The organism is Pseudomonas sp. TE3552 (assembly GCF_056278945.1).
In genome coordinates this window covers 460,406-689,276 of record NZ_JBWBQJ010000001.1, presented here as the reverse complement: position 1 = coordinate 689,276, position 228,871 = coordinate 460,406, and the positions used below count along the sequence as shown (strand labels likewise).

204 protein-coding genes, 5 tRNA genes and 7 pseudogenes (1 of these 216 only partly in view) are annotated in these 228,871 nt (G+C 59.1%); 77 read left to right on the top strand and 139 right to left on the bottom strand.

Annotation, left to right across the window (positions count from 1 at the left end; genetic code table 11):
- Window positions 1-110 precede the first annotated feature (110 nt).
- On the top strand, window positions 111-983 hold the full coding sequence (locus ACZ9BB_RS03015) for an esterase/lipase family protein (protein ID WP_476212474.1): 873 nt from the start codon (window positions 111-113) through the stop codon (window positions 981-983).
- A gap of 63 nt (window positions 984-1,046) precedes the next feature.
- Here ACZ9BB_RS03015 and ACZ9BB_RS03010 read toward each other — a convergent pair whose 3' ends face one another.
- The 17 genes from ACZ9BB_RS03010 to ACZ9BB_RS02930 form a co-directional block, all read right to left on the bottom strand.
- A complete protein-coding gene (locus ACZ9BB_RS03010) occupies window positions 1,047-1,607 on the bottom strand; it encodes a DUF1285 domain-containing protein (protein WP_476212473.1) in 561 nt (186 codons plus the stop codon).
- Between the two features lie 16 nt (window positions 1,608-1,623).
- Window positions 1,624-2,229 (bottom strand): DUF4823 domain-containing protein, encoded by a 606-nt coding sequence (locus ACZ9BB_RS03005; protein ID WP_476212472.1) that lies wholly within the window; start codon window positions 2,227-2,229, stop codon window positions 1,624-1,626.
- A 112-nt stretch (window positions 2,230-2,341) separates the two neighbouring features.
- Window positions 2,342-3,310 (bottom strand): GTP 3',8-cyclase MoaA, encoded by a 969-nt coding sequence (locus ACZ9BB_RS03000; RefSeq protein ID WP_476212471.1) that lies wholly within the window; start codon window positions 3,308-3,310, stop codon window positions 2,342-2,344.
- Between the two features lie 139 nt (window positions 3,311-3,449).
- Window positions 3,450-4,088 carry a TetR/AcrR family transcriptional regulator gene (locus ACZ9BB_RS02995; RefSeq protein WP_095634910.1) on the bottom strand — a complete coding sequence of 213 codons (639 nt, stop codon included), beginning with the start codon at window positions 4,086-4,088 and terminating at the stop codon, window positions 3,450-3,452.
- A gap of 392 nt (window positions 4,089-4,480) precedes the next feature.
- Window positions 4,481-5,272: a TatD family hydrolase gene (locus ACZ9BB_RS02990; protein WP_476212470.1), complete on the bottom strand. Its 792-nt coding sequence runs from the start codon at window positions 5,270-5,272 to the stop codon at window positions 4,481-4,483.
- A gap of 14 nt (window positions 5,273-5,286) precedes the next feature.
- Window positions 5,287-5,643: a PilZ domain-containing protein gene (locus tag ACZ9BB_RS02985; protein ID WP_019650437.1), complete on the bottom strand. Its 357-nt coding sequence runs from the start codon at window positions 5,641-5,643 to the stop codon at window positions 5,287-5,289.
- Window positions 5,644-5,686: 43 nt separating this feature from the next.
- Window positions 5,687-6,673 carry a DNA polymerase III subunit delta' gene (locus ACZ9BB_RS02980; protein WP_476212469.1) on the bottom strand — a complete coding sequence of 329 codons (987 nt, stop codon included), beginning with the start codon at window positions 6,671-6,673 and terminating at the stop codon, window positions 5,687-5,689.
- Window positions 6,666-7,298, bottom strand: a complete 633-nt coding sequence (gene tmk, locus ACZ9BB_RS02975; RefSeq protein ID WP_476212468.1) for a dTMP kinase — start codon at window positions 7,296-7,298, stop codon at window positions 6,666-6,668. Before tmk ends, ACZ9BB_RS02980 begins: the two co-directional genes overlap by 8 nt.
- A 19-nt stretch (window positions 7,299-7,317) precedes the next feature.
- Window positions 7,318-8,520, bottom strand: a complete 1,203-nt coding sequence (gene mltG, locus ACZ9BB_RS02970) for an endolytic transglycosylase MltG (protein WP_476212467.1) — start codon at window positions 8,518-8,520, stop codon at window positions 7,318-7,320.
- 3 nt (window positions 8,521-8,523) lie between these two features.
- Window positions 8,524-9,339, bottom strand: coding sequence for an aminodeoxychorismate lyase (gene pabC, locus ACZ9BB_RS02965; RefSeq protein ID WP_476212466.1), 816 nt, complete (start codon window positions 9,337-9,339; stop codon window positions 8,524-8,526).
- Entirely contained in the window at window positions 9,339-10,583 is a 1,245-nt protein-coding gene (fabF, locus tag ACZ9BB_RS02960) for a beta-ketoacyl-ACP synthase II (RefSeq protein WP_476212465.1), read from the bottom strand. The genes pabC and fabF overlap by 1 nt, the downstream gene beginning before the upstream one ends.
- A gap of 108 nt (window positions 10,584-10,691) precedes the next feature.
- On the bottom strand, window positions 10,692-10,928 hold the full coding sequence (gene acpP, locus ACZ9BB_RS02955) for an acyl carrier protein (protein WP_003175607.1): 237 nt from the start codon (window positions 10,926-10,928) through the stop codon (window positions 10,692-10,694).
- Window positions 10,929-11,120: 192 nt separating this feature from the next.
- Window positions 11,121-11,864 (bottom strand): 3-oxoacyl-ACP reductase FabG, encoded by a 744-nt coding sequence (gene fabG / locus ACZ9BB_RS02950; RefSeq protein WP_253550234.1) that lies wholly within the window; start codon window positions 11,862-11,864, stop codon window positions 11,121-11,123.
- Window positions 11,865-11,880: 16 nt separating this feature from the next.
- Window positions 11,881-12,819, bottom strand: coding sequence for an ACP S-malonyltransferase (gene fabD / locus ACZ9BB_RS02945; RefSeq protein ID WP_476212464.1), 939 nt, complete (start codon window positions 12,817-12,819; stop codon window positions 11,881-11,883).
- A 125-nt stretch (window positions 12,820-12,944) separates the two neighbouring features.
- Entirely contained in the window at window positions 12,945-13,955 is a 1,011-nt protein-coding gene (plsX, locus tag ACZ9BB_RS02940) for a phosphate acyltransferase PlsX (RefSeq protein WP_476212463.1), read from the bottom strand.
- Window positions 13,956-13,959: 4 nt separating this feature from the next.
- Window positions 13,960-14,142 (bottom strand): 50S ribosomal protein L32, encoded by a 183-nt coding sequence (gene rpmF / locus ACZ9BB_RS02935; protein ID WP_003179396.1) that lies wholly within the window; start codon window positions 14,140-14,142, stop codon window positions 13,960-13,962.
- 13 nt (window positions 14,143-14,155) lie between these two features.
- On the bottom strand, window positions 14,156-14,683 hold the full coding sequence (locus tag ACZ9BB_RS02930) for a YceD family protein (RefSeq protein ID WP_004371317.1): 528 nt from the start codon (window positions 14,681-14,683) through the stop codon (window positions 14,156-14,158).
- Between the two features lie 104 nt (window positions 14,684-14,787).
- Here ACZ9BB_RS02930 and ACZ9BB_RS02925 point away from each other — a divergent pair, with 104 nt between their 5' ends.
- Complete coding sequence (locus ACZ9BB_RS02925) at window positions 14,788-15,366, top strand: Maf family protein (RefSeq protein WP_476212462.1); 579 nt, start codon at window positions 14,788-14,790, stop codon at window positions 15,364-15,366.
- Between the two features lie 97 nt (window positions 15,367-15,463).
- Here the strand turns inward: ACZ9BB_RS02925 and sppA are convergent, their stop codons facing one another.
- The 3 genes from sppA to rluC are packed head-to-tail and all read right to left on the bottom strand — an operon-like array spanning window position 15,464 to window position 18,090.
- Window positions 15,464-16,453 (bottom strand): signal peptide peptidase SppA, encoded by a 990-nt coding sequence (sppA, locus tag ACZ9BB_RS02920; protein ID WP_476212461.1) that lies wholly within the window; start codon window positions 16,451-16,453, stop codon window positions 15,464-15,466.
- A 25-nt stretch (window positions 16,454-16,478) separates the two neighbouring features.
- Window positions 16,479-17,141, bottom strand: a complete 663-nt coding sequence (locus tag ACZ9BB_RS02915; RefSeq protein ID WP_476212460.1) for an HAD-IA family hydrolase — start codon at window positions 17,139-17,141, stop codon at window positions 16,479-16,481.
- A complete protein-coding gene (rluC, locus tag ACZ9BB_RS02910) occupies window positions 17,128-18,090 on the bottom strand; it encodes a 23S rRNA pseudouridine(955/2504/2580) synthase RluC (RefSeq protein ID WP_476212459.1) in 963 nt (320 codons plus the stop codon). The genes ACZ9BB_RS02915 and rluC overlap by 14 nt, the downstream gene beginning before the upstream one ends.
- Window positions 18,091-18,789: 699 nt before the next feature.
- On the opposite strand from rluC, the pseudogene rne reads away from it, so the two are divergent.
- Window positions 18,790-21,988, top strand: a pseudogene (gene rne / locus ACZ9BB_RS02905) (ribonuclease E).
- A 118-nt stretch (window positions 21,989-22,106) separates the two neighbouring features.
- On the opposite strand, the gene ACZ9BB_RS02900 reads toward rne, so the two are convergent.
- The 12 genes from ACZ9BB_RS02900 to ACZ9BB_RS02845 form a co-directional block, all read right to left on the bottom strand.
- Window positions 22,107-22,700 (bottom strand): nucleotidyltransferase family protein, encoded by a 594-nt coding sequence (locus ACZ9BB_RS02900; RefSeq protein WP_476212458.1) that lies wholly within the window; start codon window positions 22,698-22,700, stop codon window positions 22,107-22,109.
- Window positions 22,697-23,680, bottom strand: coding sequence for an XdhC family protein (locus ACZ9BB_RS02895; protein WP_476212457.1), 984 nt, complete (start codon window positions 23,678-23,680; stop codon window positions 22,697-22,699). Before ACZ9BB_RS02895 ends, ACZ9BB_RS02900 begins: the two co-directional genes overlap by 4 nt.
- Entirely contained in the window at window positions 23,680-26,001 is a 2,322-nt protein-coding gene (locus tag ACZ9BB_RS02890; RefSeq protein ID WP_476212456.1) for a xanthine dehydrogenase family protein molybdopterin-binding subunit, read from the bottom strand. Before ACZ9BB_RS02890 ends, ACZ9BB_RS02895 begins: the two co-directional genes overlap by 1 nt.
- The gene (locus tag ACZ9BB_RS02885; protein ID WP_476212455.1) at window positions 25,998-26,471 is read right to left on the bottom strand and encodes a (2Fe-2S)-binding protein; all 474 of its coding nucleotides are present in this window, start codon (window positions 26,469-26,471) and stop codon (window positions 25,998-26,000) included. The genes ACZ9BB_RS02890 and ACZ9BB_RS02885 overlap by 4 nt, the downstream gene beginning before the upstream one ends.
- Window positions 26,472-26,706: 235 nt before the next feature.
- The gene (gene murB / locus ACZ9BB_RS02880; RefSeq protein WP_476212454.1) at window positions 26,707-27,726 is read right to left on the bottom strand and encodes a UDP-N-acetylmuramate dehydrogenase; all 1,020 of its coding nucleotides are present in this window, start codon (window positions 27,724-27,726) and stop codon (window positions 26,707-26,709) included.
- Window positions 27,723-28,187, bottom strand: a complete 465-nt coding sequence (locus tag ACZ9BB_RS02875) for a low molecular weight protein-tyrosine-phosphatase (protein WP_476212453.1) — start codon at window positions 28,185-28,187, stop codon at window positions 27,723-27,725. The genes murB and ACZ9BB_RS02875 overlap by 4 nt, the downstream gene beginning before the upstream one ends.
- Complete coding sequence (gene kdsB / locus ACZ9BB_RS02870; protein WP_476212452.1) at window positions 28,187-28,951, bottom strand: 3-deoxy-manno-octulosonate cytidylyltransferase; 765 nt, start codon at window positions 28,949-28,951, stop codon at window positions 28,187-28,189. Before kdsB ends, ACZ9BB_RS02875 begins: the two co-directional genes overlap by 1 nt.
- Complete coding sequence (locus ACZ9BB_RS02865; RefSeq protein WP_003179363.1) at window positions 28,948-29,133, bottom strand: Trm112 family protein; 186 nt, start codon at window positions 29,131-29,133, stop codon at window positions 28,948-28,950. The genes kdsB and ACZ9BB_RS02865 overlap by 4 nt, the downstream gene beginning before the upstream one ends.
- A gap of 25 nt (window positions 29,134-29,158) precedes the next feature.
- On the bottom strand, window positions 29,159-30,169 hold the full coding sequence (lpxK, locus tag ACZ9BB_RS02860) for a tetraacyldisaccharide 4'-kinase (protein ID WP_476212451.1): 1,011 nt from the start codon (window positions 30,167-30,169) through the stop codon (window positions 29,159-29,161).
- The gene (locus ACZ9BB_RS02855) at window positions 30,169-30,597 is read right to left on the bottom strand and encodes an ExbD/TolR family protein (RefSeq protein ID WP_105342963.1); all 429 of its coding nucleotides are present in this window, start codon (window positions 30,595-30,597) and stop codon (window positions 30,169-30,171) included. The genes lpxK and ACZ9BB_RS02855 overlap by 1 nt, the downstream gene beginning before the upstream one ends.
- Window positions 30,594-31,229, bottom strand: a complete 636-nt coding sequence (locus tag ACZ9BB_RS02850) for a MotA/TolQ/ExbB proton channel family protein (protein ID WP_476212450.1) — start codon at window positions 31,227-31,229, stop codon at window positions 30,594-30,596. The genes ACZ9BB_RS02855 and ACZ9BB_RS02850 overlap by 4 nt, the downstream gene beginning before the upstream one ends.
- A 97-nt stretch (window positions 31,230-31,326) precedes the next feature.
- Window positions 31,327-33,561, bottom strand: coding sequence for a DNA internalization-related competence protein ComEC/Rec2 (locus tag ACZ9BB_RS02845; protein WP_476212449.1), 2,235 nt, complete (start codon window positions 33,559-33,561; stop codon window positions 31,327-31,329).
- Between the two features lie 136 nt (window positions 33,562-33,697).
- Here ACZ9BB_RS02845 and ACZ9BB_RS02840 point away from each other — a divergent pair, with 136 nt between their 5' ends.
- Window positions 33,698-34,213 (top strand): DUF2062 domain-containing protein, encoded by a 516-nt coding sequence (locus ACZ9BB_RS02840; protein WP_476212448.1) that lies wholly within the window; start codon window positions 33,698-33,700, stop codon window positions 34,211-34,213.
- 98 nt (window positions 34,214-34,311) lie between these two features.
- Here the strand turns inward: ACZ9BB_RS02840 and ACZ9BB_RS02835 are convergent, their stop codons facing one another.
- The 4 genes from ACZ9BB_RS02835 to ACZ9BB_RS02820 form a co-directional block, all read right to left on the bottom strand.
- Window positions 34,312-35,091 (bottom strand): ABC transporter permease, encoded by a 780-nt coding sequence (locus tag ACZ9BB_RS02835; RefSeq protein WP_476212447.1) that lies wholly within the window; start codon window positions 35,089-35,091, stop codon window positions 34,312-34,314.
- Entirely contained in the window at window positions 35,088-36,020 is a 933-nt protein-coding gene (locus ACZ9BB_RS02830; RefSeq protein ID WP_476212446.1) for an ABC transporter ATP-binding protein, read from the bottom strand. The genes ACZ9BB_RS02835 and ACZ9BB_RS02830 overlap by 4 nt, the downstream gene beginning before the upstream one ends.
- 132 nt (window positions 36,021-36,152) lie before the next feature.
- A complete protein-coding gene (locus tag ACZ9BB_RS02825) occupies window positions 36,153-36,776 on the bottom strand; it encodes a glutathione S-transferase family protein (RefSeq protein WP_476212445.1) in 624 nt (207 codons plus the stop codon).
- Between the two features lie 43 nt (window positions 36,777-36,819).
- Complete coding sequence (locus tag ACZ9BB_RS02820) at window positions 36,820-37,479, bottom strand: transglutaminase-like domain-containing protein (RefSeq protein WP_476212444.1); 660 nt, start codon at window positions 37,477-37,479, stop codon at window positions 36,820-36,822.
- A 248-nt stretch (window positions 37,480-37,727) separates the two neighbouring features.
- Between ACZ9BB_RS02820 and ACZ9BB_RS02815 the strand changes: the two genes are divergently transcribed.
- Both ACZ9BB_RS02815 and ACZ9BB_RS02810 read left to right on the top strand, forming a co-directional pair.
- Complete coding sequence (locus ACZ9BB_RS02815; protein WP_476212443.1) at window positions 37,728-40,175, top strand: acyl-CoA dehydrogenase; 2,448 nt, start codon at window positions 37,728-37,730, stop codon at window positions 40,173-40,175.
- Window positions 40,176-40,270: 95 nt separating this feature from the next.
- Window positions 40,271-40,678 carry a PA2817 family protein gene (locus ACZ9BB_RS02810; RefSeq protein ID WP_007938686.1) on the top strand — a complete coding sequence of 136 codons (408 nt, stop codon included), beginning with the start codon at window positions 40,271-40,273 and terminating at the stop codon, window positions 40,676-40,678.
- 112 nt (window positions 40,679-40,790) lie between these two features.
- On the opposite strand, the gene ACZ9BB_RS02805 is transcribed toward ACZ9BB_RS02810, so the two are convergent.
- Window positions 40,791-41,789, bottom strand: coding sequence for a LysR family transcriptional regulator (locus tag ACZ9BB_RS02805; protein WP_476212442.1), 999 nt, complete (start codon window positions 41,787-41,789; stop codon window positions 40,791-40,793).
- 90 nt (window positions 41,790-41,879) lie between these two features.
- Between ACZ9BB_RS02805 and ACZ9BB_RS02800 the strand changes: the two genes are divergently transcribed.
- From ACZ9BB_RS02800 to ACZ9BB_RS02775, 6 genes and pseudogenes are all read left to right on the top strand, one after another.
- Window positions 41,880-42,506: an alanyl-tRNA editing protein gene (locus tag ACZ9BB_RS02800; RefSeq protein ID WP_476212441.1), complete on the top strand. Its 627-nt coding sequence runs from the start codon at window positions 41,880-41,882 to the stop codon at window positions 42,504-42,506.
- A gap of 93 nt (window positions 42,507-42,599) precedes the next feature.
- On the top strand, window positions 42,600-43,370 hold the full coding sequence (locus tag ACZ9BB_RS02795) for a 2OG-Fe(II) oxygenase (RefSeq protein WP_476212439.1): 771 nt from the start codon (window positions 42,600-42,602) through the stop codon (window positions 43,368-43,370).
- Window position 43,371: 1 nt separating this feature from the next.
- Entirely contained in the window at window positions 43,372-44,010 is a 639-nt protein-coding gene (locus tag ACZ9BB_RS02790; protein ID WP_476212438.1) for a LysE family translocator, read from the top strand.
- Window positions 44,011-44,582: 572 nt separating this feature from the next.
- Window positions 44,583-45,812: a type II and III secretion system protein family protein gene (locus tag ACZ9BB_RS02785; protein WP_476212437.1), complete on the top strand. Its 1,230-nt coding sequence runs from the start codon at window positions 44,583-44,585 to the stop codon at window positions 45,810-45,812.
- A 122-nt stretch (window positions 45,813-45,934) separates the two neighbouring features.
- Window positions 45,935-46,649: pseudogene (locus ACZ9BB_RS02780) on the top strand (tetratricopeptide repeat protein).
- Window positions 46,650-46,667: 18 nt separating this feature from the next.
- Window positions 46,668-46,937 (top strand): DUF3613 domain-containing protein, encoded by a 270-nt coding sequence (locus tag ACZ9BB_RS02775; RefSeq protein WP_476212436.1) that lies wholly within the window; start codon window positions 46,668-46,670, stop codon window positions 46,935-46,937.
- Between the two features lie 510 nt (window positions 46,938-47,447).
- Here ACZ9BB_RS02775 and ACZ9BB_RS02770 read toward each other — a convergent pair.
- The 12 genes from ACZ9BB_RS02770 to ACZ9BB_RS02715 all read right to left on the bottom strand — a co-directional run bounded on the left by ACZ9BB_RS02770 (window position 47,448) and on the right by ACZ9BB_RS02715 (window position 57,764).
- Window positions 47,448-48,410 (bottom strand): type II secretion system F family protein, encoded by a 963-nt coding sequence (locus tag ACZ9BB_RS02770; protein ID WP_476212435.1) that lies wholly within the window; start codon window positions 48,408-48,410, stop codon window positions 47,448-47,450.
- 29 nt (window positions 48,411-48,439) lie between these two features.
- A complete protein-coding gene (locus ACZ9BB_RS02765) occupies window positions 48,440-49,426 on the bottom strand; it encodes a type II secretion system F family protein (RefSeq protein ID WP_476212434.1) in 987 nt (328 codons plus the stop codon).
- Entirely contained in the window at window positions 49,423-50,862 is a 1,440-nt protein-coding gene (locus tag ACZ9BB_RS02760; RefSeq protein WP_476212433.1) for a CpaF family protein, read from the bottom strand. The genes ACZ9BB_RS02765 and ACZ9BB_RS02760 overlap by 4 nt, the downstream gene beginning before the upstream one ends.
- Before the next feature lie 3 nt (window positions 50,863-50,865).
- Complete coding sequence (locus ACZ9BB_RS02755) at window positions 50,866-52,086, bottom strand: AAA family ATPase (protein WP_476212432.1); 1,221 nt, start codon at window positions 52,084-52,086, stop codon at window positions 50,866-50,868.
- On the bottom strand, window positions 52,080-52,574 hold the full coding sequence (locus ACZ9BB_RS02750; RefSeq protein WP_476212431.1) for a TadE family protein: 495 nt from the start codon (window positions 52,572-52,574) through the stop codon (window positions 52,080-52,082). The genes ACZ9BB_RS02755 and ACZ9BB_RS02750 overlap by 7 nt, the downstream gene beginning before the upstream one ends.
- Window positions 52,574-53,074, bottom strand: a complete 501-nt coding sequence (locus ACZ9BB_RS02745) for a TadE/TadG family type IV pilus assembly protein (protein WP_476212430.1) — start codon at window positions 53,072-53,074, stop codon at window positions 52,574-52,576. Before ACZ9BB_RS02745 ends, ACZ9BB_RS02750 begins: the two co-directional genes overlap by 1 nt.
- Before the next feature lie 8 nt (window positions 53,075-53,082).
- Entirely contained in the window at window positions 53,083-54,414 is a 1,332-nt protein-coding gene (locus tag ACZ9BB_RS02740) for a TadE/TadG family type IV pilus assembly protein (RefSeq protein WP_476212429.1), read from the bottom strand.
- A 76-nt stretch (window positions 54,415-54,490) separates the two neighbouring features.
- Window positions 54,491-55,297, bottom strand: a complete 807-nt coding sequence (cpaB, locus tag ACZ9BB_RS02735; RefSeq protein ID WP_476212428.1) for a Flp pilus assembly protein CpaB — start codon at window positions 55,295-55,297, stop codon at window positions 54,491-54,493.
- A gap of 15 nt (window positions 55,298-55,312) precedes the next feature.
- On the bottom strand, window positions 55,313-56,641 hold the full coding sequence (locus tag ACZ9BB_RS02730) for a P-loop NTPase family protein (RefSeq protein WP_476212427.1): 1,329 nt from the start codon (window positions 56,639-56,641) through the stop codon (window positions 55,313-55,315).
- Between the two features lie 2 nt (window positions 56,642-56,643).
- Window positions 56,644-57,174 (bottom strand): A24 family peptidase, encoded by a 531-nt coding sequence (locus tag ACZ9BB_RS02725; RefSeq protein WP_476212426.1) that lies wholly within the window; start codon window positions 57,172-57,174, stop codon window positions 56,644-56,646.
- 31 nt (window positions 57,175-57,205) lie between these two features.
- Complete coding sequence (locus ACZ9BB_RS02720; RefSeq protein ID WP_204124525.1) at window positions 57,206-57,406, bottom strand: Flp family type IVb pilin; 201 nt, start codon at window positions 57,404-57,406, stop codon at window positions 57,206-57,208.
- A 154-nt stretch (window positions 57,407-57,560) separates the two neighbouring features.
- Window positions 57,561-57,764, bottom strand: coding sequence for a Flp family type IVb pilin (locus ACZ9BB_RS02715; RefSeq protein ID WP_476212425.1), 204 nt, complete (start codon window positions 57,762-57,764; stop codon window positions 57,561-57,563).
- Between the two features lie 412 nt (window positions 57,765-58,176).
- Here ACZ9BB_RS02715 and ACZ9BB_RS02710 point away from each other — a divergent pair, with 412 nt between their 5' ends.
- Window positions 58,177-59,031 (top strand): helix-turn-helix domain-containing protein, encoded by an 855-nt coding sequence (locus ACZ9BB_RS02710; protein WP_476212424.1) that lies wholly within the window; start codon window positions 58,177-58,179, stop codon window positions 59,029-59,031.
- Between the two features lie 222 nt (window positions 59,032-59,253).
- Here ACZ9BB_RS02710 and ACZ9BB_RS02705 read toward each other — a convergent pair whose 3' ends face one another.
- The 9 genes from ACZ9BB_RS02705 to ACZ9BB_RS02665 form a co-directional block, all read right to left on the bottom strand.
- Window positions 59,254-60,705: a TolC family outer membrane protein gene (locus ACZ9BB_RS02705; protein WP_476212423.1), complete on the bottom strand. Its 1,452-nt coding sequence runs from the start codon at window positions 60,703-60,705 to the stop codon at window positions 59,254-59,256.
- Between the two features lie 236 nt (window positions 60,706-60,941).
- Window positions 60,942-68,636 (bottom strand): calcium-binding protein, encoded by a 7,695-nt coding sequence (locus ACZ9BB_RS02700; RefSeq protein ID WP_476218179.1) that lies wholly within the window; start codon window positions 68,634-68,636, stop codon window positions 60,942-60,944.
- A 1,811-nt stretch (window positions 68,637-70,447) separates the two neighbouring features.
- Window positions 70,448-71,020: a hypothetical protein gene (locus ACZ9BB_RS02695; protein ID WP_476212422.1), complete on the bottom strand. Its 573-nt coding sequence runs from the start codon at window positions 71,018-71,020 to the stop codon at window positions 70,448-70,450.
- Between the two features lie 79 nt (window positions 71,021-71,099).
- The gene (locus tag ACZ9BB_RS02690) at window positions 71,100-72,524 is read right to left on the bottom strand and encodes an HlyD family type I secretion periplasmic adaptor subunit (protein WP_476212421.1); all 1,425 of its coding nucleotides are present in this window, start codon (window positions 72,522-72,524) and stop codon (window positions 71,100-71,102) included.
- 6 nt (window positions 72,525-72,530) lie between these two features.
- Window positions 72,531-74,690: a type I secretion system permease/ATPase gene (locus ACZ9BB_RS02685; RefSeq protein ID WP_476212420.1), complete on the bottom strand. Its 2,160-nt coding sequence runs from the start codon at window positions 74,688-74,690 to the stop codon at window positions 72,531-72,533.
- A gap of 511 nt (window positions 74,691-75,201) precedes the next feature.
- A tRNA-Gly gene (locus ACZ9BB_RS02680) sits at window positions 75,202-75,277 on the bottom strand.
- A 3-nt stretch (window positions 75,278-75,280) separates the two neighbouring features.
- Window positions 75,281-75,356, bottom strand: a tRNA-Glu gene (locus tag ACZ9BB_RS02675).
- Between the two features lie 104 nt (window positions 75,357-75,460).
- Window positions 75,461-75,536: transfer RNA gene (locus ACZ9BB_RS02670), tRNA-Gly, on the bottom strand.
- Window positions 75,537-75,538: 2 nt separating this feature from the next.
- Window positions 75,539-75,614 (bottom strand) — tRNA-Glu (locus tag ACZ9BB_RS02665).
- A 393-nt stretch (window positions 75,615-76,007) separates the two neighbouring features.
- Between ACZ9BB_RS02665 and ACZ9BB_RS02660 the strand changes: the two genes are divergently transcribed.
- Complete coding sequence (locus ACZ9BB_RS02660; RefSeq protein WP_476212419.1) at window positions 76,008-76,766, top strand: hypothetical protein; 759 nt, start codon at window positions 76,008-76,010, stop codon at window positions 76,764-76,766.
- Window positions 76,767-76,848: 82 nt separating this feature from the next.
- Here the strand turns inward: ACZ9BB_RS02660 and ACZ9BB_RS02655 are convergent, their stop codons facing one another.
- The 4 genes and pseudogenes from ACZ9BB_RS02655 to ACZ9BB_RS02640 all read right to left on the bottom strand — a co-directional run bounded on the left by ACZ9BB_RS02655 (window position 76,849) and on the right by ACZ9BB_RS02640 (window position 81,372).
- A complete protein-coding gene (locus ACZ9BB_RS02655) occupies window positions 76,849-77,712 on the bottom strand; it encodes a methyl-accepting chemotaxis protein (RefSeq protein ID WP_476218177.1) in 864 nt (287 codons plus the stop codon).
- Window positions 77,710-77,934: pseudogene (locus tag ACZ9BB_RS02650) on the bottom strand (HAMP domain-containing protein); the annotation flags it as partial. The pseudogene ACZ9BB_RS02650 and the gene ACZ9BB_RS02655, both read right to left, overlap by 3 nt.
- Before the next feature lie 987 nt (window positions 77,935-78,921).
- The gene (locus ACZ9BB_RS02645; protein ID WP_476212418.1) at window positions 78,922-80,313 is read right to left on the bottom strand and encodes an aminotransferase-like domain-containing protein; all 1,392 of its coding nucleotides are present in this window, start codon (window positions 80,311-80,313) and stop codon (window positions 78,922-78,924) included.
- A 297-nt stretch (window positions 80,314-80,610) separates the two neighbouring features.
- Window positions 80,611-81,372 carry an SDR family oxidoreductase gene (locus ACZ9BB_RS02640; protein ID WP_476212417.1) on the bottom strand — a complete coding sequence of 254 codons (762 nt, stop codon included), beginning with the start codon at window positions 81,370-81,372 and terminating at the stop codon, window positions 80,611-80,613.
- Between the two features lie 236 nt (window positions 81,373-81,608).
- Here ACZ9BB_RS02640 and ACZ9BB_RS02635 point away from each other — a divergent pair, with 236 nt between their 5' ends.
- Complete coding sequence (locus tag ACZ9BB_RS02635) at window positions 81,609-82,613, top strand: NADP-dependent oxidoreductase (protein WP_476212415.1); 1,005 nt, start codon at window positions 81,609-81,611, stop codon at window positions 82,611-82,613.
- A gap of 68 nt (window positions 82,614-82,681) precedes the next feature.
- Here the strand turns inward: ACZ9BB_RS02635 and pyrF are convergent, their stop codons facing one another.
- Window positions 82,682-83,380, bottom strand: coding sequence for an orotidine-5'-phosphate decarboxylase (gene pyrF, locus ACZ9BB_RS02630; protein WP_192343951.1), 699 nt, complete (start codon window positions 83,378-83,380; stop codon window positions 82,682-82,684).
- A 292-nt stretch (window positions 83,381-83,672) separates the two neighbouring features.
- Here pyrF and ACZ9BB_RS02625 point away from each other — a divergent pair, with 292 nt between their 5' ends.
- The 3 genes from ACZ9BB_RS02625 to xopAW all read left to right on the top strand — a co-directional run bounded on the left by ACZ9BB_RS02625 (window position 83,673) and on the right by xopAW (window position 86,480).
- On the top strand, window positions 83,673-84,431 hold the full coding sequence (locus ACZ9BB_RS02625; protein WP_476212414.1) for a response regulator: 759 nt from the start codon (window positions 83,673-83,675) through the stop codon (window positions 84,429-84,431).
- Window positions 84,431-85,486, top strand: coding sequence for a sensor histidine kinase (locus ACZ9BB_RS02620; protein WP_476212413.1), 1,056 nt, complete (start codon window positions 84,431-84,433; stop codon window positions 85,484-85,486). Before ACZ9BB_RS02625 ends, ACZ9BB_RS02620 begins: the two co-directional genes overlap by 1 nt.
- A 142-nt stretch (window positions 85,487-85,628) precedes the next feature.
- Window positions 85,629-86,480: a XopAW family type III secretion system calcium-binding effector gene (xopAW, locus tag ACZ9BB_RS02615; protein ID WP_476212412.1), complete on the top strand. Its 852-nt coding sequence runs from the start codon at window positions 85,629-85,631 to the stop codon at window positions 86,478-86,480.
- A gap of 393 nt (window positions 86,481-86,873) precedes the next feature.
- Here xopAW and ACZ9BB_RS02610 read toward each other — a convergent pair whose 3' ends face one another.
- Entirely contained in the window at window positions 86,874-93,263 is a 6,390-nt protein-coding gene (locus tag ACZ9BB_RS02610) for a retention module-containing protein (protein ID WP_476212411.1), read from the bottom strand.
- 588 nt (window positions 93,264-93,851) lie between these two features.
- On the opposite strand from ACZ9BB_RS02610, the gene ACZ9BB_RS02605 reads away from it, so the two are divergent.
- From ACZ9BB_RS02605 to ACZ9BB_RS02595, 3 genes are all read left to right on the top strand, one after another.
- Window positions 93,852-95,210: a TolC family outer membrane protein gene (locus ACZ9BB_RS02605; RefSeq protein ID WP_476212410.1), complete on the top strand. Its 1,359-nt coding sequence runs from the start codon at window positions 93,852-93,854 to the stop codon at window positions 95,208-95,210.
- A 33-nt stretch (window positions 95,211-95,243) separates the two neighbouring features.
- Window positions 95,244-97,403: a type I secretion system permease/ATPase gene (locus tag ACZ9BB_RS02600; RefSeq protein ID WP_476212409.1), complete on the top strand. Its 2,160-nt coding sequence runs from the start codon at window positions 95,244-95,246 to the stop codon at window positions 97,401-97,403.
- A 211-nt stretch (window positions 97,404-97,614) separates the two neighbouring features.
- A complete protein-coding gene (locus ACZ9BB_RS02595; RefSeq protein ID WP_476212408.1) occupies window positions 97,615-98,979 on the top strand; it encodes an HlyD family type I secretion periplasmic adaptor subunit in 1,365 nt (454 codons plus the stop codon).
- 152 nt (window positions 98,980-99,131) lie between these two features.
- Here ACZ9BB_RS02595 and ACZ9BB_RS02590 read toward each other — a convergent pair whose 3' ends face one another.
- Complete coding sequence (locus tag ACZ9BB_RS02590; RefSeq protein WP_476212407.1) at window positions 99,132-99,725, bottom strand: tRNA-uridine aminocarboxypropyltransferase; 594 nt, start codon at window positions 99,723-99,725, stop codon at window positions 99,132-99,134.
- A 4-nt stretch (window positions 99,726-99,729) separates the two neighbouring features.
- Complete coding sequence (locus ACZ9BB_RS02585; protein WP_476212406.1) at window positions 99,730-100,623, bottom strand: LysR family transcriptional regulator; 894 nt, start codon at window positions 100,621-100,623, stop codon at window positions 99,730-99,732.
- Between the two features lie 377 nt (window positions 100,624-101,000).
- Here ACZ9BB_RS02585 and speB point away from each other — a divergent pair, with 377 nt between their 5' ends.
- The 6 genes from speB to ACZ9BB_RS02555 all read left to right on the top strand — a co-directional run bounded on the left by speB (window position 101,001) and on the right by ACZ9BB_RS02555 (window position 106,729).
- Window positions 101,001-101,951, top strand: coding sequence for an agmatinase (speB, locus tag ACZ9BB_RS02580; protein WP_476212405.1), 951 nt, complete (start codon window positions 101,001-101,003; stop codon window positions 101,949-101,951).
- 9 nt (window positions 101,952-101,960) lie between these two features.
- Complete coding sequence (locus tag ACZ9BB_RS02575; protein ID WP_476212404.1) at window positions 101,961-102,383, top strand: YybH family protein; 423 nt, start codon at window positions 101,961-101,963, stop codon at window positions 102,381-102,383.
- A 51-nt stretch (window positions 102,384-102,434) separates the two neighbouring features.
- Window positions 102,435-103,946: a purine-cytosine permease family protein gene (locus ACZ9BB_RS02570; protein ID WP_476212402.1), complete on the top strand. Its 1,512-nt coding sequence runs from the start codon at window positions 102,435-102,437 to the stop codon at window positions 103,944-103,946.
- Between the two features lie 232 nt (window positions 103,947-104,178).
- Complete coding sequence (locus tag ACZ9BB_RS02565; protein ID WP_476212401.1) at window positions 104,179-105,558, top strand: sodium:solute symporter family protein; 1,380 nt, start codon at window positions 104,179-104,181, stop codon at window positions 105,556-105,558.
- 138 nt (window positions 105,559-105,696) lie between these two features.
- Window positions 105,697-106,422: an MBL fold metallo-hydrolase gene (locus ACZ9BB_RS02560; RefSeq protein WP_476212400.1), complete on the top strand. Its 726-nt coding sequence runs from the start codon at window positions 105,697-105,699 to the stop codon at window positions 106,420-106,422.
- Window positions 106,423-106,477: 55 nt separating this feature from the next.
- Window positions 106,478-106,729, top strand: coding sequence for an acyl carrier protein (locus tag ACZ9BB_RS02555; protein WP_476212399.1), 252 nt, complete (start codon window positions 106,478-106,480; stop codon window positions 106,727-106,729).
- A gap of 186 nt (window positions 106,730-106,915) precedes the next feature.
- On the opposite strand, the gene ACZ9BB_RS02550 is transcribed toward ACZ9BB_RS02555, so the two are convergent.
- On the bottom strand, window positions 106,916-107,047 hold the full coding sequence (locus tag ACZ9BB_RS02550) for a PA1414 family protein (RefSeq protein WP_256580670.1): 132 nt from the start codon (window positions 107,045-107,047) through the stop codon (window positions 106,916-106,918).
- Window positions 107,048-107,186: 139 nt separating this feature from the next.
- Window positions 107,187-108,080 (bottom strand): putrescine utilization regulator PtrR, encoded by an 894-nt coding sequence (ptrR, locus tag ACZ9BB_RS02545; RefSeq protein WP_476212398.1) that lies wholly within the window; start codon window positions 108,078-108,080, stop codon window positions 107,187-107,189.
- A 104-nt stretch (window positions 108,081-108,184) separates the two neighbouring features.
- Between ptrR and ACZ9BB_RS02540 the strand changes: the two are divergent.
- A pseudogene (locus ACZ9BB_RS02540) lies at window positions 108,185-109,377 on the top strand (MFS transporter).
- Here the strand turns inward: ACZ9BB_RS02540 and ACZ9BB_RS02535 are convergent.
- The 3 genes and pseudogenes from ACZ9BB_RS02535 to ACZ9BB_RS02525 all read right to left on the bottom strand — a co-directional run bounded on the left by ACZ9BB_RS02535 (window position 109,313) and on the right by ACZ9BB_RS02525 (window position 113,098).
- The gene (locus ACZ9BB_RS02535; RefSeq protein ID WP_476212397.1) at window positions 109,313-110,245 is read right to left on the bottom strand and encodes a DMT family transporter; all 933 of its coding nucleotides are present in this window, start codon (window positions 110,243-110,245) and stop codon (window positions 109,313-109,315) included. The pseudogene ACZ9BB_RS02540 and the gene ACZ9BB_RS02535 overlap by 65 nt on opposite strands.
- 163 nt (window positions 110,246-110,408) lie before the next feature.
- A pseudogene (locus tag ACZ9BB_RS02530) lies at window positions 110,409-111,853 on the bottom strand (NCS1 family nucleobase:cation symporter-1).
- Window positions 111,854-112,261: 408 nt separating this feature from the next.
- Window positions 112,262-113,098, bottom strand: a complete 837-nt coding sequence (locus ACZ9BB_RS02525) for a CvfB family protein (protein ID WP_030131899.1) — start codon at window positions 113,096-113,098, stop codon at window positions 112,262-112,264.
- Between the two features lie 351 nt (window positions 113,099-113,449).
- Here ACZ9BB_RS02525 and ACZ9BB_RS02520 point away from each other — a divergent pair, with 351 nt between their 5' ends.
- The 3 genes from ACZ9BB_RS02520 (at window position 113,450) to ACZ9BB_RS02510 (ending at window position 115,521) form a co-directional block, all read left to right on the top strand.
- Window positions 113,450-113,638 (top strand): hypothetical protein, encoded by a 189-nt coding sequence (locus ACZ9BB_RS02520; protein WP_017337097.1) that lies wholly within the window; start codon window positions 113,450-113,452, stop codon window positions 113,636-113,638.
- A 222-nt stretch (window positions 113,639-113,860) separates the two neighbouring features.
- A complete protein-coding gene (locus ACZ9BB_RS02515) occupies window positions 113,861-114,577 on the top strand; it encodes a TorF family putative porin (RefSeq protein ID WP_476212396.1) in 717 nt (238 codons plus the stop codon).
- 77 nt (window positions 114,578-114,654) lie between these two features.
- Complete coding sequence (locus tag ACZ9BB_RS02510; RefSeq protein WP_476212395.1) at window positions 114,655-115,521, top strand: DUF6279 family lipoprotein; 867 nt, start codon at window positions 114,655-114,657, stop codon at window positions 115,519-115,521.
- Window positions 115,522-115,624: 103 nt separating this feature from the next.
- Here ACZ9BB_RS02510 and ACZ9BB_RS02505 read toward each other — a convergent pair whose 3' ends face one another.
- Window positions 115,625-116,017, bottom strand: coding sequence for a transcriptional regulator (locus tag ACZ9BB_RS02505; protein WP_476212394.1), 393 nt, complete (start codon window positions 116,015-116,017; stop codon window positions 115,625-115,627).
- A 201-nt stretch (window positions 116,018-116,218) separates the two neighbouring features.
- Between ACZ9BB_RS02505 and ACZ9BB_RS02500 the strand changes: the two genes are divergently transcribed.
- Window positions 116,219-116,953, top strand: a complete 735-nt coding sequence (locus ACZ9BB_RS02500) for a DUF899 domain-containing protein (protein ID WP_476212393.1) — start codon at window positions 116,219-116,221, stop codon at window positions 116,951-116,953.
- 244 nt (window positions 116,954-117,197) lie between these two features.
- On the opposite strand, the gene ACZ9BB_RS02495 is transcribed toward ACZ9BB_RS02500, so the two are convergent.
- The gene (locus ACZ9BB_RS02495; protein ID WP_476212392.1) at window positions 117,198-117,416 is read right to left on the bottom strand and encodes a hypothetical protein; all 219 of its coding nucleotides are present in this window, start codon (window positions 117,414-117,416) and stop codon (window positions 117,198-117,200) included.
- A gap of 94 nt (window positions 117,417-117,510) precedes the next feature.
- Between ACZ9BB_RS02495 and ACZ9BB_RS02490 the strand changes: the two genes are divergently transcribed.
- Entirely contained in the window at window positions 117,511-117,786 is a 276-nt protein-coding gene (locus tag ACZ9BB_RS02490) for a hypothetical protein (protein ID WP_476212391.1), read from the top strand.
- Window positions 117,787-117,919: 133 nt separating this feature from the next.
- On the opposite strand, the gene ACZ9BB_RS02485 is transcribed toward ACZ9BB_RS02490, so the two are convergent.
- Window positions 117,920-119,266 (bottom strand): DEAD/DEAH box helicase, encoded by a 1,347-nt coding sequence (locus ACZ9BB_RS02485; RefSeq protein WP_476212390.1) that lies wholly within the window; start codon window positions 119,264-119,266, stop codon window positions 117,920-117,922.
- Between the two features lie 193 nt (window positions 119,267-119,459).
- On the opposite strand from ACZ9BB_RS02485, the gene ACZ9BB_RS02480 reads away from it, so the two are divergent.
- On the top strand, window positions 119,460-120,758 hold the full coding sequence (locus ACZ9BB_RS02480) for a mechanosensitive ion channel family protein (RefSeq protein ID WP_476212389.1): 1,299 nt from the start codon (window positions 119,460-119,462) through the stop codon (window positions 120,756-120,758).
- A gap of 50 nt (window positions 120,759-120,808) precedes the next feature.
- Here the strand turns inward: ACZ9BB_RS02480 and ACZ9BB_RS02475 are convergent, their stop codons facing one another.
- From ACZ9BB_RS02475 to ACZ9BB_RS02465, 3 genes are all read right to left on the bottom strand, one after another.
- Window positions 120,809-121,678 (bottom strand): carboxylate/amino acid/amine transporter, encoded by an 870-nt coding sequence (locus tag ACZ9BB_RS02475; RefSeq protein ID WP_476212388.1) that lies wholly within the window; start codon window positions 121,676-121,678, stop codon window positions 120,809-120,811.
- 255 nt (window positions 121,679-121,933) lie between these two features.
- A complete protein-coding gene (locus ACZ9BB_RS02470) occupies window positions 121,934-122,533 on the bottom strand; it encodes an FMN-dependent NADH-azoreductase (RefSeq protein WP_063341269.1) in 600 nt (199 codons plus the stop codon).
- A gap of 153 nt (window positions 122,534-122,686) precedes the next feature.
- Window positions 122,687-123,016 carry a 3-phosphoglycerate kinase gene (locus tag ACZ9BB_RS02465; protein WP_476212387.1) on the bottom strand — a complete coding sequence of 110 codons (330 nt, stop codon included), beginning with the start codon at window positions 123,014-123,016 and terminating at the stop codon, window positions 122,687-122,689.
- 49 nt (window positions 123,017-123,065) lie between these two features.
- Between ACZ9BB_RS02465 and ACZ9BB_RS02460 the strand changes: the two genes are divergently transcribed.
- From ACZ9BB_RS02460 to ACZ9BB_RS02445, 4 genes are all read left to right on the top strand, one after another.
- A complete protein-coding gene (locus tag ACZ9BB_RS02460; protein ID WP_429545826.1) occupies window positions 123,066-123,989 on the top strand; it encodes a PA3225 family LysR-type transcriptional regulator in 924 nt (307 codons plus the stop codon).
- A 14-nt stretch (window positions 123,990-124,003) separates the two neighbouring features.
- Complete coding sequence (locus ACZ9BB_RS02455) at window positions 124,004-124,807, top strand: alpha/beta fold hydrolase (protein WP_063341271.1); 804 nt, start codon at window positions 124,004-124,006, stop codon at window positions 124,805-124,807.
- A gap of 3 nt (window positions 124,808-124,810) precedes the next feature.
- Complete coding sequence (locus ACZ9BB_RS02450; RefSeq protein WP_007902463.1) at window positions 124,811-125,368, top strand: peptidylprolyl isomerase A; 558 nt, start codon at window positions 124,811-124,813, stop codon at window positions 125,366-125,368.
- Window positions 125,369-125,461: 93 nt separating this feature from the next.
- Complete coding sequence (locus ACZ9BB_RS02445; RefSeq protein WP_476212386.1) at window positions 125,462-127,294, top strand: ABC transporter ATP-binding protein; 1,833 nt, start codon at window positions 125,462-125,464, stop codon at window positions 127,292-127,294.
- Window positions 127,295-127,340: 46 nt separating this feature from the next.
- Here the strand turns inward: ACZ9BB_RS02445 and ACZ9BB_RS02440 are convergent, their stop codons facing one another.
- From ACZ9BB_RS02440 to ACZ9BB_RS02430, 3 genes are all read right to left on the bottom strand, one after another.
- Window positions 127,341-127,829 (bottom strand): GNAT family N-acetyltransferase, encoded by a 489-nt coding sequence (locus tag ACZ9BB_RS02440; protein WP_476212385.1) that lies wholly within the window; start codon window positions 127,827-127,829, stop codon window positions 127,341-127,343.
- 101 nt (window positions 127,830-127,930) lie between these two features.
- The gene (locus tag ACZ9BB_RS02435) at window positions 127,931-128,419 is read right to left on the bottom strand and encodes a GyrI-like domain-containing protein (RefSeq protein ID WP_476212384.1); all 489 of its coding nucleotides are present in this window, start codon (window positions 128,417-128,419) and stop codon (window positions 127,931-127,933) included.
- Window positions 128,420-128,487: 68 nt separating this feature from the next.
- Window positions 128,488-129,150, bottom strand: a complete 663-nt coding sequence (locus ACZ9BB_RS02430; RefSeq protein WP_476212383.1) for a LysE family translocator — start codon at window positions 129,148-129,150, stop codon at window positions 128,488-128,490.
- 138 nt (window positions 129,151-129,288) lie between these two features.
- On the opposite strand from ACZ9BB_RS02430, the gene alaC reads away from it, so the two are divergent.
- Complete coding sequence (alaC, locus tag ACZ9BB_RS02425; protein ID WP_476212382.1) at window positions 129,289-130,506, top strand: alanine transaminase; 1,218 nt, start codon at window positions 129,289-129,291, stop codon at window positions 130,504-130,506.
- Window positions 130,507-130,748: 242 nt separating this feature from the next.
- Here alaC and ACZ9BB_RS02420 read toward each other — a convergent pair whose 3' ends face one another.
- The gene (locus ACZ9BB_RS02420) at window positions 130,749-132,101 is read right to left on the bottom strand and encodes a GntP family permease (RefSeq protein ID WP_476212381.1); all 1,353 of its coding nucleotides are present in this window, start codon (window positions 132,099-132,101) and stop codon (window positions 130,749-130,751) included.
- A gap of 80 nt (window positions 132,102-132,181) precedes the next feature.
- Window positions 132,182-132,715: a gluconokinase gene (locus tag ACZ9BB_RS02415; protein WP_476212380.1), complete on the bottom strand. Its 534-nt coding sequence runs from the start codon at window positions 132,713-132,715 to the stop codon at window positions 132,182-132,184.
- A 215-nt stretch (window positions 132,716-132,930) separates the two neighbouring features.
- On the opposite strand from ACZ9BB_RS02415, the gene gntR reads away from it, so the two are divergent.
- From gntR to ACZ9BB_RS02400, 3 genes are all read left to right on the top strand, one after another.
- Window positions 132,931-133,962: an HTH-type transcriptional regulator GntR gene (gene gntR, locus ACZ9BB_RS02410; protein ID WP_476212379.1), complete on the top strand. Its 1,032-nt coding sequence runs from the start codon at window positions 132,931-132,933 to the stop codon at window positions 133,960-133,962.
- Between the two features lie 111 nt (window positions 133,963-134,073).
- Entirely contained in the window at window positions 134,074-134,574 is a 501-nt protein-coding gene (locus ACZ9BB_RS02405; RefSeq protein WP_476212378.1) for a hypothetical protein, read from the top strand.
- A gap of 73 nt (window positions 134,575-134,647) precedes the next feature.
- Window positions 134,648-135,280 carry a glutathione S-transferase family protein gene (locus ACZ9BB_RS02400; RefSeq protein ID WP_476212377.1) on the top strand — a complete coding sequence of 211 codons (633 nt, stop codon included), beginning with the start codon at window positions 134,648-134,650 and terminating at the stop codon, window positions 135,278-135,280.
- Window positions 135,281-135,355: 75 nt separating this feature from the next.
- Here the strand turns inward: ACZ9BB_RS02400 and ACZ9BB_RS02395 are convergent, their stop codons facing one another.
- Window positions 135,356-136,279, bottom strand: coding sequence for a LysR family transcriptional regulator (locus ACZ9BB_RS02395; RefSeq protein ID WP_476212376.1), 924 nt, complete (start codon window positions 136,277-136,279; stop codon window positions 135,356-135,358).
- 99 nt (window positions 136,280-136,378) lie between these two features.
- On the opposite strand from ACZ9BB_RS02395, the gene gstA reads away from it, so the two are divergent.
- Window positions 136,379-136,981, top strand: a complete 603-nt coding sequence (gstA, locus tag ACZ9BB_RS02390) for a glutathione transferase GstA (protein WP_476212375.1) — start codon at window positions 136,379-136,381, stop codon at window positions 136,979-136,981.
- 57 nt (window positions 136,982-137,038) lie between these two features.
- On the opposite strand, the gene ACZ9BB_RS02385 is transcribed toward gstA, so the two are convergent.
- From ACZ9BB_RS02385 to ACZ9BB_RS02370, 4 genes are all read right to left on the bottom strand, one after another.
- Entirely contained in the window at window positions 137,039-138,052 is a 1,014-nt protein-coding gene (locus ACZ9BB_RS02385) for an ABC transporter substrate-binding protein (RefSeq protein ID WP_476212374.1), read from the bottom strand.
- A complete protein-coding gene (locus tag ACZ9BB_RS02380; RefSeq protein ID WP_476212373.1) occupies window positions 138,049-138,597 on the bottom strand; it encodes a sigma-70 family RNA polymerase sigma factor in 549 nt (182 codons plus the stop codon). The genes ACZ9BB_RS02385 and ACZ9BB_RS02380 overlap by 4 nt, the downstream gene beginning before the upstream one ends.
- 172 nt (window positions 138,598-138,769) lie before the next feature.
- Window positions 138,770-139,561 carry a phosphate/phosphite/phosphonate ABC transporter substrate-binding protein gene (locus ACZ9BB_RS02375; protein ID WP_476212372.1) on the bottom strand — a complete coding sequence of 264 codons (792 nt, stop codon included), beginning with the start codon at window positions 139,559-139,561 and terminating at the stop codon, window positions 138,770-138,772.
- A gap of 192 nt (window positions 139,562-139,753) precedes the next feature.
- Entirely contained in the window at window positions 139,754-140,695 is a 942-nt protein-coding gene (locus ACZ9BB_RS02370) for a fatty acid desaturase (RefSeq protein WP_476212371.1), read from the bottom strand.
- Between the two features lie 334 nt (window positions 140,696-141,029).
- On the opposite strand from ACZ9BB_RS02370, the gene ACZ9BB_RS02365 reads away from it, so the two are divergent.
- Window positions 141,030-141,449 carry a GNAT family N-acetyltransferase gene (locus ACZ9BB_RS02365; RefSeq protein ID WP_476212370.1) on the top strand — a complete coding sequence of 140 codons (420 nt, stop codon included), beginning with the start codon at window positions 141,030-141,032 and terminating at the stop codon, window positions 141,447-141,449.
- A gap of 19 nt (window positions 141,450-141,468) precedes the next feature.
- Here the strand turns inward: ACZ9BB_RS02365 and def are convergent, their stop codons facing one another.
- From def to ACZ9BB_RS02350, 3 genes are all read right to left on the bottom strand, one after another.
- Window positions 141,469-142,008 carry a peptide deformylase gene (def, locus tag ACZ9BB_RS02360; protein ID WP_018926451.1) on the bottom strand — a complete coding sequence of 180 codons (540 nt, stop codon included), beginning with the start codon at window positions 142,006-142,008 and terminating at the stop codon, window positions 141,469-141,471.
- Window positions 142,005-142,949 carry a YihY/virulence factor BrkB family protein gene (locus tag ACZ9BB_RS02355; protein WP_476212369.1) on the bottom strand — a complete coding sequence of 315 codons (945 nt, stop codon included), beginning with the start codon at window positions 142,947-142,949 and terminating at the stop codon, window positions 142,005-142,007. The genes def and ACZ9BB_RS02355 overlap by 4 nt, the downstream gene beginning before the upstream one ends.
- Window positions 142,950-143,114: 165 nt before the next feature.
- A complete protein-coding gene (locus ACZ9BB_RS02350; RefSeq protein WP_018926453.1) occupies window positions 143,115-143,306 on the bottom strand; it encodes a CsbD family protein in 192 nt (63 codons plus the stop codon).
- Window positions 143,307-143,507: 201 nt separating this feature from the next.
- On the opposite strand from ACZ9BB_RS02350, the gene ACZ9BB_RS02345 reads away from it, so the two are divergent.
- A complete protein-coding gene (locus tag ACZ9BB_RS02345; protein WP_018926454.1) occupies window positions 143,508-143,885 on the top strand; it encodes a hypothetical protein in 378 nt (125 codons plus the stop codon).
- A gap of 222 nt (window positions 143,886-144,107) precedes the next feature.
- On the opposite strand, the gene fadD1 is transcribed toward ACZ9BB_RS02345, so the two are convergent.
- The gene (gene fadD1 / locus ACZ9BB_RS02340; protein ID WP_476212368.1) at window positions 144,108-145,808 is read right to left on the bottom strand and encodes a long-chain-fatty-acid--CoA ligase FadD1; all 1,701 of its coding nucleotides are present in this window, start codon (window positions 145,806-145,808) and stop codon (window positions 144,108-144,110) included.
- Window positions 145,809-146,181: 373 nt separating this feature from the next.
- Window positions 146,182-147,870, bottom strand: a complete 1,689-nt coding sequence (fadD2, locus tag ACZ9BB_RS02335; RefSeq protein WP_476212367.1) for a long-chain-fatty-acid--CoA ligase FadD2 — start codon at window positions 147,868-147,870, stop codon at window positions 146,182-146,184.
- Between the two features lie 257 nt (window positions 147,871-148,127).
- Between fadD2 and ACZ9BB_RS02330 the strand changes: the two genes are divergently transcribed.
- Both ACZ9BB_RS02330 and ACZ9BB_RS02325 read left to right on the top strand, forming a co-directional pair.
- A complete protein-coding gene (locus tag ACZ9BB_RS02330) occupies window positions 148,128-149,072 on the top strand; it encodes a lysophospholipase (RefSeq protein WP_476212366.1) in 945 nt (314 codons plus the stop codon).
- A gap of 42 nt (window positions 149,073-149,114) precedes the next feature.
- Window positions 149,115-149,585, top strand: a complete 471-nt coding sequence (locus ACZ9BB_RS02325; RefSeq protein WP_476212365.1) for a MaoC family dehydratase — start codon at window positions 149,115-149,117, stop codon at window positions 149,583-149,585.
- 192 nt (window positions 149,586-149,777) lie between these two features.
- Here ACZ9BB_RS02325 and ACZ9BB_RS02320 read toward each other — a convergent pair whose 3' ends face one another.
- Complete coding sequence (locus ACZ9BB_RS02320; RefSeq protein WP_476212364.1) at window positions 149,778-150,245, bottom strand: ferritin-like domain-containing protein; 468 nt, start codon at window positions 150,243-150,245, stop codon at window positions 149,778-149,780.
- Between the two features lie 203 nt (window positions 150,246-150,448).
- Here ACZ9BB_RS02320 and ACZ9BB_RS02315 point away from each other — a divergent pair, with 203 nt between their 5' ends.
- Together ACZ9BB_RS02315 and ACZ9BB_RS02310 are read left to right on the top strand one after the other, a co-directional pair.
- Window positions 150,449-150,685 (top strand): DUF3820 family protein, encoded by a 237-nt coding sequence (locus ACZ9BB_RS02315; protein WP_007949456.1) that lies wholly within the window; start codon window positions 150,449-150,451, stop codon window positions 150,683-150,685.
- Window positions 150,686-150,709: 24 nt separating this feature from the next.
- Entirely contained in the window at window positions 150,710-151,891 is a 1,182-nt protein-coding gene (locus tag ACZ9BB_RS02310) for an aminotransferase class V-fold PLP-dependent enzyme (protein ID WP_476212363.1), read from the top strand.
- A 2-nt stretch (window positions 151,892-151,893) separates the two neighbouring features.
- On the opposite strand, the gene ACZ9BB_RS02305 is transcribed toward ACZ9BB_RS02310, so the two are convergent.
- The 4 genes from ACZ9BB_RS02305 to zwf all read right to left on the bottom strand — a co-directional run bounded on the left by ACZ9BB_RS02305 (window position 151,894) and on the right by zwf (window position 155,675).
- The gene (locus ACZ9BB_RS02305) at window positions 151,894-152,619 is read right to left on the bottom strand and encodes an intradiol ring-cleavage dioxygenase (protein ID WP_476212362.1); all 726 of its coding nucleotides are present in this window, start codon (window positions 152,617-152,619) and stop codon (window positions 151,894-151,896) included.
- Between the two features lie 203 nt (window positions 152,620-152,822).
- Window positions 152,823-153,488 (bottom strand): bifunctional 4-hydroxy-2-oxoglutarate aldolase/2-dehydro-3-deoxy-phosphogluconate aldolase, encoded by a 666-nt coding sequence (locus tag ACZ9BB_RS02300; RefSeq protein WP_476212361.1) that lies wholly within the window; start codon window positions 153,486-153,488, stop codon window positions 152,823-152,825.
- 17 nt (window positions 153,489-153,505) lie between these two features.
- Complete coding sequence (pgl, locus tag ACZ9BB_RS02295; protein WP_476212360.1) at window positions 153,506-154,219, bottom strand: 6-phosphogluconolactonase; 714 nt, start codon at window positions 154,217-154,219, stop codon at window positions 153,506-153,508.
- A complete protein-coding gene (gene zwf / locus ACZ9BB_RS02290) occupies window positions 154,206-155,675 on the bottom strand; it encodes a glucose-6-phosphate dehydrogenase (protein WP_476212359.1) in 1,470 nt (489 codons plus the stop codon). The genes pgl and zwf overlap by 14 nt, the downstream gene beginning before the upstream one ends.
- A 226-nt stretch (window positions 155,676-155,901) precedes the next feature.
- On the opposite strand from zwf, the gene ACZ9BB_RS02285 reads away from it, so the two are divergent.
- Entirely contained in the window at window positions 155,902-156,762 is an 861-nt protein-coding gene (locus ACZ9BB_RS02285; protein ID WP_177319492.1) for a MurR/RpiR family transcriptional regulator, read from the top strand.
- Between the two features lie 50 nt (window positions 156,763-156,812).
- Here the strand turns inward: ACZ9BB_RS02285 and ACZ9BB_RS02280 are convergent, their stop codons facing one another.
- The 11 genes and pseudogenes from ACZ9BB_RS02280 to edd form a co-directional block, all read right to left on the bottom strand.
- Window positions 156,813-157,667, bottom strand: a complete 855-nt coding sequence (locus ACZ9BB_RS02280; protein ID WP_476212358.1) for a D-hexose-6-phosphate mutarotase — start codon at window positions 157,665-157,667, stop codon at window positions 156,813-156,815.
- Between the two features lie 311 nt (window positions 157,668-157,978).
- Window positions 157,979-159,326, bottom strand: a pseudogene (locus ACZ9BB_RS02275) (carbohydrate porin).
- Between the two features lie 129 nt (window positions 159,327-159,455).
- On the bottom strand, window positions 159,456-160,616 hold the full coding sequence (locus ACZ9BB_RS02270; RefSeq protein ID WP_476212357.1) for an ABC transporter ATP-binding protein: 1,161 nt from the start codon (window positions 160,614-160,616) through the stop codon (window positions 159,456-159,458).
- Window positions 160,617-160,618: 2 nt separating this feature from the next.
- The gene (locus ACZ9BB_RS02265; RefSeq protein ID WP_019581464.1) at window positions 160,619-161,464 is read right to left on the bottom strand and encodes a carbohydrate ABC transporter permease; all 846 of its coding nucleotides are present in this window, start codon (window positions 161,462-161,464) and stop codon (window positions 160,619-160,621) included.
- Window positions 161,457-162,365 carry a carbohydrate ABC transporter permease gene (locus ACZ9BB_RS02260; protein WP_018926470.1) on the bottom strand — a complete coding sequence of 303 codons (909 nt, stop codon included), beginning with the start codon at window positions 162,363-162,365 and terminating at the stop codon, window positions 161,457-161,459. Before ACZ9BB_RS02260 ends, ACZ9BB_RS02265 begins: the two co-directional genes overlap by 8 nt.
- A 149-nt stretch (window positions 162,366-162,514) precedes the next feature.
- On the bottom strand, window positions 162,515-163,816 hold the full coding sequence (locus tag ACZ9BB_RS02255) for an ABC transporter substrate-binding protein (protein ID WP_476212356.1): 1,302 nt from the start codon (window positions 163,814-163,816) through the stop codon (window positions 162,515-162,517).
- Between the two features lie 117 nt (window positions 163,817-163,933).
- Window positions 163,934-165,193: a D-mannose isomerase gene (locus ACZ9BB_RS02250; protein ID WP_476212355.1), complete on the bottom strand. Its 1,260-nt coding sequence runs from the start codon at window positions 165,191-165,193 to the stop codon at window positions 163,934-163,936.
- Between the two features lie 243 nt (window positions 165,194-165,436).
- Window positions 165,437-166,906 carry an ATP-binding protein gene (locus ACZ9BB_RS02245; RefSeq protein ID WP_476212354.1) on the bottom strand — a complete coding sequence of 490 codons (1,470 nt, stop codon included), beginning with the start codon at window positions 166,904-166,906 and terminating at the stop codon, window positions 165,437-165,439.
- Window positions 166,896-167,627 carry a response regulator gene (locus tag ACZ9BB_RS02240; RefSeq protein WP_205890115.1) on the bottom strand — a complete coding sequence of 244 codons (732 nt, stop codon included), beginning with the start codon at window positions 167,625-167,627 and terminating at the stop codon, window positions 166,896-166,898. Before ACZ9BB_RS02240 ends, ACZ9BB_RS02245 begins: the two co-directional genes overlap by 11 nt.
- Window positions 167,628-167,804: 177 nt before the next feature.
- Window positions 167,805-168,755 carry a glucokinase gene (locus ACZ9BB_RS02235; protein WP_476212353.1) on the bottom strand — a complete coding sequence of 317 codons (951 nt, stop codon included), beginning with the start codon at window positions 168,753-168,755 and terminating at the stop codon, window positions 167,805-167,807.
- Complete coding sequence (gene edd, locus ACZ9BB_RS02230) at window positions 168,752-170,578, bottom strand: phosphogluconate dehydratase (RefSeq protein WP_476212352.1); 1,827 nt, start codon at window positions 170,576-170,578, stop codon at window positions 168,752-168,754. Before edd ends, ACZ9BB_RS02235 begins: the two co-directional genes overlap by 4 nt.
- A gap of 219 nt (window positions 170,579-170,797) precedes the next feature.
- Here edd and gap point away from each other — a divergent pair, with 219 nt between their 5' ends.
- From gap to ACZ9BB_RS02185, 9 genes are all read left to right on the top strand, one after another.
- Window positions 170,798-171,799 carry a type I glyceraldehyde-3-phosphate dehydrogenase gene (gap, locus tag ACZ9BB_RS02225; protein ID WP_476212351.1) on the top strand — a complete coding sequence of 334 codons (1,002 nt, stop codon included), beginning with the start codon at window positions 170,798-170,800 and terminating at the stop codon, window positions 171,797-171,799.
- 18 nt (window positions 171,800-171,817) lie between these two features.
- Window positions 171,818-172,282, top strand: a complete 465-nt coding sequence (locus tag ACZ9BB_RS02220; RefSeq protein ID WP_413696848.1) for a methylglyoxal synthase — start codon at window positions 171,818-171,820, stop codon at window positions 172,280-172,282.
- Window positions 172,283-172,495: 213 nt separating this feature from the next.
- A complete protein-coding gene (locus ACZ9BB_RS02215; protein ID WP_476212350.1) occupies window positions 172,496-173,827 on the top strand; it encodes a CoA transferase in 1,332 nt (443 codons plus the stop codon).
- A 603-nt stretch (window positions 173,828-174,430) separates the two neighbouring features.
- Entirely contained in the window at window positions 174,431-175,858 is a 1,428-nt protein-coding gene (arcD, locus tag ACZ9BB_RS02210; RefSeq protein ID WP_476212349.1) for an arginine-ornithine antiporter, read from the top strand.
- Between the two features lie 51 nt (window positions 175,859-175,909).
- The gene (gene arcA / locus ACZ9BB_RS02205; RefSeq protein ID WP_476212348.1) at window positions 175,910-177,166 is read left to right on the top strand and encodes an arginine deiminase; all 1,257 of its coding nucleotides are present in this window, start codon (window positions 175,910-175,912) and stop codon (window positions 177,164-177,166) included.
- Window positions 177,167-177,237: 71 nt separating this feature from the next.
- Window positions 177,238-178,248 carry an ornithine carbamoyltransferase gene (locus ACZ9BB_RS02200; protein ID WP_476212347.1) on the top strand — a complete coding sequence of 337 codons (1,011 nt, stop codon included), beginning with the start codon at window positions 177,238-177,240 and terminating at the stop codon, window positions 178,246-178,248.
- 87 nt (window positions 178,249-178,335) lie between these two features.
- Window positions 178,336-179,265, top strand: a complete 930-nt coding sequence (arcC, locus tag ACZ9BB_RS02195) for a carbamate kinase (protein WP_476212346.1) — start codon at window positions 178,336-178,338, stop codon at window positions 179,263-179,265.
- A 63-nt stretch (window positions 179,266-179,328) separates the two neighbouring features.
- Window positions 179,329-179,688, top strand: coding sequence for a DUF5064 family protein (locus ACZ9BB_RS02190; RefSeq protein WP_476212345.1), 360 nt, complete (start codon window positions 179,329-179,331; stop codon window positions 179,686-179,688).
- A 117-nt stretch (window positions 179,689-179,805) separates the two neighbouring features.
- Complete coding sequence (locus tag ACZ9BB_RS02185) at window positions 179,806-181,314, top strand: sigma-54-dependent transcriptional regulator (protein ID WP_476212344.1); 1,509 nt, start codon at window positions 179,806-179,808, stop codon at window positions 181,312-181,314.
- A gap of 142 nt (window positions 181,315-181,456) precedes the next feature.
- On the opposite strand, the gene ACZ9BB_RS02180 is transcribed toward ACZ9BB_RS02185, so the two are convergent.
- Entirely contained in the window at window positions 181,457-181,657 is a 201-nt protein-coding gene (locus ACZ9BB_RS02180) for a hypothetical protein (protein ID WP_476212343.1), read from the bottom strand.
- Window positions 181,658-181,689: 32 nt separating this feature from the next.
- Here ACZ9BB_RS02180 and gcvH point away from each other — a divergent pair, with 32 nt between their 5' ends.
- The 6 genes from gcvH to ACZ9BB_RS02150 all read left to right on the top strand — a co-directional run bounded on the left by gcvH (window position 181,690) and on the right by ACZ9BB_RS02150 (window position 188,766).
- Window positions 181,690-182,067 carry a glycine cleavage system protein GcvH gene (gene gcvH, locus ACZ9BB_RS02175; protein ID WP_476212342.1) on the top strand — a complete coding sequence of 126 codons (378 nt, stop codon included), beginning with the start codon at window positions 181,690-181,692 and terminating at the stop codon, window positions 182,065-182,067.
- 11 nt (window positions 182,068-182,078) lie between these two features.
- On the top strand, window positions 182,079-184,931 hold the full coding sequence (gene gcvP / locus ACZ9BB_RS02170) for an aminomethyl-transferring glycine dehydrogenase (RefSeq protein WP_476212341.1): 2,853 nt from the start codon (window positions 182,079-182,081) through the stop codon (window positions 184,929-184,931).
- 106 nt (window positions 184,932-185,037) lie between these two features.
- Window positions 185,038-186,414 (top strand): L-serine ammonia-lyase, encoded by a 1,377-nt coding sequence (locus ACZ9BB_RS02165; protein ID WP_476212340.1) that lies wholly within the window; start codon window positions 185,038-185,040, stop codon window positions 186,412-186,414.
- 38 nt (window positions 186,415-186,452) lie between these two features.
- Entirely contained in the window at window positions 186,453-187,577 is a 1,125-nt protein-coding gene (gcvT, locus tag ACZ9BB_RS02160) for a glycine cleavage system aminomethyltransferase GcvT (protein ID WP_476212339.1), read from the top strand.
- 393 nt (window positions 187,578-187,970) lie between these two features.
- Window positions 187,971-188,183 carry a cold-shock protein gene (locus ACZ9BB_RS02155; RefSeq protein WP_007934683.1) on the top strand — a complete coding sequence of 71 codons (213 nt, stop codon included), beginning with the start codon at window positions 187,971-187,973 and terminating at the stop codon, window positions 188,181-188,183.
- A gap of 94 nt (window positions 188,184-188,277) precedes the next feature.
- Window positions 188,278-188,766, top strand: a complete 489-nt coding sequence (locus tag ACZ9BB_RS02150) for an RDD family protein (protein ID WP_476212338.1) — start codon at window positions 188,278-188,280, stop codon at window positions 188,764-188,766.
- A 131-nt stretch (window positions 188,767-188,897) separates the two neighbouring features.
- On the opposite strand, the gene nadA is transcribed toward ACZ9BB_RS02150, so the two are convergent.
- The 18 genes from nadA to ACZ9BB_RS02060 all read right to left on the bottom strand — a co-directional run bounded on the left by nadA (window position 188,898) and on the right by ACZ9BB_RS02060 (window position 203,340).
- The gene (gene nadA, locus ACZ9BB_RS02145; RefSeq protein ID WP_476212337.1) at window positions 188,898-189,956 is read right to left on the bottom strand and encodes a quinolinate synthase NadA; all 1,059 of its coding nucleotides are present in this window, start codon (window positions 189,954-189,956) and stop codon (window positions 188,898-188,900) included.
- 262 nt (window positions 189,957-190,218) lie between these two features.
- Window positions 190,219-190,294, bottom strand: a tRNA-Lys gene (locus ACZ9BB_RS02140).
- 63 nt (window positions 190,295-190,357) lie between these two features.
- Window positions 190,358-191,050, bottom strand: coding sequence for a 7-cyano-7-deazaguanine synthase QueC (queC, locus tag ACZ9BB_RS02135; protein WP_428632086.1), 693 nt, complete (start codon window positions 191,048-191,050; stop codon window positions 190,358-190,360).
- Window position 191,051: 1 nt separating this feature from the next.
- Entirely contained in the window at window positions 191,052-191,699 is a 648-nt protein-coding gene (queE, locus tag ACZ9BB_RS02130; protein ID WP_008072914.1) for a 7-carboxy-7-deazaguanine synthase QueE, read from the bottom strand.
- Between the two features lie 179 nt (window positions 191,700-191,878).
- On the bottom strand, window positions 191,879-192,700 hold the full coding sequence (ybgF, locus tag ACZ9BB_RS02125) for a tol-pal system protein YbgF (RefSeq protein ID WP_476212336.1): 822 nt from the start codon (window positions 192,698-192,700) through the stop codon (window positions 191,879-191,881).
- Window positions 192,701-192,706: 6 nt separating this feature from the next.
- On the bottom strand, window positions 192,707-193,204 hold the full coding sequence (gene pal, locus ACZ9BB_RS02120) for a peptidoglycan-associated lipoprotein Pal (protein ID WP_003178634.1): 498 nt from the start codon (window positions 193,202-193,204) through the stop codon (window positions 192,707-192,709).
- A gap of 52 nt (window positions 193,205-193,256) precedes the next feature.
- Complete coding sequence (gene tolB / locus ACZ9BB_RS02115) at window positions 193,257-194,558, bottom strand: Tol-Pal system beta propeller repeat protein TolB (RefSeq protein ID WP_476212335.1); 1,302 nt, start codon at window positions 194,556-194,558, stop codon at window positions 193,257-193,259.
- Complete coding sequence (gene tolA, locus ACZ9BB_RS02110) at window positions 194,555-195,634, bottom strand: cell envelope integrity protein TolA (protein ID WP_476212334.1); 1,080 nt, start codon at window positions 195,632-195,634, stop codon at window positions 194,555-194,557. Before tolA ends, tolB begins: the two co-directional genes overlap by 4 nt.
- Entirely contained in the window at window positions 195,634-196,086 is a 453-nt protein-coding gene (gene tolR / locus ACZ9BB_RS02105) for a protein TolR (protein ID WP_476218174.1), read from the bottom strand. Before tolR ends, tolA begins: the two co-directional genes overlap by 1 nt.
- A 23-nt stretch (window positions 196,087-196,109) precedes the next feature.
- A complete protein-coding gene (tolQ, locus tag ACZ9BB_RS02100; protein ID WP_007897030.1) occupies window positions 196,110-196,805 on the bottom strand; it encodes a protein TolQ in 696 nt (231 codons plus the stop codon).
- Window positions 196,795-197,262: a tol-pal system-associated acyl-CoA thioesterase gene (ybgC, locus tag ACZ9BB_RS02095; protein ID WP_007933231.1), complete on the bottom strand. Its 468-nt coding sequence runs from the start codon at window positions 197,260-197,262 to the stop codon at window positions 196,795-196,797. The genes tolQ and ybgC overlap by 11 nt, the downstream gene beginning before the upstream one ends.
- A 127-nt stretch (window positions 197,263-197,389) precedes the next feature.
- Complete coding sequence (ruvB, locus tag ACZ9BB_RS02090) at window positions 197,390-198,451, bottom strand: Holliday junction branch migration DNA helicase RuvB (RefSeq protein WP_476212333.1); 1,062 nt, start codon at window positions 198,449-198,451, stop codon at window positions 197,390-197,392.
- Window positions 198,452-199,069, bottom strand: coding sequence for a Holliday junction branch migration protein RuvA (ruvA, locus tag ACZ9BB_RS02085; protein ID WP_476212332.1), 618 nt, complete (start codon window positions 199,067-199,069; stop codon window positions 198,452-198,454).
- 115 nt (window positions 199,070-199,184) lie between these two features.
- Window positions 199,185-199,709, bottom strand: coding sequence for a crossover junction endodeoxyribonuclease RuvC (ruvC, locus tag ACZ9BB_RS02080; RefSeq protein WP_476212331.1), 525 nt, complete (start codon window positions 199,707-199,709; stop codon window positions 199,185-199,187).
- Window positions 199,710-199,863: 154 nt separating this feature from the next.
- Entirely contained in the window at window positions 199,864-200,610 is a 747-nt protein-coding gene (locus ACZ9BB_RS02075) for a YebC/PmpR family DNA-binding transcriptional regulator (RefSeq protein ID WP_476212330.1), read from the bottom strand.
- A gap of 135 nt (window positions 200,611-200,745) precedes the next feature.
- Window positions 200,746-202,521 carry an aspartate--tRNA ligase gene (aspS, locus tag ACZ9BB_RS02070; protein WP_476212329.1) on the bottom strand — a complete coding sequence of 592 codons (1,776 nt, stop codon included), beginning with the start codon at window positions 202,519-202,521 and terminating at the stop codon, window positions 200,746-200,748.
- A 122-nt stretch (window positions 202,522-202,643) separates the two neighbouring features.
- A complete protein-coding gene (locus ACZ9BB_RS02065; RefSeq protein ID WP_010457489.1) occupies window positions 202,644-202,865 on the bottom strand; it encodes an FmdB family zinc ribbon protein in 222 nt (73 codons plus the stop codon).
- Between the two features lie 136 nt (window positions 202,866-203,001).
- Window positions 203,002-203,340, bottom strand: coding sequence for a ribbon-helix-helix domain-containing protein (locus ACZ9BB_RS02060; protein WP_476212328.1), 339 nt, complete (start codon window positions 203,338-203,340; stop codon window positions 203,002-203,004).
- A gap of 440 nt (window positions 203,341-203,780) precedes the next feature.
- Between ACZ9BB_RS02060 and ACZ9BB_RS02055 the strand changes: the two genes are divergently transcribed.
- Complete coding sequence (locus ACZ9BB_RS02055) at window positions 203,781-204,383, top strand: cold-shock protein (RefSeq protein ID WP_476212327.1); 603 nt, start codon at window positions 203,781-203,783, stop codon at window positions 204,381-204,383.
- A 63-nt stretch (window positions 204,384-204,446) separates the two neighbouring features.
- Here the strand turns inward: ACZ9BB_RS02055 and ACZ9BB_RS02050 are convergent, their stop codons facing one another.
- Both ACZ9BB_RS02050 and ACZ9BB_RS02045 read right to left on the bottom strand, forming a co-directional pair.
- Window positions 204,447-204,653: a SlyX family protein gene (locus ACZ9BB_RS02050; protein WP_476212326.1), complete on the bottom strand. Its 207-nt coding sequence runs from the start codon at window positions 204,651-204,653 to the stop codon at window positions 204,447-204,449.
- 3 nt (window positions 204,654-204,656) lie between these two features.
- Window positions 204,657-205,082, bottom strand: coding sequence for an HIT family protein (locus ACZ9BB_RS02045; RefSeq protein ID WP_476212325.1), 426 nt, complete (start codon window positions 205,080-205,082; stop codon window positions 204,657-204,659).
- 884 nt (window positions 205,083-205,966) lie between these two features.
- On the opposite strand from ACZ9BB_RS02045, the gene ACZ9BB_RS02040 reads away from it, so the two are divergent.
- Window positions 205,967-207,295, top strand: coding sequence for an OprD family porin (locus ACZ9BB_RS02040; protein ID WP_476212324.1), 1,329 nt, complete (start codon window positions 205,967-205,969; stop codon window positions 207,293-207,295).
- Between the two features lie 135 nt (window positions 207,296-207,430).
- Here the strand turns inward: ACZ9BB_RS02040 and ACZ9BB_RS02035 are convergent, their stop codons facing one another.
- The gene (locus ACZ9BB_RS02035; protein ID WP_476212323.1) at window positions 207,431-208,273 is read right to left on the bottom strand and encodes a mechanosensitive ion channel family protein; all 843 of its coding nucleotides are present in this window, start codon (window positions 208,271-208,273) and stop codon (window positions 207,431-207,433) included.
- A gap of 136 nt (window positions 208,274-208,409) precedes the next feature.
- On the bottom strand, window positions 208,410-208,895 hold the full coding sequence (locus ACZ9BB_RS02030; protein WP_047532521.1) for a YajQ family cyclic di-GMP-binding protein: 486 nt from the start codon (window positions 208,893-208,895) through the stop codon (window positions 208,410-208,412).
- A 140-nt stretch (window positions 208,896-209,035) separates the two neighbouring features.
- Here ACZ9BB_RS02030 and ACZ9BB_RS02025 point away from each other — a divergent pair, with 140 nt between their 5' ends.
- Genes ACZ9BB_RS02025 through ACZ9BB_RS02015 form a run of 3 tightly spaced genes read left to right on the top strand, consistent with a single transcriptional unit; the run spans window position 209,036 to window position 212,619 of the window.
- On the top strand, window positions 209,036-209,953 hold the full coding sequence (locus ACZ9BB_RS02025) for a putative 2-dehydropantoate 2-reductase (protein ID WP_476212322.1): 918 nt from the start codon (window positions 209,036-209,038) through the stop codon (window positions 209,951-209,953).
- Window positions 209,954-209,998: 45 nt separating this feature from the next.
- The gene (locus tag ACZ9BB_RS02020; RefSeq protein ID WP_476212321.1) at window positions 209,999-212,035 is read left to right on the top strand and encodes a sensor histidine kinase; all 2,037 of its coding nucleotides are present in this window, start codon (window positions 209,999-210,001) and stop codon (window positions 212,033-212,035) included.
- 2 nt (window positions 212,036-212,037) lie between these two features.
- Window positions 212,038-212,619 (top strand): cob(I)yrinic acid a,c-diamide adenosyltransferase, encoded by a 582-nt coding sequence (locus ACZ9BB_RS02015; RefSeq protein WP_476212320.1) that lies wholly within the window; start codon window positions 212,038-212,040, stop codon window positions 212,617-212,619.
- 64 nt (window positions 212,620-212,683) lie between these two features.
- On the opposite strand, the gene ACZ9BB_RS02010 is transcribed toward ACZ9BB_RS02015, so the two are convergent.
- The 4 genes from ACZ9BB_RS02010 to secA form a co-directional block, all read right to left on the bottom strand.
- Entirely contained in the window at window positions 212,684-213,628 is a 945-nt protein-coding gene (locus tag ACZ9BB_RS02010; protein ID WP_476212319.1) for a Nudix family hydrolase, read from the bottom strand.
- Entirely contained in the window at window positions 213,625-214,257 is a 633-nt protein-coding gene (locus ACZ9BB_RS02005; RefSeq protein ID WP_476212318.1) for a glutathione S-transferase, read from the bottom strand. Before ACZ9BB_RS02005 ends, ACZ9BB_RS02010 begins: the two co-directional genes overlap by 4 nt.
- Before the next feature lie 146 nt (window positions 214,258-214,403).
- Window positions 214,404-215,621: a bifunctional glutamate N-acetyltransferase/amino-acid acetyltransferase ArgJ gene (argJ, locus tag ACZ9BB_RS02000; RefSeq protein WP_150633213.1), complete on the bottom strand. Its 1,218-nt coding sequence runs from the start codon at window positions 215,619-215,621 to the stop codon at window positions 214,404-214,406.
- 121 nt (window positions 215,622-215,742) lie between these two features.
- Window positions 215,743-218,478, bottom strand: a complete 2,736-nt coding sequence (gene secA / locus ACZ9BB_RS01995; RefSeq protein WP_476212317.1) for a preprotein translocase subunit SecA — start codon at window positions 218,476-218,478, stop codon at window positions 215,743-215,745.
- Window positions 218,479-218,785: 307 nt separating this feature from the next.
- On the opposite strand from secA, the gene ACZ9BB_RS01990 reads away from it, so the two are divergent.
- Window positions 218,786-219,241, top strand: coding sequence for a DUF721 domain-containing protein (locus ACZ9BB_RS01990; protein ID WP_476212316.1), 456 nt, complete (start codon window positions 218,786-218,788; stop codon window positions 219,239-219,241).
- A 30-nt stretch (window positions 219,242-219,271) separates the two neighbouring features.
- Here ACZ9BB_RS01990 and ACZ9BB_RS01985 read toward each other — a convergent pair whose 3' ends face one another.
- Window positions 219,272-220,759, bottom strand: a complete 1,488-nt coding sequence (locus ACZ9BB_RS01985; protein ID WP_476212315.1) for a helicase HerA-like domain-containing protein — start codon at window positions 220,757-220,759, stop codon at window positions 219,272-219,274.
- A gap of 185 nt (window positions 220,760-220,944) precedes the next feature.
- Here ACZ9BB_RS01985 and ACZ9BB_RS01980 point away from each other — a divergent pair.
- From ACZ9BB_RS01980 to ACZ9BB_RS01960, 5 genes and pseudogenes are all read left to right on the top strand, one after another.
- Window positions 220,945-221,976, top strand: a pseudogene (locus ACZ9BB_RS01980) (HAMP domain-containing protein); the annotation flags it as partial.
- Between the two features lie 93 nt (window positions 221,977-222,069).
- Window positions 222,070-222,834: a methyl-accepting chemotaxis protein gene (locus ACZ9BB_RS01975; RefSeq protein WP_476218173.1), complete on the top strand. Its 765-nt coding sequence runs from the start codon at window positions 222,070-222,072 to the stop codon at window positions 222,832-222,834.
- A gap of 244 nt (window positions 222,835-223,078) precedes the next feature.
- Complete coding sequence (locus tag ACZ9BB_RS01970) at window positions 223,079-224,200, top strand: glycosyltransferase family 4 protein (protein ID WP_476212314.1); 1,122 nt, start codon at window positions 223,079-223,081, stop codon at window positions 224,198-224,200.
- Window positions 224,193-224,969, top strand: a complete 777-nt coding sequence (locus ACZ9BB_RS01965) for a DUF2334 domain-containing protein (protein WP_476212313.1) — start codon at window positions 224,193-224,195, stop codon at window positions 224,967-224,969. Before ACZ9BB_RS01970 ends, ACZ9BB_RS01965 begins: the two co-directional genes overlap by 8 nt.
- Window positions 224,966-225,961 (top strand): lysylphosphatidylglycerol synthase transmembrane domain-containing protein, encoded by a 996-nt coding sequence (locus ACZ9BB_RS01960; RefSeq protein ID WP_476212312.1) that lies wholly within the window; start codon window positions 224,966-224,968, stop codon window positions 225,959-225,961. Before ACZ9BB_RS01965 ends, ACZ9BB_RS01960 begins: the two co-directional genes overlap by 4 nt.
- Here the strand turns inward: ACZ9BB_RS01960 and ACZ9BB_RS01955 are convergent.
- Window positions 225,948-226,124: a hypothetical protein gene (locus ACZ9BB_RS01955; protein WP_476218171.1), complete on the bottom strand. Its 177-nt coding sequence runs from the start codon at window positions 226,122-226,124 to the stop codon at window positions 225,948-225,950. The two genes, ACZ9BB_RS01960 and ACZ9BB_RS01955, sit on opposite strands and share 14 nt — an antisense overlap.
- A 66-nt stretch (window positions 226,125-226,190) precedes the next feature.
- Window positions 226,191-227,039 carry a formyltetrahydrofolate deformylase gene (gene purU, locus ACZ9BB_RS01950; RefSeq protein ID WP_007933315.1) on the bottom strand — a complete coding sequence of 283 codons (849 nt, stop codon included), beginning with the start codon at window positions 227,037-227,039 and terminating at the stop codon, window positions 226,191-226,193.
- A 325-nt stretch (window positions 227,040-227,364) separates the two neighbouring features.
- Between purU and mvaT the strand changes: the two genes are divergently transcribed.
- The gene (mvaT, locus tag ACZ9BB_RS01945; protein WP_007903853.1) at window positions 227,365-227,742 is read left to right on the top strand and encodes a histone-like nucleoid-structuring protein MvaT; all 378 of its coding nucleotides are present in this window, start codon (window positions 227,365-227,367) and stop codon (window positions 227,740-227,742) included.
- Between the two features lie 98 nt (window positions 227,743-227,840).
- Here the strand turns inward: mvaT and sbcB are convergent, their stop codons facing one another.
- Window positions 227,841-228,871, bottom strand: partial view of an exodeoxyribonuclease I gene (gene sbcB, locus ACZ9BB_RS01940; RefSeq protein WP_476212311.1) — the 3' portion only. Its footprint extends 400 nt past the window's final position; only the last 1,031 of its 1,431 coding nucleotides appear in the window; the start codon falls outside the window, past its right edge — the gene reads right to left on this strand; its stop codon occupies window positions 227,841-227,843.

Here is a 228,871-nt window from a genome sequence, read left to right as displayed (position 1 = left end):
TCCGCCCAAAGGCGTTTGAACATCGCCGTTTTGTAAACTACGGTTAGCCGCTACAGATCAGGCAGTCAGTGATCTGTTTCCCCTGAAATCCGCTATTGATAGGTATGAACATGGACATGGATGCGTCTACGAAATACCCCATTGTGTTGGTTCACGGTCTTTTCGGCTTCGATAGAATCGCCGGTTATCCCTATTTCTTCGAAATCGAGGAAGCCCTGGAGCGCGCTGGCGCCCAGGTATTTGCCGTCAATATTCCAACCGTCAACGGTAATGAAGAACGCGGTGAAAAACTGCTCGAACACGTCAACCGCATTTTGCGGGAAACAGGAGCCGCCAAGGTCAATCTGATCGGCCATAGCCAAGGCCCTCTGGCCGCACGTTATGTGGCAGCCCGGCATCCGGAAAAGGTCGCGTCGGTCACCTCGGTCAGTTGCCCCAATCATGGCTCCGAGATTGCCGACCAACTGCACAAGGCGTTGACGCCCGGAGAGTTGCCCGAAGCGTTCGTGCTGGCTCTGTTGGGCGCAGTCGGCACTTTTATTTCGTTGATCAGCGGCCACCCGGAAAACCCTGTGGACCCGCAAGCGGCTTTCGAATCGCTGACCAGCGCAGGATTGGCCGCCTTCAATCGCAAGTACCCGCAAGGGGTGCCAAAGGTTTGGGGCGGTGAAGGAAATGAAATTGAAAATGGCGTGTATTACTACTCCTGGAGCGGGATCGTGCAGAATTTTCAAAGCCTGCAACTCCTTGATCCGACCCATTTGAACTGTAAGGTGCTGTCGCAGTTATTTTATAAAGAGAAGCACGCCAACGATGGGCTGGTTGGCCGCTACAGCTCGCACCTGGGCAAAGTAATCCGCTCGGATTACCCCATGGACCATTTCGACGCAGTCAATCAGATGGCCGGGATCAACAGCTGGAACGTGAGCCCGGTCATGCTCTACCTTGAACATGCCGCGCGGCTCAGGAGTAAGGGTTTGTAAGCCCCAAAAAAAACGGCCCGTTGAAATAACGGGCCGTTTTTTTTCACAGCACAAAAGCATGCGTTACGGCTCAAGCCCGATGGGGAAGAACTCGCCACCACTCCAGACGCCAAGCCAGCGCTGCCCCTCGATCTCACGGCTCACTGCCAGCTCCACCAGTTGGTAGAACACATTGCGATGGATCAGCGCTTCAAGGTTGGTGCGCACATGCACGTATGGCGCGGGTTCCTGAGTCACCGGATCGATTACCACGCGCATAGGGTGCTCGGCGCCGGCATCGGCCGTTTCATCGACATTGGTGGTAAAGCGCAAGACCTGGGCTTCCCCCTCGCCTTCGACCTCCACGGCAATCGCCACGAACGGCGCGTCGTCGACCTTGATGCCAACCTTTTCGACAGGGGTAATCAGGAAGTAATCATCGCCGTCGCGGCGAATGATGGTGGAGAACAGCTTGACCATCGGCTTGCGCCCGATTGGCGTGCCCAGGTAATACCAGGTGCCGTCGCGGGCGATGCGCATGTCGATGTCGCCACAGAAGTCGGGGTTCCACAAGTGGACCGGCGGCAAGCCTTTGGTTTTGGGGATTTGCCCCAACAGGTCGTTGGCTTTTTGCGGGCCACTCATGGCGTTCTCCTTGGAATTACTGGTCGCTGAGCCCCAGCAGGCTACGAGCGTATTGCTCCAGCGGCGGGCCCAGCAAGTCTTCTGGCTTGTTGTCGTGGAACGTCAGTAAACCGCCACGACTCTTGATACGTGCAGTATCAATCAAATACTGGGTGCTGGTCTCGATCAACATGATCTGAATCACGCCGCTGTCGATTCCGAGGCGATCCACGTGTTCCTGGTCGAGCCATTCGTCCGAGTTGCCGATGCGGTCGTCGGCCTTGGCGAAACGGGTGTAAAGCAGATAGTGCGCACCGGCGGCACGGGCTTCGCCCATGGCAGTGTCGAGGCCTTCCGGCGCACGGGCGCGGCGTACCATCGGGAAATATTCGATAAAGCCGTTGAAGGCTTCTTCGGCCACCACGTTAGGTCGCGGATAGGCGCTACCCGGCGGCGCGAAGGCGCCTTGGGCGATGTAGATGAACGAGTCCGGCTGAATGCGGAAGTTATTCACGCGACGGCTGTCGCTGTGGTCCAGCAGCCCCGCGTCGCTCATGTGGTAGCGAGTCCCTTCTGCCATATCGCTGACATTCATGCAGCCACCAAGCGCCAAAACGGCCAGCAACAAAACCAGGCTACGCATCCTACCCCTCCAGAAGCCGGTGACGGAAAACCGGCGAATGGCCATGGGATGCAGCTTCCGCGCCAGCTCAGGTCATGTGCATTTTCAGGCTGAGAATACAGACCTGTGGCGATCAGCCGCCGATGATTTTCATGATGGTCGCACCACCGGAGAACGCCACCTCCTGCTTGTCTCCCAGAGCCTTCACCAGCAGTCGTTGCAACGCCGGCAGTCCCTGGTGACGAGGCTTGTCCAGCAAATCGCCGACATAGTGACGATTGCTCGACGACAGGCAGCCATGCAGCCAGCCAGTGGATGACAAGCGCAGACGCGAACAGGTGCGGCAGAATGGAACGCTTTCGTTGGCGATCACGCCGAAGTGGCCCTGCCCCGGAATCTGGTAACGCACCGCCGTGGCATCGACCGGCGCATCGGCCTGAAGGTATTCGTAGTGCTCGCCGATCAGGCTCAGCAGCTGCTGAAGGCTGACGAACTGCTGCAGGAAGGCGTTGGAGTCGCTGGCCAGATGGCCCATGCGCATCAACTCGATGAAGCGCAACTCGTAGCCGCGCTCCAGGCAGTAATCGAGCAGCGGCATCACCTGATCGAGGTTCTGCCCACGCAATGGCACCATATTGACCTTGATCTTCATGCCGGCCGCAGCGGCCTGGCCCATGCCGTCGAGCACCGTCGCCAAGTCACCGCCACGCGCAATGCTGCGAAACGCGTCGGCATCCAGGGTATCGAGGGAAACGTTGATGCGCCGAATGCCAGCATCCACCAGCAGTGGCAGCTTCTTCGCCAGCAACTGACCATTGGTGGTCAGGCTGATGTCCGCCAGGCCCATCTGCCCGACGGCGGTCATGAAGGCTTCGAGCTTGGGGCTGACCAACGGCTCGCCACCGGTAATGCGCAAGCGTTCGATGCCCGCCGCTTCGATCAGATAGGCCACGCCGCGTGCCATCGCCTCGGCCGACAACTCATCCTGCGCAGCCACCAACCGCTTGCCGTTGGGCACGCAGTAGGTACAGGCGTAGTTACAGGCGGAGGTCAGACTGATCCGCAAATTGCGAAAACGCCTGCCTTGACGGTCAACGATCATGGATCACTCCGGCGAAAGAAGATTCGAACGCGCAAAACTTGACTCACAAATCAAGTTTTAGCAAGCCCTATGCCTGAGTATATTCCTGCGGTACTGCGCCATGTAGCTAAATCATGGCGCAACAAGGCAACTGACGGGTTCAGTTGCTCGGGGTGTCGCTATCGCGTTTGCGCTTATTGCCCATGCGCACGCCGATGTCCATCAGGAACTGGAAGAAACCTTCCTGATCTTCCAGCACGTTGCTCCAGAACGGCGAGTGATACAACGCCACGGCACCGTGCACCAGCGCCCAGGCCGCGCAGTAATGGAAGTAAGGCGGCACGTCTTCGAGCTTGCCTTCGCTGATCCGACCCTTGATCAGCAGGGTCAGGCGTTCGAAGTTCGAGGCGCGGATCTTGTGCAGTTCCTCGACCATCTCCGGCACCTGGTTGCCCTTGACCACCTTTTCTTCCAGGCGATCGAACAACCGATAGCGCTGTGGATCGCGCATGCGGAATTCGAAGTAGGCCCGGGACAGGGCTTCCTTGTCCTTATCGACATCGGCGGAATGCAACAGCTCGTTCAAATCGCGCTCGTAATCGAGCATCAGGCGCAGATAGATCTCCGCCTTGGATTTGAAGTGCTTGTAGATCGTGCCTTTGCCGATACCTACGGCATCAGCAATCATCTCGACGGTGACACTGTCTTCACCTTGTTCGAGGAACAGCTTGAGCGCGGTATCGAGAATTTCTTGCTCGCGGCGACGAAACTCACGGACCTTACGAGGTTCTTTATGCATAAGAAAAGGTCTGTAGGGGTCAAAATTCGAAGCCGCGTATTATGCCTAACTTGCGCAAAAATGCACGGATCATCCGACCATATATGTGTTTCTTGATGAATTCGCGCAACCTCACCGGTTGATGGAACTCAACCGAAGCGCACGTATTCCAAATTTGTTTAAAAACCCGACCAGCTAAACTGGACTCGGCGCGATACTGATCAATACTTCAACTGTCGGCGAGGCATCTCCCCCAAGTGTCGCGCCGATGAAGGTACCAAAGGATTGCGTGCCTTTGTTTTACTCCTAATGGTCTTAACCCGGATTCACCCCCCAGAACCCGGGTTTTTTTTGCCTGCGATTTGGTGGCCAAAGCCCCATGGAGGCTGCCGCAGGCTGCAATCTTTCCAACGTTACGCCGATGCCCTGACGTGCGCCAGCGGGAACAAACGCTTGAAATTCTCGGTGGTTTGCTCGGCAAAGCGCTCGTAGGACTCGCCGCGCAACATGGCCAGAAATTCCGCGACCTCACGCACGTATTGCGGCAGGTTCGGTTTGCCGCGATAAGGGATCGGTGCCAGGTACGGCGAGTCGGTTTCCACCAGCAAACGGTCCGCCGGCACCTTGCTGGCCACATCGCGCAGCGCATCGGCATTGCGAAAAGTGACAATACCGGACAAGGAAATGTAATACCCCATGTCCAGTGCAGCCTTGGCCATCTCCCAATCTTCGGTAAAGCAATGCAGCACGCCTGCCTGAGGCAACGCCGCCTCGCGTAGCAGTTCGAGGGTGTCGGCCCGGGCGCCACGGGTATGGATGATCACTGGCTTGCCGGTTTGCCCTGCCGCTTGCAGGTGCAGACGGAACGATTCCTGCTGCAACTCTGCCGCTTCCGGCTCGTAGTGATAATCCAGGCCGGTTTCACCGATCGCCACCACCCGCGGATGATTGAGTTCGCGCAACAGCCAATCCAGCGCAGGTGCGGCGCCCGGCTGCACATCCAGCGGATGCACGCCGACCGAGCAATCGACGTCGTCATACCGTTCGGCGAGGGCTTTGACGTCGGCGGCGTTCTCAACGCTGACGCCAATGCACAGAAAGTGCCCTACTCCCCTCTGACGGGCCGCGTCGAGCGCGGCATCCAGGGAGCCGTCGTGGGCGGTGAGGTCGAGGCGATCAAGGTGGCAATGGGAATCTACAAGCATAAAAGGGCTGCAACTTACATCGTATGGGTGGGACGGTCGGACTTCAGCGCTCCGGCCAGATGGGTTTCGATTCGACTGCGTGCAGTGTCATCGCCTTCGTTGAACTGCACGCCGACTCCGGCGGCCCGGTTGCCCTGGGCTCCTTTGGGAGTGATCCAGGTGACCTTACCGGCGACCGGAATCTTTTCCGGTTCGTCCATCAGGTGCAGCAGCATGAAGACCTCATCGCCCAACTTGTAGCTTTTGTTGGTCGGGATAAACAGGCCGCCGTTCTTGATGAACGGCATGTAGGCCGCGTAGAGCACGGACCTGTCCTTGATGGTCAAGGACAAAATGCCATTGCGCGGCCCCGGACTGATGGGTTCATTCATGCTGACCTCCACTGTCTGATGATCAGAGTCTAGGCGTAGACGGTCACTTCTGGGTAGGCAAGGATACCCATTGCACCAACAACGCCTCCAGCAGCAACGCCGGGTTGAGGTTGGCTTTGCTCATCACTTTCTGGCGCTGGGCGAGGATCCAGTCCTGGATATTCAAGACTTTATCCTGAGCACTTTTCTGCGCCAGGTATTGAATCACCTTGCGCATGTCCGCCAGTCCCAGCCCTGCCTCATCCTGAGTCAACTGATAACGCAGGATCAGGCTCGACCAATCGCAGAACCAATCGAACAGCAGCAACATGGGAATGGCTTTCCATTCTTCAGCCAGTTGCGTCGGCGATTGCTGCTGCTTGAGCAGCTTCTTCACGCCCTCGACCACCAGCGCACGCTGTTCACGCACGCCCTGGGCCTGCAACTTGAGCGCAGCCAAGGGCGAACCGGCGGCGAGGGTCAACAGCTCAATGCGTTCCTCTTCCGAGCAGTCCGGCAACGCCTGGGCCAACCACGCCAGGCTCATGACCTCGCTCGGCAACGGACAGGCCTGCTGCACGCAACGGCTCTTGATGGTCGGCAGCAGACGGCTGGTCTGGTGGCTGACCAACAGCAATACGGTGTCGCCGGACGGCTCTTCAAGGCTTTTGAGCAAGGCGTTGGCGGCGTTGATGTTCATCGATTCGACTGGCTCGATCAGCACCACTTTACGACCGCCCATCTGCGCGGTCTGAACCACGAAACTGACCAGGTCACGCACCTGATCGACCTTGATCGCCTTATCCGCCTCTTCCGGCTCCAGGATGTAGTTGTCGGGGTGACTGCCAGCCTTCAGCAGCAGACAGGATTTGCATTCACCGCAAGCACCCTCGGCGGATGGACGCTGGCACAGCAAACTGGCCATCAAACGCTCGGCCAGCGCACGTTTGCCGATCCCGGCCGGGCCATGCAGCAAATAGGCGTGAGCATGCTGGGCACGGCCAGACAATTGCTGCCAGAGACTGTCCTGCCACGGATAGGCTTCAGCCACGGGTCAACTCCAGCAGACGTGGCAACAAGACATCCAGGGACTGCTGAACCTGTGCCAGCGGTTGAGCGGCATCCACCAGGACATAACGCGCAGGATCCGCTTTGGCGCGCTCGAGGAAGGCCCTGCGCACGGCATCGAAGAATGTTCGGCCTTCGAGCTCGAAGCGGTCCAGGCGACCGCGGGCGCTGGCGCGGGCCAGGCCCACTTCCACCGGCAGATCGAAGATCAGCGTCAAATCCGGGCGCAGATCGCCCTGGACAAACGTTTCGAGAGTCGCAATACGCTCCAGCGATAAACCACGCCCACCGCCCTGGTAGGCATAGGTCGAGTCGGTAAAGCGATCACACAGGACCACCGCGCCACGGGCCAGCGCCGGGCGGATCACCTCGGCCAGATGCTGGGCTCGCGCGGCAAATACCAGCAACAGCTCGGTGTCGGGGTTCATGACTTCATCGACCGGCGCCAACAGCACGTCGCGGATTCGCTCGGCCAAAGGCGTGCCACCCGGCTCCCGGGTCAACACCACTTCGATCCCGGCTGCGCGCAGGCGCTCGGCCAGGTATTCGCGATTGGTGCTCTTGCCGGCGCCTTCCGGGCCTTCCAGGGTAATAAACAAGCCAGTCACGGGCAGTCCTTAGTCAGAGTCATTGCGGGCTTTGCGGCGCGGCTGCATCCGGCTCGGGTGCTGGCGCAGGTTCTTGTACGGAGTCTTGCGGCGCTACGGGTGGCGCTTGCGATGGCACCTCTTCGGGCATCGTATCGGGTGAAGCCGCCGGAATCGGTGCCGGGGCATCTTCCGCCTGCGGCGTGACAGTTGGCGCCGGGCTTGAACGGTAATCGGCACGGCGATTGATCTGGAACTCCCGCACTGCGTTGTTGTGGGCGTCCAGATCATCAGAAAACACGTGGCTGCCATCACCGCGCGCGACAAAATACAGGCTATTGCCTTCCACCGGATTCAACGCCGCATGGATCGCTTCGCGACCGACCATCGCAATCGGCGTCGGCGGCAGGCCGGCGATCATGTAAGTGTTATACGGTGTCGGTTCCTTGAGATGAGCGCGGGTCAACTTGCCGTTGTAACGATCACCCAGACCATAGATCACGGTCGGATCGGTCTGCAGCAGCATGCCCATTTCCATGCGCCGTACAAACACCCCGGCAATCTGCCCGCGCTCCTGCGGCACACCGGTTTCCTTTTCCACCAGCGAGGCCATGATCAACGCCTGATAGGGCTCGGTGTAGGGCACGCTGGCGGCGCGCTGGCTCCACTCCTTGGCGAGGACCTCGTCAAGGCGGTCATAAGCTTTCTTGAGCAGATCCACATCGCTCATACCCCGCACGAAGCGATACGTATCAGGAAAGAATCGCCCCTCAGGGAAAATTCCGCCGTGGCCGAGCTTATCCATCACTTGGCTATCGCTCAAACCATCCAGGGTCTGCTCGAGTTTTTCATCCTTGGCCAGGGCCGCGCGAACCTGACGGAAGTTCCAGCCTTCGACCAGCGTCAGGCTGTACTGAACCATTTCCCCGCGCTTCCACAGATCGATCAGCCCGTTGACTGTCATACCGGGCACCATGCGGTATTCGCCGCTGTGCAGCGGTTGCCCTGCCAGATTGAAGCGCCAATACACACGCAGCCAGAAAGCGTCCTTGATGACACCATCGGCTTCGAGTCGAATGAAAGTGCGATTTGGCGTAGTGCCTTTGGGCACTTCCAGCAGCTCTTCCTGGGCGATGTTCAGCGGCTGTTCCAGCGCCGAATCGATTTTCCAGGCGCAAGCGCCCGCCAGCAGCCCCGCCAGAACCAGTCCGGTTTCCAGCAGCAGCAAGAATTTACGTCTCACGAATCAAGCATCCAGTAGCGCACGGGCAATGGTTTGGAGTTTACGGGTGAGCGGCCCAACCGGCCAGCTCAGTGCGGCATAGGCGCAAACCGGCCAGACGCCATACACGCTGTTGCAGACAAAGACCTCGTCAGCCCATTGCAGTTGATCGAGGGTGATATCGGTGATTTGCGTGGCAATCCCCAGTGACTCGGCTTGAAACAATAATTCCGCGCGCATCACGCCCGCCACGCCACAGCGTTTGAGATCAGCCGTCACCAGCACGCCATCGCGCACCAGGAACAGATTGCTGAACACGCCTTCGATCACCCGTCCGACCTGATCCAGCATCAAGCCTTCGGCGTGTTCGGTGTCCTGCCATTCGGAGCGGGCGAGGACCTGCTCCAGACGATTCAGATGCTTGAGGCCGGCGAGCAATGGCTGTTTGGAAAGCCGTGTCGCACAAGGAAACAGCCGAACGCCCTGCTTCGCATGAACAGCCGGATAAGCAGCAGGAGGATTGCCTTGCAGAATGCGTCGAGCCTGCGCCGAGGGGTCGGCGGCGTAACCGCGCAGGCCGTCGCCGCGGGTGAGGATGAGTTTGAGTACGCCCTCGCCCAGCGCTGCGGCATAGGCCAGCAGCTCCGCGCGGATCAGTTCATGATCGGCGACAATCGCCAGGCGCGAACAGCCTTCGGCCAGACGCGACAGATGTCGATCCAGCAGCAACGGCTGCCCGCCCTTGACCAAGAGGGTCTCGAACAGACCATCGCCATAAGCCAGGCCGCGATCCTTCAGCGACAAAGCGTCAGCCGGTTGACCGTCGACCCAGCTGTCCATCAGTCAGCGAACCGGCGGAACACCAGCGAGCCATTGGTACCGCCAAATCCGAAGGAGTTGGACAGCACCACGTCGATATCCATGCCACGCGCGGTGTGAGGGACGAAGTCGAGGTCGCAGCCTTCGTCCGGCTCATCGAGGTTGATGGTCGGCGGGGCTACCTGGCTGTTAATGGCCAGTACGCTGAAAATCGCCTCGACCGCACCCGCTGCACCCAGCAAGTGGCCGGTCATGGACTTGGTCGAACTGACGGCCAGTTTGTAGGCGTGATCGCCGAACACGGATTTGATCGCACAAGCTTCGGCGAGGTCGCCGGCCGAGGTCGAGGTGCCGTGGGCGTTGATGTACTGGACCTGATCGCTGTTGATCTTCGCATCGCGCAAGGCATTGGTGATGCAACGCGCGGCACCTGCGCCATCAGCCGGTGGCGAGGTCATATGGTAAGCATCGCCACTGGTGCCGAAACCGATCAGCTCAGCGTAGATGGTCGCGCCACGGGCCTTGGCGTGTTCCAGTTCTTCGAGAACCAGCGCGCCAGCGCCGTCAGACAACACGAAGCCATCACGGCCCTTGTCCCATGGACGGCTGGCGCGGGTCGGCTCGTCGTTGCGGGTCGACAGTGCGCGGGAGGCACCGAAGCCGCCCATGCCCAGACCACACGCGGCCATCTCGGCACCGCCGGCGATCATTACGTCGGCTTCGTCGTACATGATGTTGCGTGCCGCCATGCCGATGCAGTGCGTACCGGTGGTACACGCCGTGGCGATGGCGTAGTTAGGCCCCTGTGCACCCAGGTGGATGGACAGGAAACCGGAAATCATATTGATGATCGAGCCAGGCACGAAAAACGGAGAAATCCGTCGTGGGCCGGAATCATGCAGCGTGCGGCTGGTTTCTTCGATATTGGTCAGACCGCCAATACCCGAACCCATGGCCACACCGATACGCTCGCGATTGGCGTCGGTGACCTCAAGACCTGCGTTACGCACGGCCTGAAAACCTGCAGCCAGACCGTATTGAATGAACAGGTCGAGTTTGCGAGCTTCCTTGAGCGACAGGTATTCCTCGACATTGAAGCCCTTTACCGAGCCGCCAAAACGGGTGGAATAGGCAGAAAGGTCGGTGTGTTCGATCAGACCAATGCCACTACGGCCAGCCAGAATGCCCTGCCAGCTGCTCGGCACATCCGTGCCCAGTGGCGACAACATACCCATACCGGTGACTACGACGCGTCTACGCGACACAGCACTCTCCTTTTTCAAATGACGACTTTGCATCAGGCCTAAAGAAAAAACCGCACGCCATGATGGCAGTGCGGTTTTTCCATGACAGCGAGCGACGACTAAAAACTATTACGCCTGGTGGCTGGTAACGTAGTCGATGGCTGCTTGAACAGTAGTGATCTTCTCAGCTTCTTCGTCAGGGATTTCGGTCTCGAATTCCTCTTCCAGAGCCATCACCAGCTCAACGGTGTCAAGGGAGTCGGCACCCAGGTCTTCAACGAAGGAAGCAGTGTTGACCACTTCTTCTTCTTTAACGCCCAGTTGCTCAGCAACGATTTTCTTGACGCGCTCTTCGATGGTGCTCATACCTTGTTTTCACTCCTAATGGACAAATTCAGGCAGCTGGCCAGTGGGTAAGTGTATAGAAAGACTTTTCAGCTTTTCAACTGAAAGCTTCACTCCTCAAACCCCGTGACCCTCTGTCTATAAAATAGATTGCAGCTTTATAACGGATTTTAGACAGCTCGTATGACATTTTTTTGAAGCAATCCGTCACATTTAACTCATGTACATCCCGCCGTTCACCGGGATTGTAGCCCCAGTAACGTAAGCCGCACCGTCGGACGCAAGAAAAGCGACCACAGACGCGATCTCTTGAGCTTGCCCCAGACGACCCAGCGGAATTTGCGTCTGCAAGGCTTCACGCTGTGCCTCGGGCAGTTCGCGGGTCATATCGGTGTCGATGAACCCTGGAGCCACCGAGTTTACCGTAATCGAACGCGAACCGACTTCACGCGCCAGCGCACGGCTGAAACCTTCCAGACCGGCCTTCGCGGCAGCGTAGTTTACTTGGCCTGCGTTGCCCATGGCACCCACAACCGAACCAATACTGATAATTCGTCCCCAACGGGCTTTGGTCATACCGCGCAAAACACCCTTGGACAGGCGGAACAAGCTGTTCAGGTTGGTATCGACGACGTCATGCCATTCGTCGTCTTTCATGCGCATCATCAGGTTATCGCGGGTGATACCGGCATTATTGACCAGGATCGCCGGCGCGCCGAATTGCTCCTGAATGCTCGCCAACACGGCCGCCACGGACTCGTCGCTGGTGACATTGAGCTCCAGCCCAGTGCCCTGAACACCGTTTTCTTTCAGGGTAGCGGCGATACGCTCGGCACCCGAAGCGGACGTGGCGGTGCCGATAACGATGGCACCCTGACGACCCAGCTCCAGGGCGATAGCCTGGCCGATACCACGGCTGGCACCGGTGACCAATGCAACTTTACCTTGCAGACTCATGCAAGCTTCTCCTTGTTCAGGCCTGCGCTGCACGGGCGGCAGCGAAAGCGTCTGGGGTATTGAGGTTAGAGGTCGACACGCCTTCGGCGCAACGTTTGTTCAGACCGGCAAGCACTTTACCAGGGCCGCACTCGACCAGTTGGGTCGCACCCTTGGCCGCCAGCGCCTGGATCGACTCGACCCAGCGTACAGGCTTGTAAAGCTGCTCAAGCAAATCGCGCTTGAGGGTTTCCAGATCGGCCGGCACGTTGGCGCTGACGTTCTGTACCACAGGGATTTGCGGTGCCTGCCAGTCGATCGCCGCGATCGACTCGGCGAACCGCTCAGCGGCCGGACGCATCAATTCGCAGTGGGACGGCACGCTGACCGGCAACGGCATGGCACGCTTGGCGCCACGCGCCTTGCAGCCTTCGATAGCGCGTTCGACCGCAGCCTTGGCGCCAGCGATCACCACCTGGCCCGGGGAGTTGAAGTTGACCGCGCTGACCACTTCGCCTTGCGCCGCTTCGGCACAGGCAGCCAGCACGTCGGCGTCTTCCAGGCCAAGGATCGCGGCCATGCCGCCCTGCCCGGCCGGAACGGCTTCCTGCATCAACTGACCACGACGCTCTACCAGTTTCACCGCGTCGCCCAGGCTCAGGCTGCCCGCAGCCACCAGAGCGCTGTACTCGCCCAGGCTGTGACCGGCAACGTAAGCCGGACGCGCGCCACCTTCAGCCAGCCACAGGCGCCACAGGGCGATCGAGGCGGTCAGAATGGCCGGCTGGGTTTTATCGGTTTGATTGAGTTGCTCTTCCGGCCCTTGCTGGGTCAGAGCCCACAGGTCGTAACCCAGGGCAGCGGAGGCTTCTTTGAATGTTTCGAGGACCACCGGGTGTTGCGCGCCCAACTCGGCCAGCATGCCGAGGGACTGCGAACCCTGTCCTGGAAAGACGAATGCGAGGGAAGCAGACATTTAACAAGCCCCTAATGATCTTATCGCCGGAGAATTGACGTTCCGCTTGGGGAACGCAAGAAACTGACAGTTGGATGGCTAATTGAACTGAGCGGTCACATTTAAGCATTGTCCGACGAAAACGCCTAAGGCAACAAATCCTCCAGGCGCCCATGAAGCCGCTCCGGCAAGTTTTCCTGGATTTCGATCAAGGCGCGCTGAATGGCACTCTGGAAACCCTGAACCCCTGCCGAACCGTGGCTTTTTACGACAATTCCCTGCAAACCGAGGAAACTTGCGCCGTTATGTCGCGCTGGCGCCAGTTCGGCCTGCAAGCGTTTCATCAGCGGCAGCGCCAGAGCACCCACCACTTTCGATGCGAAATTTTTCCTGAACAAGGCCTCGATACGCCCGGCAATCATGGTCGCCAGGCCTTCGCTGGACTTGAGCAGGATATTGCCGACAAAACCGTCACACACCACCACATCCGCCTCGCCACGATACAAACCGTCGCCCTCGATAAAACCGATGTAATTGATGCCGCGAGCGCCCTGTAACAGGGTGGCAGCCAGCTTGACTTGCTGATTGCCCTTGATGTCTTCGGTGCCGATGTTCAGCAATGCGACCCTTGGGCGAACGATACCCAGGGTCTCTGCCGCGACCGAGCCCATCACTGCAAACTGCAATAAGTGCTCGGCACTGCAATCGACGTTGGCACCCAGATCGAGCAACTGGCAGTAGCCCTTCTGCGTCGGAATGGCCGCGATCATTGCCGGCCGATCGATGCCCGGCAAAGTCTTGAGGACAAACCGTGACAAAGCCATCAGCGCACCAGTGTTACCAGCACTGACACAAGCCTGGACCTTGCCGTCTCGCAGCAACTCCAGTGCCACGCGCATCGATGAATCCGGTTTGCCGCGCAAGGCCTGGGCTGGCTTTTCGTCCATGGTGATAACTTCGCTCGCTGGCGTAATCGACAGACGCGCGCGATCCACCGCCGAATGGCTGGCAATCAATTCTTCAAGAAGGGAGGGTTGACCGACGAGGGTCAGATGCAGCGAGGGTGTAGCAGACAGGCAAGCAAGGCTGGCCTGAACAATGCTGCGGGGACCGAAGTCCCCGCCCATTGCGTCAATCGCGATGACTTGAGCGGACAAGTGATTACTCGTCAGCGCCCTTGTCGATCACTTTACGGCCACGGTATACGCCTTCTGGCGATACGTGGTGACGCAGGTGAACTTCACCGGTGGTTTTTTCTACAGACAGGGTGCTAGCCTCGAGAGCGTCGTGCGAACGACGCATGTCACGGGCAGAGCGGGATTTTTTGTTCTGCTGAACAGCCATAATTGATTAACTCCTAAACGTTTGGGTCACGCTTTAACTGCGCCAATACACTGAACGGGTTGGACCGCGTTACCTCGTCCTCGCTCGGTTCGGGCTCATCGAGACCCGCCGGCTGCTGGCATTCTTCCGGATGATGAGCAGGCACAATGGGCAAGGCGAGCAGAAGCTCCTCCTCGATCAGTGACTGCAGATCCAAAGGATCTTCGCCCAGTTCCAGCACGTCATAACCTTTCGGCAACGACTGGGTATTCGCACCCTCCTTCACCACAGCATAACTGCATTCGCTATGGATCGGCAGGGTGACCAGCTCAAGACAACGCTGGCAAACCATTTTGACTTCGGTGTCGATAAAGCTGTGGATTACCACAGACTTACGTTCATCTCGTTCAAAAACGAATTTAGCCTGCACCGTACCGACAGTATCGGAAAGCGGGTCGCAGAGTCTCTCCAAATCGGCCAGCAGCAGTTCACCTTGAAGGGTGGTGCCACGGTCAGCCAATTTGCGCGGGTCAACGTGAGGTGGAATCGGGTCATTCAACATAGGCGCAGCATTATAGGGATGCCCCCGGCCATGTCAAAGGAAATTCAGCCCTGTGCGCCACTTGAGCCTGCGTTAGAATTCGCCCCAGCCCTTTGGAGATGCGCATGCTGCCTTTATTACTCGCTTCAAGCTCGGCCTATCGCCAGCAATTGCTGGCCCGTTTGCAGCTGCCGTTCACGTGCAGCTCGCCGGATATCGACGAAAGTCATCGCCCGGACGAGTCAGCCATCGACCTGGTAAAACGCCTCGCCGAAGAAAAAGCCCGCGCACTGGCAGACAGTCATCCCGCTCATCTGATCATCGGCTCGGATCAGGTCGCGGTACTCGGCAAGCGAATCATCGGCAAGCCCCATACCTTCGAAAAGGCCCGTGAACAACTATTGGCATCCAGCGGCGCGAGCGTGACGTTCCTGACCGGCCTGGCATTGCTTAACAGCCAGACCGGCCTCTGCCAGGTCGACTGCGTGCCGTTTACCGTACACATGCGCACGCTCGATGCAGCGCGCGTCGAACGCTATCTGCGCGCCGAGCAGCCCTACGATTGCGCAGGCAGCTTCAAGGCCGAGGGTTTGGGAGTGAGCCTGTTTCAAAGCACCGAAGGCCCTGACGCCACCAGCCTGATCGGCCTGCCCCTGATTCGCCTGATCGACATGTTGCTGGCCGAAGACGTGCAAATTCCCTGAACCGTATTTCTGTAGCAGCAGGCTTCGTCAGCTGCTACAGAGACCGCGACACAAAAAACCGGCCACGCGGGGCCGGCTTGTTTATGCAACCTGGTGATCAGCGCAACGCTGGCCCCTGGAAGCCCATCCACATTGCCAAATGCTCAGCCACGCTGGAGCCGAGCTTTTTCGAGAAGCGATCGAATGTCGATTCCTCAACGGTGAAATCGACCAACTCTTTCTCGCCGATCACATCACGCGCAACCGAACTGGCATTACCCAGACCATCGATCAAGCCCAGCGACAGCGCTTGCTCACCCGACCAGACCAGCCCGGAGAACAATTCCGGATGTTCTTTATCCTTCAGGCGATCACCCCGGCCTTTCTTGACGCTGCTGATGAACTGCTGATGAGTAGTATCGAGCACGCTCTGCCAGAACAGGGTTTCCTCAGGTTTCTGCGGCTGGAACGGATCGAGGAATGATTTGTGTTCGCCGGAGGTGTAGGTACGGCGCTCGACACCCAGTTTCTCCATGGTGCCGACAAAACCGTAACCGGCCGCTGTCACACCAATGGAACCCACCAGGCTCGCCTTGTCGGCGTAAATCTGATCAGCCGCGCTGGCAATGTAATAGGCACCGGAAGCCCCCAGATCCGAGATCACCGCGTAAACCTTGGTATCCGGATTCAGGCCGCGCAAACGGCGGATCTCGTCGTAGACATAACCCGACTGCACCGGGCTGCCGCCCGGACTGTTGATCCGCAGAATCACACCCTTGACCTTCTTGTCCTCGAAGGCCGCACGCAGACTGCCGACGATATTGTCGGCACTGGCTGGCTCTTTGTCGGCGATCATCCCGGTTACGTCGATCAGCGCGGTATAGCCGGAGCCGAGGGCCGCGCCTTTTTCCATGCTTATCAGTGGCGATAACAGAATCAACGCAGCGAACAGGTACGCAAAGGTCAACGACTTGAAGAAAATCCCCCAGCGACGGGACCGACGCTGTTCCTGCACGCCGGCCAGCAGGGTCTTTTCCAGTAGCTTCCAGCTTTTCTCGTCACCGCTCTCTGCACTCGCTTTGGCGGGCGCTTTCCATTCGTCGGTCATGACCTCTACCCCTGCAAAAAACCGATTAAGCCCGCTGATTCAGCCAGGCATGCAATTCTGAAAAACGATCAATGGCCAGTCTCGGCTCAAATAACTTCAACGCGTCGATCGATTGGGCGCCATAGCTGACCGCCACCGAATCCATGCCAGCATTGTGCGCCATCTGCAGATCAAACGATGAGTCCCCGACCATCAGCGCCTGTTCCGGGCGAACCTCGCAATGGGCAAGAATTTGCTCGAGCATCAGCGGATGGGGTTTGCTGGCCGTCTCATCAGCTGCACGAGTGATATCGAAATAATTTTCCCAGCCGTGCGCCTTCAGCACCCGATCCAGCCCACGCCGGGCCTTGCCGGTAGCAACCGCCAGGTGATAGCCCTCGGCACGAAAGGCGTCCATCGACTCGAGTACACCTTCGAACAGCGGCGAAGGCACAGCCTCCGACGCAATGTAGTGCTGCGCATAATAATCCCGGAACGCGACCAGCTCGGCATCGCTGATTTCGGGATACAAGGTGCGAATCGCTTCGGGCAAGCCGAGACCTATGATGCCTTTGACGGCAAAGTCGTCGCGCAATTGAAAGCCGGAGCGCTCGGACGCCACATGCATCGCCTCGACAATCCGACCAATGGAGTCTGCGAGCGTGCCGTCCCAATCGAAAATCAGCAGCTTGTAATCAGATGGGCGCACTCAATCGCTCCACGGTCTTGGCCCACATCTCGTCGACTGGCGCCTGCAACTTGAGCTCACCGCCGTCAGGCAGCGGCACAGTCAACATGTACGCATGCAGGAACAGGCGCTTGCCGCCCAGGTCACGAATCTCTTTGCTGAAACCTTCATCGCCATACTTGGTATCACCAGCGATGCAATGGCCGGCATGCAGAGTATGGACACGGATCTGGTGAGTTCGACCAGTGATCGGTTTGGCCTCGACCATGGTGGCGAAGTCGCCAAAGCGACGCAGCACCTTGAACACGGTCACAGACTCCTTGCCCTCCTCCTCGTCCACCTCGACCATGCGCTCGCCGGAGCGCAGATTGCTCTTGCCCAGCGGCGCACGGACTTGCTTGATCGAGGCCGCCCAGTTGCCGCGCACCAGCGCCATATAGCGCTTATCGACACCATCGCCGCGCAATGCCGTGTGCAAGTGGCGCAGCATGCTGCGCTTTTTGGCAATCATCAGCAGGCCGGAGGTATCACGATCGAGACGATGAACCAGTTCGAGTTCCTTGCAATCCGGACGCAACTGACGAAAGGCTTCAATCACGCCGTAGGTCAAGCCACTGCCACCATGAACCGCAATGCCGCAAGGCTTGTTGACCACGATCAGCGCCTTGTCTTCATAGACAATCGAGGCTTCGAGTCGCTGCAGCAGACCTTGGGCCAGCGGCACAGGTTCGTCGCGCTCAGGCACGCGAACGGGCGGCACGCGCACGATATCGCCCGCCTGCAGCTTGTATTCGGGCTTGATCCGACCTTTGTTCACTCGCACTTCGCCTTTGCGCAAAATGCGGTAAATCAAGGTCTTGGGCACGCCTTTGAGCCGAGCGAGAAGGAAATTATCAATACGTTGGCCGGCATATTCCGGCGAGACCTCAAGCAGTTGTACGCCTGGGGTCGAAGGGGCAGTAGTCGTCATGGTGCGGATGATAACAATTTTTTATGGAATTGAAGCACTTAATCATTGCTGCTATAGTCGCGAACGCCGCCAAAAGCGGCTGGACAGCGGACCAACGGTCAAAAACCGGCCCTGACCAACGCAATTCACGAGGACGAGAGGCCGTCCTACGGGGCTTTCGCTACGTAACGGCAGAGTTTTCAGTTGTAACAAGCGCAGGTGACATAAGGCCTGAATCATGCCGCAAAGCAGAGTTTTCACTCGCCTTCCGAGCAAATATTCACGGCCAGTTCACAAAGTGCAGTCAGCTGCGAACGACCCCGAGCGAACGCTTCGGAAACAACGCCTAAATTAGCCATGATGCGTGACCTCCCCTTTCGGAGCTCACGGTAAATGCCAACCCGCTGCGGATTCTGCGCGCGGCAGCACCCGAATTATCAGGGATACGTGTAGGGTGGAGATGCACAACCGCTGGACTGTGTAGCAATAGGCTTTATCAAGACGCTTCATCTCGTCCACAGCCGCCGGTTGATTCCTCCTCCTGACTGAGTGCTTAAGTAGCCACAGCAAGCAGGACGCGTACGTCGCGATACCGGCCCAATTGGTCGAACATCGCTGGACACGGGAATGGCCAACCACTCCCGACGCACCTGACACCGACCGTGAGAAGTCGTGTGTGCCGAACGCCGTTTCCGGCAGCCCGGAAACCGACGGTACTACATGAAAAGAATGCTGATTAACGCAACTCAACCCGAAGAGTTGCGTGTTGCACTGGTAGATGGCCAACGCCTCTACGACCTGGACATCGAATCCGGTGCACGCGAGCAGAAAAAGGCCAACATCTATAAAGGCCGCATCACTCGCATCGAACCAAGCCTTGAGGCTGCCTTTGTCGATTTCGGCTCTGAGCGCCACGGCTTCCTGCCCCTCAAAGAAATCTCCCGCGAATACTTCAAGAAAGCCCCTGAAGGCCGCGTCAACATCAAGGACGTCCTGAGCGAAGGCCAGGAAGTCATCGTTCAGGTCGAAAAAGAAGAACGTGGCAACAAGGGCGCCGCCCTGACCACTTTCATCAGCCTGGCCGGTCGTTACCTGGTTCTGATGCCGAACAACCCGCGTGCCGGCGGTATCTCCCGTCGCATCGAAGGTGAAGAGCGCAACGAACTGCGTGAAGCCCTGAACGGCCTGGTTGCCCCGGCCCGACATGGGCCTGATCGTTCGCACCGCCGGCCTTGGCCGCAGCAGCGAAGAAATGCAGTGGGACCTCGATTACCTGCTGCAACTGTGGACCGCCATCAAAGAAGCTTCGCTGGATCGTTCCGCGCCGTTCCTGATCTACCAGGAAAGCAACGTGATCATCCGCGCCATCCGCGATTACCTGCGCCAGGACATCGGCGAAGTGCTGATCGACAGCGTTGAAGCCCAGGACGAAGCCCTGACCTTCATCCGCCAGGTGATGCCGCAGTACGCCAGCAAGATCAAACTCTACGAAGACAGCGTTCCGCTGTTCAACCGCTTCCAGATCGAAAGCCAGATCGAGACCGCCTTCCAGCGCGTCGTCGAACTGCCTTCCGGCGGTTCCATCGTCATCGATCCGACCGAAGCCCTGGTGTCCATCGACATCAACTCGGCGCGCGCCACCAAAGGCAGCGACATCGAAGAAACCGCCCTGCAGACCAACCTTGAAGCCGCCGAAGAAATCGCCCGTCAGTTGCGCTTGCGCGACATCGGCGGCCTGATCGTCATCGACTTCATCGACATGACCCCTGCCAAGAACCAGCGCGCCGTGGAAGAGAAAGTCCGCGAATGCCTGGAAGCCGACCGCGCTCGCGTGCAAGTCGGTCGCATCTCGCGCTTCGGCCTGCTGGAAATGTCCCGTCAGCGCCTGCGTCCATCGCTGGGCGAAAGCAGCGGCATCGTCTGCCCGCGTTGCAACGGCACCGGCATCATCCGTGACGTTGAATCGCTGTCGCTGGCGATCCTGCGCCTGATCGAAGAAGAAGCCCTGAAAGACCGTACCGCCGAAGTTCGCGCACAAGTGCCGATCCCGGTGGCGGCGTTCCTGCTCAACGAAAAACGCAACTCGATCACCAAGATCGAACTGCGCACCCGTGCCCGCATCGTCATTCTGCCGAACGATCACCTCGAAACGCCGCACTTCGAAGTTCAGCGCCTGCGCGATGACAGCCCGGAAGCCGCGGTCGGCCAGTCCAGCTACGAGATCGCCGCTGCCGCTGCCGAAGTCGAAGAAGTCCAGCCAGCTGCCGCGACCCGCACCCTGGTTCGCCAGGAAGCCGCGGTCAAGACGGCTCCGGCCCGCGCCAACGCTCCGGTTCCGACCGAAGTCGTCGCCGCTCCGGTGGCTGCACCGGCCGCCGCGCCTGAGCCAAGCCTGTTCAAGGGCCTGGTGAAGTCGCTGGTCAGCCTGTTCGCGACCAAGGAAACGCCTGCTGCGCCGGTTGTGGTTGAAAAGCCTGCCATCGAACGTCCTGCTCGTAATGAAGAGCGTCGCAACGGTCGTCAGCAGAGCCGCAACCGTAATGGTCGCCGCGATGAAGAGCGCAAACCTCGTGAGGAACGTGCACCGCGTGAAGAACGCGCACCACGTGAACCGCGCGAAGAGCGTCAACCACGCGAAGCCCGTGAAGAAACACCGACAGTAGCCCGCGAAGAGCGTGCACCTCGCGCCCCTCGTGAAGAACGTGCACCACGCGCTCCGCGTGAAGATCGCAAGCCACGTGGCGAGCGTGAAGAACGCCCGGTTCGTGAACTGCGCGAACCTCTGGATGCCGCTCCGGCCGCCGCTGCCAACGCTGAAGAGCGTCCGGCCCGTCAGCCACGCGAAGAACGTGCTCCACGCCCACCGCGTGAAGAGCGTCAACCACGCGTCGAGCAAGCCGCTGCCGCCGTTGCCGAAGAAGAGCTGCCAACCAACGAAGAGCAACTGCAGGAAGACGGTCAGGAGAACGCCGAGGGCGATCGTCCACGCCGCCGCTCCCGTGGCCAGCGTCGTCGCAGCAACCGTCGTGAGCGTCAGCGCGATGCCAACGGTAATGTGATCGAAGGCTCGGAAGAGTCCGAATCAGCTGAAAACGCCGAAGCGCCAAGCGCTGCCGATCTGGCCGCCGGCCTGGCGGTTACCGCCGCCGTTGCCAGCACCGTGATCAGTGCTCCAGCCGAAGCACAAGCCAACGCGCAAGCCGAACGCGCCACTGCCGCCACGCTGGAAACTGCTCCAGTTGAAGCGCCAGTCGTCGAAGCGACCACGCCGGTAGCAGTCACCGCCGCTCCGGAAATCGAAGTGGCACCGGTTCGTGAAGCACAGCCTGAAGTTGAAGCTGGCGCTGAACCGACCGTCGTTGCTGAGCCAGTGGTTGCCGCAGAGCCTGTAGTTGAAGCGCCAGCGGCTGAACCGGTGCGTGAAGTTCGCGAAGAACAAACCACGTTCAACTGGGTTGCCGAGCCACCGGTAGCTGTCGAAGCTCCAGCACCCGTTGCTGAAGCCCCGGTCGCTGAAGCCGTGGTCTCTGAGCCAGTGGTTGCTGCTGCCGAGCCTGCTCCGGTGGTTGAAGCGCCGGTGGTTGCCGAAGTGGCCGCACCAGTGGTTGAAGCCGCCCCTGTCAGCGCCCTGACGCCAAGTGGCCGTGCGCCGAACGATCCGCGTGAAGTGCGTCGTCGCAAGCGTGAAGCCGAGCGCCTGCAGAAGGAAGCCGAATTGGCTGCCGCTGCTGCTCCGGCCGCTGCCGAGCCAGCACCGGTTGTTGCTGAAGTCGTCGAGGCAGCCCCTGCCCCGGCCGCTGAAGTCCCTGCCGAGCCGGTTGAGTCCGTGATCGACGAAGCACCGCTCTCCGTTCAGGAAGCGGTAGAGCAACACGAGCAAGCCCTGGAAAAAGAACACGAGCCTAAACCCCTCGCCTGATTCCATCGGCCACTAAAAAGCCCCGCCTGGTGATCCAGGCGGGGCTTTTTTATGTTTGCGGGGAAGTAGCGGGACCGCGTTTTCGTTCATCGCGGGCAAGCCACGCGATGGCGATCCATCAGGCGAAGATCAACGCCTCTGGCACATCCACATCCCACAACACCCCCGGATCCTCCACCGCCACCTCGACCACCCTCGCCTGTGCGAACAGCGACTTGGCGCCGTGATCACCGGTCAACGCCATCAATCCTGGGCCGAAGCTTCGCCCGAACCCCACCGGATGCCCATATTGCCCCTCATGCACCGGCACGCTGATGGCATCATCGGCGATATTTGCAACGACCTGCTCGATGCTGGACGGCAGGATAAACGGCATGTCCCCCAGCATAATCAGCCAGCCAGCGAGCTGCGAGCACGCCGCCACACCCGCTGCAATGCTATCACCCAGACCGGTCGACTCGATCCGCACAATCTCGCAACCATAGGCCTGAGCCATGCGAATCACTTGCGGGCGCTCCGCCGTGGTCACCAACACGCGCTTCTCAAGCGCGGCCGGCAGATTCACCAGCACCTGCTCGATCATCGAATGCACGGTGAGGCCATCACGCGCAGTGCATTCCACCAGTAGCTTGTCCTTATCGTCACCCGCCGCCTGTCGAAACCGATTGCCCTGCCCGGCGGCCAGGATGATGACGCCGATGGAATCGCTCATACGCCCTCCTGCAACGGCCTCTTGTGTTTCAGCTCGACGCCGTTCTTGATCGCCACAATCTCGGCCAGCAGCGACAAGGCGATTTCCGCCGGTGTATGGCTGCCGATGTGCAAACCGATCGGGCCGTGCAAGCGCTCGATGGCCTGTTGTGACAAGCCTAGCTGAGCCAGGTTGTCCCGGCGCTTCTGGCTATTAACCCGCGAACCCAGCGCACCGACATAAAACGCCTTGGAGTCCAGCGCCGTGAGCAGCGCCATGTCATCCAGGCGCGGATCGTGGGTCAGCGCGACAATAGCCGTACGTTCGTCGGTCTGGATGCTCAGCACCGCTTCGTCGGGCATGCCCAGGACAAAGCGACCGTGTTGCTCTTCCCAACCGTAGACGAACTCGGTGCGCGGATCGCAGATCAGTACTTCGAAATCCAGCAGCCGCGCCATCTCGGCAACGTAGCGCGACAGTTGTCCGGCGCCGATCAGCAGCAACCGCCAGCGCGGACCATAAATGGCGCGCAAGGTCTGTCCGTCAAACACCAACGCGTCGGTCTTGCCCGCCGCCTGCAACACCACGTCACCGGTCTGCAGATTCAGCTCACGCGCTACGATTTCATGCGCCTCGCAGCGCGCCAGCAATTGGGCGACCCACGTCGGATCGCCGACGCGCTCCTCGGTCAGGCGCAACGTGCCACCGCACGGCAAACCAAACCGTGCGGCCTCCTCACGGGTAACGCCATAAGTAATCAACTGCACCGGCGGCCCGTCGGCCGGGATACGGCCATCGTGCAGCCGGGCAATCAGGTCATCCTCGACACAGCCACCGGACACCGAGCCAATTACCACGCCATCTTCACGCAAGGCCAGCATGGCGCCAGGGGCTCGGGGCGCGGTGCCCCAAGTCTGGACCACGCTGTACAACATCACCCGCTGACCGGCGCGGCGCCATTGCAGCACGCTGCGCAGGACGTTCAGATCGACGCTGTCCATCAGGCTTGCGCCTTCTGCCAGCCTTGCAGTTGATAGCGCACCGGCAGGTTACGGATGCGCTTGCCAGTGGCAGCGAAGATCGCATTGCACAGCGCTGGCGCAATCGGCGGCACGCCCGGCTCACCGACACCGCCCAACGGCACACTGCCCGGTGGCGTAACCAGGTGCACGGCGATTTCCTTCGGCGCCAGTGACATGCGCGCCACTTCATACATGTGGAAGTTGTCCTGCTGAACCTTGCCGTCCTTGAAGCTGATTTCCCCCAGCACCGCATTACCCAGGCCCATCACGCAGGCACCTTCGAACTGCGAGCGAATCCGCTCGGGGTTGATCTGCGGGCCGCAATCCACGGCGATGTCAGTCTTGTGTACGATCAGCGTGCCATCGTCTTTGACTTCGACCTCGATCACCGCCGCCACATACGTGACGAAGCTGTAATGCACCGCCAGGCCCAGGCCTCGGCCCCTGGGCAACTCACGGCCCCAACCGGCCGCTTTGGCGGCAGTTTCCAGCACGGTGCGCATGCGCGCGGTGTCGATCGGATAACGCTCGGGGGATTCACCGTAGTTCCACTCTTCACTCAAGGTACGCGGATCGATCTGCCGGTCCGGGCCGAGCAATTTGATCTGGTACTTGAGCGGATCCTGGCCAGCCTTGTGCGCCAGTTCATCGACGAAGCTCTGAATCGCAAAGCCGTGGGGAATGTTCGACACCGAGCGATACCAGCCTACCCGCGTGTGGATCGTCGCTTCCGGGTTTTCCAGGCGCACGTTGGGGATCGCGTAAGCCATGTTGGTGAAACCCATGCCCAGCTCGAAAGCCGCCTCATGGTTCATGCCCGGCGCGAACAACGCGGTAATGCTCGGCGCCACCGTGCGGTGCAGCCAGCCAGACGGCAGACCGTCCTTGTTCAGGCTGGCCTTCAGGTATTCGGCAGAAACGGTGTGAAAATAGGAATTGTGGATGTCGTCTTCACGGGTCCATTGCACCCGCACGGCCTTGCCCGGGAACTCCTTGGCCAGAATGGCCGCTTCAATGATGAAGTCCGGTTTGGACTTGCGACCGAAACCGCCGCCGAGCAAGGTGACGTTGAACGTGACGTTATCCAATGGAATGCCGAGCCGCTCGCCAATCCGTTCGCGGGTGACTTGCGGCGCCTGGCTTGGGGCCCAGGCCTCACAAACACCGTCTTTGAAACGGGCGATAGCGACCATCGGTTCCATCGGCGATTGCGCCAGGTGCGGCAGGTAGTAAGAGGCTTCGAGGGTGCTATCGGCACTCTCTATGGCCTGCTCGATGTTGCCGGTATTGCGCACCACTTTGCCGGGTTTGAGGGACGCCGCTTCGAGCTCCTTGCGGTAGGCGATCGAGTCATAACTGGCGTTGGCGCCGTCATCCCACTCGATTTTCAACGCTTCACGGCCCTTGATCGCCGCCCAGGTATTGCTGGCCACCACGGCCACCCCACCCAGCGGCTGGAACTCGGACGGCAACGGACGGCTTTCGACTTGCAGGACCTTGATCACCCCCGGGACTTTCATCGCAGCGCTGGCATCGAAGGATTTGACCTTGCCGCCGTAGACCGCCGGGCGGGCGATGGTGGCGAAGAGCATGCCATCGAAATGCACATCGGCGCCGTAAACCGCGCGACCATTGACGATGTCCGCACCGTCGATGGCCTTGGTGCCTTCCTTGCCGATGTAGCGAAATTCCGATGGCTGCTTGAGCCGCAGGCTGTCGCGAGCCGGCACCGCCAGCGCGCTGGCTGCAGCGGCCAACGCGCCGTAGCCCAGTTCTCGACCGGTCGGTTGGTGAATAACCTTGTGCAATTGCGCACGGCACTCGCCGACCGGTACTTTCCACTGCTCGGCAGCCGCTTGTTCAAGCATGGTCCGCGCGGCAGCACCGCAACGGCGCATCGGCTCGTACCAGTGACGCATGCTGCGCGAACCGTCGGTGTCCTGATTGCCGAAACGCACTTCGTCGCCCGGCGCCTGTTGCACTTTGACCTGCGCCCAGTCGGCGTCCAGCTCATCGGCCACCACCATGGTCAGGCTGGTGCGCACGCCCTGGCCCATTTCCGAACGATTACAGACCACAGTCACACTGCCATCGGCGGCGATGCTGATGTAAACCTTGGGATCATCGATCCAGCCGTTGGGCATGCCATCGGCGCCAAACTTCTTGTCTTTTTCGGCGGCGAGCGCGTCCTGCCAGCCCCAACTGGCCGCCAGTACCAGCGCACTGGTGGCGCCCACGCCTTTGAGGAAACCGCGGCGGCTGAGGTTGCTCAGCGCAAAATCATTGGGTAACCGGCTCATGCCTTGGCCTCCTTCAGGTGAGTGGAGGCCTGGCGGATAGCGATCTTGATGCGGTTATAAGTACCGCAACGGCAAATATTGCCGACCATCGCCTCTTCAATCTGCTCGTCGCTGGGGTTGGGATTGGTCTTGAGCAACGCGGTGGCGGACATGATCTGCCCACCCTGGCAGAAACCGCACTGCGCCACGACAGTGTCGAGCCAGGCTTGCTGGACAATTTTGCCGATCGGGTCGTTGTGCAGCTCATCGATGGTAGTGACATTCTGCCCGGTCACGGAACTGATGGGCGTGATGCACGCCCGCGCGGGCTGGCCGTCGACATGAATCGTACAGGCACCGCACAGGCCCATGCCGCAGCCGAACTTCGTGCCGGGATGGCCCCCCGCCACATCGCGAATGGCCCACAGCAGCGGCATCTCGTCCGCTACATCCATTTTGTAAGGTTGACCGTTGAGAATCAGAGTATTCATGGGCACGCCCGCATAGTTATCGAGGTTATGGGGTCGAGCAATCTGCCGCGTGGGTTCCTTCACGCAGATCGACTCAGGCTAATGGGCTCTCTTACGCGGACGACAACGTCTGCATCGGGCCTTTGGTGGAGCAAATGCTTGCATCGTTAGGTGGCTAAGTTAACTGAGCATTAACAAAAAAGCCCTGCACATTTGAAGATGTGCAGGGCTTTGGAATCAGCCTGAAAGCGTAGCCTCAATACCGGTTGGGTTCCATTTCCAGATCGACGTTGAAACGCTCCGAAATATCTTTCTGAATACGTTGCGCCAGGTTCAGCAATTGCAGGCCCGTTGCGTTGCCGTAGTTGACCAGCACCAGTGCCTGTAATTTGTGCACACCGGCATCGCCGTCGCGAAAGCCTTTCCAGCCGGCCCGTTCAATCAGCCAGCCCGCCGCCAGCTTCATTTGCCCATCAGGTTGCGCATACGCCACCAGATCCGGGTATTCACCCTTGAGTTGTACCACGAGTGCGGCTGGCACCAACGGATTCTTGAAGAAGCTGCCGGCATTGCCCAGTACCGCCGGGTCCGGGAGCTTTTCATTACGGATGCTGCAAATGGCCTGGCTGACATCGGTGGGCGTCGGGTCATCGATGCCTTGTTCGGTCAGGTGCTGGCGAACCGGGCCGTATTCCAGATGCAGGTGCGCGGTGCGTGTGAGCGTGAAACGCACCCGCAGGATCAACCAGCGCCCCGGTTCCTGTTTGAACAGGCTGTCACGGTAGGCGAAGTTGCACTCGGCCAGGGAGAAGTCCCGCAGCTCGCCGGTCTGGCGATCGAGGGCCGTCAGGCCGGCAAAAACGTCTTTAATCTCGACGCCATAAGCGCCGATGTTTTGCATCGGTGCCGCACCCACGGTGCCGGGAATCAGGCTGAGGTTCTCCAGCCCCGACAACCCTTGCGCCAGCGTGTACTGCACAAACGGATGCCACGGCTCACCCGCCTCGGCTTCGATCACCACCTGGTTGCCATCATCGCTCAGCAGGCGAATCCCCCGTGTGGCCATGCGCAGCACCAGTGCCTGCACATCAGCGGTCAGCAGCAAATTGCTGCCGCCACCGATCACCAGCACTGGCAGCTCATGTTCCACCCCATAGGCCAGGGCTTCGCACACATCGGCGTCGCTATGGGCTTCGGCAAACAGCCGGGCCTGAACGTCCACGCCAAAACTGTTGAACGGTTTGAGCGAAACCTCGGATTGAACCTGCAAACTCATAGCCGTCCCTTCAATTCGATCACCAGCAGATCGCTGGCGCGCTCGATCAAGTCCAGTACCAGCTCGAAGCCCTGGTCGCCGTCATGATAAGGATCCGGCACTTCATCGATTTCCGATTGGTAGCGACGCAGGAACAGGTCCAGCTCGGCCTTGCCCTTGGCCGGTTGCAGGGCCTTGAGATGGCGCAGATTGCTGTTGTCCATCGCCAGAATCAGGTCGTAGGCGGCGAAATCGGCGCGAGTCACCTGTTGGGCACGCTGGGCAGACAGGTCATAACCGCGCAGTTTCGCCGCGGCCTGGCTGCGCTTGTCCGGGGGCTTGCCGACGTGCCAGTCACCGGTGCCGGCGGAGGCCACCTCGACTTGATCGGTCAGCCCCGCCTCACGCAGTTTGTGCCGCAATACACCTTCGGCCGTGGGCGAACGGCAGATGTTGCCCAGACAGACGAACAGAACCCGCATCAGGCCTCCAGCAGGCGACGAACGCGCTCGAGGTCTTCAGGGGTGTCGACGCCGGTCGGCGGTGCGATCAACGCATCGGCAACGTGAATCCGCACACCGTGCCAGAGCGCTCGCAGCTGTTCCAGAGACTCAGTGTTTTCGAGCCAGCATGGGCCCCAGGTGACGAAATCCTGGAGGAAACCGGCACGATACGCGTAGATGCCGATGTGGCGGCGATACGGCACGCCTTCCGGCAATTGCTCGCGGCTTTCGGCGAACGCATCGCGAGCCCACGGCAAGGTGGCACGACTGAACGTCAGCGCCAGGCCATTGAGGTCGCTGACCACCTTGACCACGTTGGGATTGAACAGGGTTTCCACGTCTTCGATCGGCTCGGCCAGGGTGGCCATGCGTGCCTCGGTGTGGGCCGCCAGGTTGGCAGCGACCTGATCGATCACGCTCGGCGGAATCAACGGTTCGTCGCCCTGAACGTTGACCACAATGGCGTCCGGGGCCAGGCCCAGTTTCGCCGCGACTTCGGCCAGACGGTCGGTGCCGGAATTGTGGTCGACCCGGGTCAGCACCACTTCGGCACCAAAGCCGTTGCAGGCCTCGACGATGCGCGCATCGTCAGTGGCCACCACTACGCGCTGGGCGCTGCTTTTGCTCGCCTGCTCCCAGACGTGCTGGATCATCGGCTTGCCGGCAATCAGCAGCAGGGGCTTGCCCGGCAGACGGGTGGAGGCAAAACGCGATGGAATGACGACGGTAAAGGCTGTGGTCATTTATCCAGGCGCTCGTCGGTGGTCAGGGTACGTGCTTCGCTTTCGAGCATCACCGGGATGCCATCGCGAATCGGGTACGCGAGGCCAGCGCCCTTGCTGATCAGTTCGGTTTTGTCGGCACTGAGCTTGAGCGGGCCTTTGCAGACCGGGCAAGCGAGGATATCGAGCAATTTGGTGTCCATGAGCATTCCCTGGATAAAAACGGAGTTAAGGCAAAAGACGAGCCGGCAACAGGCGCATCAGCTGCGTATCGAACCAGGCCACAAAGGCCGGCGATGGCACAGCATCGACCGCCAGGTACCACCAATCGGCGGCGGCGAAGGCACGGCACTTCACCGCGTCCTTTTCCGTCATCACCACTGGCAATGACGGTGTGAAATTCAAGGCCTGCAGGCTGTACTCGGCGTGATCGGCGAATGCATGCGGGACTGGCTGCCAGTGTAGCGTTTCAAGGGTCGTGAAGAAACGCTGTGGATTGCCAATCCCGGCCACGGCGTGCAAGGCCTGTCCGGCGCAAAAGTGGTCGAGGGGACGGCGTTCGCCGCTGTGCAGGTTGACCAGCGCGGTGGGTTGCAACTGGAAGGCGAAACCATCGGCACGGTCGGCCGTTGCTCCGTTATAAAGCACTGCATCGACGCTTTGCAGGCGCTCGATCGGTTCGCGCAATGGCCCGGCCGGCAGGCAACGCTGGTTGCCCAGCCCCCGGGCGGCATCGATCAGCACCAGTTCCAGGTCCCGGGCCAGGCGGTAATGCTGCATGCCGTCGTCGGAAAGGATCAGGTCCAGCGGCTCACTCGCCAGCAAGGCTTTGACCGCGCGGCTGCGGTCAGGGTCGATCATCAGCGGCACGCCGGTGCGCTGGACGATCAACAGCGGTTCATCGCCCGCCACGTCTGCACCCTGATCCGCCTCGACCCGCCATGGCAATTGCGCAGGTTTCGCACCGTAACCACGGCTGACCACGCCAACCCGCAAACCGCTGCGCTGGCAATGCTGGATCATCCACAGAATCAGCGGTGTCTTGCCGGTGCCGCCAACGGTGATGTTGCCGACGACGATCAGCGGCACCGGCGATTGGTAGATCTCGCCCTCGCCCGCCAAAAAGCGCTCGCGCTTGCCGGTGACCACGCGTCGATACAGCCATTCCAGAGGCTGCAACAGCTTCAACGCCGGATGACCTTCGTACCACGCGGTGAGCAATCGATCGGACATGGCCATCAGGACGCCGGCGCCGCCTCGACAGTGGTCATGCGCAAGTGGCTGAACCCGAGCTTGCCGGCAGCATCCATGGCGGTGATGACGGACTGATGGGGGGTCTTGCCATCGGCGCTGATCGACAGCGGCAGGTTGGTGTCGCCGTTGGATTCTTTCTGTAGCGCTTCCATCAGGCTGGTCAGGTCGTTCTTCGGTAACAGCTGGTTGTTGACCGAGTACGCCCCGTCGGCACTGATGGCAATATCCAGTTGCTTGAGCTGCTGGTCTTCAGCCGGGGAACCGCTGACCGCTTCCGGCAGATCGACGCGCAACTGGGTTTCACGGGTGAACGTGGTGGTCACGACGAAAAACAGCAGCAGGATAAACACCACGTCGATCAACGACGCGAGGTTGATATCTATCGTTTCCCGCGGTTTGCGACGGAACTTCACGCTTTGCCCTCGGCCAGGTCCACGTCGCGGTCACCCTGCACCACTTCGACCAGCTTGATCGCTTCCTGCTCCATGCCCACCACCAGCTCATCGATCCGGCGTTGCAGAAAGCGGTGGAAGAACACGGCCGGGATACCGACCATCAGGCCAGCAGCGGTGGTGATCAGTGCCTTGGAAATACCACCGGCCAGTACCGCAGCGTTAGTGCCCATGCCCGTGCCCATGAACGCACTGAAAATATCGATCATGCCCAGCACCGTACCCAGCAGCCCCAGCAACGGGGCCATGGCAGCAATGGTGCCGAGGGCATTGATGTAGCGTTCGAGCTCGTGAATGACCCGCGCGGCAGCCTCTTCGATGCACTCCTTCATGATCTCGCGACCATGCCGGGAGTTCGCCAGACCGGCGGCCAGGATCTCGCCCAACGGGGAGTTGGCGCGCAGTTCCTTGAGTTTTTCCTTATTGAGCTGGTTGTCCTTGATCCAGACCCAGACCTGCCCGAGCAAGTACTCCGGGGTCACGCGGCTGGCGCGCAGGGTCCACAGACGCTCGGCGACGATCGCCATGGCCGCGATGGAACTCAGAATGATCGGCAGCATCATCCAGCCGCCGGATTTGACCAATTCCCACACAGTGACAGTCCCCTCGAAAAAGTGCGCCACTCTAACATAGGGGGTGGACGCACCGAAGACCGTGATGTCGCATCCGGTCGGGCTTTAGTAACGCGGGTTAATGGCTCGATGGTGGTCGATCGCGCCAGAAACGCCGTTCCTGAAGCATCGTCCAGGGTGGTTTGAAGCGCCCCAGTTGTAGACGAATGGCACCCTGTTCGGCGCTGTCGTAGATCGCCACGTCGCGCTTTTGATAGCGCGCCACGACCGTGGGATGCGGATGGCCAAAAGAATTGCCGTTGCCCCGGGAGATCAGCACCGCCTTGGGTTGCAATGCGCTGAGTAACGCCATCGAAGATGAACTGCGGCTGCCATGGTGCGGGGCCTGCAACCACTGCGTTGGCACCGCCAATGGACTGTCGAGCAGTGCCCGCTCGGCGGCGGTATCGATATCGCCGGTCAGCAGCAACCGCTCGTCGCTGGCTTCGATCTGCAGCACGCAGGATTTCTGATTGCTATCGCTGGCCGACGGCCACTGCCAGAGTTGGAACCTCACCTTGTCCCAGGTCCATTGCCGACCGCTCTCGCAGCCCTCGGCGTGCAGCTCGTCAGGCAGGGCCCATGGATCGCCACTCAATACCCGCGTCACCGGCACACCGCTGGCAATCGCTCGCGCACCGCCGGCGTGATCGGCGTCGCCATGGCTGATCAGCATCAGATCGAGTCCGTTTACGCCCAGTTTGCGCAATGATGGCAACACCACCCGCTCCCCCAGGTCGATATCACCGAACCGTGGACCGGCGTCATACAGCAGGGTGTGATGGCGGGTGCGCACCAGGATTGCCAGTCCCTGGCCGACATCCAGCTGCCAGACCTCGGCAATGCCTTCAGGTAACGTGTGCCGGGGCGGAAAAACCAGCAACAGCAACATCGGCCAGCCCAATGGGCGCAACGGCACACCTCGCGGCAGTAGCAGGAAAAAAGCACCCAGCATCCCGAGCGCCCATACCCACAACGGGACTGCCACCGGCACCCACGCGGGCAATTGCCCGGCCATCAATGCCAGCCCCTTGAACAACAGATCGATCAAACCACCCGCCAGCCATAACAACCCCTCGCCCACATAGGGGATGGGCAACAACAGTGTCCCGAGCAAGGCCGGCGGCAGGACCACCAGACTGATCCAGGGCACCGCCAGCAGGTTGGCCAACGGCCCGCTGAGACTGATCGGCAACCCCAGCACCAAGAGCAGCGGGCACAGACCGATCGCGATCAACCATTGGGCACGGGTCCAGGTTTGCCACCAGCGCCAGGGGCCCAAACGACCGCCAAAAGTGAAAATCAATACTGCCACGGCGGCGAAGGACAACCAGAAACCCGGTTGCAGGCTCGCCAGCGGGTCCAGCAGCAAAACGCCGTCAAGCGCCAACAGCAGCGGCCACCATGCGCCGAGATGACGAAAGCGTAACCGCCACAACAGCATCAGGCCGATCATCAGGCAGGCTCGACGCACCGGCACCTCGAAGCCGGCCAGCAACCCATAACCGAGCGCTGCGGCGAACGCCAGTCCGCATGCCCAAGGCAGCCACGGCAAACGCCTGGGCCACAAGCCGTAACGCGCCAGACCGGCGATCAGCAGATACACCACTCCCGCCAGCAACCCAACGTGCTGCCCGGAAATCACTAAAAGATGCACGGTGCCAGTGTCTTGCAGCACCTGCCAGTCCTCACGACTCAGCCCGGCGCCATCCCCCAGCACCAACGCCGTCAGCGCCCCCGTTCGCCCCTGGGCATCCAACGCCTGTAAACGCTGACGGATGCCGTCACGCCAGGCCCATTGCGCGTCCATCAGTCGCTGGCCATCCTTGACCGTCCCGGTGGCGCCGATGCGCCGGGCCAGTAGCCAGGCGTCGTAATCGAAAGCATGCGGGTTGAGCAACCCGGCAGGACGTTTCAATTTGACGGCCAACCGCCAATGCTCGCCGCTGTTGACGGGCGGCCCGCCATACCAGGCCAGGCGCAGGTGCCGCGGCAGCCTGGTGCGACGCGACTGACTGTCGGTCAGCTCGAAACGCACCACGCCCTCGGCCTGCTGCGGCAATCCCGTCACACGACCTTCGACCCAGCGAGTCTCGCCATCGAGATTCAGCGCCAGGCGATCACTCAGTGCCCACTGCGCATTCGCACACGCCCAACTGAAACCGAACAGAAAAAATGCCAGTGGAAAGGTTCGAAACGGCAGCAACATCAAACCCGCTACCGGCATTAACAGCCATATCCCTGCCGGCGGTAGTGCCGGTAAAAAACGCAGGGCCAGTAAACCCAACGCCAGCGCCATCATCCCTGTGCGCATAAGCCCGTCCTTGAGAGTCTCGTCTCTAGGCTTAGCCGGCATACCGCACAGACGTCGTTATCAATTGTCACAAAGTCTGAATAGGCGGCTCGTAGAATCCAGACATACTTGCCGCCTGAACCGACCGAGAAGCCTTATGCCCCGGCGCTTATTCAAACGTTACATGCCAGACCCGACCAGCATCAGGGAACACAAATCCTTACGCTTTCTCGGCACCCTGCTGCATGACCCGAACCTCTGGCACCTCAATCGCCATTCCGTCGCTCGGGCCATGGCCGTTGGTCTGTTCGCGGCGTTCCTGCCCATCCCGTTGCAAATGCTGCTGGCAGCCATCCTCGCCATCGTGGTGCGCGGCAACATGCCGATTGCCGTCAGCCTGGTCTGGCTGACCAACCCGATCACCATGCCAGCCGTGTTCTTCTGTACTTACCAGACCGGCGCCTGGCTGATGGACGTCCCCGCCAGAAGCCTGCCGGACGAATTGACCTGGGAATGGATCAGCAGCCAACTCTCGACCCTGTGGCAACCATTCTTGCTTGGTTCGGTGGTAACGGGACTGGTGTTGGGAGCCCTCGCCTATTGCCTGGTGATGATGTATTGGCGCTGGTGGGTGAGTCGGCAGTGGAAGCGGCGCAAGAAAAGTCGAATGTGAGAATGTAAAACGGCCTCCAATGCGGAGGCCGTTTTTTTTGCGGTGTCTGGGCTGACGTCATCGCGGGCTTACCCGCGATGAAAGCGACTCGGTCGCCCTTAGGTACGCATCCCGCGACCACTCACCAGCAACCGCGCACAACCGATGTACAGCACCACGGTCGCTATCAGCATGAAGGTGATCGCCACGCTGATCTTGATGTCCGACACACCGAGGATGCCGTAACGGAAGGCATTGACCATGTGCAGCACCGGGTTGGCCAGCGACACGGTCTGCCAGAACGGTGGCAGCAAACTGATCGAGTAAAACACCCCGCCCAGGTACGTCAGCGGTGTCAGCACGAAGGTCGGGATGATCGAGATGTCATCGAAGTTGCGTGCAAATACCGCGTTGATGAAACCCAGCAGCGAGAAGATCGTCGCCGTCAGCAGCACCACCAGAACGGTTACGCCCAAGTGATGCACCTGTAGCGTGGTGAAGAACAGCGACAGCAGCGTCACGATGAGCCCGACCATCAACCCGCGCAGCACGCCGCCCAGGGTGTAGCCAATCAGAATGGTATGCGGCGACACCGGCGACACCATCAATTCCTCGATGGAGCGCTGGAACTTGCTGCCAAAGAAACTCGACACCACGTTGCCGTAGGAGTTGGTGATCACCGACATCATGATCAGCCCCGGCACGATGTACTCCATGTAGGTGAAGCCACCCATGCCGCCGATCTGCCGACCGATCAGATTGCCGAAGATCACAAAGTACAGAACCATGGTGATGGCCGGCGGCAGCAGAGTCTGCGGCCAGATCCGGGTGAAGCGCTTGACCTCACGGTAAACGATGGTATTGAGGGCGACGAGATTGGGTTGCAGCTCGGAACTCATACCGCCACCTTCGACAGATTCTTCTCCACCAGTGACACGAACAACTCCTCGAGGCGATTGGTTTTGTTACGCAGGCTCAACACTTCGATGTTCTGCTGCGCCAATTGGGTGAACAACGCGGTAATGCCCATGGCCTTGTCGACCTGGACTTCCAGGGTATGGCTGTCGATCAGTTTGGCCGGGTAACCGAGCAACTGCGGTGCCACTTGCACCGTATTCTTCAAATCCAGCAGGAAGGTTTCGACATGCAGTTGGCTGAGCAACTGTTTCATGCTGGTGTTCTCGACAATGGTGCCGTGGTCGATGATGCCGATGTTGCGGCACAACTGCTCAGCCTCTTCCAGGTAGTGGGTGGTGAGGATGATGGTGATGCCTTTCTTGTTCAGTTCGGTGAGAAAGGTCCACATCGAGCGACGCAATTCGATGTCCACCCCCGCCGTCGGTTCGTCGAGGATCAGCAGGCGCGGTTCGTGAACCAGCGCACGGGCGATCATCAGTCGGCGCTTCATGCCGCCGGACAGGGAGCGCGACGGCACATCGCGTTTGTCCCACAGGCCCAGTTGGGTCAGGTACTGCTCGGCGCGTTCCTTGGCGATTTTCGCCGGGATGCCGTAGTAACCGGCCTGGGTCACGACAATGTCGAACGTCTTTTCGAACTGGTTGAAGTTGAATTCCTGGGGCACCACACCAATGCAGCGCTTGAGCGCCGCCGGTTCCTTGTCCAGGTCGTGACCGAAGATATTCACCGTGCCGCTGGTCTTGTTCACCAGGGTCGAGAGAATGCCGATGGTCGTGGATTTGCCGGCGCCGTTGGGGCCGAGCAAGGCGAAAAAGTCACCTTCGGCGACGTCCAGATCGATACCACTCAAGGCCTGGAAACCGTTGCCGTAGGTTTTGGTTAGCTGCCGGATGGACAGAGCGGAACTCATATCGGATTACGCACCAAGAAGGGAAGAAAGGAATAAATAAGGGCGGGCGGCGAGCAATGCAACCGCGGCGCACGAGCGCAATGGTGCTTGTCGCCGCCACACAAGTACAGTCAAGTGTGTCGATAGTGAGTATTAAGTCAACGCGGTCATGACCGCCTTCTTATAGGCCGGACGTTGTTTCAATCGCGCGTACCAAGCCTGCAGATGAGGCTGCGGCGCACGCTCGATCGGCATCTCGAACCAGGCATAAATGAAACTGCCCAGTGGGATGTCGCCCATGCCGATCTCATTGCCCGACAGGTATGGTTGGGTCGCGAGCGTCTGATCGACCATCGACAGCAAGTCATCGCACTCCTTGATCGCGGAATTGATTGCCGGCCAATCCTGCTTATCTTGCGGGGTGCGCAATACCCCCCAGAACACCGTGCGGAACGGGGTAGCAAAACTTGAGGTGGTCCAGTCCATCCACTTTTCGGCCGAGGCACGGGCCTGCAGGTCTGTCGGATACCAGGCGGTACCGTTGGCATGACGGGCCATCAGGTAACGGACGATGGTGTTGGATTCCCACAGCACGAAACCGTCGTCTTCGATCACCGGCACGCGGCCGTTGGGATTCATCGCACGGTACTCAGGCGTGTCGACCACGCCAAAGGCACCGCCGGCATCGATGGCTTCATAAGCCAGGCCCAGTTCTTCGGCAGCCCACAACGGCTTCCTGACATTCGACGAATTTTTCCGACCCCAGATCTTCAGCATGACCGCCCCTTTTTGGATGAATGCGCAGGCAGCATACGCCGGATCAGGCGCGACTCAAATCGCTCTGCATATCACCCAGCAACACCGGCTGTTGCTCGCCAAACAGATGCGGATAGCACTTTTCCAGATGTTCGAAAAAGAACATTTCAGGCACATCGGTGAACTGGCCGTGATCGACCAGGTACTCCATCAACTGCTCGCCGTCACGGTTGAAGGGGTGGAACACGCTGTCGTTGATCCCGTCGAACTCCAGCGGCGCAACATTGAACAGTTCACAGAGTTGTTGGTTGAAGGCCGGCGTGGCTTTGACCCAACGCCCGTTCAGATACAACTCGGTATAGCCGTGCATGGCGAACACATCGCTCTTGAGCAATTCAAGCAGACGCGGCGTCGACAGGTGATTGCGCACATCCGCCAGACCGATACGCGTCGGGATCCCGCAATGCCGGGCGCAACCTGCCAGCAGCGTGGCTTTGGGCACGCAATAACTCTCCCCGGCCTCCAGCGCGTAGCTGCCGCGCAAGGTCTGTGGATCACGGCTGAAGGTGTAGGGGTTGTAGCGCACGGCCTCGCGCACCGCGTAATAGAGATTGATCGCCTGCTCAAGCGGATCGCGCCGGGCGCCACGATGTTGTTCGGCGAACGCCACCACCGAGGGATGATCACTGTCGATGAAGCGGCCGGGGCTCAGATACGCGTGCATGGCAACAATCTCCAGAGGGAAGCCACGAGTCTAGCGACACCTTCAGCACAGCGATAACGACGTTTCGGCCAAATATCAGCGCTTGCCGTCTGTTGAGGAAAGCGTTGTACCGACCGCCCTCGAAATGACTGACAAATTTCAGTTGTTGCTTCCTACGCGCTCAGACTCATGCTCTGACCACCCACTTTTATGGATGCCGTCTAAGCTCTGTGAGGTGGTTTTGCCTCTTGCTTCATGGAGAATTGAATATGCTGCTGTTGTGGATACTGGTTCTGGTGGTCGGGATTGCCTACCTGGCACATCGCCGCACTGCGCCGCTGCCCGCCTTGGGCATCATCGCTGTCTATCTACTGGCGATGGGCATCTTCAGCCATGCCCGCGTCTGGCTCATGCTGATTTTCTGGGTGATGCTCGCAGTCGTGGGCGCGTTCCTGCTGCTGCCGGACCTGCGCCGAAAACTCTTCACTGCGTCGCTGTTCCGCTGGTTTCAAAAAAACCTGCCACCCATGTCGCAAACCGAACGCGAAGCCATTGAAGCCGGCACGGTCTGGTGGGACGGCGAGCTGTTCAGCGGGCGCCCGGACTGGAACAAACTGCTGGCTTATCCAAAAGCGCAACTGAGCGAAGAAGAACAAGCCTTTATCGACGGTCCTGCCGAAGAGCTCTGCGCCATGGTCAGTGAATGGCAGATCGGCCAGTTGATGGATCTGCCGCCCCAGGCCTGGGATCACATTAAACAGCATGGCTTTTTTGCCCTGATCATTCCCAAGGAATACGGTGGCAAAGGCTTCTCGGCGTATGCCCACTCCCAGATCGCGATGAAACTGGCGACCCGCAGCGGCGACCTGGCCTCCACCGTCATGGTGCCCAACTCCCTCGGCCCGGCGGAACTGCTGCTGCATTACGGCACCGACGAACAACGCAATCATTACCTGCCACGGCTGGCTCGCGGCGACGATATCCCCTGCTTTGCCCTGACGGGCCCGATGGCGGGCTCCAACGTCGGCGGGATGACCGACACCGGGGTGATCTGCAAAGGCCAATGGGAAGGCGAGGAAGTCCTCGGCCTGCGTCTGAACTGGGAAAAACGCTACATCACCCTCGGCCCGGTCGCGACCTTGATCGGCCTGGCCTTCAAGGCTTATGACCCGGACCATCTGTTGGGCGACAAAGTCGACCTGGGGATCAGCCTCGCATTGATTCCAACCCAGACTCCCGGCGTAGAAATCGGCCGCCGTCACCTGCCGCTGGGCGCCGCCTTCATGAACGGCCCGAACTCTGGCAAGGATGTGTTCGTACCGCTGGAGTTCATCATCGGCGGTCAGCAGATGCTCGGCGAAGGCTGGATGATGCTGATGAACTGCCTGTCGGTGGGGCGTTCCATTTCGCTGCCTGCCATCGGTACCGGTGCAGGCAAGTTCAGCAGCCTGGTAGCGGGCCAATATGCGCAGGTTCGCGAACAATTCAATGCACCGCTATCAGCCTTCGAAGGGATTCAGGAAGCACTGGCGCGGATCGGCGGCAGTACCTGGCTGATGGACAGCGCGCGGATGCTCACCGCCAACGCGGTAGACCTCGGCGAAAAGCCGTCGGTGCCTTCGGCCATTATCAAATACCACCTCTCCGAACGCGGCCGCGAGTGCATCAGCCATGCCATGGATATTCATGGCGGCAAGGCCATCATCATGGGGCCGAACAATTACCTGGCGCGTAGCTGGCAAGGTGCGCCCATTTCCGTCACGGTCGAAGGTGCGAACATCCTCACCCGCAACTTGATGATCTTCGGCCAGGGCGCTATTCGCTGTCATCCGTTCGTACTCAAGGAAATGGCCCTCGCCCACCGCGAAGACAAACAACAGGCCCTGATCGAGTTCGACGCACTGTTGCTCGACCACATTGGCTTTGCCGTGAGCAACGCCGCCAGCACCCTGGTGCTGAACCTTGGCCTTGGGCATTTCGAACACGTGCCCGGAGACAGGCTCAGCCAAGGTTACCTTCGCGCCCTCAACCGTCAGGCCGCAGCCTTTGCCCTGCTTGCAGACCTTTGCATGATGCTGCTTGGCGGCGAACTGAAACGCCGCGAACGCTTGTCCGCACGTCTGGGCGACGTACTCAGTTACCTGTACCTGGCCTCCGCGTCGCTCAAGCGTTATCACGATCTCGATTCGCCGGAGCATATGCGTCCGCTATTCGCCTGGGCCATGGAGGAGAGTCTCGGCCAGTCCGAACGTGCGCTGGACGAACTGCTGACCAACTTCCCGAACAAGGTGCTCGGATGCCTGCTGCGGGTGATGGTGTTCCCATTCGGTCGCAGGCACAGAGGCCCGTCGGACAGACTGGGCGCCGAAGTCGCAGCTGTCCTGAGCCGCGCCAAGGGCGATCCGACCCTGGAGGAGTTACTGGCGGGCTGCTATCGCCCGCAATCGACAGAGGATCCGGTCGGCGCCCTGCAGCATGCCTGTGACTTGCTGAACGCCGCCAAACCGCTACAGAAAAAACTCAATACGGCATTGAGAAGCCGCCAGGTCAAACCCACTATTGGTGAATCTGCCATCGATGCCGCACTGGAGGCCGGCGTCTTGCAACCGGCTGAAGCCCAGACCTTGCGCGAGGCAGAAGTGGCGCGACGCAAGGTGATTGATGTCGATGATTTCGACCAAAAGGCGTTGGTGCTGGCCAAAGGAAAGGTCCGCTGATCCGGTCGCTCATGTGCCCGGTATCACGTGCCATGTAAAAACGGGCGCAGGAGCTTTATACTTCCGCGCCCGTTTTGCTCTTGAGGACTTATCTCGTGTCCAATGTCGTTGCCGATCATCTCGTCTTGCTCGACCACCTGCGCAGCATCCTGGTCGCCGTAGGTGAGGCCGAACAGGTTCCCGAAGAAAGCCATGCCTTGTTCCTGGAGCGCTTCGACGAACTGCGTGCGTTGCTGCCGGTCGATCCGATCGAAAGCCAATACCTGGGCCAGGACATTCTGTGCCAGATAATTACGCGCTATCCGCAAATCGCCCACCTGGTTCCGCGTGACCTGCTGTGGTACTTCGCCGGCGACTGCCTGCATTACATGCCCGACGATGAAATCGACCTGTACCAGGCCTTGGAAGAACGTCGCTTCGAAGCCGAACAGAACGACGAACCGTTCGACTGGAATCAGGAAAAACAGCTGCTGGCGATGTCGAACCAGGACAGCAAGCACTGATCCCACGATCAGCATTGCAAAAGGCCCGCATGGTTATTCATGCGGGCCTTTTTTGTGGCAATTGCCGAAGCGCAACACCTGTAGGGGCGAGGCTTGCCCGCGAAGAGGCCCGTCAAAACAACCCATCACTCTCGGGTAGCTCATACTGCGCCGCAACCTTGCCCAACACACCAGGCTTGCCCGGCTTGCTCAAGGTCGGCTCCTTCTCCAGGCATTCCACCAGATAGTCGATAAACACCCGTAGCTTGGGCGGCAGATAGCGTGTTGGCGAATGCAGCAGCCAGGCGCCGCCGTGATAGGAGGCCAGGAAGGTCCAGTCCGGCAATACCTGCACGATCAGCCCTTGTTCCAGTGCATAACGGGCGGTGAAGTACGGCAGGCTGCCGATCCCGATGTGTTGCAATACCGCGCCCAGTCGCACGCCTGTGTGATTGGCGGCATAACGTCCGCGCACGCCAACGGTCACGGCTTTGCTGCCTTTCTTGAATTTCCAGCGCGCATCGCTCGGGGTTTCGCCCAGATAGATGCAGCTGTGGTTGAGCAAGTCGTGGGGATGAGTCGGCGTGCCGTGTTCGGCCAGGTATTGCGGCGTTGCACAGAGCAAATGGTCAATGGTCAGCAACTGCCGACCCACCAGCCCCGCCGGCGGGCGGTCGGTAATACGAATCGCCAGGTCGACATTGTCGTCGATCAAATCCACCTGGCGGTCCTCGAGCAACAACTCCACATCCACTTTGGGATAACGCCGCAGAAACTCCGGCATATGCGGATGAATCACGAATCGCCCGACGGCCTTGGGCACGCTGACGCGCACCAGCCCTTGCGCTTCATGGGTGAACTGACCGCTGATTTCCATCACCGATTTCGCCGCGCTGACCATCTCCTGGCAGCGCTTGAACACCTCTTCGCCACCGTCGCTCAGGCGTAGCTTGCGCGTGGTTCGTTGCAGTAAACGCGTGGCGAGCGCCTTCTCCAGCCGCGAAATGCTGCGACTCACCGCCGAGGGTGAAGAACCCAACTGACGCGCCGCTTCGGAGAAGCTGCCGGTTTCGACAACCTTGACGAAAATCGCCATTTCACCGAGCAACGGCAGGGGGAGATTTATGCTCACAGCGCAACAGTCCTTTGATGGTTGAACGGATTATCACGTAATTCCACGGTTCATATAATAAAAATAGAAACTTTAATAAGGGTATGGAATATGACGCTTCGCCTCTTTTTCCATAGTGATGACCTCAAGGCTAGTGTGGAAGTCCTGGATTGCACGCCCCACGAGAACGAGTTCGCCGTAGTGCTGCGCGCCACGCTGTTTCACCCCCAAGGCGGAGGACAACCCTGGGATACCGGCTGGATCGGTGAAAGCCAAGTGCTGCGCGTGGTTCAGGATCCGGACCGGATCATTCATTTCGTCGACCACCCGGTAAAACTCGGCATGACCCAGATTCGGGTCGATGAGCAACGTCGGCGGTTCAATACGCGCATGCATTCGGCGGGTCACCTGATTGGTCATTTCGTCCAGGCGCTGGGCTGGATGCCGACCAAGGCTCATCACTGGCCGGATGAAGGACGTGTCCAGTTCAAGCCAGGCGAGAGTGCGCAGGAGGTCGATGCCCAGACGATTCAGCACGGCATCGAGCAATGGATCGCCCATGACCTGCCGCGCCTGACGTCGCTGCGCGAAGGCGCCCGGGAAATCGGTTTCGGTGAACTGCCCGCCTATGGCTGCGGCGGTACCCATGTACGGAGCCTGAAGGATTTAGGCACGGTCACGATCGCTTCCCTTTCACAGAAAAAGGGAACGCTGTCAGTCCACTACGCCGTGGATTGAGTATTTGGGCGATGTCGGCCCCCGTCATCGCCTGACGCCGGAGGAGCCTGCGTTCGTGGGCTCTGTTGACTATCTGATAGATGGACCTAAGACATGATGCTTGACGTCGAGCGTCTCGATGAGACGTGCATACAAAAACTGGCCAACGAAGAAGTCCTCGCCATCCGCGTCAAAGGCTTGTTGCCTCGGCCGCTGGCGATTCAGATCGGCGACAAGATTCTCGCCCCGGGATTCGAAGGCTACATCAACGCGCCGAGCATCGGTCGCATTGGCATGGCGTTTTACGAAGCGGAAAACCAGCCGTTGCTGATCGAGGATTATTTCGAGCGCGCCACCAGCAACATCGCCGAATTGCGCAGCCGTTGTGCGCCCTACTCCTCTCCAGTCGACACATTGCGCTGCATGCTCGACGAGTCGTGGCCAGCGGGGGCGCATCTGGAGAATCTCTATGGTCGCAAGATGTATGTGGGGCTGTCCCGGGTCGTCAAACCCGGGGTGTGCTTCCTCGCCCATCACGACATTTTCGCCAAGGATGCCCCGGACAGTTTCCAGGCCAGAAGCCTGGAGGCGCAGTTCGCCTGCAACGTCTACCTGAACATGCCGACCGAGGGCGGTGCGTTACAGATGTGGGACCACGACATTTCCCCGGACCAGTTCGACGAGATGCGTGGCGACAGTTACGGCATCGACCCGGCCTTGCTCGGCCCTGCGACCCTGGAGATTCGTCCGGAACCGGGGGATTTCATCATGTTCAATTCACGCCGCATGCACTCGGTGACACCGGGTGTAGACGATCCACGATTGAGCCTTTCCTTCTTCGTCGGCTATCGCGGCAATGCTTCCCCCCTTACTTTCTGGAGTTGAAATGTTTTCGAACTACCTGGGCGAGTTTCTGGCGCTGGCAACGATTCACTTCCTGGCGGTGGTCGCCCCCGGACCGGACTTCGCCGTGACCATCCGCCAAAGTGTGCGTTTCGGCCGGTTAGTGGGTATTTGCACGGCGCTGGGCATCGGGGCGGGCATTTCCGTGCATGTGCTGTACACCTTGCTCGGCGTCGGCGCGCTGATGCACGCCACGCCGTGGTTGTTGACGGTGGCCAAGGTCGTCGGCGGAGCCTACATCTTGTACCTCGGTGTGAGCCTGTTGCGCAGCAAACCCAAATCGGCGATTGAGGGCGACAAGGATGCAGACGCGCCAGTTGAACGGCAGACTTTGTTCAAGGCGTTCAGCACAGGTTTTTTGACCAACGCCACCAACCCCAAGGCCACCCTGTTCTTTCTGGCGATCTTCACCACCATCATCAGCGCCTCGACACCGCTGCAGATTCAGGCGCTGTACGGGCTGTGGATGTGTTTCGTGAACGCCTTGTGGTTCGTGATCGTGGCCTTGTTCTTTTCCAGCAGCGGGGTGCGACTGCTGTTCATGCGCATGGGGCACTGGTTCGAACGAACCATGGGTGTGATCCTCATTCTGTTCGCCGGACGCCTGATTCTGTCCATGTAAGCCCTGCTGCCTTAGTTGCCTCGTCGAACCGCATTTTTTTGCGGCTCCAACGCCAGCAACATGGCTATCTCCGCACTCTGCCCTGAAAGTTTTGTTTTAAATCGTGGCGCTTTGCTTTGTTTGAACTACCTTCAAACAAGAAGAAGTCATAACGGTTTGAATTTTGACGTTAGGTTCAGAGATCAGATAGCGAATTGGCAAAAGGAGTTACCTCACTATGATCCTGACAGGCGTTTACCGGCGCAGAGCTGTGATTGCCGGTTGCTTTTTAGGGGAGTCAGGTTGGCGGGCAGTGCCGCCTATAACCGCGATGGTTGTCGAGCCTGAGCCTATCGCTCGGGTCGGCAGCCCAGGTATCTGGATCACTAAAAGCCGTTTTAGAAGGTCGCTCGCTGCTCATTTGGATCAGCGTATTGCACCTGCTTGCGTGTAGCACCAAGGAATATTGCCGGGGGCATTAGTCATTAGTGGTAAGTGCTCTGGCGAGGTTGAGGGTCGACTCAGGCCCCCTGTAGTGATCCGAGGCAACTTGGTTTGCCTTGTAGATGGCCTATTCAGCGAGGATGCACTTAATGAGCTATCGTACCGTGCCCGCTTTCAAGCGAATTATCCATGGCCTGTTCTGGATGGGCCTCAGCGTGGACGCGGCTCAGGCCGCGGCGGCCAATTGTTCGCAGATGGACAGTATGCCGACAACGTTCGAGGTCGGTCAGGGGCTTCAGAGTGAACTGCGCACACCGGTTCCGGTGACGCAACTGGCCGTGGGTGACCCGAAAATTGCCGATGTGCAACCCAGCGGCAAAAACCCCAACGCCTTCCTGCTCACTGGTCTGACACCGGGAGCCACCAGCCTGATGGTCTGGACCGGCTGTTCGAAAGAACCGCGCCAAAGCATGGTGTTCGTCAAGGGCCGGGCCACCGCAGCGCTGACCAGCGTGTCGACGGGACCTACCGAAGACCCGCTGCTGCCAAGCCAGGTGCAGACCGATATTCGCTTCGTTGAAGTCAGCCGGACCAAACTCAAGGAAGCTTCAGCGTCTATTTTCGGCACCCGCGGCAACTTCCTGTTCGGCTCGCCGAGAACCTTGCCCACCATCGGCGGCATCGTCACGCCGTCGGTGCCGGTGGACAACGGCATGTTCAACCTCAATTTTGCGACCGGTAATACCCTGGTGGCGATCAACGCGCTGGAAGGCAGCGGTTTCGCCTATACCCTGGCGCGGCCAAGCCTGGTAGCGCTCAGTGGGCAGAGTGCGAGCTTCCTGGCCGGTGGTGAAGTACCGATTCCGGTGCCCAGTTCGGGCAGCGATAGCATCTCCATCGAGTACAAGGAGTTTGGTATCCGCCTGACCCTGACGCCAACCATCATCGAGAAAAACCGTATCGCCCTGAAGGTGGCACCGGAAGTCAGTGAACTGGACTTCACCAACGCCGTGAGCATCGCCGGCACGATAGTTCCGGCGCTGACCGTGCGCCGCACCGACACCAGCATCTCCCTGGCCGACGGCGAAAGCTTCGTCATCAGCGGCCTGATCAGCACTCGCAACAATTCCCAGGTGAACAAGTTTCCGGGGCTGGGCGATATCCCGATTCTGGGCGCGTTCTTCCGCGACAACACCATCAACCGTGAAGAGCGCGAACTGCTGATGATCGTCACCCCGCATCTGGTCCAGCCTCTGGCGGCCAATGCACAACTGCCGTCATTGCCTGGCGAACAGCTGCGTAATTACGACCCGAACTTCTACCGCATGTTCTTCCTTGAAAATGGCGATTTCGACAGTCGCAGCGGGCTTTCGCAATGAGCCGGAACCAGACTCTGAACCGGGCTTTCGCCCTCACTCTTAACGGTGACCTTGAACGCCTGCCGGGCCAGCTGTATTGCCATTGGCCAGGCGTTCAACGTGTTGTAGCCAGAGGACACTCGATGAAAGCAGTCATTGCATTAACGGCGACATTGATGCTCGCAGGTTGTGCCACCAATGGCCTGTCTTCGCGACCGGCTGTCTGTGCCAAGCCCGGTTCGGAGCAAGAGCTGGCCCTGAACCTGGCCGACAATATGGTCAACGAGGGCCGTTTGTATGCCAGCCTGGCGAATCTGGAAGGTTTGCCCGATGACCTGGTCCAGGTTCGCCTGCGCAAGGCTCGGGTGCTGCGCTTGATGGGGCGTAAAGATGCGGAGCCGTTGTATCAAAGCCTGCTCGGTACCTGTCTGGCCGCTGAAGGGGAACATGGCCTGGGCCAGTTGGCCGCGGCCAAAAAATGATAATGCCAGCGCCACCACTCACCTTGAGCGTGCGGTGAAGATGGCCCCCACCGACGACAAGATGCGCAATGACCTGGGGGTCGTCTACCTCAATCAGCGACGGATCCCCGAAGCACGCTTCGAGTTCATGACGGCCATGGAGCTCAAGCAGGCGGATTCACTGGCGGCACTCAATATGGTGACGCTGCTGATCTATCAGGATAACTGGAAGGCGGCTGCCGAACTCGCGAACCGCGCCAGTTTGAGTCCCCAGCAAGTCGCAGAGGCACAAAACCGCGCGGAAAAACTCAAGGCCTCTGCCAAAAAAGCGGTGGCTTCCGAGGGGAATCGTAAGGCTGAGGTAGCCGATGCCTCACCCAGTGCTGCGATCAAGTAGAACGTACGAGGAGTCGAGATGAATACCAAAAGGCTGTTGATTGTGTGCATGGCTTGCCTGTCCACCAGTGCCTGGGCTATTGAGCCGGGTCCCTCCTCGGCGCCGCAAAAAGGCACCGAACAGTGGATGCAGCTACAGATTCGTGGTGTGGTTGCCTCCCCTTTTCGGCAAACTGCATCGGTCACTGAGCGGGACCTGGCCTTCCAGCGCTGGCTGAACAGCTTCACCCACCCGATTCCGGAATTCTTTGAACAGAATGCGGCGGGGAAAATGACCCCCGGCAACTGAGGTACGTTAATGGGTGATTCGCCTCTGACGTCGTTCAGAGTAGCCTGGCTGTAAAGCCGGGCTTAATGACGTCTGCAGGAAAGCATTGGCATCTACACACTTTTCAGTTACCGAATCCCCCCTGTAGGAGCGTAATGCTGTTCACTTAAGCCGTAATGCGATCTGTAGCAGCAGGCAAAGCCTGCGTTCGGCTGCGAAGCAGTCGTAAAATCAGGCATTGCGCTGCGTCAGGTACATCACGGCAACCGGACTTACGGCTGCTGCGCAGCCGAACGCAGCCTTCGGCAGCTGCTACAAAGAATGCGTCGCGGCTGAAATTGCTTAAGTGAGCAGCATTACCAAGGAGCGAGGCTTGCCCGCGAAAGCGATCTGTCTGCCACCATAGATGGCGGATATGACGGCCTCTTCGCGGGCAAGCCTCGCTCAGGGATGTGCAAATCTATGAGAGGAAAGTGCAGATCAGACTCAGGTGGCAAGGCCATCGTGCTCGACAGCCTCTGCCCGTTTACCTCACCCGAATGCTCTCAATACCCCGATCAGGGCAGGGCCGATGGCGACCAGAAAGAAGCTTGGCCACAGGCAGAAAATCAGCGGAAATACCAGCTTGGTACCGACTTTCGCCCCCATCTCTTCGGCGGCTTGTGTACGCCGGTCACGGAATTCATCGGCATAGATGCGCAAGGTGTCGGCCACGCTAGTGCCGAAGCGGATACTTTGCGCCAACAGGCTGACCAACCCTTGCACGTCATCCAGACCAGTACGCACAGCCAGTTGCTTGAGCGCCTCGGTACTGGAAATGCCCGCGCGGATTTGCGCATTCACCAGAGCCAGCTCTTCAGCCAACTCAACCTGACTGACCGACATCTCTTCAGCCACCCGTTCAATGGTCGTGGGCAGGGCCAGGCCCGACTCCACGCACACCACCATCAGATCCAGCGCATCCGGAAACGCAGCACGCAGCCGACCTTGACGCGCCTGCTTGCGCTTGCCGACATACAGTGCCGGCAGCAGCCACCCGATACCGGCCATCATGACCACCAATAGCAGCCCCACGCTCAGCGAAATCTTCGGAATCATCGGCAATAGCAACAACGCAATGCCGACCAACACCAGTGGCAACAGCAAGCGCACCGCCCAATACATCTGCAACGCTGAAGAAGAACGGTACCCCGCATGCGTCAACAGGGTCTGGGTGACGGACGCCTGAGCCGATTCGGTCGAGGCAAAACGCTGGCCGACCCGCTCCAGCAACAGTTGCAGGTTACCTGGAGCTTCCTGTCCGGCAGCGTTGCCTAAATGGCCACGCTTGATCAGCGCCAGACGGCGCTGCACCGGGTCCTGAAGCCCCAGCATCAGCAAGATCACGGCGACGATCGCCAGAACCGTGCTCAAACCGACCGCACTGAGGAACAACAGGCGCGCCACCTCCTCGTTCCCCGTGACCCGACTGAACAACCCGAGTAAAAAATCCATGACCTGTACCTCCCGGTAGCGAATACCGCTTAAACCTGAATCCGGATGATTTTGCGTATCCAGAAAATTCCGATCAACATGGCGCAAAAAGCCCCGATGATCAGCTTATGTCCCATGGGATCATTGAGCAGCACAGGCAGGTAGGTGGGGCTTGTGATAACGATCGCAATGGCCAGCACGAAGGGAATGGCCACCAGTATCCAGGCCGACATCCGCCCTTCGGCCGACAGGGTCTTGACCTTGCGCTGGAAGCGAAAGCGCCCACGGATCAGGCGACTCAGACGCTCCAGCACCTCGGTCAGATTGCCACCCGTCTCACGGTGAATAAGGATCGATGTCACTAGCATCATCACCGTCATGCTCGGCATTCTCTCCAGCAAGCCGAGCATGGCCCGACGTACATCGTTGCCGTAGTTGATATCGGCGAAGGTCATACCGAACTCATGAGCGACCGGCCCCTTGTGCTCCTCGGCTACCAGGCGCAGGGTCTCGTTGAACGGGTGCCCGGCGCGCAAGGCCCGGCACATGGCATCCAGTGCATCCGGCAGGCCTTCCTCAAACTCAGCGAAACGTTTGCCACGGTCACGAAAAATTTTCAGCAGGGGTACCCAGAACACCCCGAAGCCCGCCAACATCGCCATCCACCAGACGGTCGAGATCATCCAGATCGAGATGGCCGCGCAAGCGCCCAGAAACAGCCCGAGCAACAGCACCCGATAAGCGCGATATTCATGACCCGCCTGCTCGATTACCTGTGTCAGGTTCGCCATAAAGGGCAATTGCTCGAGCATGGCCTCCAGCGGCGACAAACGCGTCAGGTATTTCTGTCGTAATACCGTCTGCATGTTGGGCAGATTGTTGGCTTTCTCCAGTACGTGCAAGCGGCCGCGGATGCGCTTGCGCATCTTGCCGGCCTCGCCGAACACCGGCACTACCACGCCCTGGGACAGGAGGAACACGGCGATAAACACCATGCCGAGGAAAATCAGAATGAATTCACCAGGAATTTGGCTCATGACTGCCGTCCCTCCATCCACTCAGGCCTGAACATCGTCAGCGGCAACTCGATGCCGCGCTTGGCCAGCACATCGCGGAAGGCCGGGATCATGCCGCTGGGACGATAATCGCCGAGCACCTCGCCGCTTTCGCCCATGCCTTGACGCGCAAAGGAGAAAATTTCGGTCATGGTGATGATCTCGCCCTCCATGCCGTTGATCTCTTGCACGCTGACCAGCCGGCGCTTGCCGTCCTCCTGACGTTCCAGCTGGATCACCACATCGATGGCCGACGCGATCTGCTGCCGCATGGCCTTGATCGGGAAGGTCGCCCCGCTCATCGACACCATGTTCTCGACTCGCCCCAACGCATCGCGCGCGGTGTTGGCGTGGATCGTGGTCAACGAGCCGTCGTGGCCGGTGTTCATCGCCGTCAGCATGTCCAGCGCCTCGGCGCCACGCACCTCGCCGATCACAATGCGGTCTGGGCGCATCCGCAAACTGTTGCGCACTAACTCCCGCTGGCTCACCTCGCCTCGCCCCTCGATATTGCAAGGGCGGGTTTCCAGGCGAACCACATGGGGCTGCTGCAATTGCAGCTCAGCCGAGTCTTCGATGGTGACGATCCGCTCGTTGTGCGGGATGAAACTGGACAGCACATTGAGCATGGTGGTTTTGCCGCTGCCGGTACCGCCGGAAATCAGCACATTCATGCGCCCACGGACAATCGCCTTGAGCAGCAAGGCAATGGCCGGGGTCAATGTCCCCACCTGAATCAGGCTGTCGGTATTGAGCAAGTCCACCGCAAAACGGCGAATCGACATGCTCGGGCCGTCGATGGCCAGCGGCGGGATAATCGCGTTAACCCGCGAACCATCCTTGAGCCGGGCGTCCACCAATGGCGAAGACTCATCGATACGCCGCCCCAAACTCGAAACGATGCGGTCGATGATGTTCAGCAAATGCTGATCATCGCGAAAGCGCACATCGGTCCGTTGCAGTTTGCCGAAGCGCTCGACATAGACCGAGGCATAGCCGTTGACCAAAATGTCGGACACGCTGTGATCGGCCAGCAACGGTTCCAGAGGCCCCAGGCCGAGCACCTCGTCGGTGATTTGCTTGATGATCAACTGGCGGCTGGTGGTACTCACCGGCGCCGAATGCTCATCGAGCAGGCGTTGGCAGATATCACGAATCTGCCGCGTAGCCTCGGCCTGTTCAAGGGCGTCCAGCATGGACAGGTCCATGACTTTGAGCAATTGCTGGTAGATTTTTTCCCGCCACTCGGCCTCCACCGGGGTGACCTGGCTTCTGGTTTCGTAAAGAACGTCCGGCGTTGCACGTTCCCACGCCATTATTTCCTCGGCCGGATCCAGCAGGTCGTCGCCCGGCTGAACAACTGACGACGAGGGTTTACCGGATTGTTTGCGCAAGCGGTTACGAAAGTCGCTGATCATGGGTCATCCCCCGAAAAAACGGTTGAAGGCGCGTTTGAGTAAGCCTTTGTTCCCGGCCACCTGTTGACCGACCAGGTCCTCGGTCATATCGCGCAGAGCGGAAGTAATCGCTGCCCTCGGCGCATGCAGCCCCAACGGCACGCCAGTGTTCTGACTCTGGCTGACCAGGTTGAAGTCGTTGGGTAATTTCGACAGATTGGTGCAGCGCAGTGCCTCGCCGATATCCTTGAGGCTGATCGCTGCGGCCTTGTCAAAGCGGTTGACCACTATCTGCAATTGATCGCCGCGCACGCCCAGGTCATCGCGAAGAATCCGCACCAGGGAACTGGCATCGCGCAGATGGCTGACGCTCTGCTGCACCACCACGTACACCCGATCCACCTGTTCCAGCACAGAGCCGGTGAGGTGGTCGATTTGCCGTGGCAGGTCGATCACTACCCAGTCATAGCTGGCGCGGGCCAACTGCAACAGCGTGTCGAGTTGTTCGGGTTGGGCATCCTGCGGCAGGCACAGCTCACCGGCCCGGCCACCCAGCACATGCAATGTGGGGCTGAAATGGCTGCAAAAACCGCGCAACGCGACGCTGTCCATGCCATCGATCTGATGCAACACCTCAAGATGACTGTGCGACTGCGCCACATCCAGGTAATGCGTCACACTGCCAAATTGCAGGTCCATGTCCAGCAGCAGGGTACTGCCGCCCTTGACGCTAAGCTGTTGAGCCAGGTTGCAGGCCAGCAAGGTTCCGCCGGAGCCGCCCTTGGCGCTCATCACGGCGATCAATTTCCCTTCTGTCCCACTGCCGATCCGAACCTCCATGACCAGACGATTCAGGGCGGCAACCAGTTCTGTCTCGGCTATTGGTTCCGGCAGCACGTCACGGGCGCCGGCCTGCATCGCCAGGCGCATGCCTTCCTGTTCGCTCAGCATTCCGCACACCAACATCGGCGGACGCTCATGGGCCGGACGCTGCAACAGCGCCGCCAGCTCCTCGCGCCACAGGTGGCTGACGCGCAACAGCAACAGATCGGGCATTCGGTCCAGACCGTAAAGCGGGTCAACATGCCCATTGCTCACCAGGCGAGTGCTCACCTCCAGGCAAGGCATGCGCTGGCATACGCTCTGCAGATCGCGCAAAGCGGTGGCATCACGACTGCTGATCAGCAACCGCAGCCCGGCCTTGCCGGTCGAACTGGAAAGCGGGGTGTCCTTGGTATTCAGCATGGTGTGATCTCCCCGGAATCGGAATGACGCCCGAGGCTTTCGCGTGGCAACGTTGCCCTGAATGCAGGCAAGGTAATGGGCACGCCGAACCCGGGAATAAACAGATTGAAAACGAAGTTCTGCAGACTCAACTGAACATAACGGATCGCACGAAAACCAGTGACGCTGACCAGGTCGCCGGGATTGGCCACCACAGCACCGTTGACGTCCAGATAGGTCAGCGTCAGGTTGGTGGTGGCCAGACTCTTGATCAGTTGGCTCGTACCGGCGTCGGTCGCAGCATTGAAGATTGCTCGCCGCAACACCACCGGATCGCTGATGTTGCACACCGCTGCCAGGCGCGCACCACGCCGCGCGGCTTCATCCAGCGCATTGACCGTAAAGTACAGCCGGCCCATTTCCAGCACGCCGAACAGCAGCGTGAATACCAGCATGCCAATGATGGCGAACTCCACGACATAGATGCCGCGCATGCGTTTGCGATTCATCACAGTGCCCTCATGACAGTGGTGGCGACCAGCGGAATGCTCAGCGCAATCGGGTTACCAAAAAACCCTGGAATCGAGCCGGCACAATTGCCACTGCCAATCACCGGGCAGAAGTTGTAGGTGATGGTGACTCGCACATGGTCGGGGTGGGCGGGATCGGCGCCCAGCGTGGAGACTGTCACCATGCCGGTCGTCAACCCTGACACCACCGCAGTCCCGGTATTTGCAGGTACACCATAGACCGCCACATTTTTCGTCTGGGTCTCCAGCGTGCTGCCACTCGGAACAACGGCAGCGCCGAGCGTCGAGTTCCATGCCTGGCTGGCGACGAAACGGTCGGCATCACGACTGGCCTGCAGCAGAACGTTGTACTGATAGAGCATGCGGCCGAACTCGCCGAGGCTCAGCAACAACAGGAGCAACAAGGGCAGGAAGAGGGTGAACTCCACCATTGCCACGCCTTGTTGGCGCTGCGGATGTTTAAACGAGTGAAGTCCCATGACGCCTCCTACGAGTCTGTGCTCGGAGTGCCAGTGCCGCTGCCGATATAGGTTTTGTAAAGCTGAATGATCTGCGGGCCGGAATCGGTGGACGGTGAGGGGCCGGCCACGTTGTCGCCTTCGCACTCCTTCACAAACTGTCCGAAGATCTGCGATTCCGTGCCGCCGTTACTCATTGGCTGTACCACGAAATAGCAACCAAAACCCAGAACAGGGACCGAGGTGGTACCGCCCTGTTTACCGGTGCAATCACCCACCACGATTTTCAGCATCCGGCGCTCGAACACCCCACCGCTCTGACAGCCACTGCCGGACCCGGCCACACACGCGGTAGTGCTCGCACGCCAGTCGTTGTAGTCCAGTATCGTGTTGGTGCCCGCCGTGAGATTGCCGTTGCTTGATGTGACGGCTTGCCCCTGGTACTTCGGGCCTGTGCCGTCGTCAGTGATTGCGGGGGTGCTCGACGTGGTCACCAGGTCCGGCGGATAGTCCGAGGCACTGACCGGGCCGTTGTAGATGCCGAAACGCGTATTCAGGCCTTGAGAGGTAGGGCCGACCTTGTTACCAGGGGCAGTCTGGACGTTTTGCCCCACGTTGCGGCAAACCGTGCCACCGCCGGCCAGGTCATCTCTGACCGTACTGCCGCCCGAGCCAAAGTCCAGCAACTGAAAGTTGCCTGGACCAATGGGGGACGAATTGCCGGCAGCCGTCTTCAGTACCTGCAAATCACCAAACTGGAAGCCCCAGAACATGCCGGCGGCCGGGTTGTATTTGGTCGGGTCGCCACAGACCATCAAAGGTGCGAGATCACAAGGACTGGCAGGGCTGGGTCCAGCGGTGGCGATCGCCGCCACCGCTTTGTTCCCTACGGCGCCTAATGTCTGGGCGAAGTTCCAGAAAAACCCCTTCAGGCTATAGCTCGGTACCGATACCCGAACGTACTTGGCATCTGCCGGCCCAGGATAGGAGAACGGGCCATAGACTAAGCTGGAAAGTTCCACCACTGCAAATGCGCCTGGGTTGCCGGCGACCGCCGTTGCCAATTCGGTATTGCCCGTGGCATTGGCATTTTGCGTCAGCGTGTTGAGCGCGGCGGTGCGCGTCGCGCTGGCCATGTTGGCAGCACCTTCCACCTGACTCAGGGTTTTGGCGCCACTCAGGGCGGCGGCGTCCACCGCATTCTGCAGGCGCGTTTTGTTCAGCAACATGTGTCCACCATCCAGCGCCAACGCCGCCATCATCGCCATCGCCGCCAACGCGATTACCATCAATACGCTCACCGATCCTTCCTGGCGCCTTGGCGTCGCAGTGAACGGCCGCTGAATACGAAGATTCATCATCAAGCCCTCGTTTGCCGATACTGATCCGGATCGGCTCCGCCAATACCTTGGTGCCCAAGCACCCCCTACCGCCCTGTCAACGAACTTTCACTAAACTGGTCTGGATCCCGCGAATGATGGTGAGAGCCCCGCCACCGTCGCCACGTTGCACCACGCGTTTTTGCACCGGGGCGGCGGCCACCACCATGGGGGCCGGCGCAACAGGCGCAGCGGTCACGATTTTTTTCTCGGTGTTCAGCGGGTTGCGCAGCGTCAGTTGCAGTTTCCCTTCCGTTTGCGCCGTGACCAGGGTTTCAGCCTCGGCGGTCGTCATCTCCAGCGTCACTGCACGCACCACCACCGGTTGGGTCTTGTCGGTACCCGCCGTCTGGTCCACCGCCAACACCCGCAAGTTCTCGAGGATGGTCCTGGACACGGCGTTGTTACTGCCGGCACTTGTGGTTTTGGTCGCCAGTACATCGACCCGGTTACCTGGCAGGAGGAATCCACCCACACCGACCACATCGTCCACCCGGACCGATATGGCACGTTTGTCTGTGGCAATCAGAGAGGCCAGGGTACTGCCGCCCAAGTGCTCGCTCAGGCGTGCGCCGCGCATGACGTCGCCACGCAAGATGTCGAACGTTGCGATCTTGCCCACGGCCTTGTCACTGGAATCGAGAGCATCGTCCGGGATCGTGTCCATGGGCATGCGCACAGTGGTGACCTGTTGGGCTTCGACCATCTGCCCGAAGGGAATTTCTACCGTGGCGACCACCACGCTTCGAAGGTGGTCATCCGGGGTGGCATTGAGCCGGGAGCTCAGCCAGGAGTCGGCCATCCATGCAGCACCAAGGCCCATGACCAGGGAAACGCCTATCAGGGGAAGAGTACGAGAGCTCATGTCAGTATCTCCGTATCAAGAAAAGTCGAGCTGGACGAAGTAGTTGTGCCAGGCCCATTCCAGCTCCTGCGGCGACAGGTTCCCGGAACCGCCCTGGTAACGCTGACGATCGAGGGCCATATTCAGGAGATCGCGGGGATGGCAAGGCACCAGGGGCATGCCTTCACTTGCATAAAGCCTTTGCAGTACATAACGCAGCAGCAGCGGGTCAAAAGGAATGCCCAGACGCTCGCTTTCCTGACGCCAGATCTTTTCGTATTCCTCAGGCTTCAGGTAACCGAACTGCAGCTTGTAGCCAATCCGGCGCAGGAAGGCCTCATCGGCCAGCTCCAGGGGATTGAGGTTGGTGGAGAACACCAGAATCAGATCGAACGGCAGCTCGCAATGCCGACCACCGCCCAGGTTGAGGAAGTCGCGTTTCTCTTCCATCGGGACGATCCAGCGGTTCAACAACTCGGCGGGTGCCATGCGCTGGCGCCCCATGTCATCGATGATGAACAGGCCATTGCTGGCCTTGAGCTGCAAGGCGGCCTGGTACTGACGGGTGAAGGGGTCATAACGAACATCCAACTGCTCCATGCTCAACTCACCGCCCGTAATGACGATCGGGCGTTTGCAGCACAGCAGTCGACGGTCGATCCCTTCGTTGAGCATCAAATTGTTCTGATGACCGTTTTCATCCAGTCGCTGATGCACCTGCGGGTCATAGATTTCGATCACCGATTCGTTGATCACGATGGCATGCGGCACCCAGATGGCCTCGGCGAACAGACGGATCAACCGACTGCTGACATAGGTCTTGCCGGTACCCGCGGGGCCATAAATCATGATCGCGCGCCCGGAGTTCAGGGCCACACCCAGTTGATCGAGCATCCCCTCCGTGAGCACCACGCCGGTAAGGGCTTTGTGCATATCACTCGAGCTGATGCGACCATGGTGAATGGTCTGGAGTTTGATCAGGGAACGGTAAGTACTCACCGGGAAAGGTGCCGCGCCTATGTAGCCACTGCGCGACAGGGCATCGCGTGCGGCACTGCGACCGCGTTCGGTCAGGCTATAACGCAGCATCTGCCCAGCCGTCTGGCCCATCTGGCCAAGCACTTCGATACGCCCATCCTTGCGCAGGAACGCCAGGACCTCTTCAAGTACGGCGCCGGTCAGCGCCAGTCGCTCCACCAGCCGCGGCATGTCCAGCACGCCGGCGTCGTACAAATGCTTGCATACCAACTCACCGAGAAAACTGTCTGTCAGACCCGTCTCGCGGATTGTGCACGGCTGAGGAGCCAGTCGTTGCACCGCTTCCCGATCGCTGGGGTAGGCATCACTATCGACAATGACGTGCATGACTAACCTCCCAATCCACCGGCAACGAGTTGCCAGTAGACGCTGTTCAAAGTGCCTATCAAGATTGCAACCGAATAAGGAAAAGGCTTGCCGGCTACTTCATCCGAAGTGGGCGCCAGATACGCTTGCGCTATCAGAATCAGCCAATAGCGCCCCAGGGTCTGAAGTAATTGACCGCGAACCAGTACGATCAAAAAACCGCATACGCCGCCGGCAATCAGGCTGAACAAGGCAGCCCACAACGCGTAATGGACCGGCAACAAACTACCGACCATTGCCATCAACTTGACGTCGCCAGCGGCCATGCCACCTACGGCGTACATGGGCAGAAACAGCCCAAAACAGATCAGCATACCTAACAGGCTGTCACCCAATCCGCTGAAACCACCTGAATAAGTCTGACCGGCCAATCCCAGAACAAGACCCAACAGAACCAGCATGTTGGGGATACGGTGGCGAAGCAGATCGCTCACCACCGCGACGCCCAGCAGTCCTAGCAGTACAACTGTCGATACCAGCAATTCCATGGACATGGCGCGTCTCCCCTGGCAGGAATTATCGTTATCAGCAAGCTGTACCACCGTTAGTGGCAATGGCATTGCATAGCGCCTTGATTTGGACATTCACATTTTGCCCAAGGGTAGTGAACGCCACGACAACACCAACCGTAATCAACCCACCCGCCACCGCGTATTCCACAATGGTCAGGCCATCCTCGTCTTTGATGAACTTCAGTACCGAAGTTTTGATGGTTTGCAGAATCATTTTGCTCACCTCTCTAGCGGCCATACTGCTCAAAACATACATTGGCAGAGACGAAGCGAAGCCCACTTAGAAAAATATCCGGTAGCCCTATCAGCAAAATAGAGGCACGAACTACTTGATGGACATCACCCCGTCTCCCCCACCGGAATCATCGTTATGGGCAAGCTGTCCCGCCGTTAGCAGTAAGGGCATTACACAGTGCCTTGATTTGGACATTCACATTTTTTCCAAGGGTAGTGAACGCCACGACAACACCTACCGTAATCAACCCACCCGCCACCGCATATTCCACAATGGTCAGGCCATCCTCATCTTTGATGAACTTCACTACCGAAGCCTTGATTGTTTGCATGATCATTTTGCCCACCTCACTCGAATGTTGTTTTTTCCGGAGGCAGTACGTTCTGCGCTGCCTGATGCAACCCTAGTCAGGGGCAAGGCATGGGCGTTAGGAAGATTTTGCACATCACTAGGACTTTTTTGCGGGAAGGCCAAATGAGGGTCATTGGCCTTTGCACTAGTAGCAGGAGGGGTAAAACAAGGCCCGGATTGCACAGGCGATTGCCGCTGATTCACAAGCGACGAGCGGTTGATACCGGGCACGTGGAGAACACATCAACAAAACAGTCGTTCCGGGCTGATTGCCAGGCAACACATAGAGCGAATAGAACTAAATTTCGTTTTTCTTATCAGCATTTAGTCTGCTAAGTGATAGCACATTAGCAATACTACTCAGCGAAGAGGGGCACGTAGAACCACAGAGTAGAGACATGACGTCCAATTTGACCAGAAGGCCATCGCTGCTGTGGTTCGATCTGACTCACGATCGTTCCACAAAGGAACTCATCGCGCAGTTCGAGAGCACCTGCGACTGCAGATTGGCGAAAAACTCCGTGCTGCCCAGCGGTGAACAGGCAGACATGATCTGCATCCATTTCGATCGCCCTGACACGCCAGGCTTGAGGCTATTGCTGGAGATCAAACGCACCACCCCCACCATCCCGATCACCATGTTCACCGTCCAACATTCGGAAGAACTGGCCGTCTGGGCCATGCGCTCCAGTGTCTGGGAATACATGGTGCTGCCATTCTCGGCCACTGAGAGGAAGCGCTACCTGGTGGCGCTGGTGCAACTCTGTGAGTGGCGCCGAAATGGCAATACATCGCTGATCGACCACTCCCCGACCCTGCCGGAAAGCATCCGGCTGACCTCTGGCCACCAAAAACACCAGGCGCTGAGCAACGTCATGCTGTACATCGAGCAGCACTTTCGGGACAGCATCGATCAGAGGGATTTGGCCAAGCGCTGCGGCATGACGACCTTTCGTTTCAGCCGTCTGTTCAAGGAAGCCAATGGCGTTGGCTTCACCGATTACATCCTGGACAAGCGCATGAGCTTCGCCAAGCACCTGCTCGACAACAGCCAGATGCCGATTACCAGCATCGGCTATGAGGCCGGCTTCAAGGACCCTTCCTACTTCGCTCGTGCCTTCAAGCAATTCGCCAACTGCACACCCAGCGAATATCGTTTGGCGCGTCAACTTAGAGCGGTAGCAGCGCAACCCGCACTGGAGGATACAACCGCTGAAGTGCTCGAGAATCTGGTGCAGAGCCTCGGAAGTTGAGGCAGGTTTTTTTGAGTTTTATGCGGGAAACGAGACTCACATCTAGTATCCGACCTATTAAAACCTGGGAGGTTTATTTGATTCCTGATACAGGAATGGACTCAGTTCTCGTGAGAGCTTTGTACAACTGACCGACCTTTCGATGGACGACATTGATGATCTCTGCCAGATTTACTCTCGCAGGAATTTGCCGCCTCTTTCCATTTAATAGCTTATCTATAGTCACATTGGCTTTGAAAGCATATTTTCTCTTTGCTTAAAATCTTCAGGGGTTAGCTCCGGCGGCAAAAAATCGTTTCGAGGCTCATAATCTGCCTTAAGATATTGAGCTAGATTTTGCAGATCCAAAGGGCTCAGAGTCCCCGCTGCTTGCTTCAAGCGCAAATTATTCAGAATGTAGTCATACCGGGCGTTGTTATAATCCCGAACGGCATTGAATAGCTGACGCTGTGCATTGAGTACATCGACAGTATTACGCGTACCAATATCGGCCCCCACCTTAGAAGCTTTCAATGAACGTTGACTGGACAGGATTGTCTTTTTTCGGGCTAAAATCTGTTCTATGTCCGAGTTTACGGCTCGGTAAAAATTGCGAGTATTGAGGACCACTTCGCGTCGTTGCGTCTCTCTCAACTCTTCACTTTGCGTAAGGCGTTTATAAGACTCTCGTGTTTGGGAGTTGACTCGACCACCGCTGTACAACGGAACATTGACCTGCAAAGCAATAGAACTTTGAGATACGTTTCCCTGGTAGCCGTTGCGTCCAAAATCGGTGGGATTACTATAGCCGAAACTATCGTTATCACCCTTGCGATAAGAGGCTACCGCGTCTAGCGTCGGTGCATGCCCCGCTTGCCTTTGGCTCAGGGTTTCCTCCGCTGCCTGCACAGCGTGATTGCTGGCTTGCAGCATGAGATTTTGTCGCACTGCCGCATCTACCCAAGTTTTCGCGTCCTCGGGCACCGGGGGTAGTACAGGCAACTTGTGCTGGATGCCTTCTATACTTTCATAATTATGATTAGTCAGACGCACCATTTGCTCAAACGCATCATCTACCTTGCGCTCGGCAAGCTTGCGATTGGCTTGGGCATTGTCGAAGGCCGCCTGTGCATCCAATACATCAGTGATACTGGAAAGCCCGCCTTTGAGCCGCGCCTGGGCTTGATCCATCTGTTGCTTCAGGGCGATTTCCTCCGCTTCGGAAGCCGCTCGTTCATCAGAGGCTCGCAATGTTTCGAAATATGTTTCGGCACTTTTTAGAATCAGCTCCTGTTCTTTGGCAGACAACTCCAAAGAAGCTTGGCTCGTTGTTGCTTCGGCAGCCTTCAGCCCAAACCAAAACTCTGCATTAAACAACGGTTGCTTGAGATTTGCCTGAAATGTGGTGCCGCTGCGCACTCGCGTCAGTTGTGGTTCATCACGCACAAGGCGTGTGGACTCGACGGTTGCACCACTACTGATAGTAGGTAGCAGATTAGCTCGAGCCTGTGGAACCGTTTCACGACGTGCCTCGAAATCCGCCCTTGCTGCGGCCAATTCCGAGTCGTGCATCACGGCTTCGCGATATACCTCCATCAACTTTGCTCGCTCAGCAGTGTGATAGCGGGTTTCCAGTGAAAATGCGGATGGCGAGATTAGGCAGACAATCACGATGACGCAACAGGCACGGCTCATGAGCAAACCCTTTTTGAAAAGCTGAAAGGCAACCAAAAAGCGAGGGGGCCGAAACTGATCTTAATCCATGCGGATTGCAGAAGCTAAAGACAGGGGTTGTGGTCATTACTAAGCCTGATAGATTCGAAAGCATTTTAGCGCTACTGGAGTTCTTGCTTTACGACTACCGACAGAGGTCAGTTGCTGAATGACGTGTAAGGTCCCCATCAGCAGACCTTACACGCTTGTCCAGCCTGCTACTGCCAGTTTGTTGCAATCACCACATTGACTTGATCACGCTGAGCTTGAGTTAGACTGATTTCACCCCCTGCCGGCGGCCCGAAAGCGGCCATAGCGTTGACCAGATTGTCTACCGCATTGGCATACAACGCCGTACTTCCAGCCTGAATCACATCGATCTGTTGCGCAGTGTTGCTGTACCAGTTCTGAATGGTAATGCGATCTTCAGAACCCGTCACATCGATCACCAGGTTATTGTTCTCATGGGAGAACCAGAGGTTCTGGTTGCTGATACCCTCGATGCTCAACACATCGGTATCTCCCGGAGTACTGGATAGGTTGTTGATCGTGTCCTGGCCGTCTCCGGCAGTAAAAACATAGGTATCGCTGCCATCGCCGCCCTGCAGACTGTCATTACCCTTCCCCCCCTGCAAACGATCGTTGCTACTGGCGCCAATAATCACATCGTTACCCGCGGTGCTTGCTCTCGAGGTCACTTGAGAACTACTCCAAAAAACTCCATCCGCAAACTCTATTCGCTCCAGTTGGTAGCGTCCGGAGTTTTCGGTGAACCAGTTCGTGAGCGTGATCTGATCCTGACCGTTGCGATGACTCAGCACCAGGCTGGTGCCGGAACGGCTGGCAGTGATGTCCGTGGTCAGGATACCCGCGCCAAACCGCAGGACGTCGACACCGCTATAGAAGGAGTTGTCATCGTTGATGACGTCCTGCCCATCTCCGAGGTTGAACAGGTACAGGTCGGAGCCTTGGCCGCCATTCAATACATCGTTCCCCGTGCCCCCTTCGAACTGGTCATTCCCCGCACCGGCGGTCAGGGTGTCATTGCCCCCACCACCGGATAGCACGTGACTGAAGGCCGCACTCACGCCGGTGAGCACATCGTTACCCGCGCCGCCCGTGAGCTGCAGCAGCTGGGTGGACAAGGCCGCGCTGGTCCACACCGTGCCGTCGGTGAACTCGATCCGTTCCAGCTGGTAACGCCCGCTGTTTTCGGTGAACCAGTTGGTGAGCGTGACCTTGTCCTGTCCATTGCCATGACTCAGCACCAGGCTCGTGCCGGAGCGGCTGGCAGTGATGTCCGTGGTCAGGATACCCGCGCCAAACCGCAAGACATCGACGCCGCTATAGAAGGAGTTGTCATCGTTGATGACGTCCTGCCCATCTCCGAGGTTGAACAGGTACAGATCAGAGCCTTGGCCGCCATTCAATACATCGTTCCCCGTGCCCCCGTTGAACTGGTCACTCCCCGCACCGGCGGTCAGGGTGTCATTGCCCCCACCACCGGACAGCACGTGATTGAAGGCCGCGCTCACACCGGTGAGTACATCGTCACCCGCGCCGCCAGTGAGCTGCAGCAACTGGGCGGACAAGGCCGCGCTGGTCCACACCGTGCCGTCGGCGAACTCGATCCGTTCCAGCTGGTAACGCCCGCTGTTTTCGGTGAACCAGTTGGTGAGCGTGACCTTGTCCTGTCCATTGCCATGACTCAGCACCAGGCTCGTGCCGGAACGGCTGGCAGTGATGTCCGTGGTCAGGACACCCGCGCCAAACCGCAAGACATCGACGCCGCTATAGAAGGAGTTGTCATCGTTGATGACGTCCTGCCCATCTCCGAGGTTGAACAGGTACAGGTCGGAGCCTTGGCCGCCATTCAATACATCGTTCCCCGTGCCCCCTTCGAACTGGTCATTCCCCGCACCGGCGGTCAGCGTGTCATTGCCCCCTCCACCGGATAACACGTGACTGAAGGCCGCACTCACGCCAGTGAGCACATCGTTACCCGCGCCGCCCGTGAGCTGCAGCAACTGGGCGGACAAGGCCGCGCTGGTCCACACCGTGCCGTCGGCAAACTCGATCCGCTCCAGCTGGTAGCGTCCGGAGTTTTCGGTGAACCAGTTGGTGAGCGTGACCTGATCTTGACCATTACCATGGCTGAGTACCAGGCTGGTGCCGGAGCGGCTGGCAGTGATGTCCGTTGCCAGGATGCCCGCACCAAACCGCAGGACATCGACACCGCTATAGAAGGAGTTGTCATCGTTGATGACGTCCTGCCCATCTCCGAGGTTGAACAAGTACAGATCGGAGCCTTGGCCGCCGTTCAATACATCGTTCCCCGTCCCCCCTTCGAACTGGTCATTCCCCGCACCGGCGGTCAGCGTGTCATTGCCCCCTCCACCGGATAACACGTGACTGAAGGCCGCACTCACGCCAGTGAGTACATCGTTACCCGCGCCGCCCGTGAGCTGCAGCAACTGGGCGGACAAGGCCGCGCTGGTCCACACCGTGCCGTCGGCAAACTCGATCCGTTCCAGCTGGTAACGTCCGGAGTTTTCGGTGAACCAGTTGGTGAGCGTGACCTTGTCCTGGCCATTAGTATGGCTCAGCACCAGGCCGGTGCCGGAACGGCTGGCAGTGATGTCCGTCGCCAGGATGCCCGCACCAAACCGCAGGACGTCGACACCGCTATAGAAGGAGTTGTCATCGTTGATGACGTCCTGCCCATCTCCGAGGTTGAACAGGTACAGGTCGGAGCCTCGGCCGCCATTCAATACATCGTTCCCCGTGCCGCCTTCAAGCAGGTCATCGCCGGTGCCGGCGGTTAGCGTATCGTTGCCGCCGCCACCTCTTATGATTTGAGCTTGATTACTACCGACGCCAGTGAGCACATCGTCACCCGCGCCGCCCGTGAGCTGCAGCAACTGGGCGGACAAGGCCGCGCTGGTCCACACCGTGCCGTCGGCGAACTCGATCCGTTCCAGCTGGTAACGCCCGCTGTTTTCGGTGAACCAGTTGGTGAGCGTGACCTTGTCCTGTCCATTGCCATGACTCAGCACCAGGCTCGTGCCGGAGCGGCTGGCAGTGATGTCCGTGGTCAGGATACCCGCGCCAAACCGCAAGACATCGACACCGCTATAGAAGGAGTTGTCATCATTGATGACGTCCTGCCCATCTCCGAGGTTGAAGAGGTACAAATCGGAACCTTGGCCGCCGTTCAACACATCGTTCCCCGTTCCCCCGTTGAACTGGTCACTCCCCGCACCGGCGGTCAGGGTGTCATTGCCCCCTCCACCGGATAACACGTGACTGAAGGCCGCACTCACGCCAGTGAGCACATCGTTACCCGCGCCGCCCGTGAGCTGCAGCAACTGGGCGGACAAGGCCGCGCTGGTCCACACCGTGCCGTCGGCAAACTCGATCCGCTCCAGCTGGTAGCGTCCGGAGTTTTCGGTGAACCAGTTGGTGAGCGTGACCTGATCTTGACCATTACCATGGCTGAGTACCAGGCTGGTGCCGGAGCGGCTGGCAGTGATGTCCGTGGCCAGGATACCCGCGCCAAACCGCAGGACGTCGACACCGCTATAGAAGGAGTTGTCATCGTTGATGACGTCCTGCCCATCTCCGAGGTTGAACAGGTACAGGTCGGAGCCTTGGCCGCCATTCAATACATCGTTCCCCGTGCCCCCTTCGAACTGGTCATTCCCCGAACCGGCGGTCAGGGTGTCATTGCCCCCTCCACCGGATAACACGTGACTGAAGGCCGCACTCACGCCAGTGAGCACATCGTTACCCGCGCCGCCCGTGAGCTGCAGCAACTGGGCGGACAAGGCCGCGCTGGTCCACACCGTGCCGTCGGCAAACTCGATCCGTTCCAGCTGGTAACGTCCGGAGTTTTCGGTGAACCAGTTGGTGATCGTGACCTTGTCCTGGCCATTAGTATGGCTCAGCTCCAGGCCGGTGCCGGAACGGCTGGCAGTGATGTCCGTCGCCAGGACGCCCGCGCCAAACCGCAAGACATCGACACCGCTATAGAAGGAGTTGTCATCGTTGATGACGTCCTGCCCATCTCCGAGGTTGAACAGGTACAGGTCGGAGCCTCGGCCGCCATTCAATACATCGTTCCCCGTGCCGCCTTCAAGCAGGTCATCGCCGGTGCCGGCGGTTAGCGTATCGTTGCCGCCGCCACCTCTTATGATTTGAGCTTGATTACTACCGACGCCAGTGAGCACATCGTCACCCGCGCCGCCCGTGAGCTGCAGCAACTGGGCGGACAAGGCCGCGCTGGTCCACACCGTGCCGTCGGCGAACTCGATCCGTTCCAGCTGGTAACGCCCGCTGTTTTCGGTGAACCAGTTGGTGAGCGTGACCTTGTCCTGTCCATTGCCATGACTCAGCACCAGGCTCGTGCCGGAACGGCTGGCAGTGATGTCCGTGGTCAGGACACCCGCGCCAAACCGCAAGACATCGACGCCGCTATAGAAGGAGTTGTCATCGTTGATGACGTCCTGCCCATCTCCGAGGTTGAACAGGTACAGGTCGGAGCCTTGGCCGCCATTCAATACATCGTTCCCCGTGCCCCCTTCGAACTGGTCATTCCCCGCACCGGCGGTCAGCGTGTCATTGCCCCCTCCACCGGATAACACGTGACTGAAGGCCGCACTCACGCCGGTGAGCACATCGTTACCCGCGCCGCCCGTGAGCTGCAGCAGCTGGGTGGACAAGGCCGCGCTGGTCCACACCGTGCCGTCGGTGAACTCGATCCGTTCCAGCTGGTAACGCCCGCTGTTTTCGGTGAACCAGTTGGTGAGCGTGACCTTGTCCTGTCCATTGCCATGACTCAGCACCAGGCTCGTGCCGGAGCGGCTGGCAGTGATGTCCGTGGTCAGGATACCCGCGCCAAACCGCAAGACATCGACGCCGCTATAGAAGGAGTTGTCATCGTTGATGACGTCCTGCCCATCTCCGAGGTTGAACAAGTACAGATCGGAGCCTTGGCCGCCGTTCAATACATCGTTCCCCGTCCCCCCTTCGAACTGGTCATTCCCCGAACCGGCCGTCAGCGTATCGTTGCCGCCAGCGCCAACCAGGACCTGGGTAAAGTCGGCACTGATACCAGTGAGCACATCGTCACCTGCACCGCCCGTAAGCTGCAGCAGTTGTGCTGACAAGGCCGCGCTGGTCCACACCGTGCCGTCGGCAAACTCGATCCGCTCCAGTTGGTAGCGCCCGGAGTTTTCGGTGAACCAGTTGGTGAGCGTGACCTGATCTTGACCATTACCATGGCTGAGTACCAGGCCGGTGCCGGAACGGCTGGCAGTGATGTCCGTCGCCAGGATGCCCGCGCCAAACCGCAAGACATCGACACCGCTATAGAAGGAGTTGTCATCGTTGATGACGTCCTGCCCATCTCCGAGGTTGAACAGGTACAGGTCGGAGCCTCGGCCGCCATTCAATACATCGTTACCGGTACCGCCTTCGAGCTGGTCATTCCCCGAACCGGCCGTCAGCGTATCGTTGCCGCCAGCGCCAACCAGGACCTGGGTAAAGTCGGCACTGATACCAGTGAGCACATCGTCACCTGCACCGCCCGTAAGCTGCAGCAGTTGTGCTGACAAGGCCGCGCTGGTCCACACCGTGCCGTCGGCAAACTCGATCCGTTCCAGCTGGTAACGTCCGGAGTTTTCGGCGAACCAGTTGGTGATCGTGACCTTGTCCTGTCCATTGCCATGACTCAGCACCAGGCTCGTGCCGGAGCGGCTGGCAGTGATGTCCGTGGTCAGGATACCCGCGCCAAACCGCAAGACATCGACACCGCTATAGAAGGAGTTGTCATCATTGATGACGTCCTGCCCATCTCCGAGGTTGAAGAGGTACAAATCGGAACCTTGGCCGCCGTTCAACACATCGTTCCCCGTGCCCCCGTTGAACTGGTCACTCCCCGCACCGGCGGTCAGGGTGTCATTGCCCCCTCCACCGGATAACACGTGACTGAAGGCCGCACTCACGCCAGTGAGCACATCGTTACCCGCGCCGCCCGTGAGCTGCAGCAACTGGGCGGACAAGGCCGCGCTGGTCCACACCGTGCCGTCGGCAAACTCGATCCGCTCCAGCTGGTAGCGTCCGGAGTTTTCGGTGAACCAGTTGGTGAGCGTGACCTGATCTTGACCATTGCCATGGCTGAGTACCAGGCTGGTGCCGGCACGGCTGGCAGTGATGTCCGTGGCCAGGATGCCCGTACCAAACCGCAAGACGTCGACGCCGCCGTAGAGGTAGGAGCTGTTGTCATCGTTGATGACATCCTGTCCATCTCCGAGGTTGAACAGGTACAGGTCGGAGCCTCGGCCGCCATTCAATACATCGTTACCGGTACCGCCTTCGAGCTGGTCATTCCCCGAACCGGCCATCAGCGTATCGTTGCCGCCAGCGCCAACCAGGACCTGGGTAAAGTCGGCACTGATACCAGTGAGCACATCGTCACCCGTGCCGCCCGTGAGTTGCAGCAATTGGGCGGATAAGGCCGTGCTGGTCCACACCGTGCCATCGGCGAACTCGATCCGTTCCAGCTGGTAGCGTCCGGTGTTCTCGGTGAACCAGTTGGTGATCGTGACCTTGTCCTGTCCATTGCCATGACTCAGCACCAGGCTGGTGCCGGCACGGCTGGCAGTGATGTCCGTGGCCAGGATCCCCGCGCCAAACCGCAAGACATCGACGCCGCCATAGAGGTAGAAGCTGTTGTCATCGTTGATGACATCCTGTCCGTCACCGAGGTTGAACAGGTACAGGTCGGAGCCTCGGCCGCCGTTCAGCACGTCGTTACCGGTACCGCCTTCGAGCTGGTCGTTACCGGAACCAGTGGTCAGCGTGTCATTACCTCCTCCCCCTGAGAAATTATGATCAACGTTGGTAGTAGCACCTGTAAAAACATCATCGCCCTCAGTGCCTGTCCTGTTTAGCAAGGCACTTGTAAGCTGAGTACTAGTCCAGACAGTTCCATCAGCAAACTCGATCCTCTCCACTTGATAACGGGAATATGCCTGGTTGAACCAGTTGAGAACAATCACTTGATCTTCGCCATTACCATGCTGCAACAGTAAGCTCCCTCCTTGGATGCTAACGCTTATATCTATAGGGTTTATCCCTGCACCAAAACGCAAAACATCTATATCTCCGAAGTTTTCAGAGTTTTCATTTATTACATCTTGTCCATCGCCGAGGTTGAAGTAATAGACATCGGAGCCCGCATTTCCCTCCAGGTAGTCATCGCCCCCTCCTCCATTGAGTGCGTCCTCACCTTGGGCTCCATACAAGCTGTCGTTACCCAGTCCACCACTCAGAGAGTCGGATGAGGCGTAACCATGAATTTCGTCATCGCCCGTAGTGCTGGCAGCGACCATGACCTTGATTTGTTCGAGGTTCCATACCGTACCATCAGCAAAGCGGATCCCTTCCACGTGATAGGCACTAACTCCATCATTATAAAAATAATTGACTATTTTTACTCTGTCAGCCCCCCCTCCTAGAGCAAGAAATAAACTATCGCCCGAGCGAGTGACAACAATTTCAGCCGGCGCTATATCCGCACCAAACTCGACGAAGTCGCTCCTACCAGCTCCATCATCAAAATTATTAAGTGTGTCTTGCCCCCACCCCCGATTGAATCGATAAATGTCGGACCCCGCATCGCCACTCAGATAGTCGTTGCCCGCCCCACCTTCCAGAATATCGTCACCAGCACCACCATATAACGTGTCCTGACCTGTCAGACCGATAAGAATATTGTTATGTTCATCTCCATATAATTCGTCATTAGTTAATCCACCCAGCAAAAATCCAACATTGGCCAGTAGATAGCTGAATCCTGGAACATTCACATCACCCGCTTGCCGCAGCTGAGTCAATATCGATGCCCCCATTTCACCCGCATCCAGCAAAGACCGAGAAAACTCGGACATTACTTGCGCACCATATACAGAATTTTCATTGTACATCGCTCGCAACTGCTCGACCATCCGAGTAACGTCCAGTTCAAATTTATAATCTACAAAACTCAGATCAATTGTTCCAATTAAGGATCTAAAATGAGTCTGCAACATAAGATCCGAATAAATAAAACCAGCCAATTGGCCATATACCTGCATCAATTTTGCAGCAGCATTAGGTCCCGGGTTACCGGTACCCTCGTTGATACCGGCTGACTGAATGAAGGCTCGCCCCAAAAACGCCTCTACGGCATAGAGTTTGCGCCCATCATCAATATAGCCACCACGACTAATTGAGCTATATGCCGCGGCCCCGCTCCACGCAAATATGATTTGATCCAATAACGAATATCTATTCGCAGTATCTGTTTCCACTGCAAAATCATCAACCAACTTTTTAAGTTGCCCACTTGAATCGCGTAATATTGCCTGACTAAGGTCTGCCACATTACCAAACCCACTCATATCGACTGAAGCATCTCCCCCTTCCCCTAGGATGATTTTGTTCAGATCTATAGTTCGCGCAGTGTCCACGACAAACCAAACATCATCTAAGCCATGCGATACACCGCTAGTATCAGTATAGCTACCCGTTTGTAATACTTTATTACCTTGAGCATCAGTCCTGTTTCCGTCAGCATAACTCACGCCAAGGCTCTCAACATTAGCTTCGCCAAGGCTTAACAGCTCGCCACTATCAAGTTTCGCATCGCTATTGCTGTCTTTCCATACTCGTAATTGGGCAAACGCAACATCATTAGCGTCGACCTTTCCATCATGATTACTATCCAAATCAGCCAATGCCGCGAACCCATTGGCAGCATTCTGACCAGTGGCCAACCTGGTGTAATTCCCGAAAAGCTCACTACCATCATCGATTTGGCCATTTCCATTTCGATCCCATACCAATAGCCCATCATCTTTTCCTACCCAGCCACTTCTCTCGGCAAATCTGTTACCGTCGTGATCAAAGTACACACCATTCTTCGAAGACAATGTCTCGATACCATCACCATCCAAGTCAAGAATCAATGGACTTACTGTCTTTTCCGCTACACCGAAGGTAGCCTGTAGCTCTTCGATCATTGAATTAGTAGCATTTTTTAACCAAGTAAATATAGCACTGCCTGCCCTATCAGCAATGAGGGCGGCGAGCCCAACCATTAGAAAACTAGTCAATACTACAGGGGCTCCAGCGAGCCCTAGAGCCGTGGCTAATAGCGAAATACCCCCCCTTACCATAATACTAACAGCTGTTGAAGCGACAATCCCTGCGGCAGCAGCACCAAACTCGTCCCAGTTTCCTGTGTCGATTGCAGCCTTACCGGTTACGACGAGAGTTACAACATCTACAACTCGCCCTCCTGCTTCGGCCAACCCAGCCCTCCTTGACTCTTTGGCAATCGTTGCTATTTGTTCCCCATACTTAACATAAGCCTGAGTCCCACCAGCCCGAATTCTGTCGATGGTTTCAGCCATACCCGAGGCTCCATCTTCAAAGATGGCACGGTCGGCTGCGTTACCCATTCCCTCAGCAAGGCTCGATAGTCCTCTGGCATAATCAGATGCCAAATCCAATGATTCGCGGCCAATTCTTTCATAATCCGCTGCAGTAGCAGTTGCGTAAGTGACTAAAAGTTTGGATGAACTTGAAATTGCCGCGCTGAGCCCCGTCCAATAATTTGAGGGACCTCCGCTCTGCGCACTATCCGCCTGAATTTTATTAAAAATCGCCTCAGCAGTCCTTATATCCATAACGACCTCCGACCCAGAAAGTTAGAAACCTCAAATAAAACCAGAACCCAAAGCACCATAGAGAGCAAAAAATACACAACGCTCGCTCCAATTATCAAAAATCTACTTTCCCACATCGCCTTAAACACATGATATGAGAAGTTAAAATCATTGTTTGGCAGCGCTTGAAAAATAGGAAGTAACAAAAGCACTAGTATGACCACAACAGTCGAAATTCTTGACAAATAGCTTTTTCTCTCAATAGCCTGAAACGCATGCATATGAAGACGAGTCAACGACAGCACAATGGCAGCAACCCAAGACAGAATAACCGCCATAGAAAAACCAACTATTACTACCAATCTATAACTTGACCCTTCACTAAGATTCCCAATATCCTTGTATCCAACCAAGATCATCTGCTGGACTAGCAACCACCATCCTTCCTTAGCCGTATCTGGCACAAGGGAGCAGACCATAACCAGTAAAAGGATAAGCAATACAATCACCAGCTTTGCCTGCCTTATATTGAAAACAGGAAAAAAGATACTTACTCTACCGTGTCCACCACTGTCATCAGACATAACCTTACCTCTCTGATACCTGTGTATTCTGCTCGAGACATCCACCCACTTTCTAAAGCACGACTCAATACAAACTAAGCTAACGCTCCCTCATTCCTTCTTTTAAATTCCGCTCCAAAGGGCTCAGCAAATAATCTATCACTCTTCGTTTATCCGTTTTCACCTCAGTGGCAACTGACATTCCAGGTACCAGCTTAATATCCTGACCCTTCACCACAATCTTGTCTTTCAACAATCGAATCCTGATGCTATATAAAAGCCCGCGCTTTTCATCTTCTATCGCATCATTCGAAACACTGATAATCTCGCCCTCTACCACGCCATACTTGGTAAACGTAAATGTTTCGACTTTTACCGTAACTGACTGTCCGGCACGCACAAAACCGATGTCTTTGTTCTCCAGCATGGCTTCAACTTCAACCGGCTGGTCCTTAGGCACGATCACCATCAACGGTTGGGCCGCCGTCACTACTCCGCCAACCGTATGAATGGCCAATTGCTGAACGGTGCCATCCACCGGGGCCGTCAGGTGCATCAGGTGATCACGCTGCTCAGCCTTTCTGACTTCCTGAGTCAGTGAGGCGACCTTTTGCTCGGATTGCTGCTGAAGATCGAGCATCGCTCGGCGGGTCTGGGCAAGAATCCCTTCACGACGCCGCTGTGCCTCTTTTTTTGTGGCTTGCAACTCGATGACCCGCGCCTGCTGCACGGCCATGTCCCGCTCAAGGTCCAGCAGTGCCTGTTGCTTCTCCAGGTAGGCATGGCGGGGTACGTACTGTTGCTCCAGCAGCAGCTGATAGTCCTCGGCCAGGCGTCGACTGATGGGCAAGGTCTTGCGCAATGATCCGACGGTGGCCGTTGCCGACAGAATTTCCGCGGAGCGCTGATCGATCTCCGCATCCACCTGATCCAAGGCACTGCGCAATTCAAGGTACTGGCCTTGTAACCACCGCTGCGCAGCCAATTGCTGCAGCGGGTCGGCATTCACAATCTTGCCGGTCAAAGAGCCGGGCTCCTTGTGGGCTTCAATTGCCTCCAGCATTGCGCCAGCCCGGGCACTATCTACCTCGGCGGCCAACAAGTCGCTGTTCAAGCGTTTTACATCGGCCCCTGTCGCGTTGGCATCCAGGTCGACAAGGACATCTCCAGCCTTTACCTGTTCGCCATCGTAGACATGGATTGCCTTGACCACAGCTACTTCGCTAGGCTGAATGGTTTTACTCCTGCCGCTGGCGACTACCTTGCCAGTGGCCGTGGCGACCACATCGATTTCCCCTAGGCATGCCCATAACAATGCCAAGGCAGCAAAGAGCATGATTGCGAACAGTATGTAGCGCGGTGCCGGATGCACCGGCTGCTCTTGCAAGGCCAGGGCGGCCGGCAAGAATTGCACTTCATGAGGCAGACGGTGGGGCGTGTCCAACAACTTGCGCTGCCCCCATGCGTGCCGCCAGACATGATGGTAACGACGCAGTAATTCCCGGGTTGCCGAAGGTTGGCCCATGGCAATTCATCCTTGCTGCAAGCGGTGCAAACGTGAGTAATGACCGGCTTGCAGCGCCAGCAGTTCGCTGTGAGTACCCTGTTCCACGATCTGGCCACGGTCCATAACCGCAATGCGATTGGCATCGCGCACGGCAGAAAGCCGATGGGCGATGATGATCACCGTGCGACCTTTACAGATCTCCTTCATGTTCTGCTGGATGATTCGCTCGGATTCGTAATCGAGGGCACTGGTGGCCTCATCGAAAATCAAAATCCGTGGGTTGCCTATAAGCGCTCGGGCAATCGCAATCCGCTGGCGCTGGCCACCTGACAGCGAAGCCCCGTGCTCGCCCACGACGGTGTCATAACCCTCCGGCAACTCCAGAATGAAGTCATGAGCCCCGGCCATTTTGGCTGCATGGATGACCGACTCCAGCGGAGCGCCGGGATCGGTCAGGGCGATGTTTTCGCGGATGCTGCGGTTGAACAGCATATTGTCTTGCAGCACCACGCCGATCTGGCGGCGTAACGAAGAGACGTCGGCCAACGCCAGGTCCATGCCATCGACCAGGACACGTCCCCGCTCGGGGACGTACAGTCGCTGCAGCAAACGCGTCAGCGTGCTTTTTCCGGAACCGGAGCGACCTACCACCCCCAACACCTCGCCGGCCTCGATACTGAGACTGACTCCGCGCAATACTTCCGAACCGTCTGGTCGATAACGAAACTGAACCTGGTCAAACTCCACATGACCTTTAAGTGCCGGCAAGGTGCTGCGGGTGGCCTGGGACAGTTCGGTGCGGCTATTCAGAATGTCTCCCAGACGTTGTACCGATACACCCGTCTGCTGGAAGTTGGTCCACAACTGAGCCAGGCGAATGATCGGTTGTGAAACCCGCCCCGCCAACATGTTGAACGCAATCAGTTGGCCTACCGAGAGTTGTCCGTCAATAACCAGCCGCGCGCCTAGCCAAAGAGTGGCCACCGTCACCAACTTGCCAATCAGGGAGACACTTTCGTTCGCAATATTCGACAGGGTCTGTGTCTTGAATCCGGCAGACACATAGGCGGCAAGCTGGTTGTCCCATTTGCGGGTGATCTGCGGTTCGACCGACATCGATTTGAGCGTGTCGATACCGTTGATTGTCTCCACCAGAAATGCCTGGTTCTCCGCTCCCCGGGCAAAACTCTCATTCAAGCGAGAGCGAAGCATAGGCATGATCAATACCGAAACCAGTACATACAACGGCAATGAAACAACGACAATCAGCGTCAGCCAGCCACTGTAGAAAAACATCACCGCGATAAACACCACGGAGAACAGGATATCCAGCACCAGGGTGATGGCATTGCCAGTCAGAAAACTCCGAATATGTTCCAGTTCACGGACCCGCGCCACCGAGTCACCCACTCGCCGGGCCTGGAAATACGCCAACGGAAGTGTGACCAGGTGGCGAAACAAACGAGATCCCAATTCCACATCGATGCGGCTGGCAGTGTGTGCGAAGACATAGGTTCTCAAACCACTCAATGCGGTCTCGAGCAACATGATCCCGAGCAGCCCGACGGCGATAACATCCAGCGTGGTGAGTCCGTGGTGTACCAGGACCTTGTCCATCACCACCTGAAAAAAGAGTGGCGTGAGCAGCGAAAAAATCTGCAGCACAAAGGATACAAGCAGCACTTCACCCAGAAATTTTCGATACTTGACGATTGACGGGATAAACCAGGTGAAATCGAACCTGGTCAGTTCCGCGGCTTGCGAAGCCTGGGAGCGCAGCAGAATGAGCTCTCCCTGCCACCTGGCCAGCAACTGTTGCGCACTCAAAATTTCGGGGCGCAGCGACTCTGGGTTATGAATCAGGATCTTGTCTTGATCAAGGCGGGCGATGATGAAGAATCGCCCGTCCGTGGCACAGGCGATGGCGGGTAAAGGGGTTTGTCCCAATCGCTCGAATGTTGTCTTGATCGCTTTGGCTTTGAACTCCAGCTTGCGCGATGCCAGCAAAATTTCAGCTTTGCCGAACGGCTGCCCCTGGGATACGTACTCGTGGCTGAGCTGTTCCGCAGAGACAGCTACATTATGAAAACGAGCGAGCATCACTAGACAAATCAGTCCAGTGTCGACTGTCTCGGGCGGCAGTTCTGCGACTGCATCTTCTTCCTCACCGACAGTCGCGCCCATATGCACACCGCTTGGTTCTGTCTCTGACGAAGAGACACTAATGCGAGCGTAGACGAGGAAATCCGGGTGAATTTGAAACGTTTAGATCAAAATGCTATCACCGTATTTTTTGTTTAGAAGCCGATGAGGATTACTCGTCCATTTGCATTCCGACGCCCCATTTTAGTGCCTTTAATCCCACTCTCACCTACCGTCTGCCGATCCAGGAAATGTCTCCAGAGTGAAAACTAAACGGCGATTATCGGCTGGAAATTCGAACCGGTTCACCCAGCCAACTGAACGAAAATGCCGGCACTTGGGAGCCCTTCGAGCTGACGAATAGGTGCAAGCCATGCATGTCCTTGAGGCTGTATTTTTTCCGAGGTTTTCGAAACAAACGGTCGCACCAGTCAAAGGCGCATGGATGACACAACCACCGTGCTCGATAGCCTGGTGCAGAGCCTTGGAAGTTGAGGCAGTTTTTTACGCGCATAAAAAAACGCCGCTCAAATGAGCGGCGTTTTTTTGAATTTGGAGCGGGAAACGAGACTCGAACTCGCGACCCCGACCTTGGCAAGGTCGTGCTCTACCAACTGAGCTATTCCCGCAAATGGCGTCCCCTAGGGGACTCGAACCCCTGTTACCGCCGTGAAAGGGCGGTGTCCTAGGCCACTAGACGAAGGGGACACGCTGCCCGGAACACATGGTGTGTGTTTCGGTGCCCAGATCCGCATCCGAAGATTTGGTTCTGGTTTCACTCAGCCCTGCCCGAAAGCAAAGCCGTTTAAAACTGGAGCGGGAAACGAGACTCGAACTCGCGACCCCGACCTTGGCAAGGTCGTGCTCTACCAACTGAGCTATTCCCGCATTGGCGTCCCCTAGGGGACTCGAACCCCTGTTACCGCCGTGAAAGGGCGGTGTCCTAGGCCACTAGACGAAGGGGACACACGTACAACATTCACTCCCTACCGCGTTTCGCTGTGTGCTTTACGCTGTAAGTGGCGCGCATTCTATGGATGGATTGAGGGGTCGTCAACCCCCAGATATAAATTTATTTAAATCAATGACTTCGCCCTGCTTTCGGCGGCGATTCAGGCTTTTCCGTCGCCTGACCTTTGGCGCCTATATTCTGGCATCCATCAAGGCGCTATAGTCCACGCCGGGATGATGGCAATGTGCACCTCGCACACTATTTACTTATATACGCAGCAGAACGGCCGATATAAGCAGAACCGTAGTCGATTCAATTCGTCGAACGGCCCTAGGCGCCCAAATGCCAAGCCCCTACACTCGACCGCACGCGAACCCTATAAAGAGGTCTTACCGGTGACACCACTCATGATCACCCTGCTAGTCGTAGCCGGGATCGCACTATTGATCGCCATTGGCTACATGAACCATGTGGTGGAAAACAATAAGCTGGAAAAAGCCCGCACCAAGGTTGAACTCAATGACCGCCTGCGTCGCTGCGGTGAAATCACCGAGACCTTTCCCGGTCAGTTCATGTCACCTGCACTCAAGCTGCTGTTGACCCGTCTGGAGCTGAACGTCTGCCAGCGCCTGCTGAACCTGGAAAAAACCAGCGCCACGCTCAAGCCACGGATTACCGAGCTGAGTGCCTTGGTTGCCCGAGGCGAATCGATCCCGGTCAACAACCCGCCGGCACCGATCCAGACCGAAGCCAAGGCCAAAGACGTGCGCTTCCTGCTCGAAGCCATGCATGGCCAGATCACCCGCGCCGCACAGGACGGTTTCCTGCCGCCTAACGAAGCCAAGCGCTGGGTCCGTGAAGTGCGCCACATCCTGGTCCTGCTGCACATCGAATTCTTCAACAACCTCGGCCAGCATTCTCTGCAACAGAACCAGCCAGGCCAGGCCCGCCTGGCCTTCGAACGCGGCGTGCAATACCTGCGCAAACAGCCGGAGCCCCAGGTCTACAGCGAACAACTCGAGTACCTGGAAAAACTCCTGGCCCGCGCCAATGACCAGGTCATGGACAAGATCGCTCCGGTTGAAGGCGAGATGAACCAACTGACTGAAGGGCTCAAAGACGTTGAGGCTGACGCCGACTGGAAGAAGAAAGCGCTCTACGACTGATAAGAGCAAACAACAAAGCCACCTGGACCGGTGGCTTTTTTTTGTGTTGAGATTGATGGATGGCTGAGGTTCAAGACAGTATCTACAGCCTGAAATGCCCCACCATCCCCTTCAATTCCCCCCCCAGCTGCGCCAGTTCAATGCTGGAAGCCGCATTGCCCTGCATTGCCAATGAAGACTGATCCGCACTGGCGCGAATACTCGTGACACTGCGATTGATCTCCTCGGCCACTGAACTCTGCTCCTCTGCAGCCGCCGCAATCTGCTGGTTCATCTGCTGAATCAACGACACCGCTGCCGCAATGCTCCCCAATGCACTCTCGGTCTGCAACGCATCGCTCACCGCCAGCTTGACCAACTCGCCACTGCTCTGGATCTGCTGCACCGACGACTGCGCCGCCGAGCGCAAGGCGCTGACCAGCCGTTCGATTTCCTCGGTCGATTGCTGAGTTCGCTTGGCCAGTGCCCGAACTTCATCGGCCACCACCGCAAAGCCCCTGCCCTGCTCGCCGGCCCGCGCCGCCTCGATGGCCGCATTGAGCGCCAACAAGTTAGTCTGCTCGGCCACGCTTTTGATCACGCTGAGCACCGTGCCGATGTTCTGGATTTCTGCACTGAGGCTTTCGATGCTGGAGCTGGCCGAGGTGGCCGAGTCCGCCAGTTGCTCGATTCGCGCCATGCTCTGACGTACCACCTGCTGACCGCTTTCAACCTTGTCATCCGCGGTTTGCGCCGCCTGGGCGGCCTCTTCCGCGTTACGTGCGACGTCATGCACCGTGGCAGTCATCTGGTTCATTGCGGTGGCGACCTGCTCGGTTTCTTCCTTCTGGCTGCTGACTTCAAGATTGGTCTGCTCGGTCACCGCCGACAACGATTGCGCAGAACTTGCCAGCTGTTCGATACCGGCCTGCAAACCACTGACGATACTGCTGAGGCCTGCGCCCATTTGCTGCATGGCTTGCATCAACTGGCCGATCTCGTCGCGGCGGGTCACTTCAATCGTCGCGCTCAAATCGCCCGCGGCGATCTGCTGAGCGACACGAATCACACTGCGCAGCGGCGCGACGATCAACCGGGTAATCACCCACGCGGCAATCAGCCCCACCAGCAAGGCCAGCGCCGAGGAGCCGATGATCAACAGCGAGTTCTTTTTCAACTCTGCCTGCATCGACCGGTCTTCGGCAGCGTAGGCCTGGTCCACCCGCTCCACCACTTGAGCGGCGCGCTGGTGGAGTTGCTCGGAGACGGTCTTTTCCTGCGCCAACAGGCCGGTGTATTCGGCGAGTTTTTCAGTGAAGCTGGCAATGTGTCCCGACACTTCATTGAGGACCGTCTGGTAACCCTCATCCTTGACCGTGGTTTTCAGCTGCTCGGCCTGGGTCAACGCCTGGTCGGCCTGCTCGATCTTGCCCTGTCCGGCGCTGTCGTCGCCCTTGCGGCTCTGGTCCAGGCGTACTCGCGCTTCGTTCATGGCCTGCAACATCAGCCGCGATACCTGGCTGACCTGATTCGCCTGTTCGATGAATTGCCCGCCGTCCTTGCCCTCCGATTCTTTCAAGGCATAGGCCCCATCGTCGGCGAGCCCGGCCTGCAGCACGTCCAGGTTATTGGCCACGCTGGACACCGACCAACTGGCCATTTCCAGCGCCAGGTCCTTGGCCTGACTCAGCGAGACGAACTCGTCAAAAGCCTTGCGATAGACCCCCAGTGACTGTTCGACGTCATTCATGACCGGCACGTTGGCCGCTGACTGGGCCTTGAGCTCGGTCGCCAGAACGATCAGCGCGTCCACCCCCGCGCGCAAGGCATCCGCGGTTTTCGGGTCACCGCGCAAGGCATACTCCTGCTCAAGCAAGCGTACCTTGAGCAAACTGCTGTTGAGCGACGACATCTGTTTGAGCCCGTCGAACCGCTGACTGATGGTTTGCAGGGACCATACGCCGATGGCCGCCACCAAGGCTGTCAACAACAGCACCAGTACAAACCCGATACCCAGTTTTTTCGCCATACCGAGGTTGGCAAAACGTCCTTGCACGGCCGAAATCATTGCGCGTAGTCCCCTGCCATTGTCTGTTGATGCAGATTCGCAATGGGCTTGTGCCAACACAAGTCTCTGCCATCGGAATAATGGCAAAAAGCTACGCCAACGTCGCTTTCAGAACGCTTGAGGTCGATCCCGAGCGGTGGCCTGAAAAAACGCCCGGGCGCGAGGATCACAGGCATAGGCAACGTTGATTCGCTGCCAGTCGAGGGTTTGGCCAGCGGGACTGAAGGCCGTTGCGCAAGACAGCAAGACACCGAAGCGCTGCGCCTGAGTCCGCACCTGCGCGCAGTCGGCCTTGCGCGATCGCGCCCAGATGAACAGGCCGCCCACCGGTTTGCCGAAAACCTCCCACTCCGCGTCTTCGAGCACTTGCAAGGCCGCTTCCCTGTCGGTGCTTAAACGCTGGCGCTGACGCTGCACCAGTTTGCGATAGGCACCGCTGGCCAACAGACAAGCCAGCACCGACTCGCTGAACCGGGAAGCGCCCATGCTGCTGATCATTTTGACCTCGGCCAACCGCGAAATAACGTCGGCACCGGCCACTACAAAGCCGACGCGTAACGAACTGCTGAGGGTTTTGGAATAGCTGCCGACGTAGATCACATTGTCATCGATACCCAATGCCGCAAGGCGTGTGCCGGGGCCACTGTGTAAATCCGCATAGACGTCGTCTTCGATCACCAGCACACCATGGTTTTTGGCCAGTTGCAGGACCTGCTGAGCCACCCCCGGGGTCAAACAGCTGCCGGTGGGGTTGTGGTAAAAACTGTTGATGAACAAACCACGGGGGCTGTGTTCCAGCAACAAGGCCTGGAGTGCTTCGGTGTCTGGCCCGCGAGGGGTTCGCGGCACCTCGATCATGTTGACACCGTGCAGCCTGAGCAGATCGAACAGCATCGAATAGCCGGGGCTCTCCACCACCACGCAATCGCCTGGTTTGAACAAGGTGCGCACGATCAGATCGAGCCCATGACTGGCCCCCGCCGTGGTCAGGATTCGACTTTCATCCACCGTGATGCTCAGCTGTTTCAGCCGTTTGAGGATCTGCTGGCGCAAGGCAGGCAGGCCCAGCGGCGTGCTGTAGTTGAATAGCCCGGCCATGTCGGTACGGCTGACCTGGCGTATTGCATAGCTCAGGTCGTCAGTTTCGCGCCAGCTTTCGGGTAATCCGCCGCAACCCAGCTTCAGTTCACCGATCAGGCCGGCCTGCTTCTGCTCAACGCCTTCGAACCAGAGACAATCCCGTTGCCCCTGAACAGCCAGCGCCGTTGTCGCGACAAAGAAACCCGCGCCGTTGCGCGTCGCCAGCACCCCTTGCGCCACCAGCCGATCACAGGCCTCGACGACGCTGGATTGACTGAGCAGATTGATCCGCGCGATTTGCCGTACGGAAGGTAAACGGGTCCCCGGTACCACCTCGTCGCGACGGAGCCAGTCGGCCAACGCATCGACGATTTGCTGCACGACCGGCACCAATGCCTGTCGATCGATTCTCAACTCCATGAGCAAGCAAACTCCTGTCTGTTTTGCGGGAAACAGTTAATCACAGGAGCGCTCGACGGGATGTGCGACAACGCCGCCAAAACCCTCGGTTCTAACCATTTGAAACACAATGATTGGCGCCTTCGCGGAACCGGCGCCAATGTGTTTAGTGCTGAGAAACCTGTGGCGAAGGAGCTTGCTCCCGCTTGAGGGCGTAGCACTCACAAGATTTTGGGGCCGCTACGCAGCCCAGCGCGAGCAAGCTCGCTCGCCACAGAGATTGTGTTTGCCTGAATCCCTGTGGCGCGACCTAAAGCATTAAAACGCCGTGACGCCACCATCCACCGCCAGCGAATGACCGGTGGTGAATGCCGCGCCGTCGCTGCACAGGTACAGCACCGCGCTGGCTATTTCTTCGACCTTGCCGATACGCCCGACCGGGTGCATGGCATTGGCGAACTCGCCTTTCTTCGGGTCCGCTTCATAGGCACGGCGGAACATGTCGGTGTCGATCACCGCCGGGCACACCGCATTCACGCGAATCTTTTTCTTGGCGTATTCGATGGCCGCCGACTTGGTCAGGCCGATCACCGCATGTTTCGAGGCGGCATAGATGCTCATTTTCGGCGCAGCCCCCAGGCCGGCGACCGAAGCGGTGTTGACGATCGCACCGCCGCCCTGGGCCAGCAGCAATGGCAACTGATACTTCATGCACAGCCAGACGCCTTTGACGTTGACGCCCATGATTGCGTCGAACTCATCGACCGTGCCATCGGCCAGTTTGCCTTTCTCGATTTCGATACCGGCATTGTTGAAGGCATAGTCGAGACGGCCGTAGGTATTTACCACCTCGTCCATCAGATTTTTTACCTCGCTTTCCACAGTGACGTTACAGCGCACGAAGGTCGCTTCACCGCCAGCGGCGCGTATCAGCGCCACAGTACCTTCACCACCGGCGGCGTCCAGATCGGCAACGACCACGTTCAAACCTTCGGCGGCGAACGCCAAAGCGGTTGCGCGGCCAATCCCATTGGCCGCGCCCGTCACAACGGCGACCTGGCCGGAAAACGTCATGCTCATTGTTATGTCCTCGAAGGGAAGAATGCGGGATATCGCGTGTGCCCAGTCTAGGCACAGGGGCCTGGGGCACGGCAGCACTATCAAAAGGCCGGTTGGGCACCCATGAGTTGCAGTGATAGAACCGGCGCCCCGACTATCACTGCATTGGATCGATGTGCATTCGCGCCGCCAGCCAACCTTGCAGCATCGTCCATGAAGGTCTATCAACAAGGCTTAATTCATCTTGAGTGCCTGTCATGACTACCCAGACCAATCGCCAGTTCCTGCTCGCCAAACGTCCAGTGGGGCCGGCTACCCGTGAGACGTTCACCTATCAGGAAGTGCCGGTCGGTACGCCTGCGGCGGGTCAGATCCTGGTCAAGAACGAATACCTGTCGCTGGACCCGGCCATGCGTGGCTGGATGAACGAGGGCAAGTCCTACATCCCGCCAGTCGGCATTGGCGAAGTCATGCGTGCATTGGGCGTAGGCAAAGTCATCGCTTCGAACAATCCGGGGTTTGCCGTGGGGGACTACGTCAACGGTGCCTTGGGTGTGCAGGATTACTTCCTCGGCGAGCCGCGAGGTTTCTACAAGGTCGATCCGAAACTGGCACCGCTGCCACGTTACCTATCCGCGCTAGGCATGACCGGGATGACCGCCTACTTCGCCCTGCTCGACGTCGGTGTGCCGAAAGCCGGCGACACCGTGGTGCTGTCGGGCGCGGCCGGTGCGGTGGGCAGCATTGCCGGGCAGATCGCCAAGATCAAAGGCTGCCGGGTGGTCGGCATTGCCGGCGGCGCGGACAAGTGCAAGTTCCTGATCGATGAACTGGGTTTTGACGGCGCCATCGACTACAAGAACGAAGACCTGCAGGCCGGCCTCAAGCGTGAGTGTCCGAAAGGCGTCGACGTGTATTTCGATAACGTCGGCGGCGATATTCTCGATGCCGTGCTCAGCCGTCTGAACATGAAGGCGCGGGTGGTGATTTGCGGTGCGATCAGCCAGTACAACAACAAAGAAGCGGTCAAGGGCCCGGCCAACTACCTGTCGTTGCTGGTCAATCGCGCGCGGATGGAAGGCTTTGTGGTGATGGATTACGCCGCGCAGTTCGCGGCTGCCGGGCAGGAAATGGCCGGATGGATGGCCAAGGGGCAGCTCAAGAGCAAGGAAGACATCGTCGAAGGACTGGAAACGTTCCCGGAGACGCTGATGAAATTGTTCAGCGGCGAGAATTTCGGGAAGTTGGTGTTGAAGGTTTGACCTGATATCTGAAGCACCACAAAACTTTGTGGGAGCGGGCTTGCCCGCTCCCACAGGTTCAGCGTCGCTTAAGCGAGCTCTGCCACGACATCGGCCAACGCCTTGGCCGGATCCGCCGCCTGGCTGATCGGGCGGCCGATCACCAGGTAGTCGGAACCGGCTTCCAACGCCTGGCGTGGCGTCAGGATGCGGCGTTGATCGTCCTGGGCGCTGCCCGCCGGACGAATCCCCGGGGTCACCAGTTGCAGCGACGGGTGCGCGGTTTTCAGCGCCCGGGCTTCCAGGGCCGAGCACACCAGGCCGTCCATGCCGGCCTTTTCCGCCAACGCGGCCAGGCGCAGCACCTGCTCCTGTGGCTCGATGTCCAGACCGATACCCGCCAGATCCTCACGCTCCATGCTGGTCAGCACGGTCACGCCGATCAACAGCGGTTTCGGACCGCTGCGCTGATCGAGTACTTCACGGCAGGCAGCCATCATGCGCAAACCGCCGGAGCAGTGCACGTTGACCATCCACACGCCCATTTCCGCAGCGGCCTTGACGGCCATGGCGGTGGTGTTCGGGATGTCGTGGAACTTGAGGTCCAGGAACACTTCGAAGCCCTTGTCGCGCAAGGTGCCGACGATTTCCGAAGCACAACTGGTAAACAGTTCTTTACCGACCTTGACCCGGCACAGCTTCGGGTCCAGTTGATCGGCCAGCTTCAGTGCGGCGTCACGAGTGGGGAAATCCAGGGCGACGATGATAGGCGTCTGGCAGGCGGACATGAGTGGGCTCTCAGGCAAGTCGAAATCGGCGCGCATTGTAGCGGAACCAGCGCCGCTGCGGGACCCGATGATCGGTAATTCGTCGCCGCGGCTCAGGCAAGACTAGCTCTTGGGGCAATTGTGTCGAGCCCGATACACACATGACACGCCCACAACACCCACCAACACTACCCTCGGCAGCCGCAACAGATCCTACAGCACTTCCCGCCTCACGGCCGGACGCCTATGCTGAAGCCACAACCTCGCAGCCTATCTTTGTGGTTGGCAGCCTACCTGGCAGATGAACGTACGCATGCACAATACCCCAGCACCTCTGAACGACGATCAAAAAGCGCCGGCCGACGATAAACGCTGGAGCATTCGCGCCCTGATCGTCGACGATGACGTCCCGATCCGCGAACTGATGATCGACTACCTGGCCCGGTTCAGTATCCACGCCAGCGGCGTCACCGACGGCGCCGCCATGCGCCAGGCGCTGCAAGCCGAGCATTTCGACGTGGTGGTACTCGACCTGATGCTGCCGGGCGAAGACGGTCTGTCGCTGTGCCGCTGGCTGCGTGCCGAATCGGACATCCCGATCCTGATGCTCACCGCCCGCTGCGAACCCACCGACCGGATCATCGGCCTGGAACTGGGCGCCGACGACTACATGGCCAAGCCGTTCGAGCCGCGGGAACTGGTCGCGCGGATTCAGACCATTCTGCGTCGGGTGCGCGACGACCGTACCGAACAGCGTGCGAATATTCGCTTCGACAACTGGCGCCTGAACAGCGTACTGCGCCAGTTGATCGCCGCCGATGGGCTGGTGGTGCCGCTGTCCAATGCCGAATTTCGTTTGCTTTGGGTGTTCATCGAACGTCCGCGCCGGGTACTCAGTCGCGAACAACTGCTGGATGCGGCGCGTGGTCGTTCGATCGAGGCGTTTGATCGCAGCATCGATTTGCTGGTGTCGCGCCTGCGCCAGAAACTGGGCGACGACCCGAAAGCCCCACAACTGATCAAGACCGTTCGCGGCGAGGGTTATCTGTTCGACGCACGAGACATCGGCTGATGCGTGCACGCTTCGATACGCTGTTCGGCCGCCTGTTTGGCATGCTGCTGGTGGCGATCGTACTGGCGCATTTGTTAGCGTTTCTGTGGTTCAAACATTATGGGCCACCCCCTCCGCCTCCCCCTCCACCGTCGGAGTTTTCCGAGCGCTTCGACGGACCACGCCCACCGATGGACCCGCGCTTCGACAACCGGCCGCCACGGCCATGGTTCGGCGGGCCACTGGTGCCGCTGACTTTTCAGTTTGTCTCGCTGATCATCGCCGCCTGGTACGGCGCCAAGCTACTGACCCGCCCGATCCAGCGCCTGAGCGATGCCGCCGAACGCCTGAGCGAAAACCTCGACAGCCCACCGCTGGATGAGTCGGGCCCACGGGAAGCGCGGCAAGCGGCTCACACCTTCAACCTGATGCAGAAACGCATTCTGGAACAAATGCAGCAACGCTCGCGGATGCTTGGCGCGGTATCCCACGACCTGCGCACGCCGCTGTCGCGGCTCAAGCTACGGCTGGAGCAGATCGACGACAACAAGCTGCAAGGCCAGATGCGTCAGGACCTGGACGACATGATCGACATGCTCGATTCCACCCTCACCTACCTGCACGAACAGCGCACCAGCGAGGCTGCGCAATGGATGGACGTGCAGGCGCTGGTGGAGTCCCTGAGCGAAAACGCCCAGGACCAGGGCGCCGACGTCCAGACCTGCGGCCATTGCGCGCCGTTGCAGGTGCAGCCGATGGCCTTGCGCTCGTGCATCAATAACCTGCTGGACAACGCCCTGCGTTATGCCGGCGATGCGCTGATCACGCTTGAGGACAGCCGTGAGGAACTGCTGATCCGGGTCATCGACCATGGCCCGGGTATCGCGGCGGATAAACGTGAAGCGGTGTTTGAACCGTTCTTTCGCCTGGAAGGTTCGCGCAATCGCAACTCCGGCGGCGTCGGTCTGGGCATGACCATCGCCAGGGAAGCCGCGGAGCGTTTGGGCGGGCAATTGAGCCTGGAAGAAACCCCCGGGGGAGGTTTAACCGCCGTCATCCGCCTGCCCCGCCCCTGAGCCACACATGACTCTCCTGTGGCAGCCGGGCCTGATATTTTTTGTGTACCAAGCGGTACAAATCCCACATACCCACGACAACTTGCCCCTTGAGGCTGGATAAGCCAGTGCACCCACCGGTTTCCCATAAGGAGTGAGCCTAATGATCGGTAGTATCAGCAGTAACTACACGAGCTACACCAGCACCAGCAGCACCTCCACCAACAGCGCCCGCGGCCAGCAATTCCAGAAAGAACTGCTCGCCAAACTCGACAGCAATAGCGACGGCGCAGTGGATCAGGACGAACTCAAGAGTGCCCTGACACAGAAAACCGACGACGGCCTGCTCGTCAGCCTGAGCAAGAACTTCAGCGACCTTGACAGCGACGACAGCGGCAGCCTGAGCAGCGAGGAAATGGCCGCAATGGCCCCGCCGCCACCGCCGCCGGGTGATCAAGCACCGAACACCGAACTGGCTGATGCACTGATCAGCGCCCTGGACACCGATGGTGACGGCGCCATCAACAGCGATGAACTGAGCAGCGGCCTGAGCAATGCCGGCAGCACGGCCGACAGCACAGAAATCTTCTCGGCCCTGGACAAGAACGAAGACGGCACCGTCAGCCAGGACGAACTCGCCGCCAGCCTGACTCCGCCACCGCCGCCACCTCAGCAGGTGTCCAGCGAAGAGCTGTTCAGCCAACTCGATACCGACAGCGACGGCAGCGTCACCGCCACCGAACTGAGCAGCGCCCTGGCCAGCGACAGCACCTCGTCGACCAGCACCGACACCAGCGCTGCATTGCTCAAGATCCTGGACAGCGACAGCAGCGGTGGCGTCAGCAGCGATGAACTGAAAACCGCCCTGCAAGCCGGTCGCGAGCAGAATACGGATAGCTCCTCCAATCAGTTCAACGTGACCGAAGCGCTGAACAAAATGATCGCCAACCTGAGCAAACAGTATTCGCTCGACAACGTGGCGACCGTGGGCAAATACCTGAACGAGGCGACCTGAGTCAAAAGCTTCGCGAGAGTTTGTGGCGAGGGGGCTTGTCGGAACGCCGCATCGCCCCGTTCGGCTGCGCAGCAGTCGTAAAACCGGCGAGTGCGGTTTGCCTGAAATCCGCGATTGCAGGTTTTGGGGTCGCTTCGCAACCCAACGGGGGCAAGCCCCCTCGCCACAGAAAGCCCCCTCGCCACGGGTTTTATGTCGATCATGAGTAATGTGGTGTTGCTACGGGTGTCATCGCGAGCAGGCTCGCTCCCACAGAGGGAATACAGTCAACTGTGGGAGCGAGCCTGCTCGCGATGGCTGTTCTGCAGGCAACACATCCTCTGATGCTCAAACACCCACCATGAAAAACCCGCCCTCCCGTGCAACCGGAATGGCGGGTTTTGTCGTTTCAACTCACACCGTATCGACCTTCAACGAATGGTCATTGAGCATGCCGTTGATGATCGTCGCCGTATCCGCGCCGCCGGCAATCACTCCGCCCGCCCCAGGGGTGACGCCGTAGTGGCTGGCCAGGTTCACGCCGGCAAGGTCGATGGTCTGGTTCGGCGTGTCGCCGGCCATGGCGCTGATGTCGATGCTGGTGATGACCGATGCGCCGCTGCCGCTGACGGTGAAGTGCAGGTAGTCATCCAGCGATGCCGCAGTGCCGTTTTCCCCTTGCAGCAGTTGTGACAGGTCGAGCTTGTCGGTGCCTGGGGTGAAGTCGGTGATGACGTCGTGGCCGCTGTTGCCTTTGAGCCACTGGAAGGTGTCGGCGCCGCTGCCACCCGTGAGGGTGTTGTTGCCCAGGCCGCCGATCAGGTAGTCGTCGCCTCCCCCGCCGTTGAGCACATCGTTACCCATACCGCCGCTGATGAGGTTGCTGTTGTTGTCGCCCGTGAGGCTGTCGTTGAAGTTCGAGCCTGTGAGGTTGTCGATGCCGGTCAGGGTATCGGTGCCTGCGCCGAGGGTGTTTTGTGCGGTGAGCTGGCTCAGGTTGACGGTGACTCCGGCGGCGGCATGGGCGTAGCTCGCGGTGTCGTTGCCGGTGCCGCCGTCGAGCAGGTCGTTGCCCGGTCCGCTGAACAACAGGTCATTGCCGGCGCCGCCATGCAGCTCGTTATTGCCCGACCCGGCGGTGAGCACATCGTTGCCGTCGCCGGCATTGATGACGTTGTTGCCGGTACCCGCCACCAGTACGTCATCGCCCGAGGTGCCGGTGAGGGTGTGGCCATCCTGATAACTGATGGTCACGCCCGCGCTATCGCTGCCGCCATGGTTGTCGTTGACGGTGTAGGTGCCGTGGAAGTCCGGCGTGCTGTCATGAGCGCCGGCGTAGTTGACGGTCATGGTCAGTTGGTAATTTTCCGAGCCCTTGCCGCTGTTACCCGGACCACCATCGTCGATGTTGGTGATGTGGATCTGGTACGTGCCGTCCGCCGAGGCGGTGATGGTCTGGCCGTCGGCGATGGCAATGTAAGCGCCGCCGTTGACCGAGTACTCCATGATGATGTGGCCGGCCGCCAGGTTGTGATCCAGGTTGAGGGTTTCACCCTGCTTGAGGTTGACGGTGATCTGGTCCTCGTCGTTGGTATTGTTGTTGCTGACCGCCCCCAATGCGCCGCTGACTACCAGCACCGCAGTCATGGCTGCCGTGTTGGCGACGAATGCGCTGCGGGCGATGGTCACTGCCTGGTTATTTCCGGTGAAGCTGAAGTTCGAGTTGGTGCCGATGAAGTCCGCGCCCCTGGCCGTCCAGCCGGTGTTGAAAGCGGTTGGCGATGCAGTGAGCGCGTCGCCATCGGCATCGGTGTCGTTAGCCAGCAGCAGCTCTCCCGGCACCACAATGCTGCCCGACAACACGTTGGTGATGACATGGTCATCGACCGCCACCGGTGGCGTGTTTGGAATCACGTTGATCACCAGCGTGGAGCTGGCCAGATCACCGTCGTTGTCGCTGGCGGTGAAGCTGATGTTTTCGGTGATCGTCACGGCCGTGGTTTTCTGCGAGGTGTAGGTGTACTCGCCGGTGTCGAGGTTCACCAGCAGCGTGCCGCTGTTGTCGGTGGCGATGCTCAAGGTGTTGTTGGCGGTGTTGAAGGTGCCGTGGTTGACGCCGCCGCTGAAGATCAGCGAACCCTGATTGCTGTTGCCTTTGGGGTCATAGGTATAAGTGGTGCCATCGACGGTGATGGTTTTGATGAAGCCGCCATCGGCGCCGAACGTACCGCCCTCGCCCTCGCCCAGCAGCAAGCCGGTGACCGGCGCACCTTGCACGGTGCCCGAGAGTACCGAGTTGAGTTGATTGAGGTCGGTCACTGCCACGGCATTGGTGTCGGTGTGCGTGCTGCCGTCATAGGCCACTGGATCGAGGCTGTCATTACTGACGCCGCTGCCCAGGCCGATGGCGTAGTTTTTGATGCCATTGGCGTCGAGGAAGGCTTTGAGCGCGGCCTCGTCCGCGGTGCCGATGTCACCTTCGTTGGGTTTGCCATCGGAGAAGAAGTAGCCGACGTTCTGCGCCCCGGTGAGTTTGCCCGAGGTATCGAACGCGGTTTGCATGGTCGCCACGGCCACGTCGTAGTTGGTCCCGCCACCCGCCGTCAACGTCGCGATGATCGACTTGGCCGTCGCCACATCGACCCACACCGAGGTCTGGTCCGTGGCGCTGCTGCTGAAGGTGACGATCTGCACCTTCACATCGCCCAGATTGTCGTACTTGTCGAGCAGTGCGCTGATCGCCTGCTTGGCCAGGTCCAACCGCGCCAGGCCCGATACGCCGGAGGGATCGTCCATGCTCCCGGACACGTCGATCACCAGCAGCAGGTTGGAGTCGATCTGCACCGCGGGCACCGAACGGTCCGAGGCGACGGCGTTAGACGGCACGTCATCGACGATGCTGACCACAAGGGTGCCGGTGGTGCTGTTGCCCACCGAATCGGTGGCGGTGTAGGTGAAGCTTTCGTTCAGGGTGTTCGCACCGTCGTTGGCGTTGGGCGAAGTTTTCGGCGCCGAGGTCAGGGTGTAGGTGTAGCTGCCGTCAGGGTTGAGCAGGATTTGCCCGTAGGTGCCGGTGGCGCTGCCGACCAAGGTGTAAGTGATCGCGCCAGTGGCGCCAGTGACGGAGCCGACCAACGTCCCCGAACCGGTTTCTCCCGTGTTGCCAGGCTCACTGCCGGTGACCGTACCCGCCGCCAGGTCCTGCCCGTTCTGGGTCAAATCCAGGGCTTTTTCGTAGACCGTCACGTCGGTATCGATGGCCGTTACGAGGCAGTTGTTGTGGACGTCGATGGTCAGGGTGGTGGTGCTTTCATCGCCATCGGCATCACGCACGGTGTAGGTGAATACATCCGTGGCGCCCGCCTCGCCGACCGAGTTCGGATTGCTGTGGTACACGGCGTTGCCGCTGGCATCCAGCGTGAGATAGCCGTAAGTGCCGTTGATTTGCGCGTTCAAACCACCGATGGCCGAAGTCGAGGTATCGCTGCCGGCGCGCACGCCGACCACCGCCCCTCCCAAGGCAGGGCCGTCAGCACCGAACACATCGTTGTGCAACACGTTGCCGCTGACCGTACCGCCCTCTATCACCGAAACTGAATCGCAGTGAGCAGTCGGCACGTCATCGACGATGTTGATCACGATGGTACTGGTGATGCTGTTGCCCAGCGCATCGGTCGCTTGATAGGTGAAACTTTCGCTCAGGGTATTCGGCCCGTCGTTGGCGTGAGGCGTGGTGGTTGGCGCGGACGTCAGGGTGTAGGTGTAGCTGCCATCCGGGTTGAGCAGGATTTGCCCGTAGGTGCCGGTGGCGCTACCAACCAGGGTGTAAGTGATCGTGCCAGTGGCGCCGGTGATGGAACCGACCAGTGTGCCGGAGGCGGTTTCACCGGTGTTGCCCGGGTCGCTTCCGGTGACAGTGCCCGCTGCCAGGTCCTGGCCATCCTTGGTCAAATCCAGCGCTTTCTCCTGAACCGTCACGTCGGTATCGGGAGCCACTACGAGGGAGCAGTTGGAGACGTCGATGGTAATGGTCGTGGTGCTTTCATCGCCATCGGCATCGCGCACGGTGTAGGTGAATACATCCGTAGCGCCCGGCGCACTGACCGAGTTCGGGTTGCTGTGATACACGGCGTTGCCGTTGGCATCCAGCGTCAGGTAGCCGTAGGTGCCGTTGATTTGCGTACTCAAGCCACCGATGGCCGAAGTCGAGGTGTCGCTGCCGGCGCGCACGCCAACCACCGCACCACCTGATGCAGGGCCGTCAGCACCGAGTACATCGTTATCCAATACATTGCCGCTGACCGTGCCGCCTTCTGCCACCGAGACTGCATCGGCATGCGCCGTTGGCAGGTCATCGACGATGTTGATCACAATGGTACTGGTGACGCTGTTGCCCAGCGGATCAGTCGCTTGATAGGTGAAACTTTCGCTCAGGGTATTCGGCCCGTCATTGGCGTGGGGCGTGGTCGTTGGGGCGGAGGTCAGGGTGTAGGTGTAGGTGCCATCCGGGTTGAGCAGGATTTGCCCATAAGTCCCGGTAGCGCTGCCGACCAGGGTATAGGTGATCGCACCCGTGGCGCCGGTGACGGAACCGACCAGCGTGCCGGAGGCGGTTTCACCGGTGCTGCCAGGTTCGCTGCCGGTGACGGTGCCTGCTGCCAGGTCCTGGCCGTCCTTGGTCAAATCCAGCGCTTTCTCCTGAACCGTCACGTCGGAATCGGTGCTCGCCACGAGGGTGCAGTCGGCCACGTTAATAGTGATGGTCGTGGTGCTTTCATCACCGTCGGCATCACGCACGGTGTAGGTGAATACGTCCGTGGCGCCCGGCGCGCTGACCGAGTTTGGATTGCTGTGATACACGGCGTTGCCGTTGGCATCCAGGGTCAGGTAGCCGTAGGTGCCGTTGATTTGGCTATTCAACCCGCCAATGGCCGAGGTCGAGGTGTCGCTGCCGGCGCGCACGCCGACCACTGCGCCACTGAGCGCCGGGCCGTCGGCGCCGCCGATGTCGTTGTCCAGCACATTGCCCGAGACGGTCGCGCCCTCGGCCACCGTGGCCTGGTCAGGGTTGGCGGTGGGCAGGTCATCGACGATGTTCACATCGAGATTGCCATTGGCGGTGGTGCCGTTGTCGTCCACCACCGTGACCGCGAATTGCTCGGAGAGGCTGTTGGCACCGTTGGCATCCGGATGCATTTCGTTATCGACAAGGGTGTAGCTGTAACTGACCACCCCGGTGGCGCTGTCGAACCCGGTGATGGTCAGAGTGTTGCCAAGCGGAGTGACGATCGAATGCGGGAAACCTGTGATCAGGTCACCGGTCACCACCACTATGCCGCCCACGGTCAGGGTTTGCACACCGTCCAGTGCGGTGATGGTGAAGGTGCCGCTCTGGGTCAGCGCTGGTGCATCGGGGCTGCTGCCGTCGGTGAGGTTTTTCTCCTGTACGGTCAGCTCGCCACCTTCGGCATTCAGGCCATCGAGGGTCACCGGGTCATCGTTGTTATGGATGTTCAGCACCAGCGTCGCGGTGCTGGTATCGCCATCGGAATCGGTAAGGGTGTAGACGAAGTGCTCGGTCGCGTCGCCACCGCCGTGCAGGGCTTTGAAATCGGCGTCGCTGGTGTTCAGGGTGTAGGTGTAGGTGCCATTGGGATTGAGTACCAGGGTGCCGTAAGTACCGTTGAACGTACCGCCGATGATCGGCCCGCTCTCGGCGCCGGTGGCAATGCGGTCCGCGCCCTGGGTGTCGTTGGGCAGCACGTTGCCGGTCAGGGTCAGCAGGGTTTCCGAGGCGGTATTGGCATTGGTGTCGTCGATGGCCTTGGGCACATCGTCGGTGATGTTGACGTCCAGCGAACCGGTGGCGGTATCGCCGTTGCTGTCGCCCGCGATCACGGTGAATTGTTCGCTGAGGCTGTTGGCGCCGTCACCGGCGGAATGGGTTTCGTTGCCGATCAGGGTGTAGCTGTAACTCACCACGCCAGTGGCCGGGTTATAGCCGGTGATCGTCAGGGTATTGCCCAGTTGAGTGGTAATGGACTGTGGAAAACCTGCGGCCACACCGCCGCTGATCACGTTGATCCCGCCGATGCTCAGGCTGGTCAGCCCGTCGGGCGCAGACACGGTGAAAGTGCCGTTCTGGGTCAGCGCCCCCGGGTTGCTGGCCGAGCCGTCTGCCAGATTGGCTTCATTGAGGGTCAGTTCGCCACCCGCCACCGACAGGCCGGTGAGGGTGACCGGGTTATTCGGGGCCACGCCTGTCCCCCCCGCACCACCTGCACCGTTGTCGCCATTGTCCGGGGCGCGGCGCTCCAGAGGGAATTCGGGAATACCGTTGAAGCCAGCAGTGGGGAAGCCAATGGTGGGATCGACCCGGCCCGCCACTTCCTCCAGCAGTACAAAACTGTGGCCGCCGCCCAGTGCACCGGGTGCGCCCGTTGCGCCCGGACCGGCAGCGGTGGCCTCAGCCGTCTGGGTCGGGTCGGCGCCGGCGGCAATGGCTTTTTGCAGTTGTTCGACATCGGTCAGTTGCGCCTGGCTCGGCGTCACTGCATCGGCGGTCTCCACATGCGGCGCCTGATGCGCCAATAGTTGACCTGTCATTTGCAGGCTGCTGTCACGCCCCAGCGTCAACTCCTGGCCGTTTTGCAAATGGACCGCCACCGCGCCTTCGGCCCCGGTGACCAGTTGCTCGCCGGCAAACAGCCGATCGCCCTCGACCAGGGTGCGTCGGGTGCCATCACCCGCCACTGCGTACACCTGACCGATGACCTTACTGACGATACCGATGAGCGATGCCATGTGCATTTCCTCCGCTGCCAACTGTTGTCGGCATCCTGTTTGCGCGAAGGACGTGCCCATGGTTAAAGCAGGTCGCCTGGCGGTGTGTCTGCCGGCAAGCGTTTACCTGAAGTAAAGCGCTGCCTCCCGACACTCTCGTCAGGCGTGTCGCAGGCGAGCATTGTCTGAATCGGGATTAAAACCCTATGCAATCAACCGCATCGGGACCCACTGTCAAAACAACCGGCCTGCAAGCGATGCGTAACGGTTCTGAATCACCCGAGCGACAAAAAATTGTCGCCTCCAAACCGTCTCGCTTCCCTCCCCTCCAGCACTTCTTCGCCCTGTGTCGAAAAGTGAATAGATCTTTCCTGAAACCCCTGAAAGCTCCTTAGAGCTCATAAAACAAAGGCTTTCGGATTGAACAATGTGCTGGATTTTTAAGAGCGCATAAGTTTTTTTCCGCATAAACGTTATGAGAAATTCTTCTTAGGTTCTCGTCAGGATGTTCTTAGCTCTGTTGTTACAAGCATGAAACGGTTTTACCTAAAAATATCGTCAAATATTTGGCGACTGCTAAGCACCATCAGGAATCAGGGAGATGTACTCATGCGCGTTTTAACCCCCCTCTGCAGTGCGATTCTGCTGGCCATGGCCTGCGCTTCTCAGGCTCAGGCGATGTCATTGACCGAGGCGATCCAGAGCACCATCGCGACTCACCCGGAACTGGCGTCGCGGGTTGATGCTCGGCTGTCGGCCGACGAGCAGGTTAAAGTCGCCAAAGGGGGCTTTTATCCATCGGTGGATTTAAACGCCGCCTATGGGCGCGGCTACAGCGATAACACCACCACTCGAGCGCAGGGCAATCACCACACCGAAATCCTGACCTACACCCAGTCTGAACTGCGCCTGCGGCAGATGCTGTTCGACGGTTTCAACACCTCCAACGAGGTCGCGCGCACCAAAGGCGTGGTCAACTCGCGTGCCTATTACGCCCAGGGCACCGCCCAGGACCTGGCCCTGCGCACCATCGAGGTGTACCTCGAAGTGCTCAAGCGCCGCGAACTGGTGACCCTTGCCAAAAACAACCTGCAAGCGCACATGCGGGTCAACGATCAGATCGGCCTGCGTACCCAACGTGGGATCGGCAGCAACGCCGACGCCGACCAGTCCACCGCTCGCCGGGCGCTGGCGCAAAACAACCTCGACACCGCCGAAGTCGACCTGGCCGATGCCGAGGCGAATTTCTACAGCGTCGTGGGCCGCATGCCCGATGAACTCGAAGCGCCGCCGTCGACCCGCGGCGAATTGCCCGCCACCCTGCCGGAAGCCCAGCAGAGCATGGTGGAAAACAACCCGTACCTGAAATCCGCCCAGGCTGATGTGCAATCGGCCGAGAGCCAGTACGAAGTCGCCAAGTCGCCGTTCTACCCGCGTTTTGACGCTGAAGCGGCGGTGGGCGCGAACAACAATATTCAGGGCGACGAAGGCCACGACAACGAATGGCGAGTGGGTGTGGTGATGAACTACAACCTGTTCCGCGGCGGCAGCGACAAGGCCCGGCTGGCCTCCGATGCGCACCAGATCAACCAGGCACTGGATATCCGCAACAACGCCCTGCGCCAGCTCAACGAGAACATCCACCTGGCCTGGAACGCCATGCAAAACGCCAAGAAACAAACCCCGACTGCCCGTGAATACGCCGAAACCACCACCCGGGTGCGGGCCGCGTATCAGGATCAGTTCGGCCTCGGCCAACGGACCCTGCTCGACTTGCTCGACAGCGAAAACGAGCTCTACAACGCCAACCGCCGCTACACCGAAGTGCGCTACACCGAGGAGTTCTCGATGTACCGCGTGCTGGCGAATATGGGCCAGTTGCTGAGCAAGCAACGGGTGGTGCTGCCCGCCGATGCGATCGCCTCCACCGAAGTGAAAAACGAAGCTCGCTTGCCTGAGCTGAAATAGCCCGAATGAAGTAGCTGAACTGGAGCGCTCACTGTGACCAGCATGGAACCCGGCAACATCGGTGTCGATCCGCGTTTGAGCTTCGATGACCCGCTCCTGGACGGTCTGTTGATTCTCTGCAAGCTCCATGGCGCGACGGTCAGCCGCGCCAGCCTGAGTGCCGGGCTGCCAATGGCACACCAACGCTTGAGCCTGGACCTGCTGCCGCGCGCAGCGGCCCGGGCCAGTTTGCAGGCGCGGGTGCTGCGCCGTGAGCTGGCGGATATTTCTGCGCTCAACCTGCCGGTGATGCTGATCCTCGACCATGGCCGCTGCGCGGTCTTGCGTCGTTGGGGCGATGACGGTCAGGCACTGATTCTGCCGAGCGAAGCCGACGGCGGAGAACAATGGGTCAGCACGGACGAGCTGGCCGCCCATTACAGTGGCCAGGCCTTGTTCGCCCGGCCGCGGCATGAACTCGAAGACTTGCGTGCGCCACTGGTGCCGCGAGTCGAGGCGTGGTTTCGCGACACGTTGAAGTTGTCGAAGTGGCTGTACAGCGATGCGATTCTGGCAAGTTTTCTGATCAACCTGCTGGGCCTGATGGTGCCGCTGTTCGTGATGCAGACCTATGACCGGGTGGTGCCGAACCAGGCCACTTCAACCTTGTGGGTGCTGTCGATCGGTTTGCTGATCGGCACCGGGTTCGAACTGGTGCTGCGGGTGGTTCGCGCGCACTTGCTGGACACCGCCGGTAAAAAGACCGACGTGATTCTTTCAGCGACCTTGTTCGAACGCATCACCGGCATGGCGATGAAAGCCAAGCCTGCGACCATCGGTGGTTTCGCCCAGAGCATTCATGATTTTCAGGGCCTTCGGGAATTCCTCACCGCCGTCACCCTGACCAGCCTGATCGACATGCCCTTCGCGCTGCTGATGCTGGTAGTGATCGGCCTGCTCGGCGGCTGGCTGGTGGTGATTCCGCTGTTGGCATTCCCCATCACGATCCTCTTTGCCATGGTGATTCAAGCGCGCCTGCGTGACACCGTGCAGAAAAGTCTGAGCCTCGGCGCCGAACGCCAGGCCCTGTTGATCGAAACCCTCGGTGGCCTGGAAACCCTCAAGGCCTGCGGCGCCGAAAGCGAACGCCAACACAAATGGGAAAGCACCCACGGCGCCCTCACCCGCCTCGACAGCCATGCACGCAACCTCTCGGCACTGGCCACCAACGGCACGCTATTCATTCAGCAGTTCTGCGGCATGGCGACCATCGTCGCCGGGGTCTACAGCATCATCGCCGGCAACCTCAGCGTTGGCGCGCTGGTGGCGACCTACATGCTCGGCAGCCGCGTGCTCGCGCCGCTGGGCCAGATAGCCGGGCTGATCACCCGTTACCAGCAAGCGCAACTGACTATGAAAAGCACCGATGCGCTGATGTCGCTGCCGCAAGAACGCGACGCCAAGCAACGGCCGCTGGAGCACACACAACTGCAAGGCGCCCTGGCTGTCAGCGGCGTGACGTTCCATTACAACGGCCAGAACGCGCCGGCCCTGGCCAACGTCAGCTTCAGCATGAAACCGGGCGAGCGGATCGGCATCATCGGCCGCAGCGGCTCAGGCAAAAGCACGCTGGCGCGGCTGGTGATGGGGTTCTACGCGCCAGAAGAAGGCCAGTTGCTGCTCGATGGCCTGGACCTGCGGCAACTGGACATCGCCGACCTGCGCCAACAGATCGGTTACGTCGCTCACGACTTGCCATTGCTGGCCGGCAGCCTGCGCGACAACCTGACCCTTGGCGCGCACTACATCAGCGATGCCCGGATGCTTGAGGTCGCCGAACTGACCGGCGTCACCGAACTGGCTCGCCAACATCCTCAAGGCTTCGACCGGCCGGTGGGCGAACGCGGTCAGTTGCTGTCGGGCGGGCAACGGCAAGCGGTGTTATTGGCGCGGGCCTTGTTGCTCGATCCACCGATCATGCTGCTCGACGAACCCACCAGCGCCATGGACAACAGCAGCGAAGACGTCCTGCGGCAGAAACTCCACGGCTGGGTCCAGGGCAAAACCGTGCTGCTGGTGACCCACCGCACCTCGATGCTCAGCCTGGTGGATCGGCTGGTGGTGCTGGACAACGGACGGATCGTCGCCGACGGCCCGAAAGAAGCGGTCATCGATGCATTGCGCAAGGGCCGTGTCGGCTCTGCGGCGGTTTAGGGGCACTGACACATGACCTGTGGCGAGGGGGCTTGCCCCCGTTCGGCTGCGAAGCAGTCGTAAACCTGCTAGCTCGATCGGTCTGATACAACGGGGTGAATGGCTTTGGGGCCGCTTCGCGACCCAACGGGGGCAAGCCCCCTCGCCACAAAGCTCCCTCGCCACAGGGTTGTGTTCGGCTTTATTTCTCTTAACTGACGGGGATCGCCCCATGCCTGCTCAAACACCGGATTCAGCGGCCCGAAGCTACTTCGGCAGCTTCAGCAAAAGCGCCGAAAGCGAATTCATGCCGGAAACCGCCAGCGCCTCGTTGCAGGATTCGCCGCGCTGGTCGCGGATCACCGTGTGGCTGGCGGCGGCGCTGCTGATCAGCGCGCTGGTCTGGGCCAAATTCGCCGTGTTGCAGGAAGTCACCATGGGCGAAGGCAAGGCGATTCCTTCGAGCAAGATTCAGGTGATCCAGAACCTGGAGGGCGGCATCGTCACGGAAATTTTCGTGCGCGAAGGGCAAATGGTGAACAAGGGCGACACTTTGCTGCGTCTGGATGACACGCGATTCCTGTCGAACAAGGGCGAAAGCGAAGCAGACCGGTATGCGCTGACCGCGCAGGTCGAACGGCTGTCGGCCGAGGCGGAAGGCCGGCCGTTCATGCTGTCCCCGGAGGTTATCGCCAAGGCGCCGCAAGTGGCCGAGGACGAACGCTCGCTGTACGAACAACGCCAACGCCGACTGGCCAGCGAGCAACGCACATTGACCGAACAGCTTCGGCAGAAAACCCAGGAGCTGGCGGAATTCCGCTCCAAACAGGGGCAGTTCAGTTCCAGCCTGGCGCTGCTGCAACAAGAGATGAACATGTCGGCGCCACTGGTGGGCACCGGGGCGGTTTCGCCGGTGGAGATCCTGCGGCTCAAACGCAGCGCGGTGGAAATCCGCGGCTCGCTGAACGCCACGACCCTGGCGATTCCTCGCGCGGAATCGGCGATCAATGAGATCAAGAGCAAGATCGACGAGTCGGAACAATCCTTCCGTTCGGACGCGGCGAAAGAGCTGAATGAAAAACGCACCGACCTGTCGAAAATCACCGCCACGAGCATTGCCATCGACGACCGGGTGACGCGCACCACCGTGGTGTCGCCGGTACACGGCATCATCAAAGTGCTAAAGGTCAACACCATCGGCGGCGTGGTCCAGCCGGGCAGCGACATGGTGGAAATCGTGCCACTGGAAGACAACCTGCTGATCGAAGCCAAGGTCCGGCCACAGGACGTGGCGTTCCTGCACCCGGGTCAGAAAGCCATGGTCAAGTTCAGCGCTTATGACTACACGATTTACGGGGGCTTGAGTGCGAAGCTGGAGCTGATTGGCGCGGACACCATCACCGATGACAAGGGCAACAGCTTTTATCTGATTCAGGTGCGCACCGACAAGAATCACTTGGGCGGGGATGTGAAACCGTTGCTGATCATTCCGGGGATGGTGGCGACGGTGGACATTATTACCGGGGAGAAAAGCGTGCTGGATTATTTGCTTAAACCGGTGTTGAAAGCGCGGACCGAGGCGATGCGGGAACGCTAAGTCTCACGCTGTCCCTGTGGCGAGGGAGCTTGCTCCCGCTGGAGTGCGAAGCGCTCCCAAAACCTGCCAGCATGATTTCCCTGACACACAGGCTGAATGGTTTTGGGTCTGCTGCGCAGCCCAGCGGGAGCAAGCTCCCTCGCCACAAGTCATCACCGGCCGTGATTTTTCTGGTAGGTCTCCTCCCCCATCGCCGCAATCTGCCCCTCGATCAACGCCTCGAACGGTTTCAACAATGGCTCGAAAGTGCTCGGCGCTTCAAGGGTCTGCAACGCCTGCACAATCGCCTCCACCGTCGACAGCGCTCCAGGCCCCGGTGCTTTGCGCAGCCGATAACGGGATACCCCGCCCTCGGCCAATGTCACTCTGGGCAACGCTGCCAGCAATGGATTGAGGTGCAGCATCTTGCGCGCCTTGCGCCAGGTGCCGTCCGGGACTACCAGCAGCAGCGGCTCATCACTGGCGGTGTAGGCCTGCATCGGCTGCGCATCTTCACCGGGAAACAGCAACCGCGCCCGATAGCCCGGCTGATGCAACAGCGTCGGCAAATCCTCAAACACCTCGCCCACAATCAACTCGGCATTCTGCAACCCCAACGCCGCCAACCGCGCCGTATTCAGCGCATGGTTCACTTCACTTGGATGTTGCAACAGCAACACCCGGGTGCGGCTGTCGAGGCTCGGGATCAGCGGGCACAGACAGTGCGTTTGTGGACGCAAGCAGCGTGGGCACTGGATTCTGGACATATTCTTAAGCCTGATTGAGCTGTGCTTTGAGCAAGTCACGGAAGGTCTGGATCAGCGGTTCGCGGCTGCGGCCACGGCGCACGATCATCGAGAACGGCGCCTGATAACCGAATGTCGCCGGCAGCAGTACGCGCAAATCCCCCTTGTCGGCCCAGGCCTGGGCGTAGTGCTCCGGCAGGTAACCGATGTAGGCGCCGGACAGCACCAGAATCAGCTGGGCTTCCATACTTTCCACGGTTGCTGCGCTGTGTTTGAAACCATGACGGGCCAGTTCGGCCTGGCTCCAGTATCCGCGACCGACCATGCGCTGCTGGGTGATGACTTGCTCGGGAATGCGCCGCTCGGTGAACAGCGGATGACGGCTGCTGCAATACAGCCAATGTTGTTCACGGTAGAGCGGCATGTAGACCAGACCGCTCATGCGCGTGGAAAAGGCACCGATGGCCAGGTCGAGGCGGTTGTCTTGTACGCCGAGTTGCAGTTCGTAGGGGCTCATGACCGACAGATGCAAATGCACCGCTGGGTGTTCCTGACTGTAGGCACCAATGGCTTCGGCGAAGGGCAAGGCCTTGTCGCTGACGGTGGAGTCGATCACCCCCAGGTTCAAGGTGCCGCGCAACTCGCCCTTGAGCGCGGCCGCGTACTGTTCGAAACCTTCGAGCTCGCCCAATAGACGCAAGGTTTCCTGATGGAACAGTTCGCCCTTGCTGGTCAGGCTGAAACCACCCCGTCCGCGATGGCAAAGCACCAGGCCAAGCGCCGCTTCGAGCTGGCTCATGTAGGTGCTGATGGCCGAGGTCGAGAGATTGAGCTCGTGCTGGGCATTGGCGAACCCCTGATGGCGGACCACGCTGACGAAAATGCGCAATAGTTTCAGGTCGGGTAAAGCGTTGGCCATGGGGACTCCGGTTGCAAGGTAACGCGCGAGGCTTTTGTGGCTTCAGAAAAGCCTTTGTGGCGAGGGAGCTTGCTCCCGCTCGGCTGCGCAGCAGTCGTAAAACCTGCTGCCCCGGTCCGTCTGACACACCAGGGTGAATGGTTTTGGGGCCGCTTCGCAGCCCAGCGGGAGCAAGCTCCCTCGCCACAGGGGTTCTGCGTGTGGTCAGAAGTCTATCGCTGCTGCGCCCATTAGTTTAGAAAAATCTGAACTAAGTATTTGCCCGTAGCGATTCTTCCCGGCCACTACATTTCGCAGAATCGGCCCACAGCGGTGCCCGTCTCTCCCCCGAGCGGTCAACCGACATAAATAAAACAAACGACGATGAGGCCTTACCCGTGGACAAGATTCTTCACCAACCACTGGGCGGCAATGAAATGCCGCGCTTCGGCGGCATCGCCACCATGCTGCGACTCCCCCATTTAGAAACGGCCGCTGGCCTGGACGCTGCCTTTATCGGCATCCCGCTGGACATCGGCACGTCCCTGCGCCCCGGTACCCGTTTCGGGCCGCGTGAAATCCGCGCGGAATCGGTAATGATCCGTCCGTACAACATGGCCACCGGCGCTGCGCCGTTCGACTCGCTGTCGGTTGCCGACATCGGTGACGTAGCGATCAACACGTTCAACCTGCTGGACGCCGTGCGGATCATCGAAGAGGCCTACGACAATATCCTCGAACACGATGTGATCCCCCTGACCCTGGGCGGCGACCACACCATCACCCTGCCGATCCTGCGTGCCATTCATAAAAAGCACGGCAAGGTCGGCCTGGTGCACATCGACGCCCACGCCGACGTGAACGATCACATGTTCGGCGAGAAGATCGCCCACGGCACCACCTTCCGTCGCGCCGTAGAAGAAGGTCTTCTGGATTGCGACCGCGTGGTGCAAATTGGCCTGCGCGCTCAGGGTTACACCGCTGATGACTTCAACTGGAGCCGCAATCAAGGCTTCCGTGTGGTTCAGGCTGAAGAATGCTGGCACAAATCCCTGGCACCGCTGATGGCCGAAGTTCGCGAGAAAGTCGGCGGCGGTCCGGTGTACCTGAGTTTCGATATCGACGGCATCGATCCGGCTTGGGCACCAGGCACTGGCACCCCGGAAATCGGCGGTCTGACGACCATTCAGGCGATTGAAATCGTGCGTGGCTGCCAAGGCCTCGACCTGGTCGGCTGCGACTTGGTAGAAGTCTCGCCCGCGTACGACACCACCGGCAACACCTCGCTGTTGGGCGCCAACCTGCTGTACGAAATGCTCTGCGTACTGCCAGGCGTGGTCCATCGCTGAGGATAGGCCATGAACGAACGTGATCAGGTACTCAACGCCGCTGCCGAGTTGGTGTCGGCCTTTGCCCGTAACGATCGCGAAGCCTACTTCGGTGCGTTCAGCAGCGACGCCAGCTTCGTGTTCTACACCCTCGAGCAGCCCCTGCTGTCGCGCGATGCCTATCAGGCGTTGTGGGACACCTGGCGCGCCGAGGACGGCTTCGAGGTGCTGTCGTGCACCTCGAGCAACGCCTTCGTCAGCCTGCAGGGTGACGTGGCGATTTTCATCCATGACGTGGCCACCGAGCTGCGCATGCAAGGGGAGCAACACTTCAGCCAGGAGCGCGAGACGATTGTTTTCAAAAAACAGCCGTCTGGCCAAGAACAACAAGGCCTATGGCTGGCCTGCCACGAACATTTGTCCGCAATGCCGGAAGGGCTGCCACCCCCTTAGCCAAGGTGACGCTCACACACGATGAGCGCGCCTTTATGATCGGAGCAGATCATGAATAACAACAACAAAGACCAAAGCCTTACGCAAATCGAAACCTACGGGGTCGAACAGATCCCCGACAATGAACGCACCGCAGGCCCGACGGACTTGTTCCGGATGATCTTCGGTGGTTCCAACACGTTCGCCACCGCCGTACTCGGCAGTTTCCCGGTACTGTTCGGCCTGTCTTTCCAGGCGGGCGTCTGGGCGATTGCGCTGGGCGTGCTGCTGGGATCGCTGATCCTTGCGCCCATGGGGCTGTTCGGCCCGATCAATGGCACCAACAACGCCGTGTCGTCCGGTGCGCACTTCGGCGTACACGGGCGGATCGTCGGTTCGTTCCTGTCGTTGCTGACCGCCATCGCCTTCTTCTCGCTCTCGGTATGGAGCTCGGGCGACGCGTTGATCGGTGGCGCAAAACGCCTGGTCGGCCTGCCGGAAACCGACCTGACCCTGGGCCTGGCCTACGGTCTGTTCGCGATCCTGGTGCTGACGGTGTGCATCTACGGCTTCCGCTTCCTGCTGTGGGTCAACAAGATCGCCGTGTGGAGCGCCAGCCTGTTGTTCATGCTGGGGGCCTTCGCCTTCGCCGGTCCTTTCGATGTGAACTACGCCGGCAGCGTCAGCCTTGGTCAACCGGGTTTCTGGGCGGCCTTCATCGGCGCTGCGCTGGTGGCCATGAGCAACCCGATTTCCTTCGGCGCGTTCCTCGGCGACTGGTCGCGCTATATCCCGCGTGACACCTCCAAGCGCCGGATCATGGCAGCCGTAGTGATCTCGCAGATCGCCACCTTCATCCCGTTCCTGTTCGGCCTCGCCACTGCCACCATCGTGGCGATCAAGGCGCCGGACTACATCGCGGCCAACAACTACGTCGGCGGTCTGCTGGCAGTGTCGCCGAGCTGGTTCTTCCTGCCGGTGTGCCTGATTGCGGTGATCGGCGGCATGTCCACCGGCACCACGTCGCTGTATGGCACCGGGCTGGACATGTCCAGCGTGTTCCCGCGGGTGCTGTCGCGGGTCAAGGCGACGTTGCTGATCGGCGTGATGTCGATTGCCTTCATCTTCATCGGGCGCTTTGCGGCGAACCTGGTGCAGAGCGTGTCGACCTTCGCCGTGCTGATCATCACCTGCACCACCCCATGGATGGTGATCATGATCATCGGCCTGCTGGTGCGTCGTGGCTTCTACTGCCCGGATGACCTGCAAGTGTTCACCCGCGGCGAGAAAGGTGGCCGCTACTGGTTCACCCACGGCTGGAACTGGCGTGGCCTGGGTGCCTGGATCCCAAGTGCAGCGGTCGGTTTGTGCTTCGTGAACCTGCCGGGGCAGTTTGTCGGGCCGCTGGGCAACCTCGCTGGTGGGATCGACATCAGCTTGCCGGTGACCCTCGGTCTGGCCTCGCTGGTGTACCTGACATTGCTGAGCCTGTTCCCGGAACCGGCTGCGGTGTTCGGCCCCAACGATGCACGCAGCAAGGGCTCGGATTCGCTCGGTAAACCGGCGATGCGACAGGCCGCCTGATCAACACAAAACGGTGGTCAACGGAATTTCTGTGGCGAGGGAGCTTGCTCCCGCTCGACTGCGCAGCAGTCGCAAAACAGGCTAATGGCGTTTCTCCTGAAGAAACCCGCTTGCAGGATCCGGGGCTGCTTCGCAGCCCTGCGGGAGCAAGCTACCTCGCCACAAAAAGCAGTCTCATGGCCACATTGCTTTTCAGCCTCACCATAAAAAAGACAATCGGAGACACGCCATCATGGCTTTGGATTTATTCGTCGTTCTCATTTACGCCGCCGCGATGCTGGTGCTCGGTTACTTCGGCATGCGCAAGGCCAAGACCAACGAAGACTACTTGGTCGCCGGTCGTAACCTCGGCCCGACCCTGTACATGGGCACCATGGCCGCGACCGTTCTGGGCGGTGCGTCCACCGTCGGCACCGTGCGCCTGGGCTACGTCCATGGTATTTCCGGTTTCTGGCTCTGCGCCGCCCTGGGTTGCGGGATCGTCGCGCTGAACCTGTTTCTCGCCAAACCGCTGCTGAAGCTGAAAATCTACACCGTCACCCAGGTGCTGGAAAAACGCTACAACCCGATGGCCCGCTCGGCGAGCGCGGCGATCATGCTGGCCTACGCACTGATGATCGGCGTGACCTCGATCCTGGCGATCGGCACCGTGCTGCAAGTGCTGTTCGGCCTGCCGTTCTGGATCTCGGTACTGCTCGGCGGTGGCGTGGTGGTGGTCTACTCGGCCATCGGCGGCATGTGGTCGCTGACCCTGACCGACATCGTCCAGTTCGTGATCAAGACCGTAGGCCTGATGTTCATCCTGTTGCCGATCTGCCTGTACCGCGTCGGCGGCTGGGATGAGTTGGTGATGAAACTGCCGGCGGCCGCCTTCAGCTTCAGCACCATTGGCTGGGACACCATCATCACCTACTTCATGATCTACTTCTTCGGCATCCTGATCGGTCAGGACATCTGGCAACGGGTATTCACCGTCAAGACCGCCAAAGTCGCTCAGTACGCCGGCACTTTCGCAGGCCTCTACTGCATCCTCTACGGTCTGGCCTGCGCCCTGATCGGCATGGCCGCTCACGTGTTGATCCCGGACCTGGACAACGTCAACAATGCCTTCGCCGCCATCGTCAAACTATCCCTGCCGGACGGCATCCGTGGTCTGGTGATCGCCGCTGCCCTGGCCGCCATGATGTCCACCGCCAGTGCCGGTTTGCTCGCGGCCTCCACCACCCTGACCGAAGACCTGCTGCCGAAACTGCGCGGCGGTAAACAGTCGAGCCTGGCGGTCAACCGTCTGTTCACCCTGCTGACCGGTTTCGTGGTGCTGGGTATCGCTCTGGTGGTCAACGACGTGATCAGCGCCCTGACGCTGGCCTACAACCTGTTGGTCGGCGGCATGCTGATCCCGCTGATCGGTGCGATTTTCTGGAAACGCGCAACCACCGCCGGCGCTATCGCCAGCATGGGCCTGGGCTTTGCCACCGCACTGTTGTTCATGGTCAAGGACGGTATGGACGCCAACACCCCGATCTACTACAGCCTCGGCGTGGGCCTGGTGAGTTTCGTGGTGGTCAGCCTTCTGTCCCGTCGCCCGGCAGTGGTGGCGAGCGCCGCCTAAACTTTCCATGACGACTTGATGCTTTCTTCGACGGGTGTGGCAAGTGGGCGTGTCCTCCCTTATTTCCCGCGCCGCAGGAAATAAGGGAGGACGCGCCCACTTGCCACACCCGTTTTTTTCGCCTGAAGGAATCTGCTTATGAAGATCGTCAGCCGCGACCAGTGGTTCGAGGTCAAACAGCTCAGCGACGGCATCCGCCTGATCCACGAGCCTTACATTCGGCCCTTTTACCGCTGCAACCTCTGGCACATTCAAGGGCGCGACAAAGACCTGCTGCTCGACAGCGGTTCCGGGCTGGTCAGCCTGCGCGAGCAATTGCCGTGGCTCACCGAACGGCCGCTGGTGGCGGTGGCCAGCCATTGCCATTTCGACCACATCGCCGGCCATCACGAATTCCCCGAACGGCTGGTGCACCCGGCTGAAGCGCAGATTCTGGCTTTTCCGGACGGTGAAAACACATTGAGTACAGCGTTCGTCGGCGACGACATGTTCGAGGCTCACCCCGACTGCCCGCTGTGCTACGCCGAATACCGGGTCAAAGCCGCACCGGCCACGGGTTTGGTTGAAGAAGGCGACGTGCTCGATCTCGGTAATCGGGTCTTGCAAGTGCTACACACGCCGGGTCATTCACCGGGTGGCATCAGCCTGTTTGAGGCGGCGACCGAAACCCTGTTCAGTGGCGACATCATCTACGACGGGCCGCTGATCGAAAACGCCTACCACTCCAACCTCGACGACTACGCCCGCAGCCTGCAACGCTTGCGCGCGCTGCCGATCCGCACGGTGCACGGCGGGCATTTCGGGAGTTTTTCCGGGGAATATTTGCGCACGATGATTGACGAATGGCAGCGCCGACACGCCTGAAGCCTGCTGTACTCAGCACCAGGGACAACAACAATAACGCCCTCGAAGAACAATCATGACAAGAGATGCCGTTCGTACAGCCGTGCACCGCTTCATCAGCCGCCTGCTGGAGGGCCGGGATGACTTCGACGACAACACCCGTCTGGTGCAGTTGGGACTGGATAAAGAAGACATCGAAGAACTGATCTTCCGGCTGGAGGATCAGCTGGGGTTGACGGCGTCTACCGCCGAAGAAGACCGAATGCTCAAGACCGCGACGACCGTCGACGACTTGAGCCGGTTTTTGATTGAGATCGGGCGGTATTGAGACGGGTTGTCAGATACCACCGATATGACGAATGAACCTCTGTGGCGAGGGAGCTTGCTCCCGCTCGATTGCGCAGCAATCGCAAGCTGCATCCGCGCTCGACCTGATCCACCTGAGTGGCGATGAATGGGGCCGCTGCGCGCCCCGGTGGGAGCAAGCTCCCTCGCTACAGGTGATTTGCCAGATTTACCGGCGGCGCTGCTGCTGACGGCGACGTTGTTCGTCATCGGTGCGAATAGGCACGGGTTGCAGAGGCGGTTCAATCAAACCGAGTGCGACACCCAGGTCATGCAGCCAGTTTTGGATTTTCTCTTTCATGATGCCCCCCTTCAGGGTAGTGCCGAGCGGCCGAAGTTCTGTAGCCCCTTTGCACTGATAATAGTCCGAAGTCCTATGCAATGCTCGCCCAAGATCACATGATCTGTTACTAAATTGATCCAAATCCCTGACCGTTGGTTCAAGCAAATGTCTGTGCCTGAATCGCTGCCGCCGGATACACCGCCTGCTGCTGCTCGATCCATGCGTTCAGGTTGGCCCCGACCATGCCTTTGCGCCACATCAGCCAGGTGGTGGCACTGGCGAACGGCTCGACCAATGGGTGCACCGCCACGCTTTCGCGCCCCGGCAGGCTGGCCAGCATCGACTCCGACATCAGCGCCACGCCGGAGCCGGCAATCACGCAGGCCAGCATCCCCGGATAAGACTCGATCTCCATGGCCCGGCCCATGGCCGCATGGTCATGGGCGAACCAGGCTTCCAGGCGCATCCGGTAGGAACAGCCCTGCCGAAACGTGAACACCGAACGTCCTTCTACATCCAATGCACTGCGCACCGGCGGGTGATCGGCCTCGCTGATCAGCACCAGCCGTTCGTCGCACAATGGCACGCCGTCGAGCCCGGCCAGTTCCAGCGGGCCGTCCACCAGCGCCGCATCGAGGCGTCCGGTGAGCAAACCTTCAAGCAGTTCACCACTGGGCCCCGACTGCACTTGCAGGTTCACCGACGGATAGGTGCGGTGATAACGCGCCAACAACTCCGGCAGATGAATCGCAGCGGTGCTGTACATGGTGCCAAGTACAAAATCCCCGGCCGGTTGCCCACCTTGCACCGCCGCGTGGGCTTCGTCGTGCAAGGCGAACAGCTTGGCGCTGTAGTCCAACAAGACTTTTCCCGCAGGTGACAACTGCAAGCGTTGACGTTCGCGCAGGAACAGTTCTACGCCGAGTTGCTCTTCGAGCTGTTTGAGCCGTGTCGACAGGTTGGACGGCACGCGATGCAGCCGTTCAGCAGCTCGCGTAATGGAGCCCTCCTGCGCTACCGCCTGGAAGATCCGCAATTGGCTGAATTCCACACCATTCTCCAAATCAGAACAAGTTTCTCACTATTATTCATTTTTAAAGAAAGTCAATCAGTCCTAGCCTGACGGTCATTGATCCTCGAAACGGAACTCAGACCATGTCCCCTCTGATTCGCTTAACCGCCAGCTTTATTGCCTTGATGATGGCCATGGGCATCGGGCGTTTCGCCCTCACTCCGCGCAACTGCCGCACTTGCTCAGCGAAGGCCAGATTGACCTGACCGCCGCCGGTCTGATTGCCGCCGCCAACTACCTCGGGTACTTCGTGGGCGCGGTGGACGCGATGTTTGCCCGTCACCCCGATCAGGTTCGCAGACGTCTGCTCGGCGGTTTGTGGCTCTGTGTGCTGCTGACCCTGGCCTCGTTCTGGGCCAACGGGTTCTGGTCGCATCTGGCGCTGCGTTTCGGTACGGGCGTAGCCAGCGCCTGGGTGCTGGTGATGATTACCGCGTTGAGCCAACCGCTGGCGGCGGCGGCCGGACGTCCACGGCTCGGCGCCCTGGTCTTTGCCGGACCGGGCCTGGGGATTTTTCTGACAGGGTTGCTGGCCTTGGGCTCGAACCTGCTGGGGCAGACGTCCGCCGTCTTGTGGCTGGTATATGCCGCTGTCGGGCTGGTGATGCTGCTGGGGATTCTGCCGTTTCTGCCGCAGCCAGCCGCCCCTTCCATGGCGACAGCGCCTGCCGTCGCATCGAGCGCCCAAGGTGTCGGACGTTTGCCGGTGATCTATGGTTTGTACGGTTTGGGCTACATCATCCCGGCCACTTTCCTCTCGCAAATGGCCAGCGCGCAGTTCCATGGGCAATGGCAAGCCGATCTGTTCTGGCCGTGCTTCGGCCTGGCGGCGGCGACCGGGGTCGTATTGGTGAGCTTGCGTCGGCACAACCCGGACGCCACTCGTCACTGGCTGATGGCGACGCTATGGCTGCAAGCCGCGGGTGTATTTGCTTGCCTGTTGGGCAGCGGTGCCGGCCTGGCGCTGGGGGTGATTCTGTGTGGCGGCCCGTTCCTGGCTTGCATGCAACTGGTGATGCAGCGCTCCCGGGAACTGGCGCCCCACGCCACCCAGCGCAACGCCGGGCTGCTGACCGCGTGCTTCGCCGTGGGTCAGCTCAGCGGGCCATTGCTGGCGGCGCTGAGCAGTCATTTCAGTGGTGGATTGCAACCCGCGCTGGTGATCGCCGGCAGCGGTTTGATCATCGCTGGAGGTCTGTTGCTACGCCCGGTCAGGGCTGCCCAAGTGCTTTGCGCAAACGACGGCGGATCCACTGTTCTGCGCTCACAAAAGTGATCCCGAGCAGCACCATCACCGCGCCGATCACGAAGTTCAGGCTCAGTTCTTCGCCCAGCAACACCACGCCGAACGTGACGCCGAACAGCGGCGTCATGAACGAAAACACCGCCAGGTTCGCCGCCAGATAACGGCGCAGCAGCCAGAACCAGGTCAGGTAACTGAAGAACGACACCACCAATCCCTGGAACAGCACGCTGGCCACGGCAACAGTGGTCAGGCTGACATGGGTGACCTGGCCGCTGAGGATCGCGATCAACAGCAGGCCGACGAAACCGACGATCAGTTGATAAAACAGCGTCAGGGTCACCGGCGCCTCTGACAGACGCGAGGCGCGCACCACCACGGTGGTCGCGCCCCACGACGCACCAGCCAGCACGCCCAAGGCGTCGCCCATCAGCATGCGGTGGTCGAGGTTGTCCCAGGACACGCCCCCGGCAAACGCAATGGCAATGCCGACGAAGGCAAGAACAATCCCCAGCCACTGCACCGGTCTTAAACGCTCACTCGGCAGCAGCCAATGCACGCCCAACGCGGTGAAAATCGGCGCGGTGTAAAGAAACACCGACATGTGCGCTGCCGTGGTCAGTTGCAGGCCTTCGGAAATGAACAAGAACTCCAGGCCAAACAACGCACCGGCCAATAAGCCGCCGCGCCAGGTAGTACCGACCTGATCCCAACCGCCCTTCCAGCAGATCAACAATCCTACGAGCAATGCGGAAATCCCCGACCGCCCCGCCGCCTGCATGACCGGCGCGATGTCGGGCGCGGCCCACTTGATCATCACCTGCTGCACACCCCAGATCAGGCACAACCCGACCATCACCTGCAGGGCAAATCCATCGGCGCTACGCCGGGTGGCGCTCACCGGAACACCTCGACAACACAATCCATGGCAGTGACTCGACAGTAAAAGCAAAGCCCCGACCCTCTGGCTGAGCAGAGTGTCGGAGCGAAAAATTATGCCGTCGATTATTAACCAGATGGACAGAAAAAGGTGTCTGCAAAAGACCTTTAAATCGCCGCTTGCGTCATCCCGCTATGACCAGCGCCGCCGACTGCTGTGCCTGCTCGCGCTTGGCCAGCGCGAAGTACAGGACGCCGCCGAGAAAGCAGCCCGTGAACCAGGCAAAATTGGCCATCGGCTGCAGGACCGGAATGAAGGTGATCGCAACGCCCATCAGGGTGGCCGGAATCAACGCCTTGACCGCCGTCCAGTTGATCCCGCCGCTGTAGTAATAACGCCCGCTCGGGCCATCATTGAACAGCGCATCGACGTCGATCTGCTGTTTTTTGATCAGGTAGTAATCCACCAACAGAATCCCGAACAGCGGGCCAATGAACGCGGCCAGCACATCGAGGGTGTAGTGAATCACTTCGGGGTTGTTGAACAGGTTCCACGGGGTGATGAAAATCGAAGCCACGGCGGCGATCATGCCACCGGCGCGCCAGCTGATTTTGCTCGGGGCGACGTTGGCGAAGTCGAACGCCGGGGACACGAAGTTGGCGACGATATTGATGCCAATGGTCGCCGTGACGAAGGCAAAGGCGCCGAGCAGCACCGCTACGCTGTTGTCGATGCGCGCCACAGTGGCGATCGGGTCGTGAAGCATTTCACCGAATACCGGCAAGGTGCCGGAAACGATCACCACGGTCACCAGCGAGAACGCCAGAAAATTCACCGGCAGGCCCCAGAAATTGCCGCGACGCACGTCGTTCATGCTGCGGCAGTAGCGACTGAAATCGCCGAAGTTCAGGGTCGGACCGGAAAAGTACGACACCACCAATGCCGTTGCCACGATCACTTGACCGAAAGCTTCCCAGCCAGACAGAGATTTTTCCGCCAGGGTGAAGCTAATGCTGCTCCAGCCGGCCTGCCAGACGATCCATCCGGCGAGCAGGAACATCACGCCGTAGACCACCGGGCCAGCCCAGTCGATGAAGCGGCGGATCGACTCCATGCCAGTCCAGAACACCAGCGCCTGGACGAACCACAGGCTGAGGAAACCGAACCAGCCGAGGTAGGACAAACCGGCAAAGTGTGGTTCGGCGTAGGCCGCCATTGAAGGAAAAAAGCGCAACACGACAATGATCAGGGCGCTGGACGCCAGGTATGTCTGAATCCCGTACCAGGCCACCGCGATCAGGCCGCGGATGACTGCAGGAATATTCGCCCCGAACACCCCGAACGCCAGTCGGCAGATCACCGGGTATGGCACCGCCGCTTGCTGACTCGGCTTGGCCACCAGATTGGCGATCAACTGCACGATGCAAATCCCCCCCAGCAACGCAATCAACACCTGCCAACTGGCCAGCCCAAGCGCAAGCAGGCTGGCGGCGAACACATAGCCGCCGACGCTGTGCACGTCACTCATCCAGAAGGCAAAAATGTTGTACCAATTCCATTTCTGCGGCAGCGGCCCCAGGTCCTGGTTATCAGGCGTGGGCTGTAGCCGTTGGGCAATTGCTCGGTCATCGCAGGGCTCCTCGAAAGTACAGGCGCGGCCCCCGAGATGATGTGGCGACCACACTGCGTACGGGAGCCGGCATGGTTTGTATACGAATTGCTACGCAGAATGCGTGCCACGCGCTCGAAACATGCGACAAATCAGGCTTTAAACTCTGTTCAGAGCAAGGCCTTTAAGACGTAGAGGGGGTGATAACGCCCATGAACAGGGCATAAGCGCCTGCAAACGGTGCAGGACGTTATGTATACAAAGAGATGGGTGACTGCTACGCAGTCGATCGCGAGCAGGCTCGCTTGTATGGTAGGACTTGAAGGGAGGAGAAGGGATTTTCGGTCGACGCATACCGTAGGAGCTGCCGCAGGCTGCGAGTCAAAAGATCGCAGCCTTCGGCAGCTCCTACAGGAGCCGGCGTAAGGTCAGCTGAGCTCGATACGATCAGCGTGAATGACGATCTGGCCGTTCTTGTACAACGCGCCGATGGCCTTTTTGAAGTTGCCCTTGCTGACGCCGAACATGCTGCTGATCAGCGTCGGGTCGCTCTTGTCGCTGACTGGCAGAGTGCCGTTGTTGTCGCGCAACTTGGCAAGAATCTTCGAGTTCAGACTGGTGGCGGCTTCCTCGCCCACCGGTTGCAAGCTCAGGCTGATCTTGCCGTCGGCGCGGACTTCTTTGATAAAGCCCTTCTCTTCTTTGCCGGCACGCATGAACTTGAAGATTTCGTTCTTGTGAATCAGGCCCCAGTGCTTGTTGTTGATGATTGCCTTGAAGCCCATATCGGTCGCTTCGGCCACCAGCAAATCAACTTCCTGGCCAGGTGTGTAGTTGGCCGGGGTCTTGTCCAGGTAGCGGTCCAGACGCGCCGTCGCGGTGATGCGTCGCGTGTGTTTGTCGAGGTAGACGTGCACCACGACATACTCGCCGGCGGTCATCTGGCGCTTTTCTTCGGAATACGGCAGCAGCAGATCCTTCGGCAAACCCCAATCCAGGAACACGCCGATGCTGTTGACTTCAACGACTTTCAAACTGGCAAATTCACCGACCTGAACTTTTGGCTTTTCGGTCGTTGCGATAAGTTTGTCATCGCTGTCCAGATAAATAAAAACGTTGAGCCAGTCTTCATCTTCGCTGGGAATATCTTTAGGGATATAACGATTAGGCAGGAGGATTTCGCCATCCGCGCCACCGTCCAGATATAAACCGAAGTTAGTGTGTTTAACCACTTGCAAACTGTTGTAGCGCCCGACTAAAGCCATTTCCAATACCCTCATTGCGTGGGCGGCATTCTACCCGGTTTTGCGGGCGGCGTTCGGTGGCCAGCCCGGTGGCGCATGAAAATCCGCGGGAGGCCTTAATTTTCCTGAGGTTGACCGGCTGCGTTTGGCCGCTCGTCAGGCCAATCAGGTGGTCTGCACGCTGGGCAGCCCATCCGAAAAGCGCTATTTCTTCACCGAGGTTTTTAGTTAAAACAGTAGCTTAGGGGAATATTCCGAATAATAACTTGCGATTGTTCGCGCGCCTGCCATGTGTATTTCAGGAGGATATTTGCCAAGCAATTGTCAAGTATTTCCTGTACGATGCCTGGCCAAGTTAATTTCTACAGGTTAATGGCCGCCATGCGTGTAAAAGCATCCAACAGCAAAGCAAAGCCAGCCCCAGCCGTTGAAACCAGCGAATCGATCAACAACCAGATCGCTGCGTTCCTCAAGTCCGGTGGCGAAATCCAGCAAATTGCCAAAGGCGTCAGCGGCCAGACGTTCGGCCCGTCCAAGCAGATCACCTTGGGCAAGAAGTAACATCCCCCCAAAGATCCGCCGCGTCACCTGGTCCCTAAGCGCTTTGAGCTTCGAAGCGCTTGGACTGGAACCCTCCCGCAATACCCCATAAAACAAATCAATCTTTCAAAAATCGACGAACGGGCCTTGATGCCAAGTATTCGCCGGTATGCTTGCACACGTCTAGATCAAGCGTTTTAGCAGGTTTTCAGGACCTGCTCCTCGCTGTTCAAGGAGTGACGCATGCTCAAGCCCTCTCTTTTTCTGCTCGCCAGCTTGCTGTGGTATTCGGTCGCCCAAGCGCAAGTCTTCCAGCGCGAACTGGGCGACTTCGATCTCAAACTCGCCACCACACCCAGCCGCAGCATGGCCCTAGGGCTGGTCAAACCCTCGACGACCGGCTCGTTCCATGGTGGCCTCGACCTGAGCCACGACAGCGGCTTCTACATGGGTCAATGGTCCCCCAGCATGGGGCTGAGCCCGTCGAGCAACCTTGAAGTCGATTCCTACATGGGCTTTAAACAGCCCTTCGATCAATCCCTCGGCTACGAAGTGGGCATGATCCATTACAGCTACCCGAAAGTGGACACCCTCGACAGCCAGGAGCTGTTCGGCGGCCTGACCCTGCTGGGCAGCCGCTTCGGTGCAGCCTTCAGCAACGATCCGGACAAACAGAACAGCACCTTGTTCGCCGACCTCAGCGGCAATCAGCCGTTCGGCATCGGGGTCAGCCTGAAATACACCACCCACCAACTCAACACACCGGTATCCGTCGACGGCGGGTATGTAGGCAGTTTTACCGACTGGTCAGTGAAATTATCCCGGCCGTTCATGGGCATCGATCTGGACTTGATCTACAGTGATTCAAGCCTGAGCGGTAGCGATTGCTCCGCCTATTCCGGGCACAACAGCGAGTGCGACGGCCTGGTCACGCTCAAGGCCGCACACAGCTTCTATTGATCGGCTGAACTGCCGGGCTCGTCCTGCAATCACATAAGAGAACCCGATAAGAAACCAGGTCTTCGCAAGGACTTGCCATGTCGCACTGGTTGAAACAGATCACCGTCATCATCACCCTCAGTCTCACCGTGGCCGCATGCAGCCGCGTGGGCCTGGCTTACCGTAACCTCGACGTGATCATTCCCTGGACGCTCAGCGAGTACCTGGACATGAACCGCGAGCAAAAGGACTGGTTCAACGAGCGCCTCAAGGAACACCTGATCTGGCACTGCACCACGCAACTACCCGGCTACCTCGATTGGCTTGATCGTTTACAGGCCATGGTCGTGAACAACCAAATCACCGACGCCGCACTGCAAACCCGCACTCAGGAAGCCAGACAGGCCATCGCCGAAACCGCCCGGGAAATCACCCCGTCGGCCATTGAGCTGTTGCAGGGGATGGATGACAAGCAAGTCGCGGAAATGAACGACGCTTTCGCCAAGGACCAGCGCAAACGCCAGGAGGAATACCTCAAGCCGTCTCTCGAACAACAGATCAAAGAGCGGAGCAAGCGCATGGAAAAACGCCTGAATGACTGGCTCGGCCCGCTCACTCCAACCCAACAGCAACGGGTATTGGCGTGGTCGAATGCCCTGGGTGACAAGAACAAGCAATGGGCTGCCAACCGTGCCCATTGGCAACAGCAATTCAGTGCGGCAGTCGTGCAACGGCAGAGTCCGGATTTCCCACAGAAAATCGAGACACTTCTGGTGAATCGCGAGCGTTTGTGGACGCCTGAATATCGTGAGGCCTACACCAACGCCGAAGCCCAGGCTCGGGCCTTGCTGGTGGACTTGATGGCCGAGAGTACACCGGTTCAGCGTGAACGGTTACTGAAGAAGATTGAAGGCGTGCGCAAGGATTTCACTGATTTGAAATGTCTGAAAGCGGCGCAAAAATAAACAGCTTCGCGGGCAAGCCTCGCTCCTACGGATAAACGTCGTTCATGCATTTTGTGAACGACACAAACTCGAGCGAGGCTTGCCCGCGAAGCTTCTTACGCTATCAAGCAATCTGCGCCTTCGACGCCACTTCATCGAACGTCAATTCATCCAGCGCATCTTCCTGCTCATCCAGCATCTCGCGCGGATGCTCATTACCCGGAATACTGCTGTCGATCAGGCTCAACAAACTCGAGCCCCGAGGCGTCAAAATGTAGTTCTCGCCGTTGCCGCCCTGATCATCCGGTCGAGGCTCGATATAGCCTCGCAGCAACAGTATTTTTTCGTACTCACCAGCCACTGTTTTCAGGTGATCCAGGTTCTCAAACGCCTCGCCCGCAGCAGCTTTCTGCGCCGCATACTGCTCGGCGTAGGGCCGTGGGGTGAAGATGTGGCCAGCGCCGTTCTGCACTTCATGCAGCAAGCGCTCCATCAAATCCCAGTTATAAGTCGTCATCCTGATCAACCTCCAGTGCCCGCGAGTGAGATGGCCTTCATAGGTTGTGACCGACATGAACGGCAGCCGTTCAGCCAAAGTATTTCGCCCTACCGACCGGCGGCCTGTCGATTTAAGCGCAGGCCAAACGACTAGGCTGTGTAAGACGGTTTACCCCTCTGCGCGGATCGACTTTCGCCAAAGCATGCAGGAGAAATCACCATGAACATTCAGAACCATCCGGTCGTGTCCCGAGAAGAATGGATCGCCGCCCGCAAACTACACCTGGCCCACGAAAAAGCCTTCACCAGGGAACGAGACAAACTCAGCGCCGAACGCCGCGCCCTGCCCTGGGTGAAAATCGACAAACCCTACCGCTTCCAGGGCCCCAACGGCGAACTGAGTCTGGCCGACCTGTTCGGCGGCCGCAGCCAATTGATCGTCTACCACTTCATGTTCGCCGCCGGCTGGGACGAAGGCTGCCCCGGCTGCTCGTTCCTCTCCGACCACATCGACGGCGCCAACCAACACTTGGCCCATCACGACGTGGCCGTGGTCGCGGTTTCCCACGCACCGTTCGCCGAATTCCAGCCTTTCAAACGGCGCATGGGCTGGAAATTCGACTGGGTCTCGTCCGAAGGCTGCGACTTCAACTACGACTTCGGCGTCAGCGCCCGGGCCGAAGACGTCGCCTCTGGAAAAGCTACTTACAACTACGAAAGAACCGACGGCGCCGAAGAAGAACTCCCGGGGCTTAGCGTGTTTTATCGCAATGAAGCGGGGGAGATTTTTCACACCTATTCAACATATGCCCGCGGCCTGGACTTGCTGGTCGGCGCCTACAACTACCTCGATCTCACACCCAAGGGGCGTAATGAAGAGGAAATCATGGACTGGGTGAGGCATCACGATCGGTATGAAGACAGGGCACCGGCCAGTTGCTGTCATGGGGGATAGACCGCAGCCATCGCGGGCATTGGCTCGGGTTGAACACAACATCCGTGAACACCATAAATCCCCTGTGGGAGCGGGCTTGCCCGGGTAGAAACCGGAGATATCCTTTACGTTTTAAACCGGAGAGATCGTTTACAGGTATGAAATACGGTCAGGAGGTGCCTGATCATGCCCTTCAATCGTCAGCCCCATATACGTCTCGGACTCAACGGTTATCACGGCATCGCCCAGTTTAATGCGTGCTGTATCAAGTTCCTGGGAGCCACCTACGCCCCAGGAACTCCCCCCAGCCTGCAGCGCCACGTGATGTAAGCACCGCAACCAAAGCGGCCTTCAACACGTAGTCATACTCATCCCCAAGCCGGATGCTGGTGATATCCCCTACTTTTTCGAACTCAAGCTGTTTTTCCACGTCTGGTTTCTCGATGAAGGGACTGCTCTGATAGCCGCTTCCTGGCTCGGTCATGCAAACATACCCTGCGGCTCTCGGAAGCTGAACTTTTCACCCACTTCCCCCCTCAACCGGATAACTCGCCTTAACCGGAACTGAGGCCCAACCCATGAAAACCCTGTTGAAACTCACTATCGCCGCCACCCTCACCTGCGCCCTCCCCGTTTGGGCCTGCCCTCCCGACGAAGCCACCGCCAAGCGCGAACAACTAGCCAGGGAGGTCGCCAAGATCACTGAGCAGAATCCGGCCAAGGCCAAGGAGATCAACGACGAGTTGCAGAAGATGGATCTGGACACGGCCAGCGCGGATTTGCCCGACAAGTGCCAGCTGATCGATCAGCGCCTCAAGGAGCTGGAATCGGCGGAGAAGAAAGCCAAAAGTTAACGGCAAGATCAAAAGATCGCAGCCTTCGGCAGCTCCACCGGTTTGAGCGTGCAGCTGTAAGAGCTGATGCGATCTTTTGACGCAAAAAAAACCCGGACACTGTCCGGGTTTTTTATTGGATCGCTACGGCGCCTTACTCAGCAGCCGGCGCTTCCGGCTTGCGGCGCTTGAGCGGGGCCATGCCGTCCTTGCTGACCAGCGACAGGGCGTCGGTCTTCGGGCGGTTGGCGATTTTGCGCTTGGTCGGGGCCTTGGCGCCGGTTTTCTTCTTGTCGCCCTTGGCGTCGACCTTTTTCTTCTTCACGCCAACGGCTTTGCCCGAGGCCTTGACCTTTTTCGGTCCGCCGTAGGTGCCTTTGACTTCCTTGATGGTGCGGCGCTCGAAGCTCTGCTTGAGGTAGCGCTCGATGCTCGACATCAGGTTCCAGTCGCCGTGGCAGATCAGCGAGATGGCCAGGCCATCGTTGCCGGCGCGGCCGGTACGACCGATGCGGTGCACGTATTCGTCGCCGCTGCGCGGCATGTCGAAGTTGATCACCAGGTCCAGGCCATCCACGTCCAGGCCACGGGCAGCGACGTCGGTGGCCACGAGGATTTTCACCCCGCCCTGCTTCAGGCGGTCGATGGCCAGTTTGCGGTCTTTCTGGTCCTTCTCGCCGTGCAGCACGAACGCTTTGTATTCCTGTGCCACCAGGCGGCCGTAGATACGGTCGGCCATGGCCCGGGTGTTGGTGAAGACAATGGCTTTCTGGTAGGTCTCGTTGGCCAGCAACCAGTTCACGATCTGTTCTTTGTGCTGGTTGTGGTCAGCGGTGATGATCTGCTGACGGGTCGTCGAGTTCAGTTGGCTGACTGCGTTGAGCTGCAAGTGCTCAGGGTTGTTCAGCACCTTGGCGATCATCTCGCGCAGGCCCGAACCGCCGGTGGTGGCGGAGAACAGCATGGTCTGCTGACGGTTGGTGCACTCGTCCACCAGACGCTGAACGTCTTCGGCGAAGCCCATGTCGAGCATGCGGTCGGCTTCATCCAGCACCAGCACTTCGACTTCTTTGAGGTCGAGGTTGCCGGCGTTCAGTTGCTCGATCATCCGCCCCGGCGTACCGATCAGGATGTCCGGCACCTTGCGCAGCATGGCGGCCTGGACCTTGAAGTCTTCACCGCCGGTGATCAGGCCGGACTTGATGAAGGTGAACTGAGCGAAACGCTCGACTTCCTTGATGGTCTGCTGGGCCAGCTCGCGGGTCGGCAGCAGGATCAGGGTCTTGATGCTGACGCGGACTTTGGCCGGACCGATCAAGCGGTTGAGGATCGGCAAAACGAATGCAGCGGTTTTGCCGCTACCGGTTTGCGCTGTCACCCGCAGGTCACGCCCCTGGAGCGCCAGCGGAATGGCCGCTGCTTGCACAGGCGTTGGCTCGACAAATTTAAGCTCGGCCACGGCTTTGAGCAGGCGTTCGTGCAGGGCGAATTGGGAAAACACGGGTGCTACCTCGAAGAAATACAAAAAAACAGCTGCATAGGGTAACGGTTTCGAGCGCGAAGGCCGAGTTTCTTTATACAAACGGCTGCAAACAGTAGCTTTTTTGTTGCCTGGTTTGTCTCAAAACGTCATCCGGAACGTCTTAAATGCTCTAATCGCCCCGTCGCATCCTACAGAAGAACCGTTTTTGCCCATGGATATCAAACAGCTCTGGCTCAACGCCCAAGACCTCTGGGGTGCCCTCGATCAGCACCCGCTCCTGCATTCCACGCTCGCGCTGATGTTGCTGCTGGGGGTGGCGCTGGTACTCGGACGAGTGGCGCGTTACCTCATTCTTCACGCGACCAAAATGCTCGGTCGCCAGCCATCGCTGCACTGGATCAATGATTTTCGTCACAACAAGGTGTTTCATCGCCTTGCGCAAATGACGCCATCGCTACTGATCCAGTTCGGCCTGCACCTGGTACCGGAGCTGAGCAAGACCGCCCTGAACTTCCTCGGCAATGTGGCGCTGGCGTTCACCATTCTGTTCCTGGTGTTGGCGATCAGCGCATTGCTCAATGCCCTGCTCGACATCTATGCCCGCACTGAACACGCCCGTACCCGCTCGATCAAGGGCTATGTGCAACTGGCAAAAATGGTGTTGTTCGTGTTCGGCGCGATCATCATTGTCGCCACGCTGATCGACCGTTCGCCGCTGTTGCTGCTCTCGGGTCTGGGCGCCATGTCGGCGGTGATCCTGTTGGTGTACAAAGACACCTTGCTGTCGTTCGTCGCCAGCGTGCAACTGACCAGCAACGACATGCTGCGGGTCGGCGACTGGATCGAGATGCCACAAGTCGGTGCCGACGGCGACGTAGTGGACATCACCTTGCACACGGTCAAGGTGCAGAATTTCGACAAGACAATTGTGTCGATCCCGACCTGGCGCCTGATGTCCGAATCGTTCAAGAACTGGCGCGGCATGCAGCAGTCTGGCGGGCGACGAATCAAGCGCAGCCTGTTCATCGATGCCAGTGGCGTGCGGTTTATTCGCGACGACGAAGAGCTGAAGCTGTCCCAGGTGCATCTGCTGACTGACTATATGAGCCGCAAGAAAGCCGAGCTCAAGGCCTGGAACGAAGCCCAGGGCAACGTCGCGGCGATGGCGGCCAACCGTCGGCGGATGACCAACATCGGTACCTTCCGCGCCTATGCGCTGGCGTATCTGAAGAGTCACCTGGAGGTTCAGCCGAACATGACCTGCATGGTTCGCCAGATGCAGACCACCGCCCAGGGCATCCCGCTGGAAATTTACTGCTTCACCCGCACCACGGTGTGGGCCGATTACGAGCGGATTCAGGGGGATATTTTCGATTACCTGCTGGCGGTGTTGCCGGAGTTTGGCTTGAGCCTTTATCAGCAGCCGAGCGGCGGTGATTTGCGGTCGGGGTTGCTCCCGGCAGTGTTGGGCGCGAGCCACATCCCCGAACCCGAAAAACACGTGATGTAGCACTCCCCCTGTAGGAGCGCGGGCAAGTCGGATCGCCGCACCGCTCGCTCCTACGAAGAGCGGATTGCGGTCGGCCTGACACACAACCGGCTAATCCACACCGCCATCAGAATCACCGACCCACCAAACAACAACCGCCCCAGTTCTTCATGCTGATTCCAGATCAGCAAATTGATCAACAACCCCACCGGCACATGCAGGTTGTTCATCACCGCCAGTGTTCCGCCATTCACCAGGCACGCGCCCTTGTTCCACCAATACAACCCCAGCGCGGTCGAGACCAGGCCGAGGAACAGCAGCACGCCCCATTGCAGCGGTGCTTCGGGCAGGAAGTTCTGTTTGCCGAATAGCAGAAACGCCGGCAACGCTACCGCCAACGCGCCCAGGTAGAAGTAGCCGAAGCGCCGGTAATGCGGCAGATCACTTGGATGGCGGGCCACCAGATGTTTGTACAGCACCTGCCCGGCGGCATAGGTGAAGTTGGCCAGTTGCAGCAACAAAAAGCCCATGAAGAAATCCGGGTTGATCCGGTCAAAGCGAATCACCGCCGCGCCCGCCACTGCCACCAGTGCCGCAATCAAGGCCCACGGATTGAAGCGCCGGTTCAGCGCGTCTTCGATCAGGGTCACGTGCAACGGCGTGAGGATGGTGAACAGCAGCACTTCCGGCACCGTCAGCACCCGAAAGCTCAAATACAAACAGACGTAGGTCACGCCGAACTGCAACGCGCCGATCAGCAACATCCCACGCATGAACGCCGGCTCGACCTGACGCCAGCGCGTCAGCGGAATGAACACCAGCCCCGCCAGCAGCACCCGCACCAGCACCGCGAAGTAGCTGTCGACATGACCGGCCAGGTATTCGCCGATCAAACTGAAGGAAAACGCCTGGATCAGCGTGACAAAAAGTAGATAGCCCATGCTCGCCTCATTTCGAATGGCGGCGACGATAACGGGTTTTGCCTTTCATCGCGAACAGTCAGGCAATACACAAGCCCACAGATTTATGTTGCGCTCACAAAATCGCAGACAAAAAAAGCCCGATCTCGCTAATGCGTTCAATCGGGCTAGAGCACTCAGGAGCAACAAGTGCAAAGGGAGGTTCGATGCGCGTACAGGCTTGAAGGGTTGCGCCAGGTCACTAGACCATCCAGCGATTATCTGGCGATTAACGGTTCAGGCGACCTGGGAAAGCTTGGCGTTGGCCTGGTTCAAGCCTTTTTCCTGGAAGTCGCCGCCCAGGTTCATGCCTTCGGCGTGAATGAACGTGACGTCGTGGATGCCGATGAAGCCCATGACCTGACGCAGGTAGGGTTCCTGGTGATCCGCGGTGCTGCCGGCGTAGATCCCGCCGCGAGCGGTCAGCACATAAGCACGCTTGCCGCTGAGCAAACCTTGCGGGCCGGTTTCGGTGTACTTGAAGGTCACACCGGCACGCAGCACGTGGTCGAGCCAGGCTTTCAAAGTGCTCGGAATGGCGAAGTTGTACATCGGCGCTGCCATCACCAGCACGTCGGCAGCCAGCAGTTCGTCGGTCAGCAGGTTGGAGCGTTCCAGCGAGGCCTGTTCGATCTCGTTGCGCTGTTCGGCAGGTTTCATCCAGCCGCCCAGCAAGTTGATGTCCAGATGCGGAACCGGGGTGGTGGCCAGGTCACGGACGGTGATCTGGTCGGCCGGATGTGCGGCTTTCCATTGGCTGATGAAGGTCTGGGTCAGCTGGCGGGAAACCGAGTCTTGCTGACGGGCGCTGCTTTCGATGATCAGAACGCGGGACATGGGATGTAGCCTCCATCTGAGAATGCTGTAGGTCGATGGAGTGAAGGTTAAACAGAGTCATATCGATGAAAAAGCGCAAATAACTGCTATAAAGCATCGATAAATTCGTTTATAAGCTGAGCATGTCCCAGCCGGCATGCTCTGCGCTCGATGTCATTTCGGGGTGCAGGTCAGGTCGATACGCAGCTTGATGATGGTGCGGGTGAACTTGGCCGTGGCATTTTTGTGTTTGCCGGCGGGTATGTCGATCTTGCGGGTGCGCGGCGCTTCCGGGCCGTTGTTGAAAACCACTTTGCAAGACACATCGGTGTCGCCGTAGTTGTTGACCTGAATGGAGCCGATGTCGGCATCCGTATCGTAGGCGTTGTAGTCGACCTTCAAACCGTTGAACTGTTTATTGACGTCGATCGGATAGGCAAACGCAGCCAGCGGCAACATCACCAACACCGCACAACCCGCTATCACACAACACAGTTTTTTCATTCGGCAGCCTCCAATAAGGACTGCCAGCTTAGGACAAGAGGAGCCCAACATGAAAGCGCCCCGCGTGACCCTTGATCAATGGCGAACGTTGCAGGCCGTGGTCGATCACGGCGGTTTCGCCCAGGCCGCCGAAGCGCTGCACCGCTCGCAATCGTCGGTCAGCTACACGGTAGCGCGCATGCAGGACCAGCTCGGTGTGCCGCTGTTGCGCATCGATGGCCGCAAAGCCGTGCTCACCGAGGCCGGCGGCGTACTGTTGCGCCGCTCCCGGCAACTGGTCAAACAGGCCAGTCAACTGGAAGACCTGGCCCATCACATGGAACAAGGCTGGGAAGCCGAAGTGCGGCTGGTGGTCGACGCCGCCTACCCCAGCGCCCGCCTCGTTCGCGCACTGACCGCGTTCATGCCGCAAAGCCGTGGCTGCCGGGTGCGTCTGCGCGAGGAAGTGTTGTCGGGTGTCGAGGAAGTGTTGCTTGAAGGCGTGGCCGATCTGGCCATCACCGGGTTCAGTATTCCCGGGTATCTGGGCGCGGAATTGAGCGACGTCGAATTTATCGCGGTCGCCCACCCCGAGCATTCCTTGCATCGCCTGAACCGCGAACTGAACTTCCAGGACCTGGAAAGCCAGATGCAAGTGGTGATCCGCGACTCCGGCCGTCAACAACCGCGAGACGTCGGCTGGCTCGGCGCCGAACAGCGCTGGACCGTCGGCAGCCTGGCCACCGCCGCGACTTTCGTCAGCAGCGGCCTGGGTTTTGCCTGGCTGCCCCGGCACATGATCGAGCGCGAACTCAAGGAAGGCACGCTCAAAGTGCTACCGTTGGATCAGGGTGGCAGCCGCAACCCGAGCTTCTTTCTGTATTCAAACAAGGACAAACCCTTGGGCCCGGCGACGCAGATTCTCATCGAACTGCTGCGCACCTTTGATACCGCGCCGCTGGATGCACCTTTCGCCGCCCCTGAACAAGCCTGACATGGAGTGTACGTATGGCCTATTTCGAACATGAAGGTTGCAACCTGCACTATGAGGAATATGGCCACGGCACGCCGTTGCTATTGGTTCACGGGTTGGGCTCCAGCACCCTGGACTGGGAAATGCAGATCCCGGCGCTGTCAGCCCACTACCGGGTGATCGTCCCGGACGTACGCGGCCACGGGCGCTCCGATAAACCCCGTGAGCGTTACAGCATCGCCGGATTCAGCGCCGACCTGATCGCTCTCATTGAACACTTGCACCTCGGCCCGACACATTATGTTGGGCTTTCCATGGGTGGCATAATCGGCTTTCAACTGGCGGTCGATCAGCCGCAATTGCTCAAAAGTCTGTGCATCGTCAATAGCCAGCCGCAAGTCAAAATGCAAAAGCCCAGTGACTACTGGTGGCTAATCAAACGCTGGAGCATGGCCCGACTGCTGAGCATGGAAACAATCGGCAAAGCCTTGGGGCGCATGCTGTTTCCCAAACCCGACCAAGCCGATTTGCGGCAAAAAATTGCCGTGCGCTGGGCAAAGAACCACAAACATGCTTATCTCGCCAGCTTCGATGCCCTCATAGGCTGGGGGGTTCAGGAACGACTTTCGCGAGTCACCTGTCCAACCCTCATTGTTAGCGCAGACCACGATTACACACCGGTCTCGGTGAAGGAAACTTACGTAAAACTGCTGCCCGATGCGCGGCTGGTCGTGATCGCCGACTCGCGCCACGCCACCCCGCTGGATCAACCGGAACGCTTCAACCAAACGCTGCTCGAATTTCTCACCGCAGTCGACACCACTACTCAGGATCACTGACTTATGCTGAAAAAAATCGCCCTCGTCGCCGGCTCCGTTCTGTTTGCCGCCAACCTGATGGCCGCCACGCCCGCCAAGGCGCCGCACGTGCTGCTGGAAACCACCAACGGCCAGATCGAAATCGAACTGGACCCGGTCAAGGCGCCGATCAGTACCAAGAACTTCCTTGAGTACGTCGACAGCGGCTTCTACAACAACACGATTTTTCACCGTGTGATTCCGGGCTTCATGGTCCAGGGCGGCGGTTTCACTCAGCAGATGCAGCAAAAAGAAACCAAGGCGCCGATCAAGAACGAATCCAAAAACGGCCTGCATAACGTGCGTGGCACCCTGTCCATGGCCCGCACCTCTGTTCCGGATTCGGCCACCAGCCAGTTCTTCATCAACGTCAAAGACAACGACTTTCTCGACCAGGGCGACGGCTATGCCGTGTTCGGTAAAGTCGTTAAAGGGATGGACGTCGTCGATGTCATCGTGAACTCCCAGACCACCACCAAAAGCGGCATGAAAGACGTGCCGGCAGACCCTGTCTTCATCAAGTCGGCCAAGCGCATCGACTGAGAGTAAGCTGGACAGGGAGTCTTGAGCGGCCGCCGGTTCTGCCGGCGCCGCTCATATCGTTTAAAGGAGAGCCCGTGCGCGGGCGGAGAACTGATGCTTTATCGTCGTTTTGAAAAACTGATCGACATTTTCCGCGATGCACCGACGGCGGCTCCGCCGGATCGGGTTCTCCCCTTCTATACCTATTACCTGAAACAGGTCTGGCCGAGTTTCGCCGTGCTGCTGATCGTCGGCCTGTTCGGCGCGCTGATCGAAGTGGCGCTGTTCAGTTATCTGAGCCGCATCATCGATCTCGCCCAGGGCACGCCCAACATCGATTTCTTCAAGGAACACGGCGTCGAACTGGCCTGGATGGCGGTGGTTGCGTTGGTCCTGCGCCCGATGTTCGTCGGCCTGCATGACTTGCTGGTGCACCAGACCTTGAGCCCCAGCCTGACCAGCCTGATCCGCTGGCAGAACCACAGTTATGTGCTCAAACAGAGCCTCAATTTCTTCCAGAACGACTTCGCCGGGCGCATCGCCCAACGCATCATGCAGACCGGCAACTCGTTGCGCGATTCGGCTGTGCAAGCGGTGGACGCGCTATGGCACGTGCTGATCTACGCGATCAGTTCGCTGGTGCTGTTCGCCGAGGCTGACTGGCGCCTGATGATCCCGCTGCTGACCTGGATCGCCGCCTTCATCGGCGCCCTCTACTACTTCGTGCCACGGGTCAAGGAACGCTCGGTCGTGTCCTCCGATGCGCGCTCCAAACTCATGGGACGGATCGTCGATGGCTACACCAACATCACCACCCTGAAGCTGTTCGCGCACACCAATTTCGAGCAGCAATACGCCCGCGAAGCAATCAAGGAACAAACCGAAAAAGCCCAACTGGCCGGCCGTGTGGTTACCAGCATGGACGTAGCCATCACCAGCATGAACGGCCTGCTGATCGTCAGCACCACTGGCCTCGCGCTGTGGCTGTGGACGCAGTCGCTGATCTCAGTGGGTGCAATTGCCTTGGCCACGGGGCTGGTGATCCGCATCGTCAACATGTCTGGCTGGATCATGTGGGTGGTCACCGGTATTTTCGAAAACATCGGCATGGTTCAGGACGGTTTGCAGACCATCTCTCAGCCAGTCAGCGTCACCGACCGCGACCAGGCCAAGCCTTTGGATGTGGCGCGTGGCGAGGTGCGTTTCGAGCACGTCGATTTCCACTATGGCAAGAAGAGCGGGATCATCGGCGGCCTCAACCTGACCATTAAGCCCGGCGAAAAAATCGGCCTGATCGGCCCCTCCGGCGCCGGCAAATCGACGTTGGTCAACTTGCTGCTGCGCCTGTATGACGTGCAGGGCGGGCGGATTCTCATCGACGGCCAGAACATCGCCGAAGTCAGCCAGGAGAGCCTGCGCGAACGCATCGGCATGATCACCCAGGACACGTCGCTGCTGCACCGCTCGATCCGCGACAATTTGCTGTACGGCAAACCCGACGCCACCGACGCCGAACTCTGGGAAGCGGTGCACAAGGCCCGCGCCGACGAATTCATCCCGTTGCTGTCGGACTCTGAAGGCCGCACCGGTTTCGATGCCCACGTCGGTGAACGCGGCGTCAAACTCTCCGGTGGCCAGCGTCAGCGGATTGCCATCGCCCGGGTGCTGCTCAAGGACGCGCCGATCCTGATCATGGACGAAGCCACCTCGGCACTGGACTCGGAAGTCGAAGCGGCGATCCAGGAAAGCCTCGAAACCCTGATGCAAGGCAAAACCGTGATCGCCATCGCCCACCGCCTCTCGACCATCGCCCGCATGGACCGTTTGGTGGTGCTGGAAAACGGCAAGATCGCCGAAACCGGCAGCCACGCCGAACTGCTGGCCCATGGCGGCTTGTATGCGCGGTTATGGCAGCATCAGACCGGCGGGTTTGTCGGGATCGATTGAATCTTGCGATCAAACCGGCCCATGCTGGATCTGGGCCGGCCGCTGATTACAGCGTCAACACCATCTCATGCCACGCCATCCCGCCATGGTCGGACGCCGAAGGCTTGATGTAGGCAAAGCCAAACCCGGCATAGAGTGGAATGTGCCGCTCTTTGCACATCAGGTGGATGCTGGCCTTGTTCAGTGCACGCATGCGCTGGATGAACTCACCCATCAAACGTTTCGCTAGGCCCTGCCCTTGGTAGTCGGGATGTACCACCACCGACATGATCACTACGTGCGGGCCGGCCGGGTCGTGGCCGATCAGTTCCTTGAACGCCTCGTCCGACATCTGCACCTCAAACGCCGCTCCGGAATTGATGAAACCGGCTACAACGCCATCCACTTCAGCGACGATGAAGCCCTCGGGCCAAGTGGCGATGCGGGTGGCGATTTTCTCGCGGGTGGCGGCTTCATCGCCTTCGTAGGCAACGGTTTCGATGGCGTAGCAGCGGTCCAGGTCGGCGGAGGTGACGTGGCGGATGACGGTGTTCATGGCAACTCGGAATCAGCGGGGGAAAGGCTGGAGATCATAAATTAATAAGGTGTTGATATCGATCAGAGAGGCGGACCGACGATCCGCCCTCGACCCGCTCATTACGCTTTGAGCGGCAGCCAGATTTCCAGCACGCCAGTGTTGAGCCTGGGGTTGAAATCGTCGCTGTAGCGTTCGAAATCCGGGGCATCCGCTGCCTCGCGACCGGACTGCGGTAGCCAGGTTTTCCAGATGTACTGAAAGGTTTGCGGCAGGGTATCCAGCGAGCCCTTGTGCTCGAACACCGCGTAATACTGGGGCTGAATCTCGATCCAGCGGTATTTCTCGGGCAGGTCGTCGAGCTTGCTGATCTCGACGCCGGCGATGTATTCGAAACCACCCTTGCCGTCGGGATTACAGCAAACACCGTAGGTCACTTCGCCCTGTTGGCCGGGCACATTGCCGAGGTGCGGGACGAATTTTTCCCACAGTTTGGGAATCTGCTTTGGGGCGGTCTCTTGGGTAAATCGTCCGCCAAGCCCTGCGATGAGCATGAAGTGCCCATTTTCGAAGCGTGGTTCAGCGATTTCGACGCTTTTTTGCTCATCCATGACTCGACTCCTGGAACGAAAAAAGTAGGTTCGGCTGGGAGTATAGAAGCCAAACCCGATTCGCCCAGTTACAGTGCATGCAACTGTTCGATGGCGCCCGGACCGATAAACTCGTTATACCCCGATAAGATCACGTAGACCGCGAAATAGCAGAAGATCGCTGCTGATGCCATGTAGGAATAACGCAGCAGTTTGTCACCAAGTAATTTGCCGCCGTGACTTGCAGCGAAGCACAGGCCGACACACCAGAGTACTCCGGCGCACAGGAAGCCGCCGAGAAACAGTGCCGAACTGAGGGCGCCACCGCCGCCGGAACGGGCGATCAGCGTACCGCCCACTGCGGCGAACCAGAGAATGGCGCTGGGCGATGACATGGCGAGAAAAATGCCGCGGAAAAATTCGCGTCGGTGCGAGTTGTGCCCCACCTCCGAGGTTTGCGCCAACAGCGCTTCGTGGTGAATCGCCGAATAAATCATCTTCGCCGCGAAATACACCAGCAACGCCGAGCCGCCGATCCACAACACCCAGCGCACGGTTTCGTACTGCAGCAACACGGTCATGCCGGCCAATGCCAGCACCGCGTAAATCAGGTCGCCGACACAGGTCCCAAGCCCCAAGGCAAAACCTTGAAAGTAACCGCGCTGCATCGCCAGGGTGATCATCGCGATATTGGCCACGCCGATGTCCAGGCACAGCGAAAGGCTCAACAGGAAGCCACTGGTAAATTCCATCGTCCAATTCCTTGGGAAAAAATTATTCATGCGCAGGCTAGACAGTTTGCCACGACTGCCCTTACATTCCGCCACAGGCCACCGCAGTGGCCAGCGTCGCTCGGACGGTTCCGGGCGCTTACGTTATCCGAGGCAACAATGGCCGAACAAGGTTCGCCGCGCCGCTTTGCGCGCATAGATCGACTCCCCCCTTACGTTTTCAATATCACTGCCGAGCTGAAGATGGCCGCCCGTCGTCGTGGCGAAGACATCATCGACTTGAGCATGGGCAACCCCGACGGCGCCACACCGCCGCACATCGTCGAAAAACTCGTCACCGTTGCCCAGCGTGAAGACACCCACGGCTACTCCACGTCCAAAGGGATTCCGCGCCTGCGCCGGGCGATTTCCAATTGGTACAAGGATCGCTACGCGGTCGATATCGACCCGGAAAGCGAAGCCATCGTCACCATCGGTTCCAAGGAAGGCCTGGCGCATTTGATGCTGGCCACCCTTGACCAGGGCGACACCGTGCTGGTGCCGAACCCCAGCTACCCGATTCACATCTACGGTGCCGTGATTGCCGGCGCCCAGGTGCGATCGGTGCCGCTGATCCCTGGCGTGGACTTCTTCGCCGAGCTGGAACGGGCAATTCGCGGCTCGATCCCGAAACCGAAGATGATGATCCTCGGCTTCCCGTCCAACCCCACCGCCCAGTGCGTGGAGCTGGATTTCTTCGAGCGGGTGATTGCCCTCGCCAAACAGTACGACGTGCTGGTAGTGCATGACCTGGCCTACGCCGACATTGTCTACGACGGCTGGAAAGCTCCGTCGATCATGCAGGTGCCCGGCGCCAAGGACATCGCGGTGGAGTTTTTTACCCTGTCCAAGAGCTACAACATGGCGGGCTGGCGCATCGGCTTCATGGTCGGTAACCCGGAACTGGTCAACGCCCTGGCGCGGATCAAGAGCTACCACGATTACGGCACCTTCACCCCGTTGCAGGTCGCGGCCATTGCGGCACTGGAAGGCGATCAGCAATGCGTCAAAGACATCGCCGAGCAGTATCGGCAGCGTCGCAACGTGCTGGTCAAAGGCCTGCATGAACTGGGCTGGATGGTCGAGAACCCGAAAGCGTCGATGTACGTCTGGGCCAAGATTCCCGAGGCTTACGCGCACCTGGGCTCGTTGGAGTTCGCCAAGAAACTGCTGGCCGAGGCCAAGGTCTGTGTCTCGCCGGGCGTCGGATTTGGCGAGTATGGGGATGATCATGTGCGCTTCGCGCTGATCGAAAACCAGGACCGGATTCGTCAGGCCGTGCGCGGGATTCGCACAATGTTCCGGGCGGATGGGTTGGTTACCAAAACCAACGCCTGACACACAAAACCCGGAGAGAACAAACATCTGTGGCGAGGGAGCTTGCTCCCGCTGGGTCGCGAAGCGGCCCCAAAACCAGTCACCGCGTTTTTTTCAGATAGAACGCGGTGGACAGATTTACGACTGCTGCGCAGCCGAGCGGGAGCAAGCTCCCTCGCCACAAAAAGCTTGCTCTACATTGTGCTAGACCTCTCCCACAAAAAAACCGCATTGCTGCGGTTTTTTTGTGTTTGTCGATCGTGTCAGACGAACAACGACAGCAGCAGGATGAACCCCAGGCCCACCACAGACAGGATGGTTTCCATCGCGGTCCAGGTCTTGAAGGTTTCAGCCACGGTCATGTTGAAGTACTGCTTCACCAGCCAGAAACCGGCGTCGTTGACGTGGGACAGGATCAACGAACCGGCACCGGTGGCCAGCACCAGCAGTTCGCGGTTCACACCCGGAATCATCCCCACCACCGGCACCACGATGCCCGCGCCGGTAATGGTCGCCACAGTCGCCGAACCGGTCGCGATACGGATCACCGCCGCCACCAGCCAGGCCAGCAGGATCGGCGAGATCTGTGCAGCCACCGCCATGTGACCGATCACATCACCTACACCGCTGGTTACCAGCATCTGCTTGAAGCCGCCGCCGGCACCGATGATCAGGATGATCGCGGCGGTCGGCGCAAGGCTCGCGTCCAGCCATTTGAGCATCTGTTGTGAAACGATACCTTGCTTGTAGCCGAAGGTGTACAGCGACAGCAGTAACGCCAGCAGGAGGGCCGAGATCGGGTGACCGATCAGGTCCATGAAGGTGCGGAAGAAGTTGCCGTCCGGCAGCACCACATCGGCAAAGGTCTTGAGCAGCATCAGGAACACGGGCGACAGCACAGTGATCAGGGTGATGCCGAAGCTAGGCAGATCGCCTGCATCCTCATCGCGCACCAGTTGATCCACCAGTTCCTGATTCGGATGACCAGGAATGTGCTTGGCAATGAACGTACCGAAGATCGGGCCGGCAATAATGGCCGTCGGCAGCGCAACGATCAGACCGTAAAGAATGGTTTTACCGATGTCGGCACCGAACACACCGATGGCCAGCAGCGGGCCCGGGTGTGGTGGAACCAGGCCGTGTACCGCGGACAGACCGGCCAGCAGCGGGATACCGATCTTGATGATCGACACGCCGGTACGCCGGGCGACGATGAACACCAGCGGGATCAACAGTACAAAGCCGATTTCGAAAAACAGCGGGATGCCGACCAGGAAGGCCGCGAACATCATGGCCCACTGCACCTTGTCCTTGCCGAAGGCACGAATCAGGGTCTGGGCGATCTGATCCGCCCCGCCCGACTCGGCCATCATTTTGCCGAGCATGGTGCCCAGCGCCAGGATGATCCCGACGAAACCGAGCACCCCACCGAAGCCGTCCTGGAACGCCTTGATGATGGTGCCGATCGGCATGCCGGAGGTCAGACCGAGAAAGGCCGCGGCAATGATCAGGGCGATGAAGGGGTGGAGCTTGAATTTGGTGATCAGGACGATAAGTCCGATCACCGTAACCACTGCATCGAGCAGCAGAAACGTTTCGTGGGACATGCCAAACATGGGGGGTGTCTCCTGTTTGTTGTTGTTATGAAAGCGGTTATTCAGAAGCCGTCAGGACAGCGCTATCTTTTGGAGCAAAATCAACCGGCGAGTTTCAAGCCGTGATCGAGCCACCAGCGGTGGGCCTGAGCAGCCAGTTCATCGATGCTGTAGCTCGAAGCATCCAGAGCCAGGGTCAGGGGCTCACCAACGGGCGATTCAAGTGTGGCGAACTGGCTGTCGATCAAGGTCGACGGCATGAAATGGCCCGGCCGATGAGACACACGATCGGCGGCGACTTCAGGTGTCAGCTCAAGGAAAACGAAACCCAGGCCCGGCATGGCACTGCGCAAGCGTTCGCGGTAACTGTGTTTGAGGGCCGAACAGGTCAGCACCGGGCGCTCGCCTTTGGCATCGACGCGGCGCAGTTCATCGCACAGGCTGTCGAGCCAGCCGGCACGGTCTTCATCGTTCAGAGGGATCCCCGCGCTCATCTTTTCGATGTTGGCGGCAGGGTGGAAAGTGTCGCCTTCAATGGCGGTCGCGCCGCTGAGCTGGCACAGGGCCTGGCTGACGCACGTCTTGCCGCAACCGGCAACGCCCATGATGACCAGGGCGGTGATGGGATGATTCATGTAACACCTCAGCGCGCAGACAGCGCTACCTTTGCTATGTGAGACTCTAGTGCAAAAGCAGAAGTTGCCGACGCCTTCTTGTCATTTTTGTGGGTTGCAGCATGTTCGTTCCCGGTGCCAAAGAGCGAGGATCAGGCAAACCCCGCTAACGCATTTGCAGCTGCATCGAGACAGCGCTACCTTAGTGCCTTGAATTTTGTTTGGCAAGCCGTCCGATGATTACCCCTAAAAACGATAAAAATACGCGCACCACTGGCCGTCCTACCCTCAACGAAGTCGCACGCCTGGCCGGTGTCAGCCCGATCACCGCCTCCCGCGCCCTGCGTGGCGTCAGCACGGTGGCCACCGAACTGGTGGAAAAAGTCCAGAAAGCGGCCCTCGAACTGAACTATGTGGTCAACCCCGCCGCCCGCGCCCTGGCCTCGGCCCAGAGCCATTCGGTAGTGGTTTTGGTGCCGTCATTGTCCAACTTGCTGTTCATCGACACGCTGGAAGCCATTCATCAGGTTTTGCGCCCCAAGGGCTTCGAAGTGCTGATCGGTAACTACCACTACTCGCGCGATGAAGAAGAAAACCTGCTGCGCAATTACATGGCTTATCAGCCTCGCGGCTTGCTGTTGACCGGCTTCGACCGCACCGAAAGTTCGCGGCGAATGATCGAGGCCAGCAACATTCCCTGCGTCTACATGATGGAACTGGACAGCGCGACCGGGCTCAATTGCGTCGGCTTTTCGCAAGTCGCTGCCGGCGAAACGGCGGCCGAGCATTTGCTGTCACGCGGCCGCAAACACCTGGCTTACATTGGCGCGCAACTGGATCAGCGCACGCTGCTGCGCGGCGAAGGTTTCCGCCGCGCACTGCAAAAAGCCGGTTTGTATAGTCCGGACCTCGAAGTGCTGACCCCGCGCCCCTCCTCCGTCGGATTGGGAGGCGAGTTGTTCCTGCAATTGATGGCCAGTCATCCGCAGGTCGATGCAATCTTTTTCGGCAACGACGACCTGGCCCAGGGCGCCTTGCTCGAAGCCCTGCGTTGCGGGATCAAGATCCCCGAACAGGTGGCGATTCTCGGATTCAACGACTTGCCCATGTCCGAACACATGGTCCCGCGCCTGAGCAGCATCAACACCCCGCGCGAAGCCATTGGCCGTCGTTCGGCGGAGCTGATGCTGACCTTGCTGGCCGGCAATTCAGTGACCAAACCGGTGCAGGATATGGGGTTTGAATTGAAGGTGCGCGAGAGCACCTGATATGACAGCTGCTTAAGGCTGCAATCCGTATTTTGAAACACCTTTGACCCTATGCCCCGCCAGTGTCGAGTGCAGAATCCCTGTGCACACTCAAACCGGGCGGACACTTACATGGGCAAAATAATCATCATGACCTCATTGCTGGCCTTCTTGTCCGGCCAGGCGCTTCAGGCGAAAGCATCGGAGGCAGACGATTGGACTCACTTTTTGACTGACCCTCGTTTCATGCCAGCGATCAAAAGCTGTCTCGCCGCTCACCCGAAGGGGCATGGGCCGGCTGTTGTGATGTACGTTGGGCATGCGAATCTCGAAGAAGCCAGTGTCATGACAACAGACCTCAGCGGAAGAAGAAACGCGTGTACTGCCAGCAAGAATACTGGTCTGGTGAGCCAATCCAGGACGCTATTCGATCTACCGGGGCCGCTATTTGTGTCCGTAGAGCAAGTAACGGCGGCCCCCAAGGGCACATGCATTGAATCGACCCCGGTATTCATTGACCAACAACTTCAGGGCTGGATCCTCAGGCAACCGACCCTCAATACGCATATCCCCAGTGCCTGCTCGACCCCGATCTGGAGCCAATTGCTACCAGCCCTGCCGGACCCGACTTAAGCGACTTGATGTGACTCATCGATGCGCACACTATTGAACGTCTGAAGCCTCGATTCGCTAACGGAGTAGCTCAATGGGACATACGCTGAAGATTTTGGGTAGAGCCTCGTCAATCAACGTCAGAAAAGTCCTGTGGACCTGTGACGAACTGGACGTTTCATACGAACGCGAAGACTGGGGCAGCGGTTTCGCATCGACCCAGAGCCCGGAATTTCTCCAGCTCAACCCCAATGCACAAGTGCCGGTACTCATTGACGAAGCCGGCGTGCTGTGGGAATCCAATACCATTTGCCGGTACCTGGCCGGTAAACACCAAAACACTGACCTGTTGCCCATCGAACCGGCGGCTCGCGCTCGCGTTGAGCAGTGGATGGACTGGCAAGCCACCGAACTCAACCCGTCGTGGGGCTACGCATTTTTTGCGCTGGTCAGGCAATTGCCAAACTTCCAGGACTCGCAGCGGATTGCTGATGGCGTTCGCGGCTGGAACGCGAAAATGGGCATCCTCGAACAGCAACTCGCGACGACCGGTGCATATGTCGCCGGACCGCAGTTCACACTGGCCGATATCCTCATCGGATTGTCGGTCAACCGCTGGCGGATGACCCCGATGGAACGCCCGGACTATCCCGCCGTCGACGCCTATTGCCAACGACTGGCGCTGCGGCCGGGGTTCATGGCACACGCCTGTAATGGCGTGCCTTGAATTTCACGTGCAACGCCCCCCTGTAGGAGCGAGGCTTGCCCGCGAAGACGGTGTGTCAGTCGACATCATCGTTACCTAATACACTGCTTTCGCGGGCAAGCCACTCCACAAGTCGCCAGGCGATAACGCACGGTCTGCAAGCATACCCAACAATGCCCGCACCGCTGCCGAAGGTGCTTTGTCGGGCGCAACCACCAAGGCAAACTCCCGCTCGATACGCGGCAGCACAGGCACTACACGCAAACCCTGACGATTGCCCGGCAAGGTCATTTCCGGCACCAAAGTCACGCCGACATTTTCCCGCACCAGGGTAAACGCACTGCTCCACTCACGCACTTCTGCCCGTACATCCAGCAGTTGCAGCCCGGCGTCGGCGGCCAGGCTGCGGGCATTGGTCGAACAACCGCCCGTGGCCAGCACAAAGGGTTGCTTCGCCAGTTCAACCAATGAAACGCCCTTCTCATTCGAGCGGCGCGCCAAGGGGTGGCCACCGGGCAGAACCGCCACCCAGGCATCACGCCCCAGACGACCGGCACTGCGCGCGGGCACCGGGTTCAATACCACACCGACATCCACCAGCCCGGCACTGAGCAACGTTTCCACTTCATCGTCGCTGACCTCCAGCGCCACCACTTGAATGCCGGGATACAACCGATTGAACTGGCGCAGCAGCGGCGGCAGAAAGGTCGCCAACACCAACGGAAAACTGGCCAGGCGAATCGTCCCGCGCTGGATGTCCTTAGCGGCATCGACGGTACTGCGAATGTTCTCGAGGGCGCCGAGCATGGTTCGCGCCTGTTCGATCACAGGCAAGCCGATGGCGGTCGGCAAGGTCTGACGGTTTTCCCGGCTGAACAGCTGAACGCTCAGGGTTTCTTCGATCAGTGCCAGCGCCTGACTGGCACCGGACTGGGTCATCCCGACCCGCTCGGCCGCCCGGGTGATGTTGCCGGTATCGGCCACCGCCACCACCATTCGCCAATGCATCAGGTTCATCATGGCAGTAGCTTTCCTAATGGCAGTTTTCTGAAAGATTAATTTTACCGAGGGTGCCGCGCACTATGACACTGGCGCAAATCCGTAACCAGAGCCCTGCCCATGAAGTTGTATTACGCCCCGCAAGCCTGTTCATTGGCGCCGCACATTGTGCTGCGTGAGCTGGAGTTGCCGTTCGAGTTGGTTCGCGTCGACAACAGCAGCAAGAAAACCGCCACCGGCGATGACTTTCTCGCCATTAACCCAAAAGGCTACGTCGCGGCGTTGCAACTGGATAACGGCAATGTACTGACCGAAGGCCCGGCGATCCTGCAGTACCTGGCGGATCTGCACCCGCAGGCAAACCTGGCACCGGCGAGCGGAACGTTCGAGCGGGTGCAGTTACAGGAATGGCTGAATTTCGTTTCGACCGAGATTCATGGCGGGCTGGGTTGGCTGTTCAATCCGCAGTTTCCGGACGAGGTGAAGGCGCTCATCAAAGAGAAACTGTTCAAGCGCTTTGCCGTGTTGAGCCGGACGCTGGAGCGGCAGGATTACTTGATGGCCGGCGGGTTCAACATTGCCGATGCGTATCTGTTTACGGTGTTGCGTTGGGCTCGGCTGTTTGCGATTGATCTGGATGATTGGCCGGCGTTGGCCCGGTTTCAGGCGCGGGTTGATCAGCGGCCAAGCGTGAAAGCGGCGTTAGCTGCGGAGTTGGTGTAAGGCTTTAGATCGCTTCGCGGGCAAGCCCGCGATAGCTATCTATCAAACACCGCTGAACTACAAACTCGCACTCACTTTGCTCGCCACCTCACCCGGCACCCACCCCTTCCACACCTGCGGCTGATCGCGCAAAAACGCTTCGGCGACCTGACGCGGTGGCTGGCGTTTTTCGCTCATCTGCCCCAGGGTCTGGTTCAGCAGATCGATCGGCAAATCGACCTTTTCGAAGAACGCCACCAGGTCCGGGTACTGCGCCTTGAACGGTGCCGACACACCGATGGCCAGGCTGGCCGGCATCGAACGCGTGCCCTTGGGGTTTGGATTGTTGGCATCGGCCAGGGTTTTCCAGGCTTGTGCATCGAACGGCGGTTCTTCGAGTTTCACCAGTTTGAAACGCCCCAACAGCGGCGTCGGCGACCAGTAGTAGAACAGCACCGGTTTGCCACGGCGGATCGATGAAGCGACTTCAGCATCCAGCGCCGCACCGGAGCCGGTGCGGAAGTTGACGTAGCTGGCGGTCAGGTCATAGGCCTTGAGTTTCTGGCTGTTGACGATCTCTGACGTCCAGCCGGTCGGGCTATTGAGGAAGCGTCCGCGACTTGGGTCTTCCGGGTCGCGGAACACGTCTTTGTAGCGCACCAGATCGGCGACGGATTTCAGCTCCGGCGCCAACGGTTTGATACCGCGTTCCGGGTCGCCCTTAATCACGTATTCCGGCACCCACCAGCCTTCGGTGGCGCCTTTGACCGTGTCGCCCAAACCAAACACTTTGCCTTCCGATGCAGCCTTGACCCAGGCCGGACTGCGCCCGGCCCACTCTTCGCCGATCACTTGGATGTCGTTCTTGGCCAACGCGGCTTCGAGGCTGACGGTGCTGCCGGGCAAGGTGTCGGTCGGGTAGCCATAACCTTTCTCGACGATCAGCCGCAGGATCTCGGTGATCAGGCTGCCGCTTTCCCAGGTGATGTCGCCGAAGTGGATGGGCGTGTTTTTTTCCGCGGCCGGAACATGGCTTGCTACAAGGCTCAGGGCCAGCAGCGAACTGCCGAGCAGGGTTTTGATCGATCTCATGCAGACCTCTGGGTCAGGAGTGTTCGGTTCAGGGGTTCGTTGGCGCTGTGCTGGACGCACAGTGCCTGGGAGCGGGTCATGTAGACGCTGACCGAGCGCTGGGAAATGCCCAGTTCGGCGGCGATTTGTGGGTAGGTCAGGCCGTCGATTCGCGACAACAGGAACGTTGCCCTGACCTTGCCCGGCAGGCGGTCGAGGGTTCGATCCAGGCGCTTCAGGGTCTGGGAAAACTGCGCAAGGTCTTCAGGCGATGGCCCGCCGACCGGATCAGCCGGCTGTAACTGGTCGAGGTGTTGGCGTTCCAGATCCCGACGGCGCCACAGCTGATAAATCAATCGCTGGGCGATGGTGGTGAGTAAGGCGCGGGGTTCACGAATCGGCGTCAGGCCAGGCGATTCGAGCAATTGCACGAAGGTGTCGGCGGCAATGTCTTCGACACTGGGACTGGCTCCCAGGTATCGGCGCAGCCGTGTGCACAGCCACGCGTAGTGGGCGCGGAACAATCCGCCCACATCGTTGCGATGGGAAAGGTCGGCGCCGGACATAGAGGCTCCATGGGTTAGGGGTCGCTGAATGTCCGGTGATCCGGTGGCGCGATCCTAGCAAGGAGCCTTATTCATTAATAATACTTAAAATGAATTTTTATATTCTATTTAGAAATTTAAATAATGACCTGATACATCGCTATTGCGGGATTGTCGACACAAGCCTCAAGCTTTATCGCAACCGCCCATACCCCAGCGCTTCGGCCTCCTGCTGATAATCGAGAATGATTTGATAGTCGCTCTCGCTGGCGGGCAGCACTTCTTGCAGGCCCAAAATTTCGGCGACCTCGGGCAGTTCCTTCAACGCCTGATTCATCACCCGTCGAAGCTGTTCAGCCTGCTCATCGGTAATGCCAGCGGCCGCAATGTACGGCAACGTCGGGCTGAACGCTGTACGCGCCACCACTCGCAGGCCCTCAACCTCTGCCTGGGCATGCTGGGCCAGATAGGCAAAGGTGACGCTGTCGATGGCGGCCAGGTCCGCCAGGTCATCACACAACCAACGCAGGCTTTCGCGGTGGCTGCCACTGATGGCGACACTGGCAAAAAACTGGCCGTCGCGGTGCAGCGGCGCCAGTCGGTGACGCAACAGGTTCATGCCACTGTTGGAGTCTTCGCCGTTGATCACACCGCGACTGCCCCGCAAGGCCGACAAGGTCCATCGAGGATCATCGGCGCGCGTCAGCAACAGGCTGCAATGGTTACCGCCGTTGCTGTCCGGGAGTTCATATCGAGGACGACCGATGACCCGGACGCGACCGCGCAGGGTCGTCATCAATGGATAGCCGCAGGTTTGGGTCAGCAGCAGGTCGGGCGACAGCCAAAGATCCATCAACGACAGCCCCTCGGCATCGAGACGAGTACTGCCCAGCCGTTCAACGATCTGCGCCAGCCAGCGTTCATTGGCCTGGCGGATCGGCTCGGGGGCGACGTACATCAGTAATTCAGCGAGGTGTTGTGTCATCGAAACATTCCCATACAACAAAAGTCCCCTGTAGGAGAGCCTGTGTGGCGAGGGGGCTTGCCCCCGTTCGGCTGCGCAGCAGTCGTAAACCATTGCATGCGGTGTACCTGATACACCGCGATTGCAGGTTTTGGGGCCGCTTCGCAGCCCAACGGGGGCAAGCCCCCTCGCCACAGGGGAACTCATGCGCAATTAGTGAAACGGATGCCGCGGACTGTCAATCGCCCTCACCCCGTGCCAACGCACCCACTGGCCATAACCCCGCACCAGAAACCCGCCACTGCGCGCCAGCCATTGCTCGCGGCGCGCGCGATAGACCCGCGGCAAGTCGTACCAGGGCAAGCCGGGAAAATCGTGATGCACCAGGTGCAGGTTGAGGTTCAGGAACAGCCAGCGCCACGGCCACGCCGCTTCATTGAGGACAGTACGTTGCTCGGGTTGCGCGTGGGGACGGTGTTCGTAAAAGGAGCGAATCATCGTAATCGACAGCGCCGGCACGCTGATCAGCAACAGGTAATGCCAGACCGGCAGCACGCTGTAGCGCGCGATGAAGGTCAGCATCAGCAGCGTCAGCGCACCATGGGTCAGCCACATCAACCAGGCCTGGCGCTCCCCCGTTTTCAGCCGTTGCAGCTCTTCCCGCGCCAGCGCCAGCAAGGCCAGTGGCGCACCGAGGATAAAGCGACCGAACACGGTTTTGTTCAGCCAGTGCAGGCCCTGTTCGAACGGCGAACTGCACTGCCACTGTTCAGCGCTCAGGTAACGGCTTTCCGGGTCGCTACCTGGGATGGTCAGGTCTTCGTCGCGGTGATGCCGCAAATGGCTATCACGGTACAAGGTGTAGGGATACCAGACCGCGAACGGCGCATAACCGAGGACCTTGTTCAGCGTTTGCCAACGGGTAGGATGGCCATGCAGCAATTCATGCTGCACCGACAACCACAACACCAGCAGGGGAACCAGCAACAGCGTGCTCCACCAAAGCCCCAACCGGGCACTGCCCAGCACAATGCCGAACCAGCCGACGTACACGCCGATCAACAGCAGCCAGGTCGGCCATTCGGTGCGAGCGGTCAGGCGTTGGCGCAGGATTTGGATTTCTTCACGGTGGGCAGCATCGAAGTAATGGGGCATGGCTTTGCTCAGAACGGGAACCAATCCCCCTCTGTGCAACGGCGCCGGGATTTCTTGCAGATTGTTTGGTTATTTCGATAGACGCAAAAAACAGGAGCCCGAGGGCTCCGTGGACGCAGGATCAGTGGCCGAACACATTCACCTTCTTGGCCTTCTTGTCCGCGCGTTTTTCAATCGCGGTTTTCGCCGGCTTTTTCTTCGCGGCTTTCTTTGAATCCATACCTTTGGACATGATGCGTACTCCACTCACAGGGGATGTGAGATCAGGTATACACCTATCCCGGCGCGCGTGTTCTTTTATAATCTGCGCCCTGCCCACCGACTGTCCGAGCCCATGTCCAACACCCAGTACACCTTTCTCGACGAGCCATTATGGCCGTTGATGAACAAGTTTTACCGCGCCCACCAATCGTCGATGAAAGCAGTGCGAGACGCTCAATTGTGGGTCGCAAGACGTGAAGAGATCATCGCGGCGCTGTGTTTGCGGCCGGTGGCCGGCGGGCATTGGCTGACCGGGCTGTTCGTCGACCCGAGCTGCCGCGAACAAGGGATCGCCGCGACGTTGATCGCCCACGCCGTCAAGCACCTTGAAGAGCCGGTCTGGCTGTTCTGCCATCCGGATTTGCGTGGCTTTTATGAGCGTCGCGGCTTTACCTTCGACCCGCCCCTGCCCTACGCCTTGGCCGAACGGTTGAGCCGTTATGCGCGCAGCAAGCCGATGATTGCCATGGGTTTGCAACCAGGTTCGGCATGAACAGCGATCCTTTAGCGATTCAATCGTCCGCCGCAGGATCAAGGTCCGGGAACATCACTTCGGTAAACCCGAACTTGCTGAAGTCTGTGATGCGCGAGGGGTATAACCGGCCGATCAGGTGATCGCATTCATGCTGCACCACCCGCGCATGAAATCCCGAGGCAATGCGCACGATCGGCTCGCCCTTGGGATCGAAGCCTTCATAGCGAATCTGCTGATAACGATCCACCGCGCCGCGCAGGCCCGGCACCGACAGGCAACCTTCGAAACCCTCTTCGAGAGTCGGGCTCAATGGTGTAATCAGCGGATTGATCAGAATCGTCTGCGGCACCGCTTCGGCGTCCGGATAGCGCTCGCTGTGCTCGAAACCGAAGATCACCAGTTGCAGGTCGACACCGATCTGCGGCGCGGCCAGGCCGACCCCACCGACGCTTTCCATGGTCTGGAACATGTCGTCGATCAGTTGCCACAATTCGGGGCTGTCGAACATCTCTGCCGGTACCGGTGGAGCAATACGCAGCAGGCGTTCATCGCCCATTTTCAGAATTTCACGGATCATTTTATGACTTCGTCAGTGGTCGGCTGGATTGAGTGATCTCGTCCCAGTCCCGAAACATGCTGTTTGGGTTCTTCGTGCACCTTTTCGCCAGGTTTCTTGCCTTCGGACGACATGTGCTCGATCACCGCGTTCATTTCCGCACCGAGTAGCAGCACCGCAGCGGAAATATAAAAGTACAGCAACAACACGATGATCGCGCCGATACTGCCATACATGGCGTTGTAGTTGGCGAAGGTTTTGACGTACAGACCAAAGCCCAGCGAAGCGACGATCCAGACCACCACGGACAACACCGCCCCCGGGGTGATGAAGCGAAACTCCTGTTTGACGTCGGGCATGACGTAGTAAATAAGCGCCACCGCCATCATCAACAGAATCACGATCACCGGCCAGCGGACGATGGTCCAGACGGTCACGATGAAATCTTCAAGGCCCACTTGCGAAGCAATCCAGGCCATCACCTGCGGCCCGAGCACCATCAACGCAGCGGCGGCCAGCAGCATTCCGGCGATGCCAATGGTGTAGAAAATCGACAGCGGAAAACGCTTCCAGACCGGACGGCCTTCGACCACGTCGTACGCGGCGTTCATCGCACTCATCATCAGCCGCACACCGGCGGACGCGGTCCACAGGGCGATCACAATACCCACCGAAAGCAAACCACCCTTGGATTGCTGGAGCTGGTCGATCACCGGGTTCACCTGCTCCAGCGCTTGGGGCGGCAGCACCAGTTCCGATTGCAGGCGCAGCCAGGAGAAGAAGTCCGGCAAGTGCAGGAAGCCGATCAGGGCAATCAGGAACAGGATGAAAGGGAACAGCGAGAACAGCATCTGATAGGCAAGCGCCGAGGCATAAGTCGACATCTCGTCGGCAACGAACTCGGTGACCGTGCGCATCATCACGCGATGCAGGGGCAGACCTTTCATGGTCGGGAAAAACATTAGCGTCTCGCCGCAAAAAGGTTGAAGTCATGGCGACTCAGGGGTCGTTTTCTACAACAAAGTAGCCTACTTGGCGACTTTGAAACAATTTCCTTGCTCAAGTTCAAGCTGACACAAAAACGGCCATCCGCGGATGGCCGTTTCTGTTGCTCGTCAAAGGCCGGATCACGCCTTGTCGATACCTTTTTTAAGAGCATCCTTGACCTTACCGATCGCTTGCTGGGCTTCGCCTTTCTGTTCCTGCCTGACGCCTTCGGCGCGCATTTTGTCATTACCGGTGGCCTTGCCGACGCCTTGCTTGACGTTGCCGACCGCTTCGTTTGCCATGCCTTTAACTTTATCGCCAGTGCTGCTCATGATATGTCTCCTGTGAACATTTCAACGGGAAAAGTCGTTACATAAGGATGGACCGGGGGCCTGTGCGCGGAGTTTCATTTATTTCCCAACAGACATTTCATCGCTCCAGGCAGGTTAGGCTTTATGTTTGCAGGCTTTGCCCCGAGAATGCGCAACGTATTTCAGGCCATGGCGCTGAAGATCCAATCCCGTAGGAAAGCTATGAAACTCGATAAAAAGCAGGCCATTGCCCGCAGAAACCAGGAACTTGGCGGTGCTGTGCTTGGCGTCAACAACTGCCACTTCACCGAATTGAACCGTAACCGCAACATTTTCTGGTTCGATATTCCGGTCGCGCGCCTGGCCATTGGTCAGTACGAATGGATTCACTTGCTGATGCACACCCCGGATACCGACGAACTGCTGCACCTGAAAGTGCCGACGGTGTTCCTGCGCGAGAAACTCGAAGGCCTGGTGGTACGCAACCAGGGCAAACGCAAGGCGGCCCTGAGCCTGGAACTGAGCGCCGACAAGGACTCCTATCTGCAAGACATGCGCCCGGCGGGTACCAACGTCAATTTCGCGCAGTTCCGCCAATAACCACCCGCTGTACTGAGAACTATTGTGGCGAGGGAGCTTGCTCCCGCTGGGGTGCGCAGCACCCCCAAATCAGGCACCTCGATTCACCCGATGACAGCTTTTACGACTGCTGCGCAGCCGAACGGGAGCAAGCTCCCTCGCCACAGGCAAGCTTCCTCGCCACAAGAGCCTCTCGATATCGCAGCCAATAAAAAGCCCCGCATCCGCGGGGCTTTTGTTTGACTAGGCGCTTACTTTCTTCACACCCAGTTTTTTCAGCTCTTCGTCGCGCAGTTCGCGGCGCAGGATCTTGCCGACGTTGGTGGTCGGCAGCGCATCGCGGAACTCCACAGCTTTGGGCACTTTGTAGCCGGTGACGTTGGCACGCATGTGTTCCATCACCTGTTCCTTGGTCAGGGTCACGCCCGGTTTGGCGACGATGAAGATCTTGATCGCCTCCCCCGACTTCTCGTCCGGCACACCGATGGCTGCGCATTGCAGCACGCCTGGCAAGGTCGCCAAAACGTCTTCCAGTTCATTGGGGTACACGTTGAAACCGGACACCAGGATCATGTCTTTCTTGCGATCGACAATGCGCATGTAGCCGTCAGGCTGGATCAGCGCGATATCACCGGTCTTCAACCAGCCTTCGCTGTCGAGGATTTCATCGGTGGCTTCCTGACGCTGCCAGTAGCCCTTCATGACCTGTGGACCTTTCACACACAGTTCACCGATGGCACCCAACGGCTGTTCAACGCCGGCATCATCGATGACTTTGCACAGGGTCGACGGCACCGGAATACCGATGGTGCCGATCTGGATGTTCTGGCTCGGGTTCACCGTGGCCACCGGGCTGGTTTCGGTCATGCCGTAACCTTCGCAGATCGGGCAACCGGTCACAGCTTTCCAGCGATCGGCCGCGGCCAGCTGCAAGGCCATGCCGCCGGACAGGGTGATTTTCAGGCTGGAGAAATCCAGCTTGCGGAACGCTTCGTTGTTGCACAACGCGACAAACAAGGTGTTCAGGCCGACGAAACCGCTGAACTTCCACTTCGACAGTTCCTTGACCATCGCCGTCAGGTCGCGCGGGTTGCTGATCAGGATGTTGTGGTTGCCGATCAGCATCATCGCCATGCAATGAAAGGTGAAGGCATAGATGTGGTACAGCGGCAGCGGAGTGATGAGGACCTCACAACCTTCGTTGAGGTTGGAGCCCATCAGCGCTTTGCATTGCAGCATGTTCGCCACCAGGTTGCGGTGGGTCAGCATCGCGCCCTTCGCCACGCCGGTGGTGCCGCCGGTGTATTGCAGCACGGCAACGTCGCTGCTGGCCGGGTTGGCTTCAGCCACTGGCTGGCCATGGCCCTTGCTTAGTGCATCGTTGAATTTGACGGCCTTGGGCAAGTGATACGCCGGGACCATCTTTTTCACGTACTTGATGACGCTGTTGACCAGCAGACGCTTGAGCGGCGGCAGCAAGTCGGCCACTTCGGTGACGATCACGTGCTTGACGCCGGTTTTCGGTACGACGGTCTGGGCCAGATGCGCCATGTTGGCCAGGCAGACCAGGGCTTTGGCACCGGAGTCGTTGAATTGGTGTTCCATTTCCCGCGCGGTGTACAACGGGTTGGTGTTGACCACGATCAGCCCGGCGCGAATGGCACCGAAGACGGCCACCGGGTATTGCAACACGTTGGGCAATTGCACGGCGATTCGATCGCCTGGTTGCAAATCGGTATGCTGTTGCAGGTAAGCAGCAAAGGCACCGGACAATTCGTACAGCTCACCGTAGGTGATTGTCTTGCCCAGGTTGCTGAATGCCGGTTTGTTGGCGAAGCGTTGGCAGGATTGCTTCAACACTGCCTGAATATTCGGATACTCGTCTGGATTGATCTCGGCAGCAATTCCAGCTGGGTACTTATCCTTCCAAAAGTCTTCGATCATGGAAGCCCACTCCTCAGCAACGCGAATTCTTCACCGCATTTGATGCGATTATTATTGGTGTTTGTCTATTGGTGAATCTGGCTTTACATAGGCCGAGAAGTCACAAAGCGCGCCGAGAGTAGCAGCTTTGCCAAGGGCCGACCAGAGCCAAAATCAGCCTCCATAGTCACATTTTTGACTATTGACTACTCAATAGTCACTTTTAGAGCAAAGATTCTATACAGCCTGAAATCACGCATCTTTGAAGCCTTGAAAGCTTCGCGGGCAAGCCTCGCTCCTACAGGTCCAGTGCCGTTCACAATGTAAATGAACGACGCGAACCTGTGGGAGCGTGGCTTGCCCGCGATCCGCGCGAAGCGCGGCCATTCAACGATCAGGCGATATCCCGCAACTCCCGCCGCAGAATCTTGCCCACCGGCGTCATCGGCAACGATTCACGCAGAACGATGTGCTTGGGGACTTTGTACGCCGTGAAGTTTTCCTTGCAGTAGGCCTTCAACTCTTCAAGGCTGACCCCGGATTCACGGGCCACCACAAACAACTTCACCGCCTCCCCCGAACGCTCGTCCGGCACGCCGATCACCGCGCAACTGGCGACTTTCGGGTGGGCCATCACCACGTCTTCGATCTCGTTCGGGTATACGTTGAAGCCCGATACGATGATCATGTCTTTCTTGCGATCGACGATGCTCACGAATCCGTCCGGGTCGATCACCGCGATGTCGCCCGACTTGAACCAACCGTCGACATCCAGCACCTCGGCAGTGGCTTCGGGTTTCTGCCAGTAGCCCTTCATGATCTGCGGGCCCTTGATGCACAGTTCGCCGCGCTCGCCCAGCGGCTGCTCGACGCCTTCATCGTTGATGACCTTGAGCGTGGTACCCGGCACCGGCAGGCCAACCGTGCCGATACGCGACTTGTCGCCGTAAGGGTTGGTACAGGCCACTGGCGAGGTTTCGGTCAAGCCGTAACCTTCAGTGATGCGGCAACCGGTGAGCTGTTCCCAGCGCTCGGCCGTGACCTTGACCAGCGCGGTGCCGCCGGAGTTGGTGAGTTTGAGGCTGGAGAAATCCAGGGTCTTGAAGTCGGGATGATCCATTAGCGCGACGAACAATGTGTTGAGCCCCAGCAGCGCCGAGAACCGCCAGTTCTTCAGTTCCTTGATGAAGGCGCCAATGTCCCGTGGATTGGTGATCAACACGTTGTGGTTACCGGTCACCATCATGCACATGCAGTTCGCCGTGAATGCATAGATGTGGTACAGCGGCAGCGGCGCAATCATCACTTCCTGCCCTTCGCGCAGCAGCGGCTGACCGTCGGCACCGAATTGCCCCAGACATGCCCGCGCCTGCTGCATGTTCGCCACCAGGTTGCCGTGGCTCAGCATGGCGCCCTTGGCCAGCCCGGTGGTGCCGCCGGTGTATTGCAGCACGGCGATGTCGTCGAGGCCGACGTTCAGCGGTTTAATGCCCAGGCCCCGACCCAGACGCAGCGCGCTCTTGAAGGAAATGGCCTGTGGCAACGAATACGCCGGAACCATTTTCTTGACCTTGTCGACCACGGTATTGATCAGCCAACCCTTCGCGGTGGGCATCAGGTCGCCCATCTTCGCTTCGATCAGGTATTGAATGTCGGTGTCGGGCAGCACTTCCTGGACCTTCTGTCCGAACACGTTCAGGTAGACCAGCGCCCGGGCACCGGAGTCCTTGAACTGATGACGCATCTCCCGCGCGGTGTACAGCGGGTTGGTGTTGACCACGATCAGCCCGGCGCGCAAGGCGCCGAACACGGCAACCGGGTAATGCAGGACGTTGGGCATCTGCACCGCGATGCGATCGCCCGGCGCCAGGTCGGTGTGGGCTTGCAGGTAACCGGCGAATGCTGCGCTGTAGCGTTCCAGTTCGGCGTAGGTCAGGGTCACGCCCATGTTGCTGAACGCCGGGCGGTCGGCAAATTTCTTGCAGGAACGCTCGAACACCTCGATCACCGACTTATAGGCCCCAAGGTCGATATCCAGGGGCACGCCGGCCGGGCGTTTGTCATTCCAGAAATCAGGTTGCATTGTTGTTGTCCTCTTTACCTGAATCTATCCGGGGCCGTTTTTCTGTCCTTTCTCAAAAGCAGAAAGTGAAAAACGGTGCTTCCCGGACACTAGCAGCTATGGTGAATCAGGCAAATATGCGCACGGTCGTCATTGATCGCGTGAATCTTGCTGCCCCGGCACGGCCTGATCAGACGGCAAGCGAGGTATGCGCTATACAATGCATCGAGGCTGCTTCCACCCTTCAGCCCCCTGCAGCCCAACGCAAAGGAATCGCCATGATCCACGACACTTTCTGGCTGACCGCGAGTGACCGCAGCCGCCTCTTCGTCAACCAGTGGCTGCCGGCTGCGCCGCTCAAGGCCGTGATTCTGCTGGCCCACGGCATGGCGGAACACAGCGGTCGCTACGCCCGCCTGGCGCAAGCGTTCTGTGATCATGACTACGGCGTTTATGCGCCGGACCTGCGTGGACATGGCAAAACCGCCGAAAACAGCACACTGGGCCATTTCGCCGACAATGACGGCTGGTGCAAAGTGGTCGGCGACCTGGCCAGCCTCAACCAACACATCGGCCAACAGCATCCGGGCGTGCCAATCGTGCTGTTGGGCCACAGCATGGGCAGCTACATCGCCCAGGCTTACTTGCTGCACCATAGCGCCAGCCTGCACGGAGCCATTCTCAGCGGCTCGAACTTCCAGCCCGTGGCGCTCTATCGCGCAGCGCGGCAGATTGCTCGCCTCGAACGCTTGCGCCAGGGCCCCAAGGGCCGCAGTGCGTTGATCGAGTGGTTGTCGTTCGGCTCGTTCAACAAGAAATTCAAACCGGCGCGCACGCCGTTCGACTGGCTGAGCCGCGACCCCGCCGAGGTCGACAAGTACACCAACGACCCGCTCTGCGGCTTTCGCTGCACCAATCAGCTGTGGATCGATTTGCTCGGCGGCTTGCAGCAAATCAGCAAAGCGTCCAATCTCGCCCAGATCGATCCGGGCCTGCCGCTGCTGGTGATCGGCGGCGAATGTGATCCGGTGAGCGACGGCAAACGTCTGAAGAATCTGGCCCACGCCCTGCGCGACGCTGGCTGCCAGAGCCTGCAGCTGACTGTTTACCCGCAGGCCCGGCATGAACTGTTCAATGAGAGCAATCGCGATGAAGTGATTGCCGACGTGCTGAACTGGATCGCCCAGGCCTTGAGCAACCATCGGCCACCCAGAGCCGAATAGTTTTTTGTGGATTTAATTAATTCGTCACAGGAATCGAGACAGATGACCCAGGTTACCAACATCCCTTACGAAGCCCTCGAAGTCGGCCAGACCGCCAGCTACAGCAAAACCGTCGAAGAGCGCGACATTCAGTTGTTCGCCGCGATGTCCGGCGACCACAACCCAGTGCACCTGGACGCCGAATTCGCCGCCGCCAGCATGTTCAAGGAGCGTATCGCCCATGGCATGTTCAGCGGCGCGTTGATCAGCGCAGCGGTGGCTTGCGAATTGCCTGGGCCTGGGACTATTTATATCGGTCAGACGATGAGCTTTCAGAAGCCGGTGAAAATTGGCGACACGCTGACTGTGCGCCTGGAGATTCTTGAGAAACTGCCGAAGTTTCGTGTGCGTATCGCCACGCGAGTGTTCAACCAGCGTGATGAGTTGGTCGTGGATGGCGAGGCGGAGATTCTGGCGCCGCGTAAACAGCAGACCGTGACATTGCCGACATTGCCGGCGATCAGCATCGGCTGATTCATCGCTCATCTGTGGCCAGTGGCGGGCCTGTGGGGAGATTTACTGTGGCGAGGGAGCTTGCTCCCTCGCCACAATGACCACAGCGCTGCAGTTCTTGTTGCCTACCTTCCTGCGTCTGCCCACTCGCCGTCATCCCCCACAAAAAAAACGCCAGACTGACTGGCGTTTTTTTTAACAGGCAACGAACCCTTACGAGCGTGCGCGAGCCTGGTTACGCAGGGCTTTCACCTGATCGTGGTTGCGTTGCACGCCGTGGTACTGGCGTTCAACGATGTCACGAATGCCCACCAGGTTGTACTTGTTGATTTTTTCCAATGCGTCCTTGTAAGCCTTCTTCGCATGGTCTTCACCGCGTTCGGCTTCGTTCAGCACCGCCTCTTCATCCTTGCCGGTGAACATCGACTTCACATCGACCCAACGACGGTGCAGATCGCCACTGACACTGGTGGAGGTTTCCGGATCACCGCCCAGGGAACGTACAGTGGCCTGCAGTTCGGCAGCGGCAGAGGCGCAGTCGGCGGAGCGCTGCATGAACAGGTTTTTGAGTTCTGGATTCTTGATGTCTTCAGCGCAAGTCTTGAACCCTTCCTGACCGTCTTTACTGGTTTCAATCAGGTCGTTGAGTACAGAGATCGCTTCTTTATTAATGTCGGTCATTTTTCAATTCCTTGCGGTTGATGAAAGATGCAATGAGTAATTGCATCCTGCATGCCAGCCTCGAACTGATAATTTTTTACTTATATTTCAATAACTTAACCTTAAACCTGAAATCTGTATCCGCTTTTTTTGCATGATCTGTCATTTGGCCTGCATGCAGAATGCCTGTATTTTCCTGACTGTTTGAATCAAGACGACTGACGATGAATCCCGAAAAGCTCGAACTACTGATTACCCGCGAAATGCCCTTTGGCAAATACAAGGGTCGCATCATCGCCGACCTGCCCGGCCAGTACCTGAACTGGTTCGCTCGCGAAGGTTTCCCTCACGGTGAACTGGGCGGTTTGCTGGCTTTGATGCAGGAAATCGACCACAACGGTTTGTCGGAATTGCTCGAACCGCTGCGCGCTAAACACGGCAAACCCGCCCCTCGCCACTGACCCGCCCTCCAGACCGAGTAGCTCATGCCCGATAACACCCGCCGTACCCGCGATGAAGCCTTTTGGCGGACCTTTGCCGACCGCTACGCTGTCGAACCCGGCCCCCTGAATCTGGAGAACGGTTACTTCGGGCGCATGTCGCGCACAGTGGTCGAGGAATATCAGCGCAACATCGAACTCATCAACTGCGGCAATTCGGTGTATGTGCGCCAGCGCTTCGAACAGGGCGAAAGCGTCGAGATTCGTGCGCAACTGGCCGAGTTGATCGGTGCACCGGCCGAAGCCGTCGCCCTCACCCGTAACGCCTCCGATGGCCTGCAATCGCTGATCCGCAACTACAACCGCCTGGAACCGGGCGATCAGGTGTTGCTGTGCGATCTGGAATACGACACGGTCAAGGGCGCGATGCGTTGGCTGGCCCGCTATCGAGGCGTGGAAGTGATCGAGATCGAACACCGCCACCCCGCCAGTTTCGACAGTTTACTGGCCACTTACCGCGAAGCTTTCCTGCGTTATCCGCGACTGAAGCTGATGGCCCTGACCCACGTCACCCATCGCACCGGGCTGGTGATGCCGGTGCAGGCGATTGCCGCTGCCGCCAGAGAACACGGGATCGATGTGATCCTCGACGGCGCCCATGCCCTCGGTCAGATCGAGTTCGATCTCGAGAAACTGGGCATCGCTTTTGCTGGCTACAACTTGCACAAATGGATCGGTGCACCGCTGACTCTGGGCTTCATTTACATCGCCCCCCAGCGCCTGACCGATATCGACCCGGACATGGGCGAGATGCATTTCCCGGACACCGACATTCGCGCGCGCACGCCATATAGCACCCCGAATATTCCGGCCCTGCTGACATTGCCGCTGGTACTCGAAGAACATCGCACGATGGGTGGTTCCGTCGCCAAGGGCGCACGGCTCAACTACCTGCGTAATCGGTGGGTCGATGCCGTTCGCGAGCTGCCGGGGATCGAAATCATGACCCCGGATGACCCGCGCCTGTATTGCGGCATTACCTCGATGCGCTTTACCCGGCATGCCGACCAACAGACGCTGGTCGAGCGCCTGCTCAACGACTACAACCTGTTTACCGTGGCGCGCAGCGGTGCGGCGTGTGGCCCGTGCATCCGCATTACGCCGGGGCTCACCACCACTGCAGCCGACATGGATCGGCTGGCACGGGCGCTGACTGAATTGCGCTGAGGTCACACGGTGTATTTGTCGAAGTCCTCGGGCTTGATCTGCGATGACACTGCAAACGTGTCGACGCCGATGGTCATGTGCCCGAAAAAGCCGTCGTCGTTCGAGTCTCGACCGATGGCATGGACATTCAAGGTCGAGGCTTCGCCGCCTCGGTGTTTGTAGTGAAAATCTTCATCGTTTGTCAGCGCTGATACCGTGCGCCCGCCGTATTCTCTGGCATCAAGCACCGATCTCGATACAACGTCCGGGAAGTAGAGTTGGCCAACCCAGGCGACATGGCGTTCTTCGAGATAGTTGTTGCCGGCTGTGATGCGTACCGCGACATGAATGTGCAGCGCTCGGCCGGCATAAAACCCCGGATAGATCGTGGTAAACCGGACGATGCCCTTTTTGTCCGTGAATTGCCCACCACGCAGGTAGGTATCATCATCGGTACGCGGGATCGACCCGATATCGCCGACGCTGACTTTTTTGTCTGGATTGATCTTGCTCCACCCCGAATACGCCCCGCGCGCGTTGCAATGCCAGATATCGACCACCGCCCCGGTGACCGGTTGACCGGTCATCGCATCGACGATGGTCAGCCGCAGCACCAAGGGGATGCCATCCATGCCTTCGCTGATGTTGCGTCTGATCAGTTTCGGGTTTCGAAAATACGGGCCGGCGATCTGTTCAGGTGACAGCTGATAAACCGGAGTTGGGGATGTAACTGAAGTGTTGTCGTCCATGACGTTCTCTCTTCCATAAGATGAACGCAGATTAACGCCGGACGAGCATCGGGATGCGGTAACTATGTATCGCATGATGTCCTGCTACAAAGAGCGTTTCGACAGTCACAGGGTTTTATTTCAGGCAAAAAAAAACGGTGCACCGACCAAGCGCACCGTAAAGCCGTAGAACACACAACGAAGTGTTTGGTAAATCCGGTTAATCAGTCCAGCAGAGCCAATGCCTCGGCGGTGCACTCCTGGATGCGGGCCCAGTCGCCGTTCTTGATCCACTCGGGGTCAAGCATCCAGCTACCGCCCACGCACATCACGTTTTTCAACGCCATGTAGCTCTTGATATTGGCCGGGCTGACGCCACCGGTCGGGCAGAATTTAACTTCGCCGAACGGACCGCCCAGGGCCTTGATGGCCGCAACGCCGCCGCTGACTTCCGCCGGGAACAGCTTGAAGCGGCGATAACCCAGGCTATAGCCTTCCATGATGCCGGAAGCATTGCTGATGCCCGGCAACAGCGGGATCGGGCTGTTGACACTGGCTTCGAGCAGATCACGGGTGATGCCCGGCGTAACGATGAATTGCGAACCCGCTGCTTCGGCAGCAGCCAGCATGTTGCGATCAAGCACCGTACCGGCGCCGGTCACCAGTTCCGGACGCTGTGCGCGCAGGATCTGGATCGCCTTGAGGCCGAATTGCGAACGCAGGGTCACTTCCAGCGCCGTCAGGCCTCCGGCCGCCAGGGCGTCGGCCAATGGCAGCACGTCCTGTTCACGCGCGATGGTGATCACCGGCAAGATCCGCGCCTTGGCGCAGAGGCTGTCGATCAGGGCAACTTTGTCCGCCATGGAAACGGTCGGGGATGTGTTTGTCATAGCGGCTGATCCTTGGTTCATGGGCACCAGTAAATCTCTAACGTAGGTTGCAGAAACGCCCGAATCGGCATGGCGGCGACATCGTCACCGGCCAATGCGGCACTCAGGGTGGTCAGCTTGGACTGACCGGAAATCGATAGAACGGTGTGTTTGGCCGAAGCCAGCAGCGCGCGACTCATGGTCAGGCGCTGGCGCGGCACGGTCGGCGCCAGCATTGGCCAGCAGCGGCGGGTGCCATCGACGTTCAAGGCGTCGGCCAGGTTCGGGCTGTTGGGGAACAGTGACGCGGTGTGGCCGTCATCACCCATGCCCAGCACCAGCACGTCGATCGATGGCAATTCGGCGAGCAAGCGATCAGCCTGCTCGGCGGCCTGTTCCAGGTTGGCGGTGGCGCTGTAGAGGCTCAGAAACTGAGCCTTGGCCGCCGGGCCTTGTAACAGGTAACGCTTGAGCAGGCCGGCATTGCTGTCGGCATGCTCCACCGGCACCCAGCGCTCGTCAGCCAGGCTGACCACCACTTTCGACCAGTCCAGCTTCTGCTTGGCCAGGTGCTGGAAAAACGCCACCGGGCTGCGCCCACCAGACACCACCAGCGTCGCGGCGCCCTGTGCGGCAATCGCGTCACTCAGTTGCTTGGCTACCGTCAATGCCAGGCCTTCGGCCAGCAGCACTGGGCTCTTGAACTCATGAGCGCTGACGCCCTGAGGCAGTTTCAATTCAGATATCGCCATACCACGACCTCCCATCCCGCGTGATCAGTGCAATCGAGCTCATCGGCCCCCAGGACCCGGCCGCGTACGGCTTGGGCGCATCACCGGACTTTTTCCACCCGGCGATCAACTGGTCACACCATTTCCACGCGGCTTCGATTTCATCTTTACGGACAAACAGGTTCTGATTGCCACGCATCACTTCCAGCAACAACCGCTCGTAGGCGTCGGGAATCCGCGCGCTGCGCCAGGTGTCGGAAAAGTTCAGCTGCAACGGACCGCTGCGCAGCTGCATGCCCTTGTCCAGGCCTTGTTCTTTGGTCATCACACGCAAGGAAATGCCTTCGTCCGGTTGCAGGCGGATGATCAGTTTGTTGCTGATCTGCAAGCGCTGCTCGGGGGCGAAGATGTAGTGCGACGGTTCCTTGAAGTGGATGACGATCTGCGACAGCTTCTGCGGCATGCGCTTGCCGGTGCGCAGGTAAAACGGCACGCCGGCCCAGCGCCAGTTGCGAATGTCGGCACGCAGGGCGACGAAGGTTTCGGTGTCGCTCTGGGTGTTGGAATTCGGTTCCTCCAGATACCCGGGCACCGATTTGCCTTCGCTGTGACCGGCAATGTATTGGCCGCGCACCACCTGAGTGGTCAAGCCTTCCGGGCTGATCGGCGCCAGCGCCTTGAGGACTTTGACTTTCTCGTCACGGATGCTGTCGGCCGACAGGTCGGCCGGCGGGTCCATGGCGATCAGGCAGAGCAATTGCAGCAGGTGATTCTGGATCATGTCCCGCAGCTGGCCGGCCTTGTCGAAGTAACCCCAACGGCCTTCGATCCCGACCTGCTCGGCCACGGTGATTTCCACGTGGGAGATATAATTCTGGTTCCACTGGGTTTCGAACAGACTGTTGGCAAAACGCAGGGCGATCAGGTTTTGTACGGTCTCTTTGCCCAGGTAATGGTCGATGCGGTAGGTGCGGTTCTCGGGGAAGAACTGCGCCACGGCATCGTTGACCTTGCGCGAGGATTCCAGGTCCGAACCGATGGGCTTTTCCAGCACCACACGGGTGTTTTCGGTCAGGCCGACCTTCGACAGGTTCTCGCAAATGGCGCCGTAAACCGCCGCTGGCGTGGCGAAGTAGGCAATCACCCGCTGGGCGCTGCCGGCCCGTTCGGCCAGGGCGACATAGTCGTCAACCTTGAGGAAATCGACGTGCAGGTAGCTCAAGCGGGCCAGAAAGCGCTCGAGCACGGCTTCATCCAGCTCTTTTGCACCGACGTAGCGGCGCAGTTCAGCGGCGATGAACGTCAGATGCTGTTGCTCGCTGCCGGGTTCACGGGCCAGCGCGATAATGCGCGTATCCTCGTGAAGCAGGCCGGCGCCATCGAGTTGATAGAGGGCAGGAAACAGCTTGCGCAAGGCTAGATCGCCGAGAGCGCCGAACAAGGCAAAGGTGCACGGTTCAACCGTAATCGAAGGCATGATGTTTGTTCTTTTATCAAGTTAAGCTACAAATACCTTTTTTCAAGGCATCACTCAAGGGAAAATGTAGTAATAACCACAACATTTTCGCAAAATGTACATTCCGAGTGGTGGTCGGTCGGAGCCATCAGTAGGATAGGCCACCGTCATGGGCCGTATCAAAGGCCCAATTTGCATAGCCGAGCGCTTGTTTGCGCAGGTGAATCTAGGAACTCATATGGACCGCGTGCGAAATTTACTGGAACAGATCCAGAATCGCCTTGAAGACCTGAACAAGGCTGAACGCAAAGTCGCCGAAGTGATTCTGCTCAACCCGGAGCAGGCCACCCGGTTCAGCATTGCCGCCCTCGCCCAGGCCTCGAAGGTCAGCGAGCCGACGGTCAACCGTTTCTGCCGCTCGTTCGGCGTCAGCGGCTACCCGGAACTGAAACTGCAGCTGGCCCAGAGCCTGGCCAGTGGCGCGGCGTATGTCAGCCGGGCGGTTGAAGCCGATGACAATCCGGAAGCGTATACAAAAAAGATTTTCGGCAGCGCCATCGCCTCTTTGGACAGTGCGTTGCAGGCGCTTGACCCGAGCCTGATCAGCCGCGCCGTTGACTTGTTGATCCAGGCCCGGCAGATCCACTTCTTCGGCCTCGGCGCCTCGGCCCCGGTGGCGCTGGATGCCCAGCACAAGTTCTTCCGCTTCAACCTGGCGGTGACCGCCCATGCCGACGTGCTGATGCAACGCATGATTGCCTCGGTGGCCCACACCGGTGAGTTGTTCGTGATCATTTCCTACACCGGCCGCACCCGCGAACTGGTGGAAGTGGCGCGCATTGCCCGGGAAAACGGCGCTTCGGTGCTGGGCCTGACGGCCGAGGGTTCGCCGCTGGCCAAGGCCAGTACCTTGAGTCTGAACATCCCGTTGCCGGAAGACACCGACATCTACATGCCGATGACGTCGCGGATCATTCAGCTGACCGTGCTCGATGTGCTCGCCACCGGCATGACCCTGCGCCGGGGCGTGGATTTCCAGCCGCATTTGCGCAAGATCAAGGAAAGCCTGAATGCCAGTCGGTATCCGATTGGGGATGAGTTTAATTAGCCCATTGTGGCGAGGGGGCAAGCCCCCTCGCCACAATGATTACGCAACGCCTACGCCCCAACCCGCGCCTGCAAACTCAAATGCGCTTGCTCCCCCGGTGCCAGGCACAGGCTGTCGGTCCCGCCACTGGCCGCTTCCACACAGACAAACTCTGAAATCTCGTTCCAGCTCACGCCCAACAACGGCCGCGAGCCCGGATGCCAGACGACCGTGTCCGCATGATCACCGGTGTCGATGCACAATTGCCGTTGCCAGGCGTGGTCCTTGAGCTGCAATTCACCGTCGTGCTGGAACACTCGCTGACAACCACCGTCGACCCGCAACTCGCCTTCCTGCTGGCAAACCTGGCGGTTCAACTGGTCGTAACCTTGTGCGCCGTCGAGCCCAGACAGCGCTACCTCACCCACGTCGCCAATACGCCAATAGGCGTGCAACGCCTGGCTCAACTGGCATGGCATGTCGTCCTGATGCTCGGTGCTCAGGTGCAAATCCATGCGTTCGCCCAGGTGCGCGTGCAAGTCCACTTGCCAATCGCACAGCTGTAACTGCCAGTGCAGGTGTACGCCATCGTCGTCACTACAGCTGTCGAGCAGTTTCCAGTCGAGCAGGCGCGCCCAGCCATGGGATGGCCAGGCGTTTTCGCTCGGATGACGGCCATACCACGGCCAACACACCGGCACGCCGCCGCGAATCGCCCCGACATGCGGCCACTTCGCCGCGCACCACAACCAGGGTTTCTGGCCCTTTGGCTGGAAGTGCAGCAGCTGTGCGCCCTGCCGACTGAACACCGCCTGACACAGCGGATGGTCGATCACCAGCACATCGCGCATCTGATAGCGCTCCCACGCAAACACCGGACGTTCGCGCAAGGATTTGAAAAAGCGTTGTAGCGGATGCTCAAGCATGTGCCACGGTCCTGAAAATCATTGGTGTACTCACAACCCCTGAAAACAACAGCGTTTTTGTAGACAGCGAATTCTCTGTGGCGAGGGAGCTTGCTCCCGCTGGGCTGCGAAGCTGCCCTAAAACCATTCACTGCGGTGCTTCAGGCAAACCGCATTCGCCACGTTTACGACTGCTACGCAGCCGAGCGGGAGCAAGCTCCCTCGCCACAATGCAATCGTCAGACGCCTGGCTGATCAGCCCCCAAAAAAAAGCGGACAGCCATGGCCGTCCGCAAATATGCGCACATAGAGAGGAGCTTATCGCAACAGCGTTAGAACACCGACTGAATTTTCAGGCCGGCGACCAGCGCGTTATCAACTTCATCCACACCACCTGGGTGAGTGATGTATTGCAGGTTAGGACGTACCGTCAGCCAGTTGGTAACGTGGAAACCGTAGTTGATCTCGTAGTTGTACTCGGTGCTGCGCAGTGGCGAGAACAGTGGATCGTTGTAGTCGGTGACATCATTGGCGGCGTTGACCAACTCGGCGTTTTTCTTCACGTCATCGTTGACATGGATACGGGAGAAACCGATCCCGACGTCGTCTTTTGGACGAGCATCGAATGGGCCCTTGTACACAAACATCAGCGACTGGTAGTTGTCGACGAAGTTGGTGTCCTTGTCGTGGAAGGTCGCGTTGGCCGCGATGTTCAGACCGCGTGAAGCATCACCGTTGTGGCTGGTGAGTTGTTGCTGCGCGACGAACCAGTAACCGTGCTTGCTGTCGTGGCTGCGATAGGCATTGCCGCTGGTTGCCGCATCATTGCCGTTGTCGTCTTTACGAACGTCATCGGCGTCGGCAGTGCTCTTGTAGTAACCGACACGGTATTCGCCCGGCAGGTTGTTGACCTTCGGCGACCAGACCAGTTCGACCGGCAAGACGGTGCCCTTGGTACCACTGCCGCTGAGCTTGAAGCCGTTACCGTGCTCAAGTTGCGATGGGTTCTGGTTGTACGCGCCGATCTGCGCATAGAACTCAGGCGTGATGTTGTACTTCACGCGAACCGCCGCCTGCATGACCGGCCAGTTGTACCAGATACCGGTCGCCCAGTTACCCGCGCTGGGAACCGCAGAATGCCAGGTTCTGGAACTCGCAAGGGAAGGTGTTGAAGTCTTCGCCTTCGCCGAAGTAACCGGCCTTGACGTCCAGTTTACCGTCGAGGAACTGGTGCTTGATCCATAGTTGGGTCAGACGGACCATATGGCCACGGCCGTAGACTTCCTGTGAGGAACTCAAGGTGCCGGCACGCGGGTCGCCGACACGGTCATTGGAGATGTTCTGACCGTTACGGTTGGTGAGCTGGATCTTGGCCTGAGTGTTATCCCAGCCCCACAGCTTTTGCAGATCCAGCGCCACGCCCAGGCCAAACTGGTCGGCGTAACGCGCCGTCTTGTCGTCGTTGTAGCCGCCGTGCAGGTTGGCGCCCACTTCACCGACGTAGTCGGCCTTGATGTCGATACCTTGCTCGATCAGCTTGGTCCGCTCGCCACCCCAGTCCCCCGTCATCCACTGGGAGTCGGCACTGAACGCGTCAGCCGCGTGCGCGCTACCGGCCAGCATCATCGCCGCAACCGCTGACAATTGGCAGATAAGCTGAGCGTTGTTCTTCTTCTTCATCCCTACATCCTCGTTTTATTGTTATTAACTGTTTTTATCTAACGCGGTTTACATCGATTGCGACGGATGTCTCCATCCGCCACTAATCCCCCCTGTGGGAGCGGGCTCGCTCGCTCCCACATTTGATCTTCAGCGGCCTTTGAACTGGGCCACATTGGCGCTGTGAGCTTCAGCTTTCGGCATGCCGGCAACCCCCAGGCGTTCACCGGTCTTGGCATCGAACAGCAGTACTTTCGACGGATCGAACTGCAGGGTCAGGGTTTCACCCACGGCCGGCGCGACGTCCGGTGCCAGGCGGCAGCAGACTTTGGTGTCGTTGAGGTTGACGAACACCAGGGTGTCGGGACCGGTCGGTTCGGTAACCTGCACTTCAGCGCGAATGGTCGGCAGGCCGTTGGCTTCGCCGTTCGCCAACACGATTTGCTCCGGGCGCATGCCGAGGATCACTTCGCGGTCTTCGAGCCCGGCGTCCTGCATGCCCAACGGCAATTCGCAGCGCGCCTGACCACTGTCGAGCAGCGCCAACAGACGGCCGTCCTTGCGTTGCAAACGCAGCGGAATAAAGTTCATCGGAGGCGAACCGATGAAACTCGCGACGAACAGGTTGGCCGGGTTGTTGTAGATGTCTTTCGGCGTACCAAACTGCTGAATGATCCCGTCCTTCATCACCGCCACTTTGTCGCCCAGGGTCATGGCTTCGATCTGGTCGTGGGTCACGTAGACCGTGGTGGTTTTCAGGCGCTGGTGCATCAGTTTCATTTCGGTGCGCATCTCGACCCGCAGCTTGGCGTCGAGGTTGGACAGCGGTTCGTCGAACAAGTAGATCTTCGGCCGCCGCGCCAACGCCCGGCCCATGGCCACGCGCTGTTGCTGGCCACCGGAGAGTTGACCCGGCTTGCGGTTGAGCAGGTGTTCGATTTGCAGCAGCTTGGCCACGCGAGCGACTTCCGCGTCAATATCGGCGGCGGGCATTTTGCGGATCTTCAAACCGAACGCGATGTTGTCGCGCACGCTCATGGTCGGGTACAGCGCGTAGGACTGGAACACCATGGCGATGTCGCGGTCTTTGGGGCTCATGCCGCTGACGTCCTGGTCACCGATCATGATCGCGCCGCCGGTGATGGTCTCAAGGCCGGCGATGCAATTCATCAGGGTCGATTTGCCGCAACCCGAAGGTCCCACAAGAATCAGGAATTCACCGTCCTTGATCGACAGCTCGATGTTCTTGAGGGTGTCCGGCAGACCGGGGCCATAGGTTTTGTTTACATTGCGAAGTTCGAGCGTAGCCATGATTACCCCTTGACTGCGCCGGCCGTCAGCCCGCGCACGAAATACTTACCTGCGACCACATAAACCAGCAGGGTCGGCAGCCCGGCGATCATTGCCGCCGCCATATCAACGTTGTATTCCTTGGCCCCGGTACTGGTGTTGACCAAGTTATTCAACGCCACCGTAATGGGTTGCGAGTCACCGCTTGAGAACACCACGCCGAACAGGAAGTCGTTCCAGATCTGAGTGAACTGCCAGATCAGGCAGACCATGATGATCGGGGTGGACATCGGCAAGATGATCAAGCGGAAGATGGTGAAGAACCCCGCGCCATCGAGCCGCGCCGCCTTCACCAGCGCATCGGGAACGCTGACGTAGTAGTTACGGAAAAACAGCGTGGTGAACGCCAGGCCGTAGACCACGTGCACGAATACCAGGCCTGTCGTTGTGCTGGCCAGGCCCATCTTGCCGAGGGTGAACGAGGCCGGCAGCAGGACTGTCTGGAATGGCAGGAAGCAACCGAACAGCAGCAGGCCGAAGAACAACTGCGACCCGCGAAAGCGCCACATCGACAGCACATAGCCGTTCAACGCACCGATGGCCGTGGAGATCATTACCGCCGGAACGGTGATCTTGATCGAGTTCCAGAAGTACCCGTCAACCGTGCCCCAGGCCTTGATCCAGCCAATACCGCTGACCACGGTCGGCCAGCTCAGCAGGTTGCCGGAGTTGATGTCTTCCGGCGTCTTGAAACTGGTCAACAGCATGACCACCAGCGGTATCAGGTACAGCAATACCGCAAGGAGCAGCACGCCATAGATCGCGATGCGACTCAGGCTGATGGCAGGTTTGGCAGCGAAACTAGTCATGACGTTTGGCCCTCAGCTCGGAGTACAGGTAAGGCACGATGATCGCGAGAATCGCACCGAGCATCAGAATCGCACTGGCCGAGCCCATGCCCATCTGGCCGCGACTGAAGGTGAAGGAATACATGAACATCGCAGGCAGATCGGAGGAGTAACCCGGGCCACCGGCAGTCATTGCCGCCACCAGGTCGAAACTCTTGATAGCGATGTGGGCCAGGATCATCACTGCGCTGAAGAACACCGGGCGCAGGCTGGGCAACACCACTTTCAGGTAAATGCGCGGCATACTCGCGCCATCGATCTGGGCGGCACGGATGATCGATTGATCAACGCCTCGCAGACCGGCGAGGAACATCGCCATGATAAAGCCCGAGGCTTGCCATACCGCCGCGATCACCAGGCAATACACAACGCGATCCGGATCGATCAACCAGTCCAGGCGAAAGCCTTCCCAGCCCCAGTCACGCAGCAATTTGTCCAGGCCCATGCCCGGGTTGAGCAGCCACTTCCAGGCGGTACCGGTGACGATCATCGAAAGCGCCATCGGGTACAGGTAGATGGTGCGAATGAAACCTTCGCGACGAATGCGCTGGTCAAGAAACACCGCCAGCAACACACCGATCACCAGGGTGATACCAATGAACATGCCGCCGAAAAGCGCCAGGTTCTTGCTCGCTACCCACCAGCGATCGTTGTCGAACAGCCGCTGGTACTGCGCCAGACCCGCCCATTTGTAAGTCGGCAGGAAGGTCGAAGTGGTGAACGACAGGACGAAGGTCCACAGGATATAGCCATAGAACCCCACCAGAACAATGAACATGCTCGGCGCCAGCACCAGCTTGGGGAGCCAGCGCTGCAGTGCATCGAACGGCGAGGCCTTGCTGAACACAGCAACAGAACTCATGGGAAGATCCAGTACGAAGAGAAAGGATTACAAGCGCTTTCCCTTGTAGGAGCGGCCCTCGCGAGCGTGTCGTGCCAGTACCGACATGGGTGCCTGACACTGCACTTTCGCGAGTAAGCCCGCTCCCACAGGGGGGGCGCGGCTAACGGTTACTTGGCCGCTTTAATGGCAGTGCCGAGTTGCTTGGCGGCAGTGGCAGGATCGGCTTTCGGATCGTTGATGAAGTTGGTCACGACATCAAAGAAAGCACCCTGTACCGCCAGCGTGGTCGCCATGTTGTGCGCCATGCTCGGCTGCAAGCCACCGGTCTTGGCGTCCGCCAGGAAGTCTTTGGCAGCCGTCTGGGCGCAGGAGTCGAAACCGTACTTGCCCATGTCGCTCAGCATGTCGTTTCGAACCGGGATCGAGCCTTTGTTGATGCTGAAGACTTTCTGGAAGTTCTCACCCAGCACGATCTTGGCGATGTCCTGCTGAGCCGCAGCAGTGCCCTTGTCTTTCTGCTTGAACACGGCCAGCGAGTCGATGTTGTAGGTGAAGGCCTTGTCGGTGCCAGGGAAGGCTACGCACTCGTAATCCTTGCCAGCGACTTTCTTGGCCGCTGTCCACTCGCTCTTGGCCCAGTCACCCATGATCTGCATGCCGGCCTTGCCGTTGATGACCTTGGCCGCCTCCAGATTCCAGTCCTGGCCTTTGCCGTCGGCGTCCATGTAGGTCGCGACTTTCTTCAGCTCGGTCAGCGCCTTGACCATGTCAGGACCGGTCAGCGCCGCGTTATCCAGATCGACCAGGGCTTTCTTGTAGCCATCGACGCCCATGACCGACAGAACCACCGCTTCGAACACGGTGCTGTCTTGCCAAGGCTGGCCACCGTGGGCAAGCGCGATGAAGCCCGCAGCCTTGAGCTTGTCACCGGCCGCGTAGAATTCCTGAAGGGTGGTTGGCGCTTTTTCGATGCCGGCTTTCTTGAAGACTTCCGGATTGATCCACAACCAGTTGACGCGGTGAATGTTCACCGGCACGGCCACATAGTTACCGTCGTACTTCACGGTATCGGAGACTTTCTTGTCGAGCAGGCTGTCCCACTTCTCAGTTTTGGCAGTGTCTTTCAAGACGTCGGCATCGAGCAGACCGGTAGACGCCCATTCCTGAATGTCCGGGCCTTTGATCTGCGCTACGCCCGGCGGGTTACCGGCCACGGCGCGGCTTTTGAGTACGGTCATGGCCGTGGCACCGCCACCGCCGGCGACTGCGCCGTCTTTCCAGGTGAAACCGTCTTTTTCGACTTGAGCCTTGAGCACATCGACAGCTGCTTTTTCACCACCAGACGTCCACCAGTGAACGACTTCCACCGAACCTTTGGAATCGGCGGCAAGGGCACTGAGCGGGAATGCAGCAACGGGAAGCAGTGAAGCGAGAGAAATGACAGTAGCGAGGCGAGAAATCGCATTCATCTAGTAGTACCTTTCTTGTTGTTATGCATGCAAGTCTGGTGCTTGCGCTGCATAGGATTTTAAACAGGGGATAGCCCTTCGCAGGTAACGAAGGGACGCGCGAATGTCACCACATGGTTACACAGGAGCGCTCTGGGACAATTGCGCCAGCGCACTGGCCATGCTCGGCGCCAACGGCAGCCGCGGGATCAATACGGCTTGCCAGGCGTGATACAGGTCGGGTTTACCGGCCCAGATATCGGCGCTCGGGCGGTTCAGCGGATCGAGCTCGTGATGCCAGCTGCCATCGCAGCGGTCGATGAAATGACTGTCACAGAATTCCCAGAACAGTCGGTACCAGCGCTCGTATTGCTCCTCACCGGTGCGTTTGAGCAGCGCACTGGCGGCGGCGCTGGCTTCGCAATGAGTCCAGTGCAAACGATGGCGAACCACCGCGAGATTGTCCCAGTCGAGGGTATAGACGATGCCCGGCGCGCCGTCGACGTCCCAGCCGTGACGGCAATTGTGCTCGAAGAGTTTTTGCGCATCGGTGGCCAGCCAGCCCGGCGTGAGCATCCCGGCTTGCACCCGCGCCGCTTCAAGGTGCAGTAACAACCGCGCCCATTCGAAACCATGACCCGGCGTGGTGCCGTAAGGACGGAAACCGTCAGCCGGGTTGTCGTGGTTGTAGTCACGCTGCGGCTGCCAGTCGCGGTCGAAATGCTCGATCACCAGGTAATCATTGGCGGCGGCGTGTTCGTGAATGACTCGCTCGACAATACGCTGGGCGCGAATCAGCCAGCGGTGGTCCTCAGTGACATCGGCCAGGGCGAGGAAGGCTTCGGTGGCGTGCATGTTGCTGTTGGCGCCGCGATAGGCTTCCTCGCAACTGAAGTCGCGGTTGAAGGACTCGCGCATGGCGCCCTCCTCTTCGCTCCAGAAATGGCTGTCGATGATGTGGATCGCATCGTCGAGCAAGGCTTGCGCACCGGGCCGTTGAGCGACCACCGCAGAACTCGCGGCCAACGCCACGAAGGCATGCAGGTAAGCGGCTTTGCCGGTATTGCCGTCGCGGTGTTCGGGCGTGGCGAACCAGCCACCGTGTTCGGCGTCACGCAGCGGCCCGCTGAGGGCTTTGATGCCGTGATCCACCAGCTCGGCGAAACCCGGCAGGCCCTGGATGTGGGCCATGGCGAAGCTGTGGGTCATGCGCGCGGTGTTCATGGTTTCGGCTTGCGCATTGGCCGGCAGGCGACCCTTTTCATCGAGATTGCCGAAGCCTTCGGCAAGCTTTGCAGCCTTGGCAAACGCCAACAGGCGCAGGCCTTCGGCGGCGAGCCATTGCTGATGGGCAGGCGCGTTCAGCCAACTGCTGAACGCGGGTTGGAAGGTGTCCATGGGTGGCCCTTTTTTGTTGTTATGACTGGGGGCAGTCTAAACAACGGGCGGTGGCGGGCAGGTAACGAAGGAGGCGAGTTATGTCACCAGCTTGTGACATTCCCCCTGTTTTTGAGGCGAGTGATGTGTTGTGGCGAGGGAGCTTGCTCCCGTTGGACTGCGCAGCAGTCCCATTCTTTTCAGGGATAAGGGGGGCCGCTCCGCGCCCCAGCGGGAGCAAGCTCCCTCGCCACAGGGGCGGTGTCAATCCATCGAGCGGGGCAACTGCAACGTCACCCGCAACCCGCCTTCACGCAGGTTTTGCAGGCTGACTTCACCGCCATGACTATGGGCGATGTTGCGCGCGATCCCCAGCCCCAGGCCATAACCCTGCTGCTGCCCGGCCAAGCGGAAGTGCGGCTCGAACACTTGCTCCAGCCGCTGCTCCGGCACGCCTGGGCCTTCGTCGTCGACATGCAGGACGAACGCGCTCTCGTCATCATCGATGTGCAGATGCGCGTTCTGCCCGTACTTCAAGGCGTTGTCGATCAGGTTGCCGATGCAGCGCTTGAGCGCCAGTGGCTTACCGGGATACGGCAGCAGCGCCCGCCCTTGTTGAGTCACGCGGCCATTGCCGTTAGGCGCCAGATACGGTTCCACCAGGCAGTCGAGCACATGATTGAGGTCTACCGGCTCGATGTTTTCGTGGATGTCGGTGTCTTTCACGCATTGCAGCGCGCCTTTGACCAGCAACTCCAGCTCATCCAGGTCACGACCGAACTTGGCTTGCAGTTTCTCGTCTTCAAGCAATTCGACCCGCAGTCGCAACCGAGTGATCGGTGTGCGCAAGTCATGGGAAATCGCGCTGAACAACTGGCTGCGCTCGGTCAGGTAACGGCTGATGCGCTCGCGCATGGCATTGAAGGCGCGGCCAACCTCAACCACTTCACTGCCGCCACCCTCGGCCACTGGTTCGACTTCGGCACCGAGGGACATGTCCCGCGCCGCCCGCGCCAATCGCTTGAGCGGCCGGCTCTGCCAGTGCACCAGCAGGCCGATGAACAGGAGCAAGAAGCCGCTGGTGAGTACGATGAACCAGACTTGCTGTGCCGGCAGGCCTTGCTCTTCGAGACTGGTGTAGGGCTCGGGCAACAGCGAAGCGATGTACAGCCATTCCCCCGGTGCCATCTGGATTTGCGTGACCAGCACCGGTGGGTTCACTGGCTCCAGGGTCAACGCGTAGTGCGCCCAGGAGCGTGGCAATTCATCGAGTTTCAGCCCGCTATTGAAGATCCGCAGGTCTTCGGGGCTGACGAACGTCACCGAAATATCGGCGTCCTGGCCCAGCGACTGACGCAGCACTTCGTCCACCGCTTTGAGTACCGCCGCTTTGCGCGGAGTGATCGGCAGCACTTCCATGCCTAAGGGTTTGTCGTTGAGGGTCACCACGAATCGGGTGCCGCCCATGCTGCGCAACTGGTCGAGCACCAGCGGCCTGAACGCCACCGGCAACGAACGGAAATAACTGACGCTGGCCGTCATCGAGTGGGCCAGGCTGCGAGCACTGGTGACCAAACCTTCGAGTTGGGTGGCGCGCAATTGCGAAACCCAGATCACGCTCGACAGCGCCTGGGCGAACAACACCGCCAGCAGGGTCAGCAGCAACATGCGCCCGAGCAGCGAGCGCGGCACCGGCACGCGCCCGGCGAGCTTGCGCAGGAACTCAGTGGCCATTGCCGGCAACCACGTTGGCTGCCAGTTGGTAGCCACTGCCACGCACGGTACGGATCAGCCGCGGTGGTTTTTCAGTGTCACGCAGGCGCTGACGCAAACGGCTGACCGCCATGTCGACGATGCGATCGAGCGGCATCAGGTCACGGCCACGGGTGGCGTTGCCGATGGTGTCGCGATCGAGGATTTCCTGAGGGTGATCGAGGAACAGTTTTAGCAGCGCGAAGTCGGCACCCGAGAGAATCACTTCCTCACCGTCGATGTGGAACAGCCGATGGCTGACCATGTCCAGCCGCCAGTCGTCGAAGGCCAGCACTTCACCGCCGGAACGCTCCTGACCGAACTGCGCACGGCGCAACAAGGCTTTGATGCGTGCCTGCAATTCACGGGGACTGAAGGGTTTGCCGAGGTAGTCGTCGGCGCCCAGTTCCAGACCGATGACGCGGTCGGCCTCGTCGGAACTGGCGGTGAGCATGATGATCGGCACGTGGGCCTGGCGCGGGTGCTGGCGGATCCAGCGGCAGAGGCTGAAACCGTCTTCGTCCGGCAGCATCACGTCGAGGATCACCAGATCGCTCGGCGCCTCGTTCAAGGCCTGGCGAAAACCTGCGCCATCGGGCGTGGTACGGACCTGGAAACCGGCGCGGGTCAGGTAGGTGTCCAGCAACTCGCGTATCTCTTGATCATCATCGACCAACAAAATCGACTTGTTGACTGAGCTCACAGGGCGGCGTCCTTGTTGTATGTGTTAGAGAGGATTATGCCTGATCGTTCACAGATCTATGTTGTCGGTGAGGGCCTCATCGCGGGCAAGCCCGCTCCCACAAGGTTATGCGCACATTTTCAGAATGTAGGTAATCCTGTGGGAGCGTGGCTTGCCCGCGATGAAGGCGACGCGGTTTCAAGCCTGCTCCAACGCCACACCCGCGCCCACCAGGCCGGAATACGGCGCTGTCACCAGCCACACCGGAATGCCTTTGAAGTAATCGCTCATGCAACCCTTGTCGGCAAAGCAGCGGGCGAAACCGCTTTCGATGAAGAAATCGGCAAACCGTGGAATCACCCCGCCGACGATGTACACACCACCCCGTGCACCGGTGGTCAGCACATTGTTGCCAGCCACGCGACCCAGCCAGCAACAGAACTGCTCAAGCACTTCCAGGGCAATCGGATCACCCGCCAGCCCGGCCTTTGTGATCGCCTCAGGCGTGTCGAGTACAGGCGTGTGACCGTCCACCGCGCAAATCGCCCGGTAGACCCGCGGCAAGCCGCTGCCGCTCAACGCCGTTTCAGCGCTGACGTGGCCGATCTCGTTGAAGATGTGCTGCCACAATTGGGTTTCTCGCGGGCTGCTCAGCGGCAGATCGACGTGACCGCCCTCCCCCGGCAGCGGCGCAAAACGTCCGCCGCCCAGATCGAGCAACGTGCCCACGCCCAAGCCAGTGCCCGGACCGATCACCACCGCTGGCCGCAACGGTTCCGGCGTGCCTTCGCAGACCACCCGAAACTCGCCCGGCTGCAAGCGGGTCATGCCCAGGGCCATGGCCGAGAAATCGTTGACCAGCAGCAGTTGATCCACCTGCAAGGTCTTGCAGAAACCCTTGCGACTGAGCCGCCAGTGATTGTTGGTGAACTTGAATTCATCACCGCTCACCGGCCCCGCCACCGACAGGCACACCGAACCGATCGAACCCGGCGCCAGGCCGAGCCCGTTCAGGTAGAGCGCAATCGCTTCCTCCGGGCTGGCGTGGTCTGCCGTCGCCAGCACCTGGATCGATTCCAGTTGCTGGTTTTTCCACAACGCGAAACGTGCGTTGGTGCCACCGATGTCACCGACCAAAGCCAGTTTCAATTAAGCGTCTCCAGGGCAGAAGTAAAGGCGCTGGCGCCTTGCTCTGCGGAGCTGAAGGCCATGCGCATGAAACCAAACAGTTCGCGACCGCTGCCGATGTTATTACCCAACAGGCCTTTGGCAGGTTCGCGCGCTGCGAATTCTTCGGCGTCCACCTTAAGCTCCAAAGTGCCTTTGACGCCATCGACGCGGATGATATCGCCCTCTTGCACCCGTGCCAAAGCACCACCCACGTAGGCTTCCGGGCTGACATGGATCGCCGCCGGGATTTTCCCCGAGGCACCGGACATGCGCCCGTCGGTGACCAACGCCACTTTGAAACCGCGATCCTGCAGCACGCCGAGGAACGGCGTCATCTTGTGCAGTTCCGGCATGCCGTTGGAACGTGGGCCCTGGAAGCGCATCACCGCGACAAAATCCTTCTCCAGCAAACCGGCCTTGAACGCATCGGCCAGATCCTGCTGATCCTGGAACACCATCGCCGGTGCTTCGACAATCTGGTTTTCCAGTGCAACTGCCGAGACCTTCATCACGCCACGGCCGAGGTTGCCTTCCATCACCCGCAAGCCACCCTCTGGCGAGAATGCGCGAGCGACCGGACGCAGGATGGTTTCGTCGAGGCTTTCGATCGGGCCTTCGCGCCAGACCAGTTCGCCGTTTTCGAGGAACGGTTCCATGGTGTAGCGGCTCAGGCCGTGGCCCAGCACCGTGTTGACGTTTTCGTGGAGCAGGCCCGCTTCCAGCAGTTCGCGGATCAGGAACGACATGCCCCCCGCCGCCTGGAAGTGGTTGATGTCGGCTTTGCCGTTCGGGTACACGTGGCTCAGGGTCGGCACCACCTCGGAGAGGTCGGCCATGTCCTGCCAGGTCAACTGAATGCCCGCGGCCATGGCGATGGCCGGCATGTGCAGGGTGTGGTTGGTCGAGCCGCCGGTGGCGTGCAGGGCCACGATGGAGTTGACCAGCGAACGTTCGTCGACGATTTCGCCAATCGGCATGAAGTCGCCGTTTTGCTTGGTCAGGCGGGTGACCTGGTGCGCCGCCTCACGGGTCAGGGCATCGCGCAACGGGGTGTTCGGGTTGACGAAAGAGGCGCCCGGCAAGTGCAGGCCCATGACTTCCATCAGCAACTGGTTGGTGTTGGCGGTGCCGTAGAAGGTGCAGGTGCCAGGGCTGTGATAGGACTTCATCTCCGATTCCAGCAGCTCTTCGCGCGTCGCCTTGCCTTCGGCGTAGCGCTGACGCACATCGGCTTTCTGCTTGTTGGAGATGCCCGACACCATCGGCCCGCCCGGCACGAAAATCGTCGGCAGATGGCCGAAACGCAACGCGCCCATCATCAGGCCCGGCACGATCTTGTCGCAGATGCCGAGCATCAACGCGCCGTCGAACATGTTGTGGGAAAGCGCTACCGCGGTGGACAACGCGATCACTTCGCGGCTCGGCAGGCTCAACTCCATGCCCGGTTCGCCCTGGGTCACGCCATCGCACATCGCGGGGGTGCCACCGGCGAACTGGCCGACGGAGCCGATTTCGCGCAAGGCTTTTTTGATCTGTTCTGGGAAGACTTCGTACGGCTGGTGCGCCGAGAGCATGTCGTTATATGACGAAACAATCGCGATGTTGGCGGAGTTCATCATCCGCAGGCTGTGCTTGTCGTCGCTGCCACACCCGGCCACGCCATGGGCGAAGTTGGCGCATTGCAGCTTGCCGCGCATCGGGCCGTCGCTTGCGGCGCCGCGGATCAATGCAAGGTAAGCCTCACGCGTGGCGCGGCTGCGGGCGATAAGCCGTTCGGTGACCTCAAGGACGCGGGGATGCATGTGTAGAACTCCAGGCTAACGGATGTGGCGACCTGATTGTCTATGCTGACCAAGCACCGCTGTGATCGGGGTGACAGACGGTTTTCTTGATCATTCGGACCAGTTGATTCAGGTCACTCGTTGTAGATAAAACAAAATATTGCCACTAAAAAGGCTTGTTTTCTATTTTTTTGCGAATAATCTTGTAATTCCAACAACAAAACGACGGCGGCGCTGTAAATGACTCTTCGAATCGCAATCAATGGTTTTGGCCGTATCGGCCGTAATGTCCTGCGCGCACTGTATACCCAAGGCTATCGTCAGGATCTGCAGATCGTAGCGATCAACGATCTGGGTGATAGCTCGATGAACGCTCATCTGCTCAAGTACGACACCGTTCACGGCACATTCGATGCCGATGTCCAGCACGATCAGGAAAGCCTGACCGTCAACGGCGACCGTATTTCGGTCAGCGCCATTCGCAACCCGGCCGAATTGCCTTGGGCCGCGGAAAAGGTCGACGTCGTGTTCGAATGCACCGGTCTGTTCACCGACCGTGCCAAAGCCGCCGCGCATATTACGGCTGGCGCGCGCAAAGTGATCATCTCGGCCCCGGCCAAAGGCGCCGACGCCACCGTGGTTTATGGGGTTAACCACGACATTCTGCGCCAATCTCACCAGATCATTTCCAACGCCTCGTGCACCACCAACTGCCTGGCCCCGGTGGCCCAGGTGCTGCACCGCGAGCTGGGCATCGAAAGCGGCCTGATGACCACTATTCACGCCTACACCAACGACCAGAACCTGACCGACGTCTACCACACCGACCCGTACCGCGCCCGTTCCGCCACTCAGAACATGATCCCGAGCAAGACCGGCGCCGCTGAAGCGGTAGGCCTGGTGCTGCCGGACCTGGCTGGCAAACTGACCGGCATGGCGGTGCGTGTTCCGGTGATCAACGTATCGCTGGTGGACCTGACCGTACAGCTCAAGCGCGAAGCGTCGGCCGAGGAAGTGAACGCGCTGCTCAAACAAGCCAGCCAGCACTCGAAGATTCTCGGCTACAACAGCTTGCCGTTGGTTTCCAGCGACTTCAATCACAACCCGCTGTCGTCGATTTTCGACGCCAACCACACCAAGTCCAGCGGCAAGCTGCTCAAAGTGCTGGCCTGGTACGACAACGAGTGGGGCTTCTCCAACCGCATGCTCGATAACTGCCTGGCGCTGTGCAACGCCGAATAAACCGTGGAGCAGCAACCGATGATCGGTATCAGCTTTACGCAAAAGACCATGGCGGCGCGCAAGCGTATCGCCTTGGTCGCCCATGACCACTGCAAAGTGTTTTTGCTGGATTGGGCCGAGCGGCAGAAAGACAAGCTCGCGCAACATGAACTGGTCGCCACCGGCACGACGGGGTTGTTGTTGCAACAACGCCTCGGCCTGCCGGTGGAAAGCATGATCAGCGGTCCGCTGGGCGGTGACCAGCAGCTTGGCGCGCAAATCGCCGAGCAGCGCGTCGATATGCTGGTGTTCTTCTGGGACCCGTTCGAACCGCAACCCCACGACCCGGATATCAAGGCCTTGCTGCGGGTCGCGGCGGTGTGGAACATCCCGGTGGCCTGCAACGAATGCAGCGCCGACTACCTGCTCAGCAGCCCGTTGATGGATCAGGCTCACGAACACCGCATTCCGGATTACGCGACCTATCTGCTGGGGCGTGGGTAAAGCGCCCGGAATCACTCTGCACACATCTCCTGTGGGAGCGAGCCTGCTCGCGATGACGGACTGACATTCACCCTGGATGTCGACTGAACGACTGCTATCGCGAGCAGGCTCGCTCCCACATTGGTCCTGTGTGACACAGAGATTCCCTGTGGTTTTCATCTGGCCGAACCGTTTTTTGAACTATGCTCGGGCTCTCGTTCCGGAGGGCCTTCGATGACCGATTTACTCACGTCCATTCAAGCCGCACTCGGCTTGCCTCATACACCCGTTCCGTTTACTTCGAGCGGCGCCCTGCCCTCGGCGTTTGCCGTAACTGATCTGGCTTGCGCCAGCATTGCCGCCGCCGGCCAGGCAGCCAGCGAACTGCTGAATCGGCAGACCGGTCGTTTACCCAGCCTTGAAGTCGACCGCCGCCTGGCGTCGTTCTGGTTTGCCACCTCGATCCGCCCCGTGGGCTGGAGCGTGCCGCCACTGTGGGACCCGGTCGCCGGCGATTACGCAACCAAGGACGGCTGGATCCGCCTGCACACCAACGCGCCCCATCACCGTGCTGCTGCCGAAACGGTTCTCGGCGCCTGTGCCGACCGCGCAGCGATGGCGAGCAAAGTGGCTCAGTGGGCCAAGAGCGATCTGGAACAGGCGGTGGTCGAGGCCGGTGGTTGTGCCGCCCAGATGCGCAGCTGGGAACAATGGCAGACTCACCCGCAAGGTCGCGCCGTGAACGCCGAACCGCTGATTCAGTTCACCGCCGGCGCCAGCCAAAACACCAAACCGTGGCAAGGATCGGTGGCACAACCGCTGGCCGGAATCAAAGTACTGGACCTCACGCGGGTGCTCGCTGGCCCGATCGCCAGCCGTTTCCTCGCAGGGCTTGGCGCCGACGTGCTGCGCATCGATCCACCGACCTGGAACGAACCGGGCGTGGTGCCGGAAGTCACCCTGGGCAAACGTTGCGCGCGCCTGGACCTGCACGACAAGACTGATCGCGCAGTATTCGAAAGCCTGCTCAAAGACGCCGACATTCTGCTCCACGGCTACCGCGCCGATGCGTTGGAGCGCCTGGGTTACGGCATCGCCCAACGCCAGACACTGGCCCCTGGCCTGATCGATGTTTGCCTCAACGCTTACGGCTGGAGCGGCCCCTGGCAGAACCGCCGGGGCTTCGACAGCCTGGTGCAGATGAGCAGCGGGATTGCGGACGCGGGCATGCACTGGAAGAAGGCGGATAAACCGACGCCGCTGCCGGTCCAGGCCCTTGATCACGCCACCGGGTATTTGATGGCGGCCAGTGCGATCAAGCTATTGGGGCACGGTGGCTCTGCGCGGTTGTCGCTGGCACGGACGGCGAAGTTGTTGATCGAACATGGCGCCGGAACGGATGAGCCGTTGCGGGCAGAGGATGATCACGATCAAGGGATGTTGGTTGAACAGACACCTTGGGGGCCGGCCCATCGGTTGCAGGTGCCATTGAAGATCACCGGGACGCCGCTGCAGTGGGCACTGCCGGCCGGGGAGTTGGGTGCCCATCGCGCGCAGTGGTGGTGACCATCAGATAGCTATCGCGGGCAAGCCTCGCCCCCACAGGTACAGCGTGATCCTGTGGGAGTGTGGCTTGCCCGCGATAGGCCCGAACAGTCACCGCAAACACTGTCATGTAGTTGTTTTTAACTAAATAGATAAAACGAAATAACGTTTATCCATTAATCCCGATCAGTGCCTTTTATTTATAGCCGAACAACCTGTAAATTCGTCCAGTAAAGAGTTTTGTATCGCGCACCTGATAAATCCGACTAACTTCGCCTAATCTGGCAAAGCCCCTCTCTGAACATAATGCTATTCACTTATGCACTTTCAGTCGCGACGCATTCTTTGTAGCAGCTGCCGAAGGCTGCGTTCGACTGCGCAGCAGTCGTAAGTCCGGTTGCCGTGGTGTATCTGACGCACCGCAACTGCTGATTTTACGACTGCTTCGCAGCCGAACGCAGGCTTCGCCAGCTGCTACAGATCGCATTACGGCCTTGTGCCCGAGATAGATACATAAGTCTTTCATTAACAATGGAATGTGCCCATGCACTGATCTATGTCAGCTGACTGAATGGCTAACAGAATTAATCTGTTGCCTCTCTTCTCCTGTACTGGAGTCATGCAATGTCTGAATCCCCCGGGAAACTGAAACTTGGCGCGCTCGTGGCGTTAGTGGTCGGCTCAATGATTGGCGGCGGGATCTTCTCTTTGCCGCAGAACATGGCCGCCAGTGCTGACGTCGGTGCCGTTCTTATTGGCTGGGCAATTACCGCGGTGGGCATGTTGACCCTCGCTTTCGTGTTCCAGACCCTGGCCAATCGCAAGCCAGACCTGGATGGCGGTGTCTACGCCTACGCCAAAGCCGGTTTCGGCGACTACATGGGTTTCTCGTCCGCCTGGGGATACTGGATCAGCGCCTGGCTGGGCAACGTCGGTTACTTCGTTCTGTTGTTCAGCACCCTCGGCTACTTCTTTCCGATCTTCGGCGAAGGCAACACGGTGGCTGCCGTGATCGGCGCGTCCGTGCTGCTCTGGGGCGTACATTTCCTCGTGCTGCGGGGAATCAAGGAAGCCGCGTTCATCAACCTGGTGACCACCGTCGCCAAAGTCGTGCCGCTGCTGCTGTTTGTCCTGATCGCGATTTTCGCGTTCAAACTGGACATCTTCACCGCCGACATCTGGGGTATGAAAAACCCGGACCTGGGCAGTGTGATGAACCAGGTGCGCAAGATGATGCTGGTCACCGTCTGGGTGTTCATCGGCATCGAAGGCGCGAGCATCTTCTCGGCCCGTGCGGAAAAACGCAGCGATGTGGGTAAAGCCACGGTGATCGGTTTCATCACCGTGCTGCTGTTCCTGGTGCTGGTGAACGTGCTGTCGCTGGGCATCATGACCCAACCGGAATTGGCCAAACTGCAGAACCCGTCCATGGCCGCGGTGCTGGAACATGTGGTCGGTCATTGGGGCGCGGTGCTGATCAGCGTCGGGCTGATCATCTCGTTGCTCGGTGCGCTGCTGTCGTGGGTGTTGTTGTGTGCGGAGATCATGTTCGCTGCCGCCAAAGACCACACCATGCCGGCCTTTTTGCGTCGTGAAAACGCCAACCATGTGCCGGCCAATGCCTTGTGGCTGACCAACGCCATGGTCCAGTTGTTTCTGATTATCACGCTGTTTTCGGCCAGCACTTATCTGTCGCTGATCTACCTCGCCACCTCGATGATCCTGGTGCCGTACCTGTGGTCGGCAGCTTATGCCCTGCTGCTGGCGGTACGCGGTGAGAGCTATGAAAACGCACCGGCCGAGCGCAGGAAAGACCTGATCATCGGTGCGGTCTCGTTGATCTATGCGATGTGGCTGCTGTACGCCGGCGGCATCAAGTACCTGCTGCTCTCCGCCCTGCTGTATGCCCCCGGCGCGATCCTGTTCGCCAAGGCCAAATTCGAAGTCGACAAACCGGTTTTCACCAACGTCGAGAAGCTGATTTTCGCCGCAGTCGTCGTAGGCGCCCTGGTGGCAGCCTATGGGCTGTATGACGGCTTCCTGACCCTTTAGCACTGCTGTGAAAAGCAGCACCCGATTGCTTTCATCTGGAGGATCACGGTAATGACCACCGAAAAAGTTAAGTACGGCGTCCATTCCGAGGCCGGCAAACTGCGTAAAGTCATGGTTTGCTCCCCCGGCCTGGCCCACCAGCGGCTGACCCCGAACAACTGCGACGAACTGCTGTTCGACGACGTGCTGTGGGTCGCCCAGGCCAAGCGCGACCATTTCGACTTCGTCACTAAAATGCGCGAGCGCAACATCGATGTGCTGGAAATGCACAACCTGTTGACTGACATCGTCGCGATTCCTGAAGCGCTGGACTGGATTCTGGAACGCAAGATCACCGGCAACTCGGTCGGCCTCGGCCTGATCCATGAAGTGGGTGCCTGGCTGCGTAGCCTGGAACCGCGCAAGATTGCCGAATTCCTCATCGGCGGCGTTTCCGCCGATGACCTGCCGGACAGCTTCGGCGGCAAGACCATTCAGATGTTCCGCGATTTCCTCGGCCACTCCAGCTTCATTCTGCCGCCGCTGCCCAACACCCAGTTCACCCGCGACACTACCTGCTGGATCTATGGCGGCGTGACGTTGAACCCGATGTACTGGCCGGCACGTCGTCAGGAAACCCTGCTGACCACCGCCATCTACAAATTTCACCCGCAGTTCACCAACGCCGACTTCCAGATCTGGTACGGCGACCCGGACCAGGACCATGGCAGCGCCACTCTCGAGGGCGGCGACGTGATGCCGATCGGTAACGGCGTGGTGTTGATCGGCATGGGCGAGCGCTCGTCCCGCCAGGCCATCGGTCAATTGGCGGTCAACCTGTTCAAGAACAAAGCGGTCGAACGTGTGATCGTCGCCGGCCTGCCGAAGTCCCGCGCGGCGATGCACCTGGACACTGTGTTCAGCTTCTGCGACCGCGACCTCGTGACCATTTTTCCCGAAGTGGTGAACCAGATCGTCGCCTTCAGCCTGCGCCCTGATGAAAGCAAACCGGGCGGCATTGACGTTCGCCGTGAAGAAACCAGCTTCCTCGACACCGTGGCCAAGGCCCTCAACCTCAAAGCGTTGCGCGTGGTGGAAACCGGTGGCAACAGCTTCGCCGCCGAACGCGAGCAATGGGACGACGGCAACAACGTGGTGGCCGTGGAACCCGGCGTGGTCATCGGCTACGACCGCAATACCTACACCAACACCCTGCTGCGCAAGGCCGGCATCGAGGTCATCACCATCAGCGCCAGTGAACTCGGGCGCGGGCGAGGCGGCGGCCATTGCATGACCTGCCCGATCATTCGCGACCCGATCGATTATTAATTCCTGTGCCCTGCTTCGCTCTTATACAGCGCGAAGCAGGCGGATAACCGAAACCCAAGGAGATCCACATCATGGCTTTCAACATGCGCAACCGCAGCCTGCTCTCGCTGATGCACCACACCACTCGCGAGCTGCATTACCTGCTGGACCTGTCCCGTGACCTCAAGCGCGCCAAATACACCGGCACCGAGCGTCCACACCTGCAAGGCAAGAACATCGCGCTGATCTTCGAAAAAACCTCGACCCGCACCCGTTGCGCCTTCGAAGTCGCGGCCCATGACCAGGGCGCCCACGTCACCTACATCGACCCGGTGTCGTCGCAGATCGGCCACAAGGAAAGCATGAAAGACACCGCCCGCGTGCTGGGGCGGATGTTCGACGCCATCGAGTACCGCGGCTTCGAACAGGACATCGTCGAAGAGCTGGCCAAGTTCGCCGGCGTGCCGGTGTTCAACGGTTTGACCGCTGAATTCCACCCCACGCAAATGATCGCCGACACCCTGACCATGCGTGAACACAGCGACAAGCCGTTGCACGACATCAGCTACGCCTACCTCGGCGACGCGCGCTACAACATGGGCAATTCGCTGTTGATGATCGGCGCCAAACTCGGCATGGACGTGCGCATCGCCGCACCGAAAGCGCTGTGGCCACATCAGGACTTCATTGATCAGTGCAAAGCCTTCGCCGAGGACAGCGGCGCGCGCATCACCATCACCGAAGACCCTATCGAGGCGGTCAAGGGCGTGGACTTCATCCACACCGACATCTGGGTGTCGATGGGCGAGCCGGTTGAGGCGTGGGACGAGCGCATCGAGCAACTGCTGCCCTACCAGGTCAACGCCGACATGATGAAAGCCTCGGGCAACCCACGGGTGAAATTCATGCACTGTTTGCCGGCGTTCCACAACAGCGAAACCAAGGTCGGCAAGGACATCGCCGCACGCTATCCGCACCTGGCCAACGGCGTCGAAGTGACTGAAGAAGTCTTCGAATCCCCGGCCAACATCGCCTTCGAGCAAGCGGAAAACCGCATGCACACCATCAAGGCGATCCTGGTGTCCGCGCTGGCGGATATCTAAAGACCCGACTCGGCTTCTTCCTGTGGGAGCTGGGTTCCCACAAGAGACCGAGTCGCTCGCCACCTCTCTGTCTAGAAGGACTGCACTATGCGTATCGTCGTTGCTCTGGGCGGTAACGCCCTGCTCCGCCGGGGTGAACCCCTGACCGCGGACAACCAGCGCGCCAACATCCGGATCGCCACTGAACAGATCGCCAAGGTCCACCCCGGCAACCAGCTGGTGATCGCCCACGGCAATGGCCCGCAGGTCGGGCTGCTGTCGCTGCAAGCGGCGGCCTACACCCAGGTGTCCCCTTACCCGCTGGACGTGCTCGGTGCCGAAACCGAAGGCATGATCGGCTACATCATCGAACAGGAACTGGGCAACCTGCTGGACTTCGAAGTGCCCTTCGCCACCCTGCTGACCCAGGTCGAAGTCGATGCCAACGACCCGGCGTTCCAGAACCCCAGCAAACCCATCGGCCCGGTCTATACCAAGGCCGAAGCGGAAAAACTCGCCGCCGAAAAAGGCTGGGCCATCGCCCCGGACGGCGACAAATTCCGTCGCGTGGTCGCCAGCCCGAAACCCAAACGCATCTTCGAAATCCGCCCGATCAAGTGGCTGCTGGACAAAGGCAGCATCGTGATTTGCGCCGGCGGTGGCGGCATCCCGACCCTGTACGGTGCCAGCGGCAAACTGCAAGGCGTGGAAGCGGTGATCGACAAGGACCTGTGTTCGGCGCTGCTGGCCGAACAGCTTGAAAGCGATCTGTTGGTGATTGCCACTGACGTCAATGCCGCCTACATAGATTTCGGCAAACCCACGCAGAAAGCCATCGCCCAGGCCCACCCGGATGAAATGGAAAAACTCGGTTTCGCCGCTGGCTCCATGGGACCAAAGGTCCAGGCGGCCTGCGAGTTTGCCCGCCATACTGGAAAAACCGCGGTGATCGGTTCCCTCGCCGACATCGAAGCGATCGTCCAGGGCACGGCTGGCACACGTATCAGCACGGCGACGCCTGGTATCAGCTATCAATAAATGAAACTCCGGGGACAGGCCAAGGTCTGCCCTGATTCAATGCTTTTGAAGGAGAGATGCTAAATGGCAACGTTTGAGCCCGGTCATCTACACATCGAGCGGCACGCGCTGAACAAGGACGATTACAGCTACAACCTGCACATCGAATACAAAATCGCTCAGGATCCCAAGGAAGGCCAAGGCATGCTCTTCACGCTGCATGGTTCGGTCGAGGGCAAGGACCTGAATGAAGATTTTTATCTGCCCAAGGACCAGGCCTTCGACTTCGCCCGCCACGCCACGCGCATCGCACAAAAGTTCGGCCTGCCCAAGACCGCCAGCATCGGCGCCATGCACGAGTACTACGACAAGATGTTTGAAGACGTGCGGGCACAGCTCGACGTCAAGTCCGGCGACCCGGTCAAACCTGAACACCTGGGATAAAACGGTGAACGCTCCCACAGGAGATCATCGCAGCCATGAAGTCCTGCGCAAGATTTCACCATTGGCCCGCCCCAAGGCATACTTGCCACCCTCCGCACTCCAGAACCAAACCGCCCCATGCGCATCCACGTCAGTTTCATCGACCGCGTCGGTATCACCCAGGAAGTCCTGGCCCTGCTCGGTGGGCGCAATCTCAATCTGGATGCGGTGGAAATGGTGCCGCCCAACGTCTACATCGACGCCCCGACCTTGAGCCCGGCCGTGCTCGAAGAGCTGCGCGATGCGCTGTTCAGCGTGCGCGGCGTGCAAGCGGTGACGGTGGTCGACATCCTTCCCGGCCAGCGTCGTCACTTGCAGCTCGATGCACTGCTGGCCGCCATGACCGACCCGGTATTGGCGCTGGACAGCGCCGGCAAGGTGCTGCTGGCCAACCCGGCGCTGATTGCCCTGTACGGCCGCGAACCGGCGGGTGAAAGCATCAGCGAGCTGTTTGCCGACCCGGCGCTGCTCGACACGTTGCTGGAAAACGGTTTTCGTCTGCCGCTGCGCGAAATCACCGTCGACGGCCAGACCCTGCTGCTGGACGCCACGCCGATCACCGACGCCGGCGCCCTGTTGACCCTGTATCAACCAAACCGCATCGGCGAACGCCTCTCGGCGCTGCACCACGACCATGCCGAAGGCTTCGACGCCCTGCTCGGCGAATCCCCGGCGATTCGTACGCTCAAGGCTCGCGCCCAGCGAGTCGCTGCCCTCGATGCCCCGTTGCTGATCCAGGGCGAAACCGGCACCGGTAAAGAACTGGTGGCCCGTGCCTGCCACGCCATCAGCGCTCGCCACAGTTCGCCATTCCTGGCCTTGAACTGCGCGGCACTCCCGGAAAACCTCGCCGAAAGCGAACTGTTCGGCTACGCCCCCGGTGCCTTCACCGGCGCGCAACGGGGCGGCAAACCGGGGCTGATGGAACTGGCCAACCAGGGCACGGTATTTCTCGACGAGATCGGCGAGATGTCGCCGTACTTGCAAGCGAAATTACTGCGGTTTCTCAACGACGGCAGCTTCCGTCGGGTCGGAGGCGATCGCGAAGTGAAGGTCAACGTTCGGATCCTCAGCGCGACCCACCGCGATCTGGAAAAAATGGTCAGTGAAGGCGCCTTCCGCGAAGACCTGTTCTATCGCCTCAACGTCCTGAATGTCGAAGTCCCGCCGCTGCGCGAGCGTGGCCAGGACATTCTGCTGCTGGCGCGCTACTTCATGCAGCAGGCCTGCGCGCAGATCCAGCGCCCGGTCTGTCGCCTGGCCCCCGGCACCTACCCTGCGCTGCTGGGTAATCGCTGGCCGGGCAACGTGCGGCAATTGCAGAACGTGATCTTCCGTGCCGCGGCGATTTGCGAAAGCAGCCTGGTAGACATCGGCGACCTGGACATCGCCGGCACCTCCGTGGCGCGTCAGAGCGATACCGAAGTCGACAGCCTCGAACAGGCCATGGAAGAGTTCGAGAAAGACCTGCTGGAAAAGCTCTACGTCAGCTACCCCTCGACCCGCCAACTGGCCAACCGCCTGCAAACCTCCCACACCGCGATTGCCCATCGGCTGCGCAAGTACGGGATTTCCAACAAACCGTGAGGCTTGTGGCTGAAATGCTATCCCCCTAACACCATAGCCCGCTCCCACAGGTTCTTGGCCGCCCTCAAAACCATGCCCGAAAGCGACCTCCATCTGTACTGAAAGCGCTACAGTGGAACGATATCAATACACCCTCTCCTGATCAGCGCTGTGCAAGGCTTTGATCCACCTGAGCTTTTTTCTTTGGCTCGCACTGTAGCGATTTCGCTACAGCCACAGAAACACAACGATCCACGAAACCATCTAAGCTGTTGTTTTTAAACAATAAAATAACATTGGCCGCGATTTTGCTAAGTAACCACTCATAAAGCAGGGCATTACCCCGGCATTCAATCGCGTCCACCAGACGAGTCTGGCCCCCCCTTAGGAGTTTCCATGAGCGAGTTGCGTTTTACTGAAGATCACGAATGGCTGCGCACCGAAGCTGACGGCACCGTCACGGTCGGCATCACCGCTTTCGCACAGAACGCACTGGGCGACGTGGTTTTCGTACAACTGCCTGAGCTGCAGTCCTACGACAAAGGCGCAGAAGCCGCCACCGTGGAATCGGTTAAAGCTGCCAGCGGTGTGTACATGCCTCTGGACGGAGAAGTGCTGGAAGTGAACCCGGCGCTGGACAGCAGTCCTGAACTGGTCAACGAAGATCCGCTGGGTGAAGGCTGGTTCTTCCGCTTCAAGCCAACCGACGCCTCGGCTGTCGGCCAACTGCTGGATCAAGACGCTTACGACCGTCTGATCAAAGCCCAAGCTTGAGGAGCGCCGACATGACTCAAGTCAATCTGACGACCGCCAACGAATTCATCGCCCGCCACATCGGCCCGCGTGCAGGCGACGAGCAAGCCATGCTCAACAGCCTCGGTTTCGACTCCCTGGAAGCCCTGAGCGCCAGCGTCATTCCCGACAGCATCAAAGGCACCAGCATCCTCGGCCTGGAAGACGGCCTTAGCGAAGCCGACGCCCTGGCATCGATCAAAGCCATCGCCGCCAAGAACCAACTGTTCAAGACCTACATCGGCCAGGGCTACTACAACTGCCATACGCCGTCGCCGATTCTGCGCAACCTGCTGGAAAACCCGGCCTGGTACACCGCTTACACTCCGTACCAGCCAGAAATTTCCCAGGGCCGTCTCGAAGCGCTGCTGAACTTCCAGACCCTGATCAGCGACCTGACCGGCCTGCCGATCGCCAACGCCTCGCTGCTGGACGAAGCCACCGCCGCTGCCGAAGCCATGACCTTCTGCAAACGCCTGAGCAAGAACAAAGGCAGCCATGCGTTCTTCGCCTCCGTTCATTGCCACCCGCAAACCCTCGACGTATTGCGCACCCGTGCCGAGCCTTTGGGCATCGACGTGGTGGTGGGCGATGAACGCGAACTGAGCGACGTCAGTGCGTTCTTCGGTGCCCTGCTGCAATACCCGGCCAGCAACGGTGACGTGTTCGACTACCGCGAACTGACCGAACGCTTCCACGCCGCCAACGCGCTGGTCGCGGTTGCCGCTGACCTGCTGGCCCTGACCGTACTGACCCCGCCAGGCGAATTCGGCGCCGACGTGGCCATCGGCAGCGCCCAACGCTTCGGCGTACCGCTGGGCTTCGGTGGCCCGCACGCGGCCTACTTCTCCACCCGCGATGCGTTCAAGCGCGACATGCCGGGCCGTCTGGTCGGCGTGTCCGTGGACCGTTTCGGCAAGCCGGCCCTGCGCCTGGCCATGCAAACCCGCGAGCAACATATCCGTCGCGAGAAAGCCACCAGCAACATCTGCACCGCCCAAGTGCTGCTGGCCAACATCGCCAGCATGTACGCCGTGTACCACGGCCCGAAAGGCCTGACGCAGATCGCCAATCGCATTCATCACCTGACCGCGATCCTCGCCAAAGGCTTGAGCGCATTGGGCCTGAGCGTCGAGCAAGAAAACTTCTTCGACACCCTGACCCTGACCACCGGCGCCAGCACTGCCGCCCTGCACGACAAGGCTCGCGCCCAGCGCATCAACCTGCGTGTAGTCGATGGCGAGCGCCTGGGCCTGTCCCTGGACGAAACCACCAGCCAGGCTGACATTGAAACCCTGTGGAGCGTGCTGGCCGACGGCAAAACCCTGCCGGACTTCGCCGCCCTCGCCGCCTCGGTCGAAAGCCGCATCCCGGCCGCGCTGGTTCGCCAATCGCCGATCCTCAGCCACCCGGTGTTCAACCGTTATCACTCCGAAACCGAGCTGATGCGCTACCTGCGCAAGCTCGCCGACAAGGACCTGGCCCTGGATCGCACCATGATCCCGCTGGGTTCCTGCACCATGAAACTCAACGCCGCCAGCGAAATGATCCCGGTGACCTGGGCTGAATTCGGTGCCTTGCACCCGTTCGCCCCGGCCGAGCAAAGCGCCGGCTACCAGCAGTTGACCGATGAACTGGAAGCGATGCTCTGCGCCGCCACCGGTTACGACTCGATCTCCCTGCAACCGAACGCCGGTTCCCAGGGTGAATACGCTGGCCTGCTGGCGATCCGTGCCTACCACCAGAGCCGTGGCGAAGACCGTCGCGACATCTGCCTGATCCCGTCGTCCGCCCACGGCACCAACCCGGCTACCGCCAACATGGCCGGCATGCGCGTGGTCGTGACCGCGTGCGATGCCCGCGGCAACGTCGATATCGAAGACCTGCGCGCCAAGGCCATCGAGCACCGCGAACACCTCGCCGCGCTGATGATCACCTACCCGTCGACCCACGGCGTGTTCGAAGAAGGTATCCGCGAAATCTGCGGCATCATTCACGACAACGGTGGCCAGGTTTATATCGATGGCGCCAACATGAACGCCATGGTCGGCCTCTGCGCTCCAGGCAAGTTCGGTGGTGACGTATCGCACCTGAACCTGCACAAAACCTTCTGCATTCCACACGGCGGTGGCGGCCCGGGCGTCGGCCCGATTGGCGTCAAGTCGCACCTGACGCCGTTCCTGCCGGGCCACGCCCAGATGGAACGCAAGGAAGGCGCAGTCTGCGCAGCACCGTTCGGCAGCGCGAGCATTCTGCCGATCACCTGGATGTACATTCGTATGATGGGTGGCGCCGGCCTCAAGCGCGCTTCGCAACTGGCGATCCTGAATGCCAACTACATTTCCCGTCGCCTCGAAGAGCACTACCCGGTGCTGTACACCGGCAGCAACGGTCTGGTGGCGCACGAATGCATCCTTGATCTGCGTCCGCTGAAAGACAGCAGCGGCATCAGCGTCGATGACGTCGCCAAACGCCTGATCGACTTCGGCTTCCATGCTCCGACCATGTCGTTCCCGGTGGCCGGCACGTTGATGATCGAGCCGACCGAAAGCGAATCCAAGGAAGAACTGGACCGCTTCTGCGACGCCATGATCCGCATCCGCGAAGAAATCCGCGCGGTGGAAAACGGCACGCTGGACAAGGACGACAACCCGCTGAAAAACGCGCCGCACACCGCCGCGGAAATCGTCGGCGAGTGGACTCACCCGTACAGCCGCGAGCAAGCGGTTTACCCGGTTGCATCGCTGATCGAAGGCAAGTACTGGCCACCGGTCGGTCGCGTCGACAACGTCTTCGGCGATCGCAACCTGGTCTGCGCCTGCCCGTCGATCGAAAGCTACGCTTAAAAAAAGCAGCCTCAAGCGGCAAGCCTCAAGCTGCAAGAAAGAGCCGATCGGCTTTGACTTGCAGCTTGTAGCTTGCCGCTTACAACTACTCCAACGGAGGCCAACCATGTCGTTAAGCGTGTTCGACCTGTTCAAGATTGGCATCGGCCCCTCCAGCTCCCACACCGTCGGCCCGATGCGTGCCGCTGCGCGCTTCGCCGAAGGTTTGCGCCGTGAAGGGCTATTGGCGGCAACCACTTGCGTCAAAGTCGAGCTCTACGGCTCACTCGGCGCCACCGGTAAAGGCCACGGCAGTGACAAGGCTGTGTTGCTGGGCCTGGAAGGCGAACACCCGGACACCGTGGACACCGAAACCGTCACCGCCCGCCTGCAAGAAATTCGCGGCAGCGGTCGCTTGAACCTGCTCGGCGAACACAGCATTGCGTTCAACGAAAAAGAACACCTGGCGATGATTCGCAAACCGTTGGCCTATCACCCCAACGGCATGATCTTTCGTGCGTTCGATGCTGCCGGCCTGCAAGTGCGCAGCCGCGAGTATTACTCGGTCGGTGGCGGGTTCGTGGTCGATGAAGACGCAGCGGGCGCCGACCGCATCGTCGAAGACGCCACGCCACTGACCTTCCCGTTCAAAAGCGCCAAGGACCTGCTCGGTCATTGCAGCACCTACGGCTTATCGATCAGCCAGGTGATGCTGACCAACGAAAGTGCCTGGCGCCCGGAAGCGGAAACCCGCGCCGGACTGTTGAAAATCTGGCAAGTGATGCAAGACTGCGTCGCCGCCGGTTGCCGCAACGAAGGCATTCTGCCCGGTGGGCTGAAGGTCAAACGTCGGGCCGCGGCGCTGCATCGGCAACTGTGCAAAAACCCGGAATCGTCATTGCGCGATCCGCTGTCGGTGCTGGACTGGGTCAACCTCTACGCTTTGGCAGTCAACGAAGAAAACGCCAACGGCGGACGCGTGGTCACCGCGCCCACCAACGGTGCAGCCGGAATCATCCCGGCGGTGCTGCATTACTACATGCGCTTCATCCCCGGCGCCAACGAAGACGGCGTGGTGCGCTTTCTGCTCACTGCGGCGGCGATTGGCATTCTGTACAAGGAAAACGCCTCGATCTCCGGCGCCGAAGTCGGTTGCCAGGGCGAGGTCGGCGTCGCCTGTTCCATGGCGGCCGGCGCTTTGTGCGAAGTGCTCGGTGGATCCGTGCAGCAGGTGGAAAACGCGGCCGAAATCGGCATGGAACACAACCTCGGGCTGACCTGCGACCCGATTGGCGGGCTGGTGCAAGTGCCTTGCATCGAACGCAACGCCATGGGTTCGGTCAAGGCCATCAATGCGGTGCGCATGGCCTTGCGCGGCGACGGTCAACATTTCGTCTCGCTGGACAAGGTCATCCGCACCATGCGCCAGACCGGCGCCGACATGAAAAGCAAATACAAGGAAACCGCCCGTGGCGGTTTGGCGGTCAACATTATCGAGTGCTGATGCTCACGCGCATCTGCATACTTTTTCAGGAGCTGTATATGTCCACCGAACAACTGTTGAAAACCCCGTTGCACGCACTGCACCACGAACTCGGCGCCCGCATGGTGCCGTTCGCCGGCTATGACATGCCGGTGCAATACCCACTGGGCGTGATGAAAGAACACCAGCACACCCGTGATCAGGCAGGGCTGTTCGATGTGTCGCACATGGGCCAGATCCGCCTGACCGGCGCCAACGCCGCCAAAGCCCTGGAAACCCTGGTGCCAGTGGACATCATCGATCTGCCGGTGGGCATGCAGCGCTACGCGATGTTCACCAATGAGACCGGCGGCATCCTCGATGACCTGATGGTCGCCAACCTTGGCAATGACGAATTGTTCCTGGTGGTCAATGCCGCCTGCAAGGATCAGGATCTGGCGCATCTGCGCCAACACATCGGCGACCAGTGCACCATCGAGCCGTTGTTCGAAGAACGCGCACTGCTGGCGTTGCAAGGCCCCGCCGCTGTCACCGTGCTCGCACGCCTGGCGCCTGAAGTTGCGAAGATGACCTTCATGCAATTCACCCGCGTGAAACTGTTGGGCGTGGACTGCTTTGTCAGCCGTTCGGGCTACACCGGTGAAGACGGTTTCGAAATTTCCGTGCCGGCGGCCAACGCCGAAGCGCTGGCTCGCGCCCTGCTGGCCGAACCGGAAGTGGCGGCCATCGGCCTTGGCGCTCGCGACTCCCTGCGCCTGGAAGCCGGCCTGTGCCTCTATGGCCATGACATGAACACCGACACCACGCCGATCGAAGCGAGCCTGCTGTGGGCCATCTCCAAGCCTCGCCGTGCCGATGGCGCGCGAGCCGGCGGCTTCCCTGGCGCCGAAACCGTATTCACCCAACAGCAAGCCGGTGTCAGCCGCAAGCGCGTTGGCCTGCTGCCGCAGGAACGTACGCCGGTGCGCGAAGGTGCAGAGATCGTCAACGAAGCCGGCGATATTATCGGCAGCGTATGCAGCGGCGGCTTCGGTCCGACCCTGGGCGGTCCTTTGGCGATGGGTTACCTCGACAGCGCTTATACCGTTTTGGAAACGCCAGTTTGGGCCATTGTGCGTGGGAAAAAGGTGCCTTTGCTTGTAAGCAAAATGCCATTTGTTCCACAACGCTACTATCGCGGTTGATTGACTGTTTCTATAAGTAACGCGGTTGCGTTAACAGTGCACTAATCTGTAACGCAACCGCCATAAAATAGTGCGCGCGCTTCGTTTATGAACGTTACTTATAACAATCGAAAACCAATGAACAACACGATCGAATAAGCCTGCACTAGTGTGCCTTCTAACTGCCATCAACCTGAGGAAATCCGGGCCTTCGCAGGGCTTGTTTTTTCTCTCATAGTTGGCGTAGAGTTTGTTCACTGTGTTTGCATGGGTCGCTTGGAATCGTGACCTGGGCAGTAGCCTACAAGTTAGCTACATCCCGTTCGACGTCTTCTTACTCTCCTGCAACCAGCCCCAGTACTCTTTCACGAGAAGGAGACTGTCATTCATTTTTTGCGTCAAAGGAAATAAGAAATGTCCCAACGTCAGAGCGGTACCGTCAAGTGGTTTAACGACGAGAAAGGTTTTGGTTTTATCACTCCAGAAAGCGGTCCGGATCTGTTCGTACATTTCCGCGCTATTCAGGGCAACGGCTTCAAGAGCCTGAAAGAAGGCCAGAAAGTGACGTTCGTTGCTGTGCAAGGCCAAAAAGGCATGCAGGCTGACGAAGTACAAGCAGAAGGCTGATCTTCTGTTACGAAAAAGCCCCTGATGCTGACATCAGGGGCTTTTTTGTGCGCGTAAATCCGTAAAATGGCTTCTTTTTCATTCTGAGGCTGCCATGTCGAAACACCTGCTCAAACCACAGGGCGACTTTCCCGCCGTCGGCCTGGGTCGTCGCCTGGCAGCGATGTTCTACGACTTCCTGCTGTGCACCGCCCTGCTGATCGTCACCAGCGGCATTTACAAGATGATCCAGATGGCCATCATCGGCGAAGATCAAATGCGCGCCCTGACGGAAGCAGGCGCGCTGGACGGTGACCCACTGCTGTCGACGGTGCTGCTATTCGTGCTGTTCGGCTTCTTCGCCAAGTTCTGGACCTGGTCGGGCCAGACCCTAGGCATGCAAGTGTGGTGCATCCGCGTGCAAAACGCCGATGGCTCATCCATCAGCCTGTGGCAGGCGCTGCTGCGCTTTGTGGTCTCGATCGCGTCCTGGCTCTGCCTCGGGCTGGGGTTCTTCTGGTCACTGTTCGACAAGCAGAAGCGCGGCTGGCATGACATCTACTCCAACACCCAGCTTGTGCGCATCCCAAAGAAAACCAAATAACACAGGCAATGCAAGTCACTGTGGCGAGGGCGCTTGCTCCCGCTGCGGTGCGAAGCGCCCCCAAATGCGGCGGCTGCGCAACCGAACGGGAGCAAGCTCCCTCGCCACAACAGCTCTCGCCACAGTAAGTATCAGGCGTTGCCGGCCAACTTCATCCGCGCTGCTTGAGTGAAATCAAGCATGCGCTTGAGCGGCCGAATCGCCTGCGGAATCAACGCCGGGTCGACGAAGATCTCGTTGGTGCCCTCACGCAAGCTCTTCAGCGTGCGCTCAAGGGTGTTCATCGCCATCCACGGGCAATGCGCGCAACTGCGGCAGGCAGCGCCGTTACCAGCCGTTGGCGCTTCGATAAACACCTTGTCCGGGCACAACTGCTGCATCTTGTAGAAGATGCCGCGGTCGGTGGCAACGATCAGGGTCTTGTTCGGCAGACTTTGCGCAGCTGCGATCAGCTGGCTAGTGGAACCTACCGCGTCGGCCAATTCGATCACGGCGGTCGGCGACTCCGGGTGCACCAGAATGGCTGCATCCGGGTACAGCGCTTTCATGTCTTCGAGCTGCTTGGCCTTGAACTCTTCGTGGACGATGCAGGCACCGTCCCAGAGCAGCATGTCGGCACCGGTCTTGCGCTGGATGTAAGTACCCAGGTGCTTGTCCGGGCCCCAGATGATGGTTTCGCCGTTATCCATCAGGCTTTCGACGATTTCCAGCGCGCAACTGGACGTCACCACCCAATCCGCACGAGCTTTAACCGCTGCCGAGGTGTTGGCATACACCACCACCGTACGTTCCGGATGCTGGTCGCAGAACGCCGAGAATTCATCCACCGGGCAACCGAGGTCCAACGAGCAGGTCGCTTCCAGGGTCGGCATCAGCACGCGTTTTTCAGGGTTGAGGATCTTGGCGGTCTCGCCCATGAACTTCACACCGGCGACCACCACGGTCTTGGCCGGGTGAGCATTGCCGAAGCGGGCCATCTCCAGAGAGTCGGAGACGCAACCACCGGTTTCTTCGGCCAGGGCCTGAATGACCGGATCACAATAGTAGTGGGCAACCAGCACCGCGTCCTGAGCCTTGAGCTCGGCAGCGATGGCAGTACGGTAATAAGCCTCCTCCTCGGCCGTCAGCGGCTTGGGCTGCTTGGCGTCGAGGTGGGCTTGAACCAGAAGGCGTTCGGAAATCTGCGTCATGTTCGCAAGACCTGCAGGCGCTTTCGCGCGAAAGTCGAGTATACACCCGGCTCCGGACCCTTCGGGGTACCGCCGGGAGAGTGAGTATTCATCAGGCACGGACAGCGTTGAAGCTGCGCAAGGCTACAGAATATCCCGTGGATGCAAAAGATGATTCTGACCTGCGTCACGCAGTGCGACCCCGGCTTGAGATGAGCTCAAATCGCGGGCAAAAAAAAACCCGGAAATCCTCACTTACGTGGGCCTTCCAGATTTTTTAAAATGGTGGGTCGTGTGGGATTCGAACCTACGACCAATTGGTTAAAAGCCAACTGCTCTACCAACTGAGCTAACGACCCGCTGTGTGGTGGCGCGTATAATACTGATTTTTAAGGACTATTCAACACCTAATTTGAAATAAATTAAAAATAAGGTGTCGGGTCGCTGATTCCGGCCGCCGCAAAGCCTTCTGCACGCAGACGGCAGCTGTCGCATTTACCGCAAGCACGGCCGTTATCGTCCGCCTGATAGCAGGAAACGGTCAGCCCATAATCGACGCCAAGCTTCACGCCCGCCTGAACGATCTGCGCCTTGCTCAGGTTCTGCAGGGGTGCCTGGATACGGAAGCCATTCCCTTCTACACCGGCCTTCGTCGCCAGATTGGCCATCCGCTCGAAGGCTTCAATGAACTCGGGACGGCAATCCGGGTAACCGGAATAATCCACCGCGTTTACCCCGATAAAGATGTCACGCGCGCCCAGCACTTCAGCCCAGCCCAACGCCAGGGACAGAAACACGGTGTTGCGCGCCGGCACGTAAGTCACCGGAATGCCTTCGCTCGGCGCCTCCGGTACATCGATGGAGCTGTCGGTCAGGGCTGAACCGCCAATACCGTTCAGGTTCAGGCCGATCACCTTGTGCTCGACCACACCCAAGTCGCGGGCAACACGTTCGGCGGCGTGCAGCTCGGCACGGTGGCGCTGACCGTAATCGAAGCTCATGGTGTAGCAGCTGTAACCTTCGGCACGAGCCATGGCCACGACCGTCGCCGAGTCGAGGCCGCCGGACAGCAGGATGACCGCACGTTTTTCAGCTGTGTTCAGTTGTTCAGTCATTTCAGCGCCCCGGCTCGTCATTCCATAGATATTTATGCAGCTGCAATTGCAGACGCACAGGCAGATTGTCCGCCACCACCCAGTCCGCCAGATCACGCGCATTCAGGTCATGGTGGCTCGGCGAGAACAGGACTTCGCCGGCACGCTGATCCAGACCGTACTGAATCAGCTTGGACACGGCCCAGTCGTAGTCTTCCCGCGAGCAGATGACAAACTTCACCTGATCGTTAGGCGTGAGCAGTTCGATGTTCTCGTAGCGGTTGCGGTGTGCTTCTTTCGAGCCCGGGGTTTTCAGGTCGACGACGCGACTGACCCGTGGATCGACCGCCGAGATGTCCAGCGCGCCACTGGTTTCCAGCGATACTTCGTAGCCGGCATCACACAACTGCTTGAGCAAGGGAATGGCATTGGGTTGTGCCAGGGGCTCGCCGCCCGTGACACAGACGTAACGCGGGCGAAAACCGGCCACTTGCTCAAGGATGTCGTCGAGGGTGCGAATGGTGCCGCCAGTGAACGCGTAGGCGCTGTCGCAGTATTGGCAACGCAACGGGCAACCGGTCAGGCGCACAAAAACAGTGGGCAGGCCGGCAGTCCGCGTTTCACCCTGCAACGAGTAGAAAACTTCGGTGATTCTCAATGTGTCTTGCATAGTCGCCACGGGCGTAACAGCTAAACAGGCTGTCCGCCTCCGTCAGGCACTTCAAGGAACCCCGCCAACGCGCAGATCCCAAAAAGCGTGTTTCATAAAAAGGGGATGAATTCTAACGAAAAAACCCGCGATAGGCGCGGGTTTCTTCTAAACATAACTATTTCTACAAGCTTACAGGCTTACATACGCTGCAAATCACGCTGCGCCAGTTGAGCGGCGGAAGTGCCCGGATATTGGGACACAACCTGTTGCAGAATGCCTTTGACCCGGTCGGTATGACCGAGGCGGCGCTCTACATCAGCGAGCTTGTACAGCGAGTCAGGCACTTTTGGGTGCTTGGGGTACAGCTGTGAAACCTTGGCAAATGCCTGACCTGCACCTTGCAGATCGCCTTTGGCCAGGTTCACCTCACCCAACCAGTACTGGGCGTTGCCCGCGTATTGGCTGTTGGGGTATTTGCGCAGGAATGCGGCGAAAGCCTGGCTGGCCTTGTCGAAATCCTTGGCTTTAATCAGGTCGAAGGCTGCATCGTAATACAGTTTTTCCTTCGCCGGATCAGCCGGTTCGCTACCCGCGGCAGGGGCTTGGGCGGCTGCGGCTGCTGCACCGGGGGCATTCAAATTGCCACCGGTGGAAGAATTATCAGGAGTCGCGGCTGGTGCAACGCCGGTTCCTATGCGCCGATCAAGATCCTGATATCGCTCCAGGTTCTCCTGCTTCATGCGCGCTACATCATTTTGCAGAACTTCGATCGCACCTTGCTGGCGCTCGATTTGTTGCTGCATTTGTTGCAGTTGGTTGAACAGCTCGCCCTGTGCCGAGACAGGGGCCGAAACCCCTCCCCCGGCATAGGCGCCGTTCGTACCGTAACCCGCAGGCGGATAACTACTCCCGCTATTGTTATAGCCGGAGTTGTCTTCGACCACAGGAACCGCAGCCCACACCGCAAGCGGTGCGAGACTGAGAGCCAAAACAGTTACAGCACGACGGCACGTTCGCATGACGAATTACTTACGCAGTTCGACGCGACGGTTTTGAGCCCAGGACTGCTCGTCGTTGCCGGTAGCAACTGGACGCTCTTCGCCGTAGGAAACCAGTTCCAGCTGAGCTGGGGAAACACCTTGCAGTACCAGGTAGCGCTGAACGGCTTTCGCACGACGCTCGCCCAGTGCCATGTTGTACTCACGAGTACCACGTTCGTCGGTGTTGCCTTCCAGAACAACGCGAGCGCCGTTTGCTTTCAGGTCTTTGGCGTGAACGTCCAGAGCGCGCATGGCTTCTGGCTTCAGGTCCGAGCTGTCGTATTCGAAGTAGAAGGTGGTGATTGCGCGCAGAGCAGCTTCTTCGCTCAGGGAGCCGTCAACAGCACCAGTGTTAGCGCCGTAACCAGCGTTTGGATCAACAGCGCCTTCACCGGCGTTGTCGCCGCCTTTGGACGAGCAACCTACAGCTACAGCCATGGCCAGAGCCAGCGCAGCAAATTTACCAAACTTCAGCATTTCCATCGTGAAACTCCTAATGAACCCCAGTGTGTTAAGTAAAACGTATAGCGCCGCGTCAGTTCAGGTAAGGGGACCAGGACGGTTCTCTGACTTCGCCTTGTGCGGTAGGAAGCGGGAGCCTCACGCGTCCATTGATGGACACGAGCATCAAGACTCCCCGGCCCTGCTGGCGGGTGGCGTAGATTACCATGGTGCCGTTGGGCGCAACAGTAGGCGACTCGTCCAGAGTGCTATCAGTGAGGATCTTTACACTACCGCGCTGCAAATCCTGGGCCGCCACCTTGAAATTGGTGAAGCCTTCCTGGCGGTGAATCATCACCAGGGTCTTTTCATCGGCCGACAGTTTAGGGTTGGCGTTGTAGTTACCGATGAAGGTCACACGCTCCGCACCGCCACCACCTGCGCTGGTTTTGTAGATCTGTGGTTTGCCGCCACGGTCAGAAGTGAAGTAGATGGTCGAACCATCCTTGCCCCAGAACGGTTCGGTATTGATGCCCTGACCGTTAGTGACGCGACTGATCTGACGCGAACCCAGGTTCATCACATAGATGTCCGGGTTGCCGTCTTTGGACAGCACGAATGCCAGGCGATTGCCATCCGGCGACCAGGCTGGCGCACCATTCAGGCCTTCGAAGTTGGTGATCTGCTCACGGCGACCGGTGTCGATGTTCTGCATGAAAATACGCGGACGCTTCTGCTCGAACGACACATAGGCAATGCGCTTGCCATCCGGTGCAAAGCGCGGCGACAGGATCGGCTCGCGCGATTGCAGCAGCGTCACGGCACGGGCACCGTCATAGTCCGAACGTTGCAGCGTGTAGCGAGTGTTCTTTTCGGAGAAACGCTCGGCCGTCACGTACAACAGGCGAGTCGAGAACGCACCTTTGATACCGGTGAGTTTTTCGAACGACTGGTCGGAGATGTAGTGCGCCATGTCGCGCAGTTGATCCACGCCGCCGGACACGCTACCGGTCAGCACTTGCTGCTCGGTCGCTACGTTGAACAGTGCGTATTGCACCTGCAGGCGACCGCCCGCTGGAACAATGCTGCCGACCATGACGTACTGGGCACCCAGCGCCTTGAAGTCACGGTAGATGATTTCGCTGGCCTGGCTTGGCTGGCTGATCATGTTCTGTTTCGGAATCGGCGAGTAGTAACCCGAGTTGCGCAGGTCGTTACCGATAATTTCAGCCATGTCGTCCGGCAGCACGCTGCCGCCCTGGAAGCCAAACGGCACTACCGCGATCGGGGTGGCCCGATCACTGCCGCTGGTGACCAGAATGTTTTTTTCATCAGCTGCCGCTATCCCTGCCAGGCAGCAAATAACGACAAGCATTCCTCGAAGAAGGTTTCTCACAAGGCTAGATCCTCAGGTGTGAATGTCATCTTGAATGAACGATAGGGAGCGAAATCGCTCGGTTTCATTCCCTGCATTTCTGTCAAACGTCCAATGTTCTTGACCGCTGCTACAGCCGAAGCGTCGAACGGACCATCGCCACTGGACTTGGCCACGCCGACCGAAGTCACCGTACCATCCGGCAACATGCCAATTTGCAATACGACCGTCATGCCTTTGCGCGCCGAAGGTGGACGAGCCCAGCCTTCCGCTGCACGAGCACGGATCAGGTCATCGAAACTGCCGGCGACTTCGTCACCCTGCTCATCGGCCAAGGCCTGCTGACGCTGCGGCGTGTCGGAAAGCAAATCTGCCAGGGCCTGAGCCTTTTTGTCTTCGGCGGATTTACGTGCTGCTTCCTGCGATTTTTTCTTCGCGGCATCGGCAGCAGCTTTCTTCTTCGCGTCTTCGGCGACTTTCTTCTTCGCCTCTTCAGCTTCAGCTTTCTTCTTGGCGTCTTCGGCGGCTTTCTTCTTCGCGTCTTCGACGATCTTTTTCTTCGCTTCTTCAGCGGCCGCTTTCTTGGCCTCTTCTTCCGCGGCCTTCTTGGCTTCTTCTTCAGCTTTCTTCTTGGCTATATCAGCCAATTGTTTCTCTTCGGCCTTCTTGGCCTCAGCGGTCTTCTTCGCTTCGTCGGCTTTTTTGGCTTCATCAGCCTTTTTCGCCTCTTCCGCTTTCTTCGACTCGTCGGCCTTCTTGGCTTCTTCGGCCTTTTGAGCTGCCTCTTCTTTCTTTTGTTCCGCAGCCTTCACCGCTTCCTGCTCGACCTTCTTCTGTTCCATCTGTTCGACTTCGGTCTGGCGCGCGGCGGATTTCTTCGCCTCACCCGCAATCTTCTGATTGGTCTGGGTGGTCGCCTGACTTTTCGATTTCAACTGGTACAGGGTCGCCTGGACAATCGGCTTGGCCGGCGGCAATTCAGGTGTGAAGGCGAAACTGACGAACAGCATGCCAAAAACCAGCACGTGCAAGACAAGCGCCCAGACACTAGGCCAGAAATAGCTTTCCGAGGCGGACGGCTCTCGCATTTGCTGCATCAGGGCGCCTCGGTAATCAAGCCAACATTACCGACCCCGGCCTTCTGCAACCCGCCCATGGCACCCATGACGGCGCCGTAATCGACGGTCTTGTCGCCACGGATGAACACCTGCGTACGCTTGCCGCCTTCAGTGCCGGCGCGAATGATCTTGGTCACGGCGTCAGTCATTTGCGGCAAGGTCATGGCCTTGTCCTGCTGCTTATCGGTGTCGACTTCGCTGCCAAGGTTCCAGTAATAGGTCTTGTCAGCCTTGATCGAAATGGTCAGGACCTGGGTGTTGTTGTCCTGCGGCAAGGCTTCGCTGGAAACCTTGGGCAGATCAACTTTCACGCCCTGATTGAGCATCGGCGCGGTCACCATGAAGATGACCAGCAGTACCAGCATCACGTCGATGTAAGGCACCACGTTCATCTCGGCAACCGGCTTGCGCTTTTTGCGAGCTCGAGCGATTAAAGCCATTGGAAATTACCTGCTTATTCTTCGCTGGTGTGCACTTTGCGGTGCAGGATCGCCTGGAACTCGTCGGCGAAGGTGTAGTAACGGCCCAGCAGGGTTTCGCTGCGGGCAGCAAAACGGTTGTAGGCGATTACGGCCGGGATGGCGGCGAACAGACCGATCGCGGTAGCGATCAGTGCTTCGGCAATACCCGGGGCCACAGTGGCCAGGGTCGCTTGCTGGGCAGTTGCCAGACCACGGAAGGAGTTCATGATGCCCCAGACCGTACCGAACAGACCGATGTACGGGCTGACGGAACCGACGGTGGCGAGGAACGGCAGGCTCTGCTCGAGTTTTTCTTCCTCGCGGGAGATGGCCACGCGCATGGCACGAGCCACGCCTTCCATGACCGCTTCCGGGTCAACGCCTGACTGCTGACGCAGACGGGAGAATTCCTTGAAACCGGCACGGAAAATTTGTTCTACGCCCGAATCCGGATCAGGGTTGCTGCCGGCCTGACGGTAGAGTTTGGACAGGTCGATACCCGACCAGAAGCGCTCTTCAAAGCTCTCCAGGGCACGTCGACCGGCGCGCAGCAAGTTGCTGCGCTGAAAGATCATGATCCATGAGGTCACCGATGCGGCTACCAGGATCAGCATTACCAGTTGCACCACGATACTGGCATTGCTGACCAGGCTCCACATGGAGGAATGGTCGACGACGTTAGCTTCCACGCTTTATCTCCTGCTTTGAGTGTGTACCCGCGCCGCTCACGTCGGCAAAGGCCGCACGTAGAGCTTCGGGAATGGCCCGGGGTTTCAAACTGTTAGTGCGCACACAGGCCACCAGAAACTGCCCTTCGCAGAGCAGCACATTATCCGTAGCCCGCCTGACCTGCTGTTTGAAGCGCAGGCTGACCCGGTTCAATTCAATTACTTCAGCGCTTACCAGCAGCTCATCGTCCAGTCGCGCCGGCGCGTGGTAACGAGCTTCGCTGGAATGCACGACGAACAACAGGTCCTCCCCTGCCAGCGCCGACTGGGCAAAGCCCAGCTCCCGGAGCCGCTCGGTTCGAGCCCGTTCCATAAACTTGAGGTAATTGACGTAATACACGATGCCGCCCGCATCGGTGTCCTCGTAATAAACGCGACAACGATGTGCGAACGGCTCAAGCCCGTTTTGCGCGCGCATACTCTAGTGCTTACTCCTCAGGTTGCCAATCCGGCCAGGCAACTGTTTTTCATTGATTCGCGGCTTTCTGGTGAAAGTACGGTCCTGGGACAGCACAAACCCCGAATAAATCAGCGCGCAAAGGTGATTAATCGTCCACGGCATCGAGGAACTCGTCTACCACGGGCATCTCGCCTAATCGTGACGGGATGTTTAAACCGAAGTGCAGGTACGCATGTCGAGTGACCACCCGCCCCCGCGGAGTGCGCATGATATAGCCCTGCTGGATCAAATACGGCTCCAGCACGTCTTCGATGGTGTGACGTTCTTCGCTGATCGCCGCCGCCAGACTGTCCACCCCCACCGGCCCACCGTCGAATTTCTCGATCATGGTCAGCAGCAGGCGTCGGTCCTGATGGTCGAAACCACGCTCGTCGACATCCAGCAGGTTCAGCGCCAGGTCGGCGATCGGCTTGGTGATGTGGCCCTTGGCACGCACCTCGGCGAAATCCCGGACCCGGCGCAACAAGCGGTTGGCGATCCGCGGCGTGCCACGGGCACGCCGGGCGATTTCAAAGGAGCCTTCCGGGTCCAGTGGCAAACCGAGAATGCTCGCCGAACGGCTGACAATCGTTGCCAGGTCGGCGGTGCTATAGAACTCCAGACGCTGGACAATCCCGAAACGGTCGCGCAACGGGTTGGTCAGCATGCCGGCCCGGGTGGTTGCCCCAACCAGGGTGAACGGCGGCAGATCGAGTTTGATCGAGCGTGCGGCCGGCCCTTCGCCGATCATGATGTCGAGCTGGAAATCTTCCATGGCCGGGTACAGCACTTCTTCGACGATCGGCGACAACCGATGGATCTCGTCGATGAACAGCACGTCATGGGGCTCAAGGTTGGTCAGCAACGCCGCCAGATCACCCGGACGTTCGAGGACCGGCCCCGAGGTGCTTTTGATCGACACGCCCATTTCCTGGGCAATGATGTTGGCCAGGGTGGTCTTACCCAAGCCCGGAGGGCCGAAAATCAGGGTGTGATCCAGCGATTCATTGCGCCCGCGCGCAGCCTGGATGAACAACTCCATTTGCTCGCGAACGGTCGGCTGGCCAATGTATTCGGCCAGGCTGACGGGCCGAATCGCCCGGTCCTGGACTTCTTCACGGTCACGGGGACCACCCGTGGCGGCGATCAGACGATCAGCTTCAATCACTTAGATCATTCCCTTAAGGGCACGACGAATCATGTCTTCACTGCTCAAACCTTTCTCCTTGATCGCGGAAATCGCCTTGCTGGCTTCCTGCGGCTTGTAGCCCAGGGAAATCAGCGCGCTGACCGCGTCATTTTCGGCGGTGGCGACCGGAGTTGGCGCATCTGGCCCACCCGGCTGGTTTGGTACCAACGCGAACATCGCCGGCACGGTTTCCCAGGCCTTGAAGCGATCCTTGAGTTCCACCAGCAAACGCTCGGCAGTCTTCTTGCCCACGCCCGGCACCTTGGTCAGCGCCGAAGTGTCCTGGGACTGCACGCAACGCACCAGCTCATCGACTTCCAGACTCGACATCAAGGCCAGCGCCAGTTTCGGCCCTACCCCATTAAGACGGATCAACTCGCGAAAAAAGTCTCGCTCACGCTTGCCGAAGAAGCCATAGAGTAACTGCGCGTCTTCGCGTACGACCAAATGGGTGTGCAAGGTCAGCGGTTCACCGACCGACGGCAAGCGATAAAGCGTGGTCATGGGCACTTCCAGCTCATACCCCAGACCATTTACATCCAGAATCAGGTGCGGCGGCTGTTTCTCAGCCAGGGTGCCGCGCAAGCGTCCAATCACGTTTCAGATCCTTGAGCGTTGGCCAGATCAGTGCTGGCGACTGACAGAACAAGGGTTTTGCGCCGACAACACAGGCGCAAAACCCTCATTCCATAAAAAATGATTGCTGATGCTATCAGAGACGCAGGCGCCCGCCACGACTGCGTGCGGTGCCCAGGCCATGGGGCAACAGGCTGGAACGGGTGTGAGCGTGGCAAATCGCGATGGCCAGGGCATCCGAGGCATCGATTTGCGGCTTGCTGGTCAATTTCAGCATGTGCATGACCATCATTTGCACCTGTTCTTTGTTCGCTCCGCCGGTACCAGTCACCGCCTGCTTGACCTGGGTCGCGGTGTATTCGGCAATTTCCAGGCTTTCTTCAGCGCCGGCCACGATGGCTGCGCCGCGGGCCTGGCCGAGCTTGAGGGCCGAGTCGGCGTTGCGGGCCATGAAGACTTTTTCGATGCCCATGGTCACCGGACCATAGGTCTGAATGACTTCGCGCACGCCGCGATAAACGATTTGCAGGCGCTCGTACAGCTCGCCGGAGCCCGTGCGAATGCAGCCCGACGCCACGTAGACACAGCCACGCCCGGTATCGCGAACCACGCCATAACCGGTGATGCGCGAGCCGGGGTCGATTCCTAGGATTAAAGTCATAACGCCTGCAGAAAGAGATCGCGGTGGCTTGAGGATAACTGTGTAGGAGCTGCCGAAGGCTGCGATCTTTTAAGTAAAAAGCCAAAATCAAAAGATCGCAGGCTTCGCCAGCTCCTACAGAGGCCAGGTGAAGGCTGCGATCTTTATCAATGCATCAACAGAGCTGAGCGGCCACCGCCTCTGGAATGTCGGCGTTGGAGTACACGTTCTGCACATCGTCCAGGTCTTCGAGCATGTCGATCAGCTTCAGAACCTTCTCCGCGCCTTCCAGGTCCAGCTCCGCGCTGGTGGTCGGCTGCATGACGATTTCCGCGTCATCGCCCTTGAAACCAGCGGCTTCCAGGGCATTACGTACGGCATAGAAGCCGGTGAACGAGGTGAACACATCGATCGAGCCGTCTTCGTGGGTGACCACGTCATCGGCGTCGGCTTCCAGTGCCGCTTCAGTCAGTGCATCTTCATCGACGCCCGGCGCAAAGCTGATCTGCCCCTTGCGCTCGAACAGATACGCCACCGAACCGTCGGTACCCAGGTTGCCGCCGCACTTGCTGAACGCGTGACGCACAGCCGCTGCGGTACGGTTGCGGTTGTCGGTCATGCATTCGACCATCACCGCCACGCCGCCCGGGCCGTAACCTTCGTAGGTCAGCTCGACCATATCATCGGTATCGGCAGCGCCGGCACCACGGGCCACCGCGCGGTCGATGATGTCGCGGCTCATATTCGCACCCAGCGCTTTATCCAGCGCCAGGCGCAGACGCGGGTTGGAGCCCGGATCAGCCCCGCCCTGACGGGCAGCAACCGTCAGTTCACGAATCCATTTGGTGAAGATCTTGCCCTTTTTGGCATCCTGACGTTCTTTGCGGTGCTTGATGTTCGCCCACTTGGAATGACCCGCCATAACTCGCTCCGAATTATCTTTGACACATTGCCCGCCACGCCATGATGCGCCAGCCGGCAAACAAAAATCTCGACCTGCATCGATCTATACAAGAAAGAAAAAGGCGCATCCGAAGATGCGCCTACAAGGCCAGCCTTACTCAGCCTTAGGCGTTTCGCGCAGACGAATGTGCAGTTCGCGCAATGCCTTGGCATCCACCAGACCCGGTGCCTGAGTCATGACGCAGGCGGCGCTCTGGGTTTTCGGGAAAGCGATCACTTCACGGATCGACTGGGCACCGGTCATCAGCATCACCAGACGGTCCAGGCCGAAGGCCAGGCCACCGTGCGGCGGCGCGCCGTATTTCAGGGCGTCGAGCAGGAAGCCGAACTTCTCTTCCTGTTCCGCTTCACTGATACCCAGCAGACGGAACACCGACTGTTGCATTTCCTTGCGGTGGATACGGATCGAACCGCCACCCAGCTCGGTGCCGTTCAATACCATGTCGTAGGCACGGGACAATGCGGTTGCCGGGTTGGCTTCCAGTTCTTGCGGCGTGCACTTCGGCGCGGTGAACGGGTGGTGCAACGCGGTGAAGCTGCCGTCGTCGTTCTCTTCGAACATCGGGAAGTCAACGACCCACATCGGTGCCCACTCGCAGGTCAACAGGTTCAGATCGTGACCGACCTTGATCCGCAGCGCGCCCAGGGCTTCGCTGACGATCTTGGCTTTGTCGGCACCGAAGAACACGATGTCGCCGTCAACCGCGCCAACGCGATCAAGGATCACATTGAGGTTGGCTTCAGGGATGTTCTTGACGATCGGTGATTGCAGACCTTCAACGCCTTTGGCGCGCTCGTTGACCTTGATGTACGCCAGGCCCTTGGCACCGTAGATGCCAACGAACTTGGTGTAGTCGTCGATCTTGCTGCGCGGCATGCTTGCCGCGCCTGGAACGCGCAGAGCGGCAACGCGGCATTTCGGATCGTTGGCAGGGCCGCTGAACACCTTGAAGTCGACTTCTTTCAGTTGATCGGCAACGTCAACCAGTTCCAGCGGGTTACGCAGGTCCGGCTTGTCGGAACCGTAACGACGCATGGCCTCTTCGAAGGTCATGTGCGGGAAGTCGCCGAACTCCAGGTCCAGCACTTCCTTGAACAGGTTGCGGATCATTTGTTCGGTGATGCCCATGATCTCTTTTTCATCGAGAAAGCTGGTCTCGATGTCGATCTGGGTGAATTCCGGCTGACGGTCGGCGCGCAGATCTTCGTCGCGGAAGCACTTGGCGATCTGGTAGTAACGGTCGAAGCCGGCGACCATCAGCAGCTGCTTGAACAGCTGTGGCGATTGCGGCAAGGCGAAGAAGGAACCGGCGTGAGTACGGCTCGGCACCAGATAGTCGCGCGCGCCTTCCGGAGTCGCACGGGTCAGGATCGGCGTCTCGACATCGAGGAAGCCGTTCTCGTCCAGGAAGCGACGGATACTGGTGGTCATGCGCGAACGCAGACGCAACTTCTCGAGCATTTCCGGGCGACGCAGGTCGAGGAAGCGATAACGCAGGCGGGTTTCTTCGCCGACGTCGGAGAACTCGTTGAGCGGGAACGGCGGGGTTTCCGCTTCGTTCAATACTTCCAGCTCATAGCCCAGCACTTCGATCATGCCCGACGCCATGTTGGCGTTGGTGGCACCGGCCGGACGCAGGCGAACCTTGCCGGTGATCTTGACCACGTATTCGCTGCGCACGCGATCGGCGGCGGCGAAGGATTCAGCGCGGTCGGGGTCGAACACCACCTGGGCCAGACCGTCACGATCACGGATATCGAGGAAAATCACCCCGCCATGGTCGCGACGACGGTGAACCCATCCGCAAAGGGTAATTTCCTGGCCTTCCAGGCTTTCGTTCAGTTGGCCGCAATAATGGCTGCGCATCATGGTAGTGGTTTCACTTCTCGTAATTCGAAATTCGGTTGGAGGTCTTGCCGCACCCCCACACTTAAATAAGGTGCCGGATGATGCAAGAGCTCGCGCGTGTCATTCAGCCCGGGCGCTAGACCCTAGTCAGCTTTGTCGCCACCGGCCAGATTCTTCTTGGAACCGGTCTTGAAGTCGGTTTCGTACCAGCCGGTGCCGCTGAGGCGGAAGCCCGGCATGGACAGCATCTTTTTAAGCTCTGGCGCCTGGCAGGCAGGGCAGTCGACCAGCGGTGCTGCGCTGATCTTTTGAATGGCTTCCAACTGATGACCACAGGAAGCACATTGGTAATCGTACATCGGCATGGGAGTTGTCTCGGCGATCAGATTGCTACCGCGCATGCTGGGCTTTGCGGCAAAGAGCGGGATTATATCCATTAAATGCAGCCTGTGCAGCCGTAAGACTGCACAGACCGACACCGAACCCGATCTACCCGCACTGCTAAGCCATTACGAGGCAACTGCCCTCCTTCAGACTACGTACGACGCAGACGACTCGCACCAGCCCGGTGAAGTTCTTTACCCCGCCATGACGTAAATGCACTTCGCGATCCACATGGGACAGCAGCGCACTGACCGAACAGCAATTGACCCTGGCCATGTCGCCCAAAATATCCCAATAGACCTGCTCAAGCCGCAAACAGGTCGCAAAGCCATTCAAACGCACAGACCGGGATAAGGGCTGGGCCAGGCCCATATCGAATTCGCTGACAAATGGATCAATCCTTATATCCTTGAGTGGACCGACCCCCTCCTCGTCTCGCCTATCTTCATAAACCATACCGTTGACACTCCTTTGTCATCCCTGCCTTTTGTAAAGGTCATCTCTGTTTCCTTATAAAAACGCAGGCGCAACGGCATATCCAGATGACTTTATGACCATCGACGTAGGATAAGCCAACAATTGAGGGGCGATCATGGAGCTCTTCCTAGGCCGGATGATTTCCTACGAAAACTGACGCAATGTCATTCAACGAAAAGGCAACAACCCCCAGAAACACAGTGCGCGACTACACCCCCCCCTTGGAAGCACCGCCGGACCGCCTGATTTGAGTAGCCGCAGGCTTTGCTGTTAAATAGACAGTGTGTCGCTACCACCTATTTTCCGGGGGCTGCGCATAGGCTGATATCAGGTACGTGCCCAACGCCTCTTATTGTTCTGAAGCGAACCGTGCTCTATCAGCTCTTCCTTGTGATCCGTCTTAACGTGAGTTAATCAAAATGTTGAAAATCGTCCACCTGCTAATGGGCGCAGCAGCCCTGCTGCTGTCCTTCATCCCTAGCCTGCGATCCGAAGCGCTACCTTACCTGCAACAACCCGATGCGCTGTACCTGGCCTTTTTCGGCCTGCTCAACCTCACCCTCGCGCCTGTTATCCCTTACTGGAACAAAGGCCCGCGTCATCAATTGCAAAACCTGGTCAGCGCCTTGCTGGTTCTGGCTGTCGTGCTGCAAACCCTGACGCTGATCGCCCCGATGCCTGTCATCGCCGGTCAACCTGCCGTTCTGTTCAGCCTGGTCGCTGCCCTGATCGCCGTATTCCTGCACCTGGCCATCAGCTTCTACAAATCTTCACCGGCCGCCGCCGCGCCAAGCTATGACATGAGCAACCGCGATACTGGCACCGTCAAATGGTTCAACACCTCCAAAGGCTTCGGCTTTATTTCCCGTGATTCCGGTGATGATATTTTTGTGCACTTCCGGGCAATTCGCGGTGAAGGCCACCGTGTTCTGGTCGAAGGCCAGCGCGTGGAGTTCTCTGTCATGAACCGTGACAAAGGCCTGCAAGCCGAGGATGTGATCGCCGCCCTGCCGCGTCGCTGACTCCAAGGCTAAAAAAAACCGCGAACAGCCCTGGCTGTTCGCGGTTTTTTTATGACCTGTTTTTCAATAATGCGGCGGTGGCGCCTCTTCTTCGAAGGACTCGAACTGGCCGACCATTTCCTCCTGCCGCTTGAGCAGCGCCGTCATCTGAAGTTGCAGGCGCTCAACCGCATGCTGCTGCGCCGCCAGCACATCATTCAATGTCTGGATGGTGTCATCCTGAAACGCCAACTGGCTTTCCAGATCGGTAACGCGTTCTTCAAGGCTCATGACTCAACCCTCCAGAAACGTGAAGTCATCGGTCAACACCAGACGCAGCCGTTCGCGAATCGTCGCGATCTGCTCTGGACTGTAGGGTTTGGCCGGCTGCTTGCCCCAGACCGGAGCTGGCCAGGCGGCGTCCTCGCGCTTGCGCACAATCACATGCATGTGCAACTGATTGACGACGTTACCCAAGGCCGCGATGTTCAACTTGTCCGCGTCGAACGAGTCCTTGAGCATTTCCGCCAGCGCGGTGGTTTCCTGCCACAGCTGCTGCTGATCTGCGCCATCCAACTGAAATATTTCACTGATATCCTCGCGGCGTGGCACGAGGATGAACCAGGGGTAGTTCGAATCATTGGACAACAGCAACCGGCAGAGCGGGAAATCGCCGATTGGCAACGTGTCTTGTTGAAGTCGTGGATCTAAAGCGAACACAGCGCACCCTCCCCTCAGGTCATCTTTTTTCAGCTTAGCGCCCCTCACCGAAAGACGGCGCACCAAGCGACAGGACGGCAGCATACCTGCGAACGCCACGCGCTTCACGACGAACTGCCGCCGGGCGCCCTGACATGAGCCACTTTTATCCGGCACGCACCACGACAGAACCAGCCGCCACCCAAAAAATGCCGAAATGACCGATAAACAACGCGCTGTTCGAATCCACGACAAAGCGAGATTGTGTGAATTCAGTACAGGAAATAAAATTTTTTGCACCAAAACCGCACAACGCGTCTACGCTCAGTGCGTCAGCATCCGCCAATTACTCACAGGCAGGGTGAACCGGTAACGTTTTTGGTTGTCACCCTCGCAGGTTCAACAGGGCAACCACGATGCAATGCATGGCGTCAAGCTCAACTAAAACAGGCTTGAACCCCCCGGTTTTATGAGGTATTTACAGCAACAGGCAGGCCTTTGGAAAAAAACGGCAACAGAATTCCGATTTGTGCACGCTTGTTGCATTCACCCCCGTATCGTCTATAAGTGCTCCGCTGGAAGTGGAGGCCTTAAGGCCAATAAAAACAGTGGCAGGGTTGCCCGATGGAGATTCAAGTGCAGGACAAGGGACTCTTTTTACCGATGCTCAAGCCCTGGAAAACAGCGCTGAAATTGTCAGTCCGATTGCGTCGGAATTGTGAATTTGCGACATCTACCCAGCCATTCGCGACAGGGTCGTAAAGAAGCTGAAAGGTTAGATGTGCAAGTATCGCCAATAGGGTCGGCGTGATATAAGTTTGCGCCGACACAAAAAGAAAGAGCCGCCCGGATAATAAAACAGGCGGGACGGCAGTACTCTTCTAAAACCAAAGGAGCAAATCACGATGCGCGTGATGAAGTGGAGCATGATCGCACTGGCAGTTGCAGCAGCAGCCAGTACTCAGTTGGCAGTAGCCGCACCTTTCGTAAGCGACCAGGCAGAAGCCAAAGGTTTTGTTGAAGACAGCAAGCTCGACTTGCTGGTTCGCAACTACTACTACAACCGTAACAAGAAAGACGGCGCAACCGACGACAAAGACTGGACCCAGGGCATCCAGGGCATGTACAGCTCGGGCTACACCCAAGGTCTGATCGGTGTTGGCGTTGAAGCTTGGGGTCAACTGGCCATTAAGCTGGACGGTTCCGACAAGTATGGTGGTACCGGCAACATGCCCGTGGGCAATGATGGCGAGGTCGAAAACAACCAGGGCAAAGCCGGCGCTGCCGCCAAGTTCCGCATCTCCAAGACTGAGCTGAAAATCGGCGACATGCAGCCAAGCACCTCTCCGGTGTTCGCTGTTGGCGGCTCCCGTATCCTTCACCAAACTGCCAGCGGTATCCAACTGCAGAGCAGCGAAGTCAAAGACCTTGACCTCGAAGCCGGTCACTTCTACTCGGCGACCAGCCAGGACCGAAATGCCCGTAATGGCGACCTGTGGGCAACCTACGCTGGCGTACAAGCCAACTCCATCGACTACTTCGGTGGCAAGTACGGCATTACCCCAGACCTGAGCGTGTCGCTCTACGGTGCCAAGCTCGAAGACATCTGGAACCAGTACTACGCCAACGCGAACTACACCCTCGCATTGGGTGGCGATCAGTCGATCAACTTCGACGGTAACATCTACAACACCAGGGACACTGGTAGCGCTAAAGCAGGCGAAATCAATAACACCGCCTACTCCCTCGCTGCTGCTTTCTCGTTCCTGAAGGCGCACACCATCACCCTGGGCTTCCAGAAAGTGAATGGCGATACTCCGTTCGACTATATCGGCGTGGGTAAAAACAACCGCGGTGGCGACTCGATTTTCCTCGCCAACTCCATCCAGTACTCTGACTTCAACGCCCCTGGCGAGAAATCGGTACAGGCCCGTTACGACCTGAAAATGGCCGAATACGGCATCCCTGGTCTGAGCTTCATGACCCGTTACGTGAAAGGTTGGGACATCGACGGCACCAACACTCCAGCAGGCAGCCCTTACGCTGGCCTGTACGGTGAAGACGGTAAACACCACGAAACCAACGTGGAAGTTAAATACGTAATTCAGTCCGGCCCAGCTAAAGATCTGTCGTTCCGCATCCGTCAAGCATGGCACACCGCCAACGCAGACGAAGGCGAAGGCGATATCTCTGAGTTCCGCCTGATCACCGACTACCCGCTCAACATTCTGTAATTGCAGAAAGTTAGTTCGCGGTAATCAAAAAAAGGCCCATCTTCGGATGGGCCTTTTTTATTGACTACAACATTGTGATCGGACTCTTACGAAATGTCTGACCAACCGGTCAGACATTAACGGCAAGACAAATCCTTACACCGCAGCCGATTCCTGCACCACGCGAATAACCCGCTGAGGAAATGGAATATCGATGCCGGCAGTCTTCAAGCGATCACGCGATTGCTCGTTAAACATGAACATCACATTCCAATAGTCAGCGGTTTTCACCCACACGCGCAGGGAAACAGTAATCGAACTGTCGCCCAATGTGGAAATCACCGCTTCCGGTGCGGGCTCCACCAATACTCGCGGATCCTTGGCCAGGTCCAGCAACACTTCACGGGCCTTCTGCAAGTCCGCTTCGTAGTCCACACCCACATCAAATACTACTTTGCGGGTCGGTTGACGGTTGGTGTTGGTGATGATGCCGTTCGACAGATTACCGTTAGGCACGATGATGGTTTTGTTATCGCCAGTGCGCAGTACGGTGTGGAAAATCTGGATGCTGTCGACAGTACCGGCAACACCTTGGGCTTCGATCCAGTCACCGATACGGAACGGACGGAACAACAGAATCAACACGCCGCCGGCGAAATTCGCCAGGCTGCCCTGCAGGGCCAGACCGATGGCCAGGCCAGCGGCACCGATGGCCGCGACGAAGGACGTGGTTTCCACACCGATCATCGACGCCACGCTGACGATCAGCAGAATCTTGAGAATGATGTTCGCCAGGCTGCTGATGAAGCCTTGCAGCGCCAGGTCAGCGTTACGCAACGCTAGCAGGCCGCCCAGTTTTTGCGTGACTTTGTTGATCAGCCACCAGCCGATGGCCAGGGTAATCACCGCCAGTAGCACGCGGCTGCCGTATTCCATGATCATCGGAACCCAGGCTTGGGATGCCTTGACCAGGTTGTCCACTTCAGCATTCAAATCCATCTACTTTCTCCTGATTTCCGGCTACCCGGCACGCAAAAAATGAGCGGCAGAAAGACCGAATCCATAAGGCTCGATCGTTTCTGCCGTTGCTTGGGCCTCGGACGTCGAAATCGCCAAGAGGTTCCCGCTTGAAAGATCAGTCGCGGAAGTTATTGAACTGCAGCGGCATGCCGAATTCCTTGGCGCGCAGGACAGCGATGGCTTCCTGCAAATCGTCACGCTTCTTGCCGGTGATGCGCACCTGCTCGCCCTGAATGGCGGCCTGGACCTTGAGCTTGGCGTCTTTGACGTGAGCGACGATTTTCTTCGCCAGCTCTTTGTCGATGCCTTCCTTGAGGACCGCTTCCTGCTTCATCAGCTTGCCCGACGCAAAGGCGTCCTTGACTTCAAGGCACTGCACGTCGATCTTGCGCTTGACCAGGGACAGCTTAAGGATCTCGATCATCGCTTCGAGCTGGAAATCGGCTTCCGCGGTCAGGTTGACGGTCAGGTCCTTTTCCTTGAACTCGAAACTGCCTTTGCCTTTCAGGTCATAACGACGATCGAGTTCCTTGACGGCGTTCTCGACCGCGTTGGTGACTTCGTGTTTGTCCAGTTCGGATACCACGTCGAACGACGGCATGTAATCTCTCCAATAAAAAGGCGCGCTCGATAACGATGGAGCGCGCTTGGCTTGCGGTTAAAATCCGGCTCATTATAACGGGTCTTTTCCAACCGATACTGCGAGCCTCACATGCCTGCGTCAAACCGAGCAAAAAGTTGATGTCCACCCCTTGGCATGTTCTGGGCGCCGGCAGCCTCGGCACGTTGTGGGCCACCCGTCTGGCACGGGCCTCAGTGCCGGTCAGGCTGATCGTGCGGGACGCGGCACGCTTGCAGGCCTATCAGGCGGCGGGCGGGCTGACGCTGGTCGAACACGGCGAAGCGCAGTTGTATCCGGTGCCCGGCGAGACACCCGACAGCGACGCCCCCATCAGCCGTCTGCTAGTGGCCTGCAAAGCCTACGACGCCGAACACGCCGTGGCCCGGCTCGCACACCGCCTGACACCCGACGCCGAACTGATTCTGTTGCAGAACGGCCTCGGCAGTCAGGATGCGGTTGCCGCGCAGGTTCCCCAGGCGCGCTGCATCTTCGCCTCCAGCACCGAAGGCGCGTTTCGCGATGGCGACTGGCGTGTGGTGTTCGCCGGTCACGGCTACACCTGGCTCGGGGATGCCGGCCATCCGGTGGCGCCGATCTGGCTGGAAGACTTGAGCGACGCCGGCATTCCCCATGAGTGGAGTACCGACATCCTCACAAGGCTGTGGCGAAAACTGGCGCTCAACTGCGCGATCAACCCGCTGACCGTGCTGCATGAATGCCGCAACGGCGGTTTGCAGCAACATCATTGCGAAGTCGCCACCCTGTGCGCCGAGCTCACCGAGCTACTGGAGCACTGCGGCCAGCCGGCAGCAGCGCAAAACCTGCGGGAAGAAGTCGACCGGGTGATCAAGGCCACCGCAGCCAATTTCTCCTCGATGTACCAGGACGTCGCGAATCGGCGCCGTACCGAAATCAGCTACCTGTTGGGCCATGCCTGCAAAGTCGCCGCCCGGCACCAGATGAACCTGCCGCATCTCAATCAATTGCAGCAGCGCTTGATCGCTCATCTGCGCAGCCTTGGATTGCCCAGCGACTGAGCAGCGGCTACGCTGGCCACTTGTTCCTTTTCAGCGATAAACCTGATGCCATTGCGCCAGCGCCTTGAAAACCTTCCAGTCGGCCAGAAATTGCTGGCCGCCCTGCTGGTGCTGTTGACCACCGTTTTGCTGGTCGCCAACCTGACCTTTATCAGCGCCGCGTACTACATCTCCCAGGAAAGCATGGCGCCCCAGGCCCTGCAGACCATTGGCCGACTGGTGTCCAACCCGAGCCTGGTGTCCGACGCCCTGAAGTCACCACAAAATGCCGAACGCCTGCTCAACGAGCTCAACAGCTATTCACCGCTGCGTGCGGCGGCCCTCTATGACGGCAAAGGTGTGCGTCTGGCGGAGCTGCAACACGGCGACGCGCTGAGCCTGCCAGAGCACTACCAACAACTGGAAACCTGGCAAGCCACCGAGTTTCGCAGCAATCAAGTGATCACCCTGCCCCGCCCCGGCACCGCTCCGGGGCATTTACTGCTGGTGGCCAGCAGCGAACTGCCGATGGCGTTCTACACCGGAACCCTGACCGCCAGCCTGGGGATTCTGATCTTCAGCGTGCTGTTGTGGCTGGTGATCGCCCGACAGATCAAACGCCTGATTACCCGACCGATCCATCAGCTCGAAGAATTGTCCCGGCAAGTGACCCGGGAAGAGAACTACGCCCTGCGCGCCTCTCGTGGCAACCACGATGAAATCGGCAGCCTCGCCGAAGCGTTCAACACCATGCTCTCGCGCATCGAGGCCCGGGAGCAGCAGCTCAAACGCGCCCGCGACGACTCCCAGGCAGCCTACGACCAAGCCCAGGGGCTGGCCGAAGAAACCCGCCACACCAACCGCAAGCTGGAGCTGGAAGTTCAGGTACGCAGCAAGATCGAGAAAAAACTCACCGGTTTCCAGAACTACCTCAATAGCATCATCGACTCCATGCCGTCGGCACTGATCGCCCTCGACGAGCAGCTCTACGTGACCCAATGGAATCAGGAGGCCAGCGCCCTGTCCGGCACGCGCCTGGACGAAGCCTTGAACCAGCCGATCTTCCTCGCCTTCGAACCGCTCAAGCCGTTCCTGCCGCAGCTCAAGCAAACCGTCGAGCAACATACGGTGGCCAAGATCGAACGCGTCACCTGGCTCAAGGACGATGAGCCCAAGCATTACGCCCTGACGTTCTACCCGTTGATGGGCGGTGCCGGGCGTGGCGTGGTGATCCGGATCGACGACATCACCCAGCGTCTGTCCCTGGAAGAAATGATGGTGCAGTCGGAAAAAATGCTCTCGGTCGGTGGCCTGGCCGCCGGCATGGCCCACGAGATCAATAATCCACTGGGCGCGATCCTGCACAACGTGCAGAACATTCGTCGACGCCTGTCACCCGACCTGCCGAAGAACCTCGAACAGGCCGAGCAAATGGGCATCGAACTGGACACGGTCAACCAGTACCTGCAAGCGCGTGAAGTGCCGCAGTTGCTCGACGGCATTCAACAGGCCGGCGCCCGGGCGGCGAAAATCGTAACCCACATGCTCAGCTTCAGTCGCCGCAGTACGCGGCAGATGGCCCCCTGCGATTTACCGGCACTGATTGATCAAGCGGTGGAAATCGCCGGCAACGACTTCGATTTGGCCATTGGCTTCGACTTCAAGGGCCAGGCAATCATCCGCCAGTTCGATCCGGCACTGGGCCCGGTGCCCGGCACCGCCAACGAACTGGAACAGGTGCTGCTCAACCTGCTGAAAAACGCCGCGCAAGCCATTCACCAGCGTACAGACGACCGCGAACCGGGGCGGATTATTCTGCGTACAAAACTGAACCCGCCATGGGCGGAAATCCAGGTCGAGGACAACGGTATCGGCATGAGCGAGAGCGTGCGCAAACGCACGTTCGAGCCGTTCTTCACCACCAAGGAAATCGGTCAGGGCACCGGCCTCGGGCTCTCGGTTTCGTACTTCATCATCACCAACAACCACAAGGGCCAGATGGAAGTGCAATCGACCCCAGGCCAAGGCACTTGCTTCACCTTGCGCCTGCCGTTGTCGGGCACTGCGGTGGTCTCTCAAGAACTCAATCAGCTGTCGAGGTAACCATGGGCTTTCGCTTGTCGAAGATTTACACCCGCACTGGCGACAAAGGCGAAACCGGGCTCGGCGATGGCCGCCGAGTGCCCAAGGACCACCCGCGAATCGAGGCCATTGGCGAAGTCGATACGCTGAACAGCCAGGTTGGGGTGCTGTTGGCCGGATTGGCAGCGGAAAGTGACAGATACCCTGGATTGAACGAAGTGATCGAGGTATTGGCGCCCTGCCAGCATCGGTTGTTCGACCTCGGTGGCGAACTGGCGATGCCGGTGTATCAGGCGCTGAACACGGCAGAAATCGAACGGCTGGAAGCGGCGATCGATGTGTGGAATGACGAGTTGGGGCCACTGGAGAATTTTATTCTGCCCGGCGGTTCGGCGCTGATTGCCCAGGCCCACGTATGCCGCAGCCTGGCGCGCAGTGCCGAACGCCGCTGTCAGCATTTGAATGCGGTCGAGCCGCTGGCCGGGGTTGGCCTGGCGTACATCAATCGGTTATCGGATTTGTTGTTTGTGGCGGCGAGGTTGATTGCCAAGCGCCAGGGGGTTGCCGAGATTTTGTGGCAACCGGCGGCGAAGCCCCAAGTTTAGTCGGCGCGCCCGAAGACGCCATCGCGGGCTTACCCGCGATGGCGCCAGCAGCAACACCGCAGAATCAGGCTTCAGGCCAAAACGCCCGAATCCCCGCCACACCCTGCGCTCCTGCCTCCCAAGCTTTCTGCCGCTCTGCCGGGCCAACACCACCGAGCAGAAACACTGGCTTGCTGAAACCCTCGATCAGGGTCGACGCCTGTTCCCAGCCCAACGGCTGAGCATCTGGGTGCGTCTGGGTCGGTTGCACCGGTGACAAGGTCACAAAATCCACGCCCATCTGCTCGGCCAGCGCCAGCTCTTCAGCGTTGTGACAGGATGCCGCCAACCAGCGCGATGCCGGTAGTGGTCGCCCGGCCGCCGCGTATTTGCGCAACTGCGCCGATGTGATGTGCCAACCAGCGGACGGGAAGTCCCCCAGCCATTCAAACGGCCCCTTGATCATCAACTGCGCCTTGCCGGCACACAGCCCCGCCGCGTCCACCGCCAGATCGCGGTACTTGGGGTCATAGCCGTTGGGTGCACGCAACTGAATCAGCTTGATGCCGCCAGCGATGGCTTTCTGGATACCACGCAGCAAGGCCGGTGTTTCCAGGCTGTCCGGGGTGATCAGGTACTCGCCGGGCAAACGTGCAGCGGCGACGATTGGATGGTTGGCGGCCGGGAACTCGTAGTTCCCCAGCTCCCGCGCGCTTACCCAGGCCAAAGGCTGACCTTCGGCGCCATGGGGCTCGCCGGTGAACGCCGACACTTCCCACACATCCAACAACACCTGTTTGTCCGGGTAGTCGTGGCGAACCTTGATCAATGGTCGCGCGGCATTGACCACGATTCCCAATTCTTCATGAAGCTCGCGAGCCAGGGCGGTTTCGACGGATTCGTCATCCTCGACCTTGCCACCGGGGAACTCCCACAGGCCGCCCTGATGCTGGGTATCGGCACGGCGGGCGATCAGGATCTTGCCGCTGCTATCGCGGATAACCGCCGCGGCCACGTGTATGCGTTTCACCGCTCTATTTCCTCCAGACCAGCCTTCTGCCAGGCCTTGAAGGCCGGCCATTGGTAGATGGTTTCGACATAAGCCGCGTCGACCGCAGACAGCTTCACCTGATAGGTGCGCAGACGGACAGCGACCGGTGCGAAAAACGCATCAGCCAGGGTCGCGCCCCCAAACAGGAACGGGCCGGCTTCAGTCGAGGCCGCACGACATTCAGCCCACAATGCCAGCATGCGCTCGATGTCGGCCTGAACTTCAGGTGGGGTCGGTGACAGCGGCGCATCGTGGCTCAGATCGAACGGCATGTTGCCGCGCAGGGCGAAGAAACCGCTGTGCATCTGCGCGCAGGCCGAACGCGCCTGGGCACGGGCGGCAGTGTCTTTGGGCCAGAGGCCGGCGCCGGGGAATTGCTCGGCCAGGTACTCGGCAATCGCCAGGGAATCGGCGATGGTGCCGTGTTCGCTTTTCAGCAGCGGAACTTTGCCGGTCGGCGAATGCTTGAGCACGCGCGCGCGAGTGTCCGACTGGTTCAGCTTGATCAGTTCTTCGGTGTAGGGCACACCGGCCAGGTCAAGGGCCAGCGCGGCGCGCAGGGACCAGGAAGAAAGCAATTTGTCGCCGATGATCAGGTGGAGGCTCATGTTCGGGCGCCTTTTGGTAAGAGTACAAGCCAGAATCTTTAGCGTCTGGTGGTCCGTCTTCGCGGGCAAGCCTCGCTCCTACAGATCACTCCACCTGTAGGAGCGAGCGGTGCGGCGATCCGACTTGCCCGCGAAAGCGATATTTCTTACGTACGGTACTCGGCGTTGATCTTCACGTACTCGTGGGACAGGTCGGTGGTCCAGATGGTTTCGCTGCAATCGCCGCGCCCCAGCTCGATGCGGATGGTGATTTCTTCCTGTTGCATCACCGCCGCGCCCTGGGCTTCGGTGTAGGTGGCAGCGCGAGCGCCACGGCTGGCGATGCATACCTCGCCGAGGAACACGTCGATCTTGCTCACGTCCAAGTTCGGCACACCGGCACGGCCCACGGCGGCCAGGATGCGGCCCCAGTTCGGATCGGAGGCGAACAGCGCAGTCTTGATCAGCGGCGAGTGGGCCACGGTGTAGCCGACGTCCAGGCATTCCTGGTGATTGCCGCCGCCGTTGACTTCAACGGTGACGAACTTGGTCGCGCCTTCGCCGTCGCGCACGATGGCCTGGGCCACGTCCATGCACACTTCGAACACGGCTTGCTTCAGCTTGGCGAACAGTTCACCACTGGCGGAGGTGATTTCCGGCAGCGCCGCCTGACCGGTGGCGATCAGCATGCAGCAGTCGTTGGTCGAGGTGTCGCCGTCGATGGTGATGCGGTTGAACGACTTGTTGGCACCGTCCAGCAACAGGTTTTGCAGCACGTCGCGGGAGACTTTGGCGTCAGTGGCGATGTAACCGAGCATGGTCGCCATGTTCGGGCGGATCATGCCCGCGCCTTTGCTGATACCGGTGACGGTGATGGTCACGCCATCATGCTGGAACTGACGGCTGGCGCCCTTGGGCAGGGTGTCGGTGGTCATGATGCCGGTGGCGGCGGCTTCCCAGTTGTTCACCGAGAGGTCGTCGAGGGCCGCTTGCAACGCACCTTCGATTTTCTCGACCGGCAGTGGTTCGCCGATGACACCGGTGGAGTACGGCAGCACCAGGCTGGCATCGACGCCAGTCAGCTCAGCCAGCTTGGCGCAGGTGCGCTCGGCGGCCGCCAGGCCAGGTTCGCCGGTGCCGGCGTTGGCATTGCCGGTGTTGGTCAGCAGGTAACGTACCGGGCCTTGCACGCGTTGCTTGGCGAGGATCACCGGAGCGGCGCAAAAAGCGTTCAGGGTGAACACGCCCGCCACTGTGGAACCTTCGGCACAGCGCATGACCACGACATCCTTGCGCCCCGGGCGCTTGATACCGGCCGAGGCAATACCGAGTTCAAAACCGGCAACCGGGTGCAACGTTGGCAAAGGACCAAGACCAACAGCCATGAATGCGCTCCTTAAAAATGTTGTCTGCACCGTCATTACGATGGACGGTGGTTTAAATGGCAAAACGCCGCGACGGCATAAGCCGGTCGCGGCGCGGGTATTTCAACGTTTGAAACGGGTTTTACTGGATCTGCCCGTGGCAATGCTTGAACTTCTTGCCCGAACCGCAGTAGCACAACTCGTTACGGCCCAATTTCTGCTCGTTACGTACCGGTGCGGTGGCGAGAGCCACATCGATCTCTTCGCCCAACACTTCCGGTTGCTCCAGACCAGGCGCTTCGTCGTGCTGGAACTGCATGCGGGCGGCCAGCGCCTCGGCTTCCTGACGCAGGCGTGCCTCTTCTTCGATCGGATCTTCGCGGCGCACCTGAACGTGCGACAGCACACGGATCGAGTCGCGCTTGATCGAATCCAGCAGCTCGGAGAACAAGGTGAAGGATTCGCGCTTGTATTCCTGCTTCGGGTTCTTCTGCGCATAACCACGCAAGTGGATGCCGTGACGCAGGTGATCCATGGTCGATAGGTGGTCTTTCCACAGGTCGTCGAGCACGCGCAGCACGATTTGCTTCTCGAAGGTGCGCAGTGCTTCGGCACCGGCCTGGTCTTCTTTCTCGTTGTACGCGGCGATCAGTTCGTTCAGCAGCTTCTCGCGCAGGGTTTCTTCGTACAGGTGATCGTCTTCGTCGAGCCATTGCTGGATCGGCAGCGCCACACCGAAGTCGCTCTGCAACGCCGCTTCCAGACCGGCCACGTCCCACTGCTCAGGCAGCGATTGCGGCGGAATGTGCGCGCTGACAGTTGCGTTGAGCACGTCCTGACGGAAATCGGCGATGGTTTCGCCAATGTTGTCGGCGGCCAACAAACTGTTACGCATGTGATAAATCACTTTACGTTGTTCGTTGTTGACGTCGTCGAACTCGAGCAGTTGCTTGCGGATGTCGAAGTTGCGACCTTCAACCTTGCGCTGAGCCTTCTCGATGGCGTTGGTCACCATGCGGTGCTCGATCGCTTCACCGGACTGCATGCCCAGGGCCTTCATGAAGTTCTTCACCCGGTCAGAGGCGAAGATGCGCATCAGGCTGTCTTCCAGCGACAGGTAGAAACGACTGGAACCGGCGTCGCCCTGACGACCGGCACGACCACGCAACTGGTTGTCGATACGGCGCGATTCGTGACGCTCGGAAGCGATCACCTGCAAACCGCCCGACTCCAGCACTTGCTGGTGACGTTTCTGCCAGTCGGCCTTGATCTGGGCAATCTGCTCAGGGGTCGGGTCTTCCAGCGAAGCCACTTCCACTTCCCAGTTACCGCCCAACAGAATGTCGGTACCACGACCGGCCATGTTGGTGGCGATGGTCAGTGCGCCCGGGCGACCGGCCTGAGCGATGATTTCGGCTTCTTTTTCGTGGAACTTGGCGTTCAGAACCTTGTGTTCGATGCCTTCCTTCTGGAGCAGGCCGGACATGTGCTCGGACGTTTCGATGGTGGCGGTACCCACCAGCACCGGACGGCCCTGAGCCATGCATTCCTTGATGTCGCCGATGATCGCCGCGTATTTCTCCTCGGCGGTCAGGAATACCAGGTCGTTGTAGTCTTTACGCGCCAACGGCTTGTTCGGCGGGATGACCATGACCTGCAGGCCATAGATCTGATGGAACTCGAACGCTTCGGTGTCCGCGGTACCGGTCATGCCGGACAGCTTGTTGTACAGACGGAAGTAGTTCTGGAACGTGGTCGATGCCAGGGTCTGGCTCTCGGCCTGGATGTTCAGGTTTTCCTTGGCTTCGATGGCCTGGTGCAGACCTTCGGACAAACGGCGACCCGGCATGGTACGGCCGGTGTGTTCGTCGACCAGTACAACCTGACCGTCCTGCACGATGTATTCGATGTTGCGATTGAACAGTTTATGCGCACGCAGGCCGGCATAAACGTGGGTCAGCAGGCCCAGGTTGTGCGCCGAGTACAGGCTCTCGCCTTCAGCCAGCAGGCCGACGCGGGTGAGCATATCCTCGATGAACTGGTGACCGGCTTCGTTGAGTTCGACCTGACGGGTCTTCTCGTCGACGGTGTAGTGACCGGCCTTGGTGACTTCGCCTTCGACTTCCTCGATGTGCAACTCAAGCTGCGGGATCAGTTTGTTGATCTCGATGTACAGCTTGGAGCTGTCCTCGGACTGACCGGAAATGATCAGCGGGGTACGGGCTTCGTCGATGAGGATGGAGTCGACTTCGTCGATCACGGCAAAATTGAGTTCGCGCTGGAATTTTTCTTCCATGCTGAACGCCATGTTGTCGCGCAGGTAGTCGAAACCGAATTCGTTGTTGGTGCCGTAGGTGATATCGGCGGCGTAAGCGGCGCGCTTTTCTTCCGGCGGCTGGAATGGCGTGACCACGCCGACCGTCATGCCGAGGAATTCGTAGAGCGGACGCATCCAGTTGGCGTCGCGACGGGCCAGGTAGTCGTTCACCGTCACAACGTGCACGCCCTTGCCGGACAGCGCGTTGAGGTAAACGCCCAGTGTTGCCACCAGGGTCTTGCCTTCACCGGTGCGCATTTCCGCGATCATGCCTTCATGCAAGGTCATGCCGCCGATCAGCTGGACATCGAAGTGGCGCATACCCATGACGCGCTTACCGGCTTCGCGGGCGACCGCAAAGGCTTCTGGCAGCAGTTTGTCGAGGGTTTCCCCTTTGGCGAGGCGAGCCTTGAACTCGTTTGTCTTGGCACGCAATTGATCGTCCGAAAGGGCCACCATTTGCTCTTCGAAGGCATTGACGAGCTGCACCGTCTTGAGCATGCGTTTGACTTCACGCTCGTTCTTGCTTCCAAAAAGTTTCTTTAACAAAGGCGCAAACATATCGGCAGGATCTTCCACACTAAAGGGATGGAGGGCGGCCCCGTGAGTCGCCCGTGCAGCCCTCATGGCCGCATGCGAACGAGCATTCTACCCGGAAACGATGGTGAGGAAAGTGGCGTTATTCCACGATGCATGCACTGCGCTGTGACGGGGCTCACTTAAAATAAGGGCTTTTTACTGAACTTCAACCCGTTCCGGGCACAAGTTACTCGTTGATTTAATGGGTAAAGCGCTCACAAAGCAATGGGTCGGGGGTAGCCGGTGCTTTCTGTTACCATGGCCGCTCTGTTACTTCAGGTGTTCGATCATGGCATTTCGCCCCCTCACGGCCAGAGCACCCGCCGTTCTGCTTCGCGAAGCCAAACCGCTGAAAGCCATCTTTGGCCACGCTCAACGCTTGGGTCATTTACAACGCCTGGTGGAAAGCCAGTTGCAACCGGCTGCCCGCGAGCATTGCCATGTGGCGTCGTGGCGCGAAGGCAGTTTATTGCTGATTGTCACCGACGGTCACTGGGCCACCCGCCTGCGTTATCAGCAAAAGCGTCTGCAACGCCAGTTACAGCTGTTCGACGAGTTCGCCAACCTGACGCGGATCCTGTTCAAGGTTCAGCCGCCCACGGTTCAGCAAGGGGCAACGGGCCATACCATGGACCTGTCGACCGATGCGGCGGCGACCATTCAGGCCACGGCTGACGGAATTACCGACCCGAATTTAAGGGCAGCGCTGGAGCGGTTGGCGGCGCACGCCAAACCCAAGGCATGACATAGCACCCACATTTTGATTACCCACTTGTCAGCGGCGTTTGCTGCCACCGAGCAATGAGCCCATCAAGCCGCGTACCAATTGTCGGCCCAATTGATTTGCCGCCTGTCGCATGGCTGATTTCAACGCTTGCCCTGCCGCCGTACCGAGGAATTCCCCGGCCTGCTCGGTGAAACTCGGTTCTTGAGGTGCAGGTTTACCCGGCTCGGCTTCAGCCTCCGGCGTCAGCCCTTTACGCCCCATCAGCACTTCATAAGCCGATTCACGATCGACCGGTTTGTCATAGCGCCCCTTGAACGGCGAACCGGCGATCAGCACCGTGCGCTCAGTCTCGCTCAACGGACCGATCCGCGATTGCGGGGGCGCGACCAATACCCGCTGGACCATTGCTGGCGTGCCCTTGTCTTGCAGGGTGCCGACCAACGCCTCGCCAATCCCCAGTTCAGTCAACACCGACAAGGCGTCAAATGCCGGGTTCGGCCGGAAGCCCTCGGCCACTGCGCGCAAGGATTTCTGCTCTTTGGCGGTGAACGCGCGCAAACCATGCTGAATACGCAGGCCCAGTTGAGCCAGCACATCATCCGGCAAGTCGCCCGGCGATTGGGTGACGAAATACACCCCCACGCCTTTGGAACGGATCAGTCGCACCACTTGTTCCAGCCGATCCTGCAATGCCTTGGGCGTACCGGCGAACAACAAGTGCGCCTCATCAAAAAACAGCGCCAGCAGCGGTTTCTCGGCATCGCCGCGCTCCGGCAGTTGCTCGAACAGTTCGGCCAGCAACCACAGCAGGAAGGTCGCGTAGACCTTTGGCGCTTCGTGCACCAGACGGCTGGCGTCGAGCAAGTGGATCCGCCCGCGACCATCCATCGCCGGCTGCAGAATATCTTCCAGTTGCAGCGCCGGTTCGCCGAACAAGGCTTCGGCGCCCTGCTGCTCCAGCGTCGCCAAACGGCGCAGCAGTGCCTGGCTGGAACCAGTGGTCATCAACGCGGCGTCATCCCCCAGCAATTCGGGGTTGTCGCGCAGGTGATTGAGCAGCGCCTTCAAATCCTTGAGATCCAGCAGCAACAGCCCTTCGCGGTCGGCCACCTTGAACGCGGCATAGAGTGCCGATTGTTGACTGTCGCTCAGTTCCAGCAGGCTGCCGAGCAGCAATGGCCCCATTTCGCTCAAGGTCGTGCGCAATGGATGACCGGACTGACCGTGAATGTCCCACAGGGTTACCGGATATGCCTGAGGCGTGTAGTTCAGCCAGGGCATGCCGGCGATCCGCTCCGCGACCTTGCCTTGGGGGTTGCCGGCGGCGCCCAGGCCGCACAAGTCGCCTTTGATGTCCGCCGCGAACACCGCCACGCCAGCATCGCTGAAGGCTTCGGCCAGGCGCTGCAACGTGACGGTTTTACCGGTCCCGGTAGCGCCTGCTACCAGGCCGTGACGGTTCGCCAGGCGCATGGCCTGGGCGATTGACTGGCCCGCGAGGTCAGCGCCGATAACGAGTTGCGATGAGTCAGGCATTTTGTCACCCATGGTTAATCTTTGATCCTTCATGGCCGATAACAAGCGAGAGACCAGACTGAAAAATAGCGTCGGTAATTCCCTAAGGAGAGGTGGAAATATCAGCTTACTTTCATCACTGCCCATTTTGCGCGCCTTTCTAAAAGCACGCCCTGGACATTAAGACTTTAGCGGACCCCCAAGCCATGAATAAAAATCTGCGCTTCAGCCATAAGATACTGCTTGCCGCCGCCCTGATCGTTATCGCTGCATTCGCCTCGTTCACGCTGTACAACGACTATTTGCAGCGTAATGCGATTCGTGAAGATCTGGATAACTATCTCACCGAGATGGGAGACGTCACCGCCAACAACATCCAGAGTTGGCTGGCCGGTCGTATCCTGCTGGTAGAGAACCTCGCTCAAAACATTGCCATCAACCCCGAACAATCCAACGTCGTCAGTCTGCTTGAACAAAATGCTTTGGCATCGACCTTCATGGCCAGGTACCTGGGTGATGCCAGCGGCAACTTCATCAACCGCCCGGACTCCAAGATGCCGGACGGCTACGATCCCAGAGTTCGCCCTTGGTACAAAGGCGCGGAAAACAGCAACGGCTCGACGCTGACCGAACCTTATGTAGATGCGGCGACCGGCCAAACCATCATCTCCATTGCCACCGCTTCGAAAAAATCGGGGAAAAGCGTGGGGGTGGTAGGCGGTGACTTGAGCCTGCAAACCCTGATCGACACCCTGATCGCGCGTGATTTCGGCGGCATGGGCTATGCCTTTCTGGTCAGCGCCGACGGCAAGATCCTGGTTCATCCGGACAAAGCCATGGTGATGAAGTCCCTGAGCGAGGCGTACCCAAAAAATACCCCACGCATTAGCAGCAACTTCACTGAAGTAGACGTCGACGGCAAAACCCGCATCGTCTCTTTCACACCGATCAAAGGCTTGCCGTCGGTCAACTGGTACATCGGCCTGTCGGTGGACAAGGACAAAGCCTTCTCCATGCTCAGCGAATTCCGCACCTCGGCGATCATCGCGACCCTGATTGCCGTGGCCATCATCATTGGTTTGCTGGGCATGCTGATCCGCCTGCTGATCCAGCCGCTGCACGTGATGACCCGCGCCATGGAAGACATCGCCGACGGTGAAGGCGACTTGACCAAGCGCCTGACCATCCAGAATCAGGACGAATTCGGCATCCTCGGCACGGCGTTCAACCGTTTCGTGGAACGGATTCATACGTCGATCCGCGAAGTGTCCTCGGCCACCGGCCAGGTCAACGAAGTGGCTTTGCGGGTGGTGGCCGCCTCGAATTCGTCGATGTTCAATTCCGACCAACAGGCCTCGCGCACCAGCAGCGTCGCTGCGGCGATCAACCAACTCGGCGCCGCGGCCCAGGAAATCGCCCGCAATGCCGCCCAGGCGTCGAATCAGGCCAGCGATGCCCGCAACCTGGCCGAAGATGGCCAGCAAGTGGTGGATCGCAGCATTGCTGCGATGAATCAGCTGTCGAGCATGCTCAGCGCCTCGAGCACCAACATCGAATCGCTGAACAGCAAAACCGTGAACATCGGGCAGATTCTCGAAGTGATCACCAGCATTTCCCAGCAAACCAACCTGCTGGCGCTCAACGCAGCCATCGAAGCGGCGCGGGCCGGTGAAGCCGGGCGCGGATTTGCCGTGGTGGCCGACGAGGTGCGTAATCTGGCGCATCGCACTCAGGAATCGGCGCAACAGGTGCAGACCATGATCGAGGAGCTGCAAGTCGGCGCCCGCGAATCAGTCAGCACCATGAGCGATAGCCAGCGCCACAGCCAGGACAGCGTGGACATCGCCAACCTGGCCGGTGAACGCCTGAACAGCGTGACGCTGCGCATCGGCGAAATCGACGGCATGAACCAGTCGGTGGCCACCGCGACCGAAGAGCAAACAGCCGTGGTGGAATCGATCAACGTGGACATCACCGAGATCAACACGCTGAACCAGGAGGGCGTGGAAAACCTGCAATCGACCTTGCGAGCGTGCTCGGACCTTGAACAGCAGGCTTCACGATTGAAGCAGTTGGTGGGTAGTTTCCGGATTTAGCGTCTGATCACGGACACTGTGGCGAGGGAGCTTGCTCCCGCTGGGTCGCGAAGCGCCCCCAAAATCGGGATTGAAGGTGTGCCAGATTGAACACACCGGCTGATTCTGCGACTGCTTCGCAGTCGAGCGGGAGCAAGCTCCCTCGCCACACACCTGTCCAAAGCCCTTGGCTTCGCCGCAAAACCCCAACCGAACATCTATCCTTCATATAGGTCAACCAAGGGAGAACAACGGCCCCGGAGGGATGTTCATCGTGCATATCGCTGACATAACCATGTTCTACGCCCCTGCCAGCGGTGGCGTGCGCACTTATCTGGATGCCAAGCATCGTCGCCTGGGCTGCAAACCGGGCATTCGTCACAGCCTGTTGATTCCCGGGGCCCATTTGAGTGAACAGGACGGTGTTTACACGGTTCCAGCCCCTGCCCTGCCCTTTGGCAAGGGTTATCGTTTCCCCCTCCGCCTGGCGCCGTGGCGCAATGTTCTGCAGGTTTTGCAGCCTGACCTGATTGAAGTCGGCGACCCGTACCTGACTGCCTGGGCGGCTTTGGACGCCAAGCGACAACTCGATGTGCCCGTCATCGGCTTTTATCACTCAGACCTGCCGCTACTGGTCAGCAATCGCATGGGCAACTGGGTTACACCCAATGTCGAAGCGTATGTCAGCAAGCTCTACGGCAATTTCGACCGGGTTCTAGCGCCCAGCCAAGTCATGGCCGACAAACTGACCGGGTTGGGGGTGAAGAATGTTTTCGTCCAGCCGCTGGGCGTCGACCTGCAAACGTTCAACCCCAGTGCACGGGATCCAGGCCTGCGGACCGAATTGGGCATCGATGAACACACCCACCTGCTGATCTTCGCCGGCCGTGGCTCCAAGGAAAAAAACCTGCCGGTGCTGCTCAATTGCATGAAACGCCTGGGTCGTCGTTATCACCTGCTGCTGGTTGGCTCGTCGATGCCGGCCCTGGTGCCGCGCAACGTCACTGTCCTCGATAAGTTCTGCCCGGCGGCGCAAGTCGCGCGTTTCATGGCCAGTGCCGATGCGCTGGTGCATGCCGGCGATCAGGAAACCTTTGGCCTGGTGGTCCTTGAAGCCATGGCCAGCGGCATTCCGGTGGTGGCCGTGGCAGCCGGGGCTTTTCAGGAAATCGTCACTGAACAATGCGGCCTGCTCTGCGCGCCGAACAATCCGGTAGCAATGGCCAACGCTGTACGCGAGCTGTTCAGCCAGGGCAGTGCCGCTCTGGGTCAGCAAGCCCGCCGCCATGTCGAGCGGCATTACGCCTGGGACACCGTGGTCGACAGCCTGTTGGGGCACTATCACGCCGTACTCGGCACTCCCTGGCCGCTGACCGCCAATGGTTGAGCCCATGAACACGCCCAGCCTGTTACTGGTGCTGCACGACGTTGCACCGCAAACCTGGCCCGATTACCAGGACTTCGTCGAAGCCGTCGACGCGTTGGGCGAGGTGCCGATCACCTGGCTGGTAGTGCCGGACTTCCACAAGCACAACGACCTGGAGGAAAATCCGGGGTTTCGACGTGTGCTGAGCCGACGCATTGCTCGCGGCGACGAACTGGCCCTGCACGGTTATTTCCATTGCGACGAAGGGCCGATCCCCAGTAATCCACGAGACTGGTTCATGCGCCGGATCTACACCCACGAAGGTGAGTTCTATGATCTGTCGCAGGAAGCCGCCCTCGCCCGTCTGCACGCCGGCATCGAAGTGTTTCAGCGTTATAACTGGCCACTGGAAGGTTTCGTCGCCCCAGCCTGGCTGATGAGCGAAGGCACCCGCCAGGCGTTGCGCCAGTTACCGCTGCGTTACACCAGCGACTCGCGGCATCTGTATCGTCTGCCGGAGTTCACCGCGGTCGAGGCTCCATGCCTGGTCTGGAGTGCGCGCAATGCCTGGCGCCGAGGCCTGTCGAAGCTGATCAGCGATCAGCGCGAACAGCGTTGGCGCCAGGCGCCGGTGATTCGTCTTGGCCTGCACCCGGTGGACATGCGCCATGAGTTCTCGCATCAGTATTGGCTGCACACCCTCAAGCGCTTGCTCGCCGACGGCCGTGTGCCGATGACCAAGGCCAGTTGGCTGACATTGCAACGCGACCACGTTGGTCGCGCCGCATGAGCCGCGCCATTGTGCTGCTCGTCGCACTGCTCGCTGCGGTGCTCATCCCTTCGTTGCTGGGCGGTGGTGAGACATGGTCGCGGCTGCAAAGCTTTCCACTGCAATGGCTACTGATCATGTTCGGCATGATTCTGCTGTGCTGGTTGCTCAATACCCTGCGCTTGCGCCTGCTGCTGGGCGATCAGCGCGGCCAGGTGAGCCGCCTCAAAAGCCTCGGGGTGGTGATGTCCGCCGAGTTCGCCTACTGCGCCACGCCCGGTGGCAGTGGTGGACCGCTGACCATCATGGCCCTGCTGGCGCGCCACGGCGTGCGACCGGCCAGGGGAAGCGCAGTGTTCGCCATGGACCAGTTGAGCGACCTGCTGTTTTTTCTCTGTGCGCTGAGCGCGATTCTGATTTATGCACTGTTCCAGCACCTCAGCCAGCGCATGGAGTGGCTGCTGACCGTCAGCGCGATCTCACTGTTCGGCGGGCTGTTCAGTTGCGTGGTGGTGGCTCGCTACCACCGTTCGCTGATTCGTCTGAGCGGCCGGTTGCTCGCACGCCTCAATGTCACAACTGCGACTCGACACCGCTGGGCGCGAAAGCTCCTGCACTTTCTCGCGGCATTCACGGACACACTGAAGTTGCCCTTTCAGACGCTGATCTCGGTGTTTGCACTGACCTGTCTGCATTGGTTCTTGCGCTATAGCGTGCTGTATCTGGCGTTACGCGGATTGGGCGTGGATGTGCAGTGGGCCTGGTGCTTTCTGATCCAGATGCTGTCGCTGAGTGCGGGGCAGTTCAGCCTGTTGCCGGGCGGGGCCGGAGCGGCGGAACTGACATCGGCGGCATTGCTGGCGCCCATGGTGGGAAAATCCACCGCGGCGGCGGCGATTCTGATCTGGCGAACGGTGACCTATTACTTCTATCTGCTGGTCGGTGGCCCGGTATTTTTGCTGATGCTCGGGCGACCATTGTTGAAGAAGTTGATGAAGTTCAAGCAGGCTTAGGTTTGTTGTCAGGTTCCTGCTGCAACTGCTCCCACAACTGGGCAGCACCGGGGAATTCCGTGCCGTCTTCAGGGCTCAGGTCATCCGGGTCATAGCGACTCAAACACCCCTCACCTAATGTGGCAGGGGCTTTGGAAGTGGCTTTGTCCAGTGGATCGGCCATGTTCATGTCCTCTCTTTACCCGGATCGTTCCCACGTTCTGCGTGGGAACGATCATCAACAGCAGAATCAGAACACGACAGTTTTGTTGCCGTGCACCAGCACCCGGTCTTCAAGGTGATAACGCAAACCACGGGCGAGCACCATTTTCTCGACGTCACGGCCGAAACGCACCATGTCTTCAATGCTGTCGCTGTGGCTGACGCGCACCACGTCCTGCTCGATGATCGGGCCGGCATCCAGCTCTTCGGTCACGTAGTGGCAAGTGGCGCCAATCAACTTCACACCGCGCATCGAAGCCTGGTGATACGGCTTGGCGCCGACGAACGACGGAAGGAAGCTGTGGTGGATGTTGATGACCTTGTGGGCATATTCGCTGCACAAATCGGGCGGCAGAATCTGCATGTAACGGGCAAGTACCACCACTTCGGCATCGTGCTGTTTGACCAGACGCGAGACTTCGGCGAAGGCCGGTTCCTTGTTCTGCGGGTTGACCGGTACATGGTAATAAGGAATACCGTGCCACTCGACCATGCTGCGCAAATCGTCATGGTTGGAAATCACGCAAGCGATTTCGCAGTCCAGTTCGTCGCTGTGCCAGCGGTGCAACAGGTCGGCCAGGCAGTGGGATTCGCGGCTGGCCATCAACACCACGCGTTTCTTCTGCTCGGTGTCGGTGATGCGCCAGTCCATCGAGAACTCTTGGGCAATCGGTGCAAACGCTTCGCGAAAGGCTTCGATACCGAAAGGCAGCGAATCGGCACGAATTTCGTGACGCATGAAGAACCAGCCACTGAGATTATCCGAGTGATGGCTCGCTTCGGTGATCCAGCCGTTATGTGACGCCAGAAAGTTACTGACTTTAGCAACGATACCGACGCGGTCCGGGCAAGCAATCACCAGCCGAAAAGTGCGCATGAGGGGGAAACTCCAGAACTTCGCAAAGGCGGCCATTCTAGCGATTGCGCAGCAAAACTGCAGTATTGATGACGTGTGGCCCTGCACATAGGTCGGGTGCAGGTTCTGCAAGCCCCCTCCTGCACGTGCGATGGCGCTCTTGTGGGCAATCTTCAAGAGGGCAACTGTGAATATTTGTGACGCTATTTAACTATCACTCCAATGTGTGTCCTACTGCGCAACTAATTTAAATAAAACTCCGGTTAAATGTTTACTTGATGAAACACCCTGACTATTATTGTCGCACTGTCCACCTGTCATCCAGCGCCAACATAAGGTAGTCCTCATGTCCTTGATCAACGAATATCGCGCCACCGAAGAAGCTATCAAAGAGCTGCAAGCCCGTTTGAAGAACCTGTCCCAAGACGACAAACTGCAAACCGAGCTGGAATTCGAAGGCAAACTGCGCACCCTGATGGGCGAATACTCCAAATCCCTGCGTGACATCATCGCGTTATTGGATCCAGAGTCCAAAACCAAGGCTCCACGTGGCGGCGCAGTAAAAACTACCGGCACCAAGCGTGCTCGCAAAGTTAAACAATACAAAAACCCGCACAACGGCGAAGTCATCGAAACCAAAGGTGGCAACCACAAGACTCTGAAAGAGTGGAAAGCCAAGTGGGGCGGTGACGTGGTTGAAAGCTGGGCTACCCTGCTGGGCTAAGCCGCAAGCTTGTCGCAGACTGATTCGCGACCTGAAGAACGCCAGCAGATGCTGGCGTTTTTTTATGCCCGGAATTCAAGCGAAGATCATTTTGGTGTTCAAAGGCTCAAACGTTTGCGTAATGCCTGGACATGATTTTTCCATTCATCCAAGACCTCTCGCTGAAACGATGTAGCACTAGTGGTCAATTGGGCGGCCGTTTCCACGAAACTTTCCAGCGTATTTGGCGCGCCCCACTCAGGTGCACACAAACGTTTCTGACAGAATATTCGCCAGCGTTCTTGCTCTTCCAGGCTCAACGTATCGGGAAAGTTGCGGGCGCGATAACGAAACAATAATTCAGGCAAACGTTCATCATCGAACGGCCACTGTTCTTGTGCTAATTGTGCAGGGTCGGCGGCTCTGACTTGCTCACATAGACGCCGATCCCGATCACCGATAAAACCGTCGTATAACTGTTGCTCGGGATCCAGACTCGAAGAGAAATCCTCGCGGGCGTAAATATCCGTCACTTTATCCCGCCAAACTTGTTGTGCGTCACTTAGCCGCAGCGCCCTCTGCTGATAGAGCGTCATATCCAGCGCCAAACGTTGCTGGTCTTCAGGACGAAGTACCGATAACGGCGCCACCACCGGGCATTTATTGATGTGTATGAGCTTGAGCGGCACCGGCAGTTCGCCTTCGGCCAAGTCATCGCGGCGGGTATAAAGCCGCTGACGCAAGGTTTCGGCATCCAGATCGAGCAACCCCTGAGGGTCCAGGTGCAGATCGCAGACAATCAGCGCGTTGCGATTACGGGGGTGCCAGGCCAGCGGCAGTACCACACCGACATAGTTGCGGGCCGCCGAAAAGCGCCCGGATATGTGCACCATTGGCTGCAACAGCCGAATCTGATCCATGACCTTTTGCTTGCTGCGCAACTGAAACAGCCAGTCATACAACTTCGGCTGTTTTTCCCGAATCAGCCGCGCCAGGGCAATGGTGGCGCGCACATCGGACAGTGCCTCGTGGGCATGCCCGTGATCGATGCCATTGGCGGCGGTCAGACGTTCGAGCTTGAGCGACACCCGCCCTTCGTCGTCCGTGGGCCAGACGAGGCCATCGGGGCGCAAGGCAAACGCCGCGCGCA

What these genes read in the sequence shown, in the direction of transcription:
- ACZ9BB_RS02220 (WP_413696848.1), top strand. Translation starts at nt 171,818, where the DNA reads ATGATCGGTATCAGCTTTACGCAAAAGACCATGGCGGCGCGCAAGCGT.
- ACZ9BB_RS02840 (WP_476212448.1), top strand. Translation starts at nt 33,698, where the DNA reads ATGCCCCGGCGCTTATTCAAACGTTACATGCCAGACCCGACCAGCATC.
- ACZ9BB_RS02075 (WP_476212330.1), bottom strand. Translation starts at nt 200,610, where the DNA reads ATGGCGGGTCATTCCAAGTGGGCGAACATCAAGCACCGCAAAGAACGT.
- ACZ9BB_RS02320 (WP_476212364.1), bottom strand. Translation starts at nt 150,245, where the DNA reads ATGACCGACATTAATAAAGAAGCGATCTCTGTACTCAACGACCTGATT.
- murB (WP_476212454.1), bottom strand. Translation starts at nt 27,726, where the DNA reads ATGAGTTTGCAGGTTCAATCCGAGGTTTCGCTCAAACCGTTCAACAGT.
- ACZ9BB_RS02830 (WP_476212446.1), bottom strand. Translation starts at nt 36,020, where the DNA reads ATGAGTTCCGCTCTGTCCATCCGGCAGCTAACCAAAACCTACGGCAAC.
- ACZ9BB_RS02635 (WP_476212415.1), top strand. Translation starts at nt 81,609, where the DNA reads ATGACTACCCAGACCAATCGCCAGTTCCTGCTCGCCAAACGTCCAGTG.
- ruvC (WP_476212331.1), bottom strand. Translation starts at nt 199,709, where the DNA reads ATGACTTTAATCCTAGGAATCGACCCCGGCTCGCGCATCACCGGTTAT.
- ybgC (WP_007933231.1), bottom strand. Translation starts at nt 197,262, where the DNA reads ATGCGCGCGCAAAACGGGCTTGAGCCGTTCGCACATCGTTGTCGCGTT.
- gntR (WP_476212379.1), top strand. Translation starts at nt 132,931, where the DNA reads ATGATTACCCCTAAAAACGATAAAAATACGCGCACCACTGGCCGTCCT.
- ACZ9BB_RS02620 (WP_476212413.1), top strand. Translation starts at nt 84,431, where the DNA reads ATGCGTGCACGCTTCGATACGCTGTTCGGCCGCCTGTTTGGCATGCTG.
- ACZ9BB_RS02470 (WP_063341269.1), bottom strand. Translation starts at nt 122,533, where the DNA reads ATGTCCCGCGTTCTGATCATCGAAAGCAGCGCCCGTCAGCAAGACTCG.
- ACZ9BB_RS02350 (WP_018926453.1), bottom strand. Translation starts at nt 143,306, where the DNA reads ATGAGCAGCACTGGCGATAAAGTTAAAGGCATGGCAAACGAAGCGGTC.
- ACZ9BB_RS02185 (WP_476212344.1), top strand. Translation starts at nt 179,806, where the DNA reads ATGCGCATCCACGTCAGTTTCATCGACCGCGTCGGTATCACCCAGGAA.
- ACZ9BB_RS02050 (WP_476212326.1), bottom strand. Translation starts at nt 204,653, where the DNA reads ATGAGCCTTGAAGAACGCGTTACCGATCTGGAAAGCCAGTTGGCGTTT.
- pyrF (WP_192343951.1), bottom strand. Translation starts at nt 83,380, where the DNA reads ATGTCCGCCTGCCAGACGCCTATCATCGTCGCCCTGGATTTCCCCACT.
- edd (WP_476212352.1), bottom strand. Translation starts at nt 170,578, where the DNA reads ATGCATCCCCGCGTCCTTGAGGTCACCGAACGGCTTATCGCCCGCAGC.
- mvaT (WP_007903853.1), top strand. Translation starts at nt 227,365, where the DNA reads ATGTCCTTGATCAACGAATATCGCGCCACCGAAGAAGCTATCAAAGAG.
- ACZ9BB_RS01975 (WP_476218173.1), top strand. Translation starts at nt 222,070, where the DNA reads ATGTTCAATTCCGACCAACAGGCCTCGCGCACCAGCAGCGTCGCTGCG.
- ACZ9BB_RS02575 (WP_476212404.1), top strand. Translation starts at nt 101,961, where the DNA reads ATGAACGAACGTGATCAGGTACTCAACGCCGCTGCCGAGTTGGTGTCG.
- ACZ9BB_RS02895 (WP_476212457.1), bottom strand. Translation starts at nt 23,680, where the DNA reads ATGGACAGCGTCGATCTGAACGTCCTGCGCAGCGTGCTGCAATGGCGC.
- ACZ9BB_RS02590 (WP_476212407.1), bottom strand. Translation starts at nt 99,725, where the DNA reads ATGTCCAGAATCCAGTGCCCACGCTGCTTGCGTCCACAAACGCACTGT.
- ACZ9BB_RS02065 (WP_010457489.1), bottom strand. Translation starts at nt 202,865, where the DNA reads ATGCCGATGTACGATTACCAATGTGCTTCCTGTGGTCATCAGTTGGAA.
- ACZ9BB_RS02400 (WP_476212377.1), top strand. Translation starts at nt 134,648, where the DNA reads ATGGGACATACGCTGAAGATTTTGGGTAGAGCCTCGTCAATCAACGTC.
- arcA (WP_476212348.1), top strand. Translation starts at nt 175,910, where the DNA reads ATGACCACCGAAAAAGTTAAGTACGGCGTCCATTCCGAGGCCGGCAAA.
- ACZ9BB_RS02875 (WP_476212453.1), bottom strand. Translation starts at nt 28,187, where the DNA reads ATGCGGGTTCTGTTCGTCTGTCTGGGCAACATCTGCCGTTCGCCCACG.
- ACZ9BB_RS02820 (WP_476212444.1), bottom strand. Translation starts at nt 37,479, where the DNA reads ATGCACGCGTATCTGAGCCCCGGCCGCTTCATCGACAGTGATCATCCC.
- secA (WP_476212317.1), bottom strand. Translation starts at nt 218,478, where the DNA reads ATGTTTGCGCCTTTGTTAAAGAAACTTTTTGGAAGCAAGAACGAGCGT.
- ACZ9BB_RS02345 (WP_018926454.1), top strand. Translation starts at nt 143,508, where the DNA reads ATGAAACTCGATAAAAAGCAGGCCATTGCCCGCAGAAACCAGGAACTT.
- ACZ9BB_RS02825 (WP_476212445.1), bottom strand. Translation starts at nt 36,776, where the DNA reads ATGCTGAAGATCTGGGGTCGGAAAAATTCGTCGAATGTCAGGAAGCCG.
- ACZ9BB_RS02815 (WP_476212443.1), top strand. Translation starts at nt 37,728, where the DNA reads ATGCTGCTGTTGTGGATACTGGTTCTGGTGGTCGGGATTGCCTACCTG.
- ACZ9BB_RS01970 (WP_476212314.1), top strand. Translation starts at nt 223,079, where the DNA reads ATGTTCATCGTGCATATCGCTGACATAACCATGTTCTACGCCCCTGCC.
- sppA (WP_476212461.1), bottom strand. Translation starts at nt 16,453, where the DNA reads ATGACCGACGAATGGAAAGCGCCCGCCAAAGCGAGTGCAGAGAGCGGT.
- queE (WP_008072914.1), bottom strand. Translation starts at nt 191,699, where the DNA reads ATGCAAGACACATTGAGAATCACCGAAGTTTTCTACTCGTTGCAGGGT.
- ACZ9BB_RS02325 (WP_476212365.1), top strand. Translation starts at nt 149,115, where the DNA reads ATGACCCAGGTTACCAACATCCCTTACGAAGCCCTCGAAGTCGGCCAG.
- ACZ9BB_RS02200 (WP_476212347.1), top strand. Translation starts at nt 177,238, where the DNA reads ATGGCTTTCAACATGCGCAACCGCAGCCTGCTCTCGCTGATGCACCAC.
- ACZ9BB_RS02455 (WP_063341271.1), top strand. Translation starts at nt 124,004, where the DNA reads ATGGCCTATTTCGAACATGAAGGTTGCAACCTGCACTATGAGGAATAT.
- ACZ9BB_RS02660 (WP_476212419.1), top strand. Translation starts at nt 76,008, where the DNA reads ATGATCACCCTGCTAGTCGTAGCCGGGATCGCACTATTGATCGCCATT.
- ACZ9BB_RS02625 (WP_476212414.1), top strand. Translation starts at nt 83,673, where the DNA reads ATGCACAATACCCCAGCACCTCTGAACGACGATCAAAAAGCGCCGGCC.
- ACZ9BB_RS02490 (WP_476212391.1), top strand. Translation starts at nt 117,511, where the DNA reads ATGAAAACCCTGTTGAAACTCACTATCGCCGCCACCCTCACCTGCGCC.
- pabC (WP_476212466.1), bottom strand. Translation starts at nt 9,339, where the DNA reads ATGGACAGCTGGGTCGACGGTCAACCGGCTGACGCTTTGTCGCTGAAG.
- ACZ9BB_RS02655 (WP_476218177.1), bottom strand. Translation starts at nt 77,712, where the DNA reads ATGGGCGCAGGCCTCAGCAGTATCGTCAGTGGTTTGCAGGCCGGTATC.
- ACZ9BB_RS02155 (WP_007934683.1), top strand. Translation starts at nt 187,971, where the DNA reads ATGTCCCAACGTCAGAGCGGTACCGTCAAGTGGTTTAACGACGAGAAA.
- ACZ9BB_RS02255 (WP_476212356.1), bottom strand. Translation starts at nt 163,816, where the DNA reads ATGAATGCGATTTCTCGCCTCGCTACTGTCATTTCTCTCGCTTCACTG.
- pgl (WP_476212360.1), bottom strand. Translation starts at nt 154,219, where the DNA reads ATGGCGATATCTGAATTGAAACTGCCTCAGGGCGTCAGCGCTCATGAG.
- ACZ9BB_RS02835 (WP_476212447.1), bottom strand. Translation starts at nt 35,091, where the DNA reads ATGAGTTCCGAGCTGCAACCCAATCTCGTCGCCCTCAATACCATCGTT.
- ACZ9BB_RS02515 (WP_476212396.1), top strand. Translation starts at nt 113,861, where the DNA reads ATGCTCAAGCCCTCTCTTTTTCTGCTCGCCAGCTTGCTGTGGTATTCG.
- ACZ9BB_RS02430 (WP_476212383.1), bottom strand. Translation starts at nt 129,150, where the DNA reads ATGGAATTTACCAGTGGCTTCCTGTTGAGCCTTTCGCTGTGCCTGGAC.
- def (WP_018926451.1), bottom strand. Translation starts at nt 142,008, where the DNA reads ATGATCCGTGAAATTCTGAAAATGGGCGATGAACGCCTGCTGCGTATT.
- gcvT (WP_476212339.1), top strand. Translation starts at nt 186,453, where the DNA reads ATGTCCACCGAACAACTGTTGAAAACCCCGTTGCACGCACTGCACCAC.
- ACZ9BB_RS02260 (WP_018926470.1), bottom strand. Translation starts at nt 162,365, where the DNA reads ATGAGTTCTGTTGCTGTGTTCAGCAAGGCCTCGCCGTTCGATGCACTG.
- ACZ9BB_RS02215 (WP_476212350.1), top strand. Translation starts at nt 172,496, where the DNA reads ATGACCGATTTACTCACGTCCATTCAAGCCGCACTCGGCTTGCCTCAT.
- ACZ9BB_RS02705 (WP_476212423.1), bottom strand. Translation starts at nt 60,705, where the DNA reads ATGAGCCGTGCCTGTTGCGTCATCGTGATTGTCTGCCTAATCTCGCCA.
- ybgF (WP_476212336.1), bottom strand. Translation starts at nt 192,700, where the DNA reads ATGCGAACGTGCCGTCGTGCTGTAACTGTTTTGGCTCTCAGTCTCGCA.
- ACZ9BB_RS02475 (WP_476212388.1), bottom strand. Translation starts at nt 121,678, where the DNA reads ATGGGCTATCTACTTTTTGTCACGCTGATCCAGGCGTTTTCCTTCAGT.
- gstA (WP_476212375.1), top strand. Translation starts at nt 136,379, where the DNA reads ATGAAGTTGTATTACGCCCCGCAAGCCTGTTCATTGGCGCCGCACATT.
- fabG (WP_253550234.1), bottom strand. Translation starts at nt 11,864, where the DNA reads ATGAGTCTGCAAGGTAAAGTTGCATTGGTCACCGGTGCCAGCCGTGGT.
- ACZ9BB_RS01985 (WP_476212315.1), bottom strand. Translation starts at nt 220,759, where the DNA reads ATGCCTGACTCATCGCAACTCGTTATCGGCGCTGACCTCGCGGGCCAG.
- ACZ9BB_RS02790 (WP_476212438.1), top strand. Translation starts at nt 43,372, where the DNA reads ATGTTTTCGAACTACCTGGGCGAGTTTCTGGCGCTGGCAACGATTCAC.
- ACZ9BB_RS02640 (WP_476212417.1), bottom strand. Translation starts at nt 81,372, where the DNA reads ATGAGCATGACGTTTTCCGGCCAGGTCGCCGTTGTGACGGGCGCGGCC.
- ACZ9BB_RS02725 (WP_476212426.1), bottom strand. Translation starts at nt 57,174, where the DNA reads ATGTCCATGGAATTGCTGGTATCGACAGTTGTACTGCTAGGACTGCTG.
- ACZ9BB_RS02445 (WP_476212386.1), top strand. Translation starts at nt 125,462, where the DNA reads ATGCTTTATCGTCGTTTTGAAAAACTGATCGACATTTTCCGCGATGCA.
- ACZ9BB_RS02695 (WP_476212422.1), bottom strand. Translation starts at nt 71,020, where the DNA reads ATGTCTGATGACAGTGGTGGACACGGTAGAGTAAGTATCTTTTTTCCT.
- ACZ9BB_RS02040 (WP_476212324.1), top strand. Translation starts at nt 205,967, where the DNA reads ATGCGCGTGATGAAGTGGAGCATGATCGCACTGGCAGTTGCAGCAGCA.
- gcvP (WP_476212341.1), top strand. Translation starts at nt 182,079, where the DNA reads ATGACTCAAGTCAATCTGACGACCGCCAACGAATTCATCGCCCGCCAC.
- ACZ9BB_RS02520 (WP_017337097.1), top strand. Translation starts at nt 113,450, where the DNA reads ATGGCCGCCATGCGTGTAAAAGCATCCAACAGCAAAGCAAAGCCAGCC.
- ACZ9BB_RS01955 (WP_476218171.1), bottom strand. Translation starts at nt 226,124, where the DNA reads ATGGCCGATCCACTGGACAAAGCCACTTCCAAAGCCCCTGCCACATTA.
- ACZ9BB_RS02020 (WP_476212321.1), top strand. Translation starts at nt 209,999, where the DNA reads ATGCCATTGCGCCAGCGCCTTGAAAACCTTCCAGTCGGCCAGAAATTG.
- ACZ9BB_RS02900 (WP_476212458.1), bottom strand. Translation starts at nt 22,700, where the DNA reads ATGAGCGATTCCATCGGCGTCATCATCCTGGCCGCCGGGCAGGGCAAT.
- fadD1 (WP_476212368.1), bottom strand. Translation starts at nt 145,808, where the DNA reads ATGATCGAAGACTTTTGGAAGGATAAGTACCCAGCTGGAATTGCTGCC.
- gcvH (WP_476212342.1), top strand. Translation starts at nt 181,690, where the DNA reads ATGAGCGAGTTGCGTTTTACTGAAGATCACGAATGGCTGCGCACCGAA.
- ACZ9BB_RS02495 (WP_476212392.1), bottom strand. Translation starts at nt 117,416, where the DNA reads ATGACCGAGCCAGGAAGCGGCTATCAGAGCAGTCCCTTCATCGAGAAA.
- ACZ9BB_RS02510 (WP_476212395.1), top strand. Translation starts at nt 114,655, where the DNA reads ATGTCGCACTGGTTGAAACAGATCACCGTCATCATCACCCTCAGTCTC.
- kdsB (WP_476212452.1), bottom strand. Translation starts at nt 28,951, where the DNA reads ATGACCACAGCCTTTACCGTCGTCATTCCATCGCGTTTTGCCTCCACC.
- ACZ9BB_RS02585 (WP_476212406.1), bottom strand. Translation starts at nt 100,623, where the DNA reads ATGGCCAACGCTTTACCCGACCTGAAACTATTGCGCATTTTCGTCAGC.
- ACZ9BB_RS02930 (WP_004371317.1), bottom strand. Translation starts at nt 14,683, where the DNA reads ATGTTGAATGACCCGATTCCACCTCACGTTGACCCGCGCAAATTGGCT.
- ACZ9BB_RS02770 (WP_476212435.1), bottom strand. Translation starts at nt 48,410, where the DNA reads ATGGATTTTTTACTCGGGTTGTTCAGTCGGGTCACGGGGAACGAGGAG.
- ACZ9BB_RS02355 (WP_476212369.1), bottom strand. Translation starts at nt 142,949, where the DNA reads ATGTTTTTCCCGACCATGAAAGGTCTGCCCCTGCATCGCGTGATGATG.
- rluC (WP_476212459.1), bottom strand. Translation starts at nt 18,090, where the DNA reads ATGACGACTACTGCCCCTTCGACCCCAGGCGTACAACTGCTTGAGGTC.
- ACZ9BB_RS02315 (WP_007949456.1), top strand. Translation starts at nt 150,449, where the DNA reads ATGAATCCCGAAAAGCTCGAACTACTGATTACCCGCGAAATGCCCTTT.
- ACZ9BB_RS02165 (WP_476212340.1), top strand. Translation starts at nt 185,038, where the DNA reads ATGTCGTTAAGCGTGTTCGACCTGTTCAAGATTGGCATCGGCCCCTCC.
- ACZ9BB_RS02700 (WP_476218179.1), bottom strand. Translation starts at nt 68,636, where the DNA reads ATGGGGGCATCGATATTGACTCAGCTGCGGCAAGCGGGTGATGTGAAT.
- ACZ9BB_RS02265 (WP_019581464.1), bottom strand. Translation starts at nt 161,464, where the DNA reads ATGACTAGTTTCGCTGCCAAACCTGCCATCAGCCTGAGTCGCATCGCG.
- ACZ9BB_RS02300 (WP_476212361.1), bottom strand. Translation starts at nt 153,488, where the DNA reads ATGACAAACACATCCCCGACCGTTTCCATGGCGGACAAAGTTGCCCTG.
- ACZ9BB_RS02440 (WP_476212385.1), bottom strand. Translation starts at nt 127,829, where the DNA reads ATGAACACCGTCATCCGCCACGTCACCTCCGCCGACCTGGACCGCTGC.
- ACZ9BB_RS02560 (WP_476212400.1), top strand. Translation starts at nt 105,697, where the DNA reads ATGAAGATCGTCAGCCGCGACCAGTGGTTCGAGGTCAAACAGCTCAGC.
- aspS (WP_476212329.1), bottom strand. Translation starts at nt 202,521, where the DNA reads ATGATGCGCAGCCATTATTGCGGCCAACTGAACGAAAGCCTGGAAGGC.
- nadA (WP_476212337.1), bottom strand. Translation starts at nt 189,956, where the DNA reads ATGACGCAGATTTCCGAACGCCTTCTGGTTCAAGCCCACCTCGACGCC.
- ACZ9BB_RS02035 (WP_476212323.1), bottom strand. Translation starts at nt 208,273, where the DNA reads ATGGATTTGAATGCTGAAGTGGACAACCTGGTCAAGGCATCCCAAGCC.
- ACZ9BB_RS02765 (WP_476212434.1), bottom strand. Translation starts at nt 49,426, where the DNA reads ATGAGCCAAATTCCTGGTGAATTCATTCTGATTTTCCTCGGCATGGTG.
- ACZ9BB_RS02505 (WP_476212394.1), bottom strand. Translation starts at nt 116,017, where the DNA reads ATGACGACTTATAACTGGGATTTGATGGAGCGCTTGCTGCATGAAGTG.
- lpxK (WP_476212451.1), bottom strand. Translation starts at nt 30,169, where the DNA reads ATGGCCATGTCCGATCGATTGCTCACCGCGTGGTACGAAGGTCATCCG.
- ACZ9BB_RS02710 (WP_476212424.1), top strand. Translation starts at nt 58,177, where the DNA reads ATGACGTCCAATTTGACCAGAAGGCCATCGCTGCTGTGGTTCGATCTG.
- ACZ9BB_RS02500 (WP_476212393.1), top strand. Translation starts at nt 116,219, where the DNA reads ATGAACATTCAGAACCATCCGGTCGTGTCCCGAGAAGAATGGATCGCC.
- ACZ9BB_RS02370 (WP_476212371.1), bottom strand. Translation starts at nt 140,695, where the DNA reads ATGCCCCATTACTTCGATGCTGCCCACCGTGAAGAAATCCAAATCCTG.
- ACZ9BB_RS03000 (WP_476212471.1), bottom strand. Translation starts at nt 3,310, where the DNA reads ATGATCGTTGACCGTCAAGGCAGGCGTTTTCGCAATTTGCGGATCAGT.
- ACZ9BB_RS02990 (WP_476212470.1), bottom strand. Translation starts at nt 5,272, where the DNA reads ATGCTTGTAGATTCCCATTGCCACCTTGATCGCCTCGACCTCACCGCC.
- ACZ9BB_RS02785 (WP_476212437.1), top strand. Translation starts at nt 44,583, where the DNA reads ATGAGCTATCGTACCGTGCCCGCTTTCAAGCGAATTATCCATGGCCTG.
- ACZ9BB_RS02005 (WP_476212318.1), bottom strand. Translation starts at nt 214,257, where the DNA reads ATGAGCCTCCACCTGATCATCGGCGACAAATTGCTTTCTTCCTGGTCC.
- ACZ9BB_RS02150 (WP_476212338.1), top strand. Translation starts at nt 188,278, where the DNA reads ATGTCGAAACACCTGCTCAAACCACAGGGCGACTTTCCCGCCGTCGGC.
- ACZ9BB_RS01990 (WP_476212316.1), top strand. Translation starts at nt 218,786, where the DNA reads ATGGCATTTCGCCCCCTCACGGCCAGAGCACCCGCCGTTCTGCTTCGC.
- ACZ9BB_RS02305 (WP_476212362.1), bottom strand. Translation starts at nt 152,619, where the DNA reads ATGGACGACAACACTTCAGTTACATCCCCAACTCCGGTTTATCAGCTG.
- ACZ9BB_RS02555 (WP_476212399.1), top strand. Translation starts at nt 106,478, where the DNA reads ATGACAAGAGATGCCGTTCGTACAGCCGTGCACCGCTTCATCAGCCGC.
- ACZ9BB_RS02760 (WP_476212433.1), bottom strand. Translation starts at nt 50,862, where the DNA reads ATGATCAGCGACTTTCGTAACCGCTTGCGCAAACAATCCGGTAAACCC.
- ACZ9BB_RS02405 (WP_476212378.1), top strand. Translation starts at nt 134,074, where the DNA reads ATGGGCAAAATAATCATCATGACCTCATTGCTGGCCTTCTTGTCCGGC.
- ACZ9BB_RS02565 (WP_476212401.1), top strand. Translation starts at nt 104,179, where the DNA reads ATGGCTTTGGATTTATTCGTCGTTCTCATTTACGCCGCCGCGATGCTG.
- ACZ9BB_RS02245 (WP_476212354.1), bottom strand. Translation starts at nt 166,906, where the DNA reads ATGGCCACTGAGTTCCTGCGCAAGCTCGCCGGGCGCGTGCCGGTGCCG.
- ACZ9BB_RS02030 (WP_047532521.1), bottom strand. Translation starts at nt 208,895, where the DNA reads ATGCCGTCGTTCGACGTGGTATCCGAACTGGACAAACACGAAGTCACC.
- ACZ9BB_RS02385 (WP_476212374.1), bottom strand. Translation starts at nt 138,052, where the DNA reads ATGAGATCGATCAAAACCCTGCTCGGCAGTTCGCTGCTGGCCCTGAGC.
- ACZ9BB_RS02845 (WP_476212449.1), bottom strand. Translation starts at nt 33,561, where the DNA reads ATGCGCACAGGGATGATGGCGCTGGCGTTGGGTTTACTGGCCCTGCGT.
- xopAW (WP_476212412.1), top strand. Translation starts at nt 85,629, where the DNA reads ATGATCGGTAGTATCAGCAGTAACTACACGAGCTACACCAGCACCAGC.
- ACZ9BB_RS02605 (WP_476212410.1), top strand. Translation starts at nt 93,852, where the DNA reads ATGCGCGTTTTAACCCCCCTCTGCAGTGCGATTCTGCTGGCCATGGCC.
- ACZ9BB_RS02890 (WP_476212456.1), bottom strand. Translation starts at nt 26,001, where the DNA reads ATGAGCCGGTTACCCAATGATTTTGCGCTGAGCAACCTCAGCCGCCGC.
- ACZ9BB_RS02060 (WP_476212328.1), bottom strand. Translation starts at nt 203,340, where the DNA reads ATGGTTTATGAAGATAGGCGAGACGAGGAGGGGGTCGGTCCACTCAAG.
- ACZ9BB_RS02985 (WP_019650437.1), bottom strand. Translation starts at nt 5,643, where the DNA reads ATGAATGAACCCATCAGTCCGGGGCCGCGCAATGGCATTTTGTCCTTG.
- pal (WP_003178634.1), bottom strand. Translation starts at nt 193,204, where the DNA reads ATGGAAATGCTGAAGTTTGGTAAATTTGCTGCGCTGGCTCTGGCCATG.
- ACZ9BB_RS02610 (WP_476212411.1), bottom strand. Translation starts at nt 93,263, where the DNA reads ATGGCATCGCTCATCGGTATCGTCAGTAAGGTCATCGGTCAGGTGTAC.
- ACZ9BB_RS02190 (WP_476212345.1), top strand. Translation starts at nt 179,329, where the DNA reads ATGGCAACGTTTGAGCCCGGTCATCTACACATCGAGCGGCACGCGCTG.
- ACZ9BB_RS02730 (WP_476212427.1), bottom strand. Translation starts at nt 56,641, where the DNA reads ATGCACGTCATTGTCGATAGTGATGCCTACCCCAGCGATCGGGAAGCG.
- acpP (WP_003175607.1), bottom strand. Translation starts at nt 10,928, where the DNA reads ATGAGCACCATCGAAGAGCGCGTCAAGAAAATCGTTGCTGAGCAACTG.
- queC (WP_428632086.1), bottom strand. Translation starts at nt 191,050, where the DNA reads ATGACTGAACAACTGAACACAGCTGAAAAACGTGCGGTCATCCTGCTG.
- zwf (WP_476212359.1), bottom strand. Translation starts at nt 155,675, where the DNA reads ATGCCTTCGATTACGGTTGAACCGTGCACCTTTGCCTTGTTCGGCGCT.
- fadD2 (WP_476212367.1), bottom strand. Translation starts at nt 147,870, where the DNA reads ATGCAACCTGATTTCTGGAATGACAAACGCCCGGCCGGCGTGCCCCTG.
- ACZ9BB_RS02015 (WP_476212320.1), top strand. Translation starts at nt 212,038, where the DNA reads ATGGGCTTTCGCTTGTCGAAGATTTACACCCGCACTGGCGACAAAGGC.
- ACZ9BB_RS03005 (WP_476212472.1), bottom strand. Translation starts at nt 2,229, where the DNA reads ATGCGTAGCCTGGTTTTGTTGCTGGCCGTTTTGGCGCTTGGTGGCTGC.
- ACZ9BB_RS02375 (WP_476212372.1), bottom strand. Translation starts at nt 139,561, where the DNA reads ATGACACAACACCTCGCTGAATTACTGATGTACGTCGCCCCCGAGCCG.
- ACZ9BB_RS02595 (WP_476212408.1), top strand. Translation starts at nt 97,615, where the DNA reads ATGCCTGCTCAAACACCGGATTCAGCGGCCCGAAGCTACTTCGGCAGC.
- ACZ9BB_RS02685 (WP_476212420.1), bottom strand. Translation starts at nt 74,690, where the DNA reads ATGGGCGCGACTGTCGGTGAGGAAGAAGATGCAGTCGCAGAACTGCCG.
- arcC (WP_476212346.1), top strand. Translation starts at nt 178,336, where the DNA reads ATGCGTATCGTCGTTGCTCTGGGCGGTAACGCCCTGCTCCGCCGGGGT.
- arcD (WP_476212349.1), top strand. Translation starts at nt 174,431, where the DNA reads ATGTCTGAATCCCCCGGGAAACTGAAACTTGGCGCGCTCGTGGCGTTA.
- ACZ9BB_RS02025 (WP_476212322.1), top strand. Translation starts at nt 209,036, where the DNA reads ATGTCCACCCCTTGGCATGTTCTGGGCGCCGGCAGCCTCGGCACGTTG.
- ACZ9BB_RS03015 (WP_476212474.1), top strand. Translation starts at nt 111, where the DNA reads ATGGACATGGATGCGTCTACGAAATACCCCATTGTGTTGGTTCACGGT.
- ACZ9BB_RS02395 (WP_476212376.1), bottom strand. Translation starts at nt 136,279, where the DNA reads ATGATGAACCTGATGCATTGGCGAATGGTGGTGGCGGTGGCCGATACC.
- alaC (WP_476212382.1), top strand. Translation starts at nt 129,289, where the DNA reads ATGGCCGAACAAGGTTCGCCGCGCCGCTTTGCGCGCATAGATCGACTC.
- fabD (WP_476212464.1), bottom strand. Translation starts at nt 12,819, where the DNA reads ATGTCTGCTTCCCTCGCATTCGTCTTTCCAGGACAGGGTTCGCAGTCC.
- ACZ9BB_RS01960 (WP_476212312.1), top strand. Translation starts at nt 224,966, where the DNA reads ATGAGCCGCGCCATTGTGCTGCTCGTCGCACTGCTCGCTGCGGTGCTC.
- ACZ9BB_RS03010 (WP_476212473.1), bottom strand. Translation starts at nt 1,607, where the DNA reads ATGAGTGGCCCGCAAAAAGCCAACGACCTGTTGGGGCAAATCCCCAAA.
- ACZ9BB_RS02465 (WP_476212387.1), bottom strand. Translation starts at nt 123,016, where the DNA reads ATGAAAAAACTGTGTTGTGTGATAGCGGGTTGTGCGGTGTTGGTGATG.
- tolA (WP_476212334.1), bottom strand. Translation starts at nt 195,634, where the DNA reads ATGCAGCAAATGCGAGAGCCGTCCGCCTCGGAAAGCTATTTCTGGCCT.
- ACZ9BB_RS02450 (WP_007902463.1), top strand. Translation starts at nt 124,811, where the DNA reads ATGCTGAAAAAAATCGCCCTCGTCGCCGGCTCCGTTCTGTTTGCCGCC.
- ACZ9BB_RS02550 (WP_256580670.1), bottom strand. Translation starts at nt 107,047, where the DNA reads ATGAAAGAGAAAATCCAAAACTGGCTGCATGACCTGGGTGTCGCACTC.
- ACZ9BB_RS02415 (WP_476212380.1), bottom strand. Translation starts at nt 132,715, where the DNA reads ATGAATCATCCCATCACCGCCCTGGTCATCATGGGCGTTGCCGGTTGC.
- ACZ9BB_RS01965 (WP_476212313.1), top strand. Translation starts at nt 224,193, where the DNA reads ATGGTTGAGCCCATGAACACGCCCAGCCTGTTACTGGTGCTGCACGAC.
- argJ (WP_150633213.1), bottom strand. Translation starts at nt 215,621, where the DNA reads ATGGCTGTTGGTCTTGGTCCTTTGCCAACGTTGCACCCGGTTGCCGGT.
- rpmF (WP_003179396.1), bottom strand. Translation starts at nt 14,142, where the DNA reads ATGGCTGTTCAGCAGAACAAAAAATCCCGCTCTGCCCGTGACATGCGT.
- ACZ9BB_RS02310 (WP_476212363.1), top strand. Translation starts at nt 150,710, where the DNA reads ATGCCCGATAACACCCGCCGTACCCGCGATGAAGCCTTTTGGCGGACC.
- ACZ9BB_RS02715 (WP_476212425.1), bottom strand. Translation starts at nt 57,764, where the DNA reads ATGATCATGCAAACAATCAAGGCTTCGGTAGTGAAGTTCATCAAAGAT.
- ACZ9BB_RS02740 (WP_476212429.1), bottom strand. Translation starts at nt 54,414, where the DNA reads ATGATGAATCTTCGTATTCAGCGGCCGTTCACTGCGACGCCAAGGCGC.
- ACZ9BB_RS02925 (WP_476212462.1), top strand. Translation starts at nt 14,788, where the DNA reads ATGCTGCCTTTATTACTCGCTTCAAGCTCGGCCTATCGCCAGCAATTG.
- ACZ9BB_RS02690 (WP_476212421.1), bottom strand. Translation starts at nt 72,524, where the DNA reads ATGGGCCAACCTTCGGCAACCCGGGAATTACTGCGTCGTTACCATCAT.
- ACZ9BB_RS02055 (WP_476212327.1), top strand. Translation starts at nt 203,781, where the DNA reads ATGTTGAAAATCGTCCACCTGCTAATGGGCGCAGCAGCCCTGCTGCTG.
- ACZ9BB_RS02570 (WP_476212402.1), top strand. Translation starts at nt 102,435, where the DNA reads ATGAATAACAACAACAAAGACCAAAGCCTTACGCAAATCGAAACCTAC.
- gap (WP_476212351.1), top strand. Translation starts at nt 170,798, where the DNA reads ATGACTCTTCGAATCGCAATCAATGGTTTTGGCCGTATCGGCCGTAAT.
- ACZ9BB_RS02460 (WP_429545826.1), top strand. Translation starts at nt 123,066, where the DNA reads ATGAAAGCGCCCCGCGTGACCCTTGATCAATGGCGAACGTTGCAGGCC.
- ACZ9BB_RS02365 (WP_476212370.1), top strand. Translation starts at nt 141,030, where the DNA reads ATGTCCAACACCCAGTACACCTTTCTCGACGAGCCATTATGGCCGTTG.
- ACZ9BB_RS02525 (WP_030131899.1), bottom strand. Translation starts at nt 113,098, where the DNA reads ATGGCTTTAGTCGGGCGCTACAACAGTTTGCAAGTGGTTAAACACACT.
- ACZ9BB_RS02250 (WP_476212355.1), bottom strand. Translation starts at nt 165,193, where the DNA reads ATGGACACCTTCCAACCCGCGTTCAGCAGTTGGCTGAACGCGCCTGCC.
- ACZ9BB_RS02435 (WP_476212384.1), bottom strand. Translation starts at nt 128,419, where the DNA reads ATGGATGAGCAAAAAAGCGTCGAAATCGCTGAACCACGCTTCGAAAAT.
- ACZ9BB_RS02800 (WP_476212441.1), top strand. Translation starts at nt 41,880, where the DNA reads ATGACGCTTCGCCTCTTTTTCCATAGTGATGACCTCAAGGCTAGTGTG.
- ACZ9BB_RS02270 (WP_476212357.1), bottom strand. Translation starts at nt 160,616, where the DNA reads ATGGCTACGCTCGAACTTCGCAATGTAAACAAAACCTATGGCCCCGGT.
- ACZ9BB_RS02865 (WP_003179363.1), bottom strand. Translation starts at nt 29,133, where the DNA reads ATGGACACCAAATTGCTCGATATCCTCGCTTGCCCGGTCTGCAAAGGC.
- ACZ9BB_RS02645 (WP_476212418.1), bottom strand. Translation starts at nt 80,313, where the DNA reads ATGGAGTTGAGAATCGATCGACAGGCATTGGTGCCGGTCGTGCAGCAA.
- ACZ9BB_RS02795 (WP_476212439.1), top strand. Translation starts at nt 42,600, where the DNA reads ATGATGCTTGACGTCGAGCGTCTCGATGAGACGTGCATACAAAAACTG.
- ACZ9BB_RS02775 (WP_476212436.1), top strand. Translation starts at nt 46,668, where the DNA reads ATGAATACCAAAAGGCTGTTGATTGTGTGCATGGCTTGCCTGTCCACC.
- ACZ9BB_RS02750 (WP_476212431.1), bottom strand. Translation starts at nt 52,574, where the DNA reads ATGAATCGCAAACGCATGCGCGGCATCTATGTCGTGGAGTTCGCCATC.
- ACZ9BB_RS02745 (WP_476212430.1), bottom strand. Translation starts at nt 53,074, where the DNA reads ATGGGACTTCACTCGTTTAAACATCCGCAGCGCCAACAAGGCGTGGCA.
- ACZ9BB_RS02755 (WP_476212432.1), bottom strand. Translation starts at nt 52,086, where the DNA reads ATGCTGAATACCAAGGACACCCCGCTTTCCAGTTCGACCGGCAAGGCC.
- ACZ9BB_RS02995 (WP_095634910.1), bottom strand. Translation starts at nt 4,088, where the DNA reads ATGCATAAAGAACCTCGTAAGGTCCGTGAGTTTCGTCGCCGCGAGCAA.
- ACZ9BB_RS02280 (WP_476212358.1), bottom strand. Translation starts at nt 157,667, where the DNA reads ATGCTTGAGCATCCGCTACAACGCTTTTTCAAATCCTTGCGCGAACGT.
- ACZ9BB_RS02885 (WP_476212455.1), bottom strand. Translation starts at nt 26,471, where the DNA reads ATGAATACTCTGATTCTCAACGGTCAACCTTACAAAATGGATGTAGCG.
- purU (WP_007933315.1), bottom strand. Translation starts at nt 227,039, where the DNA reads ATGCGCACTTTTCGGCTGGTGATTGCTTGCCCGGACCGCGTCGGTATC.
- ACZ9BB_RS02720 (WP_204124525.1), bottom strand. Translation starts at nt 57,406, where the DNA reads ATGATTCTGCAAACCATCAAAACTTCGGTACTGAAGTTCATCAAAGAC.
- cpaB (WP_476212428.1), bottom strand. Translation starts at nt 55,297, where the DNA reads ATGAGCTCTCGTACTCTTCCCCTGATAGGCGTTTCCCTGGTCATGGGC.
- ACZ9BB_RS02380 (WP_476212373.1), bottom strand. Translation starts at nt 138,597, where the DNA reads ATGTCCGGCGCCGACCTTTCCCATCGCAACGATGTGGGCGGATTGTTC.
- ACZ9BB_RS02420 (WP_476212381.1), bottom strand. Translation starts at nt 132,101, where the DNA reads ATGTTTGGCATGTCCCACGAAACGTTTCTGCTGCTCGATGCAGTGGTT.
- ACZ9BB_RS02330 (WP_476212366.1), top strand. Translation starts at nt 148,128, where the DNA reads ATGATCCACGACACTTTCTGGCTGACCGCGAGTGACCGCAGCCGCCTC.
- ACZ9BB_RS02480 (WP_476212389.1), top strand. Translation starts at nt 119,460, where the DNA reads ATGGATATCAAACAGCTCTGGCTCAACGCCCAAGACCTCTGGGGTGCC.